Below are 224,308 nucleotides of genomic sequence, written 5' to 3'. Positions count from 1 at the left end.
GGCTGATCTCGTGCGCGACCGAACCAAGCGTGCCGGAAAACTCCTGCGCGGCTTCGCCGATCAGATAGGCCTTGCGGATGCGCGGGAAGAAGGAGGTCAGGCTGGTGATGCCGCCCGCCTTCGGCTTGCCGCCCGCGATCCAGAAGATGTCGGCAAAGGACGACAGCGCATGCGCGGTGGCGTCCGCGTTGGTGCCCTTGGAATCGTTGACGAACAGAACGTTGCTGCGGCGGCCGACCTGCTCCATGCGGTGCGCCAGGCCCGGAAAGCTGCGCAGGCCGTTCTGCAGCGCGTCCAGGCTGATGCCCATCGCGAGCGCGGCCGCGGCGGCGCAGGCTGCGTTCTGCGCATTGTGCTGGCCGCGCAGCGAACCGATGCCGCCGAGCTTCGCGACTTCGCCTCGCGCGCCGCCCGCCGTGCGCACGATGGTGCCGTGCTCGACGTGAATGCCGGAAGCCAGCGGATTCTTGACGGAGATCCGCACCACGTTCTTGCCGGCGCGATCGAGCCGGTCGGCGATGTCGCGGCAATAGCCGTCATCGACGCCGATGATCGAGGTGCCGCCTGCCTGCACGCCTGCAACGAGGCGCTCCTTCACCGCGGCGTAATGTTCGATCGTGCCGTGACGATCGATGTGGTCTTCGCTGACATTGAGCAAGATGCCGACGGAGGGATCGAGCGAGGGCGTGAGGTCGATCTGGTAGGACGACATCTCGATGACGTGGACGCGGCCCATGCGCGGCGGCTCCAGCGACAGGATCGCGGTGCCGATGTTGCCGCCCATCTGGGTGTCGTAACCGGCGACTTTCGTCAGATGCGCGATCAGGGCCGTCGTGGTCGACTTGCCATTGGTGCCGGTGATGGCGACGAACGGCGCGTTCGGGGCGTGACGGCGCCGCTCGCGGCAGAACAGCTCGATATCGCCGATCACCTCGACGCCGGCTTCACGCGCCTTCAGCACGCTCCAGTGCGGCACCGGATGCGTCAGCGGCACGCCGGGCGCGAGCACCAGCGCTGCGAAATTCGCCCAGGAGACGTTGCGCAGGTCCGCGGTGATGAAACCGGCCTGTGCTGCCTTGGCGACGTTCTCCGCATTATCGTCGGCGGCGATCACCTCGGCACCACCCGCTTTCAGCGCGTGGCAGGAGGCGAGCCCCGAACCGCCGAGGCCGAACACCGCGACCGTCTTGCCGGCGAAGGAAGTAACGGGAATCATGCCTAGACCCCGGTCATTCCAGGGCGACGCGACAGCGTCGAACCCGGAATCTCGAGTTTCTCAGGTGCGCAACCGCGCACCATAGTTCTCGCTTCGCAAGCCCCGGAATGACAGCAAGATTGAATCACCGCGACCATGATCACCGCAGCTTCAGCGTGGAGAGGCCGGCGAGCGCCAACATCACCGAGATGATCCAGAAGCGGATCACGATCTGCGGCTCGGTCCAGCCGAGCTGCTCGAAATGGTGGTGGATCGGCGCCATGCGGAAGATGCGCTTGCCCGTGAGCTTGAACGACACCACCTGCACGATGACGGAGACCGCCTCCAGCACGAACAGGCCGCCGATCACCGCAAGCACGATCTCGTGCTTCACCGCGACCGCGATCGCACCGAGCATGCCGCCGAGCGCGAGCGAGCCGGTGTCGCCCATGAAGATCGAGGCCGGCGGCGCGTTGAACCAGAGGAAGCCGAGGCCGGCGCCGAGCAGCGCGCCGCAGAGCACGGCGAGCTCGCCGGTACCGGCGACATATTTGATCTGGAGATAGTCAGCAAACACCGCGTTGCCGGCGAGATAGGCGATCATCGCAAAGCTCGCGGTCGCGATCATCACCGGCACGATGGCGAGGCCGTCAAGACCATCGGTGAGGTTCACCGCATTGCCGGCGCCGACGATGACGAAGGCGCCGAACACGACGAAGAACCAGCCGAAATGCAGCACGGTGTCCTTCAGAAAGGGAATCGTCAGCGCGGTCGACGCGGGATCGCGGTTCAGCCGCACCAGCGCATAGCAGGCGACCAGCGCGATGATTCCCTCGATCAGGAGGCGCAGCTTGCCGCCGAACCCGCTCGTGGTCTGCTTGGTCACCTTGAGGTAGTCGTCATAGAAGCCGACGAAGCCGAAGCCGAGCGTCACCGCCAGCACGATCCAGACATAGGGATTGAGCGGATTGCACCACAGCACGGTGCCGACCGTGAGGCCGGACAGGATCATCAGCCCGCCCATGGTGGGCGTGCCCTTCTTGGCCAGATGCGATTGCGGACCGTCGGTGCGGATCGGCTGGCCCTTGCCCTGGCGGATGCGGAGATGATCGATGATCCAGGGCCCGAACAGGAACACGAACAGCGCGCCAGTGACGATGGCGCCGCCGGTGCGGAAGGTGATGTAGCGGAAGACGTTCAGAACGGTGCGCACGGCACCGAAGCTCGGAAATGTGTTGGAGAGCTCGATCAGCCAGTAAAACATTCAGACGGTCCTATGGCGCCTTTCGCACGCAGAGATTTTTCAGACGCAGATGTCGCCGCACGCGCGTTCGCGTATCTTCAGCATGGGGCGGGCGACCTCCAAGAAACTTGACGGCAGGAAACCTGCCGGTTTTGCACCGCAAATACGGTGGGATTCGGGAACGACGCTTTCCAAGCAGTTTACGCCTTTGCCTGCAAGGCGGCCACTAGGCCCGGCACAAACTTGTTGACCCAGAACATCTTCTTGCTGCCCTTGACAACCACGACATCGCCTGCCTTCAGCAAGCCCGCAACCTCACTGGCTCTAAGCGTCGCGGGATCGTCGTGCCAGCCGAGCCGTTTGCCGGCGGGAAGCGCGTCATAGAGGTGACGCATCAGCGGGCCGACGCAGTAGATGCCGTCGATGCCGTCGAGATGCGTTGTGAGGGCGGTGTGGTAGCTTGGTGCGTCGTCGCCCAGTTCCAGCATGTCGCCAAGCACCGCAATGCGGCGGCCGCCGGTCATGTTGCGCGCCAGCAGACTTTGCAGCGCAGCAGCCACGCTCGCCGGATTGCCGTTAAAGCTGTCGTCAATCACGGTGACGCCACCGACCGCCTGCTCCACGCCGCGGCCGGTCATGATGCCGACGCGGTCGAGCTTGATGGCGAGCGTCGCCACATCGAGATGCGCGGCATGGATTGAAGCGAGCGCAGCGAGCGCGTTCTGCACGCGGTGCGGTGCGCCCGGCGTGAGGCTGAAGGCGATCTCCTTCTTGCCGATCCCGGCCACGATCTGCCAGCTCTCGCCATGTGGGGCGTGCGCGACCTCGTGCACCTCGGCTTTCTCCCCGAAGCGCACCACCTTGCCCTTCCAGTCGGGCGCCTTGATCCCGGCCGGCAGCACCAGCACGCCGTCCTCGGGCAGGCCGAGCGCGATCGACACCTTCTCGCGTCGGATCGCGTCGAGCGAGCCGAGCTTTTCCAGATGCACCGGCTGGACATTGACGACCAGCGCGACCGTTGGCCGCGTCAATTCGCTGAGCCGCGCGATCTCGCCAGTCTGGTTCATGCCCATCTCGACGACCCAGAGACTGGCATCGGGCCGGGCGTTGCACAGCGTCAGCGGCACGCCCCAGAAGTTGTTGAAGCTGGAGGGGCTCGCATAGGCATTGGGATAGGCCGCCAGAAATTCCTTGGTGCTGGTCTTGCCGGCGCTGCCGGTGAGCCCAATCACTGGCCCGCGAAATCGCGCACGTGCAGCGCGTGCGAGGCCCCAGAGGCCGTCGATCAGCGTGTCCTTCACCACGATCTGCGGAACGCGAACGCCCGCGATCTGATGCGGCACGATCATCGCAACCGCGCCGGAGGCTTCCGCCCTGTCCGCGAACTCCCAACCGTCGCGCGCACTGGCGAAGGCCGAGATGAAGCCACCGCTCGGCGTACCGGATAGCGCAACGAACAGGCTGCCCGGCTTCACCAGGCGGCTGTCCTGGGTGACGAAGTCGATCGGCGTGTCCGGGAATGATCCATCCGCGCCCAGCGCACGCGCCACCTCGGCAACCGTCCATAATGGCCCGCTCATGCGACCCTCGATGCTAATGCGGCGGCGACCGCCTCGTGATCACTGAACGGCAGAACCTCGCCGCCGACGATCTGCCCGGTCTCGTGCCCCTTGCCGGCAACGAGCAGCGCATCTCCATCTTCGAGCTCCTCGATCGCAGTGCGGATCGCCGCTGCGCGGTCGCCGATCTCGCGCGCGCCTTTTGCGGTAGCGAGGATCGCGGCGCGAATGGATTCGGGCTTTTCGCTGCGCGGATTGTCGTCGGTGATGATGACGCGGTCGGCATTCTCCGCCGCGATCTCGCCCATGATCGGCCGCTTGCCGGCGTCACGATCGCCGCCGGCGCCGAACACGACAACCAGCCTGCGCTTCGCGTAAGGGCGCAGTGCCTGCAACGCTTTCGCCAGCGCATCGGGCTTGTGGGCGTAGTCGACGAAGATCGGCGCGCCGTTGCGCTCGCCGACGCGCTCGAGCCGGCCCTTGGCGCCTTCGAGATGCTCGAGGCTCGCAAACACATTGGCTGCATCACTGCCGGTGCCGATCGCAAGACCGGCCGACACCAGCGCATTCTCGATCTGGAATTCGCCGACCAGCGGCAGTCGCACCGCATAATTCTTGCCGCGATGCTCGAGCGCAAGCTTTTGCGAGAAGCCTTCGACCACCGCCTCGGCGAGACGGATACCCTCGCCTGACCCATCGCCGTTGCGGCCGACCGCCATCACGCGCAGACCGCGCGTCTTCGCAGCATCAACCGCCTCCGCCGAGCAATCATGATCGGCGGAGATCACCGCGGCGCCGCCGGGCGGAACGAGCTCGCGGAACAGCCTGAGCTTTGCAGCGAGATAATGCGCGACGGTCGGATGGTAATCCATGTGATCGCGCGAAAGATTGGTGAAGCCGCCGGCGGAGACACGCACGCCGTCGAGGCGATATTGATCGAGACCGTGCGACGACGCCTCGAACGCAAGATGCGTCACGCCCTCCTGCGCGATCTCATTGAGCTGCTGGTGCAGCGCGATCGGATCCGGCGTCGTCAGCGAGCCGTAGACGGTGCGCTTCGGCGAGACGAGGCCGATGGTGCCGATGCTGGCGGACGCATGTCCCAGCCGCTCCCAGATCTGGCGCGTGAACGCGGCAACCGAGGTCTTGCCACTGGTTCCGGTCACAGCGGCGATGGTTGCAGGCTGTGCCGGGAAAAACTTTGCGGCGGCCATCGCCAGCGCGCGGCGCGGATTGCCGACAGCGACGAACGGCACCTTGCAGTCATCAGGCTCGTGATCGCCGACCACAGCCACCGCGCCGGCCGCGACCGCCGCATCGACGAAGCGCGCGCCGTCGGTCTTGCTGCCGGCGAGCGCAAAGAAGAGATCACCCGGCCTGACCACACGGCTGTCGAGCGCAATGCCGCTCACGTCGAGCGCCGCGACAGCGGGCTCGATTGCGGCATCATTGCCCAAGACATCCTGACCCAAGAGGTCGCGCAGCTTCATGGTCTTCCAGTTGCCGTGCCGGAAAGCCGAAACTTGCGGGAAATCCCCGACTCAGCAGCGGCTACGGCCTACCCGATTGATTACTGGGTTGTCCTGGATGCTGCAAGAATAAGGCGGTCAGCAGGCGGCAGGTCGTAGCGGGGCTCGATGCCGAGAAGCGGTCCGATCCGGGTAATGACGTTGCCGGCGGTCGGGACGGCGTTCCAGCCCGACGTGATGAAGCCGTAGGTTTCCTTCAGCGGCTGCGGCTCGTCGAGCATGATCAGGAGCTGGTATTTCGGCTTGTCGGCCGGCAGGATCGCGGTGAACGCGGTCAGCACCCGCTTCTTGGCGTAGCGGCCGTTGACCACCTTTTCCGCGGTGCCGGTCTTGCCGCCGATATAATAGCCCTTCACGTCGGCCTTGCGCGCCGTACCGATCTCGGCGTTCAGCCGCATCAGGAAGCGCATCTTGTCCGAGGTCTCGGGCTTGATCACGCGCTTGGCGATCGCCCGCGCCTCCTCCTCGGAGCGCTTGAGGAAGGTCGGCGGAATCAGAAGGCCGCCATTGGCGAGCGCGCTGACGCCCATCACCGCCTGCAGCGGCGCGACCGCCATGCCGTGGCCGAACGCGATGGTGATGGTGTTCAGTTCGCTCCAGCGCCGCGGCAGGATCGGCGAAGCGCTTTCCGGCAGCTCGGTGCGAAGCCGCTCGAGCTGTCCCATCTTGCGCAGGAACGCCTTGTGCGCCTCCACGCCCTGCGACAGCGCAATCCGCGCCGCGCCGACGTTGGAGGAGAAGGTGAACACCTCTTTCATGTTGAGGAAGCGGCCCTTCGGCTCGTCGTCATGGATCGCGAACTTGCCGTAGTGCAGCGGCCCGCGCGCATCCCACAGCGAGTCGAGACCGTATTTGCCGGTGTCGAGCGCCATCGCGAGCGTGAAGGCCTTGAAGGTCGAGCCCATCTCGTAGACGCCGGTGGTCAGGCGGTTGATGCGGTCGGGATCGTGGGCTTCCTTCGGATTGTTCGGGTCGAAATCCGGCACCGAGACCATCGCGATGATTTCGCCGGTGTTGACGTTGGTGACGAGGCCGGAGGCCGCCTTGGTGTGGAACTTCTCCTTGGCCTTGAGCAGCTCGTCGCGCAGCGCGTGCTCGACGCGCAGGTCGACCGACAGCTCGACCGGCTTCTGCAGCCGGTCGATGGCAAAGCCGGCGCGATGGAGATCGGCGAGGCCCTGGTTATCGAGCCACTTCTCCATGCCGGCAATGCCCTGGTTGTCGATGTTGACCAGGCCGATGAGGTGGGCGACCTCATTGCCGGTCGGATAGACGCGCTTGTTCTCGCGCAGGAAGCCGATGCCGGGGATGCCGAGCTTGTGGATGTCCTGCTGCTGCTTCGCCGTGATCTCGCGCTTGAGCCAAACGAAACCCTTGCGCGTTTTCAGGCGCTCGCGCACCTCGGCTTCGTCGAGGTCGGGCACCGTCGCGGTCAGAAGCTCGATCGCCTCGTCCTTGTCGATGATGCGGCGCGGCTCGCCGAACATGCTGGCGGCCTTGACGTCGGTCGCAAGGATCGCGCCGTTGCGGTCGACGATGTCGGGCCGCGCAGTCGCGACCACTTCCTGCGAGGCGGCGCGCCGCGCGCTGTGGGCGTCGGCGCCGATCGCGAACATCACGAGCCGGCCGCCGATCAGGGCGTAGATGGTTCCGAAGGCCAGCATCGCCAGGCCAACGCGCGCCCGGGCCTTCGCCTGGCGGTCGACATTGCGCCCGTAGAGCAGGCTGCGGACCAGGCGCTGCCGCCAGGGTTCGGTCGGCTTGGGTTTGGCCGGAGTCAAAGCGCTCATTGCTTGTCCTCAGGCTGAGGCACGGAGCCCGTTACGGTATCAGGATCGCTCGCTGCTTCGATGGTGTTGAGCATGGCGCCGATCGGATCGGGCTCGCCCGGCCTGAACATCCGCGGCGGACGATCCGGCAGGTTCTTCAGTGAATCATATTGCGTGCCGTTGACGGGCTTGAGCGGCAGATGCCGCTCGACGAGGCCCTGTAGCCGCAAGGGCGCATCGAGCTTGGCCCATTCGGAGCGCAGCTGCGCGATGGCGTCGCGCTGCTCGCGAATCTCGGCGTGCAGCCGCAGCACCTTCTCGGTGCGGGCGGTGGAATCCATCTTGATCCGGTAGACATAGGCGGCCGCGAAGATCAGCGCACCGATGACGAGGAGGTGGATGAAGCGCATGTGCTAGCCGCCCCTCATCACGTCGGAGAGTTTTGGCCAGGACGATGGCTCGTCGTCGGCATGCACCGGCGCCGAAGTGCGCTCGGCGGCGCGCAGCTTTGCAGAACGTGCGCGCGGATTGTGCGCGACTTCCTCTTCGCCGGCGATCACGGGCCGCCGCGTCAGCAGCCGGAAGCTCGGCGCGCCTTGCGCCACTTCCGGCAGGTGCCGCGAGCCGCCGCCGGTCTTCGAGCGCTCGGAGAGGAAATTCTTGACGATGCGGTCTTCCAGCGAGTGGAACGAGACCACGACGAGACGGCCGCCGGGCCTGAGCACGCGCTCGGCCGAGGCAAGCGCAGTCTGCAGCTCCTCGAGTTCCTCATTGACGAAGATACGCAGCGCCTGGAACGTCCGCGTCGCCGGATGAATGTCGCCGGGCTTCGAGCGCACCACCCTGCCGACGAGATCGGCGAGCGCGCGTGTGGTCGTGAACGGCGTCTCCTGCCGGTCGGCGACGATGGCGCGGGCGACGCGGCGCGAATGGCGCTCCTCGCCGAATAGATAGATGATGTCGGCGAGATCGCTTTCCGACGCGCGCGCGACGACGTCGGCCGCGGTCGGTCCCGTCTGCCCCATCCGCATGTCGAGCGGACCGTCGAGGCGGAACGAGAAGCCGCGACCGGCCTGGTCGAGTTGCATCGAGGAGACCCCGACGTCCATCACGACGCCGTCGATTGCTTCGACGCCTTGCGCCGCGCAGACCTCGGCGAGGTTGGAGAAGCGGTCCTCGACCAGTGTCAGCCTGCCGGCGGAACCCGCGACCAGTTCGGCGCCGCCGGCGATGGCGGTGCGGTCGCGATCAATGGCAATGAGCCGGGTTCCCGGCACTTCGAGAATGGCGCGGCTATAGCCGCCGGCACCGAAGGTGGCATCGACATAGATGCCGCCCTCGCGCGGCGCGAGATGCTCGATCGCCTCGCGGCCCAGCACGGGAATGTGCGGTGCGGCACTCATGCGTCGCGCCCGCCGGGTACGCAGGAGAGCAGGCAGGTCAAACCGGGGGCGAAGCAGCCCATCACGCCTCGAATAATTCCGCGTCGCGGCGGTTCCACGACAAAGCCCCAATCCAGCATACGCGCCGAGCCCGGTCGTCCCAGGCCGCAGACCCGGTGTTCCCAGTGGAATATGTCGGGCAACCATGGGATTTCGAGCCAAAAACGCTTTTGGCCGCCTCCGGACGCGGGTCGGCTCTTCATCTCTCAGTAACGGCGCTTAGCGTTAAGAAAGCGTTGATCGGCTCGTTACAAGTCGAAAAGGTCCTTGGGCGGTGATGCGTCATCCACACACTGAGCCGAAAATGCGCCCGTTAACCGCACCGCGCGATTGCGCGAACCGGACAGTAAAGAAATAGTAAAGAGAAGGGCTTGGCCCATTATCCTGTCCGACCTGAGTTTGTTTATGTCGTCCGGTCCGTCCACGCCGTCTGGAACTGATTCGAAGCGTCAGCGCGTTCTCCCGGTTCCCAAGGCCGCGGCGAACATGCGGACCTTCGAGCCGGATTCGTCGACCGTCTCCGACATCATCCCCTCGCCCAACCATGGCGAGCGCAACAAGGGCCGGCAGCCCGACATGATCGTGCTGCACTACACCGGCATGCCCGACGTCGAGGGCGCGCTGGCGCGGCTGTGCACGGCGGGCACCGAAGTGTCGGCGCATTATGTCGTGCTGGAGGACGGCCGCATCGTTCAATGCGTCCCCGAAGCACGGCGCGCCTGGCACGCCGGCGTCTCGTCCTGGGCCGGCGAGGACGACATCAACTCCTGCTCGATCGGGATCGAGATCATCAATCGCGGCCACGATTGGGGCTATCCCGAATATCCGCTGCGCCAGATCGCAGCGGTCATCGCGCTATGCCGCGGCATCATCCTTCGCCGCAAGATCGTGCCGCAACGGGTGCTCGGTCATTCCGACGTCGCGCCCGCGCGCAAGAAGGATCCCGGCGAAAAATTTCCCTGGCATTCGCTGGCCAATTCCGGCGTCGGCCACTGGGTGACGCCCGCCCCGATCGTGCGCGGCGAAACCCTGATGCTCGGCACCATCAGCGACGCGGTGCTGAGCCTGCAGCAGGCGCTCGCCCGCTACGGCTATGGCGTGCCGCTCACCGGCAAATACGACGCTGCGACGATGGAAGTCGTCACCGCCTTCCAGCGCCATTTCCGCCCGGCGCGGCTCGATGGTGTTGCCGATCATTCGACGCTGACCACGTTGCAAGCGCTGCTGGGGAGCCTGCCGGCGGACGGGACGGCCGTCGCGTCGAAGTGACGGCGCTAGTCGTCCATCTCCCTCACCCGCCGCGCATATAACCGCCGCAACGGCTCCAGCTGCGTCGCCTCGCTCGCCACGGCATAAGCCTCGCGCGCCTCCTGCTTTCGCTCCAGCCGCCGCAGCAAATCCGCGCGCACCGCGGGCAGCAGCTCGTAGCCATCGAGGCCGCCGCGCGCCGTGATCGCGTCGACGAGATCGAGCGCGCGCGCCGGGCCGTCGACCATCGAGATCGCGGCGGCATGGTTGAGCTCGATCACCGCCGACGGGCTGATGCGCAGGAGAACCTCGTAAAGGCCGGCGATTTGCCGCCAATCGGTCGCCTCGAAGCTCGGCGCGCGGGCATGCAGCGCGGCAATCGCGGCCTGCACCGCATAGGGCCGAGGCCGGCCCGGCACACGCAGCGCGTCATCGACGAGTCGCAGGCCCTCCTGGATCTGCGCGCGATCCCAGAGCGAGCGGTCCTGCTCTTCCAGCAGCACGATATCGCCAGCCGCAGTCTCGCGCCCGGCACGGCGCGCATCGTGCAGCAGCATCAAGGCCAGCAAGCCCTTGATCGCGGCGCGATCGGGCATCAGGCGATCGAGCAGGCGGCCGAGCCTGATCGCCTCGACCGCGAGATCGGGCCGCATCAAATCCGCGCCTGAGGTCGCGACATAGCCTTCGGTGAAGACGAGATAGATCACGGCAAGCACGCCGTCGAGCCGCGGCGCCAGCGCGCCGCGCTCGGGCACTTCATAGGGAATGCCGGCAAGCCTGATCTTCTGCTTGGCGCGAACGAGGCGCTGCGCCATCGCATCCTCACCGACGAGAAAGGCGCGCGCGACCTGCGCGGCGGAGAGGCCGCACACCGTGCGCAGCGTCAGCGCGACCTGAACCTCGGGCGCGAAGGCCGGATGGCAGCAGGTGAAGATGAGCCGCAGCATGTCATCATCGAGCATGGCCGGCGGCTCGACCGGCGCATCTGCGTTGAACTCGAGCTCATGCAGCAGCGCCTGCTGCTTGCCGCGAAAGGCGGCCCGGCGGCGGACGCGGTCGATCGCCTTGTTACGACCGACATTGACCAGCCAGGCGCGCGGATTGTCGGGGACCTCGCCCGCCGACCAGCGCTCCAGCGCCACCGCAAAGGCGTCCTGGAGCGCGTCCTCGGCGAGATCGAAATCGCCGACGAGGCGGATCAGCGTGGCCAGCGCCCGCCCCGCCTCGTCGCGAAAGATCTTGTCGATGTCGGTCGCGGCAATCACTTGTAGATCATGACCGGCCTGACTTCGATCGAGCCGTCCCTGGCTCCGGGAATCCGAGCGGCCAGTGCGACGGCGGCGTCGAGATCCTTGGCGTCGACCAGATAGTAGCCGCCAAGTTGTTCGCGCGTCTCCGCGAACGGTCCGTCGGTCGTCAGGGTCTTGCCATCCCGCACACGCACGGTGGTCGCGGTGGTGCTCGGCTGGAGCCCGTCACCAGCCTTGAAATGGCCGCTCTGGATGATCGACTGCGTGTAGGTGCCGTATTCCTCAGACATCTTCTGACGGGCGGCAGGGGTCATGTTGCTCAACTGAGCTTCGCTCCGGTAGATCAGCAGCAGATACTGCATGGGTCACTCCTGTTGTTCGGCTTGATCGCCGACACCAGTCGAACGGGGGATGCGCCAAACGACAATCTTCAGGATAATTTATTTCGGGCAAGGCGTGCGCGGCGATATCGCCTTGACGGAACCGTCACAAATGCTCCATGCGTAGCCCGTCAGTCGGCCGGACGGCCGCTCCGGCAGGTGCCGAAAGGCCGCCGGGGAGGAAAGTCCGGGCTCCCTTGACATGCGGTGCCGGATAACGTCCGGCGGGGGCGACCCCAGGGAAAGTGCCACAGAGAACGAACCGCTTCCTCCTCGGAGGAAGTAAGGGTGAAAAGGTGCGGTAAGAGCGCACCGCGGCGCCGGCAACGGAGCCGGCATGGTAAACCCCACCGGGAGCAAAACCGAATAGGGACGGCTTAAGCGGGCTGTTCGCGCAAGCGATAACGCCGCGGGGCGATGTCAGGCCCGCCGTCCGGGTAGGTTGCTCGAGGCCATGTGCAAACATGGCCCCAGAGGAATGGCCGTCACGTATCGTGCGCGCAAGCGGACGGTGCCCTACAGAACCCGGCTTACAGGCCGGCTGATCTCTTGCAACGAGGGGTTCGATGCTGACGCATCGGGCCCCTCACCATTTTGGGACCGAGCGAGCAGCCATTCAACAAGTGTCATTCCGGGGTGTGCGTAGCACGAGCCCGGAATCCATCGAGCGGCAGAGATCGTGGCGGAATGGATTCTCAGATGCGCAATTGCGCATCATAGCTCTCGCTTCGCGAGCCCCGGAACGACGACTGTGAGTTAGACGACGATCTCGTTCAAGACACCCATCAGCGCCTCCGGCGCCGTGACGTTCGGCGCGTGACTGGCGTCGAGCTCGAAATAGCGCCAGCCCTCCTCGCTCCTGGTTCGCTTGGCGAACTGCCCGAACACATCGCCCGGCGGAATGCGTTTGCAATAGATATAGCTGCGCGGCATCGCTGGGTCGCCGTGCCCGAGCTTCAGCTTCGTCTCGAAGCATTTGATCGGCATGTCGATGCGGCGCGCGTTGAGCCAGTCGAGATCGGCTTGCGGCGTATCCGGCGGCGGCGGATTCGGCGGGATGCGGTAACCATCGCCGGCGGCCGCCGCCTTGCGCATCGGCTCGCGGCCGGCCTCGTTGAGATCGAACAGCGACTGGCCATCGCGCGGCACGAAGGCGTCGAGATAGATCAGCTGCGCCACGCGCTCTCGCACGCGGTCGGCAACGCCGGTGGCGACCATGCCGCCATAGCTGTGGCCGAGCAGCACGATGTCATTGAGGCCCTCGAACTTGATGACGTTGAGAATGTCCTGGACATGCGTCTCGAGATCGACCGCGGGACTGGCGAGATGCGATCGCTCGCCGAGCCCGGTGTAGGTCGGCGCGACCAGGCGGTGCCCGGCCTGCGCCATCAGCGGCTGCATCTTCCGCCACGACCATCCGCCGGACCACGCGCCATGACAGAGCAGGAAGGTTTTTGCGCGTGCAGTCATCGGCGTTTCCATCGTTCTTGTTTTGATACGACGGAGTGTAGCGTCGGCCTGCGCGATGTAAACGCCGCGACGTGCCTCAGGCCGCGCGCGGCGCTTTCACCAGCACAGGCGCAAGCTGACCGGCCTCGCGCCGCAGCTTGCCCGCCTCAAAGCCGTGCATGCCGATCTGCCATTGCAGGCCGACGATGGCGCCCTTGGTCGGTTGCAGCAGCGCGAGCGAAGCAAACAGCGTCACCGGCAACCACACCGCCAATTGCAGCCACACCGGCGGCGCATAGGCGGTCTCGACCGCGAGGATCGCCGGCACCACGAGGTGGCCGACCACGACCATCACCAGATAGGCCGGGAAGTCATCGGCGCGCTGGTGAAACAGCTCCTCGCCGCAATGGTCGCAGGCATCTGCGACTTTGAGGAAGCGGCCGAACAAATGGCCTTCGCCGCAGTTCGGGCACTTGCCGCGAAAGCCGCGCCACATCGCCTTTGCAAGAGAGACTGAACCGGTCGCCATGACCCCACCTCTTCCGTTTTGTTGATCCATACAATAATATCTTGTATCCATACATTCAAAGGATATGGAGCCAAGTTGCATGGATTGGACTCCTACAATCTCGGAGCTCAGCGGGCCGCGTTACCAGCGCATCGTCGAGGCCATGGAGGCCGACATCGCCGCTGGCCGGCTGGTGCGCGGACAGCAACTGCCGACGCAGCGCGCACTCGCCAAGGCGCTCGGCATCGACCTGACCACGGTGACGCGCGCCTACACCGAGGCGCGGCGCCGCGGCATCATGGAGGCCCGCGTCGGCCAGGGCTCGTTCGTGTCGGAGACCAGTGCACGCCGCGCGGTCGACCTGCCGCATCCCGTCGCGATCGACCTCTCGATGAACGTGCCGCCACACCCGCTCGAAGCGCAGCTCGACGAGCGCATCATCGCTGGCCTCGAAGCCATTCGCGCGCAATCGGGCCTGACTGCATTCCTGAATTATCAGCCGCCCGGCGGCAGCGCGCATGAGCGCGAGGTCGCCGCGCGCTGGATGCGCGCGCGCGTTCCGCATGCCCATGCCGACAGGCTCGTGATCTTTCCCGGCGCGCAGACGATCCTGTTCAACCTGCTCGCGCACCTTGCGCGGCCTGGCGATGTCGTGCTGACGGAAGCCCTCACCTTCCCCGGCATCAAGGCGGCCGCGGCGCAGCTCGATATCAAGCTCGTCGGCGTCGCCATGGATGACGGCGGCATCCTGCCCGATGCGCTCGCGAAAGCCTGTCGCACCCACAGGCCGAAAGCCGTCTATCTCGTTCCGACGCTGCACAATCCGACCACAGCGACGCTTGCTCCCGAACGGCGCAGCGCAATCGCAAAGATCATCCGCGATGCCGACACAACGCTGATCGAGGACGATGCCTACGGGCTGCTTGAGCGCTCGGCCTCGCCGATCGCCAACCTCATCCCCGAGCGGACATATCTGGCGACCACGCTGTCAAAATGCATCGCACCCGCGCTGCGCGTCGCCTATCTGCTGACGCCCGATAGCGATGCACAGCTTCAGATGCGCGGCCACTTGCAGGCCACCGTGCAGATGCCGGCGCCGCTGATGGTCGCGCTGGTGACGCATTGGCTCGAGAGCGGCGTCGCCGACCGTATCATCACCGCAATCCGCAACGAGGCCGTCGGCCGCCAGCAGCTGGCGCAGCGCGCCTTGAAGGGCTTTAAGTTCCAGGCGAAGCCAGCCGCGCATCATCTGTGGCTGCGTTTGCCGGAGGGGCGGCCGGACGTCGCGGCGCATCTGCTGCGCAACGGGCTCGCGATCGTCGCCGGCGAGGCTTTCACCGTCGGAGAACCACCACCGCACGCGGCGCGCGTCTCGCTCGGCGCAGCGCGCAACCGATCGGAATTGACGGAGGCGCTGCGCATCCTCGTCGGCGCGCTGCACAAGCCCGCCGATACCAGGCAGATCGTCTAGCACACATCTATTGATGCTGACGGCGCCGCATCTGTGCTATGCGCCATCAGGCGATCGCGGCTCGGGATTGTCCGCAACCGACAGGAATTCATTTGTGGAAACATTCACTTACGCGCTGATCCTGTTCGGCGCGCTGGCCGGCGGATTTGTCTCGGGGCTCGCCGGATTCGGTACGGCGCTGATGGCGCTCGGCATCTGGCTCTACGTGCTACCGCCCTCGCTCGCGGTGCCCCTGGTGCTGATCTGCTCGGTGATCGCGCAGACCTCGACACTGCCGTCGATGTGGAAGAGCTTCGACCTCTCGCTGGTGTGGCCGTTCCTGATCGGCGGGCTGATCGGCGTGCCGCTCGGAACCATGCTGGTCGCCTCCGCCGATCCAAAAGTGTTCAAGCTCAGCGTCGGCGTGCTGCTGCTGATCTTCTCGAGCGCGCTCTACTTCAACAAGAAGCAGTTCGCCATCACCTTCGGCGGCCGCATCGCCGACGGTGCGATCGGCTTTGCCGGCGGCATTCTGGGCGGCCTCGCCGGATTGTCGGGACCGCTGCCGATCCTGTGGGCCAACATCCGCGGCTGGAACAAGCACGAGCGGCGCGGCATCTTCCAGCTGTTCAATTTCACGGTGCTCGCCACCGCGCTGGTGCTGCAGACGGCCTCGGGCCTGGTCGCATTCAAGGTGGTCTGGCTCGCGATGGTCGCATTCCCGGGCACGCTGATCGGCGCCTGGGCCGGCGCGCGCGTCTATCACGCGCTGAGCGACAAGCATTTCGGCGATGTCGTGCTCGGCCTGCTGTTCCTGTCGGGCCTTACTCTCGTCTGGAACAGCATCGGCGCGCTTTGACTTCTATCTTTGCCTACTTCGCCAGCGCCAAGCCGCCGGCGACACCGACGCCGAGCACATAGATCCAACCCGGCGCAAAGTCGAACAGATGGGAGTTCAGCAGCGAGGACAGCATATTCTGCACCACGACCAGCAGGCCTATCCAACAGGCCAGCCCCTCACCGCGGAACATCAGCAAATGCGCAAACCACAGCGCATAGAGAACGAGGACGCCCAGGACGCCCCATTGCACGGCCACGCTCAAGGTCTGATTATGCGGATTGCTGACGATCTCTCCGCGCAGCGGATCGTCGTGCGGGTCAGCCGCCACGCTTGCGAACAGACCGCGGATCGAGCCGGTGCCGTGACCGATCAGCGGCGCATCGGCGATGAATCCCAGCGACTTCCGCCAATATTCCAGACGTGAGCCCATGCCGCTCACCTTCTTGTCCTGCGCACTCATCTCATAGTCGCCCTGGAACTTCGCAACGGTCGCGCGCAGATGCGGCGAGACGGACCAGAGAGCGACCGCAACCAGAATCATCCCGCTCGCGGCCAGCAAGGCCTTACGCCAGCGCAGATGCAGCAGCGCGAACACAGCGACCAGGATCGGCAGCGTCACCAGCGCCGTGCGCGAGACCACGACGAAAATCATGTTGACGAGAAAGCCGAGCAACAACGCTGCGAGCAGCGTCGCGATGCGGGTGCGGCCTTCACGAAACAGCGTCACGATCGGATAGACCAGCGCGATCGCGCAGAGCCCGAATTCCTGGCTCTGGTCGATATAGTTACGCACGGCGACGCCGCTCTCGACCTTGTAGGGTCCGCGCGACAGATAGAGCTTCAGCGACCAATCAGCGTCGATCGCGACGGCAAAGGAGTACAGCATCAGCAGCGCGCAGGAGGCGAGAAAGGCCGCGAACACCCAGTTGCCGAAGGGCCAACGCTCGAACTGATAGATCAGGAGCGGGATCACCAGGAGCTTCAACACCGGCCCGATTGCGTGCAGCCTTTCCGGCCAGGACACGTCGGACCAGAGCGTTCCGACAAGGGCGAGACCCACCAGCGCGATCGGCAGCAGGCAGACCGGGCGGAGTAGCGAACGCGGAAACTCACGCAGATCAACAAAGGCGAAAGCGATCAGCCAGGGGATCAGCGCGAATGTCACACCCGTCGTCGTCCACGGCAGCAACAACGCGACCAGCGCGACGAAACGTGCCGGTGTGCGATAGCGCGCCGCCCAGATCGCGGAGAGCATGGACGGTCGCTGCTCGTTCAAGACCTCGGTCATTCCCATTCCATGCAGGCGCGCACGATCCCGCGGCCCGGCAAACTAGCCGGAGCCGCGGGTGGGCGACAAGCGTGGATGCGCCGCTACGCGGGCTCCCGCACCGGCGGCGCAATGGATTCGGGCGTCGCCTGCTTCGGAGCGTCCGCCTGCTGGCGCGGGACCAGGCGTTTCCTGAACTCGCGGCGCAGCAACCACAGGCTCTGGACGGCCTGGAGCGTTGTCGCTGCGTTCGACAGATACCAGACATACTCGATCCGAAAACCCGGCCGCGTCGACAGAAAAATAGCCGGCAGCGAATAAGTGAGGACGCGCGTTGCCGAGCTCCACAATACCGGCTTGGTGTTGCCGAGCCCCTGAAACATGCTGGAGCAGGTGAAGATCAACCCCTGCGCCACCATGTTCAGCGAGATCATCTTCAGAAACAGCAACGCAACCCTCATTGTCTCCGGGTCATTCGAGAAGCCGGCAAGCAACAGTCCGGGCGCGAGCTGCACGAAGATCGTGAGCACGAACATCACGACGGTCGCAATCAGCGCCGCCCTGACGAACGTCTCCCGCACCCGCTCGCTGTTCCCCGCACCGAAATTCTGGCCGACAATCGGCCCCGCCGCGAGAGCGACGGCAAGGGCCGGCATCTGGATCAAGCCGATGAGGCGCGTGCCGATGCCAAAACCTGCCTGAGCGGCAGGACCAAGATCGCGCAGCACGTAATAGATCGCGGCCATGAAGATGAAGATCATCGCGAACTCCCCACCCGCGGGCAGGCCGACATTGAGGATCCGCCTCCACTGCCGCAGCTGCGGACGCCATTGCGCTGGATGGAAGGCGACATAGCGCTCCAGCCTGCTAAAATAGGCGAACAGCATCAGCACGCCGATGAAGACGGCGATCGAGCTTGCGAGGCCCGCTCCGGCGACACCGAACGCGTGCCCCGTACCCCAGCCCGTGATCAGCACCGGTGCCAGCGCGATATTGATGAGCACCGCAAGCACCTGCACCAGCATGCTCGGCCGCACGATGCCAGTGGCCCGCAGCGCAGCCCCCATCACCTGCGTGATGAATTGCAGCGCCAGCGCCGGCACGAACCAGTGAAAATAGGTGGCTCCAGCGTCGATCGTGGCCTCGTCGACCGCGATCGCGCGCATATAAGGGCGCGCCAGTGCGAGGCCGGCGAGCAGCGTCAACAACCCGAACAGCACCGACAGCACGACCGACTGGTTGAAGATGAGATTGGCGTCGTCACGATCCTTGCGGCCCACGGCATGCGAGACCAGCGCCACCGTGCCGACGCCGAGCACCTGCATCAGCCCGTTGACGAGAAAGCCGGCATTGCCGGCCGCCGCGACGCCGGCCACCGCGGCATCGCCCAGCCCGGACACGAAGTAGAGGTCGACCAGCTGACAGATCATGATCGTGATCATGCCGACCACGATCGGTGGCGCCATGCTCAGGATGTGGCCCACGATGGAGCCGCGCGTCAGGTCCTTCATCTCATTCACCCTTCACGGATTCCTTCGGCCGCGTGACGGCAGGACTTGCGCCCCGCCGCCGCGCGTCATTCCGCTGCTGCGATATGCCCGAGCTCCACCACCTGGCGCTCGAACAGGCTGCGATAGATGCCTCCTGGCTTGCCCGCGAGCAGAGCGTGCGTGCCCTGTTCGACGATCTCGCCGTGGTCGAACACCAGGATGCGATCAAGGCTGCGCACCGTCGACAACCGGTGTGCGATCACGATCGAGGTGCGGCCCTTCATCAGCCGCTCCATCGCCTGCTGGATCAGCGCCTCCGATTCCGAGTCGAGGCTCGAGGTTGCCTCGTCCAGGATCAGCACCGGCGCATCGGCCAGGAAGGCGCGCGCCAGCGCCACACGCTGCCGCTCGCCGCCCGAGAGTTTGACGCCGCGCTCGCCGACCAGCGTGCCGTAGCCCTTCGGCAAACGCAGGATGAAGTCGTGCGCATTCGCCAGCCGCGCCGCCTGCTCGATCGCCTCGAGGCTGGCACCGGGCCGGCCATAGGCGATGTTCTCCGCAAGCGAGCGGTGAAACAGGATCGGGTCCTGCTGCACGATCGCAATCTGGCTGCGCAGCGATTGCTGCGTGGCCTTCGCGATATCCTGCCCGTCGATCAGCACGCGGCCGCCGGTGACGTCGTACAGCCGCTGCACCAGCTTGACGAACGTCGTCTTGCCGGAGCCGGAGCGGCCGACGAGGCCGACACGTTCGCCGGCGCGGATCCTGACCGACAGCCCGTCATACAGCGGCGCGCGATGGCCGCCATAATGGAACGTGACGTCGTCGAACACGATCTCGCCGCCCTCGATCGCGATCGGCCGCGCATCGACGGCATCCGCGATGCCGATCGGCTCGTCATGGATCGCCACCAGCTCCTCCATGTCGTTGACCGAACGCTGGAGGTTGTTGATGTGCATGCCGACATCCCGCAAGTAAGCGTGGATGACGTAGTAGCTCGTCAGCACATAGGTGACGTCGCCGGGCGAGGCATGCCCGTACATCCACAGCAGCACCGAGCCGCCGATCACGGAGCCCCGCAGGCATAGCAGCAGCGAGAGCTGCGCCATGGCGGTGTAGTTGTAGCGAAACCAGGTCCGCCGCACCTGCACGCGCCAGCGCATGATGACGCGGGCCAGCCGCGCATCCTCCCGAGCTTCCGCGCCAAAGGACTTCACCACCGCATTGCATGTCAGCGCGTCCGCCAGCGTGCCGCCGACCTTGGTGTCCCAGGCATTGGAGACACGCGCGGCCGGCGCGATGTAGCGGGTCGAGAACAGCACCGTCATGGTGACATAGAGAAGCGCGCCGAGCGCGATCACTGCGCCGAGCGAAGCCCAGTGCACGCCGAGCAGGATCATCGATCCGATCAGGACGGCCAGTGACGGCAGCAGCGCCAGCAAGATGGTGTCGTTGAGCAGGTCTAGCGCCCACATGCCGCGCGTGACCTTGCGCACGGTCGAGCCCGCAAAGGAGTTGGCGTGCCAGTCGGTCGAGAAGCGCTGCACGCGCAGAAACGCGTCTTGCGCGACGTCGGACATGATCTTCAGCGTGAACGGCACGATCACCTGCAGGCCACTCAGGCGCAACACCATCGACGCCGCACCCAGCACCACGATGCCACCCAGCGCCACCAGCGCGGCATGACGGGCATCGGGCTCGGACGGGCCGCGCGTCAGCGCATCGACCAGATGCCCGGAGAACACCGGCATGAATAGGTCGGCGACCGTTGCGCCGAGCAGGCCCACCGCGATGGCAAGCGTGCGCCCCGGCTGCTTCAGCCAGTGCCGGAACACGAAGGGCAAGACCACGCGAATAGCCGCGGGCTTCCTTGAAAGAGCGGTCATGACATCATCCGGCCGCTGTCGGCGCGGGCCGGCTCCATCGATGGACGCAAGCCGGCCGCGAGGGCCGAGACGGCGTCACTTAAAACTGACTTTGACTTGGGAAGCGGAGCGATCGGGACGTTTGGGCAAAACCCTGGCCCAATCGAAGCTGGCGGAAGCGACCTCTAGCAGGTCGAAAAATTACCGAGCCAGACCATCATCGAGCGCGGAAACGCGATCTGCGAATGCGACGAAATCATGCAAATCTCTCCCCGGTTCGATTGAATGAGGTGCGCTTTATAGATGTATGATTCGCGTTTTGCAACGCCTCCCGCGCGAGATCACGCACGAGTGTTGCATTTTGGTGCGACGCGCCCGGTCCTGATGCGCAATTGCTCATTTGGCCGGGCGACGACACCGTATGCGTGGCTCGCTCAGTGCGCGTCGCCGCCACCGCCGAACGGCGAGGCCGGCTTGTTCAGCAGCGTAACCAGCACGCTGAGGCCCAGATAGAACAGTGTCAGGATGAAGAACGCGTCGCCAAAGCTCATCACCACGGCCTGACGGTGCACGATCTGGCTGAGCTGCTTCATCGCCATCAGCGAGGAATCGCCGAGCCCCTGGAATTTCTGCATCAGCATGGTCAGGGTTTCGGTTGCGGTTGCATTGCCCCAGGTCACGCGCTCCTGCAGACGCGCGATGTGCAAGTCGGCGCGATCGTTAAGCACGGTGTTGATGACGGCGAGCCCGACCGCACCGCCGAGATTGCGCATCAAATTGAACAGGCCGCTCGCATTCTTCACCTTGTCAGGTGGCAGCGTGCCAAGCGCGATGTTGTTGGTCGGCACCATCGCGAACATCATGCCGATGCCGCGCAGGATCTGCGGCACGAGCAGCTCGTAGAAATCGTAATCGCGCGTGATCCAGGTCATCTGGTAGGAGCCGATCGCGAACACGATCAGGCCGAATGCAATCATGTAGCGCATGTCCAGGCTCGCCATCAGCCGGCCGACCAGCGGCGCGACCAGGAACATGGTGATGCCCGAGACGAACATGGTCTCGCCGATCATCAGCGCGCTGTAGCCGCGCACCTCGGCGAGATAGCGCGGATAGATGTAGGTCAGGCCGTAGAGGCCGATGCCGATGCAGAATTGCAGCATGGAGCCGACGGCGAAATTGCGATTGGTGAAGGTGCGCAGATTGACGATCGGTTCGGCGGCCGTGAATACGCGCACGAAAAAGGCAATCGCCGAGACGGCGCAGATCCAGGCGCAGATCGCCACCGACGTGTCCTGCAGCCATTCATATTGCGGGCCTTCTTCCAGCACGTATTCCAGCGTGCCGAGGAAGCCGGCCATGAAGATCAGGCCCCACCAGTCGAAGCGATCGAGCAATTCGAAATGCGGCTCGTCGAAATCCACCAGCGCCCACACGCCGAGGGTGATACCGATGCCGGGCACGACGTTGATGAAGAACAGCCAGTTCCACGACATCAAATCGGTGATGTAGCCGCCGACGGTCGGTCCGATCGTGGGAGCCAAGGTCGCAACAAGCCCGATGATGGGGCCGACGATGTGGAATTTCGACCGCGGAAACACCGTGTAGGCCGAGGCGAACACCGTCGGGATCATGCCGGCGCCGAGAAAGCCCTGAAGCGCGCGCCAGAGGATCATCTCTTCGATGGTCGTGGCGAAGCCGCACAGCAGGCTCGACATCGTGAAGCCGGCGGCCGAGATCGCAAACAGCAGCCGCGTGCCGAAGGCGCGCGACAGGAATCCGGAGAGCGGGATCGCGATCACTTCGGCGATCAGATAGGCGGTCTGGACCCAGGAGACCTCGCTCGAGCTCGCCAACAGGCCGGCCTGGATTTCGCTCAGGGAGGCCGAGACGATCTGAATGTCCAGGATCGACATGAACATCCCGAACACCATGATGATGAAAGCGAACAGCCGCTTCGGCGCGATGCGCTCCGAGGCGGGGGCCGCCATCATGGCAGGTGAAGCAGTCGTGGCGTTCGCCATGTTTTCAGCTCAGGTTGGAGCAGGCTGCGAGTTGGGTGCACCTCTCCCGCTTGCGGGAGAGGTCGGATCGCATCGAAGAGGCGATCCGGGTGAGGGCTTTCTCCTCTTGGGAAGTCTCCCTGGAGGAGAGACCCTCTCCCCAACCCTCTCCCGCAAGCGGGAGAGGGAGCGCACCTGCATGAGAGGCTGCGCCGCGGCTCATATCGCCACGTCCTACTGCGGATGGATCATGGTGGGATCGTCGAGATCGATCTCGCTGTCGGCGTCGGCGGCGCCCTTGTTGGTGTCGACGGTCGCGTAGACCGACATGCCGGCGCGGAGCAGGTTCTGCTTCGCGACCGCCTTCGGCACGCGGATCCGAACCGGCACGCGCTGCACGATCTTGGTGAAGTTGCCGGTGGCGTTGTCAGGCGGCAGCAGCGTGAACACCGAGCCCGCGCCGGCCGCGATGCTGTCGACGACACCGGAGAATTTGCGCATGCCGTAGGCATCGACCTTGATCGTCACCGGCTGGCCGGGACGAATGCGCTTGAGCTGCGTCTCCTTGAAATTGGCGTCGATATAGACGTCGTCGAGCGGCACGACATTGCCGAGGCGCTGGCCGACGGCGACGAAGTCGCCGGCGTTGACGAGGCGGTTGGAGAAGATGCCGTCGACCGGCGCGCGCACCGCCGTGAAAGCAAGGTCGCGCTCGGCCTTGGCGAGCGTGGTCTTGAGCTCGGCGAGCTGCGCCTGGGCTTCGGCCTTCTGCGCCTTGGCGACATCGACATTGCTCACCGCCACGTCGTAGGCGGCCTGCGCGGCCTTGACCGCGGCCGCCCCCTGGTCGCGACCCGCTTCCGAGGTCTCGAAGGTGGCGCGCGAGGCAAACCCCTTGTTGCTCAGCGCCTGCTGGCGCTCATAGTCGAGATCGGCGCGCTTGAGGCCCGCTTCCGCCGAGACGAGCTGCGCCTTGGCCTGCGCGACCTGGCTGTCGAGCGCCGCGATCTGGCGGCCGATGCGATCGATGGTGGCCTGCTGGGTCGCGATCCGGGTCGCGGCGGCGTCGACCGCGATCTTGTAGTCGCCGTCGTCGATGCGCAGCACGGTGTCGCCGGCGTGCACTAGCGTGTTGTCAGGGGCCAGGATCGAGGAGATATGGCCGGCCACGCGCGCGCCCAGCATCGTGTTGTTGGCGCGGACATAGGCGTCGTCGGTGGAGACGAAGAAGCGGCCCACCAGCGTATAGTAGCCGGCATAGCTTGCCGCCGCGAGCGCCAGCACGAGGCCGATGCCCATCATGACGAATTTGCGCTTGCCGGATTTTGGCGCGGCAGCGGCTGGCGCGGACGGGGCCGGCTGGTCGGTCACGGGCTTCTCCGGAGCCTCGCCGGTGCGGCGCTTGGTCTCTTCGACCACATGAGAGCGCAGCTGTTCGGCGAGGGCTATTGCCTTCCCGGTCCCAGCTTCACCGTCTGCCGGCGTCGTCTCCACCGCTTCCTGCCGGAGGACGCGCGCAGCCTGGTCTCTCGATGTGGCCATCAAGGCCTCCCCCATAAACGCGATCCGGGGCAGCCGTCGCACGGCCGCTTTCCCGCTCGCCCATCCCAAATACCATTGACCGAACGGTTCGGTCAATATACTTAATATTCCCGGGCGGACCCTATTGGCCCGAATCCTTTATTTGGGTTTCATGCTTCGACCCCGATCCGAAAACCTTCCGAGACGCTGAACCAATGGTTGTAGCCGGCCCTGAACCTCTGCGCGTCCTCCAGGAGGAGGACAGTTCGAAGCGCCGCCAAATTCTGGCCGGCGCCCGTAAGGTGTTCATGGATCTCGGTTTTGACGGGGCCAGCATGGGCGAGATTGCGCGCGCGGCCGGCGTCTCCAAGGGCACGCTCTACGTTTACTTCGCCGACAAGAGCGCGCTGTTCGAAGCCATCCTCGAGGAGGAAGCGCTGTTTCACGGCCAGGTCGCGTTCAACTTCGACCCCGCCCGCGACGCCGAGACCACACTGAAGGATTTCGGCCAGGCTTATCTGCATCTGCTCTGCCGGCCCGGCGGCGGATCGGCGATCCGCACCGTGATGGCAATCGCCGAGCGCATGCCCGACGTCGGACGCCGCTATTATTTGCGCGTGCTGGACAAGACCATCAACCGGCTGTCCGAATATCTCAAAGCCCATGTCGCCTCGGGCGATCTTGAGATCGACGATTGCGACCTGGCCGCTTCGCAGTTCATGGAACTATGCAAGGCCTCACTCTTCCTGCCGTTCGTCTTCCAGGCCGCGCCGCCGCCATCGGAGGAGCGCATGAACGAAGTGATCGACAGCGCGACGCGGATGTTCCTGGCCGCATACAAGGCGAAGTGAGCGGCAGCCGCCCGCGCGTTGCGCAGCGGAAACGCGCGGCACTATATTGAGTGCCATGTCCCGTGATCTTCGCCCGCCGGTCGATATCCTCCATTACGAGATCGTCCAGGAACAGGCCTCCGCGCTTGGACGCCTGGGCCGCACGCTCGAGCAGGCGCTCGCGCAGTTGCGCGAATTCGATGCCGCCCGCGCGCTGCCGGAGACGCCGGCCGCGATGCAGCCGGAAAGGCGCAAGCTGGTGATGGAGGCCGGCCAGGCGCTCTGGATGTTCGTGGTGCAACGCGAGGCGACCGGCCTGCGCGACAGCCGCCACATCATGCGGACCTACGACGTCCCGGCCGAGGTGCAGCGCTGCATGGGGCTGGCGCCTGCGCCGTCGAAGCCGGCCTCGACATGATGCTCTAGCTCGGCAGAGCCTCTTCCATCTTGCGCCAGCCATGCAGGACCTGACGCGGCTGCCGCGCAAGGGCGAAGGCATGGCCGCCGCCGGCCGGCTGATCATGGATGCGATCGATGGGATGGCCGGCATAATGGCACAACAGCAGCGTGCCGACGGCGCCGTGACCGACGAAAAGAACATCGCCCGGCCGATTGCGTGCCAGCACCGCTTCGGCTTCACGCACGATGCGCGCCTGCGCGTCGATCGCGCGCTCCCAGCCGCGGACGCTGAGATGCGGCTCCGCAAAAAACCGATCGGCGACCTCCTCGAACTCGTCCGGCCTCAGAAAACCGGTCGCCGAGCGATCGTTCTCATGCATGGCCTGGCGGATCTCGATCATGATGCCGAGCCTGCCGGCAATGATCTCCGCCGTCTCGATCGCCTTGCGCTCGCCGCTGGAGACGATCTGCGTGGTGCGCGCAAGCCAGTCGACGTTCGCGATCGCCTCGGTCCGCGTGCGCCCGACCGGGCTGAGGCTCCATTGCGGCACCGGCACGGCAGGATCGATTTGCACCTGCGGATGGGTGAGATAGCGGACGATATCGGCGGGCATGATGGATCTCTGTCTCTCCTCGTCATTGCGAGGAGCCCTTGCGACGAAGCCATCCAGACTGCCGCTGCGGTGACAATCTGGATTGCTTCGCTACGCTCGCAATGACGGCGGGAGGACGATTTTAGCAAGACAACGGCTAGTCGTCCGAGAACTCGTCTTCCTCGTTGATCTTGTCGCGCTTGCTCTTGTGCGCGCCGAGCGAGCCGGTCACGTAAGGATCGCGTGAATTCGCGTAAGGGTTCCGCCGCTGTGCGCGCGCGGCGACCTCCTCGCCGGAGACCGCGGCCGGCTGGCAGATCAGGCGGCGGCTGGCGCGGCGCATCAGATCGACGTGGATGTGATCGTAGTGATAGACGTTCGAGCCCGGCGCCAGCACCGTGGTGAAATGCGCGCATGCACCCGACTGGACGTCGCGCAAGAACCCCTGCTCTTCGGGCATGCCGTGCCAGCCGTCCTTCACGGTGATGCGGCGGCCATCGGCGAGCACGAAGGCGGCGACGTCGAGCGCGTTGCCGAAGGCGTGCTCGGAGATATGGGCGTGCGGATTGCCGTTCATGCCGCGACAGGAATAGGCGGAGATCTGCTTGATCTCGACCACGCGAGCACCGAACCAGCGCATCGCCGACGGCTGTACGCTGTCGGCGAACCAGCGGTCGAGCTCGGACACAATCGGACAGGCGAGCGTCGCCGTCGGCTTCACCGCGACGGGACCGACCGCGGTGACGGGATTGCCTTGCGCTGGACCGAGCCGCGGCAGCGCTTGTTGAGTCGGCGCCTGTGAATACGGCGCCGGACCGGGCTGCCGCGCAGGATAGCTCGGCGCATTCATGTAGCGCGCTACACCCGCGGCATCAGTGCCCTCGGGCGGCAAATCGATCTCGTCGTCCTGGGGCGCCACGCCGGGCGCGCTGAGTGATACCGGGCCTGAAGAGGCGCCATAGCCGGCGGGCTGGCGCACTGCGCTCTCGGGATAGTTCGACCGCTGCGGATAGTTGGATGCCGGATAATTCGATTGCGGCTGGCTCACCGGCCAGCGCGGCTGGTTGCCGACATTGCCGGGCGGACGCAGTTCCTCGTCGGCAAAACCGTAGCTGCTCGAACCCTCACCGATGGCCGCGACCTTCAGCGGGAACTCGGCGCCGCACATGCCGGGACCGGAGATCGGATCGATCCGGACGATGTCGGCACTTTCCTTCACGGCGCCCGATTTCAGGCACGCCGCTTCGGCCTCGGCTCGCCACGGTTCACGTTCGGCCTGGAAGAAGCCGCGTCCGCAACCCGCGAGCGAAACAAGGACGATGGAGCCGACGAGATACAAACGAACTCCGCGCGTCATGCGCGCACGTTCGGTGAATTTACTTAAAGACTCTTCAACATGTTGATTTCAGCTTTCCTTTACCATGACGCTCCCACCGCCGCAGATGAACGACAGCGACGCTGACTTTTTTCGAAGGTGGGTTTCTGTTAACCATGATGCCCAGAGGGAGTAATCCCAAGAGCCGTCCCAGGGAGCAACGCCATGATGTTCGTCGGGAGACTGAGCGTTATTACCGCGTACCTCGCCATGGCCTTCGTCGGCGCCATCGTGCTCGGCATGATCTAGCAACGTCCATCGACCTGATCGCAGGGATCGCCCGGCGGCCGGGCGTCTTGCGTTGCTCAGAAGTTCGAGCAGTCCGATCCGGTGATGCCGCCGATCTTGAAATCGCGACACATCATGCCGGGATTATCAGGATCGGGATAGCGATCATCCTTCTGGCGCACGGTGTGGCTGAAGCGCCAGCCGCGCTGGCGCATGCAGCGCTTGTACGCTGCCGACGTCGCGGTGCCGTTCTGCGGCGCGCCGAATTGCGCATCGCAGAAGGAGCTGTCGACATTGAGCGCGTCGTCGCCGCGCTTCTGCTTCAGCACATTGGTCCAGATGTCGGTGTCGGCGTGAGCCGGGATCGCGCTGCCGATCAGCAGCGCAGCGATGAGGCTGAGACGTTTCATCAGCGATCTCCTGCAGGCGTCGTCAGCCATCGGTCGCGTGCAAGCAAGATGCAGGTTCGGTACGAGACGATTACAAATCGGACAGGAGAGACGCGTTGCCCTACGACCGCGCGTCCCACTGCCGCGACGTCGTGATCAGCTGCTCCGGCCGCGCCTCGACCCGCGTCCAGTCATTGCCGGAGCACCAGAAGTGGCCGAGCGCGCAGGCTTCGACGTGGAGCGTGCCGGATCTCTTCAGCGTCATCGTCGCATAATAGGTATTGCCGCTGGAGCGGCTATAGATGTTGCCGGTCCAGACGTCGTGCGCTTTCGGCTTCATGTTGACCAGCACGCTCTCGCCCCGGGTCGATGCCTCGGTCAGCACGAAACCGCACAGCGCGGGGCCGCAGCGTTCGATGCGGACCGTGCCGTTGGCGCCGTCGCTCTCCCATTCGCCGAGCGGCATATAGGCCGTCTCGTCGTCACTGCGCGGTGAGATCGTCGTGGCCGGCATGATCTTGGGGTCCGGATTGGCGACCGGTGGCTCTGTCGGCGGCGGGGGAAGCGTCTTCGGCGGATCCAGGCGTGACAGCTCAACACGCGGCGGATTGGGGCTCAGCGCCTCGAGTTTTGGCGCCGGCGGCGGCACGACGGTCTGTGACGTCGCGGCGGCAAGCAACGGGGCGGACGGTGCGACGACCGTCGCTTGCGCCGGCCTGATCGAGGTAGCGGGATAAACCGGCTGTGGCGCCTGGACCACGGGTGCAGGCGTGGTTGGCGGGGCTGATGCCGCACCGCCATCGTCCGTCGTTCGCAGGGTTCGGCTTGAAACCGAAACACAGGCCGTCGATCGGCAGTTGCGCGGTGCCTCGACATAGAACCGATGGCCGCTGATCGTGAAGACATAGGAACCGGCCTGCGCCGCGGGCGCGATCGCCGTCAGTGCGATCAACGTAGCAGGTAAAATCGCAAGCCGTTTCATCGACGTCTCCCCTTCAGTCGCGAGGATGCTACGCAGGCGAAGGGCGGCCGAATGTGCGCTGGCTCACCTAGGCAGCCGTTGTGAGGTCCATCACAGAAGGCTTCGCGGCTTCGGCATAGGGTCGAACCACATCCGGTCCGCGACTCCAGTCCATATCGGGACCCCAGCCATTTCGGAGGTTGTCATGAACAAGCTCACCATCGCCGCCACCGCCCTCTTGCTCGCGTCGACCGCCGTTGCGCATGCCGGCAACGCGATCTCGTTCCAGATCGAAGGCCAGCGCATCCGCATCGAGACGCCGCGCAACTGCGCCTCGCTGGATTGCGTCACCATCGTGGCGCCGGGCCTGTCGAACAAGCCGATCAAGCTGAACAACATCAACCTCAACGGCCTAGGCTCGAAGGACGATGACGACACCACGCCTCCGGTGACGACGGCAAAGCCGGCACCGGCTCCGGTGCAGCAGCAGTCCGTCGCCCCGGCACCGGTGCAGGCCACCGCACCAGTCGCGCCCGCTGCTGCTCCTGCCGCTCCGGCCCCGGTCGTTGCCGCCGCACCGTCCGTCGACACGACCACGCCGCCTGCGCCGGTTGCAGCCCCTGCTCCGGTTGCCGCGCCCGCGCCGGTCGCCGCTGCTCCCGCTTATGCGCCGGTACCAGCGCCTGCTTCTGCTCCCGTGCAGGCCGCGAACACGCCGATCGGCGTCTGGGCCACTGAGGAGAACAAAGGCAACGTCCGCGTCGAACAGTGCGGCAGCAATCTCTGCGGCTATGCCGAGAAGACCAATGAGCGGATCCTGATCAACATGAAGCCCGACGGCGCCAAGTGGAGCGGCCGCATCCACGACCCCGATTCCGGCCGCAACTACGACTCGACGATCGCCATGAAGGGCCCGAACGCGATGCGCGTGCAGGGCTGCGCCTTCGGCGGCATGTTCTGCGGCGGCCAGACCTGGAAGCGAGTGAGCTGACGCGCGAAGCGCGTCATCCCGGGGCGATGCAAGCACCTGAGGATCTCCCGCGGCACGTACAAATCTTCGTCATGCCCGGCTTGTCCCGGGCATCCACGTTCTTCGTCCGACGCATCAAGACGTGAATGGCCGGGTCAAGCCCGGCCATGACGATGTGGAGAGGCCTGACCCCAGTCTAGCACCGCGCCCTTTGAACATCCGCCCGTCCTATGCGACAGATGTTCATCCGCCATTCAGCAATCTCCAGCTGATATCGGCCGATCTCGCCTCGTATTCTCACCGGGACCTCATTCGTGGCTTTGATGGTGGCTTGGCGCCGCGTCGTGTTTGCTTTGCCGCTGCTGGCGCTGCCGCTGGCCGGCGCGGACAGGGCGTGCGCGTCCGATGCAATCGAACTCGCGCAAGCGCAGACACAAGCGCAGCCGCAGGCCCAACCGACACCCGCGCCCTCGCCAGCCCCATCGGCCTCCCCTGCGCCGGCCGCCGATGCACAACCCGCGGCCGTTGAGCCGATCGGCAACGTCGCGACCGTGACGGGGATCGCGACCGTGATCCGCGACAAGAACTCATATCCGCTGAGAGTGCGTGACGACATCTATCTCAACGACGTCGTGCAGACCTCCTCGAACTCGTCGCTCGGCATCGCCTTCAACGACGCCACCACGTTCAACCTCTCCGCCAGCTCCAAGATCACCATCGACAATTACGTCTATGAGGACGGCGGCAAGCAGAATTCGGCGATCTTCGATGTCGGCAAAGGCACGGTCGCGTTCGTTGCCGCAGCCGTGGCGAAGACCGGCGACATGAAGATCGCGACGCCGACCGCGACGCTCGGCATCCGCGGCACCACCGGCGTCGTCGACGTGCCCGAGGGCGCGGCCGCGAGCAGCGCCAACAACGTCAACATCAAGCTCTATCCCGACGCCGACGGCCGGGTCGGCCATATCGAGGTCAACGACCGCGCCAGCGGCACGCGGCTCGGCGCGCTGACGCAGGCCTCGAGCGGCTTTGCGATCCGGCCGGGTGCGGCCGGCCCGGGCGGCATGCGCTTCGCCGCGGTGCCGATCACGATCCCGCCGCAGCAGATCGCGCGCGACCGCGGCTTCGTCAGCCAGGTTCACGCAGCGCAGACCACCGGCCGCCAGATCGTCACCGAGCAACGCGACTTCCGCCGCGCCAATCCGGCCGCGATCAGCCGCATTCCGCGGCCGGCGCAGCCGCCGCAGCAACAGCAATTGCGCCCGAATCCGGCGCCGAGCCAGCAGCCGCAGCGACCGAACGGACAACCGGGCCAGCCCGGTCAGAACAACCGTCCGGGCCAGCAGCCGCCGGGTGCGCCGGGTCGCCAAGGAACGCAACCGGGCACGCAGCAACCGCAGCGCCAAGGCGGCGGCGCCCAACCGAGTACGCCGCGCGCGGGCCAAGGTCCGCAGCAGCCCGGCCAGCAGGGCGCGGGACAGCCGGCCGCCCAGCCGCGCACCGGACAAGGCACGCAGCCCGGCGCCGCGCCGCAGACGCAGCCACAGCCACAGCGCAGCGGACAACCGCCGCAGCGGCCAGGCGCGATCACGCCCCAGCCGGGCACGACGCCACAGCCGCAAACGCCGCGCACCGGATTGCAGCCCGGCGGACAGCCGACCGCCCAGCCGCAGCAAGGCGCAGCGCCACGCCAGCCCGGCTTCCAGCAGCGCTTGCCCGCCGCGCCACGCAGAGCCGCGCCTGCACCGGCGCCAAAGGAAAAGAAGAAGCGATAGAGTCTGGTGTGCGCTGAAGCGCTCGGTGCGCTCCCTCGCTCCGCTCTTGCAGGGAGAGGTGAAAGAAAGATCTCACGCCTCGCCGCGCAGCCAGGCTCGCACCTTCTGCAGCAAACCGTGCCGCAGCTCATCGACGGAGGCGGCCTCAGCCGGCGTCAGCGTCTGCAAGGCCGCATCGATATCATCGGCGGCCAGTGTCGGCGTCGGCTCAGTTGCCGCAGGCGCAAGCCCGGCCGCCGCGACCGCGATCGGGCCGACCTGGGTGAGGAACGCGCGCTCATATTCGCGCGACAGGCGCGCCAGCGCGTCGTCCAGCGTCAGCCAGTCGACGGCCTTGATGTCGTTCATCAGCTTCCGGACCGGGCCGCCCTCAGCCTCCATCCGCCAGAAATGCACGACCTTGGAGCGGCCTCCCGACTGGTACACGAGCGTGCCCAGAAATTCGTGCATCGCAACGTCGTGACCGGTTTCCTCCAGCACCTCGCGATGCGCGGCCTGCTTCGGCGTCTCGCCGTCGTCGAGCTTGCCCTTGGGCAAAACCCATTCATTGCGCTTGCGCTGGCGCACGACCGCAATCAGCGGTGCGTCGCCCCGCCGCAGTACAATCCCACCCGCCGCCATCACCGGCGCCCGCGCCATCACCAATCCTGTCGTGCCGTCTCGTCGGCCCCGCCGACGATATAGGCGGCGGGGACGGCGGATTGAAGGCTAGTTTCTTTTCATCAGCGCTTGACCGGCGCGGATGCGCGTGCCTTCGGCGATGCCGTCACAGAACGAAAAGTCACCCGGTGTGAGGATGATGATGGTCGAGCCGTGCTCGAACCAGCCGAGCTCCTCGCCCTTGATCACGCTGACGTCGCAGGGGAAATTGACAGGTCCCTTCGTCTGCGCGTTCAGCACCATGTCGAGGAAGTGCAGACGGATGCTCGCGACCAGGATTGCGGCCACCGGCACCAGCGTCACGGCCTCGCCGGTCGACAAATGCGTGCGGATCACCGCGCGCTCGTTCTTGCAGAACAGCCGCTCGACCCGCTTGAGCGCGATCGGGTTGACGTTCCAGACATCGCCATGGATCAGCGTGACGCGCTCGATATGCGCATCATGGGGCGCGTGGAAGCGGTGATACATGCTCGAGGTCAGCCGCAGCGTCACGAAGCTTCCGTTGCGGTGCTGCTCGACCAGCGCGGGATCACCCAGCAGGTCGAGCAGCGAATAGGGCGCGCCCTTGACCTGAAACAGCTCGGTATCAGCGATCTTGCCGTGGGCACCGACGATGCCGTCCGAGGGACTGGCGACCACCGAAGGATCGGGATCGAACGGACGCAGGCCCGGCTTCAGCTCACGGGTAAAACAGTCGTGCAAGCTCTTGAAGTGGGTCTTACGCGCCTCCGACAGGTCGAGGTCGGAAAACAGCTTCCACAACGCGATCGAGACGTCCCGCACCAGCGGGTTCTCGATCTTGGAGAACCAGCCCATGAAGCGGGTCAGGCCTGCGCGCGGGATGCGGTTGGTCAACAGGAAGTTGAGGTCTTCCTGCTGGGTGAAAGAGGCGATGAGGGCTTTGACTGTCATGAATCTGTCAGCTCGCAGGGTTAGCGCTTGTTGTCATGGAAACGACACTCCCGATTCTCTCGATGTCCGTGGCCGCCGCAGCGTCTGCTGCCGCCGTCCTCCCGAAGATCAAGGCGCGGGTCGAGTTGTCCCGCGCCAAGCACCGCTCGCTCGCGGGGCACTCCAAGATGTCGCGCCGGGTGGCAAAGCTGCTCCCGTTCTACGAGTTCGCGGGCGACAAGTATTTCGGCTGCGACGGCGCGCCTGACAACGTGGTGAAGCAGCGCAAGGATGCCTTCTTCCGCCTCGCAGCTCTCTACGCCGAGCGCTACCCCAAGGGCCGCGCGATGACGAAGGAGGCGGCGGAGACGATCTCCGACCTCAACTTCACCGAAAGCTACCGCGTGCCGTTCCAGTTCTCGCGGCTCATCCGCGAGCATCTGGGCACCTCGACCTTCATGGAGTCCTCGAGCGGCGTCACCGTCACCGATGTCGACGGCAACACGTCCTACGATCTCACCGGCTCCTACGGCGTCAACATCTTCGGCAACGACTTCTACAAGGAGTGCATCGAGGGCTCCGAGAAGCGTGCTCATGCGCTGGGTCCAGTGCTCGGCCCCTACCATCCCGTCATCCTCGAGAACGTGCAGCGGCTCTGCCAGATCTCGGGCCTCGACGAGGTCTCGTTCCACATGTCCGGCACCGAAGCCGTGATGCAGGCGGTGCGGCTCGCGCGCTACCACACCAAGCGCACGCATCTGGTCCGTTTCGCCGGCGCCTATCACGGCTGGTGGGGCGACGTGCAGCCCGGCGTCGGCAACCCGATCAATGCGCACGAGACCTACACGCTCTCCGAGATGTCCGAGAAGACGCTGCACGTCCTGCGCACGCGCAAGGACATCGCCTGCGTGCTGGTCAATCCGCTGCAGGGCCTGCATCCCAACGTCAACGCGCCCGGCGATTCCTCGCTGGTCGATTCCTCCCGCGGCGGCAATTTCGATCGCGCCGCCTACACCGAATGGCTCAAGAAGTTGCGCGAGGTCTGCGACCAACGCGGCATCGTGCTGATCTTCGACGAGGTCTTCGTCGGCTTCCGTCTCGCCGCCGGCGGCGCCCAGGAATATTTCGGCGTCAAGGCCGACATGGTGACCTACGGCAAGAGCCTCGCCGGCGGCCTGCCGGTCGGCGTGGTCTGCGGCAAGAAGGAGCTGATGCGCCGCTTCCGCGACGACCGTCCCGCCGACATCTGCTTTGCCCGCGGCACCTTCAACTCGCATCCCTACGTCATGACGGCGATGGACGAGTTTCTGAGCCGGCTCGCCAGCCCGAACTTCCGCGCCATCTATGAGGGGCTTGACGAGACCTGGAACGGCCGCGCGCAACAGCTCAACCGCATGATGGAAGACGCCGGCCTGCCGGTGCAGTTCGCCAATTTCTCGTCGATCTGGACGGTGAAATACACCACCCCGTCCCGCTACAACTGGATGCTGCAATATTATCTGCGCGCCGAGGGCCTGGCACTGAGCTGGGTCGGCACCGGCCGGCTGATCTTCAGCCTGAACTACACCGACGCCGACTTCAGCGAAGTCGCCGACCGCTTCGTCCGCGCCGCGGAGAAGATGAAGGCCGACGGTTTCTGGTGGCACGACGGCGCGCTCACCAACAAGAACATCAAGCGGCAGATCTTGAAAGAGATGCTGGCCAAGCGCTTTGGGCGCTGAGGCTGGCTCTACCCACTCCGTCATTCCGGGGTGATGCGAAGCATCGAACCCGGAATCTCGAGATTCCGGGTTCGGCTCTTCGAGCCGCCCCGGAATGACGAAGCGTGAAGTGCCCCCCAAGACGTGGATGCCCGGCACGAGGCCGGGCATGACGCAACCATCAGACATCGGAGTATGTGGTGAGAACAGCGCGCTCAGGCGTGCTGCTCTTCGAGCGCCGGCTCGGAGATGAGGCCGAGCGTATGCTCGGGATTGAGATGCAGGCCGGGATCCATCAGCTCGCCCCGCATCAAGGCGAGCGGAGCGCTGCGATAGAGCATCAAATCGTGGAAGGGGTCGGTCAGGATCTTGGTCATCCAGACGAGGCCGGTCTCGACGTCACGGATGAAGAACAGGTGCACGGTGCGGAACAACAGACCGCCGCCGCCGATCACGAGCCAGATCTTGGCCACCTGGCGCATGAAGTCGGTCGCGCTGGCCCAGGGCGTGAACAGGCCGAACAGCGTCGGATCGACGAACAGCACCAGCGGCGACAGCGCCCAGATCGCCATCAGCACCACCTTGCGCTGCAAATTGTAGCCGACCTTGATCTCTTCCTTGTACTCGTGGGTCGCCTGGTTGATGTGGTCGTAGTCGTGCGGCTCGAAGAAGAAGTGACCGGCCTGGCGCGAAGTCATGGAGATCAGCCAGCCGACCAGCGCCGAGATCATGGGGTCGACGAACAGCCAGACATAGGCGAACAGAAAGCTTAGCGCGCTGACGAAGTGCAGGCTCTGATTGATGCGGCTGTGGTGATAGTAGCGATGGTCGTCCCAGCGCTGGATCCGCAGCTGCTCGAGATAATTCTTGATCATGCTCTTCCCCAAAATGCTTTCGGGTTCAGGATTTACAGAGATTCGATGTACGCCGTGTGACATCATCATCTTGTCATGTGACGATGCGCAGCGACGCGGTGACGCACGCGAACGCGTGAGCGGCGGAGCGAGCCGCCGCTCGTACGCAAGCCCCGCTCAGGCCGCCTTGGCGATGTCGACCTTGCGGAAGCGCACCAGCGAGAAATGGCCGAGCGGCGGAATCAGGCGACGCTCGGCGAGCTCGATGCCACGCGCGCCGGCCAGCCATTTGGCGTAACGCGACCAGGCGAACTCGGCGGTGCGGAAACCGAGCGGACGCACCACCGGCTGGAGCTTCTGCTCGATGAAGCGGCGCATGCCGGTGTCGGCGCTGACGCGGGTGAGGATGATCAGCTCGCCACCCGGACGCAGCACGCGGGCGAATTCGTCGAGCGCCTTCTCCGGATTCGGCACGGCGGTGACGACATACTGGGCCATCACGACGTCGAAGGAATTGTCGGGGAATTCGAGCTTCTCGGCGTCCATCACCGCGAGGCCTTCCACGTTCTTCAAATTGCCTTCGCTGACGCGGCGGCGCGCCTTGTCGAGCATCGCCTCCGAAATATCGGTGCCGAAGATGCGCAGGTTCGGGGCATAGAGCGGCAGCGAGATGCCGGTGCCGACGCCCACTTCGAGCACGCGACCGCCGATCTTGTTGGTGGCCGCGATCGCGGCCTGGCGGCCCTTGGCGAACACACCGCCGAACACGAGATCGTAGACGGGCGCCCAGCGATCATAGGCTTGCTCGACCGTGCCACGGGTGAGGTCGAGCTGCTGGGTGCCGTCAAGGTTCATGATCTTAGCCATCGATGAGGTTCTCGCTGTGGGTCAAAATGGGGATCAGCCGCGCACCGGCCGCCGCGCCATGCGAGGCGAGGCGCGCAGCACACGGCTGGGCTGGAGTGAGGTGAGATTGCCGACGAACTGGCGCGCGCTGTTTTCCCAGGAGCGCTCCAGCGCGAAATTGCGGCAGGTCTCGCGCGACATGGTGAGCGCGCGCAGGCACGCGGCGCGCAGATCGTTGTCGATCGCGCCGATCGGATGATCGGCAATGACGTCCTTCGGTCCGGTCACCGGGAACGCCGCAACCGGCGTGCCGCAGGCCAGCGCCTCGAGTTGCACGACGCCGAAGGTGTCGGTGAGGCTCGGGAAGACGAAGACATCGGCCGCGGCCAGATGCGCGGTCAGATCCGCGCCTTTCTTCTCGCCGAGGAAGACGACATCCGGATATTTCTTCTCGAGCGCCGCCTTCTGCGGACCATCGCCGACGACGACCTTGGTGCCGGGCAGATCGAGCGCGAGGAACGCCTCGAGATTCTTCTCCACCGCCACGCGGCCCATGGTCATGAAGATCGGGCCCGGCAGATCGAGCTTGGCCGGAGCGTCCGGATGGAACAGCTCGGTGTTGACGCCGCGCGTCCAGAAGCCGAGCCGCTTGAAGCCGCGCACCGAGAGCTCCTGGCGCAGCGAGGGCGTCGCCACCATGGTCATGGCAGCAGCATCATGGAAGTGCCGCAGCACGGCATAGCCGACCGCGGCCGGGATACCGGTCCGCACCGAGACATATTCCGGAAAGCGCGTCGTGTAAGAGGTGGTGAAGGCAAGCCGGTTGCGGCGGCAGTAGGCGCGTGCGGCCCAACCGATCGGCCCTTCGGTCGCGATGTGCAGCGCTTCGGGTGCGGCTTTCTCGATCCGCCGCGCGATCTCCTTAGCCGTAGGCAGCGCCACGCGCAGGCCCGGATAGGTCGGCAGCGGCCACGACCGGAAGCCGTCCGGCGTCAGGAAGTCGATCTCGACATCGAGGGCCTTGGCGGCGTTCGCCAGCGAGGTCAGCGTCCGCACCACACCATTGACCTGCGGATGCCAAGCGTCAGTCGCGATTAATACCCGCATGGGGAAATCCCGAGAGTTTGATGATTCTCGGTTTAGGACCATCAACGAAGGATATTTCAGGCGTGTGACGTCACAGAAGTGTCGGCCCGCTGTTTTGTTCGTTAACGGACCCCTGCGGCCACGAAACTGTCATGAAACAATCCTTGCCGCGACGAAACCGTTTTCGGTTTTCCGCGCAAATGTCCCGAAACGTTTTGTCGTTAGTGATTTAGGCAACGGAGCACCGAAACGGTGCCGGGGTGATCAAAAACACCAAGCAAACAGGGGCGACCAATGTTCAATCTGGACACGTTCAAGACGTTTTCGCGCGCCGTTGCTGTCGGTGCGGTGGCTGTGACCGCAATCGCATTTGCCGGCCCGGCCAAGGCTGCGCCCGTGCAGCTGTTTCCGTTCTTCCAGCCGCTGCCGACCATGACCGCGCCGCAGCCGCTGCAGCCTTACCAGCCCTATCAGGCGACGCCGTATCAGGCCGCGCCATCGGAGGATCAGGACACTGTCGAGACGCCGGCGCGCTTCCGCCGCCAGACCGTTTCCTACGCAACGCGCGAGGCGCCGGGCACCATCGTCATCGATACGCCGAACACCTATCTCTATTACGTGCTCGGTAACGGCCAGGCGATCCGCTACGGCATCGGCGTCGGCCGCGACGGCTTCACATGGTCCGGCGTCCAGTCGGTGACCAAGAAGGCCGAGTGGCCGGATTGGACCCCGCCGCCGGAAATGATCCAGCGCCAGCCGTACCTGCCGCGCCACATGGCCGGCGGCCCCGGCAACCCGCTCGGTGCCCGTGCCATGTATCTCGGCGGCACCGTCTACCGCATCCACGGCACCAACGCCCCCGACACGATCGGCAAGCACGTCTCCTCCGGCTGTATCCGCCTGACCAATGACGACGTCTCCGACCTCTACTCCCGCGTCAACGTCGGCACCAAGGTGGTCGTGCTGCCGATGACGGAGCGACGCGCCGAGCTGAGGTAGCGCCGCGCTTAAGCGAGATTGGGATACGAACGGCCCCGGCGATGCCGGGGCCGTTTTCGTTTTCGCCACGCACTCCGCGATGAGATATCGTTGCCCACATGATCAGACTGCTCACACCCACTGACGCCGCCCGCTACCGCGCCATTCGTCTGGAAGCGCTTGCGGCGCATCCCGAAGCTTTCGCCAGCACCTTCGCGCGCGAGCAGGAAAAGCCCCTCGCCTGGTTCGCGGAGCGCCTCACCAATTCGGACGTCTTCGGCGCCTTCATCGACGACGAGATCGTCGGCGTCGCCGGCTTCCGCCGGCAGGATGGTCCCCAGACCCTGCACAAGGCCGACCTCTGGGGCATGTATGTCCGACAGTCGGCGGGCAGAGCCGGCGTCGGTCGGCGTCTCGTCGACACGGTCATTGCCCATGCCGCAAGGCACGTCGAAAAACTCCAGCTCAGCGTTATGAGCAAAAATGAAGCGGCGTTGCGCCTCTACAAGACCGCCGGCTTCGTCGAATACGGCCGCGAGGTGAAGGCACTGAAGCAGAACGGCCGCTATTTTGATGAAGTCCTGATGGAATTGTTCGTCGACGGAAGCGGCAAATAGCGAAAACGGCCCCGGTGAGGCCGGAGCCGTCTGCGATTTTGCGCCGATAATCTGTTCAAGCCCGCCCGGCGCGTGGCCGCCCCGACATCAGCCGCAGCCACGCCGCCGAGTGAAACGCACTCATCAGCAGATACATCGGCACCATCCCGCCCAGCGACAGCCCGTGGCCGGCGGAGCAGAGCATGTCCGCCGGGCCGCCGCTGAACATGGCCGTCAGCACGGCCATGATCGCAAAGATCGGGCTGGCCGCAAGACCCAGCCATCGGGCAAGGTGGGATGCGGCTTCGCGGCTGGCGCCGGCGGGATGGAGTTCGGTCATTGCGCACCCGGTGTGCGAAGCGCGATCTCTCCGGCATCGGACACCTCGACCCATTTCTTGTCGGGCGCAGCGCCGTCCTCGTAGCTATCGTGCCAGTTCCACCATTTGTAGGTCGCCGTCTGCGGATAGCCGGCCGGCGACTGTTCCCAGACCTCCTGGCGGCCGAGCGGGGTGATGTCGAGATAGTTCCAGGTGCCGCCCATCTGCTCGTCGCCGCGGCTCTTGATCAGATAGGTGCGGAAGATGCGCGTCCCGTCGCGATAGAACACGTTGGTGCCGTGCCACTCGCCGACGCCGAAATCGACATCGAAGCTGTCGGTTATGGTGACCCACGGCATGGTCCAGCCCATCCGCGCCTTCAGCCGCGCGATATCCGCCTGCGGCGCACGCGAGGCGAACACCAGCGTGGTATCGCGGGCGTTCAAATGGGAGACGTGGGCAACCTGATCGGCCACCATCGAGCAGCCGCGGCAGGCATGGTCGGGCCAGCCGAACACGCCCGGCTCGAAGAAGGCGCGGTACAGGATCAGCTGCCGCCGGCCCTGGAACAGATCGAGCAGACTGGCCTTGCCCTTGGGCGTCTCGAATGCGTAGGCTTTGTCCACTTCCATCCATGGCATGCGCCGGCGTTCGGCGGCGAGTGCATCGCGGGCGCGGGTATGCGCCTTTTCCTTCACGAGCAGTTGCTGACGGGCTGCCTCCCAGTCCTGCGGCGACACCACCGGCGGTGTCTGCATGGCGGTCTGTCCGTTACTTCCTGCTTTGTCTGCTGATGTCATGATCGCTCTCCAAACCTTTCGCTCACCGCCCATTGTCGGCCGTCAACGATTTCTGGCACCAGACGGTTGCGCGGTGGGAGTAACAAGTGTGGCGGGATTTTCATGGAGTCGCTGATCACGGCTGCCGCACGGGCGCTGGAGGCCGGCGATCCGCTCGGCGCGCTGAACCGCGTCGCACTGCGCAACGATGCGCCCTCGATCGCGCTGCGCGGCATCGCGATGGCCCAGCTCGGCGATCTCGCCAAGGCCAAGACGCTGCTGCGAAGCGCCGCGCGCGCCTTCGGTCCGAGAGAGGCGGTCGCGCGTGCGCGGTGCGTCGTCGCCGAGGCGGAGATCGCGCTGGTCTCGCGCGACCTGAGCTGGCCGGCCAAGACGCTTGCAGCCGCACGCGCCACGCTCGCAAGCCACGGTGATCTCGCCAATGCCGCCCATGCGGGCCATATCGAAGGCCGCCGCCTTCTCCTGCTCGGACGCATCGACGACGCCGAGCGCACGCTGACCGAGATCGGCGCCGCCCCGCTCCCGCCTGCATCTGTGGTCGTGCGCGAGCTCGTCGCCGCCGGCATCGCCATCAGGCGGCTGAAAACAAAAGATGCGCGCGCCGCACTCGACCGCGCGGGCAAGGCAGCGCGGCAAGCGAATATCCCTGCGCTCCTCGCCGAGGTCGACAGCGCCAACCTCATCCTCGATACGCCGGCCGCGCGGCTGATCGCGCGTGGCAGCGAGCACCCGCTGCTGCTCGGAGAGGTCGAGCGACTGGCGACCTCGACCGCGCTCGTCGTCGACACCTTCCATCACGTCGTGCGCCGGCAAGGCACGACCGTGCCGCTCGGAACGCGCCCGGTGCTGTTCGCGCTCGCCCGTCTCTTGGCGCAGGCCTGGCCCGCGGATGTCTCGCGCGAGGCGCTGATATCGGGCGCGTTCCAGGCCAAGCACGCCGATGAGTCCCATCGCGCACGCTTGCGTGTCGAGATCGGGCGGCTCCGCACCCAGCTCAAGCCGCTGGCCGAGATCAGCGCGACCAGGCAGGGTTTTGAGCTGGCGCCGCGCAAGACGCGCGACGTCATCGTGCTGGCCCGACCCGTCGAGGAGAAGCACGCCGCCGTGCTCGCCATCCTTGCCGACGGCGAGCCGTGGTCGAGCTCTGCCCTCGCACTCGCACTTGGCATGAGCGCGCGCTCGGCGCAGCGGGCGCTCGAAGAGCTGGCGCGATCGAACAAGGTGCAGTCGTTCGGCCACGGTCGCGCCCGCCGCTGGATGACCCCGCCCGTCCCGGGATTCCCGACACGCTTGTTACTCCCCACGCCGTTGTTGAAGGCGTAGGTTGGTCGCATCACAGGGATCTAGCACATGAAGCGTTCCGCCGCAGAGATCGTCACCGAGTACGGCCCCTTTCCGGGCGTCGAGGCCGTGCATGGCGTCAGTTATGACGGCAGCCATGTCTGGTTCGCATCGGGCGACAAATTGAACGCGGTCGATCCGGCCAACGGCAAGATCGCGCGCTCGCTCGATGTCGCCGCACATGCGGGAACGGCGTTCGACGGCCGGCACCTGTTCCAGATCGCAGAGGATCGCATCCAGAAGATCGACGCGGCGAGCGGTGCGGTCGTCGGCACGATTCCCGCGCCCGGCGGCGGCGGCGATTCAGGACTAGCCTGGGCCGAAGGCTCGCTCTGGGTCGGGCAGTATCGCGACCGCAAGATCCATCAGATCGATCCCGACACGGGGAAGATTCTCCGCACCATCGAGAGCAAGCGCTTCGTGACCGGCGTGACCTGGGTCGATGGCGAGCTCTGGCATGGCACCTGGGAAGGCGAGGACAGCGACATCAGGCGGATCGATCCTGACACGGGCAAGGTGCTCGAGCAGCTCGATATGCCGGCGGGCACGATGGTCTCGGGGCTGGAGTCCGACGGCGGCGATCGCCTGTTCTGCGGCGGCGGCGCCAGCGGCAAGGTGCGCGCGGTCCGCCGCCCCAGGCGCGGCTAGCGCGGGCAGCAAGAACAAGCGGCAACGGCATGGCTGCAGCCGTTAACGCATTTGCCGCAATTCCACCCCATCGGTGCGCTCTAGCGCCCTCCTCGCCTGCCCTGTAAAATCTCGCCGGGGCGGCCAGGGGGATTGATGCGTCTGACGTTGAATTTGAAGACCGTGCTGATCGCCGTTGCGGTGCTCGCGGCGTCGTTTTTCATCAGCCTGAAGGCGATGGACTGGCTCGCGCCGCGCGCGACCAATTCCACGCCACCGGTCGCAGAGATGCCGCCGCTGCCGCCCGTGTCCAAGAGCTCGATCGTGGTGGCGCCGGTGGCGATCGCGCTGTCGGCGATCCGGGAGCAGGCCGAGAAGGCCTCGCCGCGCAATTTCGCCGGCAAGGCGGACAACCCGATCTCGCAGATCCTGGAGAACGCCGATATCGGCTGGACCGCCGCCCGCGGACCGATGTCGGCGACCGGTGACAAGGACGTGCTGACGCTGTCGACGCCGATCACCGGCAAGCTGAACGTGACGGGGTCGCTGTCGGCGAAAGCCACCGGCGCGCTCGGCGATGCGCTTGGCAGCGTGCTCGGCGGCGACGCGGCGAAACGGATCGGCGCGGTCAACATCAAGAATTTGAACGCCAGCGCCGAGATCAAAGGCAATGTCGTCGTCACCTCGCGCCCGAAGCTCGCCGCCGCCTGGCATCTCGAGCCCAATCTCGGCGCCCAGGTCAATCTCGGTGACACCAACCTCAACGTCGCCGGTGCCAAGGTCAACGTTCCCGCGCAGGTGAAGCCGCTGATCGACAAGACGGTCGGCGATCAGCTCAACGTCGTCGCCGAGCGCATCCGCAACGATCCCAGCCTGCGCGACAACGCGAAGGTGCAATGGGCCAAGGCCTGCCGCTCGATCCCGCTGCAAGGCAGCAGTTCCTCGGCCGCGCTGCCGCCGCTCTGGCTCGAGATGAAGCCGACCCGCGCCATCGCGGCGCAGCCGCGCGTCGATGCGCAGGCCGTCACCCTGCTGCTCGGCCTGGAGGCCGAGACGCGCGTGACCTCGACGCCGACCAAGCCGGACTGCCCGTTCCCCGACAAGATCTCGATCGTGCCGCCGACCGGCACCGGCGTGAATATCGGCGTACCGATCGACGTGCCTTTCACCGAGATCAACAAGCTGATCGCGGCCCAGATGGTCGGCCACACCTATCCCGAGGACGGCTCCGGCCCTGTCGACGTCACGGTGAAGAGCGTCAACGTCGTCCCGTCGGGCGACCGGCTGCTGATCTCGCTGCTGGTCCGCGCCAAGGAAAAGAAGAGCTGGCTCGGGCTCGGCGCCGAGGCGACCGTGCACATCTGGGGCCGGCCGATGCTCGACCAGGCGCAGCAGACGCTGCGGCTCGCCGACATCCAGCTCGCGGTGGAATCCGAGGCAGCCTTCGGCCTGCTCGGCGCCGCAGCCCGTGCGGTGGTACCACAGATGCAACAGGCGCTGGTGCAGAAGGCGACGCTCGATTTGAAGCCGATCGCCGCCAATGCGCGCGAGAAGATCGCAGCCGTCATCGCCGACTTCCAGAAAAGCGAGGACGGCGTCAAGGTCGAGGCCAATATCAGCAGTCTCACTTTGGCCGACATCGCCTTCGACGCCAAGACGCTGCGCGTGGTCGCGGAAGCCGGCGGCACACTGAACGTCTATGTGACCAAGCTGTCGGGGATGTAGCGCGCCGGCCCCGAGCTGGCTCGTCGCTTGCATCGCTGGCATTCTCATTGGAGGATGCTAAGCTGCCTGTCGCAACCTCGAAAAGGGGTGGCGACACCAGTGTAGCTTGATGACGCGAGGACAACATGGAAGCCGGCATGGTCACATCTGCGCCGGCACTGGTGCGCTTTTCCGGCATTCAGAAGACCTATGATGGCGAGCATCTCGTGGTGAAGAACCTCGATCTCGACATCAGGAAGGGCGAGTTCATCACCCTGCTCGGCCCGTCGGGCTCGGGCAAGACCACCACGCTGATGATGCTGGCCGGCTTCGAGGTTCCGACCCAGGGCGAGATCTACCTCGCGGACCGTCCGATCAAGAACATGCCGCCGCACAAGCGCGACATCGGCATGGTGTTCCAGAATTATGCCCTGTTTCCCCACCTGACGATCGAGGAGAACGTCGCCTTCCCGCTCTCCGTTCGCAAGACGAACAAGGCCGAAACGCAAGCGCGCGTCAAGGCGGCGCTGCGGATGATCAAGATGGAGACCCTCGCGCAGCGGCGGCCCGGGCAACTGTCCGGCGGCCAGCAGCAGCGTGTGGCGCTGGCCCGTGCGCTGGTCTTCAACCCGCAACTCGTGCTGATGGACGAGCCCCTGGGCGCCCTGGACAAGCGCCTGCGCGAGCAGATGCAGCTGGAGATCAAGCAGCTGCACGAGACGATGGGCATCACCGTCGTCTATGTCACCCACGACCAGAGCGAAGCGCTCACCATGTCGGACCGCATCGCCGTGTTCAACGACGGCATCGTGCAGCAGATCGACAAGCCCGACGCGCTGTACGAGCATCCGGTCAACAGCTTCGTTGCCAACTTCGTCGGCGAGAACAATGTGCTTGATGGCACCGTGGAGACGGTCGACAAGGATTATTGCCGCGTCGCGCTCGCGGCCGGAGGCTCCGTCATGGCCCGTGCCGTCAATGTATCAGGCGCGGGCGCATCGACGTCCCTATCGGTGCGGCCGGAGCGGGTCGCGATCGTCCCCGATGGCACCTCCAGCGACGGACCGAACCGCCTGCCGGCCAAGGTGCAAAACACCATCTATCTCGGCGACCACGCGCTGGCCGTGCTGGATGTCTCGGGGAATGCCGAGTTCATGGTCAAGCTTCAGCCGGGCGCGCATGACAGCCTGAAACACGGAGAGAGTGTCTTCATCACCTTCCGCCCCGAGGACTGCCTCGCCCTCGATCCCGCCTGATCCCAACGATCAACCTCAACGTAACGCACATGAAGAAGGAACAAGGACCATGCTGAAGCGCAAGATTGCTCTGGGTTTCGCCGCGGCGTTCAGCGCCAGCGCCGCGCTGGCCACGGTCGCGCAGGCGCGTGACCTCACCGTCGTGTCGTGGGGCGGTGCCTATCAGGAGGCCCAGAAGAAGGTCTATTTCGAGCCGTTCAAGAAGGCATCTGGCGTTGCCATGAACGACGAATCCTGGGACGGCGGCGTCGGCGTGCTGCGCGCCAAGGTCCAGGGTGGCGCCGCCACCTGGGACCTCGTCCAGGTCGAGAGCGACGAGCTCGCGGTCGGCTGCGAGGAAGGCCTGTACGAGAAGCTGGATTATTCCAAGATCGGCGGCGAGGCCGCTTACATTCAGCCGTCGGTCAATCCCTGCGGTGTCGGCGCCATCCTCTATGATTTCGTGCTTGGCTACGACAAGGACAAGCTGAAGGAAGCCCCCAAGGGCTGGGCCGACTTCTTCGACACCAAGAAGATTCCAGGCAAGCGCGCCTTGCGCCAGGGCCCGAAGACCACGCTCGAGATCGCGCTCATGGCCGACGGCGTCCCGCCGAAGGACGTCTACAAGGTGCTGGCGACCGACGAAGGCGTCGAGCGCGCGTTCAAGAAGCTCGACACCATCAAAGGCGACATCGTCTGGTGGAAGGCCGGCGCCCAGCCGCCGCAATTGCTCGCCTCCGGCGAGGTGGTGATGACCTCGGTCTACAATGGCCGCATCGACACCGCGAACAAGAACGAGAAGAAGAATTTCGGCATGGTGTGGGACGGCGCGCTGTTCACGCTCGACAGCTGGGTCATCCTGAAGGGCAGCCCGAACAAGGACGCCGCCTACAAGTTCCTGGACTTCGCAGGCAAGGCGGAGAACCAGTCGAAACTGTCGGAGAACATTGCCTACGGTACCTCGAACAAGAACGCCGCCGCCCTGATCCAGCCGGCCGTCCTGAAGGACCTGCCGACCGCGCCTGACAACATCAAGAACGCGGTCGAGATCAACGTTGCCTTCTGGCTCGAGAACATCGACAAGCTGACCGAGCGCTTCAACAAATGGGCCGCGAAATAGCGCGCGACCGAACCAGCGTGCGGCGCAGGCGGAGGGCGATGCCCTTTCGCCTGCGCCACGCCCCTTTGCCTGAAATGATCACGCCATGACAGCAGTGTCCCTGACCGGCGTCGATGCCGAGACCAAGGTGCCGCTCAAGCGCCGCCTGAAGCGTGCGGAGCGCGCGCGCCAGATCAAGGCGCTGGCACTGGTGCTGCCGTTGCTGCTGTTCTTGCTCTTCACCTTCGCCGGCCCCATCGCCGGCATGCTGTGGCGCGCGGTCGATGACCGCGAGGTGCGCCAGGTTCTGCCGCAGACCGTCACCGCGCTCGCCAATTGGGACGGCAAGGACCTGCCGGACGAGAAGGCCTATGCGGCGCTGGCGAGCGACATCGTGGCGGCGCGCGCGTCCGGCACCGTTGCGATCGCAGCCAAGCGGCTCAACTACGCCCTGAACGGTTTTCGCACGATCCTGACCAGCACGGCGCGCAATCTGAAGGCGGTGCCTGAGCAAGGCACCGCAAAGGAAGCGCTGATCAAGATCAACCCGGCCTGGCGCGAACGAAACACCTGGACGACGATCAGGGATGCCGGCGGCCCGGTGACCAGCTTCTACCTGCTGTCGGCGCTCGACCTGACGCGCAACGTGGACGGCGCGATCGTCGCGGCCTCGCCGGATCAGGCCATCTACCGCGAAATCTTCGCCCGCACCTTCCTCATCAGCATCAGTGTCACGGCCCTCTGCCTGATCCTCGGCTTCCCGGTCGCCTATTTGCTGGCGGCGCTGCCGTCCGGCCGGTCGAACCTGCTGATGATCTTCGTGCTGCTGCCGTTCTGGACCTCGCTTCTGGTCCGCACCTGCGCCTGGATCGTGCTGCTGCAGAGCCAAGGCGTCGTCAACGACAGCCTGCACTGGCTCGGCATCATCGATGCGCCGTTGCGCCTGATCTACAACCGCTTCGGCGTCTGCGTGGCCATGATCCACGTGCTGCTGCCGTTCATGATCCTGCCGCTGTACAGCAGCATGAAGGCGATCTCGCCGGCTTACATGCGTGCCGCCGCCTCGCTCGGTGCACCGCCCCTCACCGCCTTCCTGCGCATCTACCTGCCGCAGACCCTGCCAGGCATCGGCGCGGGAAGCCTGCTCGTCTTCATCCTGGCGCTCGGCTACTACATCACACCGGCCCTTGTCGGCGGCGCCGCCGACCAGATGATCAGCTACTTCATCGCGCTCTACACGACCGAGACGGCCAATTGGGGTCTCGCTTCGGCGCTGGGGGCCGTGCTGCTGCTCGCCACCGTTCTGCTCGCGCTCGTCTACGGCAAGCTGGTGCAGGGCCAGCAGGTCACGGGAGGGATGAAGAATTGAGCGACGCTCCCTCCCTCCGCACGCCCAGCCAGCGCGTCGCCTGGACCGCAACCATCGTCATCTCCACACTGGTGTTCATCTTCCTGATCGCGCCGATCCTTGCGATCATGCCGTTGTCCTTCAGCTCGGGCTCATACCTCACCTATCCACTGCCCGGCCTCTCCTTGCGCTGGTACGGCGATTTCATCAATTCGCCGCGCTGGATGAACTCGCTGAAGAACAGCATGATCATCGGCGTCGCTTCGACGCTGCTGTCGATGGCTCTCGGCACGCTGGCAGCTCTAGGGCTCGCGCAATGGAAGAGCCGGTTCAAGCCGCTGGTGCTGGCGTTCGTGCTGTCGCCGGTCGTCGTGCCCGGCGTCATCACCGCGGTCGGCCTGTATTTCTTCTTCGCGCCGATCGGGCTGACCGGCAGCTATCTCGGCCTGATCCTGGCTCACACCGCGCTGGCGACGCCCTTCGTGGTGATCACGGTCGGCGCCACACTGCAAAGCTTCGACACCAACCTCGCACGCGCCGCGGCCTCGCTCGGCGCGTCGCCGCTCGAGGCGTTCCGTCGCGTGATCCTGCCGCTGATCCTGCCCGGACTGGCCTCGGGCGCGCTGTTTGCCTTTGCGACCAGCTTCGACGAGGTGGTGATCGTGCTGTTCATGGCGGGGCCAGAGCAGCGCACCCTGCCCCGCGAAATGTTCAGCGGCATCCGCGAGAACATCAGCCCGACCATCACGGCAGCAGCGGTGATCCTGACGACGGTCTCGATCATCCTCCTCGCCACCCTCGAAGGTCTGCGCCGGCGCAACGAACGGCTCAAGGGCAGCGAGGGCTGACCTTCGCCTTCTCCCTTTGCGGGAGAGGGTGGCGCGATGAACCTCCTCCGAATGAGTGGACACCTGTAGTAGGTTCGTAGAGCCCGGAGGTGTCGAATGGAACTTCAACGTCGGTCGTTTACCGAAGAGTACAAGCGCCAAGCGGTCGAGTTGGTACTGTCGAGCGGGCGCTCGATCGGGTCTGTGGCCAAGGAGCTCGGTCTGCGCGACTCGGTGCTGCGGCGCTGGGTTGACAAGTTGCGGCAGGAGCCGGCATCGGCGGCGTGGCGCCCCACCACGCAGGCGACGCCGATGTCGGCGGACCAGGCTTCGGAGATCGCCCGCCTGCGCCAGGAGAACGAACGGCTGCGCATGGAGCGCGACATTTTAAAAAAGTCGATCGCGATCTTTGCCGGAACCCGGACATGAGCTTCCGCTTCATCGAAGACCACCGCGACGCCTATCCGGTGCGGCTGATGTGCGCCGTGCTCGAGGTCTCGTCGGCCGGCTATTACGCCTGGCGCGATCGCCCGGTGAGTGAGCGGACCAAATCCAATGCCACGCTGCTGGCTGCGGTCCGGCAAGTCCATCAAGACAGCAGCGGCCGCTACGGCAGTCCCCGCGTTCATGCAGCCTTGCGCAGGCAGGGCCGAGGCGCCAGCCGCGGCCGGATCGAGCGGATGATGCGTCGGCACGGTATCCGCGCCATCATGGCGCCGCCGCGCCGCGTGCGCACCACCGACAGCCGTCACGGTCTGCCAATCGCCCCGAACCTGATCGCGCGCGACTTCACAGCGCAAGCCCCGAACCGGGTCTGGCTCGCCGATATCACCTACATCCCGACCGCGGAGGGGTGGCTGTATCTGGCAGCCGTCATGGACCTGTTCAGCCGAAAGATCGTCGGCTGGGCCATGCGGGATCACATGCAGGTCGAACTCGCATCCGCGGCACTGGCGATGGCCACCCAGCAGCAACGGCCGCAGGCCGGATTGATCCACCACTCCGATCGCGGCGTGCAATATGCCTCACACGCCTATCGCAACGCTCTCACCGGCGCCGGCATCACCGCATCGATGAGCCGCAAGGCCGATTGCTACGACAACGCCCCGATGGAGAGCTTCTTCCACACCCTGAAGACCGAGCTGGTCCATCATCGCCACTACAACAACCGCGCGGAGGCCCAGCGCGATATCTTCGCCTTCATCGAGGGCTTCTACAACCGAACAAGACTCCATTCCGCCATCGGATATATCGCCCCGAGCGAAATGGAGCTAAAAGCCGCCTAAACCCGTCCACTTTTTCGGGGGAAGATCACGAAGCGCCGGATGAGGGGTCTCTCTCCGCGCGCCACTTAAGTGGCTCTCTTGGAGACCCCTCCCTTGTCCCGTCGTTTTGCGCGTAACCCTCTCCTAAAAGGTGAGGGCAATGATCCTCGACTTGATGGAAGTGGCGAGCATGGGTACTTTAGCGGCAGAAAACGACCGGCCTGATGATCAGACCGGCTTTTGGTCCTGCGGGTAATAATGTCTGACTCGACGTTACCGGAATCGTGGACTGACGCTCGGAAGATCATACTGGCAAACGCGCCTTGGTGCCTCTTGCTGGTGGCAATTGAGCGCGCGTTTGAAGCGCATTTTATCCAAGCCCTCGTCGCGTTCATCTTTTGCATCCTCTCCCTTGGGGTTGCCATTCATTGGAAAGCCTTTGAGGGCCTCACCCAACCTAAAGGGAGGTGGCGCTTGGCGTTGGGTTTGGTAATCGCGGGACTCATGTTTCTTGCGGCCGGCGTCTACTTATTGGCTGCTCAGCAGCCTTCTCTTCAGACCGACGAGGCTGTCAACCAATTGACCAAAGAGCTTCACGAGGCCACTGAAACTCTCGAAGCAGAGAGGAAGCAGAGGAGACAGGCTCAGTCACTCGCTTCAGGTCTCAGAGAAGAGTTGATGGCCACTCGACACACTTCTCTTCAGGCGCAACCCTCAGTCGAGGAAACGACCGACAGCGGCCCAATTAAGTGGGAGTCAGTTTTATGGTTTCCAGCATCTCCTGATGGCAGCGTCAGATTCATCATGTTGCGCGGCGAGAATTCAAGCACCTCGGCCGTACAAATAAGCGCGGCTTCGTTCACTTCGGCAATTACCGGCGAAACTAAGAATCTCAGCATAAGCATTCCTTATGGAGACGTCGGAGGAGAGAAGATCCCAGTTCAGCAGGCGAATCCGATACCTGCTGGAGCAAAAATACAATTGATCTTTGAGTGGGCGCCGCCTTTATCTGTTCAGGAAATGATGAGCAAGTGGGGAAAGACGTCGTTCTCAATAAACTATGGCGACTTTCGATTCCGCAAGGTATTCGATGCAGAATTTATGAAGGCTGCTTTAGTGCGGGATATCGTGGGGGCCGACCTAGTCCTCGGCGTTCCGCATGTAACGAAGAAAAGTCAATGAAATTTTGCTTCCCTTCTCCCTTATGGAAGCGAAGCGCCGGATGAGGGGCTTTCTCCGCGAGCTCGAATGCAAGATGGGTGCACGCGGAGAGAACTCCTCACCCGTCTAGCCGCTTCGCGCCGAGCCACCCTCTCTCGCAAGGGGAGAGGGTAAGAACACCATTTGCGCTGCTTCGGCTTTACGGCCGCGACCGCTTGTCGCTAAAACCGTCCCGCAACAAAGCCCAAACAACAACACTAAGGGAGAAAACAATATGCAAAAACTCATCGCCGCCGTCGCGGCCGGCTTCGCCATCGCCGCAACTTGCGGCACGGCGCAGGCGCAGATTTCCGACAATGTCGTCAAGCTCGGTGTGCTCACGGACATGTCGAGCCTTTATGCCGACGCGACCGGCAAGGGATCGCTCGCCGCTGTCGAGATGGCGGTTGCCGATTACGGCGGCAAGGTCGCAGGCGTCCCGATCCAGATCGTGTCCGCCGACCACCAGAACAAGCCCGACGTCGGCGTCAACATCGCCCGCAACTGGTACGACAACGAAAAGGTGGACGCGGTCATGGACGTGCCGACGTCCTCGGTGGCGCTGCCGATTTCGGCGCTGACGCGCGAGAAGAACAAGATCAACATCAATTCCGGCGGCGGCTCCTCCGACATCACGGGCGTCGCCTGCTCGCCCAACACGGTGCACTGGACCTACGACACCTACGCACTGTCGAACGTTGCCGGAAAGGCGATGGTGAAGCGCGGCGAGGATACCTGGTTCTTCGTCACCGCCGACTACGCCTTCGGCCAGGCGCTCGAGCGCGACGCCGCCAACGTCGTCAAGGAGAGCGGCGGCAAGGTGATCGGCGACGTCCGCCATCCGCTCAACTCGTCGGACTTCTCCTCCTTCCTGCTGCAGGCCCAGGCCTCGAAGGCCAAGGTGGTCGCGCTGGCGAACGCCGGCGGCGACACCACCAATGCGCTGAAGCAGGCGGCCGAGTTCGGTCTCGTCCAGGGCGGCCAGAAGATGATCGCACTGCTCCAGGAAATCACCGACACGCATTCGCTCGGCATCAAGGCCACCCAGGGCCTGATCGTCACCGATGCGTTCTACTGGGACATGAACGAGGAGACCCGCGCCTTCTCCAAGCGCTTCAACGAGAAGGTCGGCCACATGCCGACCATGATCCAGGCCGGCCTCTATTCGGCGACCATGCACTATCTGAAGGCGATCGAGGCCATCAAGACCGATGAGGCGCCCAAGGTGATGGAGCAGATGCGCAAGACGCCCATCAACGATTTCTTCGCCAAGAACGGCAAGATCCGCATCGACGGCCGCATGGTCCACGACATGTATCTGTTCGAGGTGAAGAAGCCGGAAGAGTCCAAAGGCGAATGGGACCTCTACAAGCTGATCGCCACCGTGCCCGGCGACGAAGCCTTCCGCCCGCTCGACAAGGGCGGCTGCCCGCTGGTGAAGTGAGGCACCCCCATCCTCCGTCATTGCGAGCGCAGCAAAGCCCGTCCTTCGGACCGCCGGAGGCGGGACCGGGTGGCTCCTCGCAATGACGGGTGTGAAAGGGTCACGACAGCGCGCCCGGTGAAAACCGGGCGCGCTTCGCTTCGGCACTCACGCGATCCGTATTACTCCGAGTACTTGAACTCGGGCATGTTCTTCAGCTGATCCTTGGTCGCGTTGAACACGGCATGGTCCGGATACCACTTCGACGACGAGCTGGTCGTGGTCGTTGTGGTCTTCTCGGTGCCGGTGGCAGCGCCAGTCGTCGTGGTCGCGGCGGGCTTGGCGTTCGGGTTCGCGCTGGTGCCGGTATAGGCCACGGCCTCGTTAACGAACTTCAGCTTCTCATAGGGCACGGCGACGAGATGCTCGCCCATGCCGAGGAAGCCGCCGACGCCGATCACGGCGATCTTGACGGCACCGCTCTTGTCCATCAGCAGATCGTTGATCGAGCCGATATTCTCATTGGCCTCGTTATAGACCTTCACGCCGGCCATCTTCGAGGCACGCCACTCGCCTGATGCGCTCGTGGTTGTCGTCGTCGCGGTGGCCGCGGGCGGCGACTTGTCGGTGGTGGCGGTCGGATTTTGCGCGAACGCAACGGTCGCAAGCAAAGCCGTGCCGGCGAGGCCGGCGGCGATCGATTTCATCAACATTGTTGTCCTCTCCTTCAGCAGAAAACTCGTGCGGAGAGAACAGCTACGAAGACGCGCAGTTCCTAATGTGCGTCAATTTCCCTGCGCCATTTGCAGCGTTGCGGCGCGAAGAAGGTTCCTGCCGAGGAACGTGCGCGAAGCACAATTCCTCGCCGACGATCGTGCGCCCTGGGATGAAACACGATCGCGGCGAGGAACGCGCTGGCCTGCGTCGCTTCAGGTCAGCTCTTGTAGTCGATCAGCAGGGCAGAGAAATCCGAACTGCTCGACGAGCCCGTCGTGCTGCCGTTGGCGCCGTAGGACGAGCTCTGGGATTGCGACTGCTGCAGCGCCTGGAGAAACTGCTCGAGGATCTTGGCGGTGCTGGACTCGCTCGAGCTGCTGGTCGGGTCCGTCGTCGACGACGAATCCGAAGAGCCGTCATCCGACGGCGGCGGGCCGGGAGGCGGGCCACCGGCGCCGCCGGGACCGCCGGGTCCCTTGCCGAAGGCGGACTGAAACACGCCCTTCAGCTCGTCGGCCTGGTCCGATGTCAGCGTCCCGTTCGAGACCTCGCCCGCGATGAGATCGTCGATCTTGGATTTCAGGCCGTCCTTGGACGGCTTGGTCCCGCTGGACTGGTCGCTGGAGCGGCTCTGCTGGAGCGCGGTATCGATGTCTTGCAGGGCAGTCGTCAGTGCGGACTGGTCCGACGACGAGATCGTGCCGTCCGACACTTCCGATTGCAATTCCTGCTGAAGCCGCTGGAGCGGCGACTGGTGATTACTGGCGGAGGCCGCCGAAATCGAGGTCATGAGGGCACCGTGGGTTTTGCGGGGTTTCGTACATTGCTGCGCCACGCTATGGTTAATGGGCTTAACGAGACCTTGCCGTATGACGACCCAGTCGTTGCGGGGTGTTGCGGAAATACATTCGGAAACAAACGGAAACAAAAATCTTCGCCTTTTGGCCCGAATCTTGGACAAACAAAGCTCATGGCCAATCCCTCTCCCAACATCCTGGTCGTCGAGGACGACCGCGAAACCCGGACGTTGATTGCGAAATATCTCCGCAACAACTCCTGCAACGTGACCGCTGTGAGCGACGGCCGCGAGATGTCGCGCGCCATGGCCGACCACCGCGTTGATCTCATCATCCTCGACGTCATGCTGCCGGGCGAGGACGGTCTCAGCCTGTGCCGCAAGGTGCGCTCGGAAGCACAGACGCCGATCATCATGCTGACCGCGCGCGGCGAGGACGTCGACCGCATCGTCGGCCTCGAGATGGGCGCGGATGATTATCTGCCGAAACCGTTCAATCCGCGCGAGCTGCTCGCCCGCATCAATGCGGTGCTGCGGCGTCAGGCCTCCGCGCAGGCCGCAAGCTCGATCGAGGGCGCCTCGACGCTCGCCTTCGAAGGCTGGCGCATCGACTTGCGCCTGCGCGAGCTGCGCAATCCGGAAGGCGCGCGCGTCGCGGTGACCAGCGCCGAGTTCGACCTGCTGCGGACGTTCTGCGAGCGCCCCGGCCGCGTGCTGTCGCGCGACAGCCTGCTCGACCTCACGCAGGGCCGCAACACCGGTTCGTTCGAACGCTCCATCGACGTGCTGGTCAGCCGCATCCGCCGCAAGATCGAGCCCAATCCGGCCGATCCCACCATCATCAAGACGGTGCGCTCCGGCGGTTACCTGTTTACGCCCCGAACGGAAGCGGTTACGACGCCCCTGAGCAACTGACGGGGCTTTGAGACGATGAGGCCGTTCGGGTTCTTCCACCTCAAGGGCATCGGCGGGCAGATCGCCGCGCTGGTGCTGGCTTCGACCGTCGCGCTGCATCTCGTCGTCACCACCGCCTTCCTGATCAGCCGGCCGGATCGCCCGGACACGCCGCCGGATGGCGGCCATCAACTGACCGACGCAGCGCTGCTGCTCGGCTCGGCCAGGCCGGACGACCGGCCGCGCCTCGCCGCAGATCTCGCCCGCGCCTTCCCCAAGCTCAACATCGAGATATCAGCACCTGATACGGCAACGGTGATCGAGGACAGCGAAGGCCAGCACCTGCACGGGCTCCGCCGCCATCTCGGCCATGGCTACAAGGTGGTGCAGCTCGCGCCCGAGGGCGGCGCCAACCGCATCGGCGTGCAATTGCCCGACGGCACCGTGATCGCGGGCCATGTCGAGAGCGGCCCGCGTCCGTGGTTCTGGGGCGCACCCTGGCTGGTGACGCTGATGACCGCCTTCATCTGTATCACCGTGCTCGGCCTGTGGGCCGCGCGCGCGCTGGCGGCGCCGCTCTCGTCTTTTGCAACGGCCGCCGAGAATTTCAGCCTGGACGGCGAGGCGGAGCCGCTGCCCGAGCGCGGCCCGGAGGAGATCCGCTCGGTCGCCCGCGCGCTCAACCGCATGCACGAGCGGATCGCGCGGCTGATGTCGGATCGCACCAAGATGCTGGCGGCGATCAGCCACGATCTGCGCACCCCGATCACGCGGCTGCGCCTGCGCGCCGAGTTCATCGAGGACGAGGGCAACCGCAAGCGCATGCTGATCGACCTCGACCAGATGCGCTCGATGCTGGAAAGCGTGCTGTCGCTGCTGCGCAACGACCGCAAGATCGAGGCGGTGACGCTGGTCGATATCGCCAGCACGCTGCAGCTCATCGCCGACCAGTTCGGCGACATGGGCCACGTCGTGCACTATGACGGCCCGACATCCGCGACCGCCGCCGCGCGTCCCGACGACCTGCATCGCGGCGTCACCAATCTGGTCGAGAACGCGGTGCGCTTCGGTGCCGAGGTGACGATCCGCCTCGATGTCTCGGGCACAAGGCTCGTCATCGACGTCGAGGACGACGGCCCCGGCATCTCGGATGCGCGCAAGCAGGAGATGCTGGAGCCGTTCGTGCGCGGCGACGGCGCGCGCACCATGGACGATTCCACCGGCTTCGGCCTCGGCCTGTCGATCGCGCGCGCGATCGCGCTCGCCCATGGCGGCGAGCTGTCGCTGCACGACCGCCAGCCGCACGGTCTGATCGTGCGGATGCAATTGCCGGTGTGGCAGCAGCCGCGGCTGGCCGCTTAGGGCATGATCCGGAAAAGTGTGAAGCGGTTTTCCGAAAAGATCATGCCCTCTTGAAAGACAAGCTCAGGCTGCGAGCGGCGGATGTTCGATAGCCGCCTCATGGTAGATCGCGATCGCCTCGAAGCGATAGCCGCAGGCATGGCAGCTCCAGAGATAGGAGACGCGTCCCTCGCCCGGCTCGATCCAGTCGGGCCGCGCGATCGGCGCGCCGCACTGGGCACATGGGTTCTGTGTGGGGATATCGTCGATGTCTGCTCGGGTCATGGACGTCCTCCCGAATGCTGGTGTCGCGTTTTTGGGCGGTTGCACGAACGGACAGACCTGCTGTCGCGTAAGGCACTCCGCCAGCTCCGAAATTAACCCATGTTTGAGTCGTAAAAACGACGGCTCGGCGAAAATCGCCGCTGGTGGCATTTCGCCACATCATCGCCGTGTTCCCACGGCCTAACGCGCACGGGGCGGGTCAGTTCTGCCGAGGAATACTTCAATGAAAATTTTGCGTATTGCCGTTCTCGCTGCGGCGGGGCTGATGTTGCCGCAGGCCGCCTTCGCAGGCCAGGCCGAATATGCCGAGATGGTCGCCATGCATGCGCGCGCCAACGGCGTGCCGGAGGCGCTCGTGCATCGTGTCATCATGCGCGAGAGCCGTTATCAGCCTGGCCTCGTCGGCCGTGGCGGCACGATCGGGCTGATGCAGATCAAGCTCGCGACCGCCCGCGGCCTCGGCTACACCGGCGATGCGAGCGGCCTGCGCGATCCCAACACCAACCTCACCTACGCGGTCAAATACCTCGCCGGCGCCTATCACGCCGCCAATGGCGACCACGCACGAGCCGTGCGTTATTTCGCGGGCGGCTATTACTACGTTGCAAAGCAGCAGCGCCAGCAGCAGCAGCGGGCGATGGTGCAGGAGGCCAGCAACGAGCCCTGGCTCGAGCCGAACGGCAATCCGCAGCCGATGTTCGGCAGCCTCCCGCACCGGAAACTCACCCAGCATGTCCGCAACGCGCAGGCGCAGGTTCCACACTATTGATCGTCATTCCGGGGCGATGCGGAGCATCGAACCCGGAATCTCGAGATTCCGGGTCTGGTGCTTCGCACCATCCCGGAATGACTGGTCTGTGGCTAACGCGTTGACCACCCCGCCCCACTAGCCTACATTAGAGCCGTTCCGAGGGGTGCTCCGAGGAGGAGCTGAGATACCGCTAAATGGGCTATACGGCCAACACCGGCTGCCCAGGACCGCGGTGACCCTTTGAACCTGATCCGGGTCATGCCGGCGAAGGGACAGGGATGTTGCAGACGACCAAACGACCGGATTCACCGGTATCCATCATCGGAGCAGGCATTGCGGGGGCTTGGCAGGCGCTGTTGTTCGCGCAGGCCGGCCATGCGGTGACGTTACACGAGCGCGGTGACGCCACCATGACCGATGCCACCAGCCATTGGGCCGGCGGCATGCTCGCGCCCTATTGCGAGGCCGAGGTCGCCGAACCCATCATCTCCAGGCTTGGCCAGCGCTCCCTCGACATCTGGCGGCGCGAATTGCCGGATACGCCCTTCAACGGCTCGCTCGTCGTGGCGCACCCGCGCGAGCGCAACGATTTCGAGCGCTTTGCGCGCATGACCGAAGAGCACCGCCGGCTCGATGCCGCCGGCCTTGCCGAGCTCGAGCCGTCGCTGGAAGGCCGCTTCCGCGATGCGCTGTTCTTCCCGAACGAGGGCCATGTCGAGCCGCGCCGCGTGCTGCCGAAGCTGCACGAGCGCATCAAAGCTGCCGGCGGCACCATCAAGTTCGACAGCGACGTCACCGCCCAGGACCTGCAAGGCCAGGGCGGCATCGTGATCGACTGCCGCGGCCTAGGTGCGCGCGACGAGCAGCCGGAGCTGCGCGGCGTCAAGGGCGAGATGATCCTGATCGAGACCGACGAGGTGCAGCTGGCGCGCCCGGTGCGGCTGATCCATCCGCGCTGGCCGCTCTACGTGATCCCGCGCGAGGACAATCTGTTCATGCTGGGCGCGACCTCGATCGAGGCCGAGGACACCGGCGTTTCCGTCCGCTCCGCACTGGAGCTGCTCGGCGCGGCCTATGCGGTGCATCCGGCCTTCGGCGAGGCCCGCATCGTCGAGTTCGGCTCGGGCCTTCGCCCGGCTTTTCCGGACAATCTGCCGCGCATCGGGGTGCGCGGCGGCCAGATCAGCGTCAACGGGCTCTACCGCCACGGCTTCCTGATCGCGCCCGCGCTGGCCGAGCTGACGCTCAATTATGTCGAGCGCGGCCAGATCGACAATGAGGTGATGCAATGCTTGTGACCGTCAACGGCGAGCAACGCGAAATCAATTCGGCCAGCGTCGACGCGCTGCTCTCAGAGCTCGACTACGAGGGCACGCATTTCGCGATCGCGCTCAATTACGACGTGGTGCCGAAGAGCCGCTGGGCCGAGACCCACCTCAAGGCCGGCGACGAGATCGAGATCATCACGCCGCGGCAGGGAGGGTGAGATGATGGTGGCGCAGACCCTTTCCACCTGTCGTCCCGGCGAAGGCCGGGACCCATACCGCGTGATCTCGCTTGGGCCACTCGGGGAGAGACCAACTGTCCCAACCAAATCCTGTGGTTATGGGTCCCGGCCTTCGCCGGGACGACAGTGAGATTGAGGAGACACCTCCAACATGGTGACCTTCTACGGCAAAACCTTCGCCTCCCGCCTGCTGATCGGCAGCGCGCTCTATCCCTCGCCTGCGATCATGCAGGCGGCGATCCGCGCCGCCGGCTCGAACATCGTCACGGTGTCGCTACGGCGCGAATCCGCCGGCGGCAAGACCGGGGATGCGTTCTGGAAGCTGATCCGCGAGCTCGACGTCGCCGTGCTGCCGAACACGGCCGGCTGCCGCAGCGTGCGCGAGGCCGTGACCACGGCAAAGCTGGCACGCGAATTGTTCGGCACGTCCTGGATCAAGCTCGAGGTCATCGCCGACAACGACACGCTGCAGCCCGATGTCGTCGGCCTCGTCGAAGCCGCCACCATCCTGATCAAGGACGGTTTTGAGGTGTTTCCCTATTGCACCGAGGATCTCTCGGTCGCCAACCGCCTGGTCGATGCCGGCTGCAAGGTGGTGATGCCGTGGGCCGCGCCGATCGGCAGCGCCAAGGGCATCATCAACCGCGACGCGCTGAAGCTCTTGCGCGAGCGCCTGCCCGACATCACGCTGGTGGTCGACGCCGGCATCGGCGCGCCCTCGCATGCCGCCGAGGCGCTCGAGCTCGGCTATGACGCCGTGCTGCTCAACACCGCGATCGCCAAGGCCGCCGATCCCGTCGCCATGGCCAACGCCTTCCGCCTCGGCTGTGAAGCCGGCCGCACCGCCTTTGAAGCCGGGCTGATGAACGCCCGCGATTTCGCCTCCCCCTCCACCCCTGTCGTTGGGACCCCGTTCTGGCATGCCGTATCCTGATCGCAACGCGTATCCTGATCGTTTCTATCCCGTCGTCGACAGCCTCCAATGGGTCGAACGCCTGACAAAACTCGGCGTCGGCACCATCCAGCTGCGCACGAAAGAGCTGAACGACGCCGACGCGCTCCAGATCGTCACCGATGCGCTGGAGATCACCAAGGGCACGCAAGCCAAGCTGGTCGTGAACGACTATTGGCGCGCGGCGATCGTCGCCGGCGCAAAATATCTGCATCTCGGCCAGGAGGATCTCGCCGACGCCGATCTCAAGGCGATCCGCGAGGCCGGCATGTCGCTCGGAATCTCCACGCATGACGACGACGAGCTTGCGACCGCGCTCGCCGCACAACCCGATTACGTCGCGCTGGGCCCGATCTTCTTCACCACGCTCAAATCGATGCGCTTCGAGCCGCAGGGCGTTCCAAAGATCACGGAATGGAAGAAGCGCATCGGCGACATTCCGCTGGTCGCGATCGGCGGCATCAAGTTCGAGCACGCCGCGGAGATCTTTGCGGCAGGCGCGGATTCCATCGCGGTGGTCAGCGACGTCACCCAGAACGCCGACCCCGACGCGCGGGTGCGGCAGTGGCTCGGCCAGAAGGAGCCGGCGTGATGCACTCCACTCTCTCCACCCGTCACTGCGAGGAGCACTTGCGACGAAGCAATCCAGCTTCGCTGCGCTCGCGATGACGGAGCAAGAACTCACCAGCGTCGCCCAGACGCACGCACACCAGAATTAAACCGGAGGATCCCATGAACATCCGCTCCAACCCCGACAAGACCATCCCCGCCGTCACCACCGGCCCGCTGCCCTCCTCGCGAAAGATCTTCGCCTCGCCTGACGCCGCGCCGGACATCCGCGTGCCGCTGCGCGAGATCATCCTGTCCGAGGGCGCCGGCGAGCCGAACCTGCCGGTCTACGACACCTCGGGCCCCTACACCGACCCGTCCGTAACCATCGACGTCAACGCCGGCCTCGCGCGCGGCCGCAAGCAATGGGTGCTGGAGCGTGGTGGCGTCGAGGAATATCAGGGCCGGCAGATCAAGCCGGAGGACAATGGCAGCGTCTCCACCGACAACGCCGCGCGCGCCTTCTCGGCCTATCACAAGCCGCTGCGCGGCCTCGACGGCCACAAGATCACCCAGCTCGAATTCGCCCGCGCCGGCATCATCACCAAGGAGATGATCTACGTCGCCGCCCGCGAGAATCTCGGCCGCAAGCAGCAGCTCGAGCGCGCGGAAGCAGCCCTTGCCGACGGCGAGAGCTTCGGCGCCGCAGTGCCCGCCTTCATCACGCCGGAATTCGTGCGTGACGAGATCGCGCGCGGCCGCGCCATCATCCCCTCCAACATCAATCACAGCGAACTCGAGCCGATGATCATCGGCCGCAACTTCCTGACCAAGATCAACGCCAATATCGGCAACTCGGCGGTGACGTCGTCGGTCGAGGAAGAGGTCGAGAAGATGGTGTGGGCGATCCGCTGGGGCGCCGACACCGTGATGGATCTCTCCACCGGCCGCAACATCCACACCACCCGTGAGTGGATCCTGCGCAACGCGCCGGTGCCGATCGGCACGGTGCCGATCTACCAGGCGCTGGAGAAGTGCAACGGCGACCCGGTGAAGCTCACCTGGGAGCTCTACAAGGACACGCTGATCGAGCAGTGCGAGCAGGGCGTCGACTATTTCACCATCCACGCCGGCGTGCGCCTGCAATACATCCACCTCACCGCCAGCCGCGTCACCGGCATCGTCTCGCGCGGCGGCTCGATCATGGCGAAGTGGTGCCTGGCGCATCACAAGGAAAGCTTCCTCTACACCCATTTCGACGAGATCTGCGACCTCATGCGCAAGTATGACGTCTCGTTCTCGCTCGGCGACGGCCTACGTCCGGGCTCGATCGCCGACGCCAACGACCGCGCGCAATTTGCCGAACTCGAAACGCTCGGCGAATTGACAAAAGTCGCGTGGGACAAGGGCTGCCAGGTCATGATCGAAGGCCCCGGCCACGTGCCGATGCACAAGATCAAGATCAACATGGACAAGCAGCTCAAGGAGTGCGGCGAGGCGCCGTTCTACACGCTTGGACCGCTGACCACCGACATCGCGCCAGGCTATGACCACATCACGTCAGGCATTGGTGCGGCCATGATCGGCTGGTTCGGCTGCGCCATGCTCTGCTACGTCACGCCGAAGGAGCATCTTGGGCTACCTGACCGCAACGACGTCAAGACCGGCGTCATCACCTACAAGATCGCAGCTCACGCCAGCGATCTCGCCAAGGGCCACCCGGCCGCCCAGCTCCGCGACGACGCGCTGTCCCGCGCCCGTTTCGACTTCCGCTGGAGCGACCAGTTCAACCTCGGCCTCGATCCCGACACGGCGAAGAACTTCCACGACGAGACCCTGCCGAAGGAAGCCCACAAGGTCGCGCATTTCTGCTCGATGTGCGGCCCAAAGTTCTGCTCGATGAAGATCACCCAGGACGTGCGGGATTACGCCGCGACCCTGAACGATCCGAACTCGGTGGGGATGTCGATGAGCGGCACGGTCGAAGACGGGATGGCGAAGATGAGCGCGAAGTTCAAGGAGATGGGCTCAAGCGTTTATCTGGATGCGGAGAAGGTGAAGGAGAGTAACAAGGTGTTGTGAGGGGCCCGGCATCATTGCGCCATGACCGATAGCTTACTTTCGAGTCAGGACCGCCAGGAGGCGCTATCGCGTGCTTACGCGCACGCGATAGCTGCCGCTGCCGGGTATACCACCTATGCTCCGGATCTCGATCGAGACAGCGTCGATTTAGGCTTTAGTGCCGGTGGCGCAATGAGACCAAATCTTCACGCCCAGCTAAAGGCCACGATTAGCCTCAGTAAGGCGGGCAATGTCTTTAAGTTTGTGGTAAAGAAGAAAAACTACGATGATTTGCGCGCAGTAACCCAGGTTCCTAGGCTGCTGATTGTACTAGGAATGCCTAGGAAGGAGCAGAACTGGCTGAACGTATCTCCTGCGCGTTTGCTGTTAAGACGTTGCGCTCATTGGGTATCGTTGAGGGGACTGCCGGACCTCCCCGCTGACCAAGCCACAAAGACAGTCGAAATCCCCACAACAAACGTCTTCGACGTCGATGCGCTAAAGATGCTAATGGAAAAAGCTCGCACAGGAACTCCGCTATGAAGGCCCGCATCCTCGACAAAGATGCGTTGCAGGCCATCACGCCCGCCGCACTTCGAGCCTACGTTGTCTACGAAGGTTGGCAAAGATTCGAATCGTTCGGCCAATACAGCGAGGTCTATGTAAATCCGCGCCTACCTCAAACAGGCGAACTCCTAATTCCAATTTCTAGAGAGATAGCAGACTACGGCTCGTCCATTGGCGATGCCCTGACATTCCTTTCAAAAGCTGAGCAGCGCGACGAACTCGCTATCTTCTCTGATATAGTCCGCGCGGATCGAGATGTTGTGCGCATTCGTGCGCCGGAAGCCGACGATGACGGCTCGATTAACGTCGATTCTGGCGCAGAGATCGTGCAGCATTCTCGGGACCTCTTGGCTTCGGCTGCTTGCGCGGCCTTCGATCCCAGAAGAGCCTACCATCTGGGAAAAGTCCAACAGGCCCAGGAGTACATGCGTCGAGTCCGACTTGGGCAGACTGAGCACGGCAGCTTCGTTATCACCCTACTCGCACCTATGCCCCCAAGCCTTTCTCTTTCTAGCCAAACTTCACTATGGCCAAATATGGATGATGAGCCATATGAGAGGAAGGTAACGAGATTTCTTTCGCAAGGACTTCATTCGGCCCGAAGAGCCATCCTCGAAAGCAATCGCGGAGATGGGCTCGAAGCATTTTCGAGCGCTGTCGCGTTAGGTGTTAGTGCAAACTTATGTGAGGCAATTGCTTCCATCGTCGAACAAGCTGACGGCGCCGACTTCTCTATTACTTGGGCCAAAACCCGACCCGGGCCGAAGCCGCGCGATAGCGTTGTATTTCGTCGAGCCGACGGGGAGATTTTAAAGGAAGCAGCACGTCAGTTTCGGATTCGAGAGCCTCGCCATGACGAGCGCCTAATTGGCTACGTAACACACCTTCATCGTGAGGAAGACGAGTTTGTAGGACGCGTAACCATCAAAGCGATCATTGATGGAAGAGCACGGTCTCTCGCGACCCAACTATCGAAGCTGGACTATGATGTTGCTGTGCTAGCTCACCAAAAGCAGCTGCCAATCACGGTATTGGGAGATATCGAGATGGAAGGACAGCGTTGGAGGCTTTCAGAATCTAGAGATATCCGGATTCTTGATGACGAAGAAACTTCCTAGCTTGTTGGATGGCTGACGGCAGCAAGACAATCACGAACTGTGATCACCGCCTCCCTGACCAGCTCCGCGACAACCTCCGCCTCGTCTTCGTCGGCACCGCGGCCTCGACGCGCTCAGCCGAGCTCGGGCACTACTACGCCCATCCCGGAAACCGCTTCTGGCGCGCGATCCATGAGGCCGGGATCACGCCGCGGCGCTATCAGCCGGGCGAGTTTGCGGCGCTGATCGCGCTCGGGATCGGCTTCACCGATCTCTCCAAGTCGGGCGCGGGGATGGATCACCAGATCGCGGCTGAGACGATCGACGTGCCGGGCTTCAGGACGAAGATCGAAAAATACCGGCCGCGGACGATTGCGTTCACGAGCAAGAAGGCGGCGAGCTTGTTTTATGGCAGGCCGTCAGCTGCGATTGCGCTCGGGCGGCAACCGCGCGATGCGAGTCTGCCGGAGATCTTCGTGCTGCCGTCGCCGTCTGGGGCGGCGTCCGGGCATTGGACACTGGAGCCGTGGCGGGAACTGGCGGCTTGGATTGCTGATTTGGTGGACAAACGATAGCGCCCCGCACTTGTGCGTCGTCCCGGCGAAAGCCGGGACCCATCACCACAGGCAGCGGTTTGGCGAAAATTCGTCGTTCGGTACATCTACCGTCCGCAACCGATAGATCACGCGGTATGGGTCCTGGCCTTCGCCAGAACGACAGCAGGGACTTGGCAAATTCCTTCCCCGCCTCAGCCCAGCGTCTCCAACTCCCGCGCGAGATTGGCGCGCGCCTGCCGATCATACACCGCGGCGAAGTCCGGATCGGGAAAGATCACCGGGCGGGCGGCGAAACGGCGAAGCACCCGGGCGCGGCCGATGCGAAAATCGCTGTCGCTGACATGGATGAATTCCTGGCGAATCGCAGCGGCATAGGCGTCGTAACGTGCGGGCTGGGCGCCGAGAATGCTGAGGTCGATCGAAATCAGGATCGCCCCGAGGCGATCGCCGGGTTCAACATCGTGCGTTTTCGTCAGGCGGATCAGGCGGCCGACGTCCTGGCGAAGCTCGGCGCGAACGTGCTGCTCAGCGAGCTCCGCGCTGCGCTCCTCATTGTCCCGCCGGGTCGGATCGTACACGACGTCGTGCCACCAGATCGCCTCCGTCAGTGTCTCCCGCTCGTGGGGCGAAAGTCCGCCGACACGCGCGAGCGCAGCGAGGCAGTCCTCGATATGCGCGGAATTGTGATAGTGTCGGCCAGGTGCCGCATAGGCGGCGGCCAATTCCTCGCGGTTCATCGCAAGGCCCTTTATTCCTCGAACAGCTCTTTGAACAATGCTTTCGCTCGTTCGAGGCCTTCGTCCGTGAACACGACCGACTTCACCTTGCCGACGGGGTCGAGGATCATCCCCTTGTCATGCAGGCGGCCGAGCACGTCCCAATCAAGGCCTTTCCACGCACGATAGCCATCGTGCAGGGTCAAATAAAGCAACGCCAACGCGGCATCGTCGATCTTGTCTTCGTTGATGGCCATCGTGACCCCACGCAGCGCAATGTTGAGCTATCCTATTCGACCCTAGCCAATCTGCAATGGCCTCGCATACGTCATGCGATCTATTGAACAAAATCAGAGCATGGCTAGAGATCGAAATTCGTCGGCATCATCACCACGTCGCGGATGGTCATGCCGCGCGGCCGTGTCAGCATGAACATCACCACACTAGCCACTTCGCTCGCCTCCAGAAGGCTGCCCGAATCCCTTGCTTCCTGCAGCTTCTCAGCCGGCCAGTCCGCGAGCAGCGCGGTGACGACCGGGCCGGGCGAGATCGAGCCGACGCGGATGCCGTGCTTGAAGACCTGGCGCCGCACGGTCTGGACAAAGCAGTTGATCGCCCATTTGGACGACGCATAGACCGGCTCCCATGGCGTCGGAAAATGCGCCGCCAGCGAGCTGGTGACGATGATATCGCCGGTCCGCCGCGCGATCATGTGCGGCAGCACGTCGTGCACGTTCTTCATCACGACGTTGACATTCAGGTTCAGCATCCGGTCGATCGCCGTGGTGTCGGCATCCACCAGATCGCCACCGACATAGGTGCCGGCATTCGCATGCAGGATGTCGAGCTGGCCTGCCTTCTCCAGAATGCGCGGCAGCAGCGTGGCGCAGTCTTTGGGATCCAGCAGGTCGACGACCAGCGGGATCAATGCGTCGCCATGCTTGTTGCGGAGCGCATTCAGCGCCGCCGCGTCGCGGTCGACCATCACCACGCGCGCGCCCGCAGCCAGCATCGCCTCACTGCTCGCGAGCCCGATGCCCGACGCGGCCCCGGTCACGGCCGCAACCTTGCCTTCCAATTCGCTTGCCATGAGATCACCATTCAGCTGAAGTCGGCAGTATAGCGATGCAAGACGGATTGAAGAAGCGGGTCGCTGTGAAGCTTTGGATTGCCGATCGCGCGTCAAACACCGCCGTCGTCCCGGCGAAGGCCGGGACCCATAACCACAGGCCGAGGTTTGGCGAAGGCTCGCCGTTCGGTACTTCTACCGTCCACAACCGATGGACTCCGCGGTATGGGTCCCGGCCTCCGCCGGGACGACACCGTGAGTGCCCACCCTACGGCACCGTCATCCCCCATACGCATCGTCCTCCACCGGACGATTGATCTCGCGCATCCTCCGATCGATCGACGTCGCGAGCGGACTATTGCAAGGGCGTGACCAGGGCGATACGACTTTGAGTGGAAGAACCGGGATCAACCGGCAAAATCATTCAGAGGAAGCCGCCGCATGAGCGACGATCTCTCCGGTGTCTGGGACGGCACTTACATCCAGCCTGGCACGGGAATGGTCACGTTCACGGCGACGCTGATCGAGGCTGGCGGCGCGCTCGGAGGCCACGTCACCGAGCCCTGCTCGAACCCGCGCTGCCCGGTGCGCACCCACAGCGCCTCGATATCAGGCCATCGCGCCGGCAGCGTCGTCTCCTTCGTCAAGCGCTACGAGCCGCCGGGCTATGGCTTCGACATCGTCCAGTACGACGGCATCATGAATGGCGAGGCGACCGAGATCGACGGGCGCTGGCGACTGCCGGGCACATCCGGATCGTTCCTGATGATCCGCTCCGGCAAGCGCGCACAAGCGAGCACGACGGACAAACGGGCGGACGTACCGGCCCGGGAGTAAAGGAGGCGACCATGCTGACCCTCTATTCCTATCCAGAACTGTTCGGCGTCGCCGACAACAACGGCTATGGGCTCAAGGTCTACGCCTTCCTGAAGCTCGCCGGCGTCCCGTTCGTGCATGAACACGTGTTCGATGCCTCCGCCGCGCCGCGCGGGCAGCTGCCTTACGTCGTCGACGACGGCGAGACCATCGGCGACAGCGAGACCATCATTGCGCATGCGATCGCAAAATATCACCTCACCATCGATGCCGCGCTGTCGCCTGCGCAGCGCCGGACGCATCATCTCGTCACGCGCATGCTGGACGATCTCTACTGGGTGATGTCGTATTCGCGCTGGAAGGACGAGCGCTACTACCCTGCGTTTCGCGACGGCTTCATCGCCCAGCATCCGCGGATCGACGCAGCAGGCTTCGAGAAGGCGAAGACCTACAATGCGCAGCGCTATCACTACCAGGGCATCGGCCGCTACTCGCCGGAGCAGGCCTACGCGCGAGGGCTGACTGACTTGCAGGTGCTGGCCGAGATCGTACCCATGAACGGCTTTGTGGATGGCGCGGCGCCGACCAGCTGCGATGCCGGCATCTACGGCTTCATCGCCAATATCTATTATTTTCCGATCCCGACGCCGCTGAAAGCGTTCGTCGACGCGCAGAAGAACCTCGTCGCGCATTGCGAGCGGGTGCATGCGATTGTGAGCGGGTAATCCGCCGCTGCGTAGGGTGGGTTAGCCCGCGGCTACGCGAAGCGTAGTCCGAAGGCGTAACCCACCTCTTTGGTCTCCGCAGTGACAGACGTGGTGGGTTACGCTTCGCTGACCCACCCTTGTATTAGCCCGATCGCTTATATTGAGGGCCGTTCCGTGAGGAATGGCCCAGCCCGGGAGGCCGCCCGAACTGGGCCGCCGTTCGATCGGATCGGTACCCACCGAAGCCTTGAGGGCTGTCTGACGTAGCGAGATCGCGATCGGCACTTCATCGGGACCCGAATGGTTGAACGAACTTAAGGTTCGCATCACAAGGGAGGGATCGACGAAGATGGCCAAGTCTACCACGATCTGTGCCGGGATCGATACCGGCAAACGGAAGCTTGATGTGGCGATCGAGGGTTGCCGCGAGCCGTTGCAAGTGAAGAACACGTCGGAAGGTCACGCGGCTTTGTTGGCGTGGCTGCGACAGCATCGCGTCAAACGCATCGGCATCGAGGCGAGTGGCGGTTACGAACAGCCTGTCGTCGCCGAACTGCGGCGCAAGCGGTTTGTGGTTGTGGTGTTTCAGCCGGCTCAGGTCCGGGCCTATGGCAAATTCCACTTGCAGCGTGCCAAGAACGATAGGATCGATGCCGCTCTTATTGCCGCCTGCACCGCAGCGGTGCGCAAGATCCATGCTGCGCCCGATCCGCGGTTACTGCGGTTCGCCGAGCAGCTGACCATGATCGATCAGATCGGCGAGGATATCGCGCGCCTCAAGAACAGGATCGAAAGCTGCCGCAATGTGACGATTAACAAGATCTGGCACGAGGATATCGCTCGCCTGGAGCAACGCGAGAAGGCCGCACTCAAGGCCCTGGTCACCTCGATCCGCAAGCACCCTGATCTTGCCAAGCGGCTCGCGCTGATCAACAGCGTCGACGGCATCGGGCTGCCGACTGCCGTTGCCATCCTGGTGCGTCTGCCTGAGATCGGCCGGATCACGCGGGAGCAAGCCGTCGCTCTCGCCGGCCTTGCGCCCTATGACGACGACAGCGGCGACCAGGTCGGAGTGCGGCATATCGAGGGCGGACGAAAGCGGCTGCGTCGCGCCCTTTATACCGCCTCACTGGCTGCATCGTTTCGATGGAACCCGCAGCTCATCCAGCTCTACCAACGCCTGACCGCAGCCGGAAAGGAGCACAAGCGCGCGCTCGTTGCCTGCGCCAGGAAGATGCTCATCTTCGCCAACACAGTGGTGGCTCGCGGCACGCCATGGTGCGGCGAACCGCCGGTGAGATCATTCCCTGTTTCTTAGTTCGACCGGGACGTGTTTCTTCGTCCCGACCTACGGTCCCTCACGACGCCGCGCGCAGCGTCCGTCAAGGATGGCCGTCGCTCGCCCGCACCTCACCTGATCTGCCGCCAGGCCACGCCTTGACGGATGCGAGCACGGCGTCATCATGGCAGGCGCCGACGATCCGAAAGGCAAAACACAGCCGCCATTTAATGGTTGCTACGGCACCGTGTCCTACGGCACCGCGCCTTACCGCATGGTGATCGCAAGCCCGCTCAGATCCGCATTCGCCATCAGGCCGGTCTGGTAGCCCGACAGCTCCAGCACCGCGCCCTTCTGGTTGGTCAGCACGATGGCGCGGGCGCCGCGGCCGACGGCGAGGCCGGCACCGGCCGCGCCATAGACGCCGGCGACGTCGGAGGGACGGTTGATGTTGGAGACGCGGCCGCGCAGCACGGTCTTGGAGCCGCCGAAGACCAGGCCGTAATCGAGCCCGCCGGTCGAGAGCGCATAGGAGCGGCCGTGGAAGTTCAGCACGCCCGAGCCGCCCGAACCGCCGATGAACCAGCCCGCCTTGTAGATCGTCAGCACCACGGTGCCGCCGTCGGCCTGCGCCGCGGTCGAGAGGCCGGCCAGCGCGGCAATGGCGACGAGCGCGGCACGCAAGGTGGAAGCAATCTTCATGGGGCGTCTCCGGGGCTATTTTCTGGGGAGGAAAACGAATCAGATGCCGCAATCTATCCGATCGATCGCGGCGGCAACATGATGGGGGTGTCGAGGCGCGAGCGGAGCGTGGGTGCTGCACACCCCGCGTTATCCCACCATGCCATCCTGCCCCTGTTTTGCCCGACGGGTCAATACGAATTTCTTAATTACCGAATTTCAATTTCGGCAACGATTTCTACTGTGCATGGGGTTGTTTTCGCGTTTTCTGTTTGGAGCACGCCTCGCACACCGCTACGCTCTTCGCGAACGCCGTCACCATTGCATCGAGGTTCCCATGCCGATCCAGCATTTCGCACCCCCGCCGCACGTCAAGGCGCCGCCGCTGTCCTTCGCGACGCGCGTTGGAGATCTTCTGTTCGTGTCGGGCATTCCCGGCTTCGACGCCAAGGGCGCATTGCCGGACGGTTTCGAAACGCAGTTCGCCAATGTCGTCGTCAACATCAAGCGCGTGCTGGACGAAGCCGGCGCCACCACGCGCGACCTCGTCAAGGTCAATGTGCTCTTGACCCGCACCTCGGACGTTGCCGCGATGAACGCGCTCTATGCCGGCGCGTTCGGTCCGCCGCCTTTTCCGGCACGCACCACCTGCGTGGTGCAGGCGCTGCCCGATCCGAAGATGCTGATCGAGATCGAGGCGGTGGCGTCGCTGGCGAAGTGAGCCGTGTGACTTGCCGGGCACGCGGCCAAACCAAATGTCCGGCTCCGCCTGACATATCCGTGAAACGGCCGCGCCCCGGCTTGCAAAGGGCCTGCTTTTCCCGCACGAATTTTCGCGTCACACGTCCCCAAAGGAGATACTTCATGCGTCGCGTTCTCGCCCTCTGTGCCGTTGCCGGCATCGCCAGTTCCGTCTTCGCCGTGCCGGCCTCGGCGAAGGTCGGCTATTACGTGATCCGCTGGGACAACACCGGCATCTGCCAAGTCTGGAACGAGGACCTGAAGTACAAGCCGTTCCAGTGGGGCGTGTCGACCTACAAGGTCGTCAGCAAGCCGCTGCCGACCTTCACCCAGGCCTCCGAGCTCCAGATCAAGATGCGCGCCGAGCGCCGCTGCACGCTCTGAGCCGGTCGGCTGGTCCAATTCTCGAGGGCGGGTTGCGCGAGCGGCCCGCCCTTTCTCTTTGCGCCAGGCCCATGGCCGGCGCCCGGTTTTCTTGCCGCGAATTTCGCCAATTCGTCCGTGCGCGCTTTGAACCTGATCAGCACACGGAACTACTCACACCTTGTCCGGGGCGCAACGCCAGGACGCGTCCCGCACTCCCCTCCCCGCATTGTCGGGAGGCGCATCACATCTTTCAATTTGAGGAGCTGATCCATGCGTCGTTTTTCCATGCTCTGCGCTGCCGCCGGTCTCGCTGCTGCCGCCTTCGTCGCCGCAAGCCCGGCCGAAGCCAGCTATCATTTGATCCGCTGGCAGGACAGCGGTGTGTGCCAGATCTGGGACGAGAGCATCCCGACCACGCCGTGGCCGGCCGGCTATCATCGCGCCAGCGCGTCGGTGCCGACCTTTCTCGACGCGCTCGCGCTGAAGGATCACGCACTGAAGTCCGGTCACTGCAACTGGTAGGAATTCGATCGGCGGACAACAAGGGCCGGGCAAGGATGCGATGCTAGCATCCTTGCCCGGTCGTTTTTTGAGCCGGATTGGAGCAGGTCGATGCGCACACGGACGATGACGCTGGCGGCTTTCGCCGCTTCGCTCCTGCTTGCCGCAACGGCCAAGGCGCAGGCTCCGCAATCGTTCCGCGTGATCTCGCCGATCTTCGGCCAGCTCGTCAGCTTCGCGATGCCGTCGAATTTCGTCGCCGTGTTCGAGAACACCAAGGGCGGCCACTACATCCGCGAAGCCGTGCTCAAGGGCGAGACGCCCGAACGCTGGACGCAGATGATCACAGTCACCGGCGAGAAGGGCATGACATTGACGCCAGGCGCCTCGCCGCAGATCTTCGCAGGCACCATCGCAGGCGGCTTCAAGACGGCCTGCCCCGACAGCTTTGCGGCCAGGCCTTTGGGCGAGATGAAATTCGGCCGCTTCGATGGCTTCGTCGCGGTGATCGGCTGCGGCCGCATCGACAGCGGCCCGACGCGGCACAGCGAAACAGCGCTGCTGATCACGCTCAAGGGTGCGACCGACTATTACACCATCCAATGGGCCGAGCGCGGCCCCGAGAGCGACGAGCCGCCGGTCAACGACGAACGCTGGGAAGCACGCCTGCGCGACCTGAGCCCGATCGAGCTCTGCCCGATCATGCCGGGCGAAGCCGCGCCCTATCCGAGCTGCGTGAACAAGAGCTGAGTGCCCTCACGCGTCCTTGTGCGCGCCGGGGTGAATGAGAATATCGCGCGCGGAGCTGAGGTCGATGAAAGCCTGCGCGCTGCCGCCCTGATCGGGATGCATGCCCTTGGCAGCGCGGCGATAGGCCTGGTTGATGTCGTCGCAGGTGAGCTGCACCGCGAGCGGCAGGCCCAGCATCTTGCGCGCGCGATCCTCGCTGGAAAGCTTCTTCGGCGCCGCATTGCGGCGGCCGAAGCGCGGCGCCGTCAGATCATGGACGACATCGAGGATCACGCCGACACGGCGCCTCGCCGCCAGCGTGACGCCATGATCGTCATTGTCCGCGGCCTGGCGCAGCATGGGAAGCGCCTGCTCGGCGGCCTGACGCAACATCGTATCGGTGCTCATCCGCACGATCTCGGCCACCAGCCGGCCGGCCTCGGCCCAATCGGCGTGCTCCGCCGACCGCAGGCGCTCGAGAGCGAGTTTCCAGGATTCCAGCCGTTCCATCATGCGCGCAACGTTTAGCAATGAAGATCAGTATGCCAAGGCCGCCGTTTCCGACCCCTTAATTTCGAGTTAGCCTTTCATGAAACTTAGAAACGAATTCGGGAGAAAAATGCCATGGCATTGCTGGCAAACCACATCGCTGTCGTCACCGGCGCAGGCTCCGGCATCGGCCGGGCCATCGCCGCCGGCTACGCCCGCGAAGGCGCCCAAGTGGTGCTGCTCGACGTCAATGCCGACACGGTCGCGGAGGCCGCCGAGGAGATCCGCAAGGCCGGCGGCAGGGCCGAGAGCTTTGCGCTCGACGTGACGAAGCGCAACGACTGCTTTGCGCTGGCCAAGCAGGTCGCCGACGAGGTCGGGCAGGTCTCGATCCTCGTCAACAATGCCGGTATCACCCGCCGCAATGCCTTCACCGCGGAGACCGAAGCGGTGGCGAAGGACTGGAACGACATCATCTCGCTCAATCTCAACGGCGTCTTCAACACGACACAGGCCTTCCTTAGCCCCTTGCGCGCGAGCAAAGGCCGCATCGTCAATATCGCCTCGATCCAGTCCTTCGTGCATCTGCGCACGCCGAGCTCGGCGGCCTATACTACTTCAAAACACGGCGTGCTCGGCTTCACCAAGGCGCTCGCGGTCGAGCTCGGCAAGGAAGGCGTGCGCGTCAACGCGATCGGCCCCGGTTTCATCGAGACCAACATCAACGCCAAGGTGCGCGCCACCAATCCGGCACTCGTCCAGGCCTTCGTCGACCACACCCCGCTCGCGCGCACCGGCAAGCCCGAGGACATCGTCGGCCCCGCGATCTTCCTCGCCTCGGACCTGTCGTCTTACGTCACGGGAACGATCGTGATGGTCGATGGCGGATATCGCACGATGTGAGCGAGATCGGTCCGCATCGCTGTGCATCTCGTGCCAATCACGGCAACGCGGCGGCATTCCCAAGGTCAATTCGTGCGACGGTGCGCAATTAACCTTTCGTTAACCAAACCCGCCCACCGTGGATCTACGGCTTGGGGGTCGTTTGTTCTCGATCCGCTTCCAACGGTGGAAGCGGGCGTTGATCGGGGAGTGTTTTGATGACCACAGTTCATGTCGCGGCGTCCGAGCAGGGCGCGCAATTCCTTGCACCCAACGAGATCGTTCCACTGTTGATCGGCGCAACCGTCGGCGAGGTCGAGCGCGAGCTCGTGCTCCAGACGCTCGCGCGCTGCGACGGCAACCGCACACGCGCCTCGCGCGTGCTCGGCCTGTCGGTGCGCACGCTGCGCAACAAGATCAGGCTCTATGCGGCTTCCGGCATCGAAGTGCCGGCCTATCATGACTAGCGCATGACGGCGTGATCATTCCGCGCGCGGTACCGTGTGGAAGACCATCTGATACAATTTGGCGCCGACGAGCACCGACAGCGTGATGATCGCGACCCAGGCCGCGGTCAGCGCGATCGCGCGCAAGACGAAGGCCGTCAGGATCGCCCATGACGCCTGTGGCTCTTCGGCGTAGCCGACCGGGACGACATCGGGCACGATCAGATGGGCAAGACCGACCGCTGCCGCGAGGATGATCGCCGACAGACAGAAGACTTTCCACGCTGCACGCATCGGTCGCTCCTCGCAAGCATGATGGCCTCGCGTCATCCATGACACGACGCCCCTGGCGCCAATTGATGTTGATCAAGCCCGACGCGAAGCGCGGGTGGAATTGCTGCTGTCGTCAAACGCCGCTAAGTAGCTTGCATGCGCAGAAGGAGTAGCGGCGTGGCAGACGATCAGGGACGGCAGGGACCGCAGGGTCCGCGCGGACGGCAGGGCGAGCCGGGACGGCCGGGGCCGCAGGGTCATCCGGGCAAGCGAGGCCCGGACGGTGCGCGCGGCAAGCCGGGACCGCAGGGCAAGCCGGGTCCCGCCGGAAAAGCCGGAGCGCAGGGCAAGGCCGGTCTGCCGGGCAAGCCAGGCGAAGCCGGACTACGGGGAGCAGCTGGACCACAGGGCGCCGCGGGTCCGCAAGGGGCCGCCGGTCCTCAAGGCCCGCGTGGCGAGCCCGGTCCGACCGGCCAGTTGCCGTCGATCGAGCAGGTGCTGCCGTGGCTGGAGCAACTGTTCGATGCCTGGGACGAACGCCGTCGCCAGCGCGAGCAGGAGGCCGCCGAGCGCGCGGCGCTCGAAGCCGCCGTTCACGAGACTGAAGAGGCGCCCGCCGACGACGAGAGCGAGCACGACGACGGCGACGAGCACAAGAAAAAGAAGAAAAAGAAGAAGCACGGCCACAAGGACTAGCGCGTCTAATTCGCCGGATCCTCACGCCGCGGCAGCATACCCATGCGCTCGAATTGCCAGCGCATGGCGCGGTACCAGAGATAGCCGACCGCTGCGCCGCAAAAGGCGAGGACCACAACGTTCGCGCTCGAGAACGAGCCGCTCCACCACATCATCCACGCGGTCCACAACAGCGTGAAAACGATGGCACCTGCTTTCAGCGGAAGAAGGGGGCGGCTCATGCTCGTGCTCCGGGTTGTCAAAAACCCCGGCGAACATCATCGCGCATGAAGACCGCCACTTCCGTGAGCCAGATCACGGTGGAGCTTTACGGAGCCACTAGCCAAAACGCAGCCGCGAACGCTCCTTCGCCTTCCCCGCCTCGACCTCGCGGTCGCGCGCCGGCGCGTGGGTGTGCAACGAGGTCAGCAACCGCCGCGCAGCCTCCGAGACTTCGGCCACAGCGCGGTCGAATGCCGCCTCATTGGCCTGCGAAGGCTTGTTGAAGCCTGAGAGCTTTCGCACGAACTGGAGCGCGCTGGCATGAATCTCGTCCTCCGTCGCCGGCGGTTCGAAATTGAACAGCGTCTTGATGTTGCGGCACATGAGTTCCTCCTGAAAGACGATTCCGTTCAAGGACGATCGGCGGCACCCGGATGCTACATGCCGGATCAGCCACTGTCATCGGCGTCCGGCGCGGGGTCTCAGAACGGAATCGAAATGCCGAGCCGTCCGAAGAAGGCGCGCCCTTTCGGGGTGAGACGAAGCGCGCGTGGGACACGGTGCGGGGCCAGCGCATGCGCCCCGATCAACCGCTTCAGGATCGCATTGGCGAATGGGCCTGCGAGATGCGGAACACGCTCGGTCCAATCGTTGCAGAGCCGCATGTGAGGATCGCGGCCTGGCTTGAAGTCGATCGCCTCCGCGCGGCACCAGGCGAGCCCCTGGTCGGTGATGGAGGCCTCGCGGCCGCGCAGCGTGATCAGCTTCTTGTCCACCAAACCGTCCCGCAACGCCACGCCGAGTTGGCCGGCGAGATGGCAATAGCAGGTTCGCGACTGACGGAGCGGCGTCGGCACGCCTCGCGCGCGTTCCGCATGGTCGGTCCTGGCGGCGACATTGACGAGGTTTTCGATCAGGGCCGCGACCTCATCGTCGGCGATGCGATAGTAGCGAAACCGCCCCTGCTGCCACACCGAAAGCAGGCGCGCATCCGTCAGCTTCTGCAGATGCGCACTGGCGCTTTGCGGCGACACACCGGCAAGCGCGGCCAACTCGCCCGCGGGCAGCGCCTTGCCGCCGAACAGCGCACTGACCATGGCTTCGCGCGCCGGATCGCTCAAGGCGTCGGTAAGCCGCGAAAATCCCGATTGTACTGATTGTCTGGCTGCGACCATCAAAAACTCCCGTCCCCGATGTGGGCCTGCCGCCGCGTCATCGCAATCGTTCTCCAAACCGCTCATTTCAGAATTCAGTGAAACGTGGGCGGCGCGCCTCTGCGATGACCCCGGAAGTCGCCCCGAATCCAGAGGATTACAACATGACCAAGCCAGCACACCAGAGCGAGGCAGAACGCATCTGCAAGCTGTGGGATGAAGCCCTCGGCAACAAGGACCTCGAGGCGTCCCTCGCGCTCTATGCCGATGAGGCCTCCATCGAAAGCCCGCTGGTTCAACATCTCATGAAGACCCCGGCCGGGATCGTCCAAGGCAAGGACAATCTGCGCGTCTTCATTACGCGCGTATTCCAGACCAATCCGCCGCAGCGAAGGCGCTTCAAGCAAGGCTTCTTCACTGACGGCCGGATCATCACCTGGGAATATCCGCGCGTCACTCCCGATGGCGAGCAGATGGAGCTGGTCGAGATCATGGAAATCGACAAAGGACTGATCCGGCGTCACAGGGTTTACTGGGGCTGGTATGCGCTCAGCTTGCTCCGGGAGCATTGAGCCGCCTCCCTCGCCGGCTCTCGATATATTCCGCTTGCGCGATGCACCAATTGCGAAATGTTTTGGCGGCCGGCGCCACATCCGCTCTCGATCCCTCAGGTACCCCTGATAAGATCGCGCGCGAAGCGGCCCGGATGCCAGCGGCCGCAGCGGGAGGACATCATGAATATCTCGAGCGCGCTGCTTGCCGCGGCCTTGCTATCAGTCTCGATGCCGGCGATAGCGGCCGATTACCCTGCGCCGAAACAGGGTGATTGGGTCGCCAAGGATTTCAAGTTCCACACTGGCGAGGTCATGACGGACCTGAAGCTGCACTACACCACTGTCGGCGACCCCAGCGGTCAGCCCGTGCTGGTGTTGCACGGCACCGGCGGCTCGGGCGCGAGCATGCTGACGCCCGCCTTCGCCGGCGAGATGTTCGGCGCCGGACAGCCGCTCGATGCGTCCAAGTATTACATCATCATTCCGGACTCGGTTGGCCACGGCAAATCGTCAAAGCCATCCGACGGCATGAAGGCGAGCTTCCCGAAATATAACTACGATGACATGGTCGAGGCGCAGCATCGCCTTGTGACCGAGGGCCTCGGCGTCAAACATCTGCGGCTCGTGATCGGCAATTCCATGGGCGGCATGCAGACCTGGCTGTGGGGCGAGAAATACCCCAAGGACATGGACGCGCTGGTGCCGATGGCCTCGCAACCGACCGAGATGGCGTCGCGCAACTGGATGATGCGGCGGATCATGCTCGACACCATCCGCAACGATCCCGATTACAATGGCGGCAACTACTCCAGCCAGCCGCGCATGATGAAATACGCGATTACGGCCTACGGCATCGCCAGCATCGGCGGCACGCTAGCCTATCAGCAACAGGCGCCTACCGCGGCGAAGGCGGACAAGATCGTCGATGAACGGCTGGCGACGCCGATCACGGCGGATGCCAACGACTACGTCTATCAGTGGGACTCCTCGCACGACTACAATGCCGCCGACAAGCTGGAAGCTATCGAAGCTTCGCTGCTGCTGATCAACTCCGCTGACGACGAACGCAATCCGCCCGAGACCGGCGTGACGGAGGCAGCGATGAAGCTGGTCAAGAACGGCAAGCTGTATCTCATCCCCGCGAGCACCGAGACGCGCGGCCATGGCACCACCGGCAATGCGAAATTCTACAGCGAGCAGGTCCGCCAATTGCTGCAAACTGCACCGCAGCGTACGATGTAGGCATCATCGGAGCTGCAGCGATATCGCGATGCATCAAATGCGGCGCCCCGGCGCCGCATATTTTTTGAGCATGCAATGAGCTGACGGCTCAGGCTTAATCGCCCAAACGATACGAATCGACACGCGATGAGGAGGATCGTATGCACAGGTTTGCGCTGTGCGTTTGGCTGGCCGCGATGACCGGCGCCGCGTTCGCGTTCGACAATGGTCAATATGAGAACGTGCCGCCGGATATCCGCGCCTGGTTCAAGAGCGTGATCGCACCGAACGGCGTGCCCTGTTGCGACATCTCCGATGGCCATCGCACCGATTGCGACGTACGCAAAGGTGCCTATTGGGTGCCAATCGAGGGCCAGTGGATGGAGGTGCCTGAGCGCGCCATCATCCGCGATCGTGGCAATCCGGTCGGCCACGCCGTGGTGTGGTACGTCCACCATCGCTGCGCCATCATCATCAGTTGCTTCGTGCCCGCGGACTCGGTTTAGCATCTCGCGATGGATATCGTTGGCTGACTTGGTCTCGATCGGGTAGTTTGACGCCGAACTTATCCGGAGGCATGCCGTTGACCGACCTTTGCGCCGAAGACCTCGCCACGATCTATGCGAAGCCGACCCCGCGCGTGATTGCGAAAGCGCGTCCCGCGATCGACGTGCATGCGCGGAAGTTCATCGAGATGTCGCCATTCTGCGTGCTGGCAACATCGGGCGTCGACGGCAGCGTCGACGCGTCACCGCGTGGCGGCAGCGTGGGCTTCGTCCATGTCGCCGGCCCCAATCAGTTACTGATGCCCGACCGTGCCGGCAACAATCGCATCGACAGCTTTCGCAACGTCGTCGAGGGCTCCGGCTTCGTGCATCTGTTGTTCTTCGTGCCCGGCATCGACGAGACGCTGCGCGTCGGCGGGCGCGGCACCTTGTCGGCCGATCCGGATCTGCTCGCGTCCATGGTCGAGTTCGGCAAGCCACCGCGCGCGGTGCTGAACGTTGCCGTCAGCGAAGTCTACTTCCACTGCGGCAAGGCGCTGATGCGTTCAAAGCTGTGGTCGCCGGAAAAGGTGCAGCGCTCGGTGATGCCGAGCATCAGTCAGGTTATCCACGATCAGACCAGCCTCGGCGAGCCTGAGAGCCAGGAGATCGTGGAGGAGCGCTACAAGACGCAGCTTTAGCTGGTGCCGCAATCTCGGTGTCATCCCGGACAAGCGCAGCGCGGATCCGGGATCCATAACCACGGGAAGTGGTTTGACGAAGACTCGTGGCCACCAGTTCGCGCCACAACCACTCGGCCTTCGCCGGGACGACATAGGAGTGTGTGGCTACAGCTAGCGCCTAACGGCTCAGTGCCCCTCGCCCTCGAGCCCGCCGACGTGCTTCTGGGTGTAGAGCTCGAGGCCGATGCGGCCGATCAGATCGAGCTGGGTCTCGAGGAAGTCGATGTGGTGCTCCTCGTCGCTCATCAGCTTCTCGAACAGGTCACGGGTGACGTAATCCTTGACGCCATGGCAGTAGGTCGCCGCTTCCTGGTAGAGCGCGCGCGCGCTCATCTCGGCAGCGAGATCGCACTCGATGATCTCTTTCACGTTCTGGCCGATGCGCAAGGGATCGAGCACCTGCATGTTCGGAAAGCCGTCGAAGAACAGGATGCGCGCGGTGAGCTTGTCGGCATGCTCCATCTCCTCGATGGACTCCTTGCGCCAGACCTTGGCCATGTCGAGGAGGCCCCAATTGTCGAGGAAGCGGTAGTGCAGCCAGTACTGGTTGATCGCAGTCAGCTCGTGACGCAGCGCCTTGTTGAGATAGTCGATGACTTTTGCGTCGCCTTGCATGGCTTACTCCAGCTCTTGCAGTCCAAATCGGCCCTATCCGACTTTAGAATGCTTCTAAGTCAGATTAGACATGGGGGCAACCGGCTACGGAGACGCAGCCGGGGAAAAGCTCTGGCGATGGTGTCGAAAATTTCAGCAGGCTGCGAGAGCGAACTGGACGGGCTCGGCCGTCTCGTCGTTGGCGGCGACGGCGTGGCTATGGGGGCAGCCCGAGCAGCAGGACTGGGCGCAGGGGCCAAGCGCTTCATCGATGATCGTCTTGATGGTGCGGGCGCAGCGGCCGCATTCAGCGCTGCAGCCGAGACATCCATAGACTTGCTTGGCATGACGCACAGCATCGTCGGACTCGGCGACGGCGGCGCGGATGTCGTCATCGCTCAGCACGTTACAGGAACAAACGATCATGGAAGTGGTAGGCCCTTCGGTGATGCACCATCATCGATATTTAACGGGCCGTCCGGATGCAAAAGGAAAAACCGGAATTTGAAGCTATTCCAAACTGGCCCGGAAACAGCCTAGAACGGCTCTAAAATTGCAAATTGCGCTGGATCAAGATGATGCCGAATACGGCCTAATCGCTGCTGCCGCCTCCGCCGCCATCTCCGCCGCCGCCACAATCTCCGCCCCCACCGCTATCGCTCGTGGAGCAGTTGCCGCTGTCGGTCGAGTTGCTGGAACTGTCGCTGGAGAACCAGCTTCCCAGCGAGAAACCGTCATTCGTTGTATCCGAATAGCTGTCGCTCCCTCCACCGTCGCCGCCTGCTCTCGCGCGCGGCCGCGGTGCGCGATTCTGCAAATGGGTCATCAGGGCATAGCCAATCACGCCGACGGCCCCGAGGGCGATCAGGGCATTGGTCAGGACGTTCATCACCGTCTCCTGGGCTTGAAAGCCAACGCTTCCTCTCATTTGGTCGCACCCGGCAGATGGACCGTTCATTGATCATTCAAACGAAGTATGGAACTTTGGCCGCAAGAGTTCCGTGTTCCCGTGAAAGGTCGCTCCAATGAAGAAGATGCTTATGGCAGTTGCTGCCACCGCCGCCCTTGTCCTGGCCGCGGGAACGCCGGCCCATGCACAGCGCGGTGTCGCGGCCGGCGTGGCTGCCGGGATCATCGGAGGCGCCATCGTTGGCGGGGCGCTGGCCTCTCCGTATTATTACGGACCCGGCCCGGGCTATGCCTACGGTCCGGGCTACGGCCCCGGCTACTACCCGCCCCGCTACTACGCGCCGGGTCCCGGCTACGTCGCCGACGACTATTATGGCAACGGCTGCGTCTGGCAGAGGCAGCGCTTCTGGGATGGCTATGCCTGGCGCGTCCGCCGCGTCAGAGTCTGTGGCTGAGGCGCGTTCGGCTTGCGCGATTGCGGTTGGACCGGTTCATTACGGATCCGCTGTTCATCTCAGGGCCTGAAAAAGACCGCTTTTTCTCGTCACAGCTCCGTGTGCGTTTACCGTGGATTGACCATTTGCGCGCTTCCTAGCCGCAAGGCCAATTCCATCAGAGTGTGCGTGAACCTTTGATCCCCGGACGCTCCTAACAAGGGACGTCCTTCTCCCAGGAGAGCCAAGAGCATGAAGAAGACTATTGTTGCCGCCCTCACGGTTGCGACGATCGCCGGTTCGCTGGTGACCGCCACGCCGTCCGCCCAGGCCCATGACGGCGTCGGCGCCGGTATCGCTGCCGGCCTGCTCGGCGGCGCGATCATTGGCGGCGCCATCGCCTCGAGCCGTCCGGCCTATGGTGGTCCGGTTTACGTGGCCGAGCCCGGCCCGCCCCCGCCGCCCTGCTACTGGCAGCGCCAGCGCTATTGGGACGGCTACGGCTGGGTCGTCCGCCCGGTTCGCGTTTGCTACTGATTTGATCGCACCGGCGCCCATGAGCGCCGCGATCGGAGCCCGGCCGAAACCATCGGCCGGGCTTTTTCGTTTTCGAGAGCCGTTCAGCGTGCCGCCTGGATCGAACGCAGCACGTCTTCGCTCGGCCAGCAATCGACCTTGAGCCCTGCCGACTTCTGATAGGCGCCGAGCGCAGCGCGGGTCTGCATGCCGGCCTTGCCGTCGATCTTGTCCTTGTAGAGCCCGGCGCGCGTGAGGCCGCGCTGCATCGCCTCGACATCCCTGGTGCGCAACTGCTTCGACGTCGCCCACGGCGTCGCGAACGGAAGCGGGCTCGTCATGCGATCGCTGAGATGGCCGACGAACAGCACGTAGAGGTCGGAGAAATTGTACTCCTTGATGACGAAGTAGTTCTTCGTGGTCAGGAAAGCCGGACCATAGATGCCCTCCGGCTGCAGCAGTGATGCCGGCTGCGCCTGTTCGGCAGCGCTCAGCTTCTGCCCCCGCACCGGCACGAAGCCTTCGCGCAGCCACTGGCCGATCGGCTTCGTCACCTCCGGCACGCCCGTGGTGCAATCGACCCTCGCCGGCGCCTGCACTTCGTAGGCCCAGCGCACGCCGCTCTGCCAGCCCTTGTTGACGAGCTGCTGCGCGGCGGAGGCCAGTGCATCCGGGACCGAGTGCCAGATGTCGATGCGACCATCGCCGTCGAAATCGACGCCGTGCTTGTAGTATTCGGACGGCAGGAACTGCGTGAGTCCGGTGGCGCCGGCCCAGGACGAACGCATGTCCTTGCGCGTCACCACGCCCTCGTCCAGGATCTTCAGCGCGAGGATGAACTCATTGCGATAGGTGTCCTTGCGCCGGCCGACATAGGCCTGCGTCGCCAGCACGCGGACCAGATCGTAAGGCAGCGTATAGCGGCCGTAGTCGGTCTCACGTCCCCAGATCGCGAGCATGACGGTCGCGGGCACGCCCGAGCTCTTCTCGATCTTCGTCAGCGCGGCATTGTATTTCTGCAGCAGCCGCTGTCCTTCGCCGGCAAGATTCGCAATCGAGCCTTCCCTGACATAGTCCGCCGGCACCTGCACAAACTCGGCCTGCGACGGCGCGCCGGTCGCGGGCCGTCCAGGCAGGATCAAATCAGGCAGCTTGTAATCCGGCTCGAGCCCGCGCGTCTGCTGATCGAACGTCGCGCGCGAGACCCCGGCCTCTTGCGCCTCCGGCCAGAGCGAAGCGATGAACTGGGTGAAGGCGGCGTCGGCGGCATAGGCGGGCGACCAGCCGCAGGTGATCGCGACCACCGCAGCGATGAGCGCCCGCCGCATCATCACGACGTCACCGCGTCAGCTTCTTGTACTTCACGCGGTGCGGGATGATCGCGTCCTGGCCGAGACGGCGCATCTTGTCCTTCTCGTAATCCTGGAAGTTGCCTTCGAACCATTCGACGTGGCTATCACCCTCGAAGGCCAGGATGTGGGTCGCGATGCGGTCGAGGAACCAGCGATCGTGGCTGATGATGACGGCGCAGCCGGCGAAATCCTCCAGCGCCTCTTCGAGCGCGCGCAGCGTGTCGACGTCGAGGTCGTTGGTCGGTTCGTCGAGCAGCAGCACGTTGGCACCGGACTTCAGCATCTTGGCGAGATGCACGCGGTTGCGCTCGCCGCCCGAGAGCGCGCCGACCTTCTTCTGCTGGTCGGCGCCCTTGAAGTTGAACGACGAGCAGTAGCCGCGCGAGTTCACTTCCTTCTTGCCGAGCAGGATCAGCTCGTTGCCGCCGGAGATCTCCTCCCACACGGTCTTCTTGCCGTCGAGCGCGTCGCGCGACTGGTCGACATAACCGAGATGCACGGTCTCGCCGACCGTGATCGTGCCCTTGTCCGGGGTCTCCTGCTTGGTGATCATCTTGAACAGCGTGGTCTTGCCGGCGCCGTTGGCACCGATCACGCCGACGATGCCGCCGGGCGGCAGCTTGAAGGTGAGATCGTCGATCAGCAGACGATCGCCATAGCCTTTGCTGAGCCCTTCGAAATCGACCACGTTGGCGCCGAGGCGTTCGGCGACCGGGATGATGATCTGCGCGGTCTGGGTCTGCTTCTCGCTCGCCTGCTTGAGCAGCTCCTCATAGCGCTGATAGCGCGCCTTCGACTTGGCCTGGCGCGCCTTCGGCGAGGACGCGACCCATTCCTGCTCGCGGGCAATCGTCTTCTGGTGCGCGGCGTCCTCGCGGCCTTCCTGCTCCAGGCGCTTCTGCTTCTGCACCAGCCAGGACGAGTAATTGCCCTCGTAGGGAATGCCCTTGCCGCGATCGAGCTCGAGGATCCAGCCCGTCACGTTGTCGAGGAAGTAGCGGTCGTGGGTCACGATCAGGATCGCGCCGGGATAGTTGCGCAGATGCCCTTCGAGCCAAGACACCGACTCGGCGTCGAGATGGTTGGTCGGTTCGTCCAGCAGCAAAAGCTCCGGCTGGTCCAGCAGCAAGCGGCACAGCGCGACACGGCGGCGTTCACCGCCGGAGAGCTTGGTCACGTCGGCATCATCGGGCGGGCAGCGCAGCGCGTCCATGGCCTGATCGACCTTGCTGTCGAGATCCCAGAGGCCCTGGGCCTCGATCTCGTCCTGCAGCTTGGTCATCTCGTCGGCGGTCTCGTCCGAATAGTTGACCGCTAGCTCGTTGTAGCGGTCGAGGATCGCCTTCTGCTTGGCGACGCCCTGCATGACGTTCTCGCGGACCGAAAGCGCAGCATCCAGCTGCGGCTCCTGCTCGAGATAGCCGACGCGGGCGCCCTCAGCGACCCAGGCCTCGCCCGTGTATTCCTTGTCCAGGCCCGCCATGATCTTGAGCAGGGTCGACTTACCGGAGCCGTTGACGCCGAGAACGCCGATCTTGGCGTCCGGGTAAAAGCTGAGGCGGATGTTGTCGAGCACCTTGCGGGTCGGGTAGCTCTTGGTCAGGCCGTCCATGAAGTAGACAAATTGGCGCGCCATCGGTCCCGTGAAACCTTCAATTTGAGGAGATTTGCTTGCCGCCGATGTAGCGATCCCGCCTCCAAAGGGCAATGTTTTCCCTCCGTTCACCACGGATGAATACTGGTCGGACACCATCCGGACCCTGTTCCGGACAATTGAAACCATCTTTTAATAAATCAGGCCAAAGCTCGGTTTCGCGCGGAAACAGCGCCACCCGCTCAGAATGATCGGGAGCACAGCGAGGCCCATCATGGCTCTGATCGAGACCACCTCTCACCCCGTTCCGGCAGAAGCCGGCCGCGCCTCCGCGCTCGTCTCGGAACTCAAGGGCTTCTGGAAGCGCTTCTTCACCACCGCCTTCAATCCCTACCGGCCCGAACTTCACTACATGCGCGGCCCCGGCCCGGCCTGGCGCGCCAAACATGGCATGGATGCACCGATCCGGCTGAAGCCCCGCGACCTCTGAACTGCCCTTCCCTATCGGACTTTTGAAGACCCAGACTGCTTGCGCGCTGGCGCGATTGCGCGCAACCATGGCCCGGTTCCGACGATGGCGCCCTTTCGTCCGGCGCCCTCACCTCTCGCCATGGATGAACGCTGATGACGCGGCTGCGCTGTGCAATTCTCGACGACTATTTCAACCTCGCCCTCGACGTCGCCGATTGGCCGAGACTGTCCGACCGTGTCGATCCCACCGTGTTCAGCCACCCCTTCGCCTCCGAGCAGGCCGCGGCCAGCGCGCTGGCCGATTTCGACGTCATCTGCGCGATGCGCGAGCGCACGGCGTTTCCCAAGAGCCTGTTCGACAAGCTGCCCAAGCTGAAGCTGCTGCTGACCTCCGGCATGCGCAACGCCGCGATCGACATGGAGGCGGCGAAGTCGAAGGGCGTCGCCCTCTGCGGCACGCAATATTCGCGTGACCCGACTGCACCGCTCACCATGGGCCTGATCCTGGAGCTGACCCGCGGCATCGGCCGCGAGAATGCGCGCATGCATGCCGGCGAGCCCTGGCAGACCTTTGCTGGCGTCGAGATCGAAGGCCTGACCCTCGGCATCGTTGGGCTCGGCAAGCTCGGCACCAAGATGGCCGGCATCGCGAAGGCCTTCGGCATGAACGTGATCGCCTGGAGCCCGAACCTGACGCCGGAGAAATGCGCAGGCGCCGGCGTCGGCTATGCCACCAAGGAGGAGCTGTTCGCCAAGGCGGATATCGTCACCATCCATGTGGTGCTGAGCGAGCGCTCGCGCGGCCTGGTCGGCCGCGATGATCTCGCGCGGATGAAGCCGACCGCCTTCCTCGTCAACACCGCGCGCGGACCGATCGTGGACGAGCAGGCGCTGCTGGAGGCCCTGCAGCAGCGGAAGATCGCGGGCGCCGGCATCGACGTGTTCTCGGTCGAGCCGCTGCCGATCGACCATCCCTTCCGCAAGCTCGACAATCTCGTGCTGACGCCGCACCTCGGCTATGCGACCGAGGACGGCTTGCGCATCCATTACGGCCAGATGGTCGAGGCGATCGATGCCTTCACAAGAGGCAACGAGCTGCCGCGGAAGCTCGCCTGAAACGACGAAGGGCGTGCCGACGGCACGCCCTTCTCAATGCGACTTGTCTCTCGGCGCTTAGCGCACGGTGACCGGCGCAGGCAGCGGCGGCACCACCGTCGGCTGCGTGCCCGGGACCGGACCGGCCTGGGCGGCCATCGGCGCCGGACCTGCAGCACCTGGCGCGGGCGCGGCCGATGCGGTCGCGGTGCTCGACGGCGGATTGCCCGGCATCACGACAACGCGGGTGCCGACCTTCGTGCGCTGGAACAGATCCGAGACGTCCTCGTTCAGCATGCCGATACAGCCGGAGGAGACGAACTTGCCGATCGTCGAGGGCTGGTTGGTGCCGTGGATGCGATAGACGGTCGAGCCAAGATACATCGCCGCCGCGCCGAGCGGATTGCCCGGGCCGCCGGCCATGAAGCGCGGCAGATAGGGCTGGCGCTCGATCATTTCCGCCGGCGGATGCCAATCCGGCCATTCGGCCTTGCGGGTGATCTTCTGCACGCCGGTCCAGGTGAACCCGTCGCGGCCGACGCGGACGCCGTAGCGGATCGCGCGGCCATTGCCCAGGACGTAATACAGGTAAGTGTTCGGGGTATCGACGATGATCGTCCCGGCCGGCTCCTTGGTCGCCAGCGACACCTCCTGGCGGCGCAGGTTCGGCGGCAACTGCGCCGGTGCCGCGTCAGGCTGCTCCTCCGGCGGCAACGAGGCGACCGACATCGGCCGGCCATCGGCACCTGCGGCGGGCGGTTGCGAGACCGCTCCGGTCGCGGCCGGGCCACCGACGCCTTCCGGCGGACGCATGCCGTCGCTGGCGGGCGCCTGGCCCGGACGGTCAGCATAAATTACTGCGGGCGGACCGGCGGGGCGGCCGTAACGGGGATCATCGGGCGACATCACCGGACCCTGCGGCGGGGCGGCCGAATAGACCGGCGGAGCGCCAGCAGGACGGCCATAACGCGGATCATCCGGCGACATCACCGGCCCCTGCGGCGGGGCAGCCGAATAGACCGGCGGGCCGGCCGGGCGGCCATAGCGCGGATCGTCGGCCGGACCAGGCGGCGGCAGCGACGCCTGCGGCGCCGCGTCGTCTTCATCATCCAGCGAGTCAAAATTCGGGGTGCGGTCGCCGGGCCGGTATTCGGCGGGGGCCCCGTAGCTTGGTGCCTGCTGAATCGGATAGCTCTGGGCGTGTGCGAGCGAGGTTCCCGCCGCAGCGACTGTTGCGGCAGCGCATATCGTCAGAAAATGTTTGATCATCATCGCTCTTGTATAGACCCCCGGCCCCGTCCGAGCCGTTAACGGCCAGATGACCGAAGATCGCGGCACATTCAAGACATAACCGGCTGATTTGTGCCTGACACAGCGATTTGTGATGCAATCGCACATAGTTGCCCCGTTGCATCACGGGGCCGAAATCGTATCAGGCCGTAGATTGCCGGAGTCTTCCACCCCGATTTTTACGGAACGCCGCGGAGGCGTTGCGATATGGTCGAATCAACCTGATTCGCCGTCGCTTTGAGCTCGAATCCCGCGTGGCGAACACGGCAAGCAGTACCGTCACCGCGTTCAGATGGCTCATGGGCCCCGGCCATACGCCGCCGGGGCGGAAATTCGTAACCCGTCGATGCTCCCCGGCCTTCGCTTCCTGCTTGCCGCGATCCTGCTGTCTACCTCCATCCTGGTGTTCGGCTTGGGAGCCGCCTCGCTGCTGCGGGCGAGCCACGAGCAGTATGTCAGCAACCCGTCCTGGCGAAACGGTCCCCAGGAGCAGGTGTTCGCCCAAGCCCCCGAGCCGGCCCAGCCGGTGCTCGCCGCGCTGCGCATCGAGCCGGCCGCCGATGAGGTGGTGCCGGCAATGCAGGACCAGATTCCGAGCATCGCCCTGCCCGCGGTCGAGATCGGTCCCGAGCAGATGGCCGCAGTGACGCTCAAGGCCGACGTCCAACCCGCGCCTCAAATCGTCGCCGCCGCGCTGGCTACAGAGGCTGCCGCCGAACCACCAGCCCCCGAGCCGGTCAGCGTCCAGCTTGCGGCGTCCGCGCCGACCGACACACTCACCCCGGCCGACACGACGGTTGCCATCGCCACGGCGACACCCGCACCGGCAGCGACCGAAGTGCCGCGCACCGCGACGCCGGCACTGGCATCGCGCGTGAGCGACATTGCCGCGGCCAGGGTGGCTGCGCTGAACGACCTCGCCCCCGCGAAGACCAAAGCCAACGGCGCGACACCCGACGGTAAGCCACGCGCGCACAAGAAGAAGCGCCACCGCGTCGTGCGGCGCCCGCCGCCTCAGCAGCTCCAGCAATCGTATGATCCGTTCGGCCAGCAACAGCAGCAGACGCTCGCCACGACTGCGACGCGTACGCGCTGACCTTCCTTAACCTCGCCCCGCTTGCTTGCGGGGAGAGGTCGGAATCGCGCTGAAAGCGCGGATTCCGAGTGAGGGGGTACAGGCCCCTCGATGATCTCACCTGTGGAGAGAGGCCCCCACCCAGCCCTCTCCCCGCAAGAGCGGGGCGAGGGAGCGCACCGTCGGCGCGGTTAGTCTCGAATGATTTACGCCGGCCCCGTCGCGATCGGCGGGCCCTTTTCCTGGCCCCATTCCGACCATGAGCCGTCATAGAGCGCGGTGTCGGTGACGCCCAGGCGATAGAGCGCGAGCGTCAGCACGCCGGCCGAGACGCCGGAGCCGCAGCTGGTCACGATCGGCGCATCGAGCTTGACGCCGGCGTTCGTGAAGGCCGCACGGAGATCGTCGAGCGGCTTCATCGTGCCGGTCGCGGCATCGAACAGCTGGCTATAAGGCACGTTGCGCGCCCCGGGGATGTGACCGGAGCGGATGCCCGCGCGCGGCTCTGGCGCGCGACCTTCGAAACGGTCGGCAGCGCGGGCGTCGATCACCTGCTCCGCGCGGCTTTCGACGTTGGCGACGAGCTGCTGCATGCTGCGCACGCGCTTCGGATCGTAGCTCGCCTTGAAGGTCGCAGGCTTCGGCTTCACCTCGCCGCTCTCCACGGGGCGCCCCTCGGCGCGCCACTTCTTCAGGCCGCCATTGAGGATGCGCACATTGCTATGGCCGAAGGCCAGGAACATCCACCACGCGCGCGGCGCTGCGACCCAGCCGCCGGCATCATAGAACACGACCGTGTCGGTGTTGGAGATGCCGAGATGACCGACATCGCGACCGAACTGCTCGGCGCTCGGATACATGTGTGGCAGCGGGTTGGAATGGTCGGACACCGCATCGACGTCGAAGAACGCGGCACCCGGCAGATGCGCGGCGAGATAGTCATCCTTCGGCAGCGGCAGCACGCCCGGCAGCTTGAAGCTGGCGTCGATCACCTTGACGTGAGCGTCGTTGATGTGGGCGGCGAGCCATTCGGTGGAGACGAGGGGGTCGGTGGCGGTCATTGCAAGGTCTTTCTTGTCATTCCGGGGCGTTCGCAGCACGAACTTTGATGCGCAATTGCGCATCAGAGAATCCATCGTGCGGCAGAGTCAGCGGATGAATGGATCCCGGGCTCGCGCTTCGCGCGCCCCGGGATGACGAGAGGTTACCCCTTCTTCTTCGGCTCCCACGGCTCCGTCGGGCCGCCGGCATCACGCCAGGCGGCGTAACCGCCGGCGATGTGGGCAACGGGCTTGAGGCCCATGTCCTTTGCGGTCTTGGCCGCGAGCGCGGAGCGCAGGCCGCCGGCGCAGTGGAAGACGAATTTCTTGTCCTCCTGGAAGATCGGCTTGGCGTAGGGGCTTTGCGGATCGATCCAGAATTCGAGCATGCCGCGCGTGCAGGAGAACGCGCCGGGGATGCGGCCGTCACGCTCGATCTCGCGGGGATCGCGGATGTCGACGATGACGACGTCGCCGTTCTTGGAGATCTCGATGGCGTCCTTGGCGGAGAGTGTTTCGATCTCGGCATTCGCCTCGTCGATCAGCGCCTTGATGCCGCGGGTGATGTTTTGGGGCATGGGTCTTCCCTTCTCTTTCGTCATTCCGGGGCGGTCCGCAGGACCGAACCCGAAATCTCGAGATTCCGGGTTCGCGCTGCGCGCGCCCCGGAATGACAGCAATCAGTGCGTCAATTCCTTCATCGCACCTTCCAGCCCCTCGATGGTGATCGGGTACATGCGGTTGGCGAAGATGCGTTTGATGATGGTGGTCGATTCCGAATAGTCCCAGTGCTTCTGCGCAACCGGATTCAGCCACACCGTATGCGGATAGGTGCGGATGATACGGTCGAGCCAGACCGAGCCGGGCTCCTCGTTGACGTGCTCGACCGAACCACCCGGCACCATGATCTCGTAAGGCGACATCGAGGCGTCGCCGACGAACACGACCTTGTAGTCGTGCGGATATTTGTGCAGCACGTCCCAGGTCGGCGTGCGATCGGTAAAGCGGCGCTTGTTCTGCTTCCACACGCCCTCATAGAGGCAGTTGTGGAAGTAGAAATACTCCATGTGCTTGAACTCGCTCTTTGCCGCCGAGAACAGCTCCTCGACCTGCTCGATATGCGAATCCATGGAGCCGCCGATGTCGAAGAACACCAGCAGCTTCACCGCATTGCGCCGCTCGGGTCGCATGTGAACGTCGAGATAGCCGTGATTGGCGGTCTCGCGAATCGTGGTGTCGAGATCGAGCTCATCCGGCGCGCCCGTGCGCGCGAATTTGCGCAGGCGGCGCAGCGCCACCTTGATGTTGCGGATGCCGAGCTCGACATTGCCGTCGAGGTCCTTGAACTCGCGCTTGTCCCACACCTTCACGGCGCGGTTGTTGCGGTTCTTCTCCTGGCCGATGCGGACGCCCTCGGGATTGTAGCCGTACGCGCCGAACGGCGAAGTGCCGGCAGTGCCGATCCATTTCGAGCCGCCCTGGTGGCGGCCCTTCTGCTCCTCGAGGCGCTTCTTCAGCGTCTCCATGAGCTTGTCCCAGCCCATGGCCTCGATCTGCTTCTTCTCTTCCTCGCTGAGGTATTTTTCGGCGAGCTTCTTCAGCCACTCCTCGGGGATCTCCGCCTTCTCCATGGCGTCGAGCAGGCTTTCCAGCCCCTTGAACACCGTGCCAAAGACGCGGTCGAACTTGTCGAGGTTGCGCTCGTCCTTCACGAGGGAGGCGCGGGAGAGATAGTAGAAATTCTCGACCGAATAGTCCGACAGATCAGCGTCGAGCGCCTCCATCAGCGTGAGGTATTCGCGCAGCGTCACGGGGACCTGCGCATCGCGCAGAGACGTAAAGAATTGCAGGAACATGGGTGACAGATTGCCCGTCGGATGGCGAACGTCAAGGGGCGGAGACCGGCGCTCCGCGCTGGACCGGCAGGCTTTTTGCTCTAGAATTGGGGGCCTCAAGGGGTTGTTTTGGGGACGTTTGCAATGGGAATTATCGCAGCACTGATCATCGGCGCGGTCGCCGGCTGGCTGGCCGGCAAGATTGTCCACGGGGCGGGATTTGGGCTGATCGGCAACATCGTCGTCGGCATCATCGGTGCGCTGGTGGCGGGCTGGGTGCTGCCCCAGCTCGGCATCGCGCTCGCCACGGGTACGCTGGGCTCCATCATTGACGCCACGGTTGGCGCAGTGATTGTGCTCGTCATCCTTTCGCTGATAAAACGGGTCTGAAAGCCTGACCGAACCAGGAACGGCCGCCATGAGCGGCCGTTCCCATGTCGTGACCACGGCAATGCAATTGGCAATTGCTGGGACGACGACCAACAAGGACGCGCAATGAAATTTACCGGCACCAAGGACTATGTTGCGACCGAAGATCTCAAGGTCGCTGTCAATGCCTCGATCGTGCTGGAGCGCCCGCTGCTCATCAAGGGGGAGCCCGGCACCGGCAAGACGGTGCTGGCGGAGGAAGTGGCGAAGGCGCTGAACGCGCCGCTTTTGACCTGGCACATCAAGTCCACCACCAAGGCGCAGCAGGGCCTCTACGAATACGACGCGGTGTCGCGCCTGCGCGACAGCCAGCTCGGCGATGCGCGCGTGTCCGACATCAAGAACTACATCAAGCGCGGCAAGCTGTGGGAGGCCTTCACGGCCGAGCAGCGCCCGGTGCTGCTCATCGACGAGATCGACAAGGCCGACATCGAATTCCCCAACGATCTCCTGCTCGAGCTCGACCGCATGGAATTCCATGTCTACGAGACCGGCGAGACGATCAAGGCCAAGCAGCGCCCGATCATGATGATCACCTCCAACAACGAGAAGGAGCTGCCTGACGCCTTCCTGCGCCGCTGCTTCTTCCACTACATCAAGTTTCCCGACGCCGATACCATGGGCCGCATCGTCGACGTCCACTTCCCCGGCATCAAGAAGCGCCTCGTCGAAGAAGCGCTGCGCATCTTCTTCGAGGTGCGCGAGGTGCCTGGCCTGAAGAAGAAGCCGTCGACGTCGGAGCTGCTCGACTGGCTCAAGCTGCTGCTCAACGAGGACATGAGCGTCGAGCAACTGCGCGAGCGCGACCCGCGCAAGCTGATCCCGCCGCTGCACGGTGCGCTGCTGAAGAACGAGCAGGACGTGCACCTGTTCGAGCGGCTGGCGTTTCTGAGCCGACGGGAAGTTTGAGAGGCATTACTCGTCCCGTCATCCTGAGGTGCGATTGGCGCGATGCACAGCATCGCGCCGGGAGCCTCGAAGGATGAACGGCCGAGATGCAGCCGGGCCGTCGCCCTTCGAGGGCCGCTGAAGAAGCGGCCACCTCAGGCTGACGGTGAGAGGTTTGAGAACGCCGCTCTCTCCATTCGTCATTGCGAGCGCAGCGAAGCAATCCACAATCCATCCCCGGTAAGGCTCTGGATTGTTTCGCTGCGCTCGCAATGACGGAACAAGCGGCATCGCCGTCATCTTCCCACTCGCATCCGAAACTGCAGCTATAGGGTAGGTTAGCGTCAGCGTAACCCACCTCTTGTGTTTCCGCGGCGGAAGAAGTGGTGGGTTACGCTTCGCTACCCCCTCCTACGCAGCCGCGCTTCTCATGCCACCGCCGCATCCGGAATGCGCGCGGCTTCCATTGGCGCCTTGCCACGGATGAGGTCGGACGCGCGGTCCGCGATCATCATGGTCGACGCATTCAAATTCGCCGAGATCATCCGCGGCATGACCGAGGCGTCGATGACGCGGAGGCCTTCGAGGCCGTGGACGCGGAGCTGGTCGTCGACCACGGCCCACGTGCTATCCGCCGGGCCCATGCGGCAGGTGCAGCCGGGATGGAAGGTGGTGGTACCGCGTTCAGTGGCGGCGGCGAGGAATTCGTCGTCGGTGTTGATGTTGGGGCCCGGGAAATCCTCGTAGGCATAATAGGGCGACAGCGGCGCGGACTTCAGCAGGTTGCGCGCGAGCTTCATGCCACCAACGATGACGCGGCGGTCGAGCTCGGCATCGAGATAATTGGTCTGGATGATCGGTGGCGCAAAGGGATCATTGGAGCGGATGCGGACATAGCCGCGGCTTTCCGGGCGCTGCTGCCAGGATGCGACCGTCATGCCGGGCTCGTCCTCGAGCTGGCCCTGCACGCCCTCCTTGTAGGATGCGGGCGTGAAGGTGAGCTGCAGGTCAGACGAGTCGGCGCTCTCGCCGGAATGCCAGAAGCAATAGACCATGGTCGGCGACAGCGAGAGCAGGCCGCGGCGCGCGGTCGCCCATTTCAGCGCCTCGATCCACAGCGAGAAGCCGCGGCGAAGCTCGTTGATGGTCTTGATGTCCTTGACGCGCGCCACTGTTCGCGGCGCGTAATGATCTTGCAGACCCTCGCCGACCGGCAGCGCGTGGCGCACGGCGATGCCGTGAGCGCCGAGCAGTTCGGGCGAGCCGACGCCGGAGAGCTGGAGCAGCTGCGGCGAATTGTAGGTACCGCCGGAGAGGATCACTTCCTTGTTGGCGCGCACTTCGATCGGCGTGCCGCCACGGCCGCCTTTGGTATAGCGCACGCCGACGGCGCGCTTGCCCTCGAAGATGATCTCGGTCGCGTGCGCATGCGTGTGCACATGCACGTTGGGCCGCTTCATCGCCGGCTTGAGGAACGCGGTCGAACCGGAGACGCGCAGGCCCTTGTCGATGGTGCGCTGGCAGTAGGAGACGCCTTCCTGCTTGGCGCCGTTGTAATCGGGATTACGGGGGATGCCGAGCGAGACCGCGCCTTCCATGAAGGCTTCGCAGAGCGGATCGCGCCACTCCATCGTGGTAACGGTGAGCTTGCCGTCGCGCCCGCGAAAAGTGTTGTCACCCTCGCCGACCCGCTTCTCCAGCCGCTTGAAATAGGGCAGCACGTCGGCATAGCCCCAGCCGCGATTGCCCATCTGCGCCCAGGTGTCGAAATCCATGCGCTGGCCGCGGTTGTAGATGTGGCCGTTGATCGAAGACGAGCCGCCGAGCGTCTTGCCGCGCGGCGCGTAGATGCTGCGGCCGCCGGTGTAGGGCCCGACCTCCTGCTGGTAGGCCCAGTTAATGCTCTTCATGTGGAAGGTCTTGATGAAACCCGCCGGCAGATGGATGTAGGGGTGCCAGTCGTTCGGACCTGCCTCTAGCACGCAGACGCTCGTGTTGGGATCTTCGCTGAGCCGGCTGGTGAGGACGCAACCGGCGGAGCCCGCGCCGATGATCACATAGTCAAATCTATCCATGGTGCCCCGGCCGCCTCTAGCGCGGCTTGTCGTTGAGTTGATATTCGAGATGCGACTTCACCGTCGGCCATTCTGCCGCGGTGATGCTGTACACGACCGTGTCGCGCAGCGTGCCGTTCGGCGCGACCTGATGGCTGCGCAAAATGCCGTCCTGCTTGGCGCCGAGGCGCTCGATGGCGCGGCGGCTCTGGTGGTTGAAGAAATGTGTGCGGAATTCCACCGCAATGCAGTTCAGCGTCTCGAAGGCGTGAGTCAGCAGCAAGAGCTTGCACTGGGTGTTGAGTGGGCCGCGCTGCGCGCTCTTGCCATACCAGGTCGAGCCGATCTCGACGCGGCGGTTGGTGGCATCGATATTCATGTAGGTCGTCATGCCGACGATGTTGCCGCCTGCGTCGAACACGGTGAACGGCAGCATCGAGCCCGCGGCTTGCAGCCCCAGGCGACGGTCGATCTCCTTGCCCATGTTCTCCGGCAGCGGGATCGCGGTGTACCAGAGCTTTGAGAGCTCGCCGTCCTTCACGGCTTCCGTCAGCCCCCCAAGATGCTCTTTGGACAGCGGTTCGAGACGGGCGTGCTGTCCGCGCAGGGTGATGGGATCAGGCCAGGGCATTGTTTACTCCATTATGATTTCCGTCATTCCGGGGCGCGACTAAGTCGCGAGCCCGGAATCCATAACCACCGTTCGGGGTTATGGATTCCGGCCTGCGCGCTAGCGCACGCATCCCGGAATGACGACGGAATGTATTGGCACGCCTCGTCCAGATACATTCACTTGTTCAGAAAATTCAACGGCAAACCGCCACGCGGCCAGTCCATGGCGACGAGCTCGCCTTTGCCTGACAGCGTGATGTAGGCGGTCTTCAGCTCGGGGCCGCCGAAGGCGATGTTGGTGGTGACGCGGTCGCCGGTCGGGACCTGCTCGACCAGGGTCCCGTCGGGCGCAATCACCGAGATGCAGCCGGAAACAAGCGTGGCGACGCAGATATTCCCGCTCGCCTCCACGGCGAGCGAGTCGAACATCTGGTAGCCACCGAGGCCGCAGATCGGCTTGCCCCGCTCGCCGCGATAGATCGCGTCGCGCGGCTTTAGCGTGCCGGGTGCGGAGAGCTCGTAGGCCCAGAGCCGGCCCGTCGGCGTCTCCGCGATATAGACGGTGTTCTCGTCCGGCGAGAGCCCGATGCCGTTGGCCGGCAGCACGCCGTGCACGACCTCGACGATCTCCGTCATGCCAGGCTTGAGATAGTACATGCCGCCGACATCCATCTCGCGCGCTCGGCGCTTGCCGAGATCGGAGAACCACAGACCGCCGTGCTTGTCGAAGACCAGATCGTTCGGGCCGCGCAGATCGTGCTCCCCGCATTTGGTCACGACGGTCTCGATCTTGCCGGATTGCAGGTCGACGCGCTGGATCGAGCCACCGAGATAATCCTCGGGCTGCGGACCCGGCATGATCATGTTGCGGGTCGGGATCCAGGAGAAGCCGCCATTGTTGCAGATGTAGATCATGCCGTCGGGGCCGAGCGCCGCGCCGTTCGGGCCGCCGGGCACTTTCGCGACGATCTCCTTTCGGCCATCGGGATAAACGCGGGTCAGGCGCTGACCGCGGATTTCCACCAGCACCACCGAACCGTCCGGCATCACGACCGGCCCTTCAGGAAATTCGAGGCCGGTGGCGAGAACGCGGACGTTGGGTGTGGCAGTGGACATTTGGGGCCCTCCCGGCTTGCTTGTTATGGCTCGCGCGGGATGTCCGGCACGGGCCCCGCTGGCAAGTTTTGCCAGCGGTTATGACAAAGTCGATCTCCCTTGCCAAGCAAGCGGGATGGTATGCCTGCGTTGCAGCGCAAAGTGCGATGAGGGTCATCGCGCCTTGCATTTTCGATTGAGCATGATCTTTTCGGAAAACCGCTTCGCACTTTGCGCGAACGCGGCCCTTCGGGTCCGGATCATGCTACTCCCTGACCGGTATCCAAATCTCGAAGCCGCCGTTGCCGGTCACGGGATCGAACTTCTCGTCATAGCGCTCGAAGTTCGGCGCGTCCGCGGCCTTGAGGCCCGACGCCGGCAGCCATTGATTCCAGATCGCGTTGACGGTGCGACGGACCGAGGCGACGTGGTCGGTGTGGGTGAACACCGCGTAGCGCTGCTCGGGGATGCGGATGCGGCCGAAGCGGCGCGGCAAGTCAGAGAAGTCCGCGACCTCGACGCCGGCGATGTAGTCGAAATTGCCGGCATCATCGCCGTTGCAGCAAACGCCATAGGCGACTTGATCTTTCCCTTGGCCGACGCGCGCCGGAATATCGGCGACCTCCTGGTGGAAGCGCTGCCACAGTCCCGGAATGGCCGCGCCGTTGTCGCAGGCGATGCGCTCGGCAAGACCGGCGATGAGAAAGGCCTTGGCTGTTTCGAAACGCGGAGCTTTGAGGTTGTCTGATATGGTGGAGTCCATGAGGATCGGCTCCTGAAGCTTGAGGTGACCGGTGCAAGTCGCGGCCCGGACCGCTTCGGGCGTGGTGCCAAAGTGATCGCGGAACGCGCGGGTGAATGCTTCGTGCGAGCCATAATCCGCCTCCAGCGCCAGCGACAGAATGTCCGGCGCGCCCTGGGCAAGGCTGCGCGCGGCTTCACTCAGCCGCCGTGCGCGCACGTAACGCATCACCGGATAACCGGTGGCTGCGGCAAACGCCCGCACCATGTGGAACCGCGACACGCCGGCGATCGCAGCGATCTCGTCGAGCGTCATCGGCTCGGCCAGATGGCTTTCGATGTACCAGAGCGCGCGCTGGGCTGGGTTCATGGGTTACGGCCTTCGTTCGAAGCGTGGCCATGGTGCGCCGTCACCGCGCGTCTCGCTTGATCGGGATTGCTGTCGGGCCGCAGCGCTGGAATCGTAGGACGGACAATGGCGCGCTTGCGCCGTGCCCGCGATTTCTCGTTCGTCGTGGAATGGCGGGCACGTCGCTTGCGCTCCTTTGCCCACCCCACAGCACCTATTTCGTATCCTTCGGCGGCGGCGCGTCCTGCTTCTTCTTCAGATCGTCGGCCTGTTTTGCCTGCGCGGCCTGGAGATCGCCGACGGTCTTCTGGAGGCCTACGAGTGTCACCTTCAGCACATCGATCTGTCGGTTGGCGGCATCCAGCTTCTGCTGATGATCGAGATTGAGCTTGGTGATGGTCTTCTGGAGGAAATCGACATTGCTCTGCAGACAGCTGGTGCGCCGCTCCATGGTCTTCTCAACCGTGCAGATCTCGATGCCGGGGACGTCCTGCGCCGAAGCCGGTGTGTGCGCGACGAACGGTAACATGACGAAACAAACGACAACGATCCGGCGCGGCATTCGGGTTCCTCATCAAATTGATCACGGCAATGTGCGCCGATTGCGCGCAGCCGACAAAGGCTACCACACTCGCACCGCATTCTCGCGTTGAGCTTGGCGTGTTCCCTCGGACGGGGAGCAGTAAACCGCACGTGGAAGAAGTGGGCGTTCTTGCCGCGGCTTTGATTAGGGGAGATTTTTGGAATGGCAACGCGCGACAGACGTCTGGCCGAATTCGATGGCGCTGGCGAACCGCCACCCGGCCTGGCGGTCGAGGTCTTATGCGAAGATCATAGCGGAACGTATCAATTGCCGTTCGCCTGCCGCTATGTTGAGGGACGCTGGCAGAACCATGAGGCCGGCATCGCGGTGGAAGCCACCGTCATCGGCTGGCGCGTGCCGCGCGTGAAGCATTCCGGCGTGGCCTGACAGCGTTTCTGTCTCAAAATGTAACGGCGGCCGCGCTCCGCCTTAACGAACGGAACGCGGCCTGAACGAATCACGGCCGAATCAGCCGCTTGGCGTCGTACGCGGCTGTTCACGGCTAGATGTGGCCAGGGCACCGCCGGCACGCACAAGATATACGCAACGCGGCTGCGGCCGAACGCCGGTGACCGACGCCAAAGGTTAATGATAGCAAGGGCATAGAGGCCGGCGAGGACGTCGGCCGTCGCCGCTCCGGAAACAGGCAGGGCCGTGATCCGTCTGCCTAATATTCGACCTCGAGTTCCTCGATTTCGGCCGGCTCTTCCCTCGCCGCCGCGATCCACTCCTTCATCTCGTCCATCGCCATGATGGTGTCGGCATAGGCCTTCAGCCGCGGCTCGAGCTTGACGTCATAGGTGACGAAGCGCGTCACCACGGGGGCGTACATCGCGTCGGCCATGGTGCGCGTCTCGCCGAACAGGAACGGGCCACCCGATTTCGCCAGGCAATCGCGCCAGATGAACCAGACGCGGTCGATGTCGGCCTGGGCGCGCGACCAGACCTTGAAGCCGGGGAAGTGCCCCTTCAGGTTGACCGGCAGCGAGGCGCGCAGCGTGGTGAAGCCGGAATGGATCTCGCCTGAGATCGAGCGGCAATGCGCGCGCTGGACCCGATCAGCCGGCAAAAGGCCAGCGTCCGGCATCACCTCGTTGAGATATTCAGCAATGGCGAGCGTGTCCCAGACCGTAGCGCCGTCATGCCGCAGGCAGGGCACCAGGATCGAGGACGACAGCAGCAGGATTTCGGCGCGCGCAGAGGCGTCGTCCGGCGCGGTGACGATCTCCTCGAAATCGAGCCCGGAAAATTTCGTCAGCAGCCAGCCACGCAGCGACCAGGACGAGTAGTTCTTGCTGCTGATGGTCAGTGTCGCCTTCGCCATAGGGCTCTTCCCTCACGTTTCCGTCCACACGAGCAGCAAGCGACGTGCCAATTGTGAGGGCGGCCCAGCTCCCGTCTGGCTCCGATATTGCATAGCCGCTGAGGATGGATGGGCGTTTCAGTATGATGTCGATGTATTATCAGGCCTTTCAGAACCAGATGGACCTGACGGCGCCGTGGCGGGCGGGAGCCTCGTCCGCGCTCAAATTCCTCAATCTGGTGCCGCAGGGGATGTCGGACCAGGTCGTCGGCCGGCTCTCGGCGGCGCTGGAGCTGATCTCGCGCTCCACCCTCACCTATAACCGCCCGGCCTATGGCATCGACAGCGTGATGGTGGGCAATCGCGAGGTCGGCGTCACCGAGGAGATCGCCTACGCGACGCCGTTCGGCTCGCTGCTGCATTTCAGGAAGCATGGCGTGACCGAGCAGCCACGCATGCTGCTGGTGGCGCCGATGTCCGGGCATTTCGCCACGCTGCTGCGCGGCACCGTGAAAACGCTGCTGCAGGACCACGACGTCTACATCACCGACTGGCATAACCCGCGCGACATTCCGCGCAGCGAAGGCCGCTTCGGGCTCGACGACTACACCGAGCACCTGATCGACTTCCTCGGCCAGCTCGGCCCGCGCCCGCACATGGTCGCGATCTGCCAGCCCTCGGTTTCGGCGCTCGCAGCCGCCGCGATCATGTGCGAGGGCAATCATCCGTCACGGCCCGCGACGCTGACGCTGATGGCAGGGCCGATCGACACGCGCATCCAGCCGACCAAGGTCAATGACTTCGCCAAGAGCAAGCCGATCGAATGGTTCGAGCGGAACCTGATCAACTATGTGCCGGTGCAGTGCCGCGGCGCACTCCGGAAAGTCTATCCCGGCTTCGTGCAGCTCACCGCCTTCGTCTCGATGAACCTCGAGCGCCACATCAAGCAGCACATGGATCTCGCCAACCACATCGCCAAGGGCGAGAAGGAGAAGGCGGCGAGCATCAAGACCTTCTACGACGAATATTTCGCGGTGATGGACCTGCCGGCCGAGTTTTACATCGAGACCGTGCGCGACGTGTTTCAGGAGCATCTCCTGCCGCAGGGCAAGCTGATGCATCGCGGCCGCCCCGTGGACACCAAGGCCGTCAGCCGCATGGGCCTGATGACGGTCGAGGGCGAGAAGGACGACATCTGCTCGATCGGCCAGACGCTCGCCGCCCAAGACCTCTGCACCGGCGTACGCGCCTATCGCCGCGTGCATCACATGCAGGCCGGCGTTGGCCATTACGGCGTGTTCTCCGGCAAGCGCTGGAACAACGAGATCTATCCGTTGCTGCGGGATTTCGTGCACGTCAATTCGTAACCGTCATTCCCTGCCGCCAAGATGATCCGCCAGGGAAACGGCGCGCGCCTCATGCTCTTGCGCGAGCAGCTCTTTCGCTTCCACCAATTCAGGAAGGTTGCGCTCCGCCTCGAATTCAGCGAGCACCGGCGCGAGCACCTCGGATACCGCACCTGCTCGGCCATTTGTCTTGTGCAGGCGGGCAAGTCCAAGCGCGCTGCGCAGTTCGAAGGTCTTCGTCTGCTGGTGTCGCGCGATTTCCAGCGCTCGCTTGAGAGCGACTTCGGCACTGGATTCGTCCGAACAATCATGACGCCATAGCAGCTTTCCGCGGACACGATGCAGCTCGGCATCAAGCCAATGCTGGCCGGACTGTCCGGTCCGGACGATGAGTTCGTTCAGGATGTCGAGCCCTGTTTCGACATGGCCCATCTCCGCATTCGCTACGGCGACGTGCAGCCCCCAGAACGGTTCGCAGAGGTAGCAATCGTTCTCGTGCAGCAAGGTCCAGCCGTGACACATGTCCGCCAGTCCGGCGATTCGGTCGCCGGCACGCCACTTGGCCAGTCCATTCAGGTAGGTGCCCGCGGCCACATACAGCGGCATCGTATGATCGCGCGCGAGACCGAGCGCCAGGATCGTCTCTGTTTGCTGCAACATGCCCCCGCATACGCCGTCGAACACAGCGCGGTGAACCAGCGCATTGGCCTGGGAAAGCGCCCGCTTTTCTCCCGACGCACTCACCGCTTCGGCGGCGAGCTTGCGCGCGCGCGCAGTGAGACCGAGCGGCCAGAGCACGAGGGCAAGGAATCTCATGATCACGAACGGCAGATCAAGCGCCGAAGCCCTGAATGTCGTGGGATCCGGTTCGGCACCATAGATGGCCAGCGCCTGCTCAAGATGCGTTCGCGCATTCACGTATGCGCCCCCGAACCAGCAGGTGACGCCGTCCGTCCAATGGGCAACCACGGCCGCCACCGGCGAGTCCGGTCGCCGGTCGGCAGCGCTCCTGATGGTATCCACCAGCTCCCGCATTGGCGCGAATTCGCCGTGTGTCAGGCAGGCATTGAAGAGACCCGAATGAACCGGCGCAAGTTCAACGGGATCATCGATATCGGCTGCGAGCTGGCGCGCACGCGTCCATGCCGCAATCGTTTCCGGAGCACTGTGCCCGAGGCTGCCCCTGAGTGCGCGGCCATATGAGATTTGAAGATGCAGCCTGCTCATCATCCTGCGGGGCGCGTCAGGCAGTTCGTCAGCGATCGCAACCGCCTTGCCGAGATGCGCGACCGCCTCGGCATAGGCAGAGCGCTTCAGCGCCTGCTGGCCCGCCTTGCGCCACCAATCGAGCGCGACCTCGCTCAACCCAGCTTCAGTGAAGTGACGCGCCAGAACTTCCGGCTCGATCTCGGCCACGACTGGAAACTTCTCACGCAGGACCTCACCGATTCTCGTGTGAAGCAGCTGCCGTTTGCTCTTGAGCAGACTCTCGTAGGCCGCTTCCTGAACGAGGGCGTGCTTGAAACTATAATTTGCCTCGGGCGGAGCCCCGCGGCGAAGCAGCAGCTCGGCCTCTTCAAGTTGTTCAAGCGCAGCACTCAGCGTCAGATCATCGCGTCCCGCCACGTCCTTCAGCAACGCGTATGAGAAGTCGCGGCCGATGGCGGCGCCGATCTGCGCCACCTCCTTGACTGGAGCGAGCCGGTCGAGCCGCGCCATCAGCGAATCTTGTAGCGTCGCGGGAATAGCGAGCGGCGGGAGCGGACTGTTCAGCCGATAGCGCCCGGCGTCTTCGACAAGCAGGCCGGATTCCAGCACCATCTTGGTCAGTTCCTCGACGAATAGCGGGACGCCATCCGTCCTGTCGATGATCTGCTTCATCATCTCGCGTGGCAGCTGGCGACCGACAACCACCTGTTCCACCAGCGCGCGCGTATCCTGCCGATCGAGCCGGTCGAGCCGCAACAGGCCGACATTGGCAAGGCCCGACCAGGAAGGCTCGAACTCCGGCCGGGACGTCATGAGCACGAGGATCGGCAGTGCCCTGATCCGATCGACCGCGAGATCAAACAGCTCGAGGGTCGTGGCATCGGCCCAATGCAAATCCTCGCAAATGATCAGGAGAGGCTGGCCTCGCGCCAACCCCTCAAGCTGATCGAGAAGGGCGGCGAATGTCTGTCGCCGCTGCTGCGCCGGACTCAAGCCAAGGGGCGGGCAACGGTCGCCGGTTGGAATCGAAAGCAGAGCCGCAATGAGCGGCGTCGCCCGGGCGACCTGCTGGGTTCCAAGCGCCAGCATTGCCTCGAGCTTGTCGAGCCTTTCTTCTGGCGTGTCGTGCGAGCGAATTCCGGCCGCGCGCTCGAGCTGCGCGACAAAGGGATGAAGCGCGCTGTTTGTATGATAAGGCGAACACTGATATCGCACCCGACGGTGCGTCCCCAACGAGGGACTTTCGGACAGCGTTGCAGCGATGCGCGACTTGCCGATGCCGGCCTCGCCGGAGATCAATACGATCTGGCCATGGCCCTGCCATGCCTCCCGCTGGCGCGAGAGAATGAATTCGATCTCATCCTTGCGGCCGACAAAGCCAATCGAGTGTGCGGCACGGACCGCCTCGAAGCGGCTCTCGGATGCGGTCGCTCCCTCCACCGCCCACACTGCGATGGGTTCGCCGATCCCCTTCACTTCGCGGCGGCCGAGATTGCGAAAAGTGAAGAGATCCCCCAGCAGGCGGCGAGTCGATGACGCCACGACGACCACGCCGGGTTCCGCGAGGCTCTGAAGCCGTGCTGCGAGATTTGGCGTATCGCCGATGGTCGCGTGCTCCTCGGACGCGTCTCCACTGATGAGGTCGCCCACCACCACGAGCCCGGTCGCAACTGCAATCCGCAGCTCCACCCGCTCGCCGGCACCTGTTTTGAGCTGGCGAATCGCGGAGATAATGTCGAGGCCCGCGCGCACCGCGCGCTCCGCATCATCTTCGTGGGCGCGCGGATAGCCGAAATAGACGAGTATTCCGTCACCGACGAACCTGGCTATGCTGCCGTCATAAGCGGCAATGACCCGCGCGCATGCGGCACGGTAGACCCGGATCACTTCCCACATATCCTCGGGATCGAGGCGCGCCGAGAGCAACGTCGAGCCGACCAGATCGCAAAACATGACGGTGAGGTGGCGCCGCTCGGCGTCGTGAGGAGGGGCCGGGGATGCGATCAATGCGGCTGGATCGAGGTCGGCAATGGCTCTGAGCATTTTGCGGCGATGACCTAGCAGGACTCCGAGCTTGTCGAAGTCCTCGTCCATCAGCTCGGGGAGGACGCCAACGTCGATCCCGTTCTCGGCAAAACGCTCCGCGTATTGCCCAAGCCCCAGCTTCTCGAGCCACTCCGCAATCTGCATGGCTCACCCATCTTGTGGCTGGCGGTTAGCAGAGTCTTGGACCACGGCCGCGCCGGGACAATATCCCAACGTCACCATGATGGCACGTCTTGTTTGTTAGGTTACTCGTTACCGATGACGCTTCGGTCGGGACACGACCCGATGCGAACGGCTGTGCTACCAAACATCGCTGGCACGCAGCGTTGGACGGCAGAGGTTGCGATGAGTCGTCACGACTCAATCCATATCTGAAGCCGACCGACACTGCGCTTTGTGCTCGCATACATTTCCAAGGGAACGTTTCCTCATTGCTCGTTCATCGGCGCTTCGTGACTGCGAGCGATCGTACCCGCCGCGACCTGAAGCGAAGAACCAACCGCCCAGCAGCCGGCAACAAAGCCTATCAGGGCGTTGGACAGATTTTGATCAAGGACAAGAATGCTGACGGACAGGGTTGCAGCAATCGCCGCGCCGAACGTTCCGGCCGCACTCATGATTTCAGCCGGCTCGGAACCATTCCATTCTTCCGAAATGCTCGATTTCGGGCGCCGTGCGAGATTGCCGGACAAGTCAATTCCGACATAATAGCTGAGAGCTCCGTAGAACATCGTTGCCGGCACGATCCAGCCGCTTTCAAACAGTCCGCCTTTCTGACGCAACAGGGTCGCACCCACATAAAGGCCGCAAGAGGCTCCAACGGCTGCCAGCCCAATTCTTTCAAGGACATGGGCCGATTTGATCAGACTGGAACGGGCGATCCCAAGACCGCTGACGTACCTTGTGAGGGAAAATGCGCTCGAAATTGCACTGCTGATCTTCATTGGGGGCTCCTTCTGAGTCATTGGCAGCCTGCTGGCCGACCCCGAATAGAGGCTGCCGGGACGCGGTTCTCGATGCCCTTGATTTTTTGATTTCAGAAAGATCTGAGCTGAGTGATGGGGCTGACTTGCTCGGGAAGGCGAGAGCCTATCCAGGGCTGCGAGCATGCCGCTGCGCAGGTTCTGCAACTCACCCGTGTCTGTCAGCTGGCTCCGGGTGCGGCAATTTCTTACGCGAGTGGTAGTTCAAAACGCGAGGAATGGACTATGAAGCGGTTCACAGATCGCTGTTCTCTGTCGCTCCATCCGGTCACAAGGACGTGTGAAGCTCGCAGTCAGTCCGACCACTCCTCGCCCCAGACCTGCACGACGTGGCCGGGCGAGACTTCGCGATATTGCCGGACGGGCGGCTGGTAGTCCGGCGCGCGCACCGGGCTCCTGATCTCGTCGTTGGCAATGCCGCGCCTGGCGCCGCGACGTGCGGGGTCGGGCACCGGCACTGCCGCCATCAGCTTCTTCGTGTAGGGATGCTGCGGGTTACCGAAGACGGACGCGCGCGGGCCGATCTCGACGATCTCGCCGAGATACATCACCGCGACGCGGTGGCTCATGCGTTCGACCACCGCGATGTCGTGGGAGATGAAGAGATAGGTAAGACCCATGCTGGCCTGAAGATCGAGCATCAGATTGACGACCTGCGCCTTGACCGAGACGTCGAGCGCGGAGACCGCCTCATCCGCGACGATCAGTTTTGGTCCGAGCGCGAGCGCGCGCGCAATGCAAATGCGCTGACGCTGGCCGCCAGAGAACTCGTGCGGAAAGCGCGCAGCCATATCGGCTGTGAGGCCGACGCGCACGAGCAGATCGGCGACCTTGTCACGCGCCTGCGACGCCGTGGCGAGCCCGTTGGCGAGCAAGGGCGCGGCAATCGCCGTTCCCACCGACATACGCGGATTGAGACTTGCGAACGGATCCTGAAACACGATCTGCATGTGCTTGCGAAAGTCGCGCAAGGTGCGGCCATTCATGGCCAGCACGTCCTGGCCGTCGATCAGGACGGTGCCGGCGTCGGGCTCGGTCAGCTTGAGGATCGAGCGGCCCGTCGTCGACTTGCCGCAGCCGGATTCGCCGACCAGCGCCAGCGTCTCGCCGGCGCGCAAGGTGAAGGAAATGTTCTCGACCGCATGCACGCGGCCCGAGACTTTCCCGAACAGGCCCGAGCGGATCGGAAAGCGCGTGGTGAGGCCCGCCACTTCGAGCAGCGGACGCTCAGCAGTCGAGACCGTGTCGGGCGTCTCGGTCGGCTCGTCCGAGCTGCCCGTCACCTTGTCGACGATGGGAAACCGCATCGGCCGCGTGCGTCCGTCCATCGAACCGAGGCGCGGCACGGCGGCGAGCAGCGCGCGCGTGTAGGGATGCGCGGGCGCGGCGAAGATGCGCGACGTGGCGTCGGTCTCCACCGTCTGCCCGCCATACATCACCACCGTGCGGTCGGCGATCTCGGCAACGACGCCCATGTCGTGGGTGATGAAGAGGATCGACATCCCCTCCTCCTGCTGAAGCTCCTTCAAGAGCTCCAGGATCTGGGCCTGGATGGTGGCGTCGAGTGCGGTGGTCGGCTCGTCCGCGATCAGCAGCTTCGGCTTGCAGGCGAGCGCCATCGCGATCATCACGCGCTGGCGCATGCCGCCGGAGAAACGATGCGGATGCTCGTGGAAGCGTGATTTCGCCGCGGGGATGCGGACGCGACCGAGCAGGCGGATCGTCTCCGCCTCCGCCGCCGCGCGCGACAGGCCGCGATGTTGGATCAGCGCCTCTGCGATCTGGAAGCCGATGGTGAGCACCGGATTGAGGCTCGTCATCGGCTCCTGGAAGATCATGGCGACGTCGTTGCCGCGGATATCCTTCATGCCCGCTTCGGGCAGCGTCAAAAGATCGCGGCCGGCAAGCGTGACGCGGCCCTCGATGCGGCCGCTCTCCTTCGGAATCAGCCGCATGATCGAAAGCGCGGTGACGCTCTTGCCCGAACCGGACTCGCCGACGATCGCCACGGTTTCGCGCGGTGCGATATCGAAGGAGACATTGCGGACAACAGGGATCCATTGCCCCTCGCGCAGGAAGGACGTGGTGAGGCCGGCAACCGACAGCACCGGCGCCTGCGCTTCGGCCGCGATTGGGTCAGGTCTGGTTGCGCCGATGCTCATGCGAAGCCGCCGATAGCTGCCGCGAGGAAGATGCGTCCCCTCCCCCGCCTGCGCGGAAGGGTTGGGGAGAGCATGTCTCGGCAACGAAGGTTCCCCCAGGGGAAAGAACCCTCATCTCTCCCGCAAGCGGGAGAGGTGCACCGAGTTCGTTGTTGCGCCGGTGTTCCCATCACCATCCGCCCCTCAATAACCACGGCTGCGGTCGACCAGCCCCGGCAGCTGCTCGCCACGGCGGTGACGCGAGATGACATCAAGCACGAAATCGACGGCCGTATCCGGCGTGGTCATGCTGGCATTGTGCGGCGTCAGCAGGATGCGCGGGTGGCTCCAGAACGGATGCCCCGCCGGCAGCGGCTCGGGATCGGTGACGTCGAGCACCGCACCCGACAGTGCGCCGCTGTCGAGCGCGGCAAGAAAGTCGGCCTCGATGAGATGCGGACCGCGTCCGACATTGACGAGCCCCGCCCCGCGCGGCAGGCGCGCGAACAGATCGGCGTTGAGGATGCCGCGCGTCTCGTCCGTCAGGGGCAGCAGACAGACGAGAATGTCGGCCTGCGCGAGGAAATCTGGCAAGGTGTCCGCACCGGCGTAACAGGTCACGCCTTCGATCTCGCGCGGTGAGCGATTCCACCCCGACAACGGAAAACCGAATGCCCTCAGGCTTTCGAGCACGGCCTGACCGAGCTGGCCGAGCCCCATCACACCAACGCGCCGGCGCCTGGCCGGCGTGAACCGGATCTCGCGCCAGACCTGTTCTTTCTGCTGATTGATGAAGTGCAGGAGATCGCGATGCAGGCCAAGCACGGCCATGGTGACGTATTCGACCATGGTCTCGGCAATGCCGGGCTCCAGCATGCGGACCAGCGGAATATGTGCCGGAACTTTGATGGTATCGAACTGATCGACGCCGGCGCCGACCGAGAAGACCAGCTCGAGATTTGGAAACTTTGTCGCGATATCATCCGGCGGCACCCAGGCCACGAGATAGCGCACCGCGGCGGGATCACCGGTGTCGGGCCAAAGCCGGAACGGCATATCGGGCGCGCGCTCGGCGAAGAAGGTCGCCCATTCCGCGCCGCGCACCATGTTGGCCTTGTAGAGAACCGTCATGCGGCCTCTCAGAACGGGCTGACCGGCGCGAGCCGCCGGCCGTCGATCATGCGCTTGTGGCTGTAGGCGGCGGGATCGACCAGCGGCGTCGCGCCGGTAACGATGTCGGCGGCGAGCTTGCCGGCGGCGGGGCCGATGCCAAAACCGTGACCGGAAAAGCCGGTCGCGAGGAAGAAGCCGGGCAACGCGTCGACCGTCGAGATCACGGGAATCGTATCCGGCGTGCAGTCGATCGTGCCGCCCCAGGCCTCCGCGATCTCGATGTCCTTCAGCTCCGGGTTCGCCTTGATCAAGGAGGCGAGCGCCGCATTGACCAGCGACATGTCCGGCTCGGGGTCGCGTACGCGCTCGGTCTCGAACGGCGACGGCTTGTCAAAGCTCCAGCTGGTACCGCGCATGATCTGGTCGAAGAACGACTTGCCGAACGAGAGCTTCAGACCGTTCTTGCGATGCTGATAGGTCGGCCAGAAGGTGCGCGCATAACGAAACAGATCGGGCGACAGCTCCACCGTGCCGCGATTGCGCAGCGCCAGCGTAAAGCCGCCATCGAGGCGGCGGCGGATGCAGTAAAGGTCGGTGCCGAGCGCGCCGGATGTGATCTCCGGCGCCGGCGTGGTTCGGCATGCGGTCGCATTGACGAGCCCGATCGGCAGTTCGATGCCGTGACGGCGGCAGAACAGCGACGACCACGCGCCGCCCGACAGCAGCACGGCCTGTGTGCGAATGGTGCCCTTCTCGGTGACGACGGCGCTTACCTTTCCGCCCTGGGTCTCCAGTCCGCGTGCGGCGCAGCCCTGATGAATGGTGACGCCGTGCTTTCGTGCGGCCGTCGCGAGCGCGGGCACGGCCATCGACGGCTCGGCACGGCCATCGCTCGGCGTGTGCAGGCCACCGACCCATTTGTCGGTATTCCCCGGCATGCGCTCGGCGACCTCGGCCGACGTCAGCACGGTCGAATGGACCTGCATCTCGCGCGCGACCGCCGCCCAGCGCTCCCAGCTCGCGAGCTCGTCCTTGTTCTTGGTCAGAAACAGCACGCCGGTGCGGCGGAATCCGGCATCGACCCCGGCGTCGTTCTGCATGTCCTCCCACAGCCGCAGCGCTTCGCGCGCGAGCGGAATCTCCTCGCGGGCGCGGCCTTGCTGACGGCACCAGCCCCAATTACGGCTCGACTGCTCGCCGCCGACATGGCCCTTCTCGACCAGCGCGACGGAGAGACCTTTCTTCGCCAGATGATAGGCCGCGGAGACGCCGATAACGCCGCCGCCGATGACGACGACATCCGCCTGCGCCGGCAGGCGTTCGTCGCTGTTTATACGGTTGAGCGGCGGGGACATGATGCACTCCTGGAGATCAATTCGAGTCTTTTCGTCATGAGATGTTCATTCGCGGATCGAGGGCGTCGCGCAGGCCGTCGCCGAGGAAGTTGAAGCTGGTCACCGCAAGCGTGATAGCAACGCCCGGCACGATCGCGAGCCACGGCGCGCTGGTGAGATAGATCTGCGCGTTGTTGAGCATGTTGCCCCAGCTCGCGGCCGGCGGCTGGATGCCGTTGCCGAGATAGCTGATATAGGACTCCAGCAGGATCGCATTCGCAACGTTCAGCGTCGCCGACACCACGATCGGCGCGATCGCGTTGGGCACGAGCTCGCGAAACATGATCCGCAGATTAGACGAACCGAAGGCGAGGGCTGCCACCGCGAATTCGCGCTCGCGCAGCGAACGCACCTGGGCTTCGACGACACGGGCCACGCCCATCCAGGCGGTGGCCGCGATCAACACCGTGGTGGTCACGAGACCGGGCTCGGTGAGCGCTGCAAGCGCGAGCAGAAGGAAGATGCTCGGAAAACACAGCACGGCGTCGACCAGGCGCATCAAGACCGCTCCGACCACACCGCCATAGAAGCCGGCGAAAGCGCCGACCACGACGCCGACCGCCATCGCGATCCCCATCGCGACGATGCCGATCGAGAGCGACACCCGCCCCCCCATCATCAGCCGTGCCAGCACGTCGCGGCCGAGTTCGTCGGTGCCGAGAATGTGCGCGCCCGAGAGCGGCGGCGCGAACCGCTTCATGATGTCGATATAGGTGTCGTCGAACGGCAGCAGATAAGGACCGAGCGCCGAGCCGAGAAGAAGAATGATAATGATCACCGCGCCGGCAAGCGCGAGCCGATGCCGGCAGAACCGTCGCCACGCGGTTTGGCCGGGTTCGGATTGAGCAGTGGAGAGAGCCACAGTCGCCATCGCCTAGCCCACCCGGATGCGCGGGTCGACGACGGCGTAGAGGATGTCGGCAATCAGCGAGCCGATCAGCACCATGATCGCCGAGAACATCAGGATGCCCATCACCACGGGATAGTCGCGATAGCCGATCGAATCCAGGAACAGGCGCCCCATGCCGGGCCAGGTGAACACGGTCTCGGCCACCAGCGCGCCACCGAGCAGCGTCGGAAACTGCAGGCCCGCCACCGTGATCATCGGCAGCAGCGCGTTGCGCAGCGCGTGGACCGTGAGGATACGCCATTCCGGCAGGCCCTTGGCGCGCGCGGTGCGGATGTAGTCCTGGTTGATGACCTCGAGCATGGAGGAGCGCATGAAGCGGCCCCACATCGCGGTCTCGACCAGCGCCAGCACCATGGCGGGCGCGATCAGATGATGCAGCAGGTCGAGAAAAGAGCCGTCGCCGACGGTTTCGCGGTTGCCGGCCGGCAGCCAGCCGAGCGTCACCGAGAATACATAGATGGTGATGAGGCCGAACCAGAAGGTCGGGATCGACAGCGCGATCATGGCGCCGACGGTGGCGAGCGAATCGAACAGCGAGTATCGCCGGAGTGCGCCCAAGATGCCGATCCAGCAGCCGAGCAGCACGGCGACGATGGTCGCGGTCGTCATCAGCTCCAGCGTCGCACCGAGATGCGAGGAGATCACCGACAGGACCGCTTCCCCGTCGCGATAGGACTTGCCCCAATCGCCTTTCAACATGCGGCCGAACCAGTCGAGATACTGGATCGGCAACGGGCGATCGAGCCCGAGTTGTTTGGTGACGCGGTCGAGATCCTCCTGCGTCATCTGTGCGGACGCCGCGAACTGCGACAGCGGCCCGCCGGGCGCCAGATGCAGGATGGCGAAGCCAATTGCGGAGACGATCACCAGCAGCATGACCGCCTGCGCGAGGCGATTGAGGACGTAACGGGCCATCTCAGGCGATCCCGCGAACGGAGCGCATCAAGCCCAGTACCACTCGCGGACGTTCCAGCAATTGCTGGAGGTGTTGATGTTGGGACTGAAGCCCTGCAACCCCTCCTTCACGCCCTCGGCGATGAAGGCCTGGAACAGCGGCAGGATCGCAAGATCCTTGCGGATCAGCTTTTGTAGATCGCCATAGGTGGTCCTGCGCTGCGCGAGATCGAATTGCTTGGCGCCTTCTGCAAGCAGCCGATCGGCCTCCGCGCTCTGGTACTGATAGGTGTTGTAACCGCGACCGCCCTTGGCAGGAATTGCACCGGAGCCGAACCGCGGCGTCACGTCGGGATCGCTGCCCAGCATGAAGTTCACGCCCACGATCACCGAATTGAACTTCGACTGCTGCCAGAAATCGCCCCAGATCACGGCGGCCGGCATGTTGTTGACGCGCATCGCCGCGCCGATCGCGCGCCAGTCCTGGATCAGCAGTTGCTGGGTCTGCTCGCGCACCGCATTGCCTGACGTGGTCGAATTGGTGAACTCGAGCTTGACGCCGCCCTTCTCGCGCACGCCGCCGGAGCCCCGCACCCAGCCGGCCGCATCGAGCAGTGCATTGGCCTTGGCCGGATCGTATTTGTGTTGCGGGAGGCCCTGCTGGAACGACCACGCCTGTTGCGGTACGAAGCTTTCGGTTTGTAACGGCAGGCCGTAGTTCAGCGCATCGATGATCGCCTGCTTGTTGATGGCGAGATAGAGCGCCTCGCGCACCGCGCGGTCGGCGAAGGGGCCGAACTCCAGATTGGGCGCGATATGCTCCACCGACGACGTCGACGAGACGAAGATCTTGCGCCCCTTCAGCGCCTTCGCCTCCTGCACGAAGTTCGGCAGGATGCCCTGCGTTCCGGTGTAGTCGACCTGACCGGTGCGGAACTGGGTGTAGAGAACGGTGAGATCGGGAATGTATTTGAAGACCAGGCGTTCGAGGTAAGGGCCCTTGCCGTGATAGCCGGCATAGGCATTGAACTGAATGTGGTCGCCGGGCACGCGCTCGCCCCAGCGGAACGGCCCGGTGCCGACGGGCGCATTGTGGAACGGCGAGGCGTTGGGGTCGGACACCTTCTCCAGAATGTGCTTCGGCACGATGAAGGTGAGCGACAGGATCGACATATAGGGCGAATAGGGCGCTTCCATTCGCCAGTGGATCTCGTCGGGCGCGACGATCGTGATGTCCTTGACCAGGCTGTGGCCGACGCGGCTGCGCACACGGAAATCGGGATTGTTGATCAGGTCCAGCGAGAACTTGACGTCCTCGGCGGTGAAGGCCGTGCCGTCGTGCCACTTCACGTCGCTGCGCAGCTTGATCTTCCAGGTCAGGCCGTCGGCCGACAGGCCGCCATTCTCGATCGTAGGCACTTCACGGGCGAGATCGGGCACGAACTTGCCCTCGGGATCGATGAACCAGAGCGGCGAGAACACCTGCCACCAGACGCCCTGATCGACCTCGATGCCTGGCATCAGCGGATGAAAAACGGTCGGCTCCTGCGACAGCGCCGCGATCACCTGCCCGCGCGGCTTGTTCGGCGGATTGCTCGGGCGCTCGGTCTGCGCAAGGGCGCTACCTGAGAGCGTCCATCCCGCCGCGGCCCCTGCGCCGAGCTGGAAGAATTGCCGGCGATTTGGAATGCCGAGATGATGCAGTCCGCCAACGCCGAACTTGCCGGTGCTGTCTGTCATGACCCGTCTCCGTTCCCGCACACGGCACCGTCCCCCGCATCCCCGAACCCCGGCAAAGGGACAGGAGTGGGCTTTAGTGCTTCTAAATTTTTCAGCCAAAATTTCATCATGACTAAATACAGCTGTCAATCGCATTGCTAGTATGCGTGACCTTTTCACTCCGACTGACGCTGCGGACCGATGCGGTCCGCGGCCGAAATGATGCATGGGAGAGCGACATGGATGGTCGCGGCGACACTGAAAGTCCGAAAGACGTCCCGGCGATCGAGACCGACGATGCGATCGACCAGCGCCTCGGCGAGACCGTGCGGCTCCTACGCCAGCGCGCCGGCCTCTCGATCCAGGACGTCGCCAACAAGACCGGCCTCTCCAACGGCATGATCAGCCAGCTCGAACGCGCGCGCGCGATGCCGTCGGTCCGCACGCTGCGCCTGCTCAGCATCGCGCTCGAGGTACCTATCTCCTATTTCTTCGAGACCAGCGATCCCGCCGAAATGCAGCGCTACATCGTGCGCAAGAACAACCGCCGCCTGCTGCGCCTCACCGCCAGCGGCGTCGTCAAGGAAGCGCTGACGCCGGAAGGCAAGGGACAGCTCGAGCTCTACGAGCTCACCCTCAATCCCGGCGCCTCCTCGGGCACCGACTTCCTGCAGCACGACGGCGAGAAGGCCGGCTACATCCTCTCCGGCAGCCTGCGGCTGTGGCTCGACAACCAGGCTCACGTGCTGGAAGCGGGCGACAGTTTTCGCTTCCCGAGCATCGTGCCGCATATGTTCGACAACCCGACCCAGCAGGCCGCGCGCGTGATCTGGGTCACAACGCTGCGCCAGACCGATTCGCCCGCAAGTTGAGGCACGCGGCCTCCCCGCCTCGATACCGCCGGAAATTGCACTCGACGCCGCCGCGGGGAGTCTGTAGCTCACAGGGAGCCGGACCCATTTGACCGGGCGGACTTGGCGGTTGCCTTGGGGATCCGCAGCTGACGTCGGCGGTGTGAGACCATGAAACTCAGGGGGCTTCTGACACTCGCGATGACCACGCAAGTCGTCGTGACCGTCGCGGCTCTCCTCGTCTCCTATGCCGTGACCGGGCCCGGGTTCGGCATTGCCCAGATTGTTGCCCTGCTCGCAAGTGCCTCCGTTGCCGTACTGCTCGCACGGCTCTGCGCAGCCAGGATTGCGGGATTACAGGAGAAACACATCGCCGCGCAGCAGGCGCAGGCACGTGCGGACAGTGCGCAGATGACTCAAGCGGTCATCAAGGCTGCGCTCGACGCCTTCATTCAGACCGACGACAGCGGAATTGTCCTGGCGTGGAGTCTCCAGGCCGAGGCGCTGACCGGATGGTCGCGGCCGGAAGCGATCGGCGCCGACGTCGTCGAGCTGCTCGTCGCCGAGCCGCTGCGCGCCGGCTTCCGGCAACGCATGATGCGGCTGTTGCCCGAATTGTCCGACGCGCCGATCGGCATCCGCTTCGAGGTAAGCCTCGTGCACCGGAACGGCGACGAGATCCTGACCGAGGCATCGAGCACGGCTCTGCGCGTCGGCGACCGCACCATCATCAACAATTTCGTCAAGGACGTGACGCAAAAGCGCGCCTCCGAGGAACAGTTGATCCAGTCCCAGAAGATGGAGGCGGTCGGCCAGCTCACCGGCGGCATCGCGCACGAATTCAACAACATGCTCACGGTGATCACGGGCACGATCGAGATCCTCGCTGACGCCGTGAAGGACAGCCCGCCGCTCGCCACCATCACCAAGCTGATCAGCGAGGCAGCCGATCGCGGCGCAGCGCTGACTTCGAGCCTATTGTCCTTTGCACGCAAGCAGGCGCTGCGGCCGGCCGAGATCGACGTCAACGACCTGCTCGAGGAGCTTTCAAAGCTGCTGCTCGCGACCTTCGACAAGAAGATCGAGATCGTGCGGAAGCTCAACGGCAACATCTGGCTGGCCTTCGCCGACCGCGGGCAGCTCTCCTCGGCGCTGCTCAATCTCGCGATCAACGCCCGCGACGCGATGCCGGATGGCGGCAGGCTCACGCTGACGACGCGCAACGTGGTGTTCGGCGTGCGCGAGGCCGTCGCCGTCGGCGCCGGTTATGCCGGCGACTATGTCGAGATCGAGGTCGCAGACACCGGCACCGGCATTCCACAAGCGATCGTCGAACGCATCTTCGATCCGTTCTTCTCGACCAAGGAGGTCGGCAAGGGCACCGGTCTCGGGCTCAGCATGGTCTTCGGTTTCGTCAAGCAATCCGGCGGCGGCATCAAGGTCAGTTCCGAAGAAGGCCACGGTACGATCTTCACGATCTATCTGCCGAAGGCCGAATCCAGCGCGCTTCGTCCCGCCAGCTATGACGCGCGCAAGATCGTGGGCGGGACGGAGACTATTCTCTGCGTCGAGGACGACCGCGACGTCCGCCAATACGTCACCGTCCAGCTCAAGAGCCTCGGCTATAAGGTCGTCCCCGCCGCCAACGCGACCGAGGCCCTCGCGATTGCAGCCGACGGCACGCCGTTCGACCTGCTGTTCACCGACATCGTGATGACCGGCGGCATCAACGGGCGCGAGCTCGCCGACCAGATGGTGGCCGCGCGGCCCTCGCTTCGGGTGCTGTTCACGTCGGGCTACGTCCACGATTCCCAACACGGACCGGGAGGCGCCACCAGGGGAGCACCGCTTTTGACAAAACCCTACCGCAAGGCCGAGCTCGCGCGCATGCTGCGCCGCTCGCTCGACACCGCCGTCGACGCCGCGGGCGACGCGATCCCGACGCCCTATTCGGTGCAGGCAGACGTCGAGGGTTTTCTGCGCAGACAGGCCGCCGAAGACAGCGGCTCGACGCGGTCGCAAGAGTAGCTCTCTCGTCTAGAGCGTTTCCCGTTCCGATGGAATCGCAACGGGGCTCGAGATTCTTGTTTTGACGCGTTTTCTTGACGCGAACCGGTATCCACTTCGCTCGAAAACGCTCTAGCTCATCCGCCGCCGCAGCGTCGCCGACGGTGTCTCGCCGAATTTTTCGCGATAGGCGCCGGCCATGCGGCCGAGATGGGTAAAGCCGAGGTCGAAGGCGATGTCGGTGATCGAGACTTCGGGTGACGCCTGCGCGAGCCGGGCATGGAGACCTGCGAGGCGCATATCAAGCAGCATCTCCGAGATCGACAGCCCGAAATGACGGCGGAAGCCGAGCTGGAGCGCGCGGATGCCGATCCCCGCCGCGCAGGCGAGCTGCGCGAGGTCGAGCGGCTCACCGGCATTGTCGGCAAGATGGTCCCGCGCGGCGCGGAGTCCGTGCGGCAAACGCTCGGCCTGCCCCGAGAAAGTCCTGATCGCACCCGACAGGTCATGCCGCTGGCCGTTGAGGAGATGATCGAGCAGCAGCTCCCGCCAATCGGCCATCGCAACCGGTGAAGGCCGGCCGGACGGCCCGAGACGTTCGGCGAGCCTCATCAGTTCGGCAAGACTGGTCCGCAAGGCCCGCCCCGACGATGTCTCCAAGTCGATCACGGGATCGAACTCGACCGCGCCGGCCGCCCGGCCCGACAGCGCCGCAGCGCGCTGCTCGACCATGCGGCGGTCGAGCAGCAGGATCGCTTGCGCGCAGTCGTTCCACATCATCCGGGTCGGGATGGTCGGCGACAGCAGCGAGGCCGTTCGGTCCGGGGCAGCCTCGAACTCGCGTGCGCCGGCCCGAATGCGAGCCGCACCCGTGAGTGGAATTTGGACCAGGAAGAAGCGATCGAGGCAGCCGGGATCGATGCTGACCGATCCACCGTAAGCGACGTAGTTGATGGAAAAGCCGTCGAATGCCGCGCAATTGTGTCGGGCCGAGAAGCCCGCCGACCGCGCCCGCACCGGCGCCAGCTCATGCGGACAGAAGATGCGCCCGATCTGCTCGGCCGCTTCGTCGACATCATCGGTGCTGACGCGAGCAAACCCCGCAAGCCGTTCGGCTGAGGGAGCCCTTTCGTTCATTTCCAGCACGGCTGCGGACATTGTCGACCACGCTTCGCGTCACGGAATTATTTTAAGCCTATAATAGTTCCCGTGACACGAAAAGGGCCGCCTCCGCAAAATCGTCGTGCTGCACGGCAACAACCACGTCCGGATTCGTTTAGCGGATAGACAGGCCGCCGGTCGCTGGCGGAAGCTCCCTCGCCGGATTCATGAGGAGGCGAGCATGACTGCACTCGAAAAGGGCATTACTGCGAACGGTACAGGCTATGGCGGCAAGAGCTGGAATATCCTTGGCCAGGTCTATTTTCCAAAGGCCATTACCGATTCCACCTTCGCGTTCGAGACCAACAGCGACCCCGGCCAGTTCGTGCCGGTGCATATCCATCCGACCCAGGACGAGTTCATCCTGGTGCAGGAAGGCACGCTCGACCTCAAGCTCGATGGCCAATGGGTCAAGGCCCATGCCGGAGATCTCGTGCGCATGCCGCGCGGCATCCCGCATGGCTATTTCAACAAGTCCGATAAGCCGTGCCGCGCGCTGTTCTGGGTCTCGCCGATGCAGAAGCTGGAGGCGCTGTTCAACCAGCTCCACAATCTGACCGACCCGGCCGAGGTCGTGCGCATCTCGGCGCTGCACGAGGTCGACTTCCTGCCGCCCGAGGCCAACGAGTAGGCGCAGCCTCCTCGTCACTTTCATCTGCTTGCAGCTCCGCCGGCCGCGCCTTGCAGCCGAACGAGGCCGCTTGCGCGCGAAACACAATGATTGCGAGCCATCCCATGGTCAGCTCCAAGCATGTCTGCGTCATCGGCGCCGGCGTTTCCGGCCTTGCCACCGCAAAGGCGTTCTCCGCCCGCGGCCACCGCGTCACCGTCGTCGAGCGCAGCGCCGATCTCGGTGGCGTCTGGGAGCCGGCACGCTCCTATCCCGACGTGCAGACCCAGAGCCCGAAAGATCTCTACCGCTACACCGATCGCGCCATGCCGGAGTCCTATCCGGAATGGCCGACCGGCCCGCAGGTTCATGCCTATCTCGCCGACTACGCAAAGAGCTTCGGTCTCGACCGCATGCTGCGCCTCAACACCAAGGTCGACGGCATGGCGCGGCGCGCCGACGGCAGACCGGGTTGGACGCTCGCGCTATCAGGCAAGGACGGCACGACAACGAACGACGATTTCGATTTCGTCGCGATCTGCACCGGGCAGTTCAACGAGCCGCGCGAGCTGCATTGCTCGGGCGAAGACGGTTTCCTGGCGCAGGGCGGGCAGGTCATGCATTCGTCGAAATACGGCGATCCCACGCTTGCGAAAGGACGCCGCGTCGTCGTGCTCGGCGGGTCGAAGTCCTCGACCGACATCGCCGTGAATGCGGTGAAATCGGGCGCGCGCGAGGTCACCATCGTGATGCGGGAACCGGTTTGGCGGATTCCGTATTTCATCGGCGGGCTCGTGAACTTCAAGCGCATCCTCTACATCCGCGCGCAGGAGGAGATGTTCCCGGGCTGGGGCATCAGCGCTATGTCACGACTGGCGTATCGCATGACCGCACCTCTCGTTTGGGCCAATTGGCGCGGGCTGGAGAGCCTGCTGAAGGCGCAGCTCAAGCTCAACGCGTGCAAGATGGTGCCGAAGGAGCGGATCGAGGACGGCGTCAACTGCTCGGTGCCGATCGCAACGCCCGGCTTCTACCCGATGGTCGCCGACGGCCGCATCAAGGCCGTGTTCGGTACTTTCGATCATTATGAAGGTGACACCATCGTGATGAGCGGCGGCCAGCGCATTGGCGCCGACGTCGCGGTGCTCGCGATCGGCTACAAGCTCGGCGTCCCCTTCCTGCCGGAGGCCTATCAGTCAAAGCTGGTCGATGCGGACGGACAATATCGGCTCTATCGCCTGATCGCGAACCCCGACTTGCCCGACCTCGGCTTCGTCGGCTTCAACTCGTCGTTCTGCACCGTGCTCTGCGCCGACCTCGCCGCGAACTGGCTGGTGCGCTACGCCGACGGGCAGCTCGCGAACCAGCCGACGGCGCAGCAGATGCGAGACAACATCGAGATGATGCTGCACTTCAAGCGCGTCGAACGCCCGGCCGCCGGCGTCTATGGCGGCTTGTGCGTCGCGCCCTATCACTACCGCCATTTCGACGAGCTGATGGCCGACATCGGCGCGAAGACCCGAAAGCGCGGCGGGCTCGCCGGACATTTCCAGCCGCCGAATGCGGATGATTACGCAAAGTTCCTGACCTCGGCGCCGGAGTATCGGGCGGCGTGATGAAATCCGACGATTTGCAACTCGCCAGGCCGCGGGTTTGATGTTTACGATCCCATGATCGACGAATCTCCTGGACATGGGAACCCGCCATGGGACGACGAAGTCACGCCGCTGCCGCCATGGCGGTGCTTGGGCTGATTCTCACAACGCCCTCCGCGAGCCAGGCGCAACCGCTGACGCCAGCCCAATCGGACGCGCAAGCCGCCTACGATCGCGCGCTTGGTGATTTCAAGTCGATCCTGGCCGAGCGGCGCCGCCAGATCGAGGCGAAGCAGCCGCTGCCCAACCTGCCGGGCCAGGCGCTCTATCTCGCGCGCGTCGCGGTGATCAGCACCTACAAGGATCTCACCGACGCAATGCCGTCGCGCATCGGCAAGCCGAACAAGTTCGGGATTCCCCCCGCCTATTTCGATGCCGCCATCGAGCCGCTGATCGACGAATATGCAGACATCTTCGAGATCATGGAGGCGCCGCCCGCGAGCGCACAAGATTCGGCAACACCGTTCAAGGACGTCGTCGATCTCGGCACCGCGATTGCCCGCGCGAAAGGGCTTGGACCGGCTGACGCCGCCGCCGCGGGCCGCATCAGTCTCGGACTGTTCTACGCTGAGACGAACGGCAAGCAGAATGTCCGCAACGGGCGCTCGAACACCTATATGGGCAGTCTCCAGACCGGCCCGTCCGAGGACCGCAACGGCCAGCGCAAATGGGAGGCCATCAAAGGCACGTTCGCGGCTGCAGATCCCGCATTGAACGCGCGCGACGACAAGGAAGAGGCGCGGTCCCGCGGCACCGATCGCCGCTTCAATCACTGGACCAATGTGCGCGACGGCCTCATGAACGCGCATGCTGAACTATTTGCCGAGATTCCGGTAATCGTGAAGACGCTGCCCGACCCGATCGACCAGATGAAGCTGTTTGAGCTGATTCAGATCATCCCGACGCCGACGCGGTCCGCGCTGAGATCGGGCGACCTCTTGAACTATCGGGTGTCCAGCCCCACCATCATGAAGCACTTGCGCAACAACAGCATCTTTGCCTTCGGCAAAACCGACCGCGCGCGAAGCTCGGCGAGCTTCCGGGAGATTCTCGGCGCAATGTGGCTGTTCAAACGGAAGTTCGAGAAGGCGATGGTGAAATACGCTGAATTCAAGCCGCGCTAGTTCTCCACCTTGTATCCGTCCGTCAGCGTTTTCAGGAAGGCGATGACGTCGGCCTCGTCCTGCTCCGTCATCGCCGGCTTGTCGCCGGGGTGACGATCGAAGGGCGGATCGGTGACGTCGACATTGGTGTGATAGTTTTGCGGCAGGTCATTGTATTTCTGCACCGTGCCGTCGGCCGCGTGCGGAAACACTTTCTCAGGATTGGTATCGCGGAAATTGTAGAAATCCAGCACCTGTTCGAGGGTTGTGAAGACGCCGTTGTGGAAGAAGGCGCGACGCGTCGCCGTGTTGCGTAGCGTCGGCGTCAGGAACATGCCGCAATATTGCGTCTGCTCGGCAATGTCGGCGCGATGCGGTCCGCAGACGCCGAGATCGAAATAGTTGGGATCGCGGTTGCCGGCGAGCGCGGCGTTCCGCGGCGCGCCGAGCGCTTCATACTGGTGATCGGTAAATATCGGTGGCAAGCCGTCGCGCGTCGGCGCAGAGGTATGACAACCGGCGCAGTTCGCCTTGTCGGGATCGTTGAACAATTGCAGGCCGCGCAATTCGCTCTCGGACAGTCGTACCTTGCCCTCAAGCCAGTAATCGTACTTGCTGGTGTAGGGATGGAAGCTCGGCTCTTCAACCTGGTAGCGCGCAACGGCGAACATCGCTTCCGCGATCAGGAGGCGTTGATTCCTCAGCACGCCGGCGCCGAACAGCTCGACGAAGCGCTGGGCGTAAGGTGCGCGGCGAAGCTTGTCGGCGACGATTTCCGCACTGCCGCCGTCCATCTCGTTGGGATCGAGCAGCGGGAACAGCGCCTGGTCCTGAAGCGTATCGGCGCGGCCATCCCAAAAGAGGCCTCCCTGCGGCACGATGTTCGCCGACGCGCCGGTACCGCCCGCGGTCTTGGTTGTACGCACAGCCTGCTGGCCGAGTGCGGCCATCTGCGCGAGGTCGACGATGTTGTCGTCGTCGCCCTTGTCGGGGCCGATACTGAAATTCGGCTGGCGCTCCAGATAGGACAGCGACGGAACGGCGCGCGCGCCTTGTCGCAACAAGTCGGCGCCGCCCAGCATCACCGGTCCGTCGTTGGGTGGGCCGTAAGCGTGATCCGGGCTGTGGCAGGATGCGCAAGAGAGCGAACCGGACGATGACAGCGACGCATCGTAGAAGATGTCCTTACCGAGCAACGCCATCGCAGAAAGCGGCGCGACGGGCGGACGCATGAGATGAACAGGATTAGGGTTGATGCCCGCGAGGTTCACCTCTGCAAGTCCTTGCGTCCCGGCCGCAAAGACGGCGCCGGCCAGAGCGAGCAGGCCGGCGCCGAGGAGCCACAAAGTGCGGCTGTTCATTGTGACGTCCCGTTGGACTAGTGGTGGTGATGTTCGTCCGGCGGGCTGACGATGACCGTGCCAGCGGTCGGATCGAGGAACAGCGCGTCAGTGCGGAAGTCATGGCTGTGATCGTGCTCGAAGTCGAACAGATCCATGATCGATCCGGTGGTGGCATCGAACGAACCGCTGTCCAGACGCTTGCCCTTCAGCCAATTGTCTTCGATGAACCGCACTACCGAAGCCTGCGAAATGGCGGTGTGGCTGACGAAGTTGGTCTTGGCGTAGGGCGAGATCACGATGAAAGGCACGCGGGTGGCGGGGCCGCAACGGCCGTTCACCGGCTTGCCGCCGACGCCGGGCAGTTGAGGCTGCTTGGCAACACCGAGGCCGCACTGGCCGGCACCGTTGACCTGGTCGGCAGTCGGGTCGTAGGAGGCGCTGCTGGGCTTGGCGTACGCGTGGTCATACCAACCGTCGGAATCGTCGTAGGTGATGATGACGGCCGTCTCGCGCCATTCGGGCTGCTTCTGGAGGAAGTTGATCAGCTCGACCGTTCCCTGCTGCTCATCAAGAGGATCGGAATAGCCGGCGTGGCCATCCTGATAGGCCGGCAGCTTGACGTAGGATACCGCCGGGAAATTGCCGGCCTTCACAGCTGCGTAGAGGTCCTCGAGGTCGTAGCCGTGATTGGCGGGATCGAGGGTCTTGCCGTCCTTCTGGTAGGTGTGGCCAATCGCGTGGACCGAGCTCGGCCGCAGATGGTTCCAGTTCGCGGTCGACTTGTAGTACTGGAACCAGGCGTGATGCGGAACGTAGTCCGCCTTGGAGGCGCCAACCACGGTTGAGAACGTGCTGCGTGCACAGCCGGTCGTGCCATTCGCGTTGGTCACGGAAAGATCGAAGCCACCCATGAAAGAGCCCCAGCTGATGCCGGCATCGTTGAGCAAGTCACCGATGTTCTTGCCGGTCATCGTGACCTGCGTCGTGTAGCCCGGGGTGCTGCAAGGATCATAGGCGGGACCGGGATCGCCGATCACCGTGAGGCCCCCCTGGCCGTCCGGGATGATCTGCGTCGCAGCATTGCCGAGCACCGCCACCGCGCCATTGGTCTGGCCCGAAATCACATTCAGCGCGCCGACCGTCGACGGACCATAGGTGTCGGTGTAGGCGTTGTCGTTCATCGAGAAGTGCTGCGCGTAAGTCCAAAGCGCGGTGACGGTGTTGCCGTCAAAATAGCCCATGACCTGGCCGGTCGTTCCGAACGCGCCGACGCCGCCGGATGTGCCGCGCCCCGTATATTTCGGGAATAGATCGGCCTTGCCGTTGTCATAGGCTTGCTGTTCCGCCGTGTAGGCGTGATTCTGCGACTGCGTGTTGGCCTGGGTGCGGTCGAGGCGGAACGGATCCGTTGCTCCGGCGCCGTTGGCCGGATTGCTGTTCGGGTTGTTCACCAGCAGGTTGGCATTGGCGAGATTGTTGACCTTCGGCGTATGCGGCTTCGGCACGAACGGGATCGAGCCCGAGGGATTGCTGGCATTCGGATAGGTCGCGAAATAATGGTCGAACGACCGATTCTCGTTGAAGATGATCACGAGATGCTTGATCGGCGTTTCGGTATGCATGTGATGCGCATGATGATCACGATCATGGTCACGATCGAAATCTTCGGCAAACACCGGAATGCTGCACGCAAGCGTCGTCGCGGCCGCGAAAATCGCAGCCGTCGTCAAAAATTTGGTTTTCATCTTTGTTTGCCCCGAAGGAGTGATCCGGCGACCGTAGCGATCACGAGTGACAGAGCTGTGTCAGTTTGACGCAAGAGACATCTTGCGCAGTTGTTGGGACAAAATTATTCACAGGCGCGCTTCAGCGAAGCCGCCTCGATCGCGAGCTAGCGTGGCGATGCCATTTATTCCGCGGCCGTTGCGGTTGCTTTTGGCTCACGGCAAAGGCCTCCGACCGGAAGGAGGTCCCGACAGGGAAGACGCCGCCGCTGGCGACGAATGCTCAACGATCGAGCGAGGTGAGGTACTGATCGGCGATCGCGCGCCACCGCTCGGGATAGAGCCGCAGCAAATGGCCGTCGCCGGGAACGCCGTGCAGCAGCTCGAACCACGCGTTTCCGCCTGCGGCCGCGAATGCGTGCTGATATTCGCGGACCAGGTCTTCCTTGTAGAGGCGGTCGTTGTCGGCATAGAGCCAGAGCTGCTTGACCTTGTCGCCCGCGCCGCGGCCGGCATTGGCATAATAGGGCGTGGTCACCGGTCCGTATGGGTACCAGCCGCCGCTGAAATTCACGACGCCCATCACCTCGCCGGGCTTGAGACCGGCGTAGTGCATGGCGAGGAAGCCGCCGCGCGACTGGCCAGCGAGCAGCACCTTGCCCGGCTTGACGCCGGGCAGCGTGCGACCGTAGGCGATCGCGGATTCGAGATCCTCGACGGCCTCGGCGACACCGGCCGAAACATCGATCAGGCTGCCGTCGTGATCGCGTCCGAAGGTTTCCTCGCCGTTGATCCCCTCGGAGCTGCCGCGTCCGCGACGCATCAGCGCCAGCACCGCAAATCCGTTGTCGCGCAGCCAATGCGCCTCGGTCGAGAACGACCAGGACCTGAGCTGAATGTGGCCGATGTCGGAGCCGTGGGTGAAGATCGCGAGCGGCACTGACCCCTGCCCTGACGGCGGATAGAACGTGCCCTCGAGCGTGATCGGCCGGGTGCCATCAGGCGTGCGAACCGTGAGGTGCGGAATCCGGACACGCTCGCCGGGCCATGGCCAGTCGATCGGCCGCTCGCCTGCGGCGAGGCGTGCCGGATCGGCGCGGACCAGCGCGCCTGAGGTGACGACACCATTCTGGAGCGTTGCCGTCATGTACAACCGGTCCGGGCCATCGAAGGCATAACGGAAGGTGCGAAACCCCGTCACGGTCAGCACACCATCGACGACCGTCGCCTGGTCCCGCCACCATTCCCGATTCATTCCGTTGAAGGCCGAGTCCGATCGGGCGAAGACGAGATCGGCATGCCCGTCAGCCCGAACGCGCTCGACAACGAGGATGTGCCGATCATCCTGCCAGGTCCCGATCCACGCGCCCTGGAAGCGCGCGATCTCGGGCGGCACGCCGGATGCCGGCGGCTCCATGTCGAACTGCGGCGGCAACGGCACGATGGTCTCGGGATCGACCGTCAGTGGTTGGGCCTGGGCGCTCTGCATCATCAAGACCAGTAACAATGTAGCGGTTGCAATCCAACGTCCAAGCATGTGCGCCCAGTCAAAATCCAATGTGGCTGGATGGGTAAACCTATTCGGTGCGGATCGGCGCGTCCTGCAGGCCGTTATTATCGTAGGCCTTGCGCAAGGTACCGTTTGTCACTGCCTCGGTCATGAATTTGGTGACGAACGCCAGAGCCTGGCTGTGGCCGAGCGGGACCGCAACGGCCGTCACCGTCTTCTTGAACGTCTCGTCCAGCACCTTTGTCCCCGGAATCTTCTGCGCCATCTTGTTGAGCTGGTCGCGCGACAGCGCGAAGGCGTCGATCTCGCCGCTTTTGAGAAGGCCGAAGATCTCGTCATAGGTCTGATAGCCCGTGACCTTCGCGTTCTTCAGATGCGCAACGGCGCCGCGCATCGTGGTCGTGGCGTTGACGGCAGCGACCTTGATACCAGGCTGATCGAGCGTGGCGAAATTGGTGACGACCGAACCGGCCTTGACGATATAGGTGGCGTCCGCGACCTCATAGATCGGGCCGAACATCATCTTGGTCTCGCGCTCGGGGTCTTTCGGCAACCAGGTGACGTCCCAAGCGCCTTTGCCCGCCGCGTCGGTGATCTGCCCGGAATTCTGGTACACGACGTAGTCGACGGGCACGCCAAGTTGCGCGGCCATATCCTTGCCGAGATCGACGGGGACCCCGGCATAGCCCGCCTCGGTCTTGGTCGACCAGAACGCGCCGCCCGCCGGGCTGATCGCGATCGCAACCCGCAGCTTGCCGGTCGGTGCGATCTCGTCTTTCAAGCCATCAGCTAGCGCGGGCATGGCGACCACAGCGGCGAGAACGAGGCCTGTACAGGCCGACCAGAACGGCGTTGGCATGTCATTGTCTCCTCGCGCCTCTTCTCGTGTTGTCCGCGTGCCTCGGTCCGTCCGCCCGCCTCGCATCGCGCGCGCGGCCTTTGACACAATTCTGGTCGATCATGCGCTCGGTGAAAAGCGATTTGTCGCGACAAAACTGTCAAAGGCCACGCCGCTGTTTGCAGTGCAAGGGCTGTGACTGCCATGGCTATGGTGTTCCACGGCCGGCCATTTGTTGATAGCCTGCCGCACCGACAGACAATCATCGGGGGCCACCGAATGACCTCAGCAAATCCCGCCCGTCCCGCACAAGGCAATGAAGCGTGGAGGCATATCGGGCGGGCCCTGGCCGCCTCGGCGGCCGTGGTGGCGCTCGCGGCCTGCGAGGACAAGAACACGTTCGTCGCGCCGCCGCCGCCGAAGGTGGACGTCGCAACGCCGGTGCAGCGTCCGGTCACGCGCTATGTCGAGGCCACCGGAAACACCGCGCCGATCAAGAGCGTCGATCTCGTCGCTCGCGTACAGGGCTTTCTGCAAACGATCGACTACGCCGATGGCACGTTCGTCAAGCAGGGCACCCAGCTGTTCACGATCGAGCCCGAGACCTACAAGCTCAAGCTCGACCAGGCGCAGGCGGCCGAGACCGGAGCGCAGGCCTCGCTCAAACAAGCGGAGGCCGACTACAAGCGGCAAGTCGATCTGGTGCAGCGGCAGGCGGTCTCGCAGTCGACCCTGGACACCTCGACATCGACCCGCGACAACGCCCAGGCCAACCTCCAGCAGGCCCAGGTCAACACCAAGCTCGCCGAGGTGAACTATGGCTACACCAAGGTGACCGCGCCGTTCGACGGCATCGTCAGCGCGCACATGGTCTCGGTCGGCGAGCTCGTCGGCGTGTCCTCCCCGACCCAGCTCGCGACCATCGTCGCGATGGATCCGATCTATGTAAACTTCACCGTCAACGAGCAGGACGTGCTGCGCATCCGCGCCGAAGCCGCGCGCCGCGGGCTGACCGCCTCCGACCTCAAGCAATTCCCGATCGAAATCGGCCTGCAGACCGAGACCGGCTATCCGCACGAAGGCAAGCTCGACTACGTCGCGCCGACCCTCAATTCATCGACGGGGACGCTTGCGGTGCGCGGTCTCGTGCCCAACGACAAGCGGGTGCTGTTGCCCGGCTATTTCGTCCGCGTCCGCGTGCCCTTCACCCAGGAGAAGGACGCCCTGCTCGTCCCCGACACCGCGCTCGGCAGCGACCAGGGCGGACGCTATCTGCTGGTCGCCAACAAGGACAACGTCGTCGAGCAGCGCAAGGTGCAGATAGGTCCCACCGACAACGGCCTACGCGTGATCGAAGGCGGCCTGAAGCCCGATGACCGCGTTGTCACGTCGGGACTGCTGCGCGTGATTCCGGGTCAGAAGATCGACCCGCAGCAGACCAAGATCGAGCAGCCGCAGGCCGCGAGCAAGTGAGGCGGCGGTCATGATCTCAAAATTCTTCATCGAGCGGCCGGTCCTCTCGAACGTCATCGCGCTCCTGATGATCCTGATCGGCGGCGTCGCGCTGTTCAATCTCGCGGTCGCGCAATATCCCGATGTGGTGCCGCCGACGGTACAGGTGACGACGCGCTATCCCGGCGCCAGCGCCAAGACCGTGATCGACACCGTGGCGCTGCCGATCGAGCAGCAGGTCAACGGCGTCGAGGACATGCTCTACATGCAGTCCTACAGCGGCTCCGACGGTACCTATACGCTGACGGTGACCTTCAAGATCGGCACCGACCTCAACTTCGCGCAGGTGCTGGTGCAGAACCGCGTCTCCAGCGCGCTGTCGCAACTGCCCTCCGCCGTGCAGAACCAGGGCGTCACCGTGCAGAAGCGATCGACCTCGATCCTGCTGTTCGTGACGCTGACCTCGCCGGACAAGACCTTCGACAGCCTCTATTTGAGCAACTACGCCACCATCAACATCCGCGACGAACTCTCGCGCCTGCCCGGCGTCGGCAACGTCACGGTGTTCGGGGCCGGCCAGTACTCGATGCGGGTCTGGCTCGATCCCAACAAGCTCCAGGTCCGCGGCCTTGTGCCGCAAGACGTCATCAACGCGATCCAGCAGCAGAGCCAGCAGGTTTCGGCCGGACAGGTCGGCGCGCCGCCGACGCCGCCGGGCCAGGCGTTCCAGTACACGCTCAACGTCAATGGCCGGCTCGACGACACCAGCCAGTTCGAGAACATCATCGTCAAGACAGGCACCAGCGGCGACGTCACGCGCGTGCGCGACGTCGGTTCGGTCGAGCTCGGCGCGCAGACCTACAGCCAGATCTTCTCGCTGAACAAGCAGCCGGCCACCGGAATCGGCGTGTTCCAGTCGCCCGGCGCCAACGCCCTCGAGGTGGAACAGGCCGTCGAGAAGAAGATGGTGGAGCTCGCCAAGCGCTTTCCGGAAGGCATCAAGTACGACACGCCGTTCGACACCACCAAATTCGTGAACGCCTCGGTGCACGAGGTCTACATGACCCTGATCGAGGCCGGCCTGCTGGTGCTGGTCGTGATCCTGGTGTTCCTGCAGGACTGGCGCGCGATGCTGGTGCCGGCGACCACGGTGCCCGTCACCATCATCGGCGCCTTCGCGGCGATGGCCGCGCTCGGCTTCACCATCAACATGTCGACGCTGTTTGCGATCGTGCTCGCGATCGGCATCGTCGTCGACGACGCCATCGTCGTGGTGGAAGGTGCAGCCCACAATATCGAGAAGGGCATGAACGGCCACGACGCCGCGATAAGCGCCATGGACCAGCTGTTCGCGCCGATCGTCGGCATCACGCTGGTGCTGATCTCGGTGTTCTTGCCGGCCTCGTTCCTCGCCGGCCTCACCGGGCGGATCTACTCGCAATTCGCACTGGTGATCGCGGCGACCGCGCTGCTGTCCGCCATCAACGCAGCGACGCTGAAGCCGACCCAATGCGCGCTGTGGCTGCGACCGACCGTGCCGCCGGAGCAGCGCAATTTCTTCTACCGCGGCTTCAACGCAGTCTATAACCGGGTCGAGCGCGGCTACACGCGGCTGATCACGTTCCTGGTGAAGCACGCGACGATCTCGGTCGCGTTCGCGCTTGTCGTGATCGGGCTCAGCGGCTACGGCCTGTCGCGGGTGCCGACCGGCTTCCTGCCGATCGAGGATCAGGGCTATCTGATCGCCGCCGTGCAACTGCCCGACGGCGCCTCGCTCGAGCGGACCCAGAAGGTGCTCGACAAGGCCGCCGACATCATCAAGCAGACGCCGGGCGTCCAGCAGGTCATCACCATCGCCGGAATCTCCGCGCTCGACAACAGCGCGAGCCTCGCCAATGCCGGCGTCGCCTACATCATCCTGAAGGACTGGGATGCGCGCGGCAAAGGCGAGGATCTGCGCTCGCTGGTCTACGGGCTCAACGACAAGGTCGCTGATATCATGGAGGCGCGCACGCTGGTGCTGCCGCCGCCGCCGATTCAGGGCATCGGCAATGCCGCCGGCTTCTCGATGCAGGTCGAGCTCCGCGACGGCAACAGCGATTTCGCCAAGCTGCAGGCGATCACGGGGGCGATGGTCAGCAACGGCCAGAGCCAGAGCGCGCTGCAGCGCGTGCAGTCCTCGTTCCGCTCGTCGGTGCCGCAATTCAACGTCGAGATCGACCGCATCAAGACCCAGACCCTGCATGTGACGACCGACCAGGTGTTCGCGGCGCTGTCGACCTATCTCGGCTCGTCCTACGTCAACCAGTTCAACAAATTCGGTCGCGTGTTCCAGGTCTATACGCAGGCCGATCCTGCCTTCCGCGTCACCGAGCGCGACATCGCCAACATGATGGTGCGCAACTCGAACGGCGACATGATCCCGATCGGCACCGTCGCCACCATCACGCCGGCCACCGGCCCCTCGCTGATCAGCCTCTACAACCTCTATCCCTCCTCGACCGTCATCGGCCTGCCGGCGCAGGGCTACTCTTCCGGCCAATCGCTGAAGCTGATGGAGGATATCGCGGACAAGACGCTGCCGCCGGGCACCGGCTATGAGTGGACTGCGATGTCGTACCAGGAGAAGGCGGTTTCGAATCAGATCTACTGGGTATTCGGCCTCGCCATGCTGCTGGTCTATCTCGTGCTCGCCGGTCAGTACGAAAGCTGGTACGCGCCGATCTCGGTGATCCTGGCCGTGCCGCTGTCGCTGCTCGGGCCGATGCTGATCCTCTCCGGCCTCAAGATCGACAACAACCTCTACTGCCAGATCGGCCTGATCCTCCTGATCGCGCTGTCGGCCAAGAACGCGATCCTGATCGTCGAGGTCGGGCTCGAGCTGCACGGCCGCGACGGCAAGCCGGTCGTTGAATCCGCGATCGAGGCGGCGCGCGCCCGCTTCCGCCCGATCCTGATGACCTCGTTCGCCTTCATCCTCGGCGTGGTGCCGCTGGTGATCGCGACCGGCGCCGGCGCCAGCGCGCGCAAGTCGATCGGCATCACCGTGTTCTCGGGCATGCTGGCCTCGACCTGCCTCGCGGTGCTGTTCGTGCCGGCCTTCTTCGTGGTGGTGCAGCGCTTCGAGAACTGGCGCGCGTCGAAGAAGACGCCGAAGACGAAAGCGGCCGTGGAGGTGAAATCTTGAAACAACCCCATGCACAGTAGGGATGGGGTTGATAAATCTCGCGAAAGTTCGACTATACCGAAATTACTTGCTCCGTCGGGCAAAACACCGGCATAATGGCATCATTGGTGGCATGCGTGAGGCGCCGCGCCCTCTCCCCTACCCCTTCTCGCTTGGCGCCTGCCGCGCCTCGCCGCTCGACACCAGCAGCACCGACACCTTCGATTGCCGCAGCACGGCGTCAGCCACGCCGCCGAAGGAGAGATGATCGGCCTGGATGCGATCGACGCCCAAGACGACGAGATCGACATCCGTAGTGTCGATCTCGCGCAGGATCGCAGCTTCCGGCGCCCGGTTCACGCGCAGGGTCGTGGTGATGTCGACATCGTAGCGGGCGGCGAGGTCGCTGGCGTCCTTGAGGATACCGGCCTCCTGGCTGAGCCCGCGCGAGGCGCCGCGCTGGGCGCCCTTGTCGCGCGTCGTCGCCACATAGATCACGCGTAGCGAGCCTGATCCGGCCTGCGTCAGCGCGACCGCGACCTCGGCGCCGCGCTTGGAAACGCTGCTGCCGGAGACGGGAACGAGAATGTTGAGGCTATCCGGCATCGGCTGCTTCAGATGCTTGCCCTTGGCCGCCACGATCGCGAGCGGCCCTTCGAACGTCGCAGCAATGTCCTCGATCTTCCGATCGAACCGATCCTTGGTCGCAGCAACCCTGTCGACACCGACGACGAGGAGATCAAAGCCCTTGCGCGCCTCCTCAATGATGGTCTCGCCGAGCTCGGCGCGCCTGGCACGGGTGACGACATCGACGCTGCCGGCATCGCCGTCTCCGTTGGCCGATACCGTTTCGGCCGCCTTCTTCACCACGGCTTCGTGGCTCTCCGCTTCGTCGCGGCTCTGCTCCTGCTCCATGGCGCGGTTGCCGATATGCAGCACGGTGACGGGAAAGCCGCGCATGCCGGCGATCAGGCCTGCGATGTGCGCGGCGAAGGTGGCGTTGACGCTCTCGTCGACTGCGAGCAAGGGACGTTCGAGATTGGCGACGAAGCCGCGCTTCTCGAATTCTTCCCGGTCCAACCGCTCCTTCTCGTCCTTGTTCATCGGCAGCCTGGCCAGCGCCGCGCGCAGCATCGGCGGCATCGCCATCGTGGTCACGATTGCCATGGTCACGATCATCGTGAACAGGTTCTGGCTGAGCACGCCGATGGAGAGGCCGATGGTGGCGATGATGACCTCGGTCGAGCCGCGCGCATTCATGCCGCTGGCCAACGCCAGCGACTCCCGCGTGCTCAAGCCGCCCACGGTGCCACCGACGAAGGCGCCGCCGAACTTGCCGACGCTGGCGATCACGACCAGGAGGCCGGTGAGCATGAGAAGCCTGGGATCGCGCAGCACCGACAGATCGGCGCTGAGGCCGGCGAGCCCGAAGAACACCGGCATGAAGAAGCTCGAGATCAGGCCGCGCAGGCGCTCGTCGATCTGCCGCGTCAGGATCGGCGACTCCCCGACCAGAATGCCCGCGACGAAGGCGCCGAGCACGGTGTGGACACCGATCGCATGCGTGATCAGCGCCATCACGCCCATCAACAGCAGGATCACGGTGATGACCGCCGCGGTGCTGACAAGGTTGTCGTTGGCCCAGCGGATGAGCTGAAACACCAGCCGGCGGCCGATGGTGAAACTGATCACGAGGAAGGCAAGCGTGCCCAGCACGGCCTGCGCGACGGACGCGACATCCAGCGCTCCTTGCGACGCCAGGCTGAAGATGACGGCGATGATGATCCAGCCGATGGTGTCGTCGATCACGGCCGTCGCGACGATGATCTGGCCGACATTGCGGCGCATGAAATTCATCTCGCGCACCACCACGGCGACGATCTTCACCGACGAGATCGACAGCGCCGTGCCCATGAACAGCGACGCGACGAGCCGCTGCTCCGGCTTCGGCAGCAGCGCATCGGGAAGGAATTCGCCGAGCGCAAAGCCGCAGGCGAAGGGCACCAGGATGCCGGCAACCGAAATCGCGATCGCGGCCTTGCCGACCTTCCTCACCAGCTTGAGGTCGGTCTCCATGCCCGTGAGCAGGAGCAGCAGCAGGATGCCGAACTGGGCGATGCCGTCGATCATCGCCTTCTGCTCGGGTGTCTTGGGGAAGATCGCGGCTTGCGCCTCCGGCCAGATCCAGCCGAACAGCGACGGCCCGAGGATGATGCCGGCGAGCAGCTCGCCGATCACCGAGGGCTGGCCGATCCGTTGCATGATCTCGCCGAGCCCGCGGCCGACCGCGATCAGCAGCACGATCTGCGCCACCAGCAGGAATTCGGATGGGCCAGCCGATTTGCCGCCCTCGGCGCCCGCCGCAATGGTGGTGAGGACAAGCGCCGCGGGGACAAGGCCAACCGGTCGGAGCAGGCTCCACTGCATGCAGGTGTCTTCCCCCGTTTGCCGCCCGGCAAAGTGCCGGGCCACAGGGGTTAGAACCCGCGGGAGGCGGGGCGGGTTCCCGATGGTCGCGTCAGGGCCATTTCATATGGACTTCACGAAGTTTGTCCGCGAGCTTGCGCCGCCTCTCCCGCTTGCGGGAGAGGCCGACGCGCTCGCAGAGCGCGGCGGGTGCGGGCTCTCACCACGCAGGGATCTCCTCCGCTATCCCTAGCAATCCCGACGCGGAGACCCCCACCGCAACCCTCCCCCGCAAGCGACCCGCAAGCGGGAGAGGGAGCCGACTGCCTGCCGCCGTGTTGTGCGCGCGCTCCGCTCGCGAATGTCACGAACGACATTGACGATCGCAGCGATTTTGGGGTTGATCGGGCAGCCGTGGGAGCAACATGGGCATGTCCGTTTCTGCATATATCGATGAAGTCCGCCGACAGAAGGGGCTCTTGACCCCAGCCGAATTGATTGATCTCTCCTGTCGAGGCAATCTCTTCTATGATCCGTACTCCGTGCTCATCTCGGCCCGCGCTGTCATCGGTCGCGACAACGTCTTCTTTCCGGGGGTCTATCTGTTTTGTACCGATGGTGGCGCTCTTGAAGTTCAAAACGGCAACACATTCCACGCCAACACCCTGATCGAAGCATCGAACGGCAGCATCCGAATCGGCAGCCACAACCAATTCGGTGAAGGCGGATTTACGGCGAAGGCCAATCGACGGGTGCGTCGATATCGATCGGTGATGAAGGCCGCTATCTCAACGGCGCATCCGTGTTCGGAGAAACCGATCTCGGTTCTGGAAGTCAATTGCTCGGGCAGATCACCGTCGACACCTGCACATTGTCGGCCGGCGGCAGCTTCCGCGAAGCGGATCCTGATCGCCGAGCAGGGCTACTGAAGGGGACCGGCGTGGCGCGCAACCTGACTGTCCCGGTTGGCCAGGTCGCCGTCGGGGCCGGCTCGTTCTCGGCATCGGACTTGCAGCCTCAGTCGAATTTCCACCCCAAGGCCTGATCGCGTCATTTGCATCAGCCGGCCGCAGCTCGCTGTAGCGAAAGCGGCGGCTGCGCTTCGCGCGACGAACAGAAGCCAGGGCGCGTACTCATAGAATTTTGGTCACGTCCGCTTCGCTCCCGATGGCAACCCTTGCCCGCCCAGCAAATGACGCGAAGGGCCGTGAACGGACATGGATGGCGACGCAAAGTCGTAGCGCGTAGGATGGGTAGAGCGAAGCGAAACCCATCAAACCTCGCCGCTTGATCCGGTCGCACCAACGATTACTCGATACTGGCGCCGCCCGTGAAGCGATGGGTTTCGCAAGAGCTTGACCCATCCTACGCGCTGTGATCCGAAAAGAGGCCGCCTCCGTTGGCGGCCTCCACAGGTTCACCGGCTTGGTTGTCGATCAACTTTCCGACGATAACGCACGTAGCACTGAGGATGAGGTGGCCTCCGTAAAATCGCGGTTAGTTATCCGTCAGGTTTCCGACGATGGTACAGTTGGCGCTGATGGAAAAAAGTCCAGAAGTTGCACTATCTGTATTGATGTAAATCGATGGATACCGCCCCGGCCCCATCTTAAAATACACTGCGTCTGTATTGATACCGTAGTGTTTGCGCTGCCCGATTTCCGGAGACATCGTGCCACGAATAAACATCGGACGGAGTAGATCACCTGATCCACTTGTCGTTCCCACGTATAACTCAACGTCTTGGAGAACTTGGCTGGTGAGTGTCTGGATATAGCACGTGACGTGCGTGACGTTCAGGAACTTGTCCGTGGGCGATTGCGAGAAATTCAGCGACATCGATGAGCCACCAGTCGAACTAAAACTCGCCCGATCTTCGTACCAATCGCCTGACCTGATCGGCTTGTTGTTCTGTGCGTGAACCGGCAGAGCAAAGCCGATCATCAAGAAAAGCGACACTGCAGCAGATTTGACAGAAAAATGCATTGTGGGCTCCATGGTTAAAACAACAGGCGCATATCAAAGGTAAACAGACGCGCCGTCAATTTGAAACCCGACTGGCTGGGTCGATGCTCCGCCGAGTGACGACTGTCAATTTGGGGGCATTTGCGTCGATTGGATCATCTCGCGAGCACGTCCGGCTCCCTTCACAGCTGACGCCACAGCAAGTACCGGGGTTGGAATCATTGGCCAAGGAGGCGACATTCTCTGCCTGGCCTGATAATCAAGAGGTCGCCGACTGAGAGGTGCACATGACCGACCAGAATGAAGTCGAACGCAACTGCCCTGAGTGTGACGGGACAGGCCAAGATAGGGGCATGCATCCGGTTCGCTTGGGCGAAAAGAATGAGTTTCGTCCCTGCACGAAATGCGGCGGATCGGGGAAGATTAAAGAGACCGCCAACTGAGGCGACCTTCGGGGGCGGCTATGGCGTGGCCAAACGCCTTCGCGACGAGATTTGGGGCAAACTCAACACCTCTCGCTTAGGGGCATTCGAGTCGCGAAGCGAAACCCGTCAAGCTTCGTTCGCTTGATCAGGTCGCACCAACGATTGCTTGATACTGCGACGCCCGTGAAGCGATGGGTTTCGCAAGAGCTCAACCCATCCTACAAGGTTGGCGAGAGCCTTACGCCGCCGACTGCAGGGCCTGAAGCCTCCGGACGAATCCCAACGCCGCTTCGTTCAAATCGCCAAATCTGCTGCGCAGCGCCTCCGCGCGCGTGCCTGCGCCCTGGGCAATCGACTGCCCCATGACGGCCTTCGAACAGACATCCTCGACCGACTTCTGGAGATGCTCGGCCCCTTCGGCGGCGCTCCGAGCCGCGCGATTGATGTCGCTCGTAGCGCCGCTCTGCTCCTGAACCTCCCTGGCAATCGTCGCGCTCTGCTCTCTGATGTCCCTGATGACGTCGACGATCGCAGCGATTTCACTTGCCGCCGCCTGCGTCGCCGACTGGATGCCGAGCACCTGCGAGGAGATGTCCTCAGTCGCTCTCGCGGTCTGCGTTGCAAGCGTCTTGACCTCCGCCGCCACCACCGCAAAGCCGCGGCCGGCCTCGCCCGCCCGCGCCGCCTCGATGGTCGCATTCAGCGCCAGCAGATTGGTCTGGCCGGCGATATCGCTGATCAATTCCACGACGCTTCCTATCTTTGTCGCCGCCTGCACCATGCTCTCGACCATCAATCCGGCCTGGGTCGCGCGGCCGCTGGCGATATCCGCCACCTGGCTTGCTTCCTGGGCCCGCCCGTTGATGTTGCGGGTGGAGGCATCGAGCTGCTCGACCCCTGCGGCCATGGTCTGCACGCTGCCGGCGATGTCCTCTGCGGACGCCGACGCCGTGCGGCTGCACGACAAATTGTCTGCGTTGAACCGCTCCAATTCCTGGATCGCATCGGCGATCTGTCGGGCCGCCTCAACGACCTCATCCACCGAGCCGACGACCGACTCCTCGAAAGATGAGGTGGCGCGCGAGAGAACGTCCTTCAGCTCGCTTTCTGCCTGCATCTTGAGCTTCGCCTGCGACACCTGAAGCGACAACCGGTCGGCCGAATGGTCACGCAAGACGGCGACCGCCGCGGCCATGGCCCCGATCTCGTCGCGCCGATCCAGCCCCGGAATGTTGCCTTCGATCTCACCCGACACGATCTGGCGCAGACGCTCCTCGAGACGCCGCAGCGGCCGGGAGATCGTACCAGCGATCAGAACCGCAAACGCCACGCTCATGAGCACGACGAGCAAGGCAAGACCACCGAGCCGCAGAGCTGCCGCCTTGAACGACTCGTCGAGATCGTCGACGTACATGCCACTGATGACCATCAATTTGAGGTCCGGAAGCGCCCTGACGAAGGCCCTTTTGCGCAGCGGCTCCGGTTGGCCGCTGCGGGGAAAGTAGTAAGTGACGGTGCCGGCCCCGGCGCCATGCGCGAGGTCGACGATTTCGCGCCGGAACAAGTGCCCATTGACATCGCCCTTGTCGATCAGGTTCTTCCCGACGTTCTCGGGGGTGCCGCCATCGGCGAGATTGAGCCCGTCCCAATCGTAGACGAAGAAATAGTTGTTGCCGTCATATCGCGATTTCGCGACGATCTCCCTGATCCTCGCAACCATCTCGTCGCGGCTCATCCGGCCCGACAGCACATCTAGCTGATAGGCTGCGATCTGCGATGCGACCACGTCCACGGCGCCACGCAGCGCCCGTGTCCTCTCAGCCTCCATCTGGTCGCGCAGCTGGACCAGGGACACGCCGACGAGAACCATCATCGCCAGAACACTGCCAAGCGTGAGCATGCCCAGCCGCCACGCGATCTTGGTCTTCTTCATGCGAAATCCCTTGCCCTTGCAATGAATGCTGAAGCTTGCAGCCGAAAGCTTGACGAGGACTTTCACTGACAACGTCGAACGCGATGCCATCGGCAAATTGTTATGCGAAATTTGCATCGGCAAGTCGCATCTTGCATCGAAGCGAGATGGTCATGCCGGCCGGAACGAAGGGCCGCGACAACGGTCCGAGCGACAAATGGGAAATGGGACGCGCGCTCATGAATTGACCAATTCCGCCGCGCTTCCGAGAGTGACCACCCTTGTCGGCCCAGCAAAAGACGCGAAGGGCCAGACGCGGACATCCGGCAGGCTTCCAAATCGCTCGAAAGTGCGGTCATATGCCGTCCGGGACAACTTGACGTTTTGGTGCAAGAGGCTCGGCTTGCCGGAGGAGAATGCGCGTGAAAGAACTCGCTGGAAAGACTGCGTTCGTGACCGGTGCAGCGTCAGGCATTGGCCTGGGGATCGCGACCGCTTTCGCCCAGGCCGGGGCGAAAGTGATGCTTTGCGATATTGAAGAAGAAGCTCTGTCCGCGGCGCTCAAGCAATTGAAGCTCACCAACGTCGATGTCGAGGGCGTGAAAGCCGACGTCTCACTCAAGGCCGAACTCGTGGCGGCCGCCGAAGCCACGACCGCCCGCTACGGCAAGGTGCACATCCTCGTCAACAATGCGGGCGTCGGCGGCGGCGGGCCCTATGGCACCTGGACCGAAGCGTCGTGGAATTGGACCCTGGGCGTCAACCTGATGGCGACCATTTGGGGGATCGAGATCTTCGGACCGTTGATCGAGCAGCATGGCGAGGGTGGACATATCGTCTCCACGGCCTCGATCGCCGGCCTCATTTCAGGGGGGAGCACTGCATACAATGTTTCAAAGTACGGCGTTGTCGCGCTGTCCGAGGGATTGCGGCAGGAACTCGCGCCCCGCGGGATCGGGGTGTCGGTGCTGTGCCCCGGGTTCATCCGCACGCACATCATGAACTCAAGCCGCAACCTCCCCAAACGCTTCGAGGGGGAAGTCCGCGCCCCGCCGACGTCGGGCCCGATTGCCGAGCGGATCAATCTCATCCGCGAACGCGTCACTCAGGGCATCGATCCCCTCTATGTCGGTGAACTCGTCCGCGAAGGCGTCGAAAACGACTGGCCTTATATCTTCACCGACCTCGAATTTGAGCCGATCGTCGAAGCGCGCTTTGCCGCAATCAAGCAAGGTTTTGACCATATCCGCGGGCGCAACCCGAAACGTTGAGCGCGCAGCCTTCCACCAGCCTGATGTTGCTCTCATCGGGCCGTGCAATATGAGCTCAAAGGCCCCGGGACATCTCCCGGGGCCTTTGGATTACGCGTGTTATTTTCTCGAGAATGGGCCGACCAACCGGCTCATCCGCCCGCCGCGCCGGCAACGGCCGCGCCGGCGACGGCGACGGCCGGCACCGCGGTCTCGGACGATCCCTCTTCGGCCAGTCCTCGCTTGTCTTCCCACTTCGCCACGGCAGCCGTGGCAATGCCGTTGCCGATGACGTTGGTCATGGTCCGCCCCATGTCCAGGAACTGGTCGATGCCCATGATGAGAAGCATGCCGCCCACCGGCAGGTTGAACATCGGCAGGGTCGCGGCAACGACCACGAGCCCGGCGCGCGGCACGCCGGCGATGCCCTTGCTGGTGACCATCATCACCAGCAGCATGACGAGCTGCTGCGTGAAGCTGAGCTCGATGCCGTAGGCCTGGGCGATGAACAAAGCCGCAAAGGCCTGGTACATCATCGAGCCGTCCAGGTTGAACGAGTAACCCAGAGGCAGCACGAAGCCCGAGATGCGCTCGCTGACGCCGAACTTCGTCAGTTGCTCGATCATCTTGGGGTACGCGGCTTCGCTGCTCGCCGTCGAGAACGCGAGCAGCATCGGCTGGCGCAGCAGGCCGATGAGATGAAGGACGGGCCGCCCGAGGGCCACCAGCCCCACGAGAACGAGGACAGTCCAAAGCACCGCGAGGCTGAAATAGAAGGTCGCGATGAACTTGCCGTAGGTCAGGAGAACGCCAAGTCCCTGCGTGGTAATCACCGCCGCAATCGCCGCGAACACGCCGAGCGGCGCGAACTTCATCACGAAATTCGTGATTTGCAGCATGATATGCACCAGCTCGTCGATGGACGCCGCGATGGTCCTGGCATGGCTCGTCTTCAGCCTGCTGAGCGCGAGCCCGAAGAACACGGCGAAGACCAGGATCTGCAAGATCTCGTTCGTCGACATGGCCTGGGCGATGCTGGTTGGAAACACGTGGGTGATGAAGTCCTTCAGATTGAATCCGGCGGTCTGCAAAGTGTTGGTAGCATCCGCACTGGGAAGCGGCAGCTGCAAGCCGTGACCCGGCGCGAACAGGTTCGCAAAGATCATGCCGAGACCGAGAGACACGAGTGAGGCCGAGACGAACCAGCCCATGGCCCTGGCGGCAATGCGGCCGACCGCGCCGCCTTCGGAGCCGAGGCTGGTGATCCCTGAGACGATCGTGGCGAAGACGAGCGGCGCGATGATCATCTTGATCATGCGCAGGAACACGTCGGTGACGATCGAGAAATAGCCGGAAATGGTCTTCGCTGTCTCCGGCGTCGGTGCCAGCTCATGACAGGCGTAGCCCGCCAGGATGCCGAGCAGAAGGCTGACGACGAGAGCATTGGTGAGGCGGTTGGACCGCGCAGGTGAATTGTCGACGTTCGTTGCCATTTCTTTATTTCCTCCCTTGGGCGCGCGGGTTCAGGACAGCCGGGCCACGACCCGCGGCGCAATCGCGTGGTGACGCAGTTTTGCTGATAGCTTCAGCAGACCGGCTGTGGCTGGCGGCCGTCATGATCCACGGCGGCAAGGCTTTGCGGCCGCGTCAGCATTTCGGGCTTCAGGATCGCCGCAAGCGTGGCTTCGGTGAGCAGCCCCCGCTCGCGCACGAGCTCGGCAACGCCGCGACCGGATGCATGCGCCTCCACGGCGACGGCCGTCGCGGCGGCGTAACCGATATAGGGATTGAGCGCCGTCACGAGGCCGATCGAGTTCTCGACATCGGCCCGAAGGCGCTCACGATTGGCCGTGATGCCCGCGACGCAGCTCCGCTCCAATGTCAGGCATGCCTGCGCGAGATGGCTGATGCTCTTGAACAGGCTGTGCGCGATGATCGGCTCGAACGCATTGAGCTGCAATTGGCCGGCTTCGGCGGCCATCGTCACCGTGATGTCGTTGCCGATCACCTCGAAGGCGACCTGGTTCACGACCTCGGGGATCACCGGGTTGACCTTGCCGGGCATGATCGAGGAGCCGGCCTGGACGGCCGGAAGGTTGATCTCGCCGAACCCGGCCCGCGGTCCGCTCGAGAGCAGCCGCAGGTCGTTGCAGATCTTTGAGATCTTGACCGCGACGCGCTTCAGCACGCCCGAGATCTGAACGAACGCGCCGCAATCCTGCGTCGCCTCGACCAGGTCCGGGGCGGTCACCAGCGGCAAGCCCGTGATCGCATTCAGATAGCGGCAGACGAGGCGCGCATAATCCGGATGCGCGTTGATGCCGGTGCCGATGGCGGTCGCGCCCATGTTGATCTCGTGAATCAGCAGCCCCGCTTCGCGCAGGCGGTCCTGATCCTCGCCGATCATGACGGCATAGGTGTTGAACTCCTGCCCCAGCGTCATCGGCACCGCGTCCTGCAGCTGGGTACGGCCCATTTTCAGGACGTCCTTGAATTCCTCGGCCTTGCGCGCAAAAGCGAGCCGCAGGACATCCATCGCCATGACGAGAGTGTGCAGGCCATGAGACGTCGCGATCTTCAACGCCGTGGGGTACACGTCATTGGTGCTTTGGCTCATGTTGACGTGCTCGTTCGGATGGAGCGAGGCGTACTCGCCCCTGACATGGCCGAGAAGCTCCAGCGCCCGGTTTGCGATCACCTCATTGGCGTTCATGTTGGTGGAGGTGCCGGCGCCGCCCTGGATGACGTCCACCACGAACTGATCGTGAAGCCGGCCGGCGCGCAATTCCTCGCAGGCCGCCACGATCGCCCGCCCGCGCCGCTGATCGAGAAGACCGAGCTCCATGTTGGACAGGGCCGCCGCCTGCTTGATGGCAGCGAGCGCGCCGATCAACTCGGGGTAGGCTGAAATCGCGATCCCGCTGATCGGGAGGTTTTCGACGGCGCGCAGCGTATGGACCCCGTAATAGGCCTCGAGGGGCACTTCGCGCTCGCCAAGCAGATCATGTTCCGTCCGCACGTCATCTCCCGCTGGTCGGCTCCGTTGTTCGGAGACAGTGTTGCCGGTCGAGAGCCTCGCGCCGATGCGTTTGAGGCTTCCCGCCGCAAGGGGATGCATGCGCTCGGAGATGGAGGGCCGTCCAATGTTATGCCGGCAAGCTCTATTCCGATTTTGCATAGATTTCGCTGGGATAAGCGGGCATCTTCCCGGAGCGAACTCTCCAATCTGGGGGCGCAGGCGAAGACCGGAGCGGACACGATGGAATTGAAATGGCTGGAAGATTTTCTCAGCCTCGCGCGAACCCGCAGCTTCTCACGCGCCGCGGACGAGCGGCACGTGACGCAATCTGCGTTCAGCCGCAGAATCCAGGCGCTGGAGCTTTGGCTCGGCGTGTCCCTCGTTGACCGCAGCAACTATCCGACCACGCTGACCGCCGAAGGGCGCGAATTCCTGGAGACTGCAGAGGAGACGGTTCGCATGCTCCATGCAAGCCGTCTCGCGCTTCAGGCCAGCAAGCGGCCGAGCACGCAGATCGTCTCGATCGCGGCCCTGCATACCCTGTCGCTGCATTTTTTCCCGCGGTGGTTCCGGACCATCGAGAAGGACGTCGGACCCATCGGCAGCCGGCTGCTGCCCGACGATTTTCACAGCTGCCTGCAGGCGCTCGTCGAAGGGAGCTACGACTTCCTGCTCACCTTCCATCACGCCAACGTAGCGATCCTACTCGAGCCCGAGCTCTATCCGCATATCGTCGTCGGCATGGACAGTTTCGTCGCCGTCCGCAGCACAAATTTGGCGACGAACGATGCGGCTTCCCTGCCCCTGCTCAGCTACGCCGCGAACTCGTTCCTTGGGCGGGTCGCCACCTTCGCGCAGGCCCAGGCCGGCTCGCCGCCCGCGCACGTGACCCACACCAACGAGAACGCCATGGCCGAGGGGCTCAAGTTCATGGCGCTGGAGGGCTACGGCCTGGCGTGGCTGCCGCGCAGCCTCGTTGCCCGGGAATTGGACGAGGGCACCCTCACCATGGTCGGGCCGGAGATTCCGCTGGAAGTCCGGCTCTATCGAAGCGCGCGGCGAACCCGGCCCATCGTGGAGAAGGTCTGGAACGCCGCTCAATCGGCCGCCCCCAAAACTATGTAGAAGCCGCATATGCCGTTCTGAACAGGCATTGGATTTGCCTGAAGCGACCGTGCATCGTGGCTGCGACAAGGAGACAACGATGCTTGGCATTCTGGGCGGCATGGGTCCGATGGCGACCGTGGATTTCATGGGCAAGGTGATCCGGAACACCCCGGCATCCTGCGACCAGGACCACATCCAGATGGTCGTGTGCTCGGCGACTGATGTGCCCGATCGCACGGCCGCCATTCTCGGCCAGGGCTCTGATCCCTTCCCCGCCATGCTGAATGCCCTGCGCCGGCTCGAGCTGTCGGGCGCGACCCGGATCGCGATCCCTTGCAACACGGCGCACCATTGGCACGGTGCGCTCCAGGCCAAGACGTCAGTGCCGATCATCCACATCGTCGACGCCGTCGCCGACGCGCTTGCGGAGCAGCGGATGAGCCCAGCCATCGGCCTGCTTGCGACGGACGGCACGGTCCGCGCCGGAATCTACCAGCAGCGTCTTGCCGAACGGGGCTATGCGTGCGTGGTGCCCGATGCGAAGGCGCAAGCGGAGGTCATGCGCGCGATCCGCCTGGTGAAAGCAGGATGCACCGACGAGGCTGCCGTGATCCTGGGAAGAGAAGCAGAAGCGCTCGCGGCCAGGGGCTGTTCGCATATCGCCATGGCCTGCACCGAAATTCCACTCGCACTCGCCGCGCTGGACCGCGACGTGAGCGCGGCATTGCTGGACCCCACCGACATCCTGGCCCAGGCCTGCGTCAGATCATGCCTGGCCGTGCCGCAGGATTTGGTTCAGCAGGTTGCCTAGCAGGGCCCGTACCTGCCGCCATGCCTTCCCTCACGCCGCCGCCGGCGTCCGGATCTCGCGCGGCAGGATGATCGCGGCCGCGATCGCGAGCAGGCAGAGGCCGGCGAAGGCGTGCAGCATGGTGACGAAGCCGCCCTGCTCGTAGAGCCAAGCCACCAGGCCGACCGACGCGCCGGCCGCGGTGAAGCCGATGAAATAGCGCACGGCATAGGCGCGCGAGCGCCATTCCTCGCTGGTGTATTTGCCGACCATGGCATCGTTCACCGTGACCTGCCCGAACGCGCCCATGACGATGCCGATGGACACCAATATCAGCGGCAGATTGTTCAGGCTCGCGGCCAGATACAGAAACGGCGCCAGCATGAAGGACAGCGGCAGCGCCACCGTCTTCAGCGAGTAGCGGTCGAGCAGCCGGCCGATCGTGTACTGCGTCATCGCGCCGAACACGTAGACGCAGGCCGCGATGACGCCGAGCAGCGCCGGGCTTTTCGTCAGGTCTGCGAGACGCTCCGCGAACAGCTTCGGCAGCGCGACGGTGACGGCGTTGAACGTGGTGGAGATGGCAATCACCACGATCAGCAGCGACAGCACGACGCGCCACATGTCCTGCTTCGCGACGCGCGCTTGCGCGGCCGCCTGCCTGGAGCCCTTGCGGTCCTCGTGCACGACCAGCATCGCGAAGGCGATGCCGATCAGGATGGTGACGAAGCCGGGAATGATGAAGGCAAAGCGCCAGCCGAGATATTGCCCGATCACGCCGGTGACCAGCGCGGACGAGGCGACGCCGAGATTGCCCCAGACGCCGTTGATGCCCATCTCGCGGCCGAGCCTGTCGGCATAGGACACGATCATCGCGGTCCCAACAGGGTGATAGATCGAGGCGAACACGCCGATCGCGAGCAGCGCGGCACCGAGCTGGACTTGTGTCTGCACGAAGCCGACCGAGATCATGGAGGCGCCGATGCCGATGAAGAAGATCAGCATCATGTGGCGGCGGCTCCAGCGGTCCCCTAACCATCCGGTGAGCAGCGAGCCGGCGCCGAAGGCGATGAAACCGGGGGTCGCGTAAGGAAGCAGCTCCGAATAGGCCATGCCGAGCGCCGGCCCCATGATGATCACGGCGGCGGCGAAGATCAGCATCGCATAATGGTCGATGAAATGGCCGGCATTGACGAAACTGATCACCCGGCTGGGGCTGTTCATTCGGAATCCTCTCCTGCTCCGAAATGAGTTATATGTCGAGCGAATGACGGGATGTTGCCAATGACTGTCGTCGAAACGCCAATCCTGCGGGAAGTCCGGGGCAACCACCGCTCCACCGCGGGCGTGCACCTGGTGGCGCGCGACTATCCGAAGGGTCTGCGGATCGATCCGCACATGCACCGCGAGGCGCAGCTGATCTATGCCGCGAAAGGCACGATGCAGGTGACGACGCCGGAGGGGCGCTGGCTGGTGCCGCCGGATCGCGCGGTCTGGGTGCCGGCCGGGCTCGAACATGCCATCGACCTGCTCGCCGACATCGAGATGCGCACGCTGTATTTCGACCTCGCCTGGCTCAAGCGCGAGCAGCGACTTGAAGAGTTGACCAGGGAATTCGTCGTGCGGGTGTCGCCGCTGCTCAACCAGGCGATCCTCGCTCTGTTCGAGGCGCACAACACCGAGGAGCGCACCGAGCTCTTGGTGCGCCTGGTGATGCTGGAACTGCATCAGGCCGAGGATTCCGCGACCTTCGTGCCGCTACCGCACGAGCCGCGCTGCCGCCGCGCCGCGATGATCGTGCTCGACGATCCCACCGGGCTCCACGACATCGACATATTGGCACGCGAGGTCGGAACCTCCGCACGCACGCTGTCGCGGCTGTTCTCGACCGAGACGCAGCTGAGCTTCAAGAGTTGGTGCCAGCGCGCCAGGATTGCAGCGGCGATCCAGCGGTTGTCGACAGATGCGAGCGTGTCGGTGAAGCAGCTCGCCACGCAACTCGGCTATGCCAGCGTGCCGGCGTTCTCGGCCGCATTCCGCCAGGTGACGGGGCGGACGCCGACGGAGTTTGCAGGGAAGACGTGAGGCGGCCGCAGCTGCCGCCTACCCCGCCCCATCCACGGGATCGTTGCCGTCGTCTCACATTCGGTGTCATCGCCCGCGGGGCGATCCAGTACTCCGAGACGGCAGTGATGGACCGAGACGCTGCGGAGCACTGATGCCCCGCCTTCGCGGGCGCATGACAGCTTGCTTGGGGTGAGCACACCCCCGCTCCATCAACGCCCACGCGGCGCATGACAGCGTGCAGCGGGATGCATAGTACCCCTAAAGATACAAAATTCCCCTGCTTGATTGTGATCGGCATCCGCCTAAATCCCGTGTAAGCTTCCGCACCGCACAAACCCGAATTCGAAAAGCCCAGATGGCCAATGCCTTCTTCTCCGACCTGCTCGCCACAATTTCCGAGCGCGGCCGCACGCTGCTGCGCCGGGGGGACGGCCCCGACACCAAGCAGGATGCCGACGGACTGATCGAGCTGTGCGGCGCGCTGCTGTCGGGCCGAGGCGAGGCCTCCGGCACCGCGATGGCGCGCGAGGTGCTCGACATCTACCAGGAACTGGATGCGGCGGGACGCCGCGCCTTCTTCGAAGGACTGGTGCGCGATTTCGGCCCCGACCATGAGCGTCTGACCAGGGCGATCGAGAAATGGCGCGCCAATCCGAGTGATGAGGACGGAAGCTCGCTGCATTTCGCCTCGGAACCTCGGCGGCAGGAACTGATCCGCCGCCTCAACCGCGCGCCGGGCGGCACCGGCGATCTCGTCGCCATGCGGGCCGACCTGCTCGACATGATGAACGGACACACCGATCTCGCTGCGCTCGATCGCGACGTCTCGCATCTTCTCTCGTCGTGGTTCAACAGGGGGTTTCTCGTGCTGCGCCGGATTGACTGGTCGACCCCGGCCAACATCCTCGAAAAGATCATCCGCTATGAAGCCGTGCACGAGATCAGCGACTGGGACGATCTGCGTCGCCGCATCGATCCGGTCGACCGCCGCTGCTACGCCTTCTTCCACCCGGCGATGGTGGACGAGCCCTTGATCTTCGTCGAGGTGGCGTTGACCGAGACGATTCCAGGCGCGATCGCGCCGCTGCTTGCGGTCGATCGCCAGCACTTGTCGATCGAAAGGGCGCGCACCGCCGTGTTCTACTCGATCTCCAACACCCAGCGCGGTCTCGGCGGCATCTCCTTCGGCAGCTTCCTGATCAAGCAGGTGGTCGAAGAGCTGCGCCGCGAGACGCCGAAGCTCGACACCTTCGTGACGCTGTCGCCGGTGCCGGGCTTCATGCCATGGGTAAAGCAGGACAAGGATCTGCCGCTGTCGGACGAGGACCGTGAGATCCTGAAACGTCTCGACGATCCCAAATGGTATGAGAACCCTGAAACGACGACGCAGCTGCGTGGCGTGATCGAGCCGCTCGCCGCCCATTACTTCCTGAAGGCGCGCACGTCGAAGGGCCGCCTGATCGATTCCGTCGCCCGCTTCCATCTCGGCAACGGCGCCCGCCTCGAGCGCATCAACTGGCTCGGCGACCTCTCGCCCAAGGGCGTGCGCGAGTCCGCCGGCGTGATGGTGAACTATCTCTACCGCCTCGACGACATCGAGAAGAACCACGAGGCCTACGCCAATGACGGCGAGGTCGTGGCGTCCAGCGCGGTGAAGAAGCTGCTCAAAGGCGAAGGACGCCGGTTGCTGGATATGCGGTTGTCGTAGGAGCGAGAATAGCCAGGGCGCTATTGGGATTCATATCGCAATGACTTCCGATCGCGCCGCGCCTCCCCATCCGACAAATCCCTCGGAGCGGATCGATGCCATCGACGTGCTGCGGGGGATCGCCCTGTTCGGCGTCATGGCCATCAACCTCGTGATGGAGTTTCGCGTCTCGATCTTCGACCAGTTTCTTGGTCCCAGAACGCTGGCCTCACCAATCGATCGTGCCATCGAAGCGATCCTGACAACTGCCGTCGAGCTCAAGGCGTTCGCGCTATTCTCGCTGCTGTTCGGCGTAGGCCTTGCCATTCAGTTCGACCGGCTTGCGAGCGCGCGCCGCACTGCCCTGCTCGTCCGCCGGCTTGCCGCGCTGCTGGGGTTCGGCGTCATTCACTTGTGCCTGATCTGGAACGGCGACATCCTCACCGAATACGCGCTTGCCGGGTTCATCGTGCTGCCGTTCCTGTCTGGCCCGCGCTGGTTGCTCGCTCTCGCCGTGCTGGTGTTTCTGGCGCTGTATCTGGCGATGCAGGCTTTTCCGCCGGTCGGGTTGTTTCCGAGCAGGGCCGTGATCTGGCGGGACGTCATGGATGCCAATCGCATCTATGCGACGGGCGGCTTTCTCGACGTGCTTGCATTTCGTCTGCGCGAAATTCCGCTCATCGCCTCGCTTCACGCCTTCATCTTCCTGCGCACGATCGGGCTGTTCCTTCTGGGTGCGCTGGCCTGGCGCAGCGGCGTTATGCAAAATGCCCGCGCCCTGTTCATCATCGCGCTTGCCGCGATCGCCCTCGGCGCTGGCCTGCTTTATCGTGGCAGCGAGCCGCTCGGCACCGTCCTGCTGGCGCTGGGCTATGGCGCCGCCGTTCTCGGCATCGCCCATTTCGAGCGCGGCAAGAAGCTGCTCGGCTGGGCCGCGCCGCTGGGACGGATGGCCTTCACCAACTACGTCGCGCAATCCGTCATCTTCGGCTGGATCTTTTACGGTTACGGCCTCGGCCGGTTCGGGCAACTCGGCATCACCCAGGCCCTCGCTATCGGCATCGCTGTCTACGCCGCGCAGGTGCTGCTGAGCGCCTGGTGGCTGCGCCACTACCGATACGGTCCGCTCGAATGGCTGTGGCGGTCGCTGATGTATGGAGCGCGGCAGCCGATCGTGGTGGCACGGGTGGCGGCTGCGATGCGAACTCAACTGTCGTCCCGGACAAGCGAAGCGCAGATCCGGGACCCATAACCACAGGATTTGGTTTGGCGAAGACTCGGAATGACCAGCTCGCGCCATAACACCTCCCTGGGGTTATGGGTCCCGGCTTTCGCCCTAGGGCATGCACGTATCTCTGAGGCTCCATCCGGCTGCGGCGGCTTTGAAGTATTCGAGGCCGTTTTTGAAGGTGATCGGGCCCGGCGGTTTGGACGATGGATAGCCATCCCAACCGCCGAGGCGGCCGATGATCCAGGCGGCCCAGGCGAGGCTGTCGGGCGGATGCGGGTTCTTGAGTCGTTTGCTCTTGGCTTCGAGTTGCTTGTTGAGAGCAGCAAGCGCACCGATTTCGCCGTCGTTGAAGGCAACGCGATGGAGCTGCTGACCGCCACCGCGCGCTTGCAGAAGCTGGATCGTGATGACGGCGGCCTTGGCGGCTATAGCGACCAGCTTGAGAAGGCGATCGGCGGTTCCGATCTGGCTGTCTTCGAGCTTAAGGCCTTGCGTCTTCAGGGCGCGGAAGAACTGCTCGATAATCCAGCGCTGCTTGTACCATTGGACGATACGCCAGGCGTCTTCAATGCCGGCGACGTCGTGAGAGGTGAGAAGCCGCCAGTGCAGCGGCTCGACGCCGGTTTTGGCATTGATCTCGCGCACGTCGACCACCGCCAGCGGCAAGCTTTTCGGCAGATGGCGCAGGAACTTGCTCTGTGGGCGGGCAAGCTCGATCGTGCCAAAGCGAAGTTCGAGCTGGACCAGACGTGCCGGCCGTGCGGCGCGCGCAGGCAGTTGGACCGCACGCCGATCCGCCGCGGCCATGGCATCGCTGACCTCATATAAAGCGTTGCGGTCTGCAAGCTTGCGGTCATGCATACTGCGCGCGATGACGTGGAAGTGCTGCTCGGCCGAACTGGCATAAAGGGCAAAGATATCGCTCTCGCGATCCCCCAGCACTGTCACCGCCGAGGCCTTGGTGAGCAGCGGCCTGGCCGCAACGGCGGTGGATATCCAGCGCTGCGATTCCTTGTCCGATAATTCCCGATTGTCGTGCGAGGTCGTGCGGCGGCCTTGGCGCGTCCATATCTGTCCGCTCAAAAGCCCAAGACAGGTGCCATCGTCGGCATCCACCGCCAGCAGCGGGTGCAACAGCACGCCATAATTATTGCCTTTGCCGATTTCTCCGAGCCCGCGCCGTCGTTGTGGCGTCGTGTTGAAGTGGATCTCGCTGGTGTCCTGGATGGCCAGCACGTGGCGGCCTTCCACCGCGGTGATCGTGCGTTCGCTCCAGCTTTCGAGAATCCGCTCCGCCGTCACCTTGTCGTGGCCGAGAAAGCGGTTGAACCGCACTTCCAGCGCGCGATCTCCCTTGGAAAGCCGACGCAGGCAGACCGTATTGCCCGCAACCATGCGTTCGACGAGAGCCGCCCCCCTTTATCGAGACGACAATCCCCGAACCGGCCCAAGGTCCAATCGATGCCTGACAGCATGCCAACACCTCCGCCAAAGCCGAAGTGTCGCAATAGGAATCACACAAAGTGCCGATTCGGGAATCCCCCAAGGCAACTTCCTGCCAAGAAAGATGTGTGCATGCCCTAGGGCTTTCGCCGGGACGACATTGAGTGTGTGGCGCGGCCGTCGACTGCAACGCTACTCCGCCAGCGCCTTCATTTCCTTGTAGAGGTCGGACTTGCCTTCGAAGCCGATGCCGGGGAGATCGGGCATGGTGATGTGGCCGTTCTCGACGCGCACGCCGTCGGGGAAGCCGCCGTAGGGCTGGAACAGATCCGGGTAGCTTTCGTTGCCGCCGAGACCGAGGCCGGCGGCGATGTTCAGCGACATCTGGTGGCCGCCATGCGGGATGCAACGGCTCGGCGACCAGCCGTGGGTTTTCAGCACGTCGAGCGTGCGCTGATATTCGCACAGGCCGTAGGACAGTGCGCAGTCGAACTGCAGCCAGTCGCGGTCGGGGCGCATGCCGCTGTAGCGGATCAGGTTGCGAGCGTCCTGGTGGCTGAAGAGGTTTTCGCCTGTGGCCATCGGGCCGGGATAGAATTCGGCGAGCGCGGCCTGCAATGCGTAGTCGAGGGGATCGCCGACCTCCTCGTACCAGAACAGCGGATAGTCGCGCAGCATCTTTGCGTAGGCGATACCGGTCTCCAGGTTGAAGCGGCCGTTGGCGTCGACGGCGAGCTGTGCGTCCTTGCCGATCTCCTTCAGCACCGCCTCGATGCGGGTGCGGTCTTCTTCAATTGGCGCGCCGCCGATCTTCATCTTGACGACATTGTAGCCGCGATCGAGATAGCCGCGCATCTCGCCGCGCAGCATCGAAAGATCCTTGCCGGGATAGTAGTAGCCGCCGGCGGCGTAGACGAACACACGCGGATTGGCTTTGACGCCGTGACGCTCGGCGAGCAGGCGGAACAGCGGCTTGCCGGCGATCTTCGCCACTGCGTCCCACACCGCCATGTCGATGGTGCCGACCGCAACCGAGCGCTCGCCATGGCCGCCCGGCTTCTCATTGGTCATCATCGCGCCCCAGACCTTGTCGGGGTCGAGATTGTCGCCGGAAGCGTTGAGCAGCGACTTCGGATCGGCCTCCGTGATGCGCGAGGCAAAGCGCTCGCGGATCAGGCCGCCTTGGCCGTAGCGGCCGTTGGAGTTGAAGCCGTAGCCGACGACGCGCTTGCCGTCGCGCACGACATCCGTGACGACGGCGACGAGGCTCGTCGTCATCTTGGTGAAGTCGATATAGGCGTTGCGGATCGGGGACGAGATCGGCTTGGTGATCTCACGGACGTCGACGATGCGGACGGACATGGGCGTGGCTTTCTCTTGTCGTCATTCCGGGGTGCGCGTTAGCGCGAACCCGCAATCTCGAGATTCCGGGTTCGATGCTTCGCATCGCCCCGGAATGACGAAGGCTTATTTCTTATCCCTGAAATACGGCTCGACCGGCCCGTGCACCTTGATGGTCAGCGGATTGCCGTAGCGGTCCTTGGCATTGCCGGCGGTGACGCGGACCCAGCCTTCGCTGATGCAGTACTCCTCGACATTGGTCTTCTCGATGCCCTTGAAGCGGATGCCGACGTCGCGCGCCAGGATGTCCGCGTTGTAATAGGGGCTGTTCGGATCGACCGACAGGCGGTCCGGAAATTCGTCGCTCATGATTGTCTCGCTCATAACAGGGTCTCGATTTGCTGCCGCAATCCTTCCGGCCTTGCGGTCGGCGCGTAGCGCGCGATCACCTTGCCGGCACGGTCCACCAAGAATTTGGTGAAATTCCATTTGATGGAGGCACCCAAGAGTCCGGATTGCTGCCGTTTCAGGTACTCATACAAGGGGTGCGCGTTGGCGCCGTTGACGTCGATCTTCTCGAACAGCGGAAAGGTGACGTCGTAATTGGTCGAGCAGAACGCCTGGATCTCAGCCGCCTGCCCCGGCTCCTGCGCGCCGAACTGGTTGCAGGGAAAGCCGAGCACGGAAAAGCCGCGCGGCGAGAGATCGCGATGCAGATCCTCGAGCCCGCGATATTGCGGCGTGAACCCGCACTTGCTCGCGGTGTTGACGATCAGCAGCACCTGCCCCTCGAAACGGCGCATCGGCACTTCTTCGCCGAGAAGCGAATTGGCCTTGAAGTCGTAAATCTCAGGCATCGCTAACCCACGGGATCGATCGGCGACGGCGGCACGCCGCCCGCCTCGATCGCCTCGCCTGCGAGCAGGCACAGATCCTCGCGATAGCGGCCCGAGACGATGTGCACGCCGACCGGCGTCTTGCCGACGAGGCCGGTCGAAACCACGAGGCCGGGGAGGCCCATGAAGGGCGTCGCGATCTGCGGCAGTTGCGCCTCCCAGACGCGCTCGAAGGAGGCGTCGTCCTTGCGGTCGAGATGATCGGGGAACGGCAACTCGCCGGAGACCGGCGTCAGCACGACGGCATATTTCTCGAAGAACAGCATCCAGTCACGCGTCAACGTGGCGCGGCGGGTCAGCGCCATCGCGTAATTCGCCTGGTCCATCGGCGTGACCTTGGCGCGGTTGCCGCGCAGGCACGCCAATGCGCCGGGATCGCCCTCGCGCTCGGCCATTGCGAGTTGCGCGTCATAGGCATCGCCGAGCCAGAGTTTACGCTGCCACTCGACGGCCTCGCGCATCGGCGGGGTGTTCTCGATTGTCTCGACGGTCCAGCCGGCGCGCTCAAGCCGCTTGCCGGCGTCGGTCACGGCGGCTTTCACCTCAGGCGTGGTCGCGAGGCCATCGGGGCTGAGGCAGAGCGCGGCGCGCTTCGGCCGCACGGGGCCTTCCAGCGGCACCGGCACATACCAGGGATCGCGCACGTCGCGCGCAGACATCGCGGCGAGCGAAATGCGCAGGTCATTCACGGTGCGGGCCAGCGGTCCAGAGACCGCCATGATCTGCGGCCCGATCGGACGCTCCGGCAGCGCCGGATTGAAGGCGGGGATGCGGCCGAGCGTCGGGCGCAGGCCATGCACGCCGCAGGCATAGGCGGGATAGCGGATCGAGCCCGCGATATCGGTGCCATGGGCGATATGGCCGATACCGGCCGCGACCGCCGAGCCGGCGCCGCCGGACGAGCCGCCCGGCGTCAGCGACGCATCGCGCGGGTTCTTGGTGTCGCCATGGACGAGGTTGGTGGTGAACCAGCGGTAGGAGAAGGCCGGGCAATTGGTGCGGCCAAGCAGGACGGCGCCGGATTTGCGGAAATTGGCGACCACCGGATTGTCCTCGCGCGCGATCAGGTCGCGCTGGAGTTTCAGGCCATTGGTGGTGGCAAAGCCCTCCTGGTCGACATTGGCCTTGATGGTGACGGGCACGCCGGCGAGCACGCCGGGGTCCTCGCCCCTGGCGATCGCGGCATCGACGGCGTCGGCCTGCCTGAGCACGTCGTCGGGCCGGTGGTCGATCACGGCGTTGAGCTTGGGATTGACGGCGTCCAGGCGGTCCAGGCCGGCCTTGGCCGCCTCCCGGGCGGACACTTTCCTGGATTTGACGAGGGTCGCGAGGTCGGCGGCCGGCAGGCGCCAGAGATCTTGCATGACGTGCTCCGTGTGACCGGCGTCTTTTAGCGCCGGGAACGCGGCAAAGCCATGCGGATTTCGCAGGGATAACGCCCCGTCCTTGCGAGCAAAGCGAAGCAATCCAGAATCTTTCCGCGGAAACAGTCTGGATTGCTTTCGTCGCAAGGGCTCCTCGCCATGACGTGGGGAGAGCCTAATGCCGCGTCGCCGACTGGTCCGGCATGTCCAGCAGGGCCTCGCTGAAGGGAAACTCCAGCACGATCTCGCCCGCGACGTCGGTGACCTCGATGACCGCCTCGAGCAGGGCCGGCTGGGCGCCCTCGGATCTCACCACCTCCAGGATCATCTGGCGGGCGACCTCCCAGGCGCGATCGGGGTTGCGCAGGTCCTCGCCGTCAGGATCCACGATCAGTTCGTCGCCGATACGGGTGTTGAAGAAATATCTGGGCATCTCTGATCCAATGGGGTCGCCTGTAGCCGATTGGAAGCGGTTCTCTACTCACAACTGGTTTATCCCGACAGGGATCACGACCTATCGGCGGTGTCGCGTCTTCCTTCGCGCAACTTTACGGCCGCAATACGCTCTCCTTGCAGTGCAGCAATTCCGCCGGCCTACTACCTATGTCCGGGAAAATTTCACTGGCGAACTTTTCCGCCCGCACTAATTTAGCGCGTGGGCGGATACGTCCGAATTCGCAAAAATGGAGAGCCGAAAATGGCATGGAAAGCCCCGAAGATCGTCGAAGTGCCCTGTGGCATGGAAATCAACATGTATGTGAGCGCCACCCGCAAGTAAGCGGTTGACGATCTTGCGTTCTGCGCCGGTGGATTTTTCGGTCACGACGCGTTTCCGAAAGATAGAATCTGTGTCGGCTTTCGCGTCGGCCTGAGATCCACCGCGCGTGTTCCTTCCAGGAGACGGATCATGCTTCGCGTCGTCGTCCTGGGCGCCGCAGCCGGCGGCGGAGTTCCCCAGTGGAATTGTGGCTGCGAGGGCTGCCGGGCGGCCCGCAGCGGCGGGCATGAGTTGCACCGGACGCAGGCCTCGGTTGCTTTCAGCGGCGATGGCGAGCACTGGTTCCTGATCAACGCCTCCCCCGACCTTCGCCAGCAACTGAATGCCACGCCGCAACTGCATCCCAAGGCAGGTGCGCTGCGCCATACGCCTGTTGCGGGCGTGATCCTGACCAACAGCGAAGTCGATGCGGTCGCAGGCCTGCTCACGATGCGCGAGGGCTCGCCCTTCACGGTCTATGCCCATGAGAAAGTGCTGGCGATCCTCGCCAGCAACAGCATCTTCAACGTGCTGAACGAGAAGAACGTCAAGCGCCAGCCGATCGGAATCAGCGAGCCCTTCGAGCCGCGATTGCCCGATGGCGCGCGATCAGGGCTGGAGGTGCTGCCGTTCGCGGTGCCGGGCAAGTCGGCCTGGTATCTGGAAGGCAAGGCGCATCCCGGCGGCGAGAGCGGCGACGGCGATACGCTGGGCCTGAAGATCACCGACAAATCGACCGGCAAATGCTTCTATTTCATCGCCGCCTGCGCCGAGGTGACCGATGCGCTCAAGACCGAGATCGACGGCGCCGCGCTGGTGTTCTTCGACGGCACGGTCTGGCAGGACGACGAGATGATCAGGTGCGGCCTCGGCCACAAAACCGGCAAGAGCATGGGGCATGTCGCGATGTCCGGCGACGACGGCGCGATCGCGCGGCTAGCCGATCTCAATCTCGACAGAAAGATATTTCTGCATATCAACAACTCGAACCCGGCGCTGCTGCCTGCCTCGGCTGAACGCAAGACTGCTGAACAAGCGGGGTGGCAGATTCCCGCCGACGGAACGGAGATCGTGCTGTGAATGCCGCGTCCATGACTGGAATGACTGCGCTCTCGATCGGCAAGGACATCAGGCTCAACTCGGCCGAAGAGCTCGAGGCGACGTTGCGCCACATCGGCGCCACGCGCTATCACAGCCTGCACCCGTTCCATAAGCTTTTGCACGGCGGCAAGCTCAACAAGGGCCAGGTGCAGGCCTGGGCGCTGAACCGCTACTATTACCAGAGCACCATCCCGATCAAGGACGCGGTGGTGATCTCGCGCTTTCGCGACCGCGCCACGCGCCTGGAATGGCGCCACCGCATCGAGGACCATGACGGCGATGTCGGCTCTGAGGGCGGCATCGAGCGCTGGATCAAGCTGACTGAAGGCCTCGGGCTCGACACGGCGTATGTCGAGTCGACCGAGGGCATCTTGCCGGCGACGCGCTTCGCGGTCGAGGCCTACGTCCACTACTGCCGCGAGAAGAGCCCGCTCGAGGCGATCGCCTCCTCGCTCACTGAGCTGTTCGCGCCGAGCATCCATGAAGAGCGCATCGCCGGCATGTTGCAGCATTACGACTTCGTCAATCCCGACATCATGAGCTATTTCAAGCGGCGGCTGACGCAGGCGCCGCGCGATGCCGGCTTCGCGCTCGACTACGTCAAGGCGCATGCGACGACGCCGGAGCAACGCGCGCAAGTGTGCAACGCCCTGATCTTCAAGACTAACGTGCTGTGGGTGCAGCTCGACGCACTCCAGCACGCCTATGTCGAGGGCAACATTCCGCCGGGTGCGTTCGTGCCCAAAGCGAGTTGAGGGATTAGAAGTATGGCCGGGCCGCGTAACATCAGCGTCAGCGAGGCGAGCCGCCCCGTGCTGCCGCGGCACGCCAAGCTCAAATATGACGAGACGCGCAAGGTCTGGGTGATCCTGGCGCCGGAGCGCGTGCTGGCACCGGACGAAATCGCGGTCGAGGTCTTGCAGCTCTGCGACGGCAAGCGCAGTGTCGGCGACGTGTCCGATCAGCTCGCCGCGAAATACGCAGCCCCCCGCGAGGCGATCCTCGCCGACGTCATCGTCATGCTGCAGGATCTCGCCGACAAGGGCTTCCTGACCGAGGCCCGGGAGAAGACGTCATGAGCGATGTGCTCCCGACCATCCCGCCTGACGCCAGCGACAGCCTCGCGGTGCTCGAAAAGCAGCGCTCGACAGCGGAGACCTTTGGCATTCCGCTCGCCGTGCTGCTCGAGATCACCCATCGCTGCCCGCTGCAATGCCCCTATTGCTCCAATCCGGTCGAGCTCGACCGCTCCGGCAAGGAGCTGACCACCGAGGAGTGGAAAAAGGTCTTGAGCGAGCTCGCCGAGATCGGCGTGCTCCAGGTGCATTTCTCCGGCGGCGAGCCGACGGCGCGGAAGGACCTCGTCGAGCTGGTCAAGCATGCCAGCGACGTCGGCCTTTACACCAATCTGATCACGTCGGCCGTGCTGCTGACGCGCGAGCGGCTCAGCGAGCTTGCCGATGCCGGGCTCTGCCATGTGCAGATCTCGTTCCAGGGCATCGAGGAAGGCCTCGCCGACCGCGTCGCCGGTTACAAGGGCGGCCATCGCAAGAAGCTCGAAGTCGCGAAATGGACGCGCGAGCTTGAGCTGCCGCTGACCGTCAATGCGGTGATGCACCGGCAGAACCTGCACCAGCTCCCCGACATCATCCAGATGTCCATCGATCTCGACGCCGACCGGCTCGAGGTCGCCAATGTGCAATATTACGGCTGGGCGCTGAAGAACCGCGCCGCGCTGATGCCGACGGTGGCGCAGCTCGACGAATGCACCCGCATCGTCGAGGAGGCCCGCGAGCGGCTCAAGGGCACGCTCGCCATCGACTACGTCGTGCCAGACTATTATGCGCTGCGGCCGAAGAAATGCATGGGCGGCTGGGGCCGGCAGTTCTTCAACATTTCGCCGGCCGGCAAGGTGCTGCCCTGCCACGCCGCCGAGAGCATCACCGGGCTCGATTTCGAGTCGGTGCGCTCCAACCATTCGATCGCCTGGATCTGGCAGAACTCCGAGGCCTTCAACCGCTATCGCGGCACTGGCTGGATGAAGGAGCCGTGCAAAACTTGCGAATTCCGCGAGATCGATTTCGGCGGCTGTCGCTGCCAGGCCTTCGCGCTGACGGGCGATGCCGCCAACACCGATCCGGCCTGTGCGCTGTCGCCGCTGCACGAGACCATCTTCAAGCAGGCCGAGCGCGAGGCCGAGGGCGAGACTAACCGCTTCCTCTACCGCAACTTCGCCGGCGGCACCCTGGAATCCGAGAATGGTGCCTGACGCCGACGCCGCTGCATCCGCCAGACGCGCCGATCCCTTTGCGCCATTGACCTCCGACATGCTCGATGTCGGCGACGGCCACGAGCTCTATGTCGAGAGCGTCGGCCGTGCCGACGGCATCCCTGCGGTCTATCTGCATGGCGGACCGGGCTCCGGCTGCCAGCCCGATCATCGCCGGCTGTTCGATCCCGATCGCTTCTGCGCCGTGCTGTTCGATCAGCGCGGCTGCGGCCGCAGCCGCCCGAAGGGATCGCGCGAGCACAACACCACGGCGCATCTGATCGCGGACATGGAGAAGATCCGCGAAAAATTCGGCTTCGCGCGCTGGATGGTGGTCGGCGGCTCCTGGGGCGCGACGCTGGCGCTGGCATATGCAGAGGCCCATCCCGAGCGCGTCTCCGGCATTGCGCTGCGCGCGACCTTTCTGGGCACGCAGGCCGAGGTCGAGACGGCCTTCACCTCGCGCCTGGCGCAATTCTATCCGGCGCTACAGGAGGACTTCCTGAGCGTGCTGCCGTCGGAAGAACGTGCGCAACCGGCGGACGCCTATTATCGCCGCATCCTCGATGCCGATCCGGCCGTGCATGGTCCGGCCTCGCGCGCCTGGCATGACACCGAGCGCGCGCTGTCCGAGCACAAGCCGGCCAAGACGCGGCTGGACCTGGCCTCGCTCAACGTCTGGCGCACGCTGCCGGCGACGCCGTTCATGGAGGCGCATTATTTCGCCAACAATTCCTTCCTGAGCGAAGAGCAGTTGTTGCGAAATGCCGGGAAGCTCGCCGGCATTCCCGGCATTATCGTGCAAGGCCGCTACGACCTGTTGTGTCCTCCCGAGACATCGCAGGCGCTCGCGAAAGTTTGGCCGGGTTCCGAGGTCAGGATCGTGGAAGAAGCCGGCCATTCGCTTTATGATGCCGGTGTCCGGGACGCGGTCATGAAGTCGATCGCCGATCTCGCGTCGAAGGCCGCGCGCTAGAGGCGCGAAACAAGGACAACAAGAGAATGCCGCTTGCCGGGACAGGCATGCTGCTGACGTCGATGAACATCGACGCGGCGGATGAGGCCGATTTCAACCGCTGGTACGATCGCGAGCATCTGGAAGAGCGCGTCGCGATCGAGGGTTTTCTGGAAGCCCGGCGCTATGTCGCGCACGCCGCCACTCCCAAATATCTCTCGCTGTACTCGACCGCGACGTTAGAGGTGCTCGACAGTCCCGCCTACCGGGCGCGGCTCGCCAACCAGACCGAATGGTCGCGGCGGAGCATGGCGCATTTCAAGAACATGCTGCGCGTCGTCGCACGCATCACCGTCAGCAAGGGCACCGGCCGCGGCGCCGCGCTCGGGATGGTGCGGCTGCGCCCCACAGCCGACAATGCCGGCTCTTGGCGTGACGCGCTGCAGGAGAAGCTTATGCCGGGCGATCGCGACGGCATCATCTCGATGCATCTGCTCGAGAGCGAGCCGGAATTGTCGGGCGCAACAGCGGACATTCCAGCGGTGCGCAACGAAGGCGCGCGCGACTGGTTCGTGCTGATCGACGGCACGCATGTCGGTGCGGTGTCGGCGGCCATCGCCGAGCGCTTCACCGGCCCGGCGGCAGCACCCTTCCCGCTGCCCGTCTCCGTCGGCACTTACAGCCTGATGTGGGACCTCGCGAAAAGCGACATCGTGCGAGGTTGATGCGTTCACATTCCCCGCGGATGCTGCACCGCACGCGCCGCATTAATGCTGTGCGCGCTTAGCTCCCATGAAAGAGGGGACGCGCGAAAATTTGCCGTTGTACTTGGGAACGGTTCTAATAAGCTAACCCAATGACGTCATTCAGAAACCAGATCGCTGCGCGTTAAGCGTTCGCCAAGCTCAAGAAGAGGCCGCCGGGTCTTTGAGCCTGCGCGGACAGGGTAGGAATGAAACCGACCGATATCGCGGCCCCCGACTACTTTCACAAAGTGGTCGATTGCCAGTGGGCCTGTCCTGCGCACACCCCGGTTCCCGAATACATCCGATTGATCGCACAAGGGCGCTACAGCGACGCCTACATGATCAATTGGAAATCGAACGTGTTTCCCGGAATTCTGGGACGCACCTGCGATCGTCCGTGCGAGCCGGCGTGCCGCCGCGGACGCGTCGAGGAGACGCCGGTGGCAATCTGCCGCCTCAAGCGCGTCGCCGCCGACTTCAAGGACGACATCAAGCAGCGCCTGCCGCACCCGACCACGAAGAACGGCAAGCGCGTCGCGTTCGTCGGCGGCGGTCCGGCCTCGCTGACGGTGGCGCGCGATCTCGCACCGCTCGGCTATCACTGCACCGTGTTCGACGGCGATCCCGAAGCCGGCGGCATGATGCGGACCCAGATCCCGAAATTCCGCTTGCCCAATTCCGTGATCGACGAGGAGACCGGCTACATCCTGGGTCTCGGCGTCGAGTTCAAAGGCGGACATCGCATCGAAAGCATGAAGGCCCTGCTCGCGGAAAAATATGATGCGATCTTCGTCGGCTCCGGCGCACCGCGCGGCCGCGAGCTCGACATTCCCGGCCGAAAGGAAGCCGCTGCCAATATCCACATCGGCATCGACTGGCTGTCCTCAGTCTCGTTCGGCCACACCGACAAGATCGGCAAGCGCGTGATCGTGCTCGGCGGCGGCAATACCGCGATGGATTGCTGCCGCACCGCGCGCCGCCTCGGCGGCGAGAAAGTCACGGTGGTGGTGCGTTCCGGCTTCGAGGAGATGAAGGCCTCGCCGTGGGAGAAGGAAGACGCGATCCACGAGGATATTCCGATCCTCAACTACATGGTGCCGGTGGAATTCAAGCATGTCGCCGGTAAGCTCATCGGCGTCACCTTCCAGCACGTCAAGGCCGAATACGACGCCAAAGGCCGCCGCAATCTGGTGCCTTCGGGTGATCCCGATCAGACCATTCCCTGCGACGACGTGCTGGTCGCGGTCGGCCAGGAGAACGCCTTCCCCTGGATCGAGCAGGATTGCGGCATCGAGTTCGACAAATGGCACATGCCCAAGGTCGATCCGAAAACCTTCGTCTCGACCAATCCAAGAGTGTTCTTCGGCGGCGACGCCGCGTTCGGCCCGAAGAACATCATCTGGGCGGTGGCGCAGGGTCACGACGCGGCGCTGTCGATCCACAAGATGCTCTCGGGCGAGGACATCACCGAGCGGCCGCTGCCGGAGGTGCACGTCTCCTCGCAGAAGATGGGCATCCACGAATGGAGCTATGACAACGACGTCTCCATCGACAAGCGCTTCAAGGTGCCGCATCGCGACAAGGTGGTCGCGCTGAAGGACATCCGCACCGAGGTCGAGCTCGGCTACGACGTCAAGCTCGCGCTCGGCGAAGCACATCGCTGCCTGAACTGCGACGTCCAGACCGTATTCTCGACCTCGCTCTGCATCGAGTGCGATGCCTGCGCCGACATCTGCCCGATGGACTGCATCACCTTCACCAATAACGGTGAGGAAGACGATCTGCGCCATCGCCTGAAGGCGCCCTCGCCGCATCCGGACCAGGACCTCTACGTCTCGTCCGACCTCAAGACCGGGCGCGTGATGGTCAAGGACGAGGACGTCTGCCTGCATTGCGGGCTGTGCGCCGAGCGTTGTCCCACCGGGGCCTGGGACATGCAGAAATATTTCATCGAGATGACTCACGCAGGTTCGACATGTCCGACAAAAAGCCGCTCAGCAGCGTAAACGACTTCGTCGTCCGCTTCGCCAACGTCAACGGCTCGGGCTCGGCCAGCGCTAACGAGATGTTCGCGCGCGCGATCCTGCGCCACGGCGTTCCGGTGTCTCCGCGCAACATCTTCCCATCCAACATTCAGGGCCTGCCGACCTGGTATGAGGTGCGCGTCACCGAAGACGGCCATCTCGGCGCCCGCGGCGGCGTCGACATGATGGTGGCGATGAATCCGCAGACCTGGGACAAGGACGTCGCCGGTATCGAGCCGGGCGGCTATCTGTTCTACGATTCCACCAAGCCGATGCCGTCGACCAAATTCCGCGACGACATCACCGTGATCGGCGTGCCGCTCACCGCCATCACCAACTCGACCTACACCGATCCGCGCCAGCGCCAGCTGTTCAAGAACATCATCTATCTGGGTAGCCTCTCGGCGCTGCTCGAGATGGACCCGAAGGTGATCGAGCAACTGATCGGCGAGCAGTACAAGGGCAAGGAGAAGCTGCTCTCCTCCAACGTCCATGCGCTGCATCTGGGCCGCGACTGGGCGCTGCAGAATCTGAAATGCCCGATCGGGCTGCGGGTGAAGAAATCCGACAAGGTCGGCGACCGCATCTTCATCGAGGGCAACAGCGCTGCGGCGCTCGGTGCCGTCTATGGCGGGGCCACCGTGTGTGCGTGGTATCCGATCACGCCGTCCTCGTCGGTGGCGGAAGCCTTCACCGCGCATTGCAAGAAGTACCGGCACGATCCGGACACGGGCAAGGCGAAATACGCGATCGTGCAAGGCGAGGACGAGCTCGCCTCGATCGGCATCGTGATCGGCGCATCCTGGAACGGCGCCCGCGCCTTCACCGCGACCTCGGGTCCCGGCATCTCCCTGATGACCGAGTTCATCGGCCTCTCCTACTTCGCCGAGATCCCGGCCGTGATCATGAACATCCAGCGTGCCGGGCCCTCGACGGGCATGCCGACCCGCACCCAACAATGCGACATCATCGCCTGCGCCTATGCTTCGCATGGCGACACCAAGCATGTGCTGTTGTTCCCTGAAGATCCGGCCGAAGCCTTCGAGTTCGCGTCAGCGGCCTTCGACCTCGCCGAGCGGCTACAGACCACGATCTTCCTGATGCTCGACCTCGACATCGGCATGAACCACCGGCTCTGCCGGCCGCTGAAGTGGGACGATGCCAAGCAGTATGACCGCGGCAAGGTGATGACCGCGGAGATGCTGGAAGAAGGCCGCGACTTCGGCCGCTATCTCGACGTCGACGGCGACGGCATCCCCTACCGCACCTATCCCGGCACGCACCCGACCAAGGGCTCCTACTTCACCCGCGGCACCTCGCGTGATCGCTATGCGCGCTACTCCGAGGAAGGCTCGGTCTATGCCGACAACATGCAACGTCTCGTGCGCAAGTTCGAGACGGCGCAGGACCTCGTGCCGCGGCCGCTGCAGGCCAATGCGGAACGTCCGACCAAATATGGCGTGATCTATTTCGGCTCGACCTCGCCGGCGATGGACGAGGCGATCGGACTTTTGGAAGCGCGCGGCCATCAGCTCGACCGTCTGCGCATCCGCGCCTTCCCGTTCCACTCCAGCGTCGCGAGCTTCCTCGCCGAGCACGACTTCGTCTATGTTGTCGAGCAGAACCGCGACAGCCAGCTCCGCCAGCTCATCGTCAACGAGAACGGCATCGATCCCGTCCGCCTCGTGCCGATCGTGCATTATGACGGCACCCCCATCACCGCCCGCTTCATCGCAAAAGCCATTGGCGACCACCAGGATCACCTCAAGGTGACCCCGCTCCGCAAGGCCGTGTCATGACCTACATCGCAAAGCCGAAATTCCATCACCCGGGCCTCAAGAAGAACGAGCTCGGCTACACGCATCGCGACTATGAGGGCAAGATCTCGACGCTGTGCGCCGGCTGTGGCCATGACTCGATCACGGCCTCGATCATCGAGGCCTGCTACGAGCTCTCGATCGAGCCGCACCGCGTGGCAAAGATCTCCGGCATCGGCTGCTCGTCGAAGACACCGGACTATTTCCTCGGCAATTCGCACGGCTTCAACTCGGTGCATGGCCGCATGCCCAGCGTCTTGACCGGCGCCAATCTCGCCAATCGCGACCTGATCTATCTCGGCGTTTCCGGCGATGGCGATTCCGCCTCGATCGGCTTCGGCCAGTTCGCGCATTCGATCCGGCGCGGCGTCAACATGACCTATATCGTCGAGAACAACGGTGTCTACGGCCTGACCAAGGGCCAGTTCTCGGCGACCGCCGACCGCGGCTCGAAGTCGAAGAAGGGCGTCACCAACACCGACAACGCCATCGACCTCGTCGCGATCGCGCTGCAGCTGGGCGCAACCTTCGTCGCGCGCTCGTTCTCCGGCGACAAGACCCAACTGGTGCCGCTGATCGCGGCCGCAATCGGCCACAAGGGCGCGTCCTTCATCGACGTCATCAGCCCTTGCATTGCATTCAACAATCACGCCGGCTCGACCAAGAGTTTTGATTATGTCCGCGAGCACAATGACGCCGTGAACCGGCTCGACGTGCTGGTCGGCCGCGATCCCATCGCGGTCGATTATGCGCCGGGCACGGTACAGGTGGTCGAGCAGCATGACGGCAGCAAGATCGCGCTGCGCAAGATCGACGCCGATTACGATCCGCATGACCGGTTAGGGGCCCAGACCTTCCTCGCGAAGCACGCCGCCAAGGGCCAGATCGTCACCGGGCTGCTCTACGTCGACCCGGACGCGGAAGATCTGCACGCCCATCTCAACACGGTCGACGCGCCGCTCAATACGCTCGAAGCGGATACGCTGTGTCCGGGCTCATCGGTGCTGGACAAGATCAACGCCAGCCTGCGGTGATCGACCAGCCCAGGACACCGGAGGTGGTCGGCTAAGGCCTAGCGTGCTGCAACGGGCTGCCTGACACGTATCGTAATTTTCTCCGAGACGACAGGCGGGTCGAACGGATAGTGCTTCGCATCGCCCAGCACCAGTTGGAGCGTGTGGGTCCCCGGGGGAAGCTCGAGCTGGGTCTCGGTCTGCCCTGCCCCGAAATGCAGATGCGACTTGTCCTGCAAGATCGGCTCCTTGGGGTCGATGGGATCGTTGACGTCGACCAGCAGATGATGGTGACCGGCATTCTGATAGTCGTCGCCGGCATGGGTAACGCCCATGTTGCGCAAGCCAAACCGGACCAGGAAGGGACCGCGAACCCTCTGCCCGTCATGCGGGGTGATGAAATAGACCTTTGCGTCCTTGGGAGCGGTCTTGCCTTGCGAAAAGGCGGCGCCAGAAAGCGATACGAGCACCGCCGACAGCGCAATGCAGCGAAGAATTTGCATCAAACCTACTCCTCCACATTGAGGACTGCGCTCAAGGAGTGAGCGCGACGCGGAAGCCATGCGTGGGGTAACGGACATTGGTATCGTAACCATCGCGATTGGCCGGCCGCACATATCTCGAATCGTTTTTCCAGGAGCCCGAGCGCAGAACGTGCGAGCTGCAATCTCCGCCGTTCCATGCCGAACCGTCAACGGGTGCGCCCTGATGGGTCCTGCGCCAGCAATCCTCGACCCACTGATCGACACCGCCACCCATATCGTAGAGCCCGAACGGATTCGGCTTGAAGCTGCCGACCTTCGCCGGCTGCTCGGCCGCAAGGTCTCCGCAATCCTTGCATCCGGCCATGCCCGGCTGGAGCTTGTCGCCCCACCAATATTTGGTCTGCGTTCCGCCGCGTGCGGCGTATTCCCACTCGGCTTCGCTCGGAAGTCGATAAGGCTTCTTGGTCGCCTGCGCGAGATACGCCACATATTGTTGTGCGTCGGTCCAGCTTACATTGCTGACCGGCGCATCGTCTTTTCCGGTGGCCGTGAATCCGCACGCCTTTGCAGCCGCGCATTCGTTCCACTCCTGCACCGTCACCGGATATTTTCCGATCGAGAACGGCTTGATCGTGACTTGGTGAACGGGCCGTTCGGTCGGATCGTCATTGCTTCCCATCGCAAAGCTGCCGCCGCGAATGGCGATCATCTCGGGTTCGCGGACTGGCGGTACCGATTGGCTTGGTGCTTGGCTTGATTCCTGACTTGGCGCTGGAGCGGGCGACGGAGGCGCGGGTGACGGAGGCGCCGACGCCACTGAGGGAGACGGCTGCGGCGTTTGCGTCGCGGCTTCGCGCGGCAGAGGTTGCGGGCTCGGCGATGCGACCGGAGCAGGAGTCGGCGCAGCGGCCTGCTCGCCCGTGCCACCCCGCGACTGCGTCAGCAGATACCACAGTACGCCGGAGGCAATCACGAGCAGCGTAATGCCCAGGAGAAAGATCAGGGTATTCTCGCGCCGGCCCCGCGTACGGCCGACCGCATCCGCGTCCGGCAGCACGCGATAGACGCGCACGGGATCGGTGATGTTCTTGACCTTGCGGTCTCCGAGCGATTCATAGCCGCACACCACCTTGTGCTTGATCTGCTCGTAGATCGCGCCGGAGATGTAAACCTGACCAGGCTCGGCAATGCCCTCGAGGCGCGTGGCAATATTGACGCCATCGCCATAGATGTCGTCGGGCTCGACGATGACGTCGCCGAGATTGACGCCAATACGGTATTCGATCCGGGAGTGTTTCGGAATCGAGGCATTGCGGCCGATGAGGTTCTGCTGGATGACGATGCTGCATCGAACGGCCTCGACGGGGCTGTCGAAAATGGCGATGAAACCATCGCCCGTGGTCTTCACCAAACTTCCATGATGCTCGACGATGCTGGGTTCGATGAGGTCCCGCTCGATCCGCTTGACGCGGACATGCGTACCTTCCTCGTCGGCCTGCATCAAGCGGCTGTAGGATGCAATGTCACCGACAATGATGGCTGCGAGACGACGAGGCATTCCGCCGTGCGGAGGCGGCTCGTTCTGATTCCCGGATCTGAAATTGCGAATTTCGCCCATTGCGGGGGACTCCACAAACCTACAAGAGGCGGCCCCAGCCTACGACTTCGAGAAACAATCGCGTGTGAACGCTATCACATTGACGAACTGGGACAACGTGGAAGGAATCGCCGACAGCGGGTTCCGGAGCGCAGGGGCCAATGAGTTGCCTGAACCTTCCTGGCCCAACCTGCGACTAAGGCAAGCCTGATCTTTAGCTGACCGGCTCCGCCGCGGGTTCGGGCACCGGCTTGGCGTCCACTTCATGGGCCGGCCGTCCGGCCCCCCAATATTGCCTGCAGGTCTCGAGCAATGTTTCGGTGTCCATGGTCAATCCGCCTGCATTGACGATGACGCTGTCCGTGCCAAGCGCCTTGTTCAACAGCGCCAAGGCCTGCGTCGCAAATCCCCCGGAGAACCGCTGGGCGATAAGGGGATCGACTTTGAGCACCACGAATTTCTGCCCGCGCTGCTCCCATGGAAAGATCTTCCGCACAGCGCTCCAGGCGATGGTTTCGTCGGCGAGCCTGGTGTCGCGAATGCCGACACGGGTGATGAAGACCAGCGGCCGCCTGGCGGTGACCAGCCGCCAGAGCATCCGCCAGGTGGCGAGGCCGAAAAATACCGCGCCGACATAGCAGACGGCGACCTGGAACGTGGTGACACCCCTGCCTTCCTGCCAGCTGAATGCAAGCCCGGCGCAGAGCAGCGTCAGCAGCAGGCTGCCGCCGAACAACATCAGGAGCCGGGCCCGGGAATAGCCGATCGCAAGATTGGGCAAGTTCTGACTTTCGGACATTTTCGATCGCCTTCAGCCATTGCAGCAGCCTGGGGGCTACCCTGCCCTCCAAGGGGGTAAGCCTGGAACCTTGCGCGAGGCTGCCCGCGGAACGGCGAGGCCTTCGCACTTGAACGCGCCGCGTGGGGCTTGCGACTAACCGCCAGTTGCCCTCACCGTCCCCGATGCGGACCGTCAATCGCCAATGCCTCCGGTGTGATCATGAAGCTTGCCCTCATTTTTCCGCTTGCCCTTGCGGCCTTCGTCGGCGTTGCCCGAGCCGAAGAGGCCGACGACATCCGCGAGGCAAACAAGACGGAGACCGAGGCCTTCAATGCGCGCATGTATGCGGGGGCGCCCGGCAAGACGGCCTATGCCTGCTTCGTCCGCCGCTACGATGCCGATCACCTGACGCGGCATCCGAAGCAGAAGGTCGCCGCGATGAAGCTGCTGGTCTCGGCGGAGACCGACCCGGAGGACAAGCAGCTTCACAACTCCTTCCGCCTCGGCTTCAAATACCGCCACCGCAGCGGCGATTTCGACTCCAGCGGCTCCTGCCACCACGTGGTCTTCACCAAGGACGGCGGCGAGGTGCGGCTCGGCTGCGGCGTCGACTGCGAGGGCGGCGGCATCGGCGTCGCGCTCTCGAAGGACGACAAATCGGCCATCGTGCGGCTCGCGAGCGTCAGGGTCTGGCTGCACAACAAGCCGGATGACGAGGCCGAGCGATCGCTGGTCGCCGGCAGCGATGACGGCATTTTCCGGCTCGACCGAGCCGACAACAGCGAGTGCGCCGCGCTCGTGACCGACCGCAAGGAACTCGCAGCGCTGCGCCACAAATGATATGTCTCCGGCGAATTCAGGCTTAGCCGAGGAGAAATCGCCATGAACCGCCGGAACATCTTGTGGAGCGCCGCCTCCGCCCTCGGCGCCGCGTTCGGTGCCTCCCGTGCGAAAGCCGCGACCGAGGCTCCGCCGTCGAACAAGCTGAAGGTCGTCTATCACCTCAGCGACGCCGACAAGGTCAATTTCGTGCTCGGCAACATCCAGAACCATATCGACGGCGTCGGCGGCCCCGACCATGTCACCATCGCGCTGGTGATCCACGGACCGGCGCTGAAGGCATTTCACTGGGCACAGGCCAATCCTGACGTCAGCAAGCGGATCGGCGATTTCTCCAAGGACGGCGTCGAGCTCGCCGCCTGCGGCAACACGATGAAGGCGCAAAACATCACGCTGACGGATCTGCTGCCCGGGTTCGTGAGTGCGGAGAAAGGGGGCGTGGTTCGTTTGGCCGAGTTGCAGTCGCAGGGGTATCTGTATTTGCGGCCATAAGGCGCGGCGCGAATTCGGTGCGCTCTCTCCCCCGCTCGCTTGCGGGAGGTAAGCCGGAGCCCGCAGCCACCTCCCAACTCACTCGATCGCACTTGACTTATCCATAACCGTGCGGTTATGAATTAATCCATAACCCGTTAGTTATGGATTCTGAATGTCCGCCGCCCCTGATCTCCTGTTCCGGACGCTCGCCGACCCGACACGGCGGGCGATCTTCGAGCGGCTGTGCCGCGAGGGCGAGCAGACGGTGGGGGCACTGACGGCCCGATCGGGCGTTTCCCAGCCGGCGGTCTCAAAACATCTCGGCGCGCTGAAGCAGGCGGGCCTCGTGCGCGACCGCCACGAGGGACGCCAGACCCATTACAGCGCGCAGCCCGCTGCGCTCAATCCGCTGATCGACTGGACCAGCCAGATGGCAGGCTTCTGGCAGAACCGGCTCGATGCGCTCGACGATTTGCTGAAGAGGATGGACCAATGACTGAAGCTGCGACCGAAACACGCTCCGTGGTGATCGAGCGCGAGTTTGCCTATCCACCCGAGCGGCTGTGGCGCGCGCTGACGCAGCCGCATCTGATCGAAGAATGGCTGATGAAGAACGACTTCAAGCCGACGGTCGGCCACCGCTTCAATCTGCGCGGCGAATGGGGTGGCGTACTGGATTGCGAGGTGCTCGCCATCGAGCCGCAGCGCACCCTCGCCTACACCTGGAATTTCACGCATGACGACGCGGCCTACGATCTCAAAAGCGTGGTGACGTTCACGCTCACCCCGCAAGGATCAGGCACGCATCTGCGCGTCGAACAGGCGGGCTTCCGCCCGAGCCAGAAGCAGGCCTATGGCGGCGCGCACGCCGGCTGGAAGCAGTTCTTCACCAAGCTGGACGAGCTGCTGGCGCGGTCGGAATAGCCCGGCCACCGGCGTCCAATCCCGATATTTTACAGGAGACCTGAATGAGCCCGAACATGTGGATTCGACAGATCCATCGCTGGCTGTCGATTGCTTTCACGCTCGCCGTCATCGCCAACATCGTTGCACTGACCATGCAGATTCAAGCGACGTGGATTGGACTGATGGCCTTCGTACCATTGATCCCGTTGCTCGCGACCGGGCTCTACCTGTTCGCGCTGCCTTATGTCGGCCGTCGCAACAACGACGTGAACGAGGTGAATGCATGAAGAAAGCCGTGACTGCCAAGAAGAGCAGTGCGAAGGACACGGATGGGCCTTCGCCGTCCAACATGATCGACGGCAGGATCAAGGAGCTCGGCGACTGGCGCGGCGAGACGCTGAATCGGATCCGCGCGCTGATCAAGGAGGCCGATCCGGAGGTCGTCGAGGAATGGAAGTGGCGCGGCGTTCCCGTGTGGGAGCACGACGGCATCATCTGCACCGGCGAGACTTACAAGGCCGTGGTGAAACTGACCTTCGCCAAGGGCGCGGCACTGGACGACCCAGCCGGCCTGTTCAACTCCAGCCTCGACGGCAATGTGCGGCGTGCGATCGATATTCCCGAGGGGGCAAAGATCAACGAGAAAGCGCTGAAGGCGCTGATCCGCGCGGCCGTGGAGCTGAATGCGTCGAAGGCGAAGAAGAAGCGGCCGGCGTAACGCATCATGGACTCACCTTGATCGTCTTTGGCGGCCGCGGGTTCTGAAACCTCTCCCGCTTGCGGGAGAGGTCGGCGCGCCCCGGGCGATGCGAAGCATCGTCCCGCACGCGCCGGGTGAGGGTTCTTTCCTCTGGGGGAGTCCCACCGCGGAGACACCCTCTCCCCAGCCCTCCCCCGCAAGCGAGGGAGGGAGCGCACCTTCATCGGAGCGCTCCTCGAGTCTCATCCATCAGTTATAGCCAGCCGCCCTCAGGCCACCGCTGCCGGGATCGGACGCGGGCTGACGACATATTCGCGCAGCACCTTGTCGTTGGCGTCGACCTCGATCAGCGCGACGTCGTAGGTCCAGAGATCGGCGAGATGCTGCAGCACACGCTTGGCATCGGTCTCGTTGAGCTGCGAGCCCTTGACGACGCGGTGGTGCAGGATCAACCGGCGGTCGCCGGAGAGATCGACGTCGACCACTTCGATATTGGCGTCGATGAAGCCGACATCGTGCTGCCGCGCCAGCTCGCGCCGTACGCGGCGGAAGCCGCGCTCGTCGTGGATGGCATCGACCCGGATGCCGGCGCGCTCCTCGGGATCGTCGTGGAGGTGGAACATGCGGAAGTGCCGCATCAATTTGGGGCTCAGGAACTGGCCGATGAAGCTTTCGTCGCGGTAATTGGCCCAGACGTCGCGCAGCACGCCCATGACGTCGCCCTTGCCGGCGATATCGGGGAACCACTCGCGGTCCTCGTCCTCGGGATTGGTGACGATGCGCTCGATGTCCTGCATCACGGCGAAGCCGAGCGCATAGGGATTGAAGCCGGAGAAGCGCGGATCATCGAATTCGGGCTGGAACACCACATTGGTGTGCGATCCCAGGAATTCGAGGAAATTGCCGTCGGTGATGCGGCCCTGCTGATGCAGCTTGGTCATGATGCGATAGTGGACGTAGGTCGCCGTCCCCTCGTTCATCACCTTGGTCTGGCTCTGCGGATAGAAATATTGCGCGATGTGGCGGACGATGCGCAGCAGCTCGCGCTGCCAGGGCGCCAGCCGCGGCGCACTCTTCTCCAGGAAGTAGAGCAGATTTTCCTGCGGCAGGCCGAGCAGCTTGCGGCGCCGCTCAAGAGAGATCGCGGACCGGGTCTTCGATGCGCCCTTGGGCACGGTGCGCCAGAGATCGTTGAAGACTTCCTCTTCGTGCTGGCGGCGGCGCCCTGCCCGCTTCTCCTCCTCGCGCAGATCAAGCTTCTTCTTGCCGGGATAACGGTCGATGCCGTGCGACATCAGCGCATGCGCGGCGTCGAGCGTGCGCTCGACCTCGGTGCGGCCGTAGCGCTCCTCGCACTGCATGACGTAGTTCTTGGCGAAATCCAGATAGTCCAGGATGCCCTCGGCATCGGTCCACTGCTTGAACAGATAATTGTTCTTGAAGAAGTGGTTGTGGCCGAAGGCGGCGTGCGCGATCACCAGCGTCTGCATCGTCGCCGTGTTCTCCTCCATCAGATAGGAGATGCAGGGCGAGGAGTTGATCACGATCTCATAGGCGAGGCCCATCAGGCCCTTGCGGTACGACGCCTCGTGATATGCGAAATGCTTGCCGAACGACCAGTGCTTATAGAACAGCGGCATGCCGACGGACGAATAGGCGTCCAGCATCTGCTCGGCGGTGATCACCTCGATCTGGTTCGGGTAGACGTCGAGCCCGAGATTCTTCAACGCCACCTCCTCGCAGGCATCGGTGATGCGCTGCAAGGTGTGGAAATCCCAATCGGCGCCTTCGAACAAGCGTTCCGTCATGGAGCGGCTTTCTCCTGGGCAGTTTCGCGGCGCTGGAACAAATCGTGGAACACCGGAAAGATCTCGCTGCGCTCGCTGACCTTGCGCATCGAGAGCGGTGCGCCGCCGTTGCGCAGGCGCTCGTAGAGGGTCCAGAGCGAAGAATCGGAGAGATCGAAGGCGCTGCCGCCGGATTCACCGACCTCGAGATAGGCAAAGAACTGGCAGACCGGCAGGATCTTCTCGGTCAGAAGCAGGCCGGTGAGCTCGCCGTCGGAATAGGAATTGTCGCCATCGGAAGCTTGTGCGGCGTAGATGTTCCAGTCCGACGGATTGAAGCGCTCGCGCACGATCTCGTGCATCGCCTGCAGCGCGCTGGAGACCAGCGTGCCGCCGGAGGCGGGGCCGTAGAAGAAGGTCTGCTCGTCGACCTCCTCGGCGCGGTCGGTATGGCGGATGAAGACGATCTCGACATGCTTGTAGCGCCGCTTCAGGAACACGTAGAGCAGCATGTAGAAGCGCTTCGCCAGATCCTTCATGTGCTCGGACATCGAGCCGGAGACGTCCATCAGGCAGAACATCACCGCTTGCGCCACCGGCCGCGGCACTTTTTCGTAACGGCGGTAACGGATGTCGAGCGGATCGATGAAGGGGATGCGCTTGGTCTTCGCCTTCAGCTTCTCGAGCCGGGCTATGAGCTCCGCGCGCTCGTCCTCGTCGGTGCAGGCGGCAATCTCGGCTTCCAGCTCTTCGACTTCTTCCTTGCGGGGACGCTTGAGCGCGATGCGGCGGGCAAGCGCCAGCTTCACGGTTCGGCTGACGGAGATGTTGGCAGGCGAGCCCGACGTGGTGTAGCCGGCGCGCTGAATACCTTCGCTCTCGGTCTGCGCGATCTTGCGCTTGGCGAGATCCGGCAGTTCGAGATCGTCGAGGAAGAGGTCGACGAATTCGTCGCGGCTGAGCACGAATCGGAAGGCGTCCTCGCTGTCGCCTTCGCCGGGACCGGAATCCTTGGCGCTGCTTTGGCCGGAGCGCTGCAGATAGTCGCCTTCGATGAACTTCTTGTTGCCGGGCAGCACCATGTCGCGCGTTCCGCCTTCACGGCGGAACCGCGGCTCGTGCATCCCGTCCAGCGGGATCGTGACCTCACCACCCTCCAGGACATCCTTGATGTCGCGTTCCTGCGAGGTCTTCTTGACGGCGCCCTGCACCAGGGATTTGGCCCGACGCAAGAACCGCTGGCGGTTCTCAAGACTCTTGCCGCCTGGATTCAGGCGCCTGTCAATAATGTGAATGGCCACTTTCTCATCCGCCTCAACCGGCTTGCTTCACGCGCATGTACCATTCGACCAGCCGGCGAACCTGACGCTCGGTGTAGCCGCGCTCCACCATGCGTGCCACGAACTCGCCGTGCTTCTTCTCCGTCTCGCCGTCCTTCTTCGAACCGAACGAGATGACCGGAAGCAGGTCCTCGACCTGAGAGAATATCCGCTTTTCGATCACATCGCGAATCTTCTCGTAGGAGGTCCAGGTCGGATTCTTGCCGCCGTTCTGGGCCCGTGAGCGTAACGAGAATTTGACCACCTCGTTGCGGAAATCCTTGGGGTTGGCAATGCCCGCCGGCTTCTCGATTTTCGTCAGCTCCTGGTTCAAAAGTTCGCGATCGAGCAGCTGGCCGGTGTCGGGATCCTTGAAGTCCTGATCCTCGATCCAGGCATCGGCGTAGTCGACGTAACGGTCGAACAGGTTCTGGCCGTAATCCGAGTAGGATTCCAGATAAGCTTTCTGGATCTCGTTGCCGATGAACTCGGCGTAACGCGGCGCAAGGTCGGCCTTGATGAATTCGAGATAGCGCTTCTCGACTTCCTCGGGCAACTGCTCGCGGCGGATCGACTGCTCCAGCGCGTACATCAGATGCACCGCGTCGGCGGCCACCTCCTGCGGATCGTGGTTGAAGGTCGCAGCCAGGATCTTGAAGGCGAAGCGGGTGGAGACGCCGTCCATGCCTTCGTCGACGCCGGCGGCATCACGATATTCCTGGACGCTGCGCGCCTTCGGATCGGATTCCTTCAGGCTCTCGCCGTCATAGACCCGCATCTTGCCGAACAGCGTCGAGTTCTCGTGCTTGCGCAGCCGCGACATCACCGAGAACCGCGCCAGCGTCTCCAAGGTCGAGGGCGCGCAAGGCGCGGCCGCGAGCTCGGAGCCCTGGATCAGCTTCTCGTAGATCTTCTGCTCTTCAGTGACCCGCAGGCAGTACGGCACCTTGATCACGCAGATGCGGTCGATGAAGGCTTCGTTGTTCTTGTTCGATTTGAAGCTCGCCCATTCCGCTTCGTTGGAGTGCGCGAGAATGACGCCGGTGAACGGGATCGCGCCGATATTCTCGGTGCCGATATAGTTGCCTTCCTGCGTTGCGGTCAGCAACGGGTGCAGCATCTTGATCGGCGCCTTGAACATTTCGACGAACTCGAGCACGCCCTGGTTGGCGCGGTTGAGGCCGCCGGAATAGCTGTAGGCGTCGGGATCGTTCTGCGCGTAGGTCTCGAGCTTGCGGATATCGACCTTGCCGACCAGCGAGGAGATGTCCTGGTTGTTCTCGTCACCCGGCTCGGTCTTGGCGATCGCGATCTGGCGCAGCCGCGACGGCTGGATCTTGGCGACGCGGAATTGCGAGATATCACCGCCGAAAGCTTCCAGCCGCTTGTAGCACCAGGGGCTCATCAAGCCGGTGAGACGCCGGCGCGGAATGCCGTATTTCTCTTCCAGCATCGGCCCCAGCTGATCGGGATCGAACAGGCTGAGCGGGCTCTCGAACACCGGCGAGAGTTCGTCGCCGGCCTTGAGCACGTAGATAGGATGCACCTCCATCAGCGACTTCAGCCGCTCGGCGAGCGAGGATTTGCCGCCGCCAACCGGTCCGAGCAGATAGAGGATCTGCTTGCGCTCTTCGAGGCCCTGCGCCGCATGGCGGAAGAAGCCGACGATGCGCTCGATGGTTTCTTCCATGCCGTAGAAGCCGGCAAAGGCCGGATAGGTACGGATCGTGCGGTTCAAAAAAATACGGCCAAGGCGTGGGTCCTTGGCCGTGTCAATCGTCTGGGGTTCGCCGATCGCCGCTAGTAATCGTTCGGCCGCATTCGCGTATTTCATGGGATCGCTTCGACACGATTCCAGATATTCTGCCATCGACATGTCGTGCTGGCTTCTCGCCTCGAACGACCGAGCGAAAGCGTTGAATAGAGAATCGTTGTACATGATCCCTCTCCGCGTGAGTTCCGCTACAAGCTGAAACGAAAGCAGTTACTAGACCGTTCCTCAGGCCGCTTCTCGAATCAGCGTGAGCACTTGACGATCATTGGACACCCGGGTGCAGACACGACGCAACGCACAAGGTAGGCACTCCGTGAATTACGAACAGGCACTTGCCTGTAATTTGTGCGAATCTCTATCTATCTTGGCTCATTTCTAGAAATTGTCACTGGCTCGCCACATCCGGGCAATACCGGGGACGAGTCTCCGGCACTGCAACATGACAATCTGCGAGCGGCAAACTTATGACGCTCGCGAGGCGACTGCTCGCGTGTCGCGTTCATCTTCTGCTGCAATGCAGTGCCAAGGATTCCTCGAGCCTGCTTGCAGCATGCTGTCGCGGCAAGCGCACAGCGCTGTGTCAAAATCGGTCGCCAAACCCTCCGAAAGGATTACGTCGTTCCGCGCGGCAGCTCGGATGCAGAAGAGCGACCGCAGTTGACTTGAAAGGAAAGCTTGCGCTCGTCGTCGCGACGCGCGCCGCGGCCTGGAGCCGCATGACGGATTGAGCGATGTCGAGATCATGGGATGCGACGATGCAGACGACTGGCACCAGCGATGGCCGGCGGTCGGCGATGGCAACGCCATCAGGACGTGCGCGCATGCTCTCCCCCAGCATGGTCATTCGCGACCGGGCCACTGACGATCAGACGGGTCCGACTCCGCTGACGACGCTCCGCGACGCGACAGATGACCTCACGCAACAAGACCTCGGCCGAACCGTCCCGGCCAGATTTTTATTACGCAAAACCGCGACTGCCGCCTGGATCGCCATGATCGCGGCGGAGTTACCCTGGGGGGATGACGCCAACACCCTTGATTGGTTCCCTCCCGGGAGCATGTGGGTTAAAGGATAGCGCGTCAGGACCGGCGCGGAAACCCCCTCCGCCCGAAGGCTTGGAGATAAAAAGCATCATGAATCCCGTCAAAGAACTGGAAAAGCACGGACAGGCCGTCTGGCTGGACTTCCTCGCCCGCGGCTTCATCGCCAAGGGCGACCTGAAGCGGCTGATCGACACCGATGGTGTCAAGGGCGTTACCTCCAACCCCTCGATTTTCGAGAAGGCGATCGGGAGCTCGGACGAGTATGACGCTCCGATCGGCAAGGCGCTGAAGCGCGGCGACCGGACCGTGGCCGATTTGTTCGAGGCGGTTGCCGTCGAGGATATCCAGGCCGCCGCCGACGTCCTGCGCCCGGTCTATGACCGCCTCAAGGGCGGCGACGGTTATGTCAGCCTGGAAGTCTCGCCCTATCTGGCGATGGACACATCAGGCACGGTCGCCGAAGCGCGCCGGCTCTGGAAGGACGTTGGCCGCAAGAACCTGATGGTGAAGGTGCCGGCGACGCCGGAGGGCCTGCCCGCAATCGAAACGCTGATCGGCGACGGCATCAGCATCAACATCACGCTGCTGTTCTCGAAAGCGGTCTATCTGCAGGTCGCCGAGGCCTATATCGCCGGTCTCGAAAAATACGTCGCCGGTGGCGGCGATCCCTCGCATGTCGCCAGCGTGGCGAGCTTCTTCGTCAGCCGCATCGACAGCGTGGTCGACAAGCAGCTCGACGAGAAGATCGCCCGAGCCAACGATCCATCCGAGAAGGAGCGGCTCGCCGCGCTGAAGGGCAAGGTCGCGATCGCCAACGCCAAGGTCGCCTATCAGGACTACAAGCGGCTGTTCTCGGGCCCGCGCTGGGAGAAGCTCGCCGCCAAGGGCGCCAAGCCGCAGCGCATGCTGTGGGCCTCGACCGGCACCAAGAACAAGGACTACAGCGACGTCCTCTATGTGGAGGAGCTGATCGGCCCTGACACCATCAACACCGTACCGCCGGCGACGCTGGATGCCTTCCGCGACCACGGCAAGCCGCGCGACAGCCTGGAAGAGAATGTCGATGACGCCCGCCGCGTGCTGGAAGAGCTGGAGCGCTCCGGCGTCTCGCTCGATGCCATCACCGAGGAGCTCGTCAAGGACGGTGTGAAGCTGTTCGCGGACGCCGCCGACAAGCTCTACGGCGCCGTCGCCCACAAGCGGGCCACCGTGCTCGGGACGGCAATCGATCGCCAGCAGCTCTCGCTCGGCGACGGGCTCGGCAAGGCCGTGGCCAAGAGCACCGAGGAATGGCGCGCATCGGCCAAGATCCGCAGGCTCTGGCAGCGCGACAAATCGGTCTGGACCGGGACGGACGAGGACAAATGGCTCGGCTGGCTCGACAGCGCCGCCAAGGCCGACGTTGCCGACTATGAGGACTATGCCAACCGGGTGAAGGGCCAGAAGTTCTCCGACGCCGTCGTGCTCGGCATGGGCGGATCGAGCCTTGGGCCGGAGGTGCTGGCTGAGACCTTTGCCCGGAAGCCCGGCTTCCCGAAGCTGCATGTGCTGGATTCCACCGATCCGGCCGAGGTCCGCGCGATGGAGGCCAAGATCGACATCGCCAACACCGTGTTCATCGTCTCCAGCAAATCCGGCGGCACCACCGAGCCGAACGCGATGAAGGACTATTTTCACAAGCGCGTCGCGCAGGCCCTCGGCCCGAAGGCCAAAACCGGCTTCCGCTTCATCGCGGTGACCGATCCCGGCTCGTCGCTGGAGAAGGCGGCGAAGAAGCTGAACTACGCCCGCATCTTCCATGGCGAACCGTCGATCGGCGGACGCTATTCCGTGCTGTCGCCGTTCGGCCTGGTGCCGGCGGCAACCGCCGGCATCGACGTCAAGACCTTCATCAAGCATGCGCTGTCGATGGCCCGCTCCTGCGGGCCGGACGTGCCGCCAGCCGAGAACCCGGGCGTGCAGCTCGGCCTTGCTATGGGGCTTGCCGGCCTTGAGGGCCGCGACAAGGTGACAATCCTGTCATCGAAGAAGATCGCCGATTTCGGCGCCTGGGCCGAGCAGCTCATCGCGGAATCGACCGGCAAGGAAGGCAAGGGCCTGATCCCGATCGCAGGCGAACCGCTTGGCGAGTCCTCGCTCTATGGCAACGACCGCTTCTTCATCGACATCCGTACCGAAGGCGAGACGGACGCCGCGCATGACTCGGCACTCGCCGGGATCGAGGCGGCCGGCCATCCCGTGGTGCGCATCGTCATGAAGTCGATCGACCATCTGGGGCAGGAGTTCTTCCGCTTCGAGATGGCGACGGCCGTGGCCGGCGCGATCCTCGGCATCAACCCGTTCGACCAGCCCGACGTCGAAGCGGCCAAGATCAAGACTCGCGAGCTCACCGCGTCGTTCGAGAAGACCGGGGCGTTGCCGGCCGAAGAACCCGTGGTCAGCACCGATCAAGCCGATCTCTACACCGACGCGGCCAACGCCACGGCGCTCCGCGCCGCGGGTGCCAACGGCGACCTCACCTCCTGGCTGAAGGCACATCTGTCGCGCTCGGGCCACGGCGACTATGTCGCCCTGCTCGGCTACATCGCCCGCGACAAGGCGACGATCGACGCGCTTCAAGCGATGCGCCTCGAAGTGCGCGAGAAGCGGCATGTCGCAACCTGCGCCGAGTTCGGACCGCGCTTCCTGCACTCCACGGGCCAGGCCTACAAGGGCGGGCCCGACAGCGGCGTGTTCCTCCAGATCACCGCCGACGACGCCAAGGATCTCGCGGTGCCCGGCCAGAAGGCGAGCTTCGGCGTGATCAAGGCGGCGCAGGCGCGCGGCGACTTCGACGTGCTCACCGAGCGCGGCCGACGCGCGCTTCGGGTGCATCTCAAGGGCGGGCTCAAGAAGGGTCTCGCGGCGCTCAATGCCGCCCTCAACGACGCGCTGAATTAAGGGAATCTCTCACATGCAACTCGGCATGATCGGCCTCGGCCGGATGGGCGGCAACATCGTTCGCCGCCTGATGCGCCAGGGACATTCGACCGTGGTCTATGACAAGGACGCCAAGGCCGTCGCCGGTCTCGCTGCAGACGGCGCAGTCGGCTCGGCCACGCTGGAAGAGTTCATCTCGAAACTCGAGCGGCCGCGCACGGCCTGGGTGATGCTGCCTGCCGGCCGCATCACCGAGCAGACCATCGACACGATCGCGGGCGTGATGCAGGAGGGCGACGTCATCATCGACGGCGGCAACACCTTCTGGCAGGACGACGTCCGCCGCGGCAAGGCGCTGAAGGCGCGCGGCATCCACTATGTCGACGTCGGCACGTCCGGCGGCGTCTGGGGCCTCGACCGCGGCTATTGCATGATGATCGGCGGCGAGAAGCCGGTGGTCGATCGGCTCGACCCGATCTTCGCCGCGCTGGCGCCCGGCGCCGGCGACATTCCGCGCACCGAGGGACGCGAAGGACGCGATCCCCGCATCGAGCAGGGCTACATCCATGCCGGCCCCGTCGGCGCCGGCCATTTTGTCAAGATGATCCACAACGGCATCGAGTACGGCCTGATGCAGGCCTATGCCGAAGGGTTCGACATCCTCAAGAATGCCAATATCGATGCCTTGCCGGCTGATCATCGCTACGATTTCGACCTTGCCGACATCGCCGAAGTGTGGCGGCGCGGCAGCGTGATCCCGTCCTGGCTGCTCGACCTCACCTCGACCGCGCTCGCCGACAGCCCGCAGCTTGCGGAATATTCCGGCTTCGTGGAGGATTCCGGTGAGGGTCGCTGGACCGTGAATGCGGCGATCGACGAGGCCGTGCCGGCGGAAGTCTTGACCGCGGCCCTCTACACACGTTTCCGTTCCCGTCGGGAACACACCTTCGCCGAAAAAATTCTCTCCGCGATGCGCGCGGGTTTCGGCGGCCACAAGGAGCCGAAGCAGCCCGGCGCTTCGAAGCCAAAATAAGACCTACAGCAAGCGAAGGCCAATCTTTCGTGACAAAAGACCCGCAAGCCAAGCGCAAGCCGGAAAATTGCGCCTTCGTGATCTTCGGCGTTACCGGCGACCTCACGCACCGCCTGGTGATGCCGTCGCTCTACAATCTCGCCGCCGAGAATCTGTTGCCGGAAAAATTCTGCGTCGTCGGCGTGGCCCGCAAGGGTCAGTCCGATGACGAGCTGCGCAACGGCCTGATGGACGGCTTGCGCAAGTTCGCGACGCGCCCGGTGGACGACGTCGTCGCCAAGCAGCTCCTGCAGTGCGTCACCTTTGTCGAGGCCGACCCGAAGGATCCGCCCTCCTTCGACCGCCTGCGCACGCATCTCGACGGCCTGGAATGCTCGCAAGGCACCGGCGGCAATCGGCTGTTCTATCTGGCGACCCCTCCGGCCGCGTTCGCGCCGACCGCACGCGAGCTCGGCCGCACCGGCATGATGAAGGAGAACGGCGCCTGGCGGCGGCTGGTGATCGAAAAGCCGTTCGGCACCGACCTCGCATCGGCCAAGGCATTGAATGCCGAGCTGCTAAAGATCATGGACGAGCACCAGATCTACCGGATCGATCATTATCTCGGCAAGGAGACGGTGCAGAACATCCTGGTGCTGCGCTTTGCCAACGGCATGTTCGAGCCGATCTGGAATCGCAACCATATCGACCACATCCAGATCACGGTCGAGGAGAAGCTCGGCGTCGGCCATCGCGGCGGTTTCTACGACGCCACCGGCGCGCTGCGCGACATGGTGCCGAATCATCTATTCCAGCTGATGTCGCTGGTCGCGATGGAGCCGCCGGCGCGTTTCGATGCGCACTCCGTGCGCTCCGAGAAGGCTGATGTGCTGACGTCGATCCAGCAGCCGAGCCGGGAAGAAGCGCTGAAGAACTCCGTTCGCGCGCAATATCTCGCCGGACGCATCGGCGACGACGAGATCACGGACTATCGCAAGACCGAGGACGTCAAGCCCGGGAGCACCACCGAGACCTTCGTCGCGCTGAAGCTGATGATCGACAATTGGCGGTGGGCCGGCGTGCCGTTCTACCTGCGGACCGGCAAGGCGCTGGGCCACAAGCGCACGGAAGTCGCAATCAAGTTCAAGCAGGCGCCGCTATCGATGTTTTCAGGCACCACCGTCGATCGTCTCTCGCAAAACTTCCTCACCATCGGCATTGCGCCGACCGAGACGATCGAGCTTCAATTCAACGCCAAGATTCCGGGACCGAGCATCACGATCGACGGCGTCGAGATGAAATTCAAGTACGGCGACTATTTCCGGGCCGATCCCTCCACCGGCTACGAGACGCTGATCTACGACTGCATGATCGGTGACAACATCCTGTTCCAGCGCGCCGACGGCATCGAAGCCGGATGGCAGGCGGTGCAGCCGTTCCTCGACGCCTGGAAGACCGCGGGCACCAACGGCATCGAGACCTATGAAGCCGGCAGCGATGGCCCGGCCTGCGCCGACGAGCTGCTGCGGCGCGACGGCCGCAGCTGGCGGAAGTTTTCGTGATGGCCGCGGCCGAAGAGCCGAAGCTGATCGTCGTCGCCGACGCTGAGGCGCTGGCGCAGGCCGCAGCCCAGCGCGTGATGGCGCGGATTGCCGCCAATCCCGGACGCATCGCGATCTGCCTCACCGGCGGCTCCAGCCCGAAGAAGCTCTATGAGCTGCTGGGCAGCGCCCCCTGGCGCGGCAAGCTCCCCTGGGATCGCGTGCACTGGTTCATCGGCGACGAGCGTTTTGTCCCCGACAGCGATCCCCTCAACAACATGACGGTGGCGCGGGCGACCTTTCTCGACCGCGACGCGCCCGCCGGCCACATTCACCCGATTCCGACCGCGGTCGAAAATCCCGAGGCCGGCGCCGAAACCTACGCGCGCGAGCTGCAGGCCTTCTACGGCTCTGAAAGCCTCGATCCGGCCCGGCCTCTGTTCGATCTCGTCCTGATGGGCGCGGGCCCGGACGGCCACACCGCCTCGCTCTTTCCCGGCTACCCCGCCGTGGAGGAGACTGCGCGCTGGGTCGTGGGCGTCCCCAAGGCCAATGTCGCGCCCTTCGTGCCGCGGGTCTCGCTGACGCTCCCTGCGCTGGCCTCCTGCCGCGAAATGCTGTTCGAGATCGCTGGGCATGACAAGCAGCCGATCTTGACGCGCCTCCTCAATGGCGAGAATCTGCCGGCGTTGCGCGCGCGCTCGGAGGGGGAGACCGTCTGGCTGGTCGACAGGGCCGCGCTTCCGGAGGGAATTCGTGGCGGGCGTTAAAGCACCTTGTGCGTTGATCGTGATGGGCGTGTCGGGTTCAGGCAAGAGCACGGTTGCAGGGGCGCTTGGCGAGCGGCTTGGCTGGCGGTTCGAGGACGGCGACAGCTTTCACCCCGCAAGCAATGTCGAGAAGATGCGGGCCGGCCATCCGCTCACCGACGAGGACCGCTGGCCCTGGCTCAACGCCATCGCCGACGAGATTTCGCGGGTCTGCGACAAGGGCGAGCATGTCATCATCGCCTGCTCGGCGCTCAAGCACACCTATCGTGACGTGCTGCTGCGCGGCCGCGACGACGTGCGCTTCGTGTTCCTCAAAGGCACGCAGGAGCTGATCGCCGACCGGCTTGCGCACCGCAAGGGCCATTTCATGCCGCCCGGGCTGCTGACCAGCCAGTTCAACACGCTGGAGCCGCCGGAGGCGAGCGAACATGTCATCACGGCCTCGATCGACGAATCGGTCGAGGCGATCGTCGACGGCATCGTGCGGCAGCTGAAAATTGACGGCGGCAAGAGCAAGGCCGTGTAATCCCAAGATTCTGTCATAGAGATTCTGCCATCGAGGTTCTGCCATGACGAAAATCTCACTCGTGGTCTCCGACGTCGACGGCACGCTGCTGACCAAGGACAAGACGCTGACGGACCGCGCGCGGAGTGCGGTGCAGCGGCTGCACCAGGCCGGGATCGGCTTCACCATCACCTCCAGCCGCCCCGCGATCGGCATGCGATTCCTGATCGCGCCGCTGGCGCTTTGGCTGCCGGTCGGCCCGTTCAACGGTTCCTCGATCGTCGATCCCGAGATGAATCCGGTCGAGCAGCATCTGATCCCGAAAGGCGCCGCCGAGCGGTCAGTTCAGATCCTCCGCGAGTTCGGCGCCGACATTTGGCTATTCACCTACGACAAATGGCTGATCGACAACGCAAGCGGTAAATACGTCGCTCACGAGCAGCACACGATCCGCTCCGATCCCACCATCGTGACGGACTTTACGCCTTACCTCGCGAGCGCCTGCAAGATCGTCGGCGCCAGCGCCGATGCGGCAGGCCTGGAGCGTTGCGAAAAGGCGATGCAGGAGGCGCTCGGCAGCGAGGCCACCGCGGTCCGCTCGCAGACCTACTATCTCGACATCACCCCGCCCGGCTTCAACAAGGGTACCTTCGTGCAGGCCATGGCCAAGCGCCTCGGCATTTCCACCGACGCGGTCGCCACGATCGGCGACATGCAGAACGATCTCGCGATGTTCCGCGTCAGCGGCACCTCGATCGCCATGGGCAATGCTACCGACCACGTCAAGGACCAGGCCACCCACGTCACCGCGACCAACGAGCAGGACGGTTTTGTGGAGGCAATGGAGATGATTTTGAAGCGGAACGGGGTTGATTGAGGCTTGACGACCTCAACTATCGCCTGCCGCTTGGTTTCCACCTCTCCCCAGCGGGGAGAGGTAAAGAACCTGCCGTGTCGATCAACCACGCTCACTACTTCGACCGCTGAATTGCCGGCTTCTCGCTGCTCTGCCTTGCCGCCGAGAGGTTGTGGGCGGTGTTGATCAGTGCGATGTGGGTCAGCGCCTGTGGGAAGTTGCCGGTCTGGCGCCGCGCGACGGAATCATATTCCTCGGCCAACAGCCCGACATCGTTCGCGACACCGACCACGCGATCGAACAAGATTTGCGCCTTGTCGAGATCACCGGACAGGACATAGGCATCTGCGAGCCACAGGCTGCACGCCAGGAATGCTCCTTCCAGTGGCGGCTGGTCCGCGGGCAGCTCGCGCGGATCATGCCGCAGCACGAAGCCGTCGCGCATCACGTGCTTTTCGACGGCGGCGATCGTACCGCGGACGCGCGGGTCGTCCGCCGGCAGGAAGCCGACTCCCGGCAATAACAGCACGCTGGCATCGAGCAGCTTCGATCCATAGGACTCGACGAAGGCGCCCTCCTCCGCGTCAAAGCCCCGGTTACAGACGTCGCGGTGAATGGCTTCACGCAGGGCACGCCAGTGCAATAGCGGCGCCTTGAAGCCGAACGTCTCGGCACTCTTGATGGCACGGTCGAAGGCGACCCAGGTCATCACCTTGGAGAAGACGTAGTGCCGGGGCTCGCCGCGGCGCTCCCAGATACCATGATCGGGCTGGTCCCAGACCTCGGCGAGATGCTGGAGCACGGCGCATTCTAGCGCCCAGGTCGCTTCATCGTCGAGCTTGAGCTTGGCCATGCGCGACTGGTGGAAAGCATCGATCAACTCGCCATAGACGTCGAGCTGGAGCTGCGCGTGCGCCGCATTGCCGACCCGCACGGGCTTGGCGCCTTCGTACCCGTCGAGCCAGCCCGCTTCCCATTCCAGCAGCCGCCGCTGGCCCCAGATGCCGTACATGATCTGCATGTTGGATGGCGAGCCGGCCGCGGCGCGCAGCAGCCAATTGTGCCAGGCCAGGGCTTCCTCGGTATAGCCCGAGTTCATCAGCGCCAGCAGCGTGAAGGTGGCGTCGCGCAGCCAGCAGAAGCGGTAGTCCCAATTCCGGCTGCCGCCGAGCTTTTCCGGCAGCGAAGTCGTCGGTGCGGCGACGATACCGCCCGTGGGGCCGAAGGTCAGCGCCTTCAGCGTGATCAACGAGCGCACGATGAGATCGTGATAAGGGCCATCGCGGGTGCAGTGGCGGCACCAGCCGTTCCAGAATTTCTCGGTCTCCCGAAGGGCCATCTCGGGGTCGATCGGCTCGGGCGGATCAAGATGCGAGGGACCGTAGGTCAGCACGAACGGTATGGTCTCGCCGGCCTCGACCTCGAACTCGGCGACCGTGGTCAGATCCTCGCCGTGGGTCTCGACCGGCGTGCGCAGCACCGTCATGTCCTGACCGGCGACCGCCAGCAGCGAATGATCGATCCGCCGCACCCAAGGAATGTCGACGCCAAAGCCGAAGCGGATCACGAGCTCCATCCGCAGCTTCACGGCGCCCGTGAGGCCGCGCACCAGCCGCACGATATCGGAGGCCTTGCCGCGTGGCGGCATGAAATCGACCAGCGCAACGGTGCCGCTCCTGGTCTCGAAGCGTGTTTCGAGAATGAGGGTATTGCCGAGATAGCGGCGCGAAATCGTCGTCACTTCGTCGCTTGGCGTGATCAGCCAGCGGCCGTTCTTGTGGGTGCCAAGGATCGCGGCGAAGCAGGCGTCGGAATCAAAGGCCGGCCAGCACAGCCAGTCGATCGAGCCGTTGCGTCCGACCAGCGCCGCGGTCTCGCAGTCGCCGATCAGCGCATAGTCCTCGATCTTCTGTGACAATGTCTTGCGAGCCTTGGAAAACCCGAGCCTTGGAAAACCCTCGGCCCATCAACTCCCGCCGTGCAACGAACGTTCCCGAGTCGCGGCCTTCAAAGCCGCGAGATCGACCTTGGACGCGATCTTGTCGAGGGCAACAGGCAGGCGCTGGCGCCAGTTCGGATGCTCGTCGATCGTGCCGGGAATGTTGGGCTGATCGATCACGCCGAGCAGATCTTCCATCGACACCGCGAGCAGCCGCGACGGCGTGCGCGACAGGAAATTGAGCACCGAATAGAGATCGTTGGCGCTGATGCCGTTCTGGCGCAGGATGTCGTCGAGCCCGCCGAGCGCATTCCAGCGCGCCTGGTCGTCCTCGCCGGGATCGAGGCCGAGCGAGCGCTTCATCCTGAGATCGCTGAACGAGCGCCAGCCCGCATAGGTGCAGAGATCATGCGTGTTCAAGGTGACCAGCGCGTTCGGCCGGTAATGGTCGATGTTGCGGAAATGGCCGGCATCGTCGCGCTCGAACATCATGACGAGATAGGACCAGATGCCGAAATCCTGCATGGTCTCGCGAAAACCTTCCGGCACGGTGCCGAGGTCTTCGCCAATCACGATGCACTTGTGGGTAACGCTTTCGCGCACGACCGCGGCCAGCAGCGCCTCGAGCGGCATCTGCACATAGGCACCGTTGTCAGGCTTGAAGCCGCGTGGCACCAGATAGAGCCGCTTCAGTCCCAGCACGTGATCGAGCCGGATCGCGCCCGCATGCCGCATCGAGGCGGCCACCATGTCGGCGAACGGCACGAAGGATTGCGCCTCCAGGCCGCCCGCGTTGAAGCCGGCCAGCCCCCAATCCTGACCGACCGTGTTCAGCACATCAGGCGGTGCGCCGACCGCAAGGTGGCGGGAGATCGCGGTCTGCTCGTTCCAGGCATCGAAGCCGTTGGACTGCACGCCGACGGCGACGTCGAGATAGAGCCCGACGCGCATGCCGAGCTCGGCCGAGAGCTGCTTGGCCGCGTGCAATTGCGCGTCAGCGGTCCATTGCACGAATTCGACGAACTCGACCTCGTGCTTGTCGGGACCGTTGCGCAAACCGGCGCATTTGGCATCGTCCGGTTGCTGCCATTCCACCGGCCATTCCCACCAGGGCGCGGTAAAACGATGGCGCAGCACCTCGAAACAGGCAAAACGCGACAGCAGCGCGCCCCGGTCGGCACGGAAAGCATCGAACTGGTTACGACGGACACCGCTCGCAGTTTTCACGAAACTGTCGAAGGCGGCGCGCAGGCCCAGCCATTTTAGCGCCGCCATATCGGCATAGGGGACACGGTCACCTTCGCGCAGCCGCGCGGCCGTCGTAGCCGCGTCGGGGATCAGATCTGCGGAAAATTCCGGGATGGCCTCGACGTCGATGTAGAGCGGATTGAGAAACAGCCGGCTGTTCGGCGAATAGGGACTGCAATCGGCCGGATGATCGTCGAACAGGACATGCAACGGATTGAGGCCGACGCCATCGGCGCCCAATTGCTTGGCGAGCCTGACAAGGCCCGCCAGATCGGTGAAATCACCGATGCCCCAATTGCGGTCGGAGCGGACGCTGTAAAGCTGCACGGCGAGCAGCCAGCCGCGGTCGAAATCGCCGCCGAAGGCGCGCTCGGGTGCCACGATCATCGGCACCTCTTCCGTCTCGCCAGTGGCATCAGTCAACGTCAGCCGGTGATAACCAAGCGGCAGCCCGGCGGGCCAGGCGATCACGGGCTCGCGGGTCTCGCCCTGCGCGATGACATTGCGGCCGGCCTTGATTTTCCATTGCAGCGGCGCGGAGCCAATGGCCGCGAGCTCGGTGCGCGGATTACCCAGCGCGCGCACCACGACCGGCCCGCTGACGAAGCGGTAGACCCGCTTCTCCGGCAGGGCGTCGAGGATGGATTTGAGCGCCTCGGGCGCGGTGACGCGCAGCTTTCCGAGGGCATCTGTGAATTCGGATTGAACGCCCTTGATCCGGGCTTGAGTTAAAAGGTCCATTCGGCACGCAGCTTGCAGGCCGTCAACCGGCCGGGGGGCATCGATTTTAACGTGGTCGCGGAAGAGGTTAGTCGCACTTAACTCACAAACCGCGGCTGCCGTTCCCAAGGGAACCAATGACACACAAGCGGCTTTCTATATAGGTATCAAGCGTAGGTTCCCGACAAGGGAAACGGGCCCCTGCTTTCTTGTCAATGGCATCACCGTGAACAAGACAATTCAAACTGTCGAGAGTGCCGCTGCCGGCAGCGCTTTCCTGATCGAAGACGTCTATCCCTTGATCGATGGCGGCCGCTTCGCCGTGAAGCGGATCGCGGGCGATCGGATCGAGGTGTGGGCCGACATCTATCGCGACGGCGACGCCACCATCCGCGCCGCGCTGGTCTGGCGCGGCGAGCAGGAGCGGGAATGGCGGCGCGAGAGCATGACCCGTCACGGCGACGACCGCTGGTCCGGCGCGTTCGTGCCGACCGAGCCCGGCCAATATGTCTATGCCATCGAAGCTTGGACCGACGAATTCGCAACCTGGCGCCACGGGGTCGAACGCAAGCAGCAGTCCGGCGGCGACGTCACGCTCGATGCCATCGAGGGCGCCGGCCTGCTGACCAAGGCGCATGGCGCGCGGCAAGACGCCGCGGCCGTCATTGTCAGGCAATGCGAGGACTATCTCGGCAGCGGCGACGTCGCGCCGCTGCTTGCGACCGAACTCGGCGAAGCCATGGCCGAGAGCCAGACGCGCCCCGACCTGACTCGCTCGCCGAACTTTCCGCTTGTTATCGACCGCGACAAGGCGCGCTTCGGTGCCTGGTATCAAATGATGCCGCGCAGCCAGGGCGCGGTTGCCGGCCAGCACGGCACGCTCCGCGACTGTATCGCCCGCGTGCCCGATATCGCGGCGATGGGTTTTGACGTCTTGTATTTCACGCCGATCCACCCGATCGGCCGCACCCGCCGCAAGGGCCGCAACAACTCGCCTGTCGCGACAGAAGGCGAGCCGGGCTCGCCTTACGCGATCGGCGCGGCCGAGGGCGGGCACGATGCGCTGCATCCCGAGCTCGGCATCATCGAGGATTTTCGCGCGCTGGTCGCGACCTGCCTGGAATACGGCCTCGAGCTCGCGCTGGACTTCGCCGTGCAATGCTCGCCGGATCATCCCTGGCTGACGCAGCATCCGGAATGGTTCAAATGGCGGCCGGACCGTTCGGTGCGGGCAGCGGATGATCCCTATTCGGACATCGTGATCCCCGATTTCGCCTCCGTCGACCGGATCGGGCTGTGGAACGCCTTCCGCGATGCCATGCTGTTCTGGATCGACCACGGCGTCACCATCTTCGCGATCGACAATCACGACACCGCGCCGCTGCCATTCTGGGAGTGGCTGATCCGCGACATCCGCTCGCGTCATCCCGAGGTGATCCTGTTCTCCAAGACGTTTGCGCGGCCGAAGCTGATGAAGGGCCTCGCCAAGCTCGGCTTCGCGCAGTGCTTCAGCTATTTCCCCTGGCGCACCCAGAAGTGGGAGCTCGAGCAATATCTCGGCGAGCTCACGCGCTATCCCGAGCGGGACTTCTATCGTCCGAACCTGTTCGTCAACACGCCGGATCTGCTGCCCTATCATCTTCAGAGTGGCGAAGCCTGGTTGTTCAAATCGCGCATCGCGCTGGCCGCGACGCTGTCGGGCAATTACGGCCTTTACAGCGGCTTCGAGCTGCTCGAGCACGAGGCCGTCCCCGGCCACGAGGAATATCTGGATTCCGAGAAATATCAGATCAGGCAGCGCGACTGGGACAAGCCCGGCAACATCAAACCCTGGATCACAGCGCTCAACCGCATCCGCCACGGCAACGCGGCGCTGCAGCAGACCAGCAATTTGCGCTTCCTCAGCATCGAGGACGGCGAGACGATCGCTTTCGTGAAAGAAGCAGCCGAACCGGCCAACATTGTCGTTGTGGCCATCGCCCTCTCGCGCCATGTGCGCGAATTCTGGTTGCCGCTCGGCGACCTCACCATCGACGTCGGCGGCGAACGCCGCCACGTCACGACAATCGAAAATCTCATGACAGGCGAACAGTCCCGCATCGAATGGGGCGGGATCAGGTTGCGTATCGATCCCTACCGCGATCCGGCCCTGCTCTTCCGCTGCCTGGCGTAAGGATCGCGCCATGAATGTTCTGTCTTCCGTCGACACCAAGAAAGCCGAGGCTGCCGAGATCGTGGATGAACTCTGGTACAAGGACGCCATCATCTACCAGCTCCACGTCAAGGCCTTTGCCGACAGCAACAATGACGGCATCGGCGATTTTGCCGGGTTGACCGAGAAGCTGCCCTATCTGCAGGATCTCGGCGTCACCGCACTGTGGCTGCTGCCGTTCTACCCGTCGCCCGGCCGCGACGACGGCTACGACATCGCAGACTACGGCGCGGTCAATCCCGATTTCGGGACGATGAAGGACTTCAAGCGCTTCATCCAGGAAGCGCAAAAGCGAGGCCTGCGCGTCATCACCGAGCTGGTCGTCAACCACACCTCGGATCAGCACAACTGGTTCAAGCGCGCGCGCCGCAGCCCGGCTGGCTCGAGCGCCCGCGATTGGTATGTCTGGAGCGACACCGACCAGAAATACCAGGGCACGCGGATCATCTTCACCGACACCGAGAAGTCGAACTGGACCTGGGATCCGGAAGCCGGCGCGTTCTACTGGCATCGCTTCTTCTCACACCAGCCCGACCTCAATTTCGACAATCCGCGCGTCGTCAGCGCCATCATCCAGGTGATGAAGCGCTGGCTGGATGCCGGCGTCGACGGTTTCCGGCTGGACGCGATTCCCTATCTCTGCGAGCGCGAGGGCACCTCGAACGAGAACCTCCCTGAAACGCATGCCATCATCAAGCGCCTGCGCCAGGAGCTCGACGCCTACTCCAAGGGAAAGCTGCTGCTGGCCGAGGCCAATCAGTGGCCGGAGGACGTGCAGGAATATTTCGGCCGTGGCGACGAGTGCCACATGGCCTACCACTTCCCGCTGATGCCGCGCATCTACATGGCGATCGCGCAGGAAGACCGCTTCCCGATCACCGACATCCTGCGCCAGACGCCGGACATTCCGGCGAGCTGCCAATGGGCGCTGTTCCTGCGCAACCACGACGAGCTGACGCTGGAGATGGTCACCGACGTCGAGCGCGACTATCTCTGGACCACCTACGCCAACGATCCCCGTGCCCGCATCAATGTCGGCATCCGCAGACGTCTCGCGCCGCTGATGGACAACGACCGCCGCAAGATCGAGCTGATGAACTCGCTGCTGCTGTCATTCCCGGGCACGCCGATCATCTATTACGGCGACGAGATCGGGATGGGCGACAACATCTATCTCGGCGACCGCAACGGCGTGCGTACGCCGATGCAGTGGAGCCCCGACCGCAACGGCGGCTTCTCCCGCGCCGATCCCGCCCGCCTCTACGCCCCGCCGATCATGGATCCGGTCTACGGCTACGATTCGGTCAACGTGGAAGCGCAGTCGCGCAGCCTGTCCTCGCAACTCAATGCGACCAAGCGCCTGATCTCGGTGCGCAAGTCGACGCTCGCCTTCGGCCGCGGCACCATGACCTTCATCCGCCCGGCCAACCGGTCCGTGCTCGCCTATGTCCGGCAATATCGCGACGAGGTGATCCTCTGTGTCGCCAATCTGTCGCGCGCGGCGCAGGCGACCGAGCTCGACCTGACGCCCTGGAAGGATCGCATCCCGCAGGAGATGCTCGGCCGCACCCGCTTCCCGGCGATCGGAGAGCTGCCCTATATGATCACGCTGGGGCCCTACGGCTTCTACTGGTTCCAGCTCCAGGAGCGCGACAAATCCGAGCCGGTGGCGCCGCGCGCGGTCCCGGAATTCGAGACGCTGGTGGTGCCGGTCAATTCGAACTGGGTGTCGCTGGCACGAGAGCGCAGCGTATTCGAGCGCGACGTGCTGCCGGGATTCTTGTCACGGACGCGCTGGTATCCCGAGCATAATTCCAAGCACATCCAGGCTACGCTGACGTCGGCGGTGCCGTTCAGCGACATCGGCGACAACCGGCCCTGGATTGCGTTCTTCGAGACGACGCAGGACGACGTCACGACGCGCTACGTGCTGCCGATGCAGATCGAGTGGGTCCGCTTCGACCGCGAGCGCTTCAACCCGAAGGCACTCGCTGCGGTGCGCCAGGGCGCACGCGAAGGCACGCTGCTCGACGTCGCGACTGACCAGATCTTCATAGGGCTTTTCCTGCGAGGTTTGTCGCAGAACCTGGTGGTGGACGAGAACAATCTGCGGCTCGAGTTCAGGCCGACGAGCCGGTTCGCCGATTACACCGCGAAGGAGCCCGCGCGCATCCGGACGGTCGAGCAGTCGAACAGCACCGCGCTGGTCGACAACCAATATGTCGCCAAGATCTATCGCCGGCTCGAAAGCGGCCCCAACCCGGAGATCGAGATCGGCCACTATCTCACCGAGGTCGCACGCTTCCCCAACACACCGGCGCTGCTCGGCAGCGTCGAGCTGGTCGAGGGCGACAGAGGCAGCGCGCTCGGCGTCCTGCATGCCTATGTCGAAAACCAGGGTGACGGTTGGGCCGTCACCGCGGGCTATCTCGACCGCTATGTCGACGAGCAACGAGTGCTGCCGCCAGGCGAAATGCATCGCGAGACCCAGGAGCAGGCGCCCTATCTGCACTTCATGGCGCAAACCGGCCGGCGGCTAGCCGAGCTGCACATGGCGCTCGCCGCCGCAAAACCCACCGATCTTGCCCCTGAGCCGATCGCCCCCGCGCACGTCAAGCAATGGGCGTCCGACCTCAAGGGACGGGCAGAACGGGTCTTCGAGCGGCTTGCCGACAGCCGGGAGGGCCTGCGCGAGGGCGACCGGCCTCTGATCGACCAGCTCATCGCGGCGCGCGCGACCCTGGCGGACCGCGTCAACGCGCTCTTGCCATCCGACATCAGCGGGTTGAACATCCGTCATCATGGCGACTTCCGCCTCGGGCAGACCCTGATCGTGAAGGACGACATCTTCATCATCGACTTCGACGGCGATCCGCATCTCGCCCTGGCCGACAAGCGGCGCAGGTTGCCGGCGGCGCGCGACGTCGCGGGCCTGATCCGCTCGATTGATCTTTCGGTTAACGCGGCGCTTCACCGGGCCCTCTCAGGGGGGAGCGACGAGCTGAGCCGGCTGACGACCGCGCTTGACGAATGGCGTGACCGCGCCACCGCGACCTTCCTGTCCGCCTACCGCGAGGCCATGACCGACCGGCGGCTCTGGCCGAAAAAGGACCATTCGGCGGAAAGCATGTTAAGGTTTTTCCTGCTTGATCAAGCGTTCGACGAGGTAGAGTACGAGCTGTCCCACCGGCCGGAGGGGCTCCATGCGCCGCTGACCGGCCTGCTTCGCATTCTGTCCAGTGCCGAGAGCGAAGCCCATGCCTAAACTGCCAGCCGAAGCCTATGCCATTATCGAGGGCCGCCACTCCGACCCCTTCCATTATCTCGGGCTGCATCCCGAGGGCGGCAGGAGCGTGGTGCGCGCCTTCCTGCCCGACGCGTCCAATGTCGAGGCGGTGGGCGAGCATGGCGAGGTGGCGAAGCTCGACCGGGTCCACGCCTCGGGCCTGTTCATCGGCGCCCTGCCCAACGGCTCGAAGCACTATCAGCTCCGCGCCAAATTCGGCGACAATGTCGTCGAGTTCGAGGATGCCTATCGCTTTCCGCCGATCCTGACCGATTTCGATCTCTATCTGCTCGGCGAAGGCACGCATCAGCGCATCTACGACAAGCTCGGCGCGCATCCGATGCGCCTCGAAGGTATCGACGGTATCGGCTTCGTCGTGCTGGCGCCGAATGCACGTCGCGTGTCGGTGGTCGGCGATTTCAATTTCTGGGACGGGCGGCGTCACCCGATGCGAGTACGCGGCGCCGGCTATTGGGAATTGTTCATCCCGAACGCCACGGCCGGCGACCATTACAAATTCGAGATCATCGGGCCACACGGCCACCTGCTGCCGCTCAAGTCCGATCCCATGGCGTTCGCCAGCGAGCTGCGGCCGAAGACGGCTTCGATCGTGTTCGACGAGGCGCATCTGCCACGACCGCGGCCCGCGCCCGACGGTATCAATGCGCTGTCGGCGCCGATGTCGATCTACGAGGTCCATCTCGGCTCGTGGCGGCGCAAGGACGGCAATGAGTGGCTGACCTATCGCGAGCTCGCCGAGCAGCTGCCGGCCTATGCCCGCGACATGGGCTTCACCCATCTCGAATTCCTGCCCGTGAGCGAGCATCCGTTCGACGGCTCCTGGGGCTATCAGCCGACCGGCCTCTATGCACCGACCAGCCGCTTCGGCTCACCAGAGGATTTTGCCGCGCTGATCGATGCCTGCCACCGAGAGGGCATCGGCGTGCTGCTCGACTGGGTGCCCGGTCATTTCCCGGACGATCCGCACGGGCTCGGCAGCTTCGACGGCACTTCACTCTACGAGCACGCCAACCCGCTGCAGGGCCGCCACCTCGACTGGGGCACGCTGATCTACAATTACGGCCGCACCGAAGTGACGAACTTCCTGGTGTCGAACGCGCTGTTCTGGCTGGAGCGCTACGCCATCGACGGACTGCGCGTCGATGCGGTCGCGTCCATGCTCTACCTCGACTACAGCCGCCCGCCCGGCGCCTGGATTCCGAACCAGTATGGCGGCCGCGAGAACATCGAGGCGATCAACTTCCTGCGCCGCTTCAACACCGAGCTGTTCGCGCGCTTCCCGCAGGCGACCACGGCGGCCGAAGAATCCACCGCATGGCCGCAGGTATCGCGCCCGGTCGAATTCGGCGGGCTCGGCTTCGGCTACAAGTGGAATATGGGCTGGATGCACGACACGCTGAACTACATCAGCAAGGATCCGATCCACCGCAAATATCACCACGACGAGATCCTGTTCGGCCTGCACTACGCCTTCTCGGAGAATTTCATCCTGCCGCTGTCGCATGACGAGGTCGTGCACGGCAAGCGCTCTATCTTCGGCCGCATGCCCGGCGACGAGTGGCAGCGCTTTGCGAATCTGCGCGCTTACTACAGCTTCATGTTCGGCCATCCCGGCAAGAAGCTGCTGTTCATGGGCGGCGAGATCGCGCAGAGCCGGGAATGGAATCACGACCAGTCGCTCGACTGGCACCTGCTCGAATACAAGTATCATTCCGGCGTCCAGGCGCTGATCCGCGACCTCAACCGGCTCTATCGCGCGGTGCCGGCGCTGCACCAGATGGATTGCGACCAGGCCGGCTTCGAATGGCTCATCACCGATGACGCCAACCGCAACGTGTTCGCCTGGCTGCGCAAGGGATTTGACGAGCACGCGCGGTGCCTGGTGATCGTCAACTTCTCGCCCAACGTCTACCGCAACTATCGCGTCCCCGTGCCCTTTGCCGGCAAGTGGAAAGAAGTCTTCAATTCTGACTCCGCCCATTACGGCGGCACCAATGTCGGGAACATCGGCGAGGTCCAGACCGTTGACGGCAAGAGGCCGGAGCTCCGTCTCACCATTCCGCCGCTTGCCGCGATCTTCCTCGTTCCGGAAAGCTGACCGATGCGCCTGACTGCTGGATCGCCCGCACGCCTCGGTGCAAGCTGGGACGGACGCGGCACCAATTTCGCGCTGTTTTCCGCTAACGCACAGAAGGTCGAGCTATGCCTGTTCGACACCCAGGGGCGGCGCGAGCTCGAGCGCATCGAGCTGCCGGAGCGCACCGAGGATGTCTGGCACGGCTATCTCAACGACGTCTCGCCGGGCCAGCTTTACGGCTATCGCGTGCACGGCCCCTACGAGCCCGAGCACGGTCACCGCTTCAACGCCAACAAGCTGCTGCTCGACCCCTACGCCAAGCGCCTTGCTGGACGTCTGGTCTGGAGCGACGCACATTTCGCCTACCGCACCGGCTCGGCGCGCGAGGACCTGTCGTTCGACCGGCGCGATAATGCGCGCGGCATGCCCAAGGCCGTCGTAGTCGACGAGACCTTCAACTGGGGCCGGCGCGAGATCCGCCCCAACATTCCCTGGGAAGACACCATCATCTACGAGGCCCACGTCAAGGGCCTGACGCAGAAGCGCGACGACGTGCCGCCGAATTTGCGCGGCACCTATGGCGGGCTGTCGTCGCCGGCGATGATCGAGCACCTGAAGAAACTGGGCGTCACGACCATCGAGCTGCTGCCGATCCACAGCTTCGTCGACGACCGCATCCTGGTCGAGAAGAAGCTCGCCAATTATTGGGGCTACAACACGCTGTCCTTCTTCGCACCCGAGCCGCGCTACGCCCAGGACAATGCGCTCGATTCCTTCCGCACCACGGTCGCACGCCTGCACGACGCCGGCATCGAAGTGATGCTCGACGTCGTCTACAATCACACCGCCGAAGGCAATCATCTCGGACCTACGCTGTGCTATCGCGGCATCGACAACGCCTCTTATTACTGGCTGAACCGCGAGAACCCGCGCTACTATGACGACTTCACCGGCTGCGGCTCGTCGGTGAACCTGACCCATCCGCGCGTGCTGCAGATGGTGATGGACTCGCTGCGCTACTGGGTCGAGGTCTGCCATGTCGACGGCTTCCGCTTCGACCTCGCCACCACGCTCGCGCGTAGCCCGAACGGATTTGACCGCGGCATCTCCTTCCTCACCGCGATCCGCCAGGACCCCGTGCTCGCCACCGTCAAGCTCGTCGCCGAGCCGTGGGACCTCGGGCTTGGCGGCTACCAGGTCGGCGCATTCCCTTCGCAATGGTCGGAGTGGAACGATCGCTATCGCAGCGCCATGCGCCGCTACTGGAGCGGCGAAGGCAGCCTGATCGGCGATATCTCCAGCCGCATGACGGCGTCGTCCGACCTGTTCAACCATGACGGACGGCGGCCGCGCGCCAGCATCAACCACATTACCGTGCACGACGGCTTCACGCTCGCGGACCTCTTCAGCTACAACGAAAAGCACAACGAAGCCAACGGCGAGGACAATCGCGACGGCTCCAACGACAACCACAGCAACAATTGCGGTGTCGAGGGCCCGACTGACGATCCCAACATCCTCGCGCTGCGACGGCAGCTGCGCAAGAATGCGCTGGCCTGTCTGATGCTGGCGCAGGGCATCCCCCTGATCCTTGCCGGCGACGAGATCGGCAACACGCAGTCCGGCAACAACAACGCGTATTGCCAGGACAACGAGGTTGGCTGGGTCGGCTGGGACAATCTTGGCAGGGACGACGACGACATGGTCGATTTCGTCTCAGGTCTCGCCGACATCCGCCGCCGCTTCTCGCAGCTTCGCAGCCATCGCTGGCTCGACGGCAGGCCTAAGGACGGCATCTCCTACGGTGCGCTGTGGCTGACGCCCGCCGGCGACGAGATGACGGAAAGCGACTGGACATTCCCGGATGGGCGGTTTCTCTCTTATGTGATGGGACCGATGGAACCGGGCAGCGCGGCGATCTTTATCGTATTGAACGCAGCCCCCGAAGAGATTGCATTCAAATTGCCCAAAATGCCCGAATACAAGAGCTGGCAGCAGATCCTGAACACGACGGATGCCAAGCTGAACAGCGTTGATTTCCTGGCCGGAAGCGACAGCAAGGCGCCGCCGCGCTCCGTGCTCGCCTTCGCGGGGGCGCTATGAGGCCATCATTCGGGGCGAGGCCGACCAAGGACGGCGTGTCGTTCCGATTGTGGGCGCCCGGTGCGCGTCGGGTCGATCTGCTGCTCGACCGGCGGCACGCGATGCAGCGTCGACAGGATGGCTGGTATGTCGCCGAGATCGGCGGCCTGTCCGTCGGCAGCCCCTACAAATTCAGGATCGACGACGAGATCGACGTGCCCGATCCGGCATCCGCGTTCCAGCCCGAGGACGTGTTCGGCCCGAGCGAGGTGATCGATCACGACGCATTTGCGTGGCGCGCAAAGGAATGGCGCGGCCGCCCCTGGGAAGAGACGGTGCTGATCGAGACCCATGTCGGCACCTTCACGCCGGACGGCACCTATCGCGCCATGATCGACAAGCTCGATCATCTCGTCGCGACCGGCATCACCGCGCTGGAGCTGATGCCGCTGGCCGACTTCGCCGGCCGCCGCGGCTGGGGCTATGACGGCGTGCTGTGGTACGCGCCCGACAGCGCCTATGGCCGCCCCGAGCAGCTGAAGGCGCTGATCGACGAAGCACATCTGCGCGGGCTGATGGTGTTTCTTGACGTCGTCTACAATCACTTTGGGCCCGAAGGAAATTACCTCGGCCGCTACGCGCCGAGCTTCTTCACCGATGCGCACACTCCCTGGGGCAGCGCGATCGATTATCGCGTGCCGCAGGTCCGGGCTTTCGCGGTCGAGAATGCGTTGTCCTGGCTGACCGACTATCGCTTCGACGGCTTGAGGCTGGATGCCGCCAACCACATCATGGCGATCCCCGGCGAGCAATCGATGTTGCAGGACCTCAGCGTCACCGCGGGCGAGCTCGCCAAGGCCACGGGGCGGCACATTCATCTCGTGCTGGAAAACGGGGACAACCGCGCCGGCCTGCTCAATGCCGCGCAGGAGCCGCCGAGTGGCCAATATCGCGCACAGTGGAATGACGATTATCACCACGCCTGGCATGTCATCCTGACCGGCGAGCACGCCGGCTACTACGCCGACTATCAGACACCGCGCATGGATCTGGCGCGCGCGCTCGCTTCCGGCTTCGTCTATCAGGGCGAGATCTCGGAATTCTGGGGCAAGAAGCCGCGCGGCGAGGCGAGCGGTGAACTGCCGCCGGCGACCTTCGTCAATTTCCTGCAGAACCACGACCAGATCGGCAACCGGCCGCTCGGCGAACGGCTCGAGAGCCTGGCATCGCCTGAGCAGATCGAGGCGGCGCTTGCGGTGACGCTGCTCGCGCCGATGGTGCCGATGCTGTTTCAGGGTGAGGAGTGGGGCTCAAAAGCCCCCTTCCCGTTCTTCTGCGATTTCCAGGGCGGGCTTGCCGACGCCGTGCGCAAGGGGCGCAAACAGGAGTATGCCTGGGCCTACGAAAAGTATGGCGACGAGGTGCCGGACCCGCTCGCTCCCACGACGCCGCAATCGGCCTTGCTCGACTGGAGCGGCCGCACGCCGGAGCAGGACGGACGGCTTGCGCTGGTGCGCGATCTGCTCGCGCTTCGCCGCAAGGAAATCGCACCGCGGCTAAAGGGCGCGCGTTTCGGCGACGCCGAGGCGGCAGACGGTGGCCTGCTCACCGCGCATTGGCGCATGGGCGATGGCACGACGCTGCGGCTCACTGCCAATCTGTCGGGCAAGGATATCGTCCATTCCAGCAATCATGCGGGCACGCCGATCTGGGGCGGCGCGGCCGGCGACCGGCTTCCGCCCTGGTCTGTGGCTTGGTATCTCGGAGGTTGATATGCCTTCCGCGATTCCTCTCGCGACTTACAGGCTTCAGCTCACCGCGGATTTCGACTTCGACAAGGCCGCCTCGGTGGTGCCTTATCTGAAGGCGCTCGGGATCACCCATCTCTATGCTTCTCCGGTGATGAAGGCCCGCAAGGGTTCGACTCACGGCTACGACACCGTCGATCACAGCCAGCTCAATCCGGAGCTCGGCGGCGAAGCCGGCTTCGCGCGGCTGAGCGAGGCGCTCAAACGGCACGACCTCGGCCTCATCATCGACTTCGTGCCCAATCACGTCGGCGTACACTTCGCCGACAATCCCTGGTGGCTCGACGTGCTGGAATGGGGCCAGGCCTCGCCGCACGCGATCTCCTTCGATATCGACTGGGATCAACTGGCCTTCCGCGCCCGCGGCGGCGTGCTGCTGCCGATCCTCGGCGCGTCCTATGGCGAGGCGCTGGAGCGCGGCGAGATCGAGCTGCGCTACGATCCCGACGAGGGTAGCTTTTCCGCCTGGTATTTCGAGCATCGCCTGCCGATCGCGCCGGAGCGCTATGGCGAGATATTGCGAATGATCGTGAAGGAGTCGGACGCCGCCGATACCGTGGCCGGCAAGCGCCTGCTCTCGCTCGCCGCGCGCTACACGGGCCTGCGCAGGCCGAACCGCAAGGAAGCCCCCGCCTTCAAGGCCGAGCTGAAGGAGATCACAGGCAGCGCCGACATCATTATCCACGGCCTCGCCGCCTACCGCGCGGCCCAAGACCGCCCGGCGCAGACGCTGGCGCTGCATCATCTGCTGGAGCGCCAGCACTACAAGCTCGGGCACTGGCGGCTCGCCTCCAGCGACATCAACTATCGCCGCTTCTTCGACGTCAACGGGCTCGCCGGCCTGCGTGTCGAGGAGGCGAGCACATTCGCCGCGACGCACCGGCTGGTGAAGCAGCTCGTCGCCGACGGCAAGCTGCAAGGCATCCGCCTCGATCACATCGACGGCCTGCGCGATCCCGCGCAATATTGCCAGCGGCTGCGTCGCCTCGTGCGTGACGCGCAAGGCAACACAAAGCCGTTCTACACCGTGATCGAAAAGATCCTCTGCGAGCACGAGAAGCTGCCGCACTTCGCCGGCGTTCAGGGCACCACCGGCTATGAGTGGATGAACGCCATCATCCAGGTGCTGGTCGAGCCTAACGGGCTGGAGGCGCTGGACGAGACCTGGCGGCAAATCAGCAACCGGCCGCCACGGCTCGCGCCTTACGTCAAGGACGCCAAAAGGCGCGTGCTGGAGACGCTGCTGACCAGCGAATTCACCGTGCTGACGCGCCTGCTCGCGCGCATCGCCAACGGGCACTATTCGACCCGGGACTTCTCCGCCGACAGCCTGCGGCAGGCGCTGGAATTGTATGTGCTGCACTTCCCGGTCTACCGCACCTACCTGACCCACAGTGGCCCAACGGCCCTTGATCGCAAGCTGATCGACGACACCATCGCGCGCGCGCGCGCCGAGTGGTTCGCCGCAGACGAAGGCATCTTCGACTTCCTGCGCGACGCCTTGACCATGGACCTGCTCAAGCCCGGTCGCCCGCCGCACAGCGCCCCGCGCGTGCGCCGCTTCGCACTGAAGGTGCAGCAGTTCACCGGGCCGATGATGGCCAAGTCGCTGGAGGACACGGCGTTCTATCAATTCCACCGGCTGCTGGCGCTGAACGAGGTGGGCGGCGATCCCGCGAGCAAAGGCCTCACTATTCCCGCCTTCCACGAGGCCATGCGGGCCCGCGCCAGGGAATGGCCGCAAGGGATGACGGCGACCGCCACCCATGACACCAAGCGTGGCGAGGATGCCCGCACACGGATCGCGGCGCTCAGCGAGATTCCCGGCGAATGGACCAGCGCAGTGGCGCGTTGGAAGGTGCTCAACGCGCCGCACCTCTCCCTGCACGGCAATCTGCGCGCGCCGTCGGCCACGTTCGAGTACATGCTCTATCAAACCCTGCTCGGCGCCTGGCCGCTTCAAGGGCCGCTGGATGCCGACTTGGTCGAACGCATCCAGGCCTATGCGCTGAAAGCCGCGCGCGAGGGCAAGGAAGAAACGAGCTGGCTCAATCCGCATGAGGCGTATGAGAGCGGCATAAGGGACTTCATCGCGAAGATCCTCGATCCCACGCTGTCGGGCGAATTCCTGGCGGCGCTTCAGACGCTGGCCCGTCGCATCGCGTTGCTCGGCGCGCTGAACTCACTGAGTCAGCTCACACTGAAGGCAACACTGCCGGGCATACCCGATTTCTACCAAGGCACCGAACATTGGGACCTCTCGCTGGTCGATCCCGACAACCGCCGCTCGGTGGATTTTGCCGCGCGCAGCACGGCCCTGGGTGCCCTGGAGGCGCCGGATTGGACCAGCCTGATCAAGAGCTGGCCGGATGGCCAGCTCAAGCTCGCCTGGACCCGGCATCTGCTCAAGCTGCGCAACGCGCTCGCCGACGTCTTTGCACAGGGCGAATATCAACCGCTGGAGGTAAGCGGCACGCACGCGGACCACATCATCGCCTTTGCCCGCCGCCATGGTCGCGACGCGGCGATCGTCGTGACCGGGCGCCAGTTCGCGCCCTTCACACAAGCGGGCCGGGAATGGCCCACGCTGGAGGGTCTTGACGCGACAGTCGACATCGCCGGCTATACCGCTCCGGGCCTCGCGAGCAACGAGCTTCCAGTCACGCGGGCTTTTCGCGATTTTCCTGCTGCCGTCATCGAGGCCCGCACGGCAAGCGCCATCAGATCCGCGCAGCAACGCGTCCGCGCCTGACGCCTACTTGCCTTCGTCCTTGGTGAGCAGCAATTGCCCGCGCTTGCGGATCGCGGCCTGCGCCATCTCCGCGAAGCGCTGCAATAACCACGGCAGCACCACCTCGACCTTCACATGATCGTCGGCGACGTCGACCTGGCCGCTCGCGATCTGTCCGAGCGCGCGGATGCGGAAATTCATACTGTCGCCGCTCCAGCGCTCCTCCTCGACCTGCATCACGGGAATGCTCGCTGCAGCGCGGCCGAGCCCGGTCTTGAGCCGACGCACCGCCTCCTCGCGGCCGAGACGATGCGGAATGGAAACGACAAGCGGTGCTGACATGGTCTCTGCCCGTGGTGACTGATCCTCACATAATCATGCCGTCGGGACGCGCAAAGGTTCCATGCAAGTTGGGACCTGCCGTCCCGTTTCGAATCCGGAACTTTAAAACATGCGGCAAGTTGCCTCCGCACAAAGGGACAGGTGCAAACGACCCTTTCAACAAAGGGCTGGAGGAGATTCGCATGTCTATCGGTACGATCATTCTGATCATTTTGGTCATCGCGCTGCTCGGCGGCTTCAGCGGCATCGGCGGCGGTCCGTTCTATGGCACCGGTTACTATGGCGGCGGCGGCCTCGGCCTCATCATCGTCATTCTGCTGATCCTGCTGCTGATGGGACGGATCTAGCGACACAACGAGGATCTCGTAGGGTGGGCAAAGGCGCCTTTGCGCCGTGCCCACCTTTCCTCTCCGCTACAAAAAGATGGTGGGCACGCTTCCGCCTTCGCTCTTCGAGCTACGGCGGACAAGTCGCTCTGCCTACCCTACAAGAGCTACGCCCGTAGCACCGACCTACTTCATCTTCCCCGCAAGCTTCTTGATCGCCGCCTTGATCGGCGCGGCCGCATCGTCATAGCCATCCCATGCCTTCGATCGCGCCAGCAGGCCGGGCACAGTGCGCACCGTATAGCGCTTCGGATCGAGATCGCCCTTCACCTGCGCCCAGGTCAGCGGCATCGACACCGTGGCACCAGCGCGCGCTCGGGGCGACAGCGGCGCCACCGCCGTCGACATACGATCATTGCGCAGATAGTCGAGGAAGATCTTCCCGTTGCGCAGCTTCTTCGACATGTTGAGCAGATAGCGTTCGGGATCATCGTTTGCCATCCATTGGCAGACGCCTTGCGCGAAAGCCTTGGCTTCCTTCCAGCTCACGCTATCGCCCGCGCCGTAGAGCAGCGGCACCACGACGTGCAGCCCCTTTCCGCCCGTGGTCTTGCAGAAGCTCTCCATGCCGACATCGGTGAGCCGCTGCCGCATCTCCTTCGCCGCTTCGACGACCTCGGCGAACCTGACGTCGGGGGCCGGATCAAGATCGAACACCAGCCGGCCCGGCGTGTCATAAGCATCAGGCGCGCAATTCCATGGGTGCAACTCGACCCCGCCGATCTGTGCCACCGCGGCGAGTCCCTCGATGCGGTCGATCTGCAAATACGGCTTGCGATCGCCGGACACCTTTGCAAGTTCGAGCAGGTTCGAGGTGCCCTGCATGGCATGCCGCTGAAAGAACTTCTCGCCGCCAATGCCGTCAGGCGCGCGCAGGATCGAACAGGGACGGCCCTTGATGTGCTCGATCATCCATGCGCCGACCGCCTCGAAGTATCGCGCGAGATCGAGCTTGGTGATGCCCCCGCCGTCTCCGCCATCCGGCCATAGCTCCTTCTCCGGCTTGGAGATGACGACCCCCATGACTCCGGAGGTGCCAGCCTTCGATGGCTTGCTCGCCCTCGAGGCGGCACGCTTCCTGTCCGCAGGTTTTGCCAGTTCGACATCCGCCGGCGTCTCCGCCTCCACCTCCTCCGCCGGCTTGTCCTGGCGCAGGCCCTTGAAGGCGGCCTGACGAATGTTGCCGTCCGCGGTGAAGCCGGCAAACTCGATCTCGGCGACAAGTTCCGGCTTCAGCCAATGCACGTCCCGCGTCTTCTTCGGCGCATTCTTGCCGCCGAAGGGGCTTTCCTTGGCTTCCATGGCTTTCAGCGACGGCATGATGCGTTTGATCTTGTCGGCGCCAAACCCGGTCCCGACCATGCCGACGAAAGCGAGATGATCGTCGCGATGCACGCCCGCCATCAGCGAGCTGAATTTTCCATTGGTGGTCTTGTAGCCGCCGATCACGACCTCATGGCCAGCGCGACACTTCGCCTTTGTCCAGCTCTCGGTGCGGCCCGACCGGTAAGGGGCATCGAGCTTCTTCGACACCACCCCCTCAAGCTCCAGCTTGCAGGCCGATTGCAGCACGGCATCGCCACCGCTCTCGAAATGCTCGACATAGCGAATCTGGCCGGATTTGCGCTTGCGCGCCTCCAGCAACTTCTTCAGGCGCTCCTTGCGTTCGCCCAGCCGCAGGCGGCGATAATCGAGGCCATCGGCGAACAGCAGATCAAAAGCAAAAAAGATCAGCTCCTCGGTCTTGCCGTCCGACAGAGCGGCCTGGAGCGAGGAAAAATTCGGCGCGCCATTGTGATCGAGCGCGACGATCTCGCCGTCGATCATGCCATCGGGAAGCCCACCCGCCTCCTTCGCGATCGAAGCGAACTTATCGGTCCAATCGAGGCCCTTGCGCGTCTTCAGCGTCGCCTTGCCGTCCTCGGTGCGGAGCTGGACGCGGTAGCCGTCGAACTTGATCTCGTGGCACCAGCCGTCGGCGGCCGGCGGCCGCTCGACCGGCGTGCAGAGCTGTGGCGCGACGAAGTCCGGCATCTCCGAGACCTTTTTAGCGGTCGTTGCGGTGGTAGTCTTCTTCTTCGCCGGCTTGCCGACCTTCAGCGCCGTGCGAGGCGCGGGCTTAACCGTACGCCCCTTGGTCTCCTCGGCACGATTGGACTGCCAGACCGCATCGGCCTTGCCCGCGCCCTTCGCCAGCATGAACGGCTTTGGCGCGCGTCCCTTGCCTCCGGCGATCTGCGCCATGGCGCGGCCGGAGGCGACCGACTTGTCCTCCGCCAGAATGTCGTCGTCTTCGCTGGCATATTCGTCGCGGTGCTTGATCAGCAGCCAGTTGGTGCGCTTTTCGCCGCCGCGGTTGCGCATGCGCACCAGCACCCAGCTTCCATGCAGCTTGTCACCATGCAGGGTGAACTTGAGGTCGCCCTTTTTGAAGCCAGCTTCGGGATCATCGGATTCCCAGGTGCCGCGGTCCCACAGCATCACCGTGCCGCCGCCATACTGCCCTTCGGGAATCGTGCCTTCGAAGTCGCCATAGTCGAGCGGGTGATCCTCGACTTCGACCGCCAGCCGCTTGTCGTGCGGATCGAGCGAGGGGCCCTTGGTCACCGCCCAGGACTTGAACACGCCATCGAATTCGAGGCGCAAATCATAATGCAGCCGGGTGGCATCATGCTTCTGGATCACGAAACGCCGCTGCTTCGATGGCGCCACTGCCGTCTTGCCCGACGGCTCCGGCGTCTTCTCGAAGTCACGCTTCTTTCGGTAAGTGGAGAGTTTTTGCAGCACGACCGGTCCCGCTTCTCTTTCGGCATTCAGCCTATCACGGCAAAAGTCCCACCCGGAACCAAAACCCGATCGCGCGGTTGGGGTTCCAAAACCTCTTGAAATCACTGGAGAACGGAATGGCTCCGCGCGCCTATTGGAAGGGAACGTTGAAACTCTCGCTGGTGAGCTGCCCGGTCGTACTCTACCCCGCGACCACGGCGGCCGAGAAGACCCGGTTTCACATGATCAACCGCGAGACCGGCACCGCCTCAAGCAGCAGATGGTGGATGCCGAGACCGGCGACGTCGTCGAAAGTGACCGGAAGGGTCGCGGCTACGAGTTGCGCAAAGGCAAATACGTCGAGATCGAGTCGGAGGAGATCGAGGCCGTCCAAATCGAGAGCAACCACACCATCGACATCGAGAGCTTCGTGCCGAGCGAGGAGATCGACCAGCGCTATCTCAACCATCCCTATTATATCGCGCCCGAAGGCAAGGCGGCGATCGACGCCTTTGCCGTGATCCGCGACGCCATGAAGGACCAGGAGCGTGTCGCGCTCGCAAAGATCGTGCTCACCAACCGCGAGCACATCATCGCGATCGAGCCGCTTGGCAAAGGCCTGCTTGGCACCACGCTGCGCTTCCCCTACGAGCTGCGCGACGAAGACCAGTTTTTCGACGACATCAAGAGCCCGAAGATCACCAGGGACATGGTCGAGCTCGCGGGCCACATCCTGCACACCAAGGCCGCGCATTTCGATCCCAGCAAATTCAAGGACGAGTACGAGATCGCGTTGAAGGCACTGATGAAGCGCAAGGCGAGCGGCAAGACGATCGAACTGCCGGAGCCGGAGGAGCGGCCAAGCAACGTCGTCAGCCTGATGGATGCGTTGAAGCAGAGCCTGAAGGGGCGCGGCGGAAAGAAGACGGCCGCGAAGTCGCATGCGAGGCGCGCAACCGGCCGGCGGCAAGCTGCCAATAAGGCGCACCGCGCGAGGGCACGGCATCGGAAGGCGGGCTAACAAGCAACGTCATTCCGGGGCGCCTCGAAGAGGCGAACCCGGAATCTCGAGGTTCTCAGGTGCGCAATTGCGCACCATAGTTCGATACTTCGCTCGCCCCGGAACGACGACCAACTCAATCCCCCGCCTTCAATCGATACCCGATTCCCGTCTCGGTCAGCACATATTGCGGGCGCTCCGGATCGGCCTCGATCTTCTGGCGGAGCTGGCGGACGTAGACGCGCAAGTATTGCGCATCAGTCAGCTCGTCCCAGAGCTCCTTGAGCAGGAAGCGATGGGTCAACACCTTGCCCGCATGCTGGACCAGCACGCGCAGCAGGTCGTATTCCTTGGGCGACAGCTTTATCTCGCGCTCGCCGAGCTTGACGATGCGCCGCACGAGATCGACCGAGAGATCGCCGGTGCGAAAAATCGGGCGCTCGCCCTGCACCTGGAGCTGGTGGCGTAGCGCGGTGCGCAGGCGTGCCAAGAGCTCGTCCATGCCGAACGGCTTGGTCAGATAATCATCTGCGCCGAGATCCAGCGCCTGCACCTTGCCGGCCTCGTCGCCGCGGCTCGACAGCACGACGATCGGCACCGCCTCATTGCGGGCGCGGATGGTGCGCAGCAGCTCATGGCCCTGGATATCGGGCAAGCCGAGATCGAGAATGATCAAGGCCGGCCCCTCTGTGAGCTTCTCCAAGGCGATCTTGCCGTTCGACGCCTCCAGGATTTCGTAGCCCTGTGTTGAGAGTCCCATCCGCAACAATTTGCGGATCGGCGGCTCGTCGTCGATCACCAGAACCTTGATCGCAGCTGCACTCATGCGGCGGTATCCAATGCGTGGGTCTGTGCCGGAACGGGCAGACGAATGGTGAGGATCGCCCCGCTCCGGTCGCTGCGGTTGGCGGCCGTGATCGTACCGCGCATCGCCTCGACGAAGCCGCGCGAGATGGCAAGCCCGAGCCCGGTGCCCGGACGGACATGGTCGCCCTTCTGCACGCGGTAGAACTTGTCGAACACGCTCTCGAGCTCGTCCGGCGGAATGCCGGCCCCCTCGTCGGCAACCTCCAGCACCACCTGATCACGCTCGCGCCGGCTCCTGATCGCGATCGCGGTGTCGGGCGGCGAGTATTTCGCGGCGTTATCGAGCAAATTGAACAGTACCTGCTCGAACAGCACGGCATCGAGCTCGAGCATGGGTAGATCTGCGGCCAGCACCAGCTCTACCTTATGGGCCGCGAGGATCTTGGAAGCCCGCCGCAGCGCGCTGCCGACGATCTCGCCGAGATCGTGCAGCGCCGTGTTGGGCACGATCGCGCCGGATTCGAGCTTGGTCATGTCGAGCAGATTGGCAATGAAGCGGTTGAGCCGCTCGGATTCATCGATCACGGTCGCCAGCAGATCGCGCTTCTCGGTGTCGGACAGCGCGCCGGCGAGATCGCGCATGGTCGAGGCTGCGCCCAGCACCGAGGCGAGCGGCGTCTTCAGATCGTGCGAGATCGAGGTCAGAAGCGCCGAACGCAACCGTTCGGACTCGACCGTACGCTTGACCCGGTCCATGTCCTCGACCAGCAGCACGCGCTCGATTGCGAGCGCGCCCTGATCCACCAGCGCGTCCAGCAGCCGGCGCTGGTCCGGTGTCAGCAGCGGGCCGGTGCGATCGTTGTCGATGCCGATGACGCCGATCGGACCACGCCCGGTGCGCATCGGCAGGAACAGCCGCTTTGCGCCCGGCAGCGTATCTGCACCGCGTCCGGCCGAGCGATCATTGCTCCAGGCCCAGTTTGCGGCGGCAAGGTCGGCCTGGTCGAGCTGGTCCTCCGGCGGATAGCCGGACTTCACCGTCAGTAGCCCGTCCTCCGGCAGCAGCAGCACCACGCGGACCTTCAGCATCAGCGCGATCTGATAGGCCGACGCCCATAGCACGTCGTCAAGCGTGGCGGTGCCGGCGAGCTTGCGGCTGAAGGCATAGAGCTGCTCGGTGGTCCTGATGCGGCCAATCGCGGTGTCCGCTTGCGTGCGCACGCGCGCGGCGACGTTCGACACCAGGATCGCGATCAGCATGAAGAAGAAGAACGCCGCGACGTTGGTCGGATCAGTGATGGTGAAGGTGTAGACCGGCGGCAAGAAGAAGAAATTATAGGCGAGCGAGGCTGCGAAGCTCGCGAGCAGCGACGGCCACAATCCGTAGCGCACCGCAACGCCGACCACGGCGGTCAGCAGCACGAGATCCACGTTCTCGATACCGAACCGCGGCTGGAGCAACTCGGCGGCGCCGAGGCCGACCAGCACGATGCCGAGCGACTTCAGGTAAGGCAGCGGATCGAACGGCTCGGACCGCGCGGCGGTCTGCACCGCCGTCTTCGGTGCCGTCTCGTCCGGTTGCTCGTCGCCGGGAATGACGTGAACGCTGATATTGCCGGCGCGGCGCACCAGATCATGCACGACGGAGCCACGCGTCATCTCGAACCAGCGCGAGCGCGTCGACTTGCCGATCACGATCTGCGTGACGTTGTTGCCTTGCGCAAAGCTGATGACGTCGTCGGCAATACGGCGGCCGACGGCAGGAATCGTCAGCGCCTCGCCGCCGAGCGATTCAGCCAGCCGTAGCGTATCGGCCAGCCGGTCGCGCTCCTCATCGGAAAGCTGAAGCGAGCGCCGCGTCTCGATCGAGATCGCGGTGAACGGCGCGTGCAGCCGGTCGGCCAGCCGCTTAGTGTAGCGCACGAGCCCGGCGGCGCGCGGATCCTCACTGACACAGACGAGGATGCGCTCGCCCGCGGCCCAGGGACCCGCGATGGCGTTCGCCTGCATGTGATTGAGCAACTGCTCGTCAACCCGTTCAGCCGTGCGCCGCAGGGCGAGCTCGCGCAGCGCGGTCAGATTTCCGGGCGAGAAATAGTGCTCCAGCGCGCGCTCGGCCTGCTTGGGGACGTAGACCTTGCCCTCACGCAGGCGCTGAATGAGATCGTCGGGCGTGAGATCAATCAGCTCGATCGCATCGGCGCGATCGAAGATCGAATCTGGAACGGTCTCACGCACCCGGACGTGGGTGATCTGGGCGACGACGTCGTTCAGGCTTTCAATATGCTGGATGTTGACGGCGGTGTAGACGTCGATGCCGTGGGACAACAGCTCCTCGACGTCGAGATACCGTTTGGGATGCCGGCTCCCGGCCGCGTTGGTATGGGCGAGCTCGTCGACCAATGCGATCTTCGGCCGTCGTGCGATCACGGCATCGAGGTCCATTTCCTCGACGATCTGGCCACGATAATCGAGCCGCTTGCGCGGGACGACCTCCAGCCCCCGCACCAGCGCTTCGGTCTCGGCACGGCCATGGGTCTCGACGAAACCGACCACGACATCGATGCCGGCCTTGCGTCTGGCATGGGCGCTTTGCAGCATCTCGTAGGTCTTGCCGACGCCGGGGGCGGCGCCAACGAAAATCTTCAGCTTGCCGCTCGCGCTCTCCTCCCGGCGCGCGGCTTCCAGCAGCGCCTCGGGAGACGGTCGTTGTTCGGGATCGCGGCGCTGTTGAACCATCAGCCCAATATAATCATCCTGATATTCTCAGCCTAGAGCGCTACTTCGCGGCGGCACGATCCAGTGCGAGGTTCAGCGCAAGAACGTTAACCCTCGGTTCGCCCAGCAGGCCGAGCGGCCGGCCCTGGGTGTTCGAGGCAACGAGCTGATTGAGCTGGTCCTCCGACATATTCCGCGCCTTGGCCACGCGAGGCACCTGAAATTGCGCCGCTTCCGGCGAAATGTCGGGGTCGAGACCGCTGGCCGAGGTGGTGACCAGATCGACGGGCACCGCGGCGTTCGAATTCTCGGCTTTCAGCTTGTCCACATCCTCCTTCAGCCGGTCGGCCAGCGCCTTGCTGGTCGGGCCGAGGTTGGAGCCGCCCGAATTGACGGCGTTGTAGGGCGCCGCGACCGTCTTGGTCGAATCATTCGGGTCCGGCGCCAGCGTCGCCGAGGGGCGGCTGTGAAAATATTTGCTGTCCTTGAACTCCTGCCCGATCAGGGTGGAGCCGACCACCTTGCCGTCCTTCTCGATCAGGCTGCCTCGCGCCTGTGCGGGAAACATCGCGCCGGCGATGCCGGTCATGGCGAGCGGATAGGCGAGGCCCGTGATGGCGGTGAGCACCAGCAAGAGGACGATGGCAGGGCGGATTTCTCTGAGCATGTTGGGTCTTCTCCTATTATTTCATCACGGCGAGCGAAGCTTCTCTCCCGTCGTTCAGGGGTGATGCGAAGCATCGAACTGGTGCGCAATTGCGCACCTGAGAACCTCGAGATTCCGGGTTCGCCTCTCCGAGGCGCCCCGGAATGTGGAGGCTTGATTTTCCGCTCGTCACTCGCATCGATATTTCAAGCCAGGTGCAAGGCAACAACGACGAGGTCGATCGCCTTGATGCCGATGAAGGGAATGACGATGCCGCCGAGGCCGTAGATCAGCAGGTTGCGCCGAAGCAGCGCGCCGGCACCAACCGCGCGATAAGCGACACCCTTCAATGCGAGCGGAATCAATCCGACGATGATCAGCGCGTTGAAGATGATCGCCGACAGGATGGCGCTCTGCGGGCTCGACAGGTTCATGACGTTGAGCACGTTGAGCTGCGGGTAGAACGCCAGAAACATCGCCGGGATGATCGCAAAGTACTTTGCGACGTCGTTGGCGATCGAGAACGTCGTCAGCGCACCGCGCGTCATCAACAGCTGCTTGCCGATCTCGACCACTTCGATCAGCTTGGTCGGGTTGGAGTCGAGGTCGACCATGTTGCCGGCCTCGCGCGCGGCCTGGGTGCCGGTGTTCATGGCGACGCCGACATCGGCCTGCGCGAGCGCGGGCGCGTCGTTGGTGCCGTCGCCGCACATCGCCACCAGCTTGCCCTTGGCCTGCTCGTCGCGGATCAGCTTGAGCTTGTCCTCAGGCGTTGCCTGGGCCAGGAAATCGTCGACACCCGCTTCTGCGGCGATCGCGGCCGCCGTCATCGGGTTGTCGCCGGTGATCATGACGGTACGGATGCCCATGCGACGCAACTCGGCAAAACGCTCGCGGATGCCGCCCTTGACGATATCCTTGAGCTGAATGACGCCGAGCAGCCTGCCATCCTTGGCCACGGCCAGCGGCGTGCCGCCGGCTTTCGAGATGTCGTCCGCGATGGTCTGGATCTCGCGGCCAATCTCCGAAAGCGCTGCAGGCTGGATGGCCCGCGCGGTATTGCCCGAGGCCACGGCCATCGGCGCGCCGCCGCCGACATAGTTGAGCATGGCATCGACCGCGCCTTTGCGCACCGAGGATCCGCCGGCGTCGACGCCGCTCATGCGGGTCTGCGCCGTGAACGGAATGAAGGTGGCCCCTAGCTCGGCCATGTCGCGGCCGCGGATGCCGTACTTTTCCTTGGCAAGCACGACGATGGAACGACCTTCCGGTGTCTCGTCGGCGAGCGAGGCCAGCTGGGCGGCGTCCGCCAGCTCCTGCTCGGTCACGCCGCGCACCGGGCGGAATGCCGTCGCCTGGCGGTTACCGAGCGTGATGGTGCCGGTCTTGTCCAGCAGCAGCGTGTCGACGTCGCCGGCTGCCTCGACCGCGCGGCCGGACATCGCCAGCACGTTGAAGCGCACCAGGCGATCCATGCCGGCGATGCCGATCGCCGACAGCAAAGCGCCGATGGTGGTCGGGATCAGCGTCACGAACAGCGCGACCAGAACGATCACCGAGATCGAACCACCGGCATAGGCCGCGTAGCTCGGAATGGTGACGGTGGCGAACACGAAGATGATGGTGAGACCGGCGAGCAGGATATTGAGCGCGATCTCGTTCGGCGTCTTTGCGCGCTCGGCCCCCTCGACCAGCTTGATCATGCGATCGATGAAGGTCGAGCCTTGGGCCGCCGTGATGCGGACGCGGATCCAGTCGGACAACACTTGGGTGCCGCCGGTCACCGCCGAGCGGTCGCCACCGGACTCGCGAATGACCGGCGCGGATTCGCCGGTGATGGCGGCCTCGTTGACCGACGCCACGCCCTCGATCACCTCGCCGTCGGATGGGATGGTGTCGCCCGCCTCGACCAGCACGATGTCGCCGACCTTCAGGCTGGTGCCCGGCACTAGCTTGAAATCCTGACCCGCGCCGGTCAGGAGCTTGGCCTGGCTCTCGGTACGGGTCTTGCGCAGCGAATCCGCCTGCGCCTTGCCGCGGCCCTCGGCCACCGCTTCGGCAAAATTGGCGAACAACACCGTGAACCAGAGCCAGACGATGATCTGGAAGGTGAAGCCGAGATTCGTTCCGCCCGTGACGAGATCGCGCAGGAAGATCACGGTGGTGAGCGCGGCGACGATCTCGACCACGAACATCACGGGATTCTTCACCATCAGCCGTGGGTCGAGCTTGGCGATGGAGGCGCGGATCGCAGGCATCACGATTTTGGGATCGAGCATCGCCGAGACGGACGCGCGCTTTTGCAGTTTTGTCGTATCCATGGAGGTCGCTCCAGACAATCAGAAGAGGTTGCCGGCGTTCATCGCAAGATGCTCGACGATCGGGCCGAGCGCGAGTGCCGGGAAGAAGGTCAGGCCACCCATGATCAGGATGACGCCGACGACGAGGCCAACGAACAGACCTCCTGTGGTCGGAAACGTACCCATGGAGGGCGGGATGGATTTCTTCTCCGCGAGCGACCCCGCGATTGCCATGGCCGGGATGATCATGAAGAAGCGGCCGACGAACATCGCGCTTGCCAGCGTGAGGTTGTAGAAGAAGGTATTGCCGGTGAGGCCCGCGAAGGCCGAGCCGTTGTTGCCGGTGCCCGAGGTATAGGCGTAGAGCACTTCGGTGAAGCCGTGCGGGCCGGCATTCGCCATGGAGGCGACCGCCGCGGGATAGACCACGCCGACGGCGGTCCAGCCCAGAATCATCAGCGGCAGCACCAGGATGGCCAGCATCGCCATCTTGACCTCGCGCGCCTCGATCTTCTTACCGACATATTCGGGCGTGCGGCCGACCATCAGCCCGGCGACGAAGATCGCGAGGATGACGAACAGCAGCATGCCGTACATGCCGGCGCCGACGCCGCCAACGATGATTTCGCCGAGCTCGATGTTGATCAGCGGGATCATGCCGCCGAGTGCGGTGAAGCTGTCATGCATGGCATTGACCGCGCCGCAAGAGGCGGCCGTGGTGACCACGGCGAACAGCGAGGAGGCAACGATGCCGAAGCGGACCTCCTTGCCCTCCATGTTGCCGCCGTTGAGACCGAGCGCCTGCAGCATCGTGGTGCCATTGGCTTCGGCCCAATAGGTCACAGTGACGCCGGCGACGAACAGCACGCCCATCACGGCCAGGATCGCCCAGCCTTGGCGCTGGTTGCCGACCATGCGGCCGAACACGTTGGTCAGCGCCGCGCCCAGCACGAAGATCGACAGCATCTGCACGAAGTTCGACAGCGCGGTCGGATTCTCGAAGGGGTGCGCGGCGTTGGCATTGAAGAAGCCGCCGCCATTGGTGCCAAGCATTTTGATCGCAACCTGCGAAGCCACCGGACCGACGGCAATGGTCTGCTTAGCGCCTTCGAGAGTCGTCGCCTCGACATAGTCGCCGAGCGTCTGCGGCATGCCCTGCCAGACCAGGAACAGCGTATAGACGATGCAGATCGGCAGCAGCACGTAGAGCGTACAACGGGTCACGTCGACCCAGAAATTGCCGACGGTGCGCACCGAGGCGCGCGAGAAGCCGCGGATCAGCGCAACTGCGAGCGCAATGCCGGTGGCGGCCGAAAGGAAGTTCTGGTGCGTCAGGCCCACCATCTGGACCAGATAGGAGATCGTGCTCTCACCGCCGTAGTTTTGCCAGTTGGTATTGGTGATGAAGGAGATCGCGGTGTTGAAGGACAGATCCTCGGCAACCGCCCCCTGCCCGGCCGGATTGAAGGGCAGCACGGCCTGCAGGCGCATCACGCCGTAGATGATGAGAAAGCCACCGACGTGGAACAGCAGCATGGCGACCGTGTAGGTCAGCCAATGCTGCTCGCGCTTCTCGTCGACGCCGGATACCCAGTAGATGCCGGCCTCGATCGGACGCAGCACCGGCGAGAGAAACGTCCGCTCGCCGTTGAACACGCGCGTCATGTACCAGCCGAGCGGCTTGGTCAGCGCGACAATGATGACGCAGAAGAGAACGATCTGGAGCCAACCGATCACAGTCATGGCATTAACCCTTCAGGCTTGGTGTCCGGCGCAACAGCGGCAGCAACACCGCAAGCAGGCAGCCGACGAGCGCGACGTCGGCCAGCAGCAATTCGACGAGCAGCAGCACGGCTCAAAACCGTTCCGGCCGCAGCAGCGCATAGGTGAGGTAGATCAGGAGGCCGAACGAGACGGCACCGGCGAGCGCATAATCGAAGATCATGATCCGCTCCGTCACAGCCGTTCGCAGGCGTAGGTGTAACCGATCGCAAGGGCGAAGAAGCCGAAGCCCAGCACCAGCATCAGAATGTCCATCATGGGGATGCTCCTCGTTGCGTCCCTATGTCGGGAGCAACACTCTCTCGGGGACCCGGCGAAGCTCGTGGAGAGATGCGCAACGCATTCTCATGGCTCCAAGCGGGCCTTTTGACCGTGCTGAAGTGCCACCACGCCCATAGGTTTTCGAGACGAGGGCTATGGCGAAGTTATAGGAATCTCATAAAGGACGGACGGATAGGGCAATGCCCGCGAGACACCTCCACTGTCGTCCCGGACAGGCGAAGCGCAGATCCGGGACCCATAGCCACAGGGAGATATTTGGCGAAGACTCGTGGTGAGAATTTCGCTCCACAACATCTCCCTGGGGTTATGGATCCCCCGCGTTCGCGGGGATGACAGCGGAGGGCGCTGGCAACGCATCGCGTCCATACGCGGGGCGTGCCAGCTTTTATGAGATTCCTATATCTCCCATCTCCTTTCCATCTCGTTTTCAAATGGCGTTCCCGCCACCCTGAAGAGGCCGGCCGACTGACCGACGCCCATTCCAGGAGGCTGACATGACCGCCCTGCATTACGATCCCTCCTCGCTTGCCGGCCGCCTGCGCCATGCGCAGACAATGACCCGGCCATTGATGCTCGAGATCATCGACAAGGCCTGCCGCCGCTTTCCTTCGCTCGGGCAGTCCGAACGCACCGCTCGCGTCATGCGCCTGATCGACGCGGAGGCCTGGGCCGATGCTGCGCTGGTGCTGATGGAGCTCGAACTGCCGCTGTGGCACGTCCGCCGCATCGCCTACGACGAAGGCGAGTGGCATTGCGCACTGTCGCGCGAACGCGAGCTGCCGGATTGGCTCGACGCGTCAACGGAAGGATGCCACGGCGACCTCGCGATCGCGCTGCTGTCGGCTTTCGTGGAGGTGCAGGCGCGGGCCGCGGAAGCCTCGCGACCGAGCGTCCCTTCCGTTCGCCCCGCCCCCGACCCGTTCTACGAACCAGTCGGCTGCGAGAATTTCAGCTGAGCCACCGGTCAGGGCATGCCTTGCCGCAATCTTCGGACATATCGCGGGCCCTGAACCCGACGCGGGTGATAGCGCGCTTTGCCGTGCGCGTGGCGCTTCTGGCCGCCTTTGCGGCGTTCGGCAGCATCGGATTCGGACGAAGCCTCAAAGCGCTACTGTGGATGTCGATCATTCTGTGCGCTGGTGTTGCCCTTCTCAGACGCGAGGCGCCGTTCGGTCCCGTTCTCAATCATTGGGATGAATGCGTCGCGTTTGGCGCACTTTTTGCCCTGGTTCATATCGTCAATGAGCTGACCTGAACGCCCGCCTTTATGACGCGCCTATGAGATCACCGCGCAGCCTCACTCGAAATCATATCTGCTTGCTCCGATATTGATCGGACGGTTGCGGGACATGCGCCCGCGACCTCGTTCAATCGGAAGGAATACGTCCGTGAAACTCGTCGAACCTCCCTCGTGCAGCTCGCCGTCGACCATCGTCTTCATTGGCCGGAACCAAAGGGGCCAATGGATCGCGCAAGAGCAGAACGGCCTCTATGGCGGCCTATTCGTCAGCCGCGCTCAAGCCGTCAAATACGCGCTGTTCGAGAACGGATACCATCCCGAGACCATCGTCGAGCTGCCGCGCGAGATCGAGCTCGACATGGGTAAGAACCCCAACACTATCGTCTCGCAGCGCGCCGCCTGAGCGGGCGCCATTTCCGCGGGAAAGCCATGTTCATTCCTCCCTCTGCCTGGTTTACCGGTTTCATTCCGGATCTACCGACGCCGTTCGATGCGGCTGACGCTGTCGATTTCAAGGCGTTCGCGGCACTCTGCGAGCGCCAGGTCGCGGCCGGCGTTCCCGCGATCGTGGTCTGCGAGACAGCCGGCGAGGCACCGACGCTTTCGCCGGCCGAGCAGGAGTTCGCCATCCGCACCGCAGTTGACGTCGCCCACGGCCGCGTGCGGGTTATCGCCGGCGCGATGTCGAATGCAACCAGCGGCGCGGTCGAGCTCGCGCGGCGTGCGGAGGCGGCCGGCGCCGATGCCATCATGTCGGTGGTGCCCGCCTACAACAAGCCGATGCAGGAGGGGATGCTCGCGCATTTCCGCGCGGTTGCCGGCGCGACCCGACTGCCGGTGATCCTGCACGACGTTCCCTCCCGCACGATGCGCCCACTCGCCGACGAAACCCTTTTGCGCCTCGTTGAGTCGCGCCAGTTCGTCGGCCTGCGCGATGGCGGCGGCGACACAACCCGCCCGATGCGGCTGAGCCGACTACTTCCGGCGGGCTTTCGCCTGCTGTCCGGCGAGGATACGACCACCTTCAGCTATATCGCCGCCGGCGGCGACGGAGCGATTTCGGAGGTCTCCAACATCGCCCCTGATCTTGGCCGCACGATCTTCTCGCAGGTCAGGCAGGGCCGCCTGCAAACAGCGCGCTATCTGCACAAGCGACTGATTCCGCTCACCACCTGCTTCGCGAAAGACAGCCCGGCCGCACTCAAATACGCCCTGAGCGTGCTTGGCCTGATGTCGGCCGCTACACGGCTGCCGATCGTGCCGCTGGACGCCGTCGCACAGAGAGCGGTTGTGCGGGCATTTGCTGCGATCGCCGACGAGGAGCTGATCGACAGCGTCGGGGCTTGACGCTTCGCAGGGCATTTCATGCTGCAATCAGTCCAAGGACCTCACAAGCTGCTCCGCGCCTGGCAGCTGGCGCTGCTGCGCCTCGCCGTGACCCGGGATGAATCCGACAGGCTCAACGTTGCGGCGCTGGCGACCGAGCTCGATCGTCTCGGCGGTGACACCGGGGATTCCCTCCACTTCTTCCGACGAACCAGCTCCCGGCTCTGCGCGGCACTTACCGGGCGGCGGCAGGACGCGGAGGCGACGCTGGAATGCTTCTGCAGGCAAATCGAGGAACCTCGACTGCGGCTCGCCTTTGCCGCAGCGATCGGCATGACGCATTCCGATCCTGCACCGGCTCGGGTCGGGCCGAAGCGGAACGCCGATCTCTTCAAAGGGCTGCCGGTGCGACGATCAGCATCCTTATGACAATCCTATACGGCGGCCGTGGTGCTCATCTCGCAATCCTACGTCGCGACGGACATCATACGAAGCAGGTTGGAGCGGCCGTCTCACCGCGCCAGGGAAGGATTTCCAGATGTCGATTTTGTCCCATGGCTTGGACCGCTCGTGCGACGGAGCCGAACAGCCTGCGCGGCTGTCAGCCGCACGCAAGGCCCAGCTCAGGCGTATCGCGGCGCGCGCGCTGACAGTACTCCCGATGGGCAGCGTACTCACCGGGCTCATCGCGCTGAAGACTGTCATCTATGTCTGGCATCTGCGCGCCTAAAGGCAGCGGAGACCACCATGACCCTGCAAATGTGTGAGGAGGCCGCCATGGCCGCGATTGCTCTTCAGGCCACTCATCACCCGCCGCGGCGGCAGCCTGTGGCGGAGCTCGAGCCGCTCGATCCCGACGTGATCAGCGCCGCCATTCCTGCCTTCTTCATCGGCCGCAACGGAGCAGGCCTCTGGGTCGCGCGCGAGGCACGCGGCCGCACCGGCGGCTTGTTCCTGTTCAAGAGCTCGGCCGTCGACTTCGCCAACCGCCAGAGCACGCCGTTACGGTGTGCGCTGGTGTTTCCCGCCGAGACCTTCGAGCTCGACACCGAAAACCGTGGCAATCCGCTGATCGTGCTGGCCCAGCAAGCCAGACGGCTCCTGGCACGCCTCGCGAGGTAACGCGACATGATCGAATTCAAGATCGCCCTGCTGCTCGCGCTGATGGGCGCATTGCTGCTCGGCATGCGCCTCACCGCGGCGCCCGCCTCGGACAATTAGCATGCCGTTGCTTAGGGGAGATCTCGAACACGCGGTCACCACGACCATCCTGATCATGACGTTGAGCCTGGTCTGGGGTGCGGTCCTGACCATCGTGATCACGCTCGCAGCGCGCGGGCTCGGCGTCTAGATCCCTTACCTCGCCTCTTCAGCTTCGATCAGCCGGGCCAACTCCGCCGCGGTCATCTCGATCGGCCGGCCGCTGCGCTCGACACGGGCCTGCACCAGCGCGCCCTGAAGCGCCGAGGTGCAGAGCACGGCAAGTGTCTCCGCCCGTGGCCTGGCAAAGCCATCTGCAATCAGCTTGTCGCGAAGCAGCGCAATGCGTGCCGCATAAGCCTTGCGCCCGGCTTCCGCCACGGCGCGCTCGCGCGGCGCAAGCTCGAGCAGCACGGTCGTGATCGGGCAGCCGTTGCGAAAGCCGGAGCCCTGCATCCACCCCGCCAGCAATCTTGCGTGCGCCCGGAGCAGCTCAGCCGTCGAGCCACACTCGTCCGCGAGCTTGGCGATGGTCGCCGCCACGCGGCGGCCCGCCTCCTCGACCGCAGCCACGGCAATCGAGGATTTACCATCCGGAAAGTAGTGATAGAGCGAGCCCTTCGGTGCGCCGCTGACGTCGACGATATCGTTGAGGCCGGTGCGGGCAAATCCCTGGCGGCGGAATAGCGTCACCGCGGCGTCGATGATGGGCTGGCGGTGTCTTGGCACGGCCGGCATGGGCTCTCCTCCGGGGTAAGAATTATATTGATTGGTCTACATCAGCTCCCGACAGTCAAGCCCGTGGCAACGACAGGGAGATCAAGATGCCCATGGGCGTGAATTACGAACTGAAGGATGGCGTGGCGCGGATCGTGCTCGACGACGGCAAGGTGAATGTGATGTCGACGGCGATGCTGGACGAGATTGGAGCCGCCTTCGACCGTGCCGAGAAGGAAGCCGAAATCGTGGTGCTGTGCTCAGCGCGGCCGGGCATCTTCTCCGCCGGTTTCGACCTGAAGGTGTTCGCCGCGGGCGATGCCGCAAAGAGCCTGGACATGGTCCGGGCCGGCGCCGAGCTGGCGCTGCGGCTGATGTCGTTTCCGCATCCCATCATCGGCGTGATGGAAGGCCACGCCTTTCCGATGGGGACCTTTCTGCTGCTCGCCTGCGACGTCAGGCTGGGCGCGCGCGGGCCGCACCGGATGGGGCTGAACGAGGTTGCGATCGGAATCGCGCCACCGAGTTTCGCCATCGAGCTCGCACGCAGCCGCCTGCATCCGGCCTGGCTCAGCCGCACCGCAGCGCTGGGCGAGATGTACGAGCCCGACGAGGCGCTGACGGCCGGCTTTCTCGATCGCGTGGTTGCGCCGGAGGCGATCGATCGCACACTCGAGGAGACCATCGCCGCGCTGCGCGCCATTCACAAGCCGTCGCACGCGACCGCCAAGAGGCGGTTGCGTCAGCCGGCCATGGACGCCATCCGCGTGGCGATCGACCGCGAATTGACCATGGCTGCCTACGAGGCGAGCAACCGGGCACGAACGGCGGTTGCAATGCCGGGATAGGGCCCCCGCTCTCTGTGCGGAAAACGCCCGGCCGATCTGGCGCAGTTTCTCGGAACCGTGTTAGATCGGTTGTATGAGCACAAGCAGCGTGAATGTCGTCGCCCACCCCCTGGTCCAGCACAAGCTTTCCCTGATGCGGGAGAAGGACCGCTCGACCAAGAGCTTTCGCGAGATCCTGAACGAGATCGGGATGCTGCTCGGCTACGAGGTGACGCGCGACCTGCCGCTGGAGCTGGTCGAGATCGAGACACCGATCTCGCCGATGCAGGCGCCGAAGATCGCCGGCAAGAAGCTCACGCTGGCGCCGATCCTGCGCGCCGGCGTCGGCTTCCTCGACGGCATGCTGGCACTGATGCCCTCGGCCCGTATCGCCCATATCGGGCTCTACCGCGACCCCGAGACATTGCAGGCCGTGGAATACTACTTCAAGGCGCCGCAAGACCTGTCCGACCGCACCGTCATCCTGATGGACCCGATGCTGGCGACCGGCAATTCGGCCTGCGCCGGAGCGTCGCTGCTCAAGGACCGCGGCGCCCGCGACATCCGCTTCGTCTGTCTTCTGGCCGCGCCGGAGGGCATCGCCCAATTCCAGAGCGAACATCCCGACGTGCCGATCTGGACCGCCGCAATCGACGAGTGCCTGAACGATCACGGCTACATTGTGCCGGGTCTCGGCGATGCCGGCGACCGGATGTTCGGCACCAAGTAGACAGGTTTGCGCGATCGGGCTACTCCGGTTGTCATGGACGCCGACGATGTTTCACTGCAATCGTTGACCGGGACGGAGATCTCCGCCGATCCCGCCTTTGTGTTCGACGGCGTGCCCGTCTCGCGCGCGGAGTTTGTTGGGAAGGTCGAGCAGACCACGGCCTGGCTTGCCGCGCAGGATATCGGCAAGGGCGACGTTGTCGCGGTCTGGCTGGTCAATCGGATCGAATGGATCGCGCTCCTGTTTGCGGCGGCCCGGCTAGGTGCGATCGTTGCCGCCGTCAACACGCGCTATCGCAGCGCGGAAGTCGCGCACCTCCTGAGACTGTCCGGCGCGAAGCTGCTCGTGGTCGAGGCGGCGTTCCGCTCGATCGATTTCGCCGCCATTCTTGCTGACATCGCCAGGGACGAGGTGCCCGCGCTGAAGAAGCTCGCGGTGGTCGGCGCCGGTGCGATCCCGGCGCAATGGCCCTGCATACGCTTCGATGCGTTCGACAAGCCCTACCCGCCGGCTCCTTCTCAGGACGATATCGATCTGCCGCTGCTGCTCTACACCACGTCGGGCACGACCAACGGTCCGAAGCTGGTCGCGCATTCGCAGCGAACGCTGGCAACCCATGCCAACGCCGTTGCCAAGGCGCTCCGGCTTTCTCCACAGCGTCACGCGCTGCTGGCAATGCTGCCGTTCTGCGGCACCTTCGGCATGACGAGCCTGCTCGGCTTCATCGCCGCCGGCGCGGCCGTTCATGTGCTCGACGCCTTCGAGGCGGCGCCGGCCCTGAAGATCCTCAGCGCGCACAAGATCACGCACGCCTTCGGCTCCGACGAGATGTTCCGCCGCATCCTCGCGCTGACCGACGCGCCGCGGCCCTTTCCGCATCTCGAAATCTGCGGCTTCGCCGCATTCCAGCCCGGCTGGCGCGGACTGGCTGCGGAGGCCGAGGCGCGCGGCCTGCCGCTGTTCGGCCTCTACGGCTCGAGCGAGGTGCAGGCGCTGTTCTCGATCGCCCGCGCCAGCGACGCCTTTGCCGATCGCATCGAGGGCGGCGGCTGGCCGATGTCTCCCGAAGCGAAGGTCCGCGTGCGCGACACCGAGACCGGGGAACTTGCGGCGCAAGGCACCTCCGGCGAGATCGAGATCAGCGCGCCGTCGCGCTTCCTCGGCTATTTCAATAATGCCGATGCGACGCGCGCTGCGATCACCGCGGACGGCTTCTTTCGCACCGGCGATATCGGCAGGCTGCGCGGCGGCGCCTTCGTCTATGAAACCCGCGCCGGCGACGCCATGCGGCTCGGTGGCTTCCTGGTCGCGCCCGGGGAGATCGAGGACGAACTCAAGGCTTGTGCCGGCGTCGCCGATGCCCAGGTCGTCGCGGTCGATCTGAAGGGCCAGGCGCGCTGCGTCGCCTTTGTCATTCCGGCCGGGACTCCGCCGCGACAGGAGGTGCTGACGGCGCGCCTGCGCGAGCGGCTAGCCAGCTACAAGGTTCCCGCGAGGATCTATGCCGTGGACGCCTTCCCTGTCACCGACAGCGCCAATGGCGTCAAGATCCAGCGCGCAAAGCTCCGCGCCATGGCGATGGAGCGGATCGCGGCCGATTAGGCCTCGGCTATTTCAGGTAGCTCGCGAGATTTATGCTGAGAATCTTTGACATCGCCGAATAGGAGGCCGTGAGCTGTGCCTGGTAGGTCGAGAGCTGCGCGGTGATGGCGGCGACATCGACGCCGGTGAGATCGTTCGACAGGCTCTCGGCGTAGCTCTTGTAGTCGGTCTGGCGTGCACTTGCCGCCTCGATCGAAGACGCGGAACCTGAGAGTTTTGCCTGCACCGCCGCGGTATCATCGAGTGCCGTGCCGGCGAGATCGAGCGCGCTGGAAATGTCCGAGGAAGACAGCGAGGTGCTGTTGGCCACGAACTTCAGCACGCGCATCACTTCCTCGAACGCCGAATTATCCGCCGTGACGCCGTACGAAACGGTATTGTCGGTGGCGACACGCACCGACGCAATCTCGTCATCGCCCTGGTAGTAGCTGGCATCCGCCGTGGTGGTCGAACCCGTGCCCGACGAAAAGCTGGTGAGGTCCACCGGCGCCGTGTCGGTCTTGCCGCCGGCAAAGACATACTGGCCGTCATATTGCGTGTTCATCAGCGAGCCCATTTCCTGGAGCATCTGCTGGGCTGAAGAGATCACCGAGGTTGTCTCGGTCGAGCTTCCGGTCGAGGCGGCGCTAAGCTGGGAGCGAAGCTGCGTGATGATGTCCGTCATCGACCCGACGGCCGAATACATCACCTGCACCTTGCTGTCGGCGAGCGTGGCCGCATCGATATAGGACTGCGCGCGCATCACCGACACCTGGAGATTGACGACATGCTGCGCATTCGAGCCGTAGCCGCCGAAATCGGTCGAGACCACGCCGGAGGATTCCTGGACCTGCTCGTTGGCCATCACCGACTCCACGCGCATCGCATCGGCGATCATCTTGCTCGACTGGGCGAACGTGGCGATCCGCATCGCGACCATGGTTGTGCTCCCCGCGCCCTACGACGACTGCACGGCGGAGATGAGCGCCGAGTACATCGCGTTGATCGCCGAGATCAGCGCCGAGGCCGCCGAATACTGGTTCTGAAGCGTGCTCAGATTGGCTGATTCCTCGTCGAGGTTGACGCCCGACTGCGACGACAGCGAGCTCGCATAGGTCGATTGCGCCGTCTCCTTGGCGGTGTAGTTGGTGGACGCCTGCGAGGATTTGCTCGCGACGTCGGCCACGATGGTCGAAGCATAGTCGGCAAAGGAACCGGTGGTGGCGGCGAGCCCTCCGGTGGACGAGAACGTCCGGGAGGCCGTCAATGCGCTATAGAACGCATTGACCGTGGTCGCCGATCCCGATGTCAGCACACTGCTGCCGACCGTAAGGCTCGACGAGGAATCCAGCGTGGCAAGCTGGAGTTCGTTGGTGCCTGACAGGATGCCGCTGTTGACCGCGATATCCGACGCGCTCGTTCCGGTCACGAGGTCGTTGAGGCCGAAATAGTCCGAAAATCCCTCGCTCGAGCTGCCGACCGAGCTCGTCATCTCGTTGATGGCGACACCGTTGCCCGAGCCGGTCGCCGTAATCGAGAGATGGCCGTCCGCATCGACCGATGCCGACATCCCTGAAATGCCGTTGATGGCGGTGACGAGATCCCCGACCGTGGAGTAGGACGACAGGTCGAGATCGCTGTAGGAAACCAGATTTCCGCTCTGGTCGGTGACAGCAAGGCGTACCGTGCCGGTGGCGGACAGCGCCGTGCCGCTGGTCACGCTGGTCGTGCCGGTCAGAGTGGTCGGCGCCGGCACCGAAGAGGCGCTGTTCGAGACGGTATTGACCGCGGAGGCGAGCTGGGTTGCGAGCTGGTCGAGTTGGGACTGTGCCGCAGGCAAGGTCTTGTCGCGGAGCGTGATCAGCGCGCCAATGCTGCCGCCGGTGATCTGGGAGGTGATATCGACGCCGTTCACCGTGATCGCGCTGAAGCCGCTCGATGAGGACCCCGCCGTGTAGGTCGTCGACGACGACACATTCGCTGCGGCGGTATAGCTGATCTTGTGGGCGGAAGAGTCGACCAGCGCCTGCCCGGTCGTCGTATAGACCTGGAGATCA

The 224,308-nt window shown here is 64.1% G+C and carries 207 protein-coding genes, 1 other RNA gene, 1 pseudogene and 1 riboswitch (2 of these 210 cut by a window edge); of the genes and pseudogenes, 110 read left to right on the top strand and 99 right to left on the bottom strand.

Annotation, left to right across the window (positions count from 1 at the left end; translation table 11 throughout):
- From murD to rsmH, 7 genes are all read right to left on the bottom strand, one after another.
- Nucleotides 1-1,216: the 5' portion of a UDP-N-acetylmuramoyl-L-alanine--D-glutamate ligase gene (gene murD, locus ACWAT4_RS10855; RefSeq protein WP_449730522.1), read on the bottom strand. It extends 182 nt beyond the left edge of the window; the window shows 1,216 of its 1,398 coding nt (coding positions 1-1,216); its start codon is at nt 1,214-1,216; its stop codon lies off the left edge, out of view.
- A gap of 139 nt (nt 1,217-1,355) precedes the next feature.
- Complete coding sequence (mraY, locus tag ACWAT4_RS10850; RefSeq protein ID WP_212298910.1) at nt 1,356-2,459, bottom strand: phospho-N-acetylmuramoyl-pentapeptide-transferase; 1,104 nt, start codon at nt 2,457-2,459, stop codon at nt 1,356-1,358.
- Between the two features lie 179 nt (nt 2,460-2,638).
- Complete coding sequence (locus ACWAT4_RS10845) at nt 2,639-4,018, bottom strand: UDP-N-acetylmuramoyl-tripeptide--D-alanyl-D-alanine ligase (protein WP_449730521.1); 1,380 nt, start codon at nt 4,016-4,018, stop codon at nt 2,639-2,641.
- Nucleotides 4,015-5,487, bottom strand: a complete 1,473-nt coding sequence (locus ACWAT4_RS10840) for a UDP-N-acetylmuramoyl-L-alanyl-D-glutamate--2,6-diaminopimelate ligase (RefSeq protein WP_449730520.1) — start codon at nt 5,485-5,487, stop codon at nt 4,015-4,017. Before ACWAT4_RS10840 ends, ACWAT4_RS10845 begins: the two co-directional genes overlap by 4 nt.
- 80 nt (nt 5,488-5,567) lie before the next feature.
- Nucleotides 5,568-7,316, bottom strand: coding sequence for a peptidoglycan D,D-transpeptidase FtsI family protein (locus tag ACWAT4_RS10835; protein ID WP_212298913.1), 1,749 nt, complete (start codon nt 7,314-7,316; stop codon nt 5,568-5,570).
- Entirely contained in the window at nt 7,313-7,705 is a 393-nt protein-coding gene (gene ftsL, locus ACWAT4_RS10830) for a cell division protein FtsL (protein ID WP_212425362.1), read from the bottom strand. The genes ACWAT4_RS10835 and ftsL overlap by 4 nt, the downstream gene beginning before the upstream one ends.
- A gap of 3 nt (nt 7,706-7,708) precedes the next feature.
- Complete coding sequence (gene rsmH / locus ACWAT4_RS10825) at nt 7,709-8,698, bottom strand: 16S rRNA (cytosine(1402)-N(4))-methyltransferase RsmH (protein ID WP_449730519.1); 990 nt, start codon at nt 8,696-8,698, stop codon at nt 7,709-7,711.
- 525 nt (nt 8,699-9,223) lie between these two features.
- Between rsmH and ACWAT4_RS10820 the strand changes: the two genes are divergently transcribed.
- Nucleotides 9,224-10,006 (top strand): N-acetylmuramoyl-L-alanine amidase, encoded by a 783-nt coding sequence (locus ACWAT4_RS10820; protein WP_212447480.1) that lies wholly within the window; start codon nt 9,224-9,226, stop codon nt 10,004-10,006.
- A 5-nt stretch (nt 10,007-10,011) separates the two neighbouring features.
- Here the strand turns inward: ACWAT4_RS10820 and ACWAT4_RS10815 are convergent, their stop codons facing one another.
- Both ACWAT4_RS10815 and ACWAT4_RS10810 read right to left on the bottom strand, forming a co-directional pair.
- On the bottom strand, nt 10,012-11,247 hold the full coding sequence (locus ACWAT4_RS10815) for an RNA polymerase sigma factor (RefSeq protein WP_212447515.1): 1,236 nt from the start codon (nt 11,245-11,247) through the stop codon (nt 10,012-10,014).
- Nucleotides 11,247-11,597: a YciI family protein gene (locus ACWAT4_RS10810; RefSeq protein ID WP_212298917.1), complete on the bottom strand. Its 351-nt coding sequence runs from the start codon at nt 11,595-11,597 to the stop codon at nt 11,247-11,249. Before ACWAT4_RS10810 ends, ACWAT4_RS10815 begins: the two co-directional genes overlap by 1 nt.
- Nucleotides 11,598-11,746: 149 nt before the next feature.
- Here ACWAT4_RS10810 and rnpB point away from each other — a divergent pair.
- Nucleotides 11,747-12,164, top strand: an RNA gene (rnpB, locus tag ACWAT4_RS10805) — RNase P RNA component class A.
- A gap of 207 nt (nt 12,165-12,371) precedes the next feature.
- Here the strand turns inward: rnpB and ACWAT4_RS10800 are convergent.
- Together ACWAT4_RS10800 and ACWAT4_RS10795 are read right to left on the bottom strand one after the other, a co-directional pair.
- Entirely contained in the window at nt 12,372-13,085 is a 714-nt protein-coding gene (locus ACWAT4_RS10800) for an alpha/beta fold hydrolase (RefSeq protein WP_212447481.1), read from the bottom strand.
- A gap of 76 nt (nt 13,086-13,161) precedes the next feature.
- Complete coding sequence (locus ACWAT4_RS10795) at nt 13,162-13,593, bottom strand: DUF983 domain-containing protein (RefSeq protein WP_449730518.1); 432 nt, start codon at nt 13,591-13,593, stop codon at nt 13,162-13,164.
- A 79-nt stretch (nt 13,594-13,672) separates the two neighbouring features.
- On the opposite strand from ACWAT4_RS10795, the gene ACWAT4_RS10790 reads away from it, so the two are divergent.
- Both ACWAT4_RS10790 and ACWAT4_RS10785 read left to right on the top strand, forming a co-directional pair.
- The gene (locus ACWAT4_RS10790; protein ID WP_449730517.1) at nt 13,673-15,043 is read left to right on the top strand and encodes an aminotransferase-like domain-containing protein; all 1,371 of its coding nucleotides are present in this window, start codon (nt 13,673-13,675) and stop codon (nt 15,041-15,043) included.
- Between the two features lie 94 nt (nt 15,044-15,137).
- The gene (locus ACWAT4_RS10785; protein WP_212447484.1) at nt 15,138-15,881 is read left to right on the top strand and encodes a sulfite exporter TauE/SafE family protein; all 744 of its coding nucleotides are present in this window, start codon (nt 15,138-15,140) and stop codon (nt 15,879-15,881) included.
- 13 nt (nt 15,882-15,894) lie between these two features.
- On the opposite strand, the gene ACWAT4_RS10780 is transcribed toward ACWAT4_RS10785, so the two are convergent.
- From ACWAT4_RS10780 to ACWAT4_RS10760, 5 genes are all read right to left on the bottom strand, one after another.
- A complete protein-coding gene (locus tag ACWAT4_RS10780; RefSeq protein ID WP_449730516.1) occupies nt 15,895-17,151 on the bottom strand; it encodes an O-antigen ligase family protein in 1,257 nt (418 codons plus the stop codon).
- An 83-nt stretch (nt 17,152-17,234) separates the two neighbouring features.
- Entirely contained in the window at nt 17,235-18,641 is a 1,407-nt protein-coding gene (locus tag ACWAT4_RS10775) for an MATE family efflux transporter (protein WP_212447486.1), read from the bottom strand.
- A gap of 65 nt (nt 18,642-18,706) precedes the next feature.
- Nucleotides 18,707-20,506, bottom strand: coding sequence for an ABC transporter ATP-binding protein (locus ACWAT4_RS10770; RefSeq protein ID WP_449730515.1), 1,800 nt, complete (start codon nt 20,504-20,506; stop codon nt 18,707-18,709).
- A 413-nt stretch (nt 20,507-20,919) separates the two neighbouring features.
- A complete protein-coding gene (locus tag ACWAT4_RS10765) occupies nt 20,920-22,506 on the bottom strand; it encodes a DHA2 family efflux MFS transporter permease subunit (RefSeq protein WP_449730514.1) in 1,587 nt (528 codons plus the stop codon).
- 213 nt (nt 22,507-22,719) lie between these two features.
- On the bottom strand, nt 22,720-24,027 hold the full coding sequence (locus tag ACWAT4_RS10760; RefSeq protein WP_212425354.1) for an HlyD family secretion protein: 1,308 nt from the start codon (nt 24,025-24,027) through the stop codon (nt 22,720-22,722).
- Between the two features lie 194 nt (nt 24,028-24,221).
- Here ACWAT4_RS10760 and ACWAT4_RS10755 point away from each other — a divergent pair, with 194 nt between their 5' ends.
- Nucleotides 24,222-24,857 (top strand): TetR/AcrR family transcriptional regulator, encoded by a 636-nt coding sequence (locus ACWAT4_RS10755; protein ID WP_212425353.1) that lies wholly within the window; start codon nt 24,222-24,224, stop codon nt 24,855-24,857.
- Nucleotides 24,858-24,912: 55 nt separating this feature from the next.
- Nucleotides 24,913-25,254, top strand: coding sequence for a DUF6665 family protein (locus ACWAT4_RS10750; RefSeq protein WP_449730513.1), 342 nt, complete (start codon nt 24,913-24,915; stop codon nt 25,252-25,254).
- Nucleotides 25,255-25,258: 4 nt separating this feature from the next.
- Here the strand turns inward: ACWAT4_RS10750 and ACWAT4_RS10745 are convergent, their stop codons facing one another.
- The 4 genes from ACWAT4_RS10745 to ACWAT4_RS10730 form a co-directional block, all read right to left on the bottom strand.
- Nucleotides 25,259-25,849, bottom strand: coding sequence for a histidine phosphatase family protein (locus ACWAT4_RS10745; protein ID WP_212425351.1), 591 nt, complete (start codon nt 25,847-25,849; stop codon nt 25,259-25,261).
- A 136-nt stretch (nt 25,850-25,985) separates the two neighbouring features.
- Nucleotides 25,986-27,185 carry an extensin-like domain-containing protein gene (locus tag ACWAT4_RS10740; protein WP_449730512.1) on the bottom strand — a complete coding sequence of 400 codons (1,200 nt, stop codon included), beginning with the start codon at nt 27,183-27,185 and terminating at the stop codon, nt 25,986-25,988.
- A 323-nt stretch (nt 27,186-27,508) separates the two neighbouring features.
- Nucleotides 27,509-27,841 (bottom strand): hypothetical protein, encoded by a 333-nt coding sequence (locus tag ACWAT4_RS10735; protein WP_449730511.1) that lies wholly within the window; start codon nt 27,839-27,841, stop codon nt 27,509-27,511.
- Between the two features lie 100 nt (nt 27,842-27,941).
- Nucleotides 27,942-28,802, bottom strand: coding sequence for a DUF2147 domain-containing protein (locus ACWAT4_RS10730; protein ID WP_449730510.1), 861 nt, complete (start codon nt 28,800-28,802; stop codon nt 27,942-27,944).
- A 184-nt stretch (nt 28,803-28,986) separates the two neighbouring features.
- Between ACWAT4_RS10730 and ACWAT4_RS10725 the strand changes: the two genes are divergently transcribed.
- Together ACWAT4_RS10725 and ACWAT4_RS10720 are read left to right on the top strand one after the other, a co-directional pair.
- On the top strand, nt 28,987-29,772 hold the full coding sequence (locus ACWAT4_RS10725; RefSeq protein WP_449730509.1) for a DUF2147 domain-containing protein: 786 nt from the start codon (nt 28,987-28,989) through the stop codon (nt 29,770-29,772).
- A 302-nt stretch (nt 29,773-30,074) separates the two neighbouring features.
- Complete coding sequence (locus tag ACWAT4_RS10720; protein ID WP_449731192.1) at nt 30,075-31,526, top strand: FecR domain-containing protein; 1,452 nt, start codon at nt 30,075-30,077, stop codon at nt 31,524-31,526.
- A 72-nt stretch (nt 31,527-31,598) separates the two neighbouring features.
- Here the strand turns inward: ACWAT4_RS10720 and ACWAT4_RS10715 are convergent, their stop codons facing one another.
- Both ACWAT4_RS10715 and asd read right to left on the bottom strand, forming a co-directional pair.
- Nucleotides 31,599-32,165 (bottom strand): NUDIX hydrolase, encoded by a 567-nt coding sequence (locus tag ACWAT4_RS10715; protein WP_212298934.1) that lies wholly within the window; start codon nt 32,163-32,165, stop codon nt 31,599-31,601.
- 69 nt (nt 32,166-32,234) lie between these two features.
- The gene (gene asd / locus ACWAT4_RS10710; protein WP_212447494.1) at nt 32,235-33,098 is read right to left on the bottom strand and encodes an archaetidylserine decarboxylase; all 864 of its coding nucleotides are present in this window, start codon (nt 33,096-33,098) and stop codon (nt 32,235-32,237) included.
- A 35-nt stretch (nt 33,099-33,133) separates the two neighbouring features.
- Between asd and ACWAT4_RS10705 the strand changes: the two genes are divergently transcribed.
- Nucleotides 33,134-34,798, top strand: coding sequence for an aminotransferase class III-fold pyridoxal phosphate-dependent enzyme (locus ACWAT4_RS10705; protein ID WP_212447495.1), 1,665 nt, complete (start codon nt 33,134-33,136; stop codon nt 34,796-34,798).
- A gap of 194 nt (nt 34,799-34,992) precedes the next feature.
- Here ACWAT4_RS10705 and ACWAT4_RS10700 read toward each other — a convergent pair whose 3' ends face one another.
- From ACWAT4_RS10700 to ACWAT4_RS10690, 3 genes are all read right to left on the bottom strand, one after another.
- Nucleotides 34,993-35,652: a hypothetical protein gene (locus ACWAT4_RS10700; protein ID WP_212447496.1), complete on the bottom strand. Its 660-nt coding sequence runs from the start codon at nt 35,650-35,652 to the stop codon at nt 34,993-34,995.
- A gap of 156 nt (nt 35,653-35,808) precedes the next feature.
- The gene (locus ACWAT4_RS10695) at nt 35,809-36,498 is read right to left on the bottom strand and encodes a class I SAM-dependent methyltransferase (RefSeq protein WP_212298938.1); all 690 of its coding nucleotides are present in this window, start codon (nt 36,496-36,498) and stop codon (nt 35,809-35,811) included.
- Between the two features lie 33 nt (nt 36,499-36,531).
- A complete protein-coding gene (locus ACWAT4_RS10690) occupies nt 36,532-37,584 on the bottom strand; it encodes a glycosyltransferase family 4 protein (protein ID WP_212447497.1) in 1,053 nt (350 codons plus the stop codon).
- 273 nt (nt 37,585-37,857) lie between these two features.
- On the opposite strand from ACWAT4_RS10690, the gene ACWAT4_RS10685 reads away from it, so the two are divergent.
- The gene (locus tag ACWAT4_RS10685; RefSeq protein ID WP_212447498.1) at nt 37,858-38,562 is read left to right on the top strand and encodes a L,D-transpeptidase; all 705 of its coding nucleotides are present in this window, start codon (nt 37,858-37,860) and stop codon (nt 38,560-38,562) included.
- A 98-nt stretch (nt 38,563-38,660) separates the two neighbouring features.
- The gene (locus ACWAT4_RS10680) at nt 38,661-39,158 is read left to right on the top strand and encodes a GNAT family N-acetyltransferase (RefSeq protein ID WP_212447499.1); all 498 of its coding nucleotides are present in this window, start codon (nt 38,661-38,663) and stop codon (nt 39,156-39,158) included.
- 55 nt (nt 39,159-39,213) lie between these two features.
- Here ACWAT4_RS10680 and ACWAT4_RS10675 read toward each other — a convergent pair whose 3' ends face one another.
- Both ACWAT4_RS10675 and ACWAT4_RS10670 read right to left on the bottom strand, forming a co-directional pair.
- Nucleotides 39,214-39,477: a hypothetical protein gene (locus ACWAT4_RS10675; RefSeq protein ID WP_212298942.1), complete on the bottom strand. Its 264-nt coding sequence runs from the start codon at nt 39,475-39,477 to the stop codon at nt 39,214-39,216.
- Nucleotides 39,474-40,256, bottom strand: a complete 783-nt coding sequence (locus tag ACWAT4_RS10670) for a DUF899 domain-containing protein (protein ID WP_212298943.1) — start codon at nt 40,254-40,256, stop codon at nt 39,474-39,476. The genes ACWAT4_RS10675 and ACWAT4_RS10670 overlap by 4 nt, the downstream gene beginning before the upstream one ends.
- A 102-nt stretch (nt 40,257-40,358) precedes the next feature.
- On the opposite strand from ACWAT4_RS10670, the gene ACWAT4_RS10665 reads away from it, so the two are divergent.
- From ACWAT4_RS10665 to ACWAT4_RS10620, 10 genes are all read left to right on the top strand, one after another.
- A complete protein-coding gene (locus ACWAT4_RS10665; protein WP_449730508.1) occupies nt 40,359-41,579 on the top strand; it encodes a helix-turn-helix domain-containing protein in 1,221 nt (406 codons plus the stop codon).
- A gap of 27 nt (nt 41,580-41,606) precedes the next feature.
- A complete protein-coding gene (locus ACWAT4_RS10660) occupies nt 41,607-42,245 on the top strand; it encodes a Vgb family protein (RefSeq protein ID WP_212427017.1) in 639 nt (212 codons plus the stop codon).
- Between the two features lie 135 nt (nt 42,246-42,380).
- The gene (locus ACWAT4_RS10655) at nt 42,381-43,949 is read left to right on the top strand and encodes a DUF4403 family protein (protein ID WP_212447503.1); all 1,569 of its coding nucleotides are present in this window, start codon (nt 42,381-42,383) and stop codon (nt 43,947-43,949) included.
- Nucleotides 43,950-44,074: 125 nt separating this feature from the next.
- Nucleotides 44,075-45,184, top strand: coding sequence for an ABC transporter ATP-binding protein (locus ACWAT4_RS10650; RefSeq protein ID WP_212427123.1), 1,110 nt, complete (start codon nt 44,075-44,077; stop codon nt 45,182-45,184).
- 49 nt (nt 45,185-45,233) lie between these two features.
- A complete protein-coding gene (locus tag ACWAT4_RS10645; RefSeq protein ID WP_212298948.1) occupies nt 45,234-46,283 on the top strand; it encodes an ABC transporter substrate-binding protein in 1,050 nt (349 codons plus the stop codon).
- 85 nt (nt 46,284-46,368) lie between these two features.
- A complete protein-coding gene (locus ACWAT4_RS10640; protein WP_449730507.1) occupies nt 46,369-47,631 on the top strand; it encodes an ABC transporter permease in 1,263 nt (420 codons plus the stop codon).
- Nucleotides 47,628-48,458: an ABC transporter permease gene (locus ACWAT4_RS10635; protein WP_449730506.1), complete on the top strand. Its 831-nt coding sequence runs from the start codon at nt 47,628-47,630 to the stop codon at nt 48,456-48,458. Before ACWAT4_RS10640 ends, ACWAT4_RS10635 begins: the two co-directional genes overlap by 4 nt.
- Before the next feature lie 96 nt (nt 48,459-48,554).
- Nucleotides 48,555-49,723, top strand: a protein-coding gene (locus ACWAT4_RS10630; protein ID WP_449730505.1) for an IS3 family transposase whose coding sequence is annotated in 2 segments (ribosomal slippage) — nt 48,555-48,843 and nt 48,843-49,723 — 1,170 coding nt in all. Because the reading frame shifts where the segments join, the coding sequence is not laid out codon by codon here.
- Between the two features lie 237 nt (nt 49,724-49,960).
- A complete protein-coding gene (locus ACWAT4_RS10625) occupies nt 49,961-50,884 on the top strand; it encodes a hypothetical protein (RefSeq protein WP_449730504.1) in 924 nt (307 codons plus the stop codon).
- Nucleotides 50,885-51,137: 253 nt separating this feature from the next.
- Complete coding sequence (locus tag ACWAT4_RS10620) at nt 51,138-52,346, top strand: ABC transporter substrate-binding protein (RefSeq protein WP_212447504.1); 1,209 nt, start codon at nt 51,138-51,140, stop codon at nt 52,344-52,346.
- A 161-nt stretch (nt 52,347-52,507) separates the two neighbouring features.
- On the opposite strand, the gene ACWAT4_RS10615 is transcribed toward ACWAT4_RS10620, so the two are convergent.
- Both ACWAT4_RS10615 and ACWAT4_RS10610 read right to left on the bottom strand, forming a co-directional pair.
- The gene (locus ACWAT4_RS10615; RefSeq protein ID WP_212298952.1) at nt 52,508-53,038 is read right to left on the bottom strand and encodes a PRC-barrel domain-containing protein; all 531 of its coding nucleotides are present in this window, start codon (nt 53,036-53,038) and stop codon (nt 52,508-52,510) included.
- A 221-nt stretch (nt 53,039-53,259) separates the two neighbouring features.
- Nucleotides 53,260-53,832 (bottom strand): hypothetical protein, encoded by a 573-nt coding sequence (locus tag ACWAT4_RS10610; RefSeq protein ID WP_212427022.1) that lies wholly within the window; start codon nt 53,830-53,832, stop codon nt 53,260-53,262.
- A 180-nt stretch (nt 53,833-54,012) separates the two neighbouring features.
- On the opposite strand from ACWAT4_RS10610, the gene ACWAT4_RS10605 reads away from it, so the two are divergent.
- Nucleotides 54,013-54,753: a response regulator gene (locus tag ACWAT4_RS10605; RefSeq protein ID WP_212298954.1), complete on the top strand. Its 741-nt coding sequence runs from the start codon at nt 54,013-54,015 to the stop codon at nt 54,751-54,753.
- A gap of 15 nt (nt 54,754-54,768) precedes the next feature.
- Nucleotides 54,769-56,094 carry an ATP-binding protein gene (locus ACWAT4_RS10600; RefSeq protein WP_449730503.1) on the top strand — a complete coding sequence of 442 codons (1,326 nt, stop codon included), beginning with the start codon at nt 54,769-54,771 and terminating at the stop codon, nt 56,092-56,094.
- A 63-nt stretch (nt 56,095-56,157) separates the two neighbouring features.
- On the opposite strand, the gene ACWAT4_RS10595 is transcribed toward ACWAT4_RS10600, so the two are convergent.
- Nucleotides 56,158-56,358, bottom strand: coding sequence for a hypothetical protein (locus tag ACWAT4_RS10595; RefSeq protein ID WP_212298956.1), 201 nt, complete (start codon nt 56,356-56,358; stop codon nt 56,158-56,160).
- A gap of 223 nt (nt 56,359-56,581) precedes the next feature.
- Between ACWAT4_RS10595 and ACWAT4_RS10590 the strand changes: the two genes are divergently transcribed.
- The 9 genes from ACWAT4_RS10590 to ACWAT4_RS10550 all read left to right on the top strand — a co-directional run bounded on the left by ACWAT4_RS10590 (nt 56,582) and on the right by ACWAT4_RS10550 (nt 64,417).
- The gene (locus tag ACWAT4_RS10590) at nt 56,582-57,127 is read left to right on the top strand and encodes a transglycosylase SLT domain-containing protein (protein WP_449730502.1); all 546 of its coding nucleotides are present in this window, start codon (nt 56,582-56,584) and stop codon (nt 57,125-57,127) included.
- A 131-nt stretch (nt 57,128-57,258) separates the two neighbouring features.
- Nucleotides 57,259-57,400: riboswitch (TPP riboswitch) on the top strand.
- Nucleotides 57,388-58,407: an FAD-dependent oxidoreductase gene (locus ACWAT4_RS10585; protein WP_212447508.1), complete on the top strand. Its 1,020-nt coding sequence runs from the start codon at nt 57,388-57,390 to the stop codon at nt 58,405-58,407. (Overlaps the previous riboswitch by 13 nt.)
- Nucleotides 58,398-58,595 (top strand): sulfur carrier protein ThiS, encoded by a 198-nt coding sequence (gene thiS, locus ACWAT4_RS10580; protein ID WP_212298959.1) that lies wholly within the window; start codon nt 58,398-58,400, stop codon nt 58,593-58,595. The genes ACWAT4_RS10585 and thiS overlap by 10 nt, the downstream gene beginning before the upstream one ends.
- A gap of 172 nt (nt 58,596-58,767) precedes the next feature.
- Entirely contained in the window at nt 58,768-59,550 is a 783-nt protein-coding gene (locus tag ACWAT4_RS10575) for a thiazole synthase (RefSeq protein ID WP_449730501.1), read from the top strand.
- Entirely contained in the window at nt 59,537-60,160 is a 624-nt protein-coding gene (locus ACWAT4_RS10570) for a thiamine phosphate synthase (RefSeq protein ID WP_449730500.1), read from the top strand. Before ACWAT4_RS10575 ends, ACWAT4_RS10570 begins: the two co-directional genes overlap by 14 nt.
- A 140-nt stretch (nt 60,161-60,300) precedes the next feature.
- Nucleotides 60,301-62,199 (top strand): phosphomethylpyrimidine synthase ThiC, encoded by a 1,899-nt coding sequence (gene thiC / locus ACWAT4_RS10565; RefSeq protein WP_449730499.1) that lies wholly within the window; start codon nt 60,301-60,303, stop codon nt 62,197-62,199.
- A 21-nt stretch (nt 62,200-62,220) separates the two neighbouring features.
- On the top strand, nt 62,221-62,721 hold the full coding sequence (locus ACWAT4_RS10560) for a DUF4365 domain-containing protein (RefSeq protein ID WP_449730498.1): 501 nt from the start codon (nt 62,221-62,223) through the stop codon (nt 62,719-62,721).
- On the top strand, nt 62,718-63,863 hold the full coding sequence (locus ACWAT4_RS10555; protein WP_449730497.1) for a hypothetical protein: 1,146 nt from the start codon (nt 62,718-62,720) through the stop codon (nt 63,861-63,863). The genes ACWAT4_RS10560 and ACWAT4_RS10555 overlap by 4 nt, the downstream gene beginning before the upstream one ends.
- An 8-nt stretch (nt 63,864-63,871) precedes the next feature.
- Nucleotides 63,872-64,417, top strand: coding sequence for a mismatch-specific DNA-glycosylase (locus ACWAT4_RS10550; RefSeq protein WP_449730496.1), 546 nt, complete (start codon nt 63,872-63,874; stop codon nt 64,415-64,417).
- A 173-nt stretch (nt 64,418-64,590) separates the two neighbouring features.
- On the opposite strand, the gene ACWAT4_RS10545 is transcribed toward ACWAT4_RS10550, so the two are convergent.
- The 3 genes from ACWAT4_RS10545 to ACWAT4_RS10535 all read right to left on the bottom strand — a co-directional run bounded on the left by ACWAT4_RS10545 (nt 64,591) and on the right by ACWAT4_RS10535 (nt 66,205).
- Nucleotides 64,591-65,136 (bottom strand): HD domain-containing protein, encoded by a 546-nt coding sequence (locus tag ACWAT4_RS10545; RefSeq protein WP_449730495.1) that lies wholly within the window; start codon nt 65,134-65,136, stop codon nt 64,591-64,593.
- 11 nt (nt 65,137-65,147) lie between these two features.
- The gene (locus ACWAT4_RS10540; protein ID WP_212298966.1) at nt 65,148-65,372 is read right to left on the bottom strand and encodes a DUF6429 family protein; all 225 of its coding nucleotides are present in this window, start codon (nt 65,370-65,372) and stop codon (nt 65,148-65,150) included.
- Between the two features lie 104 nt (nt 65,373-65,476).
- On the bottom strand, nt 65,477-66,205 hold the full coding sequence (locus tag ACWAT4_RS10535) for an SDR family oxidoreductase (RefSeq protein WP_449730494.1): 729 nt from the start codon (nt 66,203-66,205) through the stop codon (nt 65,477-65,479).
- A 420-nt stretch (nt 66,206-66,625) separates the two neighbouring features.
- Here ACWAT4_RS10535 and ACWAT4_RS10530 point away from each other — a divergent pair, with 420 nt between their 5' ends.
- From ACWAT4_RS10530 to ACWAT4_RS10520, 3 genes are all read left to right on the top strand, one after another.
- Entirely contained in the window at nt 66,626-67,021 is a 396-nt protein-coding gene (locus tag ACWAT4_RS10530) for a hypothetical protein (protein ID WP_212298968.1), read from the top strand.
- Nucleotides 67,022-67,032: 11 nt separating this feature from the next.
- Nucleotides 67,033-67,725 (top strand): glutathione S-transferase family protein, encoded by a 693-nt coding sequence (locus ACWAT4_RS10525; RefSeq protein WP_449730493.1) that lies wholly within the window; start codon nt 67,033-67,035, stop codon nt 67,723-67,725.
- A gap of 331 nt (nt 67,726-68,056) precedes the next feature.
- Nucleotides 68,057-69,025, top strand: coding sequence for an IS110 family RNA-guided transposase (locus ACWAT4_RS10520; protein ID WP_212303881.1), 969 nt, complete (start codon nt 68,057-68,059; stop codon nt 69,023-69,025).
- 228 nt (nt 69,026-69,253) lie between these two features.
- On the opposite strand, the gene ACWAT4_RS10515 is transcribed toward ACWAT4_RS10520, so the two are convergent.
- Nucleotides 69,254-69,688, bottom strand: coding sequence for a hypothetical protein (locus ACWAT4_RS10515; protein ID WP_212427033.1), 435 nt, complete (start codon nt 69,686-69,688; stop codon nt 69,254-69,256).
- Nucleotides 69,689-70,004: 316 nt separating this feature from the next.
- On the opposite strand from ACWAT4_RS10515, the gene ACWAT4_RS10510 reads away from it, so the two are divergent.
- From ACWAT4_RS10510 to ACWAT4_RS10495, 4 genes are all read left to right on the top strand, one after another.
- Complete coding sequence (locus ACWAT4_RS10510; RefSeq protein ID WP_212298971.1) at nt 70,005-70,388, top strand: RidA family protein; 384 nt, start codon at nt 70,005-70,007, stop codon at nt 70,386-70,388.
- A gap of 143 nt (nt 70,389-70,531) precedes the next feature.
- Complete coding sequence (locus ACWAT4_RS10505) at nt 70,532-70,792, top strand: hypothetical protein (RefSeq protein WP_212298972.1); 261 nt, start codon at nt 70,532-70,534, stop codon at nt 70,790-70,792.
- Nucleotides 70,793-71,044: 252 nt separating this feature from the next.
- Nucleotides 71,045-71,296, top strand: coding sequence for a hypothetical protein (locus tag ACWAT4_RS10500; protein WP_449730492.1), 252 nt, complete (start codon nt 71,045-71,047; stop codon nt 71,294-71,296).
- A 90-nt stretch (nt 71,297-71,386) separates the two neighbouring features.
- Nucleotides 71,387-72,025 (top strand): hypothetical protein, encoded by a 639-nt coding sequence (locus ACWAT4_RS10495; RefSeq protein ID WP_449730491.1) that lies wholly within the window; start codon nt 71,387-71,389, stop codon nt 72,023-72,025.
- Between the two features lie 6 nt (nt 72,026-72,031).
- Here ACWAT4_RS10495 and ACWAT4_RS10490 read toward each other — a convergent pair whose 3' ends face one another.
- On the bottom strand, nt 72,032-72,517 hold the full coding sequence (locus ACWAT4_RS10490) for a J domain-containing protein (RefSeq protein ID WP_212446736.1): 486 nt from the start codon (nt 72,515-72,517) through the stop codon (nt 72,032-72,034).
- 111 nt (nt 72,518-72,628) lie between these two features.
- Between ACWAT4_RS10490 and ACWAT4_RS10485 the strand changes: the two genes are divergently transcribed.
- Nucleotides 72,629-73,396 (top strand): SDR family NAD(P)-dependent oxidoreductase, encoded by a 768-nt coding sequence (locus tag ACWAT4_RS10485; protein WP_212446735.1) that lies wholly within the window; start codon nt 72,629-72,631, stop codon nt 73,394-73,396.
- Between the two features lie 197 nt (nt 73,397-73,593).
- Entirely contained in the window at nt 73,594-73,842 is a 249-nt protein-coding gene (locus ACWAT4_RS10480; RefSeq protein ID WP_200512381.1) for a helix-turn-helix domain-containing protein, read from the top strand.
- Nucleotides 73,843-73,857: 15 nt separating this feature from the next.
- Here ACWAT4_RS10480 and ACWAT4_RS10475 read toward each other — a convergent pair whose 3' ends face one another.
- Nucleotides 73,858-74,115 (bottom strand): hypothetical protein, encoded by a 258-nt coding sequence (locus tag ACWAT4_RS10475; protein ID WP_212427037.1) that lies wholly within the window; start codon nt 74,113-74,115, stop codon nt 73,858-73,860.
- A gap of 156 nt (nt 74,116-74,271) precedes the next feature.
- On the opposite strand from ACWAT4_RS10475, the gene ACWAT4_RS10470 reads away from it, so the two are divergent.
- Nucleotides 74,272-74,790 (top strand): collagen-like domain-containing protein, encoded by a 519-nt coding sequence (locus ACWAT4_RS10470; RefSeq protein WP_449730490.1) that lies wholly within the window; start codon nt 74,272-74,274, stop codon nt 74,788-74,790.
- Nucleotides 74,791-74,795: 5 nt separating this feature from the next.
- Here ACWAT4_RS10470 and ACWAT4_RS10465 read toward each other — a convergent pair whose 3' ends face one another.
- The 3 genes from ACWAT4_RS10465 to ACWAT4_RS10455 form a co-directional block, all read right to left on the bottom strand.
- Nucleotides 74,796-75,011, bottom strand: coding sequence for a hypothetical protein (locus ACWAT4_RS10465; RefSeq protein ID WP_212298979.1), 216 nt, complete (start codon nt 75,009-75,011; stop codon nt 74,796-74,798).
- A 97-nt stretch (nt 75,012-75,108) separates the two neighbouring features.
- On the bottom strand, nt 75,109-75,375 hold the full coding sequence (locus tag ACWAT4_RS10460) for a DUF2277 domain-containing protein (protein WP_212446731.1): 267 nt from the start codon (nt 75,373-75,375) through the stop codon (nt 75,109-75,111).
- A 98-nt stretch (nt 75,376-75,473) separates the two neighbouring features.
- On the bottom strand, nt 75,474-76,166 hold the full coding sequence (locus tag ACWAT4_RS10455; protein ID WP_212298981.1) for an ArsR/SmtB family transcription factor: 693 nt from the start codon (nt 76,164-76,166) through the stop codon (nt 75,474-75,476).
- A 143-nt stretch (nt 76,167-76,309) separates the two neighbouring features.
- On the opposite strand from ACWAT4_RS10455, the gene ACWAT4_RS10450 reads away from it, so the two are divergent.
- From ACWAT4_RS10450 to ACWAT4_RS10435, 4 genes are all read left to right on the top strand, one after another.
- A complete protein-coding gene (locus ACWAT4_RS10450; protein WP_449730489.1) occupies nt 76,310-76,717 on the top strand; it encodes a nuclear transport factor 2 family protein in 408 nt (135 codons plus the stop codon).
- Nucleotides 76,718-76,879: 162 nt separating this feature from the next.
- Nucleotides 76,880-77,941, top strand: a complete 1,062-nt coding sequence (locus tag ACWAT4_RS10445) for an alpha/beta fold hydrolase (protein WP_212298983.1) — start codon at nt 76,880-76,882, stop codon at nt 77,939-77,941.
- A gap of 140 nt (nt 77,942-78,081) precedes the next feature.
- Complete coding sequence (locus ACWAT4_RS10440) at nt 78,082-78,426, top strand: hypothetical protein (RefSeq protein ID WP_449730488.1); 345 nt, start codon at nt 78,082-78,084, stop codon at nt 78,424-78,426.
- A 77-nt stretch (nt 78,427-78,503) separates the two neighbouring features.
- A complete protein-coding gene (locus tag ACWAT4_RS10435) occupies nt 78,504-79,106 on the top strand; it encodes a pyridoxamine 5'-phosphate oxidase family protein (protein ID WP_212427042.1) in 603 nt (200 codons plus the stop codon).
- 168 nt (nt 79,107-79,274) lie between these two features.
- On the opposite strand, the gene bfr is transcribed toward ACWAT4_RS10435, so the two are convergent.
- The 3 genes from bfr to ACWAT4_RS10420 form a co-directional block, all read right to left on the bottom strand.
- Entirely contained in the window at nt 79,275-79,763 is a 489-nt protein-coding gene (bfr, locus tag ACWAT4_RS10430) for a bacterioferritin (RefSeq protein ID WP_011089420.1), read from the bottom strand.
- A gap of 132 nt (nt 79,764-79,895) precedes the next feature.
- Entirely contained in the window at nt 79,896-80,168 is a 273-nt protein-coding gene (locus ACWAT4_RS10425) for a (2Fe-2S)-binding protein (RefSeq protein ID WP_212298986.1), read from the bottom strand.
- A 166-nt stretch (nt 80,169-80,334) separates the two neighbouring features.
- The gene (locus ACWAT4_RS10420; protein ID WP_249149382.1) at nt 80,335-80,631 is read right to left on the bottom strand and encodes a hypothetical protein; all 297 of its coding nucleotides are present in this window, start codon (nt 80,629-80,631) and stop codon (nt 80,335-80,337) included.
- Between the two features lie 136 nt (nt 80,632-80,767).
- On the opposite strand from ACWAT4_RS10420, the gene ACWAT4_RS10415 reads away from it, so the two are divergent.
- Together ACWAT4_RS10415 and ACWAT4_RS10410 are read left to right on the top strand one after the other, a co-directional pair.
- Nucleotides 80,768-81,106 (top strand): hypothetical protein, encoded by a 339-nt coding sequence (locus ACWAT4_RS10415; RefSeq protein ID WP_212298988.1) that lies wholly within the window; start codon nt 80,768-80,770, stop codon nt 81,104-81,106.
- A gap of 231 nt (nt 81,107-81,337) precedes the next feature.
- Nucleotides 81,338-81,622: a hypothetical protein gene (locus ACWAT4_RS10410; protein ID WP_212298989.1), complete on the top strand. Its 285-nt coding sequence runs from the start codon at nt 81,338-81,340 to the stop codon at nt 81,620-81,622.
- An 83-nt stretch (nt 81,623-81,705) separates the two neighbouring features.
- Here the strand turns inward: ACWAT4_RS10410 and ACWAT4_RS10405 are convergent, their stop codons facing one another.
- Both ACWAT4_RS10405 and ettA read right to left on the bottom strand, forming a co-directional pair.
- On the bottom strand, nt 81,706-82,932 hold the full coding sequence (locus tag ACWAT4_RS10405; RefSeq protein ID WP_212446729.1) for a lytic murein transglycosylase: 1,227 nt from the start codon (nt 82,930-82,932) through the stop codon (nt 81,706-81,708).
- Nucleotides 82,933-82,939: 7 nt separating this feature from the next.
- Nucleotides 82,940-84,589, bottom strand: coding sequence for an energy-dependent translational throttle protein EttA (gene ettA, locus ACWAT4_RS10400; protein ID WP_212298991.1), 1,650 nt, complete (start codon nt 84,587-84,589; stop codon nt 82,940-82,942).
- 232 nt (nt 84,590-84,821) lie between these two features.
- On the opposite strand from ettA, the gene ACWAT4_RS10395 reads away from it, so the two are divergent.
- Complete coding sequence (locus ACWAT4_RS10395; protein ID WP_212298992.1) at nt 84,822-85,037, top strand: hypothetical protein; 216 nt, start codon at nt 84,822-84,824, stop codon at nt 85,035-85,037.
- A 134-nt stretch (nt 85,038-85,171) separates the two neighbouring features.
- A complete protein-coding gene (locus tag ACWAT4_RS10390) occupies nt 85,172-86,134 on the top strand; it encodes a D-2-hydroxyacid dehydrogenase family protein (RefSeq protein ID WP_449730487.1) in 963 nt (320 codons plus the stop codon).
- Nucleotides 86,135-86,191: 57 nt separating this feature from the next.
- Here ACWAT4_RS10390 and ACWAT4_RS10385 read toward each other — a convergent pair whose 3' ends face one another.
- On the bottom strand, nt 86,192-87,382 hold the full coding sequence (locus tag ACWAT4_RS10385) for a L,D-transpeptidase (protein WP_212427045.1): 1,191 nt from the start codon (nt 87,380-87,382) through the stop codon (nt 86,192-86,194).
- Nucleotides 87,383-87,749: 367 nt separating this feature from the next.
- Here ACWAT4_RS10385 and ACWAT4_RS10380 point away from each other — a divergent pair, with 367 nt between their 5' ends.
- Entirely contained in the window at nt 87,750-88,499 is a 750-nt protein-coding gene (locus tag ACWAT4_RS10380) for a hypothetical protein (RefSeq protein ID WP_449730486.1), read from the top strand.
- A 185-nt stretch (nt 88,500-88,684) separates the two neighbouring features.
- Here ACWAT4_RS10380 and sseA read toward each other — a convergent pair whose 3' ends face one another.
- The 3 genes from sseA to ACWAT4_RS10365 all read right to left on the bottom strand — a co-directional run bounded on the left by sseA (nt 88,685) and on the right by ACWAT4_RS10365 (nt 91,374).
- The gene (gene sseA / locus ACWAT4_RS10375; RefSeq protein WP_449730485.1) at nt 88,685-89,539 is read right to left on the bottom strand and encodes a 3-mercaptopyruvate sulfurtransferase; all 855 of its coding nucleotides are present in this window, start codon (nt 89,537-89,539) and stop codon (nt 88,685-88,687) included.
- Between the two features lie 143 nt (nt 89,540-89,682).
- Nucleotides 89,683-90,096, bottom strand: coding sequence for a rhodanese-like domain-containing protein (locus ACWAT4_RS10370; RefSeq protein ID WP_212427048.1), 414 nt, complete (start codon nt 90,094-90,096; stop codon nt 89,683-89,685).
- A gap of 102 nt (nt 90,097-90,198) precedes the next feature.
- Nucleotides 90,199-91,374, bottom strand: coding sequence for a vWA domain-containing protein (locus tag ACWAT4_RS10365; RefSeq protein WP_212298996.1), 1,176 nt, complete (start codon nt 91,372-91,374; stop codon nt 90,199-90,201).
- A gap of 123 nt (nt 91,375-91,497) precedes the next feature.
- Here ACWAT4_RS10365 and ACWAT4_RS10360 point away from each other — a divergent pair, with 123 nt between their 5' ends.
- Together ACWAT4_RS10360 and ACWAT4_RS10355 are read left to right on the top strand one after the other, a co-directional pair.
- Nucleotides 91,498-91,743: a GlsB/YeaQ/YmgE family stress response membrane protein gene (locus ACWAT4_RS10360; RefSeq protein WP_212298997.1), complete on the top strand. Its 246-nt coding sequence runs from the start codon at nt 91,498-91,500 to the stop codon at nt 91,741-91,743.
- Nucleotides 91,744-91,848: 105 nt separating this feature from the next.
- The gene (locus ACWAT4_RS10355; RefSeq protein ID WP_128950190.1) at nt 91,849-92,691 is read left to right on the top strand and encodes an AAA family ATPase; all 843 of its coding nucleotides are present in this window, start codon (nt 91,849-91,851) and stop codon (nt 92,689-92,691) included.
- 407 nt (nt 92,692-93,098) lie between these two features.
- On the opposite strand, the gene ACWAT4_RS10350 is transcribed toward ACWAT4_RS10355, so the two are convergent.
- From ACWAT4_RS10350 to ACWAT4_RS10330, 5 genes are all read right to left on the bottom strand, one after another.
- Nucleotides 93,099-94,745, bottom strand: a complete 1,647-nt coding sequence (locus ACWAT4_RS10350; protein ID WP_212446725.1) for a GMC family oxidoreductase — start codon at nt 94,743-94,745, stop codon at nt 93,099-93,101.
- 16 nt (nt 94,746-94,761) lie between these two features.
- Complete coding sequence (locus ACWAT4_RS10345; protein WP_449730484.1) at nt 94,762-95,355, bottom strand: GNAT family N-acetyltransferase; 594 nt, start codon at nt 95,353-95,355, stop codon at nt 94,762-94,764.
- Nucleotides 95,356-95,513: 158 nt separating this feature from the next.
- Nucleotides 95,514-96,452 carry an SMP-30/gluconolactonase/LRE family protein gene (locus ACWAT4_RS10340; RefSeq protein ID WP_449730483.1) on the bottom strand — a complete coding sequence of 313 codons (939 nt, stop codon included), beginning with the start codon at nt 96,450-96,452 and terminating at the stop codon, nt 95,514-95,516.
- Between the two features lie 244 nt (nt 96,453-96,696).
- A complete protein-coding gene (locus tag ACWAT4_RS10335) occupies nt 96,697-97,542 on the bottom strand; it encodes a GyrI-like domain-containing protein (RefSeq protein WP_449730482.1) in 846 nt (281 codons plus the stop codon).
- Nucleotides 97,543-97,735: 193 nt separating this feature from the next.
- The gene (locus ACWAT4_RS10330; protein ID WP_433995247.1) at nt 97,736-98,083 is read right to left on the bottom strand and encodes a coiled-coil domain-containing protein; all 348 of its coding nucleotides are present in this window, start codon (nt 98,081-98,083) and stop codon (nt 97,736-97,738) included.
- Nucleotides 98,084-98,266: 183 nt separating this feature from the next.
- On the opposite strand from ACWAT4_RS10330, the gene ACWAT4_RS10325 reads away from it, so the two are divergent.
- Nucleotides 98,267-98,491: a hypothetical protein gene (locus tag ACWAT4_RS10325; protein WP_212299003.1), complete on the top strand. Its 225-nt coding sequence runs from the start codon at nt 98,267-98,269 to the stop codon at nt 98,489-98,491.
- 280 nt (nt 98,492-98,771) lie between these two features.
- Here ACWAT4_RS10325 and ACWAT4_RS10320 read toward each other — a convergent pair whose 3' ends face one another.
- Entirely contained in the window at nt 98,772-99,428 is a 657-nt protein-coding gene (locus tag ACWAT4_RS10320; RefSeq protein WP_212446721.1) for a glutathione S-transferase family protein, read from the bottom strand.
- Nucleotides 99,429-99,550: 122 nt separating this feature from the next.
- Here ACWAT4_RS10320 and ACWAT4_RS10315 point away from each other — a divergent pair, with 122 nt between their 5' ends.
- Nucleotides 99,551-100,774, top strand: coding sequence for a polyhydroxyalkanoate depolymerase (locus tag ACWAT4_RS10315; protein ID WP_449730481.1), 1,224 nt, complete (start codon nt 99,551-99,553; stop codon nt 100,772-100,774).
- 3 nt (nt 100,775-100,777) lie between these two features.
- Here the strand turns inward: ACWAT4_RS10315 and ACWAT4_RS10310 are convergent, their stop codons facing one another.
- The 8 genes from ACWAT4_RS10310 to ACWAT4_RS10275 all read right to left on the bottom strand — a co-directional run bounded on the left by ACWAT4_RS10310 (nt 100,778) and on the right by ACWAT4_RS10275 (nt 113,183).
- A complete protein-coding gene (locus tag ACWAT4_RS10310) occupies nt 100,778-104,152 on the bottom strand; it encodes an adenylate/guanylate cyclase domain-containing protein (RefSeq protein ID WP_449730480.1) in 3,375 nt (1,124 codons plus the stop codon).
- 284 nt (nt 104,153-104,436) lie between these two features.
- Nucleotides 104,437-104,952, bottom strand: coding sequence for a hypothetical protein (locus ACWAT4_RS10305; RefSeq protein ID WP_212446718.1), 516 nt, complete (start codon nt 104,950-104,952; stop codon nt 104,437-104,439).
- A gap of 332 nt (nt 104,953-105,284) precedes the next feature.
- Complete coding sequence (locus ACWAT4_RS10300; protein WP_449730479.1) at nt 105,285-107,153, bottom strand: ABC transporter ATP-binding protein; 1,869 nt, start codon at nt 107,151-107,153, stop codon at nt 105,285-105,287.
- A gap of 183 nt (nt 107,154-107,336) precedes the next feature.
- Nucleotides 107,337-108,263, bottom strand: coding sequence for a 2-hydroxyacid dehydrogenase (locus tag ACWAT4_RS10295; RefSeq protein ID WP_449730478.1), 927 nt, complete (start codon nt 108,261-108,263; stop codon nt 107,337-107,339).
- Between the two features lie 8 nt (nt 108,264-108,271).
- Entirely contained in the window at nt 108,272-109,600 is a 1,329-nt protein-coding gene (locus ACWAT4_RS10290; protein WP_449730477.1) for an NAD(P)/FAD-dependent oxidoreductase, read from the bottom strand.
- 34 nt (nt 109,601-109,634) lie between these two features.
- Complete coding sequence (locus ACWAT4_RS10285; RefSeq protein ID WP_212427060.1) at nt 109,635-110,510, bottom strand: ABC transporter permease; 876 nt, start codon at nt 110,508-110,510, stop codon at nt 109,635-109,637.
- Between the two features lie 3 nt (nt 110,511-110,513).
- On the bottom strand, nt 110,514-111,464 hold the full coding sequence (locus ACWAT4_RS10280) for an ABC transporter permease (RefSeq protein WP_212446714.1): 951 nt from the start codon (nt 111,462-111,464) through the stop codon (nt 110,514-110,516).
- 27 nt (nt 111,465-111,491) lie between these two features.
- A complete protein-coding gene (locus tag ACWAT4_RS10275; RefSeq protein ID WP_449730476.1) occupies nt 111,492-113,183 on the bottom strand; it encodes a peptide ABC transporter substrate-binding protein in 1,692 nt (563 codons plus the stop codon).
- Nucleotides 113,184-113,401: 218 nt separating this feature from the next.
- Between ACWAT4_RS10275 and ACWAT4_RS10270 the strand changes: the two genes are divergently transcribed.
- On the top strand, nt 113,402-114,034 hold the full coding sequence (locus ACWAT4_RS10270) for a helix-turn-helix domain-containing protein (protein WP_212446712.1): 633 nt from the start codon (nt 113,402-113,404) through the stop codon (nt 114,032-114,034).
- A gap of 150 nt (nt 114,035-114,184) precedes the next feature.
- Nucleotides 114,185-116,041: an ATP-binding protein gene (locus tag ACWAT4_RS10265; protein ID WP_449730475.1), complete on the top strand. Its 1,857-nt coding sequence runs from the start codon at nt 114,185-114,187 to the stop codon at nt 116,039-116,041.
- A 111-nt stretch (nt 116,042-116,152) separates the two neighbouring features.
- Here the strand turns inward: ACWAT4_RS10265 and ACWAT4_RS10260 are convergent, their stop codons facing one another.
- Nucleotides 116,153-117,178, bottom strand: a complete 1,026-nt coding sequence (locus ACWAT4_RS10260; protein ID WP_449730474.1) for an AraC family transcriptional regulator — start codon at nt 117,176-117,178, stop codon at nt 116,153-116,155.
- Nucleotides 117,179-117,362: 184 nt separating this feature from the next.
- On the opposite strand from ACWAT4_RS10260, the gene ACWAT4_RS10255 reads away from it, so the two are divergent.
- The 3 genes from ACWAT4_RS10255 (at nt 117,363) to ACWAT4_RS10245 (ending at nt 120,570) form a co-directional block, all read left to right on the top strand.
- Nucleotides 117,363-117,812, top strand: a complete 450-nt coding sequence (locus ACWAT4_RS10255) for a cupin domain-containing protein (protein ID WP_212299017.1) — start codon at nt 117,363-117,365, stop codon at nt 117,810-117,812.
- Nucleotides 117,813-117,916: 104 nt separating this feature from the next.
- Nucleotides 117,917-119,407 (top strand): flavin-containing monooxygenase, encoded by a 1,491-nt coding sequence (locus tag ACWAT4_RS10250; protein WP_449730473.1) that lies wholly within the window; start codon nt 117,917-117,919, stop codon nt 119,405-119,407.
- A gap of 89 nt (nt 119,408-119,496) precedes the next feature.
- On the top strand, nt 119,497-120,570 hold the full coding sequence (locus ACWAT4_RS10245) for a hypothetical protein (protein ID WP_449730472.1): 1,074 nt from the start codon (nt 119,497-119,499) through the stop codon (nt 120,568-120,570).
- Here ACWAT4_RS10245 and ACWAT4_RS10240 read toward each other — a convergent pair.
- From ACWAT4_RS10240 to ACWAT4_RS10225, 4 genes are all read right to left on the bottom strand, one after another.
- Entirely contained in the window at nt 120,567-121,910 is a 1,344-nt protein-coding gene (locus ACWAT4_RS10240; RefSeq protein ID WP_449730471.1) for a cytochrome-c peroxidase, read from the bottom strand. The genes ACWAT4_RS10245 and ACWAT4_RS10240 overlap by 4 nt on opposite strands.
- A gap of 17 nt (nt 121,911-121,927) precedes the next feature.
- Nucleotides 121,928-123,637, bottom strand: coding sequence for a phospholipase C (locus ACWAT4_RS10235; RefSeq protein WP_449730470.1), 1,710 nt, complete (start codon nt 123,635-123,637; stop codon nt 121,928-121,930).
- Nucleotides 123,638-123,899: 262 nt separating this feature from the next.
- Complete coding sequence (locus ACWAT4_RS10230; RefSeq protein ID WP_449730469.1) at nt 123,900-125,123, bottom strand: alpha/beta hydrolase family protein; 1,224 nt, start codon at nt 125,121-125,123, stop codon at nt 123,900-123,902.
- Between the two features lie 70 nt (nt 125,124-125,193).
- A complete protein-coding gene (locus ACWAT4_RS10225) occupies nt 125,194-125,985 on the bottom strand; it encodes an ABC transporter substrate-binding protein (protein ID WP_449730468.1) in 792 nt (263 codons plus the stop codon).
- A 258-nt stretch (nt 125,986-126,243) separates the two neighbouring features.
- On the opposite strand from ACWAT4_RS10225, the gene ACWAT4_RS10220 reads away from it, so the two are divergent.
- Together ACWAT4_RS10220 and ACWAT4_RS10215 are read left to right on the top strand one after the other, a co-directional pair.
- Nucleotides 126,244-127,437: an efflux RND transporter periplasmic adaptor subunit gene (locus tag ACWAT4_RS10220; protein ID WP_212299024.1), complete on the top strand. Its 1,194-nt coding sequence runs from the start codon at nt 126,244-126,246 to the stop codon at nt 127,435-127,437.
- A gap of 10 nt (nt 127,438-127,447) precedes the next feature.
- Nucleotides 127,448-130,603, top strand: a complete 3,156-nt coding sequence (locus ACWAT4_RS10215) for an efflux RND transporter permease subunit (RefSeq protein ID WP_449730467.1) — start codon at nt 127,448-127,450, stop codon at nt 130,601-130,603.
- 138 nt (nt 130,604-130,741) lie between these two features.
- On the opposite strand, the gene ACWAT4_RS10210 is transcribed toward ACWAT4_RS10215, so the two are convergent.
- Complete coding sequence (locus tag ACWAT4_RS10210) at nt 130,742-133,009, bottom strand: cation:proton antiporter domain-containing protein (RefSeq protein ID WP_449730466.1); 2,268 nt, start codon at nt 133,007-133,009, stop codon at nt 130,742-130,744.
- Nucleotides 133,010-133,419: 410 nt separating this feature from the next.
- Here ACWAT4_RS10210 and ACWAT4_RS10205 point away from each other — a divergent pair, with 410 nt between their 5' ends.
- Nucleotides 133,420-133,917: a hypothetical protein gene (locus ACWAT4_RS10205; protein WP_449730465.1), complete on the top strand. Its 498-nt coding sequence runs from the start codon at nt 133,420-133,422 to the stop codon at nt 133,915-133,917.
- 568 nt (nt 133,918-134,485) lie between these two features.
- Here ACWAT4_RS10205 and ACWAT4_RS10200 read toward each other — a convergent pair.
- Both ACWAT4_RS10200 and ACWAT4_RS10195 read right to left on the bottom strand, forming a co-directional pair.
- On the bottom strand, nt 134,486-134,974 hold the full coding sequence (locus ACWAT4_RS10200; RefSeq protein ID WP_212446701.1) for a hypothetical protein: 489 nt from the start codon (nt 134,972-134,974) through the stop codon (nt 134,486-134,488).
- Nucleotides 134,975-135,616: 642 nt separating this feature from the next.
- Complete coding sequence (locus tag ACWAT4_RS10195; RefSeq protein WP_449730464.1) at nt 135,617-137,311, bottom strand: methyl-accepting chemotaxis protein; 1,695 nt, start codon at nt 137,309-137,311, stop codon at nt 135,617-135,619.
- Nucleotides 137,312-137,712: 401 nt separating this feature from the next.
- Here ACWAT4_RS10195 and ACWAT4_RS10190 point away from each other — a divergent pair, with 401 nt between their 5' ends.
- Nucleotides 137,713-138,561 carry an SDR family NAD(P)-dependent oxidoreductase gene (locus ACWAT4_RS10190; protein WP_449730463.1) on the top strand — a complete coding sequence of 283 codons (849 nt, stop codon included), beginning with the start codon at nt 137,713-137,715 and terminating at the stop codon, nt 138,559-138,561.
- A 131-nt stretch (nt 138,562-138,692) separates the two neighbouring features.
- Here the strand turns inward: ACWAT4_RS10190 and ACWAT4_RS10185 are convergent, their stop codons facing one another.
- Nucleotides 138,693-140,033 carry a dicarboxylate/amino acid:cation symporter gene (locus ACWAT4_RS10185; RefSeq protein ID WP_449730462.1) on the bottom strand — a complete coding sequence of 447 codons (1,341 nt, stop codon included), beginning with the start codon at nt 140,031-140,033 and terminating at the stop codon, nt 138,693-138,695.
- A gap of 92 nt (nt 140,034-140,125) precedes the next feature.
- Nucleotides 140,126-141,559, bottom strand: coding sequence for an aspartate ammonia-lyase (gene aspA / locus ACWAT4_RS10180; RefSeq protein ID WP_449730461.1), 1,434 nt, complete (start codon nt 141,557-141,559; stop codon nt 140,126-140,128).
- A gap of 240 nt (nt 141,560-141,799) precedes the next feature.
- On the opposite strand from aspA, the gene ACWAT4_RS10175 reads away from it, so the two are divergent.
- Both ACWAT4_RS10175 and cuyB read left to right on the top strand, forming a co-directional pair.
- Nucleotides 141,800-142,684, top strand: a complete 885-nt coding sequence (locus tag ACWAT4_RS10175; protein ID WP_449731191.1) for a LysR family transcriptional regulator — start codon at nt 141,800-141,802, stop codon at nt 142,682-142,684.
- A 79-nt stretch (nt 142,685-142,763) separates the two neighbouring features.
- Nucleotides 142,764-143,477 carry a cysteate racemase gene (gene cuyB, locus ACWAT4_RS10170; RefSeq protein WP_449730460.1) on the top strand — a complete coding sequence of 238 codons (714 nt, stop codon included), beginning with the start codon at nt 142,764-142,766 and terminating at the stop codon, nt 143,475-143,477.
- 30 nt (nt 143,478-143,507) lie between these two features.
- Here cuyB and ACWAT4_RS10165 read toward each other — a convergent pair whose 3' ends face one another.
- Nucleotides 143,508-144,680 (bottom strand): MFS transporter, encoded by a 1,173-nt coding sequence (locus ACWAT4_RS10165; RefSeq protein WP_449730459.1) that lies wholly within the window; start codon nt 144,678-144,680, stop codon nt 143,508-143,510.
- A 60-nt stretch (nt 144,681-144,740) separates the two neighbouring features.
- On the opposite strand from ACWAT4_RS10165, the gene ACWAT4_RS10160 reads away from it, so the two are divergent.
- The 3 genes from ACWAT4_RS10160 to ACWAT4_RS10150 all read left to right on the top strand — a co-directional run bounded on the left by ACWAT4_RS10160 (nt 144,741) and on the right by ACWAT4_RS10150 (nt 148,462).
- The gene (locus ACWAT4_RS10160; protein ID WP_449730458.1) at nt 144,741-145,541 is read left to right on the top strand and encodes an AraC family transcriptional regulator; all 801 of its coding nucleotides are present in this window, start codon (nt 144,741-144,743) and stop codon (nt 145,539-145,541) included.
- Nucleotides 145,542-145,878: 337 nt separating this feature from the next.
- On the top strand, nt 145,879-147,231 hold the full coding sequence (locus ACWAT4_RS10155) for a malonyl-CoA decarboxylase (protein WP_212299035.1): 1,353 nt from the start codon (nt 145,879-145,881) through the stop codon (nt 147,229-147,231).
- Nucleotides 147,232-147,271: 40 nt separating this feature from the next.
- The gene (locus ACWAT4_RS10150) at nt 147,272-148,462 is read left to right on the top strand and encodes a DUF418 domain-containing protein (RefSeq protein WP_449730457.1); all 1,191 of its coding nucleotides are present in this window, start codon (nt 147,272-147,274) and stop codon (nt 148,460-148,462) included.
- Between the two features lie 84 nt (nt 148,463-148,546).
- On the opposite strand, the gene ACWAT4_RS10145 is transcribed toward ACWAT4_RS10150, so the two are convergent.
- The 6 genes from ACWAT4_RS10145 to ACWAT4_RS10120 form a co-directional block, all read right to left on the bottom strand.
- The gene (locus tag ACWAT4_RS10145; protein WP_212445239.1) at nt 148,547-149,836 is read right to left on the bottom strand and encodes an IS4 family transposase; all 1,290 of its coding nucleotides are present in this window, start codon (nt 149,834-149,836) and stop codon (nt 148,547-148,549) included.
- Between the two features lie 240 nt (nt 149,837-150,076).
- Nucleotides 150,077-151,246, bottom strand: coding sequence for a D(-)-tartrate dehydratase (gene tarD, locus ACWAT4_RS10140; RefSeq protein WP_449730456.1), 1,170 nt, complete (start codon nt 151,244-151,246; stop codon nt 150,077-150,079).
- Nucleotides 151,247-151,351: 105 nt separating this feature from the next.
- On the bottom strand, nt 151,352-151,609 hold the full coding sequence (locus ACWAT4_RS10135) for a DUF3297 family protein (protein ID WP_027548492.1): 258 nt from the start codon (nt 151,607-151,609) through the stop codon (nt 151,352-151,354).
- Entirely contained in the window at nt 151,606-152,082 is a 477-nt protein-coding gene (locus tag ACWAT4_RS10130) for a glutathione peroxidase (protein WP_212299038.1), read from the bottom strand. Before ACWAT4_RS10130 ends, ACWAT4_RS10135 begins: the two co-directional genes overlap by 4 nt.
- A 2-nt stretch (nt 152,083-152,084) precedes the next feature.
- The gene (locus ACWAT4_RS10125; RefSeq protein WP_449730455.1) at nt 152,085-153,485 is read right to left on the bottom strand and encodes an amidase family protein; all 1,401 of its coding nucleotides are present in this window, start codon (nt 153,483-153,485) and stop codon (nt 152,085-152,087) included.
- 175 nt (nt 153,486-153,660) lie between these two features.
- Nucleotides 153,661-153,918, bottom strand: coding sequence for a DUF6894 family protein (locus ACWAT4_RS10120; RefSeq protein WP_212299040.1), 258 nt, complete (start codon nt 153,916-153,918; stop codon nt 153,661-153,663).
- Between the two features lie 264 nt (nt 153,919-154,182).
- On the opposite strand from ACWAT4_RS10120, the gene pqqA reads away from it, so the two are divergent.
- The 10 genes from pqqA to ACWAT4_RS10070 all read left to right on the top strand — a co-directional run bounded on the left by pqqA (nt 154,183) and on the right by ACWAT4_RS10070 (nt 164,188).
- Nucleotides 154,183-154,263: a pyrroloquinoline quinone precursor peptide PqqA gene (pqqA, locus tag ACWAT4_RS10115; RefSeq protein WP_007595659.1), complete on the top strand. Its 81-nt coding sequence runs from the start codon at nt 154,183-154,185 to the stop codon at nt 154,261-154,263.
- Between the two features lie 129 nt (nt 154,264-154,392).
- Nucleotides 154,393-155,322, top strand: a complete 930-nt coding sequence (pqqB, locus tag ACWAT4_RS10110) for a pyrroloquinoline quinone biosynthesis protein PqqB (RefSeq protein WP_212299041.1) — start codon at nt 154,393-154,395, stop codon at nt 155,320-155,322.
- A gap of 20 nt (nt 155,323-155,342) precedes the next feature.
- Nucleotides 155,343-156,098 carry a pyrroloquinoline-quinone synthase PqqC gene (gene pqqC, locus ACWAT4_RS10105; protein WP_249149402.1) on the top strand — a complete coding sequence of 252 codons (756 nt, stop codon included), beginning with the start codon at nt 155,343-155,345 and terminating at the stop codon, nt 156,096-156,098.
- Nucleotides 156,099-156,110: 12 nt separating this feature from the next.
- On the top strand, nt 156,111-156,422 hold the full coding sequence (pqqD, locus tag ACWAT4_RS10100) for a pyrroloquinoline quinone biosynthesis peptide chaperone PqqD (protein ID WP_212446690.1): 312 nt from the start codon (nt 156,111-156,113) through the stop codon (nt 156,420-156,422).
- Nucleotides 156,419-157,612, top strand: a complete 1,194-nt coding sequence (pqqE, locus tag ACWAT4_RS10095; RefSeq protein WP_449730454.1) for a pyrroloquinoline quinone biosynthesis protein PqqE — start codon at nt 156,419-156,421, stop codon at nt 157,610-157,612. The genes pqqD and pqqE overlap by 4 nt, the downstream gene beginning before the upstream one ends.
- Nucleotides 157,602-158,588, top strand: coding sequence for a prolyl aminopeptidase (gene pip, locus ACWAT4_RS10090; RefSeq protein WP_449730453.1), 987 nt, complete (start codon nt 157,602-157,604; stop codon nt 158,586-158,588). Before pqqE ends, pip begins: the two co-directional genes overlap by 11 nt.
- Before the next feature lie 26 nt (nt 158,589-158,614).
- Nucleotides 158,615-159,292, top strand: a complete 678-nt coding sequence (locus ACWAT4_RS10085; RefSeq protein WP_449730452.1) for a hypothetical protein — start codon at nt 158,615-158,617, stop codon at nt 159,290-159,292.
- A 227-nt stretch (nt 159,293-159,519) separates the two neighbouring features.
- Entirely contained in the window at nt 159,520-161,319 is a 1,800-nt protein-coding gene (locus tag ACWAT4_RS10080; RefSeq protein ID WP_449730451.1) for an FAD-dependent oxidoreductase, read from the top strand.
- Nucleotides 161,289-163,136, top strand: coding sequence for a 2-oxoacid:acceptor oxidoreductase subunit alpha (locus ACWAT4_RS10075; protein WP_449730450.1), 1,848 nt, complete (start codon nt 161,289-161,291; stop codon nt 163,134-163,136). Before ACWAT4_RS10080 ends, ACWAT4_RS10075 begins: the two co-directional genes overlap by 31 nt.
- Entirely contained in the window at nt 163,133-164,188 is a 1,056-nt protein-coding gene (locus tag ACWAT4_RS10070) for a 2-oxoacid:ferredoxin oxidoreductase subunit beta (RefSeq protein WP_212299049.1), read from the top strand. The genes ACWAT4_RS10075 and ACWAT4_RS10070 overlap by 4 nt, the downstream gene beginning before the upstream one ends.
- Nucleotides 164,189-164,226: 38 nt before the next feature.
- Here ACWAT4_RS10070 and ACWAT4_RS10065 read toward each other — a convergent pair whose 3' ends face one another.
- The 3 genes from ACWAT4_RS10065 to ACWAT4_RS10055 all read right to left on the bottom strand — a co-directional run bounded on the left by ACWAT4_RS10065 (nt 164,227) and on the right by ACWAT4_RS10055 (nt 167,048).
- A complete protein-coding gene (locus tag ACWAT4_RS10065) occupies nt 164,227-164,670 on the bottom strand; it encodes a DUF4399 domain-containing protein (RefSeq protein WP_212299050.1) in 444 nt (147 codons plus the stop codon).
- Between the two features lie 31 nt (nt 164,671-164,701).
- Nucleotides 164,702-166,270 carry an SUMF1/EgtB/PvdO family nonheme iron enzyme gene (locus tag ACWAT4_RS10060; RefSeq protein ID WP_449730449.1) on the bottom strand — a complete coding sequence of 523 codons (1,569 nt, stop codon included), beginning with the start codon at nt 166,268-166,270 and terminating at the stop codon, nt 164,702-164,704.
- A gap of 193 nt (nt 166,271-166,463) precedes the next feature.
- Nucleotides 166,464-167,048 (bottom strand): STM3941 family protein, encoded by a 585-nt coding sequence (locus ACWAT4_RS10055; protein WP_212427088.1) that lies wholly within the window; start codon nt 167,046-167,048, stop codon nt 166,464-166,466.
- A 201-nt stretch (nt 167,049-167,249) separates the two neighbouring features.
- On the opposite strand from ACWAT4_RS10055, the gene ACWAT4_RS10050 reads away from it, so the two are divergent.
- The 6 genes from ACWAT4_RS10050 to ACWAT4_RS10025 all read left to right on the top strand — a co-directional run bounded on the left by ACWAT4_RS10050 (nt 167,250) and on the right by ACWAT4_RS10025 (nt 169,968).
- Nucleotides 167,250-167,870 (top strand): hypothetical protein, encoded by a 621-nt coding sequence (locus tag ACWAT4_RS10050; RefSeq protein ID WP_449730448.1) that lies wholly within the window; start codon nt 167,250-167,252, stop codon nt 167,868-167,870.
- A gap of 42 nt (nt 167,871-167,912) precedes the next feature.
- Entirely contained in the window at nt 167,913-168,362 is a 450-nt protein-coding gene (locus ACWAT4_RS10045) for a DsrE family protein (RefSeq protein ID WP_212446682.1), read from the top strand.
- A gap of 154 nt (nt 168,363-168,516) precedes the next feature.
- On the top strand, nt 168,517-168,840 hold the full coding sequence (locus ACWAT4_RS10040; RefSeq protein ID WP_212299055.1) for an ArsR/SmtB family transcription factor: 324 nt from the start codon (nt 168,517-168,519) through the stop codon (nt 168,838-168,840).
- Entirely contained in the window at nt 168,837-169,268 is a 432-nt protein-coding gene (locus ACWAT4_RS10035) for an SRPBCC family protein (protein ID WP_212299056.1), read from the top strand. Before ACWAT4_RS10040 ends, ACWAT4_RS10035 begins: the two co-directional genes overlap by 4 nt.
- A 44-nt stretch (nt 169,269-169,312) precedes the next feature.
- Entirely contained in the window at nt 169,313-169,537 is a 225-nt protein-coding gene (locus ACWAT4_RS10030; protein WP_212299057.1) for a hypothetical protein, read from the top strand.
- Nucleotides 169,534-169,968 (top strand): DUF1801 domain-containing protein, encoded by a 435-nt coding sequence (locus tag ACWAT4_RS10025; protein WP_212446681.1) that lies wholly within the window; start codon nt 169,534-169,536, stop codon nt 169,966-169,968. Before ACWAT4_RS10030 ends, ACWAT4_RS10025 begins: the two co-directional genes overlap by 4 nt.
- Before the next feature lie 251 nt (nt 169,969-170,219).
- On the opposite strand, the gene ACWAT4_RS10020 is transcribed toward ACWAT4_RS10025, so the two are convergent.
- From ACWAT4_RS10020 to ACWAT4_RS10005, 4 genes are all read right to left on the bottom strand, one after another.
- Nucleotides 170,220-171,758, bottom strand: coding sequence for a SpoVR family protein (locus ACWAT4_RS10020; protein WP_212446680.1), 1,539 nt, complete (start codon nt 171,756-171,758; stop codon nt 170,220-170,222).
- Nucleotides 171,755-173,032, bottom strand: coding sequence for a YeaH/YhbH family protein (locus ACWAT4_RS10015; protein ID WP_212446741.1), 1,278 nt, complete (start codon nt 173,030-173,032; stop codon nt 171,755-171,757). The genes ACWAT4_RS10020 and ACWAT4_RS10015 overlap by 4 nt, the downstream gene beginning before the upstream one ends.
- Nucleotides 173,033-173,051: 19 nt before the next feature.
- A complete protein-coding gene (locus ACWAT4_RS10010; RefSeq protein ID WP_128950138.1) occupies nt 173,052-174,995 on the bottom strand; it encodes a PrkA family serine protein kinase in 1,944 nt (647 codons plus the stop codon).
- A 415-nt stretch (nt 174,996-175,410) separates the two neighbouring features.
- Nucleotides 175,411-175,653, bottom strand: coding sequence for a hypothetical protein (locus ACWAT4_RS10005; RefSeq protein ID WP_449730447.1), 243 nt, complete (start codon nt 175,651-175,653; stop codon nt 175,411-175,413).
- Nucleotides 175,654-175,964: 311 nt separating this feature from the next.
- Between ACWAT4_RS10005 and ACWAT4_RS10000 the strand changes: the two genes are divergently transcribed.
- The 6 genes from ACWAT4_RS10000 to ACWAT4_RS09975 are packed head-to-tail and all read left to right on the top strand — an operon-like array spanning nt 175,965 to nt 183,498.
- Nucleotides 175,965-178,814 (top strand): bifunctional transaldolase/phosoglucose isomerase, encoded by a 2,850-nt coding sequence (locus tag ACWAT4_RS10000; RefSeq protein ID WP_212446679.1) that lies wholly within the window; start codon nt 175,965-175,967, stop codon nt 178,812-178,814.
- 13 nt (nt 178,815-178,827) lie between these two features.
- Nucleotides 178,828-179,826 carry a phosphogluconate dehydrogenase (NAD(+)-dependent, decarboxylating) gene (gene gnd, locus ACWAT4_RS09995; protein WP_212299062.1) on the top strand — a complete coding sequence of 333 codons (999 nt, stop codon included), beginning with the start codon at nt 178,828-178,830 and terminating at the stop codon, nt 179,824-179,826.
- A gap of 29 nt (nt 179,827-179,855) precedes the next feature.
- Entirely contained in the window at nt 179,856-181,367 is a 1,512-nt protein-coding gene (gene zwf, locus ACWAT4_RS09990; RefSeq protein WP_212299063.1) for a glucose-6-phosphate dehydrogenase, read from the top strand.
- Entirely contained in the window at nt 181,367-182,116 is a 750-nt protein-coding gene (pgl, locus tag ACWAT4_RS09985; RefSeq protein WP_212446678.1) for a 6-phosphogluconolactonase, read from the top strand. Before zwf ends, pgl begins: the two co-directional genes overlap by 1 nt.
- Nucleotides 182,103-182,642 (top strand): gluconokinase, encoded by a 540-nt coding sequence (locus ACWAT4_RS09980; protein WP_212299065.1) that lies wholly within the window; start codon nt 182,103-182,105, stop codon nt 182,640-182,642. Before pgl ends, ACWAT4_RS09980 begins: the two co-directional genes overlap by 14 nt.
- 43 nt (nt 182,643-182,685) lie before the next feature.
- Nucleotides 182,686-183,498, top strand: coding sequence for an HAD family hydrolase (locus ACWAT4_RS09975; protein WP_449730446.1), 813 nt, complete (start codon nt 182,686-182,688; stop codon nt 183,496-183,498).
- A 94-nt stretch (nt 183,499-183,592) separates the two neighbouring features.
- Here ACWAT4_RS09975 and ACWAT4_RS09970 read toward each other — a convergent pair whose 3' ends face one another.
- Together ACWAT4_RS09970 and malQ are read right to left on the bottom strand one after the other, a co-directional pair.
- Nucleotides 183,593-185,395 carry a glycoside hydrolase family 15 protein gene (locus ACWAT4_RS09970; protein WP_212446676.1) on the bottom strand — a complete coding sequence of 601 codons (1,803 nt, stop codon included), beginning with the start codon at nt 185,393-185,395 and terminating at the stop codon, nt 183,593-183,595.
- 48 nt (nt 185,396-185,443) lie between these two features.
- Nucleotides 185,444-187,405 (bottom strand): 4-alpha-glucanotransferase, encoded by a 1,962-nt coding sequence (gene malQ / locus ACWAT4_RS09965; protein ID WP_212446675.1) that lies wholly within the window; start codon nt 187,403-187,405, stop codon nt 185,444-185,446.
- Nucleotides 187,406-187,610: 205 nt separating this feature from the next.
- On the opposite strand from malQ, the gene ACWAT4_RS09960 reads away from it, so the two are divergent.
- From ACWAT4_RS09960 to treY, 6 genes are read left to right on the top strand one after another with little or no spacing between them, the layout of a single operon-like run.
- The gene (locus ACWAT4_RS09960) at nt 187,611-189,557 is read left to right on the top strand and encodes a maltotransferase domain-containing protein (protein ID WP_449730445.1); all 1,947 of its coding nucleotides are present in this window, start codon (nt 187,611-187,613) and stop codon (nt 189,555-189,557) included.
- A gap of 10 nt (nt 189,558-189,567) precedes the next feature.
- Nucleotides 189,568-192,861 carry a maltose alpha-D-glucosyltransferase gene (gene treS / locus ACWAT4_RS09955; protein ID WP_212446673.1) on the top strand — a complete coding sequence of 1,098 codons (3,294 nt, stop codon included), beginning with the start codon at nt 189,568-189,570 and terminating at the stop codon, nt 192,859-192,861.
- On the top strand, nt 192,854-195,001 hold the full coding sequence (gene glgB, locus ACWAT4_RS09950) for a 1,4-alpha-glucan branching protein GlgB (RefSeq protein WP_212446672.1): 2,148 nt from the start codon (nt 192,854-192,856) through the stop codon (nt 194,999-195,001). Before treS ends, glgB begins: the two co-directional genes overlap by 8 nt.
- 3 nt (nt 195,002-195,004) lie before the next feature.
- The gene (glgX, locus tag ACWAT4_RS09945; protein ID WP_212299072.1) at nt 195,005-197,083 is read left to right on the top strand and encodes a glycogen debranching protein GlgX; all 2,079 of its coding nucleotides are present in this window, start codon (nt 195,005-195,007) and stop codon (nt 197,081-197,083) included.
- Nucleotides 197,080-198,834 (top strand): malto-oligosyltrehalose trehalohydrolase, encoded by a 1,755-nt coding sequence (gene treZ / locus ACWAT4_RS09940; RefSeq protein WP_449730444.1) that lies wholly within the window; start codon nt 197,080-197,082, stop codon nt 198,832-198,834. The genes glgX and treZ overlap by 4 nt, the downstream gene beginning before the upstream one ends.
- Nucleotide 198,835: 1 nt before the next feature.
- Nucleotides 198,836-201,622, top strand: coding sequence for a malto-oligosyltrehalose synthase (gene treY / locus ACWAT4_RS09935; protein WP_449730443.1), 2,787 nt, complete (start codon nt 198,836-198,838; stop codon nt 201,620-201,622).
- Between the two features lie 3 nt (nt 201,623-201,625).
- On the opposite strand, the gene ACWAT4_RS09930 is transcribed toward treY, so the two are convergent.
- Nucleotides 201,626-201,943: a polyhydroxyalkanoic acid system family protein gene (locus tag ACWAT4_RS09930; protein WP_212299075.1), complete on the bottom strand. Its 318-nt coding sequence runs from the start codon at nt 201,941-201,943 to the stop codon at nt 201,626-201,628.
- A gap of 182 nt (nt 201,944-202,125) precedes the next feature.
- Between ACWAT4_RS09930 and ACWAT4_RS09925 the strand changes: the two genes are divergently transcribed.
- The gene (locus ACWAT4_RS09925; protein ID WP_211384334.1) at nt 202,126-202,290 is read left to right on the top strand and encodes a DUF3309 family protein; all 165 of its coding nucleotides are present in this window, start codon (nt 202,126-202,128) and stop codon (nt 202,288-202,290) included.
- 165 nt (nt 202,291-202,455) lie between these two features.
- On the opposite strand, the gene ligD is transcribed toward ACWAT4_RS09925, so the two are convergent.
- Nucleotides 202,456-205,116: a DNA ligase D gene (gene ligD / locus ACWAT4_RS09920; RefSeq protein WP_449730442.1), complete on the bottom strand. Its 2,661-nt coding sequence runs from the start codon at nt 205,114-205,116 to the stop codon at nt 202,456-202,458.
- A gap of 116 nt (nt 205,117-205,232) precedes the next feature.
- Between ligD and ku the strand changes: the two are divergent.
- A pseudogene (gene ku, locus ACWAT4_RS09915) lies at nt 205,233-206,116 on the top strand (non-homologous end joining protein Ku).
- Nucleotides 206,117-206,231: 115 nt separating this feature from the next.
- Here ku and ACWAT4_RS09910 read toward each other — a convergent pair.
- The 6 genes from ACWAT4_RS09910 to ACWAT4_RS09885 all read right to left on the bottom strand — a co-directional run bounded on the left by ACWAT4_RS09910 (nt 206,232) and on the right by ACWAT4_RS09885 (nt 214,511).
- The gene (locus ACWAT4_RS09910; RefSeq protein WP_212299077.1) at nt 206,232-206,921 is read right to left on the bottom strand and encodes a response regulator; all 690 of its coding nucleotides are present in this window, start codon (nt 206,919-206,921) and stop codon (nt 206,232-206,234) included.
- Nucleotides 206,918-209,641 carry a DUF4118 domain-containing protein gene (locus tag ACWAT4_RS09905; protein ID WP_449730441.1) on the bottom strand — a complete coding sequence of 908 codons (2,724 nt, stop codon included), beginning with the start codon at nt 209,639-209,641 and terminating at the stop codon, nt 206,918-206,920. The genes ACWAT4_RS09910 and ACWAT4_RS09905 overlap by 4 nt, the downstream gene beginning before the upstream one ends.
- A 40-nt stretch (nt 209,642-209,681) precedes the next feature.
- Nucleotides 209,682-210,287, bottom strand: a complete 606-nt coding sequence (locus ACWAT4_RS09900; protein ID WP_449730440.1) for a K(+)-transporting ATPase subunit C — start codon at nt 210,285-210,287, stop codon at nt 209,682-209,684.
- A gap of 185 nt (nt 210,288-210,472) precedes the next feature.
- Entirely contained in the window at nt 210,473-212,587 is a 2,115-nt protein-coding gene (gene kdpB / locus ACWAT4_RS09895) for a potassium-transporting ATPase subunit KdpB (protein WP_449730439.1), read from the bottom strand.
- An 18-nt stretch (nt 212,588-212,605) separates the two neighbouring features.
- Nucleotides 212,606-214,309 (bottom strand): potassium-transporting ATPase subunit KdpA, encoded by a 1,704-nt coding sequence (gene kdpA, locus ACWAT4_RS09890; RefSeq protein WP_449730438.1) that lies wholly within the window; start codon nt 214,307-214,309, stop codon nt 212,606-212,608.
- Between the two features lie 112 nt (nt 214,310-214,421).
- On the bottom strand, nt 214,422-214,511 hold the full coding sequence (locus ACWAT4_RS09885; protein WP_035698142.1) for a K(+)-transporting ATPase subunit F: 90 nt from the start codon (nt 214,509-214,511) through the stop codon (nt 214,422-214,424).
- A gap of 613 nt (nt 214,512-215,124) precedes the next feature.
- Between ACWAT4_RS09885 and ACWAT4_RS09880 the strand changes: the two genes are divergently transcribed.
- The 8 genes from ACWAT4_RS09880 to ACWAT4_RS09845 all read left to right on the top strand — a co-directional run bounded on the left by ACWAT4_RS09880 (nt 215,125) and on the right by ACWAT4_RS09845 (nt 218,547).
- Nucleotides 215,125-215,586: a hypothetical protein gene (locus ACWAT4_RS09880; protein WP_212446662.1), complete on the top strand. Its 462-nt coding sequence runs from the start codon at nt 215,125-215,127 to the stop codon at nt 215,584-215,586.
- 20 nt (nt 215,587-215,606) lie between these two features.
- Nucleotides 215,607-215,885 (top strand): hypothetical protein, encoded by a 279-nt coding sequence (locus ACWAT4_RS09875; RefSeq protein ID WP_212446661.1) that lies wholly within the window; start codon nt 215,607-215,609, stop codon nt 215,883-215,885.
- 133 nt (nt 215,886-216,018) lie between these two features.
- Nucleotides 216,019-216,273: a hypothetical protein gene (locus ACWAT4_RS09870; RefSeq protein WP_212446660.1), complete on the top strand. Its 255-nt coding sequence runs from the start codon at nt 216,019-216,021 to the stop codon at nt 216,271-216,273.
- 26 nt (nt 216,274-216,299) lie between these two features.
- Complete coding sequence (dapA, locus tag ACWAT4_RS09865; protein WP_212446659.1) at nt 216,300-217,217, top strand: 4-hydroxy-tetrahydrodipicolinate synthase; 918 nt, start codon at nt 216,300-216,302, stop codon at nt 217,215-217,217.
- Nucleotides 217,218-217,235: 18 nt separating this feature from the next.
- Entirely contained in the window at nt 217,236-217,625 is a 390-nt protein-coding gene (locus tag ACWAT4_RS09860; protein WP_212446658.1) for a hypothetical protein, read from the top strand.
- 109 nt (nt 217,626-217,734) lie between these two features.
- Nucleotides 217,735-217,926 carry a hypothetical protein gene (locus tag ACWAT4_RS09855; protein WP_212446657.1) on the top strand — a complete coding sequence of 64 codons (192 nt, stop codon included), beginning with the start codon at nt 217,735-217,737 and terminating at the stop codon, nt 217,924-217,926.
- A 17-nt stretch (nt 217,927-217,943) separates the two neighbouring features.
- On the top strand, nt 217,944-218,318 hold the full coding sequence (locus ACWAT4_RS09850) for a hypothetical protein (RefSeq protein ID WP_212446656.1): 375 nt from the start codon (nt 217,944-217,946) through the stop codon (nt 218,316-218,318).
- Between the two features lie 100 nt (nt 218,319-218,418).
- Nucleotides 218,419-218,547: a hypothetical protein gene (locus tag ACWAT4_RS09845; protein ID WP_283841649.1), complete on the top strand. Its 129-nt coding sequence runs from the start codon at nt 218,419-218,421 to the stop codon at nt 218,545-218,547.
- Nucleotides 218,548-218,552: 5 nt separating this feature from the next.
- Here the strand turns inward: ACWAT4_RS09845 and ACWAT4_RS09840 are convergent, their stop codons facing one another.
- Complete coding sequence (locus tag ACWAT4_RS09840; protein WP_212446655.1) at nt 218,553-219,134, bottom strand: TetR/AcrR family transcriptional regulator; 582 nt, start codon at nt 219,132-219,134, stop codon at nt 218,553-218,555.
- A gap of 86 nt (nt 219,135-219,220) precedes the next feature.
- Here ACWAT4_RS09840 and ACWAT4_RS09835 point away from each other — a divergent pair, with 86 nt between their 5' ends.
- The 3 genes from ACWAT4_RS09835 (at nt 219,221) to ACWAT4_RS09825 (ending at nt 222,272) form a co-directional block, all read left to right on the top strand.
- Nucleotides 219,221-219,961: a crotonase/enoyl-CoA hydratase family protein gene (locus ACWAT4_RS09835; protein ID WP_212446654.1), complete on the top strand. Its 741-nt coding sequence runs from the start codon at nt 219,221-219,223 to the stop codon at nt 219,959-219,961.
- A 73-nt stretch (nt 219,962-220,034) separates the two neighbouring features.
- A complete protein-coding gene (upp, locus tag ACWAT4_RS09830) occupies nt 220,035-220,670 on the top strand; it encodes a uracil phosphoribosyltransferase (protein WP_212299087.1) in 636 nt (211 codons plus the stop codon).
- 33 nt (nt 220,671-220,703) lie between these two features.
- A complete protein-coding gene (locus ACWAT4_RS09825; protein ID WP_212446653.1) occupies nt 220,704-222,272 on the top strand; it encodes an AMP-binding protein in 1,569 nt (522 codons plus the stop codon).
- A gap of 7 nt (nt 222,273-222,279) precedes the next feature.
- Here the strand turns inward: ACWAT4_RS09825 and ACWAT4_RS09820 are convergent, their stop codons facing one another.
- Both ACWAT4_RS09820 and flgK read right to left on the bottom strand, forming a co-directional pair.
- Nucleotides 222,280-223,191 (bottom strand): flagellin, encoded by a 912-nt coding sequence (locus ACWAT4_RS09820; protein ID WP_212446652.1) that lies wholly within the window; start codon nt 223,189-223,191, stop codon nt 222,280-222,282.
- 18 nt (nt 223,192-223,209) lie between these two features.
- A protein-coding gene (flgK, locus tag ACWAT4_RS09815) for a flagellar hook-associated protein FlgK (protein ID WP_212446651.1) crosses the window boundary here: on the bottom strand, nt 223,210-224,308 show its 3' portion. The gene runs 677 nt beyond the window's last position; only the last 1,099 of its 1,776 coding nucleotides appear in the window; the start codon falls outside the window, past its right edge; the stop codon is at nt 223,210-223,212.

This window comes from Bradyrhizobium sp. T-1 (genome assembly GCF_053592855.1).
Note: the sequence above shows the minus strand (reverse complement) of the source record. Positions and strands in the feature narration are given on the sequence as shown.

Excerpts from the sequence above, each read along its gene's own strand:
- mraY (WP_212298910.1), bottom strand. The coding sequence starts at position 2,459 with ATGTTTTACTGGCTGATCGAGCTCTCCAACACATTTCCGAGCTTCGGT.
- ACWAT4_RS10845 (WP_449730521.1), bottom strand. The coding sequence starts at position 4,018 with ATGAGCGGGCCATTATGGACGGTTGCCGAGGTGGCGCGTGCGCTGGGC.
- ACWAT4_RS10840 (WP_449730520.1), bottom strand. The coding sequence starts at position 5,487 with ATGAAGCTGCGCGACCTCTTGGGTCAGGATGTCTTGGGCAATGATGCC.
- ACWAT4_RS10835 (WP_212298913.1), bottom strand. The coding sequence starts at position 7,316 with ATGAGCGCTTTGACTCCGGCCAAACCCAAGCCGACCGAACCCTGGCGG.
- ftsL (WP_212425362.1), bottom strand. The coding sequence starts at position 7,705 with ATGCGCTTCATCCACCTCCTCGTCATCGGTGCGCTGATCTTCGCGGCC.
- rsmH (WP_449730519.1), bottom strand. The coding sequence starts at position 8,698 with ATGAGTGCCGCACCGCACATTCCCGTGCTGGGCCGCGAGGCGATCGAG.
- ACWAT4_RS10820 (WP_212447480.1), top strand. The coding sequence starts at position 9,224 with ATGCGGACCTTCGAGCCGGATTCGTCGACCGTCTCCGACATCATCCCC.
- ACWAT4_RS10810 (WP_212298917.1), bottom strand. The coding sequence starts at position 11,597 with ATGCAGTATCTGCTGCTGATCTACCGGAGCGAAGCTCAGTTGAGCAAC.
- ACWAT4_RS10800 (WP_212447481.1), bottom strand. The coding sequence starts at position 13,085 with ATGACTGCACGCGCAAAAACCTTCCTGCTCTGTCATGGCGCGTGGTCC.
- ACWAT4_RS10795 (WP_449730518.1), bottom strand. The coding sequence starts at position 13,593 with ATGGCGACCGGTTCAGTCTCTCTTGCAAAGGCGATGTGGCGCGGCTTT.
- ACWAT4_RS10790 (WP_449730517.1), top strand. The coding sequence starts at position 13,673 with ATGGATTGGACTCCTACAATCTCGGAGCTCAGCGGGCCGCGTTACCAG.
- ACWAT4_RS10780 (WP_449730516.1), bottom strand. The coding sequence starts at position 17,151 with ATGACCGAGGTCTTGAACGAGCAGCGACCGTCCATGCTCTCCGCGATC.
- ACWAT4_RS10775 (WP_212447486.1), bottom strand. The coding sequence starts at position 18,641 with ATGAAGGACCTGACGCGCGGCTCCATCGTGGGCCACATCCTGAGCATG.
- ACWAT4_RS10770 (WP_449730515.1), bottom strand. The coding sequence starts at position 20,506 with ATGACCGCTCTTTCAAGGAAGCCCGCGGCTATTCGCGTGGTCTTGCCC.
- ACWAT4_RS10765 (WP_449730514.1), bottom strand. The coding sequence starts at position 22,506 with ATGGCGAACGCCACGACTGCTTCACCTGCCATGATGGCGGCCCCCGCC.
- ACWAT4_RS10760 (WP_212425354.1), bottom strand. The coding sequence starts at position 24,027 with ATGGCCACATCGAGAGACCAGGCTGCGCGCGTCCTCCGGCAGGAAGCG.
- ACWAT4_RS10755 (WP_212425353.1), top strand. The coding sequence starts at position 24,222 with ATGGTTGTAGCCGGCCCTGAACCTCTGCGCGTCCTCCAGGAGGAGGAC.
- ACWAT4_RS10750 (WP_449730513.1), top strand. The coding sequence starts at position 24,913 with ATGTCCCGTGATCTTCGCCCGCCGGTCGATATCCTCCATTACGAGATC.
- ACWAT4_RS10745 (WP_212425351.1), bottom strand. The coding sequence starts at position 25,849 with ATGCCCGCCGATATCGTCCGCTATCTCACCCATCCGCAGGTGCAAATC.
- ACWAT4_RS10740 (WP_449730512.1), bottom strand. The coding sequence starts at position 27,185 with ATGACGCGCGGAGTTCGTTTGTATCTCGTCGGCTCCATCGTCCTTGTT.
- ACWAT4_RS10735 (WP_449730511.1), bottom strand. The coding sequence starts at position 27,841 with ATGAAACGTCTCAGCCTCATCGCTGCGCTGCTGATCGGCAGCGCGATC.
- ACWAT4_RS10730 (WP_449730510.1), bottom strand. The coding sequence starts at position 28,802 with ATGAAACGGCTTGCGATTTTACCTGCTACGTTGATCGCACTGACGGCG.
- ACWAT4_RS10725 (WP_449730509.1), top strand. The coding sequence starts at position 28,987 with ATGAACAAGCTCACCATCGCCGCCACCGCCCTCTTGCTCGCGTCGACC.
- ACWAT4_RS10720 (WP_449731192.1), top strand. The coding sequence starts at position 30,075 with ATGGTGGCTTGGCGCCGCGTCGTGTTTGCTTTGCCGCTGCTGGCGCTG.
- ACWAT4_RS10715 (WP_212298934.1), bottom strand. The coding sequence starts at position 32,165 with ATGGCGCGGGCGCCGGTGATGGCGGCGGGTGGGATTGTACTGCGGCGG.
- asd (WP_212447494.1), bottom strand. The coding sequence starts at position 33,098 with ATGACAGTCAAAGCCCTCATCGCCTCTTTCACCCAGCAGGAAGACCTC.
- ACWAT4_RS10705 (WP_212447495.1), top strand. The coding sequence starts at position 33,134 with ATGGAAACGACACTCCCGATTCTCTCGATGTCCGTGGCCGCCGCAGCG.
- ACWAT4_RS10700 (WP_212447496.1), bottom strand. The coding sequence starts at position 35,652 with ATGATCAAGAATTATCTCGAGCAGCTGCGGATCCAGCGCTGGGACGAC.
- ACWAT4_RS10695 (WP_212298938.1), bottom strand. The coding sequence starts at position 36,498 with ATGGCTAAGATCATGAACCTTGACGGCACCCAGCAGCTCGACCTCACC.
- ACWAT4_RS10690 (WP_212447497.1), bottom strand. The coding sequence starts at position 37,584 with ATGCGGGTATTAATCGCGACTGACGCTTGGCATCCGCAGGTCAATGGT.
- ACWAT4_RS10685 (WP_212447498.1), top strand. The coding sequence starts at position 37,858 with ATGTTCAATCTGGACACGTTCAAGACGTTTTCGCGCGCCGTTGCTGTC.
- ACWAT4_RS10680 (WP_212447499.1), top strand. The coding sequence starts at position 38,661 with ATGATCAGACTGCTCACACCCACTGACGCCGCCCGCTACCGCGCCATT.
- ACWAT4_RS10675 (WP_212298942.1), bottom strand. The coding sequence starts at position 39,477 with ATGACCGAACTCCATCCCGCCGGCGCCAGCCGCGAAGCCGCATCCCAC.
- ACWAT4_RS10670 (WP_212298943.1), bottom strand. The coding sequence starts at position 40,256 with ATGACATCAGCAGACAAAGCAGGAAGTAACGGACAGACCGCCATGCAG.
- ACWAT4_RS10665 (WP_449730508.1), top strand. The coding sequence starts at position 40,359 with ATGGAGTCGCTGATCACGGCTGCCGCACGGGCGCTGGAGGCCGGCGAT.
- ACWAT4_RS10660 (WP_212427017.1), top strand. The coding sequence starts at position 41,607 with ATGAAGCGTTCCGCCGCAGAGATCGTCACCGAGTACGGCCCCTTTCCG.
- ACWAT4_RS10655 (WP_212447503.1), top strand. The coding sequence starts at position 42,381 with ATGCGTCTGACGTTGAATTTGAAGACCGTGCTGATCGCCGTTGCGGTG.
- ACWAT4_RS10650 (WP_212427123.1), top strand. The coding sequence starts at position 44,075 with ATGGAAGCCGGCATGGTCACATCTGCGCCGGCACTGGTGCGCTTTTCC.
- ACWAT4_RS10645 (WP_212298948.1), top strand. The coding sequence starts at position 45,234 with ATGCTGAAGCGCAAGATTGCTCTGGGTTTCGCCGCGGCGTTCAGCGCC.
- ACWAT4_RS10640 (WP_449730507.1), top strand. The coding sequence starts at position 46,369 with ATGACAGCAGTGTCCCTGACCGGCGTCGATGCCGAGACCAAGGTGCCG.
- ACWAT4_RS10625 (WP_449730504.1), top strand. The coding sequence starts at position 49,961 with ATGTCTGACTCGACGTTACCGGAATCGTGGACTGACGCTCGGAAGATC.
- ACWAT4_RS10620 (WP_212447504.1), top strand. The coding sequence starts at position 51,138 with ATGCAAAAACTCATCGCCGCCGTCGCGGCCGGCTTCGCCATCGCCGCA.
- ACWAT4_RS10615 (WP_212298952.1), bottom strand. The coding sequence starts at position 53,038 with ATGTTGATGAAATCGATCGCCGCCGGCCTCGCCGGCACGGCTTTGCTT.
- ACWAT4_RS10610 (WP_212427022.1), bottom strand. The coding sequence starts at position 53,832 with ATGACCTCGATTTCGGCGGCCTCCGCCAGTAATCACCAGTCGCCGCTC.
- ACWAT4_RS10605 (WP_212298954.1), top strand. The coding sequence starts at position 54,013 with ATGGCCAATCCCTCTCCCAACATCCTGGTCGTCGAGGACGACCGCGAA.
- ACWAT4_RS10600 (WP_449730503.1), top strand. The coding sequence starts at position 54,769 with ATGAGGCCGTTCGGGTTCTTCCACCTCAAGGGCATCGGCGGGCAGATC.
- ACWAT4_RS10595 (WP_212298956.1), bottom strand. The coding sequence starts at position 56,358 with ATGACCCGAGCAGACATCGACGATATCCCCACACAGAACCCATGTGCC.
- ACWAT4_RS10590 (WP_449730502.1), top strand. The coding sequence starts at position 56,582 with ATGAAAATTTTGCGTATTGCCGTTCTCGCTGCGGCGGGGCTGATGTTG.
- ACWAT4_RS10585 (WP_212447508.1), top strand. The coding sequence starts at position 57,388 with ATGTTGCAGACGACCAAACGACCGGATTCACCGGTATCCATCATCGGA.
- thiS (WP_212298959.1), top strand. The coding sequence starts at position 58,398 with ATGCTTGTGACCGTCAACGGCGAGCAACGCGAAATCAATTCGGCCAGC.
- ACWAT4_RS10575 (WP_449730501.1), top strand. The coding sequence starts at position 58,768 with ATGGTGACCTTCTACGGCAAAACCTTCGCCTCCCGCCTGCTGATCGGC.
- ACWAT4_RS10570 (WP_449730500.1), top strand. The coding sequence starts at position 59,537 with ATGCCGTATCCTGATCGCAACGCGTATCCTGATCGTTTCTATCCCGTC.
- thiC (WP_449730499.1), top strand. The coding sequence starts at position 60,301 with ATGAACATCCGCTCCAACCCCGACAAGACCATCCCCGCCGTCACCACC.
- ACWAT4_RS10560 (WP_449730498.1), top strand. The coding sequence starts at position 62,221 with ATGACCGATAGCTTACTTTCGAGTCAGGACCGCCAGGAGGCGCTATCG.
- ACWAT4_RS10555 (WP_449730497.1), top strand. The coding sequence starts at position 62,718 with ATGAAGGCCCGCATCCTCGACAAAGATGCGTTGCAGGCCATCACGCCC.
- ACWAT4_RS10550 (WP_449730496.1), top strand. The coding sequence starts at position 63,872 with ATGGCTGACGGCAGCAAGACAATCACGAACTGTGATCACCGCCTCCCT.
- ACWAT4_RS10545 (WP_449730495.1), bottom strand. The coding sequence starts at position 65,136 with ATGAACCGCGAGGAATTGGCCGCCGCCTATGCGGCACCTGGCCGACAC.
- ACWAT4_RS10540 (WP_212298966.1), bottom strand. The coding sequence starts at position 65,372 with ATGGCCATCAACGAAGACAAGATCGACGATGCCGCGTTGGCGTTGCTT.
- ACWAT4_RS10535 (WP_449730494.1), bottom strand. The coding sequence starts at position 66,205 with ATGGCAAGCGAATTGGAAGGCAAGGTTGCGGCCGTGACCGGGGCCGCG.
- ACWAT4_RS10530 (WP_212298968.1), top strand. The coding sequence starts at position 66,626 with ATGAGCGACGATCTCTCCGGTGTCTGGGACGGCACTTACATCCAGCCT.
- ACWAT4_RS10525 (WP_449730493.1), top strand. The coding sequence starts at position 67,033 with ATGCTGACCCTCTATTCCTATCCAGAACTGTTCGGCGTCGCCGACAAC.
- ACWAT4_RS10520 (WP_212303881.1), top strand. The coding sequence starts at position 68,057 with ATGGCCAAGTCTACCACGATCTGTGCCGGGATCGATACCGGCAAACGG.
- ACWAT4_RS10515 (WP_212427033.1), bottom strand. The coding sequence starts at position 69,688 with ATGAAGATTGCTTCCACCTTGCGTGCCGCGCTCGTCGCCATTGCCGCG.
- ACWAT4_RS10510 (WP_212298971.1), top strand. The coding sequence starts at position 70,005 with ATGCCGATCCAGCATTTCGCACCCCCGCCGCACGTCAAGGCGCCGCCG.
- ACWAT4_RS10505 (WP_212298972.1), top strand. The coding sequence starts at position 70,532 with ATGCGTCGCGTTCTCGCCCTCTGTGCCGTTGCCGGCATCGCCAGTTCC.
- ACWAT4_RS10500 (WP_449730492.1), top strand. The coding sequence starts at position 71,045 with ATGCGTCGTTTTTCCATGCTCTGCGCTGCCGCCGGTCTCGCTGCTGCC.
- ACWAT4_RS10495 (WP_449730491.1), top strand. The coding sequence starts at position 71,387 with ATGCGCACACGGACGATGACGCTGGCGGCTTTCGCCGCTTCGCTCCTG.
- ACWAT4_RS10490 (WP_212446736.1), bottom strand. The coding sequence starts at position 72,517 with ATGATGGAACGGCTGGAATCCTGGAAACTCGCTCTCGAGCGCCTGCGG.
- ACWAT4_RS10485 (WP_212446735.1), top strand. The coding sequence starts at position 72,629 with ATGGCATTGCTGGCAAACCACATCGCTGTCGTCACCGGCGCAGGCTCC.
- ACWAT4_RS10480 (WP_200512381.1), top strand. The coding sequence starts at position 73,594 with ATGACCACAGTTCATGTCGCGGCGTCCGAGCAGGGCGCGCAATTCCTT.
- ACWAT4_RS10475 (WP_212427037.1), bottom strand. The coding sequence starts at position 74,115 with ATGCGTGCAGCGTGGAAAGTCTTCTGTCTGTCGGCGATCATCCTCGCG.
- ACWAT4_RS10465 (WP_212298979.1), bottom strand. The coding sequence starts at position 75,011 with ATGAGCCGCCCCCTTCTTCCGCTGAAAGCAGGTGCCATCGTTTTCACG.
- ACWAT4_RS10460 (WP_212446731.1), bottom strand. The coding sequence starts at position 75,375 with ATGTGCCGCAACATCAAGACGCTGTTCAATTTCGAACCGCCGGCGACG.
- ACWAT4_RS10455 (WP_212298981.1), bottom strand. The coding sequence starts at position 76,166 with ATGGTCGCAGCCAGACAATCAGTACAATCGGGATTTTCGCGGCTTACC.
- ACWAT4_RS10450 (WP_449730489.1), top strand. The coding sequence starts at position 76,310 with ATGACCAAGCCAGCACACCAGAGCGAGGCAGAACGCATCTGCAAGCTG.
- ACWAT4_RS10445 (WP_212298983.1), top strand. The coding sequence starts at position 76,880 with ATGAATATCTCGAGCGCGCTGCTTGCCGCGGCCTTGCTATCAGTCTCG.
- ACWAT4_RS10440 (WP_449730488.1), top strand. The coding sequence starts at position 78,082 with ATGCACAGGTTTGCGCTGTGCGTTTGGCTGGCCGCGATGACCGGCGCC.
- bfr (WP_011089420.1), bottom strand. The coding sequence starts at position 79,763 with ATGCAAGGCGACGCAAAAGTCATCGACTATCTCAACAAGGCGCTGCGT.
- ACWAT4_RS10425 (WP_212298986.1), bottom strand. The coding sequence starts at position 80,168 with ATGATCGTTTGTTCCTGTAACGTGCTGAGCGATGACGACATCCGCGCC.
- ACWAT4_RS10420 (WP_249149382.1), bottom strand. The coding sequence starts at position 80,631 with ATGAACGTCCTGACCAATGCCCTGATCGCCCTCGGGGCCGTCGGCGTG.
- ACWAT4_RS10415 (WP_212298988.1), top strand. The coding sequence starts at position 80,768 with ATGAAGAAGATGCTTATGGCAGTTGCTGCCACCGCCGCCCTTGTCCTG.
- ACWAT4_RS10410 (WP_212298989.1), top strand. The coding sequence starts at position 81,338 with ATGAAGAAGACTATTGTTGCCGCCCTCACGGTTGCGACGATCGCCGGT.
- ACWAT4_RS10405 (WP_212446729.1), bottom strand. The coding sequence starts at position 82,932 with ATGATGCGGCGGGCGCTCATCGCTGCGGTGGTCGCGATCACCTGCGGC.
- ettA (WP_212298991.1), bottom strand. The coding sequence starts at position 84,589 with ATGGCGCGCCAATTTGTCTACTTCATGGACGGCCTGACCAAGAGCTAC.
- ACWAT4_RS10395 (WP_212298992.1), top strand. The coding sequence starts at position 84,822 with ATGGCTCTGATCGAGACCACCTCTCACCCCGTTCCGGCAGAAGCCGGC.
- ACWAT4_RS10390 (WP_449730487.1), top strand. The coding sequence starts at position 85,172 with ATGACGCGGCTGCGCTGTGCAATTCTCGACGACTATTTCAACCTCGCC.
- ACWAT4_RS10385 (WP_212427045.1), bottom strand. The coding sequence starts at position 87,382 with ATGATCAAACATTTTCTGACGATATGCGCTGCCGCAACAGTCGCTGCG.
- ACWAT4_RS10380 (WP_449730486.1), top strand. The coding sequence starts at position 87,750 with ATGCTCCCCGGCCTTCGCTTCCTGCTTGCCGCGATCCTGCTGTCTACC.
- sseA (WP_449730485.1), bottom strand. The coding sequence starts at position 89,539 with ATGACCGCCACCGACCCCCTCGTCTCCACCGAATGGCTCGCCGCCCAC.
- ACWAT4_RS10370 (WP_212427048.1), bottom strand. The coding sequence starts at position 90,096 with ATGCCCCAAAACATCACCCGCGGCATCAAGGCGCTGATCGACGAGGCG.
- ACWAT4_RS10365 (WP_212298996.1), bottom strand. The coding sequence starts at position 91,374 with ATGTTCCTGCAATTCTTTACGTCTCTGCGCGATGCGCAGGTCCCCGTG.
- ACWAT4_RS10360 (WP_212298997.1), top strand. The coding sequence starts at position 91,498 with ATGGGAATTATCGCAGCACTGATCATCGGCGCGGTCGCCGGCTGGCTG.
- ACWAT4_RS10355 (WP_128950190.1), top strand. The coding sequence starts at position 91,849 with ATGAAATTTACCGGCACCAAGGACTATGTTGCGACCGAAGATCTCAAG.
- ACWAT4_RS10350 (WP_212446725.1), bottom strand. The coding sequence starts at position 94,745 with ATGGATAGATTTGACTATGTGATCATCGGCGCGGGCTCCGCCGGTTGC.
- ACWAT4_RS10345 (WP_449730484.1), bottom strand. The coding sequence starts at position 95,355 with ATGCCCTGGCCTGATCCCATCACCCTGCGCGGACAGCACGCCCGTCTC.
- ACWAT4_RS10340 (WP_449730483.1), bottom strand. The coding sequence starts at position 96,452 with ATGTCCACTGCCACACCCAACGTCCGCGTTCTCGCCACCGGCCTCGAA.
- ACWAT4_RS10335 (WP_449730482.1), bottom strand. The coding sequence starts at position 97,542 with ATGAACCCAGCCCAGCGCGCGCTCTGGTACATCGAAAGCCATCTGGCC.
- ACWAT4_RS10330 (WP_433995247.1), bottom strand. The coding sequence starts at position 98,083 with ATGCCGCGCCGGATCGTTGTCGTTTGTTTCGTCATGTTACCGTTCGTC.
- ACWAT4_RS10325 (WP_212299003.1), top strand. The coding sequence starts at position 98,267 with ATGGCAACGCGCGACAGACGTCTGGCCGAATTCGATGGCGCTGGCGAA.
- ACWAT4_RS10320 (WP_212446721.1), bottom strand. The coding sequence starts at position 99,428 with ATGGCGAAGGCGACACTGACCATCAGCAGCAAGAACTACTCGTCCTGG.
- ACWAT4_RS10315 (WP_449730481.1), top strand. The coding sequence starts at position 99,551 with ATGATGTCGATGTATTATCAGGCCTTTCAGAACCAGATGGACCTGACG.
- ACWAT4_RS10310 (WP_449730480.1), bottom strand. The coding sequence starts at position 104,152 with ATGCAGATTGCGGAGTGGCTCGAGAAGCTGGGGCTTGGGCAATACGCG.
- ACWAT4_RS10305 (WP_212446718.1), bottom strand. The coding sequence starts at position 104,952 with ATGAAGATCAGCAGTGCAATTTCGAGCGCATTTTCCCTCACAAGGTAC.
- ACWAT4_RS10300 (WP_449730479.1), bottom strand. The coding sequence starts at position 107,153 with ATGAGCATCGGCGCAACCAGACCTGACCCAATCGCGGCCGAAGCGCAG.
- ACWAT4_RS10295 (WP_449730478.1), bottom strand. The coding sequence starts at position 108,263 with ATGACGGTTCTCTACAAGGCCAACATGGTGCGCGGCGCGGAATGGGCG.
- ACWAT4_RS10290 (WP_449730477.1), bottom strand. The coding sequence starts at position 109,600 with ATGTCCCCGCCGCTCAACCGTATAAACAGCGACGAACGCCTGCCGGCG.
- ACWAT4_RS10285 (WP_212427060.1), bottom strand. The coding sequence starts at position 110,510 with ATGGCGACTGTGGCTCTCTCCACTGCTCAATCCGAACCCGGCCAAACC.
- ACWAT4_RS10280 (WP_212446714.1), bottom strand. The coding sequence starts at position 111,464 with ATGGCCCGTTACGTCCTCAATCGCCTCGCGCAGGCGGTCATGCTGCTG.
- ACWAT4_RS10275 (WP_449730476.1), bottom strand. The coding sequence starts at position 113,183 with ATGACAGACAGCACCGGCAAGTTCGGCGTTGGCGGACTGCATCATCTC.
- ACWAT4_RS10270 (WP_212446712.1), top strand. The coding sequence starts at position 113,402 with ATGGATGGTCGCGGCGACACTGAAAGTCCGAAAGACGTCCCGGCGATC.
- ACWAT4_RS10265 (WP_449730475.1), top strand. The coding sequence starts at position 114,185 with ATGAAACTCAGGGGGCTTCTGACACTCGCGATGACCACGCAAGTCGTC.
- ACWAT4_RS10260 (WP_449730474.1), bottom strand. The coding sequence starts at position 117,178 with ATGTCCGCAGCCGTGCTGGAAATGAACGAAAGGGCTCCCTCAGCCGAA.
- ACWAT4_RS10255 (WP_212299017.1), top strand. The coding sequence starts at position 117,363 with ATGACTGCACTCGAAAAGGGCATTACTGCGAACGGTACAGGCTATGGC.
- ACWAT4_RS10250 (WP_449730473.1), top strand. The coding sequence starts at position 117,917 with ATGGTCAGCTCCAAGCATGTCTGCGTCATCGGCGCCGGCGTTTCCGGC.
- ACWAT4_RS10245 (WP_449730472.1), top strand. The coding sequence starts at position 119,497 with ATGGGACGACGAAGTCACGCCGCTGCCGCCATGGCGGTGCTTGGGCTG.
- ACWAT4_RS10240 (WP_449730471.1), bottom strand. The coding sequence starts at position 121,910 with ATGAACAGCCGCACTTTGTGGCTCCTCGGCGCCGGCCTGCTCGCTCTG.
- ACWAT4_RS10235 (WP_449730470.1), bottom strand. The coding sequence starts at position 123,637 with ATGAAAACCAAATTTTTGACGACGGCTGCGATTTTCGCGGCCGCGACG.
- ACWAT4_RS10225 (WP_449730468.1), bottom strand. The coding sequence starts at position 125,985 with ATGCCAACGCCGTTCTGGTCGGCCTGTACAGGCCTCGTTCTCGCCGCT.
- ACWAT4_RS10220 (WP_212299024.1), top strand. The coding sequence starts at position 126,244 with ATGACCTCAGCAAATCCCGCCCGTCCCGCACAAGGCAATGAAGCGTGG.
- ACWAT4_RS10215 (WP_449730467.1), top strand. The coding sequence starts at position 127,448 with ATGATCTCAAAATTCTTCATCGAGCGGCCGGTCCTCTCGAACGTCATC.
- ACWAT4_RS10210 (WP_449730466.1), bottom strand. The coding sequence starts at position 133,009 with ATGCAGTGGAGCCTGCTCCGACCGGTTGGCCTTGTCCCCGCGGCGCTT.
- ACWAT4_RS10205 (WP_449730465.1), top strand. The coding sequence starts at position 133,420 with ATGTCCGTTTCTGCATATATCGATGAAGTCCGCCGACAGAAGGGGCTC.
- ACWAT4_RS10200 (WP_212446701.1), bottom strand. The coding sequence starts at position 134,974 with ATGCATTTTTCTGTCAAATCTGCTGCAGTGTCGCTTTTCTTGATGATC.
- ACWAT4_RS10195 (WP_449730464.1), bottom strand. The coding sequence starts at position 137,311 with ATGAAGAAGACCAAGATCGCGTGGCGGCTGGGCATGCTCACGCTTGGC.
- ACWAT4_RS10185 (WP_449730462.1), bottom strand. The coding sequence starts at position 140,033 with ATGGCAACGAACGTCGACAATTCACCTGCGCGGTCCAACCGCCTCACC.
- ACWAT4_RS10175 (WP_449731191.1), top strand. The coding sequence starts at position 141,800 with ATGGAATTGAAATGGCTGGAAGATTTTCTCAGCCTCGCGCGAACCCGC.
- cuyB (WP_449730460.1), top strand. The coding sequence starts at position 142,764 with ATGCTTGGCATTCTGGGCGGCATGGGTCCGATGGCGACCGTGGATTTC.
- ACWAT4_RS10165 (WP_449730459.1), bottom strand. The coding sequence starts at position 144,680 with ATGAACAGCCCCAGCCGGGTGATCAGTTTCGTCAATGCCGGCCATTTC.
- ACWAT4_RS10160 (WP_449730458.1), top strand. The coding sequence starts at position 144,741 with ATGACTGTCGTCGAAACGCCAATCCTGCGGGAAGTCCGGGGCAACCAC.
- ACWAT4_RS10155 (WP_212299035.1), top strand. The coding sequence starts at position 145,879 with ATGGCCAATGCCTTCTTCTCCGACCTGCTCGCCACAATTTCCGAGCGC.
- ACWAT4_RS10150 (WP_449730457.1), top strand. The coding sequence starts at position 147,272 with ATGACTTCCGATCGCGCCGCGCCTCCCCATCCGACAAATCCCTCGGAG.
- ACWAT4_RS10145 (WP_212445239.1), bottom strand. The coding sequence starts at position 149,836 with ATGGTTGCGGGCAATACGGTCTGCCTGCGTCGGCTTTCCAAGGGAGAT.
- tarD (WP_449730456.1), bottom strand. The coding sequence starts at position 151,246 with ATGTCCGTCCGCATCGTCGACGTCCGTGAGATCACCAAGCCGATCTCG.
- ACWAT4_RS10135 (WP_027548492.1), bottom strand. The coding sequence starts at position 151,609 with ATGAGCGAGACAATCATGAGCGACGAATTTCCGGACCGCCTGTCGGTC.
- ACWAT4_RS10130 (WP_212299038.1), bottom strand. The coding sequence starts at position 152,082 with ATGCCTGAGATTTACGACTTCAAGGCCAATTCGCTTCTCGGCGAAGAA.
- ACWAT4_RS10125 (WP_449730455.1), bottom strand. The coding sequence starts at position 153,485 with ATGCAAGATCTCTGGCGCCTGCCGGCCGCCGACCTCGCGACCCTCGTC.
- ACWAT4_RS10120 (WP_212299040.1), bottom strand. The coding sequence starts at position 153,918 with ATGCCCAGATATTTCTTCAACACCCGTATCGGCGACGAACTGATCGTG.
- pqqA (WP_007595659.1), top strand. The coding sequence starts at position 154,183 with ATGGCATGGAAAGCCCCGAAGATCGTCGAAGTGCCCTGTGGCATGGAA.
- pqqB (WP_212299041.1), top strand. The coding sequence starts at position 154,393 with ATGCTTCGCGTCGTCGTCCTGGGCGCCGCAGCCGGCGGCGGAGTTCCC.
- pqqC (WP_249149402.1), top strand. The coding sequence starts at position 155,343 with ATGACTGCGCTCTCGATCGGCAAGGACATCAGGCTCAACTCGGCCGAA.
- pqqD (WP_212446690.1), top strand. The coding sequence starts at position 156,111 with ATGGCCGGGCCGCGTAACATCAGCGTCAGCGAGGCGAGCCGCCCCGTG.
- pqqE (WP_449730454.1), top strand. The coding sequence starts at position 156,419 with ATGAGCGATGTGCTCCCGACCATCCCGCCTGACGCCAGCGACAGCCTC.
- pip (WP_449730453.1), top strand. The coding sequence starts at position 157,602 with ATGGTGCCTGACGCCGACGCCGCTGCATCCGCCAGACGCGCCGATCCC.
- ACWAT4_RS10085 (WP_449730452.1), top strand. The coding sequence starts at position 158,615 with ATGCCGCTTGCCGGGACAGGCATGCTGCTGACGTCGATGAACATCGAC.
- ACWAT4_RS10080 (WP_449730451.1), top strand. The coding sequence starts at position 159,520 with ATGAAACCGACCGATATCGCGGCCCCCGACTACTTTCACAAAGTGGTC.
- ACWAT4_RS10075 (WP_449730450.1), top strand. The coding sequence starts at position 161,289 with ATGTCCGACAAAAAGCCGCTCAGCAGCGTAAACGACTTCGTCGTCCGC.
- ACWAT4_RS10070 (WP_212299049.1), top strand. The coding sequence starts at position 163,133 with ATGACCTACATCGCAAAGCCGAAATTCCATCACCCGGGCCTCAAGAAG.
- ACWAT4_RS10065 (WP_212299050.1), bottom strand. The coding sequence starts at position 164,670 with ATGCAAATTCTTCGCTGCATTGCGCTGTCGGCGGTGCTCGTATCGCTT.
- ACWAT4_RS10060 (WP_449730449.1), bottom strand. The coding sequence starts at position 166,270 with ATGGGCGAAATTCGCAATTTCAGATCCGGGAATCAGAACGAGCCGCCT.
- ACWAT4_RS10055 (WP_212427088.1), bottom strand. The coding sequence starts at position 167,048 with ATGTCCGAAAGTCAGAACTTGCCCAATCTTGCGATCGGCTATTCCCGG.
- ACWAT4_RS10050 (WP_449730448.1), top strand. The coding sequence starts at position 167,250 with ATGAAGCTTGCCCTCATTTTTCCGCTTGCCCTTGCGGCCTTCGTCGGC.
- ACWAT4_RS10045 (WP_212446682.1), top strand. The coding sequence starts at position 167,913 with ATGAACCGCCGGAACATCTTGTGGAGCGCCGCCTCCGCCCTCGGCGCC.
- ACWAT4_RS10040 (WP_212299055.1), top strand. The coding sequence starts at position 168,517 with ATGTCCGCCGCCCCTGATCTCCTGTTCCGGACGCTCGCCGACCCGACA.
- ACWAT4_RS10035 (WP_212299056.1), top strand. The coding sequence starts at position 168,837 with ATGACTGAAGCTGCGACCGAAACACGCTCCGTGGTGATCGAGCGCGAG.
- ACWAT4_RS10030 (WP_212299057.1), top strand. The coding sequence starts at position 169,313 with ATGAGCCCGAACATGTGGATTCGACAGATCCATCGCTGGCTGTCGATT.
- ACWAT4_RS10025 (WP_212446681.1), top strand. The coding sequence starts at position 169,534 with ATGAAGAAAGCCGTGACTGCCAAGAAGAGCAGTGCGAAGGACACGGAT.
- ACWAT4_RS10020 (WP_212446680.1), bottom strand. The coding sequence starts at position 171,758 with ATGACGGAACGCTTGTTCGAAGGCGCCGATTGGGATTTCCACACCTTG.
- ACWAT4_RS10010 (WP_128950138.1), bottom strand. The coding sequence starts at position 174,995 with ATGTACAACGATTCTCTATTCAACGCTTTCGCTCGGTCGTTCGAGGCG.
- ACWAT4_RS10005 (WP_449730447.1), bottom strand. The coding sequence starts at position 175,653 with ATGCGCGCACGTCCTGATGGCGTTGCCATCGCCGACCGCCGGCCATCG.
- ACWAT4_RS10000 (WP_212446679.1), top strand. The coding sequence starts at position 175,965 with ATGAATCCCGTCAAAGAACTGGAAAAGCACGGACAGGCCGTCTGGCTG.
- gnd (WP_212299062.1), top strand. The coding sequence starts at position 178,828 with ATGCAACTCGGCATGATCGGCCTCGGCCGGATGGGCGGCAACATCGTT.
- pgl (WP_212446678.1), top strand. The coding sequence starts at position 181,367 with ATGGCCGCGGCCGAAGAGCCGAAGCTGATCGTCGTCGCCGACGCTGAG.
- ACWAT4_RS09975 (WP_449730446.1), top strand. The coding sequence starts at position 182,686 with ATGACGAAAATCTCACTCGTGGTCTCCGACGTCGACGGCACGCTGCTG.
- malQ (WP_212446675.1), bottom strand. The coding sequence starts at position 187,405 with ATGGACCTTTTAACTCAAGCCCGGATCAAGGGCGTTCAATCCGAATTC.
- treS (WP_212446673.1), top strand. The coding sequence starts at position 189,568 with ATGAATGTTCTGTCTTCCGTCGACACCAAGAAAGCCGAGGCTGCCGAG.
- glgB (WP_212446672.1), top strand. The coding sequence starts at position 192,854 with ATGCCTAAACTGCCAGCCGAAGCCTATGCCATTATCGAGGGCCGCCAC.
- glgX (WP_212299072.1), top strand. The coding sequence starts at position 195,005 with ATGCGCCTGACTGCTGGATCGCCCGCACGCCTCGGTGCAAGCTGGGAC.
- treZ (WP_449730444.1), top strand. The coding sequence starts at position 197,080 with ATGAGGCCATCATTCGGGGCGAGGCCGACCAAGGACGGCGTGTCGTTC.
- treY (WP_449730443.1), top strand. The coding sequence starts at position 198,836 with ATGCCTTCCGCGATTCCTCTCGCGACTTACAGGCTTCAGCTCACCGCG.
- ACWAT4_RS09930 (WP_212299075.1), bottom strand. The coding sequence starts at position 201,943 with ATGTCAGCACCGCTTGTCGTTTCCATTCCGCATCGTCTCGGCCGCGAG.
- ACWAT4_RS09925 (WP_211384334.1), top strand. The coding sequence starts at position 202,126 with ATGTCTATCGGTACGATCATTCTGATCATTTTGGTCATCGCGCTGCTC.
- ACWAT4_RS09910 (WP_212299077.1), bottom strand. The coding sequence starts at position 206,921 with ATGAGTGCAGCTGCGATCAAGGTTCTGGTGATCGACGACGAGCCGCCG.
- ACWAT4_RS09905 (WP_449730441.1), bottom strand. The coding sequence starts at position 209,641 with ATGGTTCAACAGCGCCGCGATCCCGAACAACGACCGTCTCCCGAGGCG.
- ACWAT4_RS09900 (WP_449730440.1), bottom strand. The coding sequence starts at position 210,287 with ATGCTCAGAGAAATCCGCCCTGCCATCGTCCTCTTGCTGGTGCTCACC.
- kdpB (WP_449730439.1), bottom strand. The coding sequence starts at position 212,587 with ATGGATACGACAAAACTGCAAAAGCGCGCGTCCGTCTCGGCGATGCTC.
- kdpA (WP_449730438.1), bottom strand. The coding sequence starts at position 214,309 with ATGACTGTGATCGGTTGGCTCCAGATCGTTCTCTTCTGCGTCATCATT.
- ACWAT4_RS09885 (WP_035698142.1), bottom strand. The coding sequence starts at position 214,511 with ATGATCTTCGATTATGCGCTCGCCGGTGCCGTCTCGTTCGGCCTCCTG.
- ACWAT4_RS09880 (WP_212446662.1), top strand. The coding sequence starts at position 215,125 with ATGACCGCCCTGCATTACGATCCCTCCTCGCTTGCCGGCCGCCTGCGC.
- dapA (WP_212446659.1), top strand. The coding sequence starts at position 216,300 with ATGTTCATTCCTCCCTCTGCCTGGTTTACCGGTTTCATTCCGGATCTA.
- ACWAT4_RS09860 (WP_212446658.1), top strand. The coding sequence starts at position 217,236 with ATGCTGCAATCAGTCCAAGGACCTCACAAGCTGCTCCGCGCCTGGCAG.
- ACWAT4_RS09855 (WP_212446657.1), top strand. The coding sequence starts at position 217,735 with ATGTCGATTTTGTCCCATGGCTTGGACCGCTCGTGCGACGGAGCCGAA.
- ACWAT4_RS09850 (WP_212446656.1), top strand. The coding sequence starts at position 217,944 with ATGACCCTGCAAATGTGTGAGGAGGCCGCCATGGCCGCGATTGCTCTT.
- ACWAT4_RS09845 (WP_283841649.1), top strand. The coding sequence starts at position 218,419 with ATGCCGTTGCTTAGGGGAGATCTCGAACACGCGGTCACCACGACCATC.
- ACWAT4_RS09840 (WP_212446655.1), bottom strand. The coding sequence starts at position 219,134 with ATGCCGGCCGTGCCAAGACACCGCCAGCCCATCATCGACGCCGCGGTG.
- ACWAT4_RS09835 (WP_212446654.1), top strand. The coding sequence starts at position 219,221 with ATGCCCATGGGCGTGAATTACGAACTGAAGGATGGCGTGGCGCGGATC.
- upp (WP_212299087.1), top strand. The coding sequence starts at position 220,035 with ATGAGCACAAGCAGCGTGAATGTCGTCGCCCACCCCCTGGTCCAGCAC.
- ACWAT4_RS09825 (WP_212446653.1), top strand. The coding sequence starts at position 220,704 with ATGGACGCCGACGATGTTTCACTGCAATCGTTGACCGGGACGGAGATC.
- ACWAT4_RS09820 (WP_212446652.1), bottom strand. The coding sequence starts at position 223,191 with ATGGTCGCGATGCGGATCGCCACGTTCGCCCAGTCGAGCAAGATGATC.